At 60.9% G+C, this 230,686-nt stretch carries 194 protein-coding genes, 5 pseudogenes and 1 riboswitch (1 of these 200 cut by a window edge); of the genes and pseudogenes, 98 read left to right on the top strand and 101 right to left on the bottom strand.

All coding sequences use genetic code 11. The features are described 5' to 3' along the window. The first annotated feature begins 77 nt into the window (after nucleotides 1-77). Nucleotides 78-709: pseudogene (locus ACWNC0_RS01965) on the top strand (tyrosine-type recombinase/integrase). Between the two features lie 488 nt (nucleotides 710-1,197). Beyond that, a complete protein-coding gene (locus tag ACWNC0_RS01960) occupies nucleotides 1,198-1,785 on the top strand; it encodes a TetR/AcrR family transcriptional regulator (RefSeq protein ID WP_449469235.1) in 588 nt (195 codons plus the stop codon). Nucleotides 1,786-1,890: 105 nt separating this feature from the next. On the opposite strand, the gene ACWNC0_RS01955 is transcribed toward ACWNC0_RS01960, so the two are convergent. The 7 genes from ACWNC0_RS01955 to ACWNC0_RS01925 all read right to left on the bottom strand — a co-directional run bounded on the left by ACWNC0_RS01955 (nucleotide 1,891) and on the right by ACWNC0_RS01925 (nucleotide 8,937). Further along, the gene (locus tag ACWNC0_RS01955; RefSeq protein ID WP_449469234.1) at nucleotides 1,891-2,247 is read right to left on the bottom strand and encodes a c-type cytochrome; all 357 of its coding nucleotides are present in this window, start codon (nucleotides 2,245-2,247) and stop codon (nucleotides 1,891-1,893) included. Between the two features lie 11 nt (nucleotides 2,248-2,258). Continuing rightward, on the bottom strand, nucleotides 2,259-4,424 hold the full coding sequence (locus tag ACWNC0_RS01950) for a pyrroloquinoline quinone-dependent dehydrogenase (protein ID WP_449469232.1): 2,166 nt from the start codon (nucleotides 4,422-4,424) through the stop codon (nucleotides 2,259-2,261). Further along, nucleotides 4,421-5,506 carry a sugar phosphate isomerase/epimerase family protein gene (locus tag ACWNC0_RS01945; protein WP_449469231.1) on the bottom strand — a complete coding sequence of 362 codons (1,086 nt, stop codon included), beginning with the start codon at nucleotides 5,504-5,506 and terminating at the stop codon, nucleotides 4,421-4,423. The genes ACWNC0_RS01950 and ACWNC0_RS01945 overlap by 4 nt, the downstream gene beginning before the upstream one ends. Continuing rightward, complete coding sequence (locus tag ACWNC0_RS01940) at nucleotides 5,506-6,648, bottom strand: Gfo/Idh/MocA family protein (RefSeq protein ID WP_449469230.1); 1,143 nt, start codon at nucleotides 6,646-6,648, stop codon at nucleotides 5,506-5,508. The genes ACWNC0_RS01945 and ACWNC0_RS01940 overlap by 1 nt, the downstream gene beginning before the upstream one ends. A gap of 3 nt (nucleotides 6,649-6,651) precedes the next feature. Beyond that, nucleotides 6,652-7,935 carry an MFS transporter gene (locus tag ACWNC0_RS01935; RefSeq protein ID WP_449469229.1) on the bottom strand — a complete coding sequence of 428 codons (1,284 nt, stop codon included), beginning with the start codon at nucleotides 7,933-7,935 and terminating at the stop codon, nucleotides 6,652-6,654. A gap of 266 nt (nucleotides 7,936-8,201) precedes the next feature. Further along, complete coding sequence (locus ACWNC0_RS01930) at nucleotides 8,202-8,498, bottom strand: ThuA domain-containing protein (RefSeq protein WP_449469840.1); 297 nt, start codon at nucleotides 8,496-8,498, stop codon at nucleotides 8,202-8,204. 235 nt (nucleotides 8,499-8,733) lie between these two features. Then, the gene (locus tag ACWNC0_RS01925) at nucleotides 8,734-8,937 is read right to left on the bottom strand and encodes a helix-turn-helix domain-containing protein (protein WP_449469228.1); all 204 of its coding nucleotides are present in this window, start codon (nucleotides 8,935-8,937) and stop codon (nucleotides 8,734-8,736) included. 221 nt (nucleotides 8,938-9,158) lie between these two features. On the opposite strand from ACWNC0_RS01925, the gene ACWNC0_RS01920 reads away from it, so the two are divergent. Further along, nucleotides 9,159-9,743, top strand: a complete 585-nt coding sequence (locus ACWNC0_RS01920; RefSeq protein WP_449469227.1) for a hypothetical protein — start codon at nucleotides 9,159-9,161, stop codon at nucleotides 9,741-9,743. On the opposite strand, the gene ACWNC0_RS01915 is transcribed toward ACWNC0_RS01920, so the two are convergent. From ACWNC0_RS01915 to ACWNC0_RS01900, 4 genes are all read right to left on the bottom strand, one after another. Continuing rightward, a complete protein-coding gene (locus ACWNC0_RS01915) occupies nucleotides 9,682-10,401 on the bottom strand; it encodes a FadR/GntR family transcriptional regulator (protein WP_449469226.1) in 720 nt (239 codons plus the stop codon). The genes ACWNC0_RS01920 and ACWNC0_RS01915 overlap by 62 nt on opposite strands. Before the next feature lie 160 nt (nucleotides 10,402-10,561). Continuing rightward, nucleotides 10,562-11,539, bottom strand: a complete 978-nt coding sequence (gene araD1 / locus ACWNC0_RS01910) for an AraD1 family protein (protein WP_449469225.1) — start codon at nucleotides 11,537-11,539, stop codon at nucleotides 10,562-10,564. Further along, a complete protein-coding gene (locus tag ACWNC0_RS01905) occupies nucleotides 11,536-13,104 on the bottom strand; it encodes an aldehyde dehydrogenase (NADP(+)) (protein WP_449469224.1) in 1,569 nt (522 codons plus the stop codon). Before ACWNC0_RS01905 ends, araD1 begins: the two co-directional genes overlap by 4 nt. 14 nt (nucleotides 13,105-13,118) lie before the next feature. Beyond that, nucleotides 13,119-13,304: a hypothetical protein gene (locus tag ACWNC0_RS01900; protein WP_449469223.1), complete on the bottom strand. Its 186-nt coding sequence runs from the start codon at nucleotides 13,302-13,304 to the stop codon at nucleotides 13,119-13,121. A 253-nt stretch (nucleotides 13,305-13,557) separates the two neighbouring features. Here ACWNC0_RS01900 and ACWNC0_RS01895 point away from each other — a divergent pair, with 253 nt between their 5' ends. Continuing rightward, entirely contained in the window at nucleotides 13,558-14,673 is a 1,116-nt protein-coding gene (locus tag ACWNC0_RS01895) for a ThuA domain-containing protein (RefSeq protein ID WP_449469222.1), read from the top strand. 125 nt (nucleotides 14,674-14,798) lie between these two features. Beyond that, the gene (locus ACWNC0_RS01890; protein WP_449469221.1) at nucleotides 14,799-17,450 is read left to right on the top strand and encodes a glycoside hydrolase family 2 TIM barrel-domain containing protein; all 2,652 of its coding nucleotides are present in this window, start codon (nucleotides 14,799-14,801) and stop codon (nucleotides 17,448-17,450) included. 729 nt (nucleotides 17,451-18,179) lie between these two features. On the opposite strand, the pseudogene ACWNC0_RS01885 reads toward ACWNC0_RS01890, so the two are convergent. Then, nucleotides 18,180-18,937: pseudogene (locus ACWNC0_RS01885) on the bottom strand (IS5 family transposase). Nucleotides 18,938-19,033: 96 nt separating this feature from the next. Continuing rightward, nucleotides 19,034-19,594, bottom strand: a complete 561-nt coding sequence (locus ACWNC0_RS01880) for a gluconate 2-dehydrogenase subunit 3 family protein (protein ID WP_449469219.1) — start codon at nucleotides 19,592-19,594, stop codon at nucleotides 19,034-19,036. A 239-nt stretch (nucleotides 19,595-19,833) separates the two neighbouring features. On the opposite strand from ACWNC0_RS01880, the gene ACWNC0_RS01875 reads away from it, so the two are divergent. Beyond that, nucleotides 19,834-20,211 (top strand): sensory rhodopsin transducer, encoded by a 378-nt coding sequence (locus ACWNC0_RS01875; protein WP_449469218.1) that lies wholly within the window; start codon nucleotides 19,834-19,836, stop codon nucleotides 20,209-20,211. On the opposite strand, the gene ACWNC0_RS01870 is transcribed toward ACWNC0_RS01875, so the two are convergent. Continuing rightward, nucleotides 20,212-20,736, bottom strand: a complete 525-nt coding sequence (locus ACWNC0_RS01870) for a MarR family winged helix-turn-helix transcriptional regulator (RefSeq protein WP_449469216.1) — start codon at nucleotides 20,734-20,736, stop codon at nucleotides 20,212-20,214. 244 nt (nucleotides 20,737-20,980) lie between these two features. Between ACWNC0_RS01870 and ectA the strand changes: the two genes are divergently transcribed. The 8 genes from ectA to ACWNC0_RS01830 are packed head-to-tail and all read left to right on the top strand — an operon-like array spanning nucleotide 20,981 to nucleotide 29,440. Further along, nucleotides 20,981-21,493 carry a diaminobutyrate acetyltransferase gene (gene ectA / locus ACWNC0_RS01865; RefSeq protein WP_449469838.1) on the top strand — a complete coding sequence of 171 codons (513 nt, stop codon included), beginning with the start codon at nucleotides 20,981-20,983 and terminating at the stop codon, nucleotides 21,491-21,493. Continuing rightward, nucleotides 21,490-22,797: a diaminobutyrate--2-oxoglutarate transaminase gene (gene ectB, locus ACWNC0_RS01860; RefSeq protein ID WP_449469214.1), complete on the top strand. Its 1,308-nt coding sequence runs from the start codon at nucleotides 21,490-21,492 to the stop codon at nucleotides 22,795-22,797. The genes ectA and ectB overlap by 4 nt, the downstream gene beginning before the upstream one ends. A 10-nt stretch (nucleotides 22,798-22,807) precedes the next feature. Continuing rightward, entirely contained in the window at nucleotides 22,808-23,221 is a 414-nt protein-coding gene (locus ACWNC0_RS01855) for an ectoine synthase (RefSeq protein WP_449469213.1), read from the top strand. A 24-nt stretch (nucleotides 23,222-23,245) separates the two neighbouring features. Further along, on the top strand, nucleotides 23,246-24,166 hold the full coding sequence (gene thpD, locus ACWNC0_RS01850) for an ectoine hydroxylase (RefSeq protein WP_449469212.1): 921 nt from the start codon (nucleotides 23,246-23,248) through the stop codon (nucleotides 24,164-24,166). Beyond that, nucleotides 24,163-25,602 carry an aspartate kinase gene (locus ACWNC0_RS01845; protein ID WP_449469211.1) on the top strand — a complete coding sequence of 480 codons (1,440 nt, stop codon included), beginning with the start codon at nucleotides 24,163-24,165 and terminating at the stop codon, nucleotides 25,600-25,602. Before thpD ends, ACWNC0_RS01845 begins: the two co-directional genes overlap by 4 nt. Before the next feature lie 21 nt (nucleotides 25,603-25,623). Beyond that, complete coding sequence (locus ACWNC0_RS01840) at nucleotides 25,624-26,862, top strand: MFS transporter (protein ID WP_449469209.1); 1,239 nt, start codon at nucleotides 25,624-25,626, stop codon at nucleotides 26,860-26,862. Further along, entirely contained in the window at nucleotides 26,859-28,196 is a 1,338-nt protein-coding gene (locus tag ACWNC0_RS01835; RefSeq protein WP_449469207.1) for an MFS transporter, read from the top strand. The genes ACWNC0_RS01840 and ACWNC0_RS01835 overlap by 4 nt, the downstream gene beginning before the upstream one ends. Continuing rightward, entirely contained in the window at nucleotides 28,193-29,440 is a 1,248-nt protein-coding gene (locus tag ACWNC0_RS01830; protein ID WP_449469205.1) for a mechanosensitive ion channel family protein, read from the top strand. The genes ACWNC0_RS01835 and ACWNC0_RS01830 overlap by 4 nt, the downstream gene beginning before the upstream one ends. Here the strand turns inward: ACWNC0_RS01830 and ACWNC0_RS01825 are convergent. Beyond that, nucleotides 29,437-30,996 (bottom strand): L,D-transpeptidase family protein, encoded by a 1,560-nt coding sequence (locus tag ACWNC0_RS01825; protein WP_449469203.1) that lies wholly within the window; start codon nucleotides 30,994-30,996, stop codon nucleotides 29,437-29,439. The two genes, ACWNC0_RS01830 and ACWNC0_RS01825, sit on opposite strands and share 4 nt — an antisense overlap. Nucleotides 30,997-31,198: 202 nt before the next feature. On the opposite strand from ACWNC0_RS01825, the gene ACWNC0_RS01820 reads away from it, so the two are divergent. The 5 genes from ACWNC0_RS01820 to ACWNC0_RS01800 all read left to right on the top strand — a co-directional run bounded on the left by ACWNC0_RS01820 (nucleotide 31,199) and on the right by ACWNC0_RS01800 (nucleotide 36,635). Beyond that, nucleotides 31,199-31,708: a DUF421 domain-containing protein gene (locus tag ACWNC0_RS01820; protein WP_449469202.1), complete on the top strand. Its 510-nt coding sequence runs from the start codon at nucleotides 31,199-31,201 to the stop codon at nucleotides 31,706-31,708. Continuing rightward, entirely contained in the window at nucleotides 31,705-33,114 is a 1,410-nt protein-coding gene (locus tag ACWNC0_RS01815; RefSeq protein ID WP_449469201.1) for a DUF2254 domain-containing protein, read from the top strand. Before ACWNC0_RS01820 ends, ACWNC0_RS01815 begins: the two co-directional genes overlap by 4 nt. After that, nucleotides 33,111-33,563 carry a hypothetical protein gene (locus ACWNC0_RS01810; RefSeq protein WP_449469199.1) on the top strand — a complete coding sequence of 151 codons (453 nt, stop codon included), beginning with the start codon at nucleotides 33,111-33,113 and terminating at the stop codon, nucleotides 33,561-33,563. The genes ACWNC0_RS01815 and ACWNC0_RS01810 overlap by 4 nt, the downstream gene beginning before the upstream one ends. After that, nucleotides 33,503-34,120, top strand: a complete 618-nt coding sequence (locus ACWNC0_RS01805) for an AI-2E family transporter (protein WP_449469837.1) — start codon at nucleotides 33,503-33,505, stop codon at nucleotides 34,118-34,120. The genes ACWNC0_RS01810 and ACWNC0_RS01805 overlap by 61 nt, the downstream gene beginning before the upstream one ends. A 124-nt stretch (nucleotides 34,121-34,244) precedes the next feature. Then, the gene (locus ACWNC0_RS01800; RefSeq protein WP_449469197.1) at nucleotides 34,245-36,635 is read left to right on the top strand and encodes a membrane-bound PQQ-dependent dehydrogenase, glucose/quinate/shikimate family; all 2,391 of its coding nucleotides are present in this window, start codon (nucleotides 34,245-34,247) and stop codon (nucleotides 36,633-36,635) included. 126 nt (nucleotides 36,636-36,761) lie between these two features. Here the strand turns inward: ACWNC0_RS01800 and ACWNC0_RS01795 are convergent, their stop codons facing one another. Then, nucleotides 36,762-37,382 (bottom strand): cation diffusion facilitator family transporter, encoded by a 621-nt coding sequence (locus tag ACWNC0_RS01795; protein ID WP_449469195.1) that lies wholly within the window; start codon nucleotides 37,380-37,382, stop codon nucleotides 36,762-36,764. Between the two features lie 217 nt (nucleotides 37,383-37,599). Then, a complete protein-coding gene (locus ACWNC0_RS01790; protein ID WP_449469194.1) occupies nucleotides 37,600-38,919 on the bottom strand; it encodes an SLC13 family permease in 1,320 nt (439 codons plus the stop codon). Nucleotides 38,920-39,027: 108 nt separating this feature from the next. Here ACWNC0_RS01790 and ACWNC0_RS01785 point away from each other — a divergent pair, with 108 nt between their 5' ends. Beyond that, nucleotides 39,028-39,885, top strand: a complete 858-nt coding sequence (locus ACWNC0_RS01785) for a hypothetical protein (protein ID WP_449469192.1) — start codon at nucleotides 39,028-39,030, stop codon at nucleotides 39,883-39,885. 58 nt (nucleotides 39,886-39,943) lie between these two features. Here ACWNC0_RS01785 and ACWNC0_RS01780 read toward each other — a convergent pair whose 3' ends face one another. Together ACWNC0_RS01780 and ACWNC0_RS01775 are read right to left on the bottom strand one after the other, a co-directional pair. Then, on the bottom strand, nucleotides 39,944-40,681 hold the full coding sequence (locus ACWNC0_RS01780; protein WP_449469191.1) for a hypothetical protein: 738 nt from the start codon (nucleotides 40,679-40,681) through the stop codon (nucleotides 39,944-39,946). Nucleotides 40,682-40,754: 73 nt separating this feature from the next. Then, complete coding sequence (locus ACWNC0_RS01775; RefSeq protein WP_449469189.1) at nucleotides 40,755-41,210, bottom strand: response regulator; 456 nt, start codon at nucleotides 41,208-41,210, stop codon at nucleotides 40,755-40,757. A 271-nt stretch (nucleotides 41,211-41,481) separates the two neighbouring features. On the opposite strand from ACWNC0_RS01775, the gene ACWNC0_RS01770 reads away from it, so the two are divergent. The 3 genes from ACWNC0_RS01770 to ACWNC0_RS01760 are packed head-to-tail and all read left to right on the top strand — an operon-like array spanning nucleotide 41,482 to nucleotide 44,058. Beyond that, a complete protein-coding gene (locus ACWNC0_RS01770; RefSeq protein ID WP_449469188.1) occupies nucleotides 41,482-43,011 on the top strand; it encodes a sensor histidine kinase in 1,530 nt (509 codons plus the stop codon). Beyond that, the gene (locus ACWNC0_RS01765) at nucleotides 43,008-43,694 is read left to right on the top strand and encodes a response regulator transcription factor (protein ID WP_449469187.1); all 687 of its coding nucleotides are present in this window, start codon (nucleotides 43,008-43,010) and stop codon (nucleotides 43,692-43,694) included. Before ACWNC0_RS01770 ends, ACWNC0_RS01765 begins: the two co-directional genes overlap by 4 nt. 1 nt (nucleotide 43,695) lies before the next feature. After that, entirely contained in the window at nucleotides 43,696-44,058 is a 363-nt protein-coding gene (locus ACWNC0_RS01760; RefSeq protein WP_449469186.1) for a trehalose-6-phosphate synthase, read from the top strand. 148 nt (nucleotides 44,059-44,206) lie between these two features. Here ACWNC0_RS01760 and ACWNC0_RS01755 read toward each other — a convergent pair whose 3' ends face one another. Then, a complete protein-coding gene (locus ACWNC0_RS01755; RefSeq protein ID WP_449469184.1) occupies nucleotides 44,207-45,226 on the bottom strand; it encodes a serine hydrolase in 1,020 nt (339 codons plus the stop codon). 275 nt (nucleotides 45,227-45,501) lie between these two features. Between ACWNC0_RS01755 and ACWNC0_RS01750 the strand changes: the two genes are divergently transcribed. Beyond that, nucleotides 45,502-45,879, top strand: coding sequence for a DUF4168 domain-containing protein (locus ACWNC0_RS01750; protein WP_449469183.1), 378 nt, complete (start codon nucleotides 45,502-45,504; stop codon nucleotides 45,877-45,879). 106 nt (nucleotides 45,880-45,985) lie between these two features. Beyond that, nucleotides 45,986-46,360: a Rap1a/Tai family immunity protein gene (locus tag ACWNC0_RS01745; protein ID WP_449469182.1), complete on the top strand. Its 375-nt coding sequence runs from the start codon at nucleotides 45,986-45,988 to the stop codon at nucleotides 46,358-46,360. A gap of 19 nt (nucleotides 46,361-46,379) precedes the next feature. Here ACWNC0_RS01745 and ACWNC0_RS01740 read toward each other — a convergent pair whose 3' ends face one another. The 6 genes from ACWNC0_RS01740 to ACWNC0_RS01715 all read right to left on the bottom strand — a co-directional run bounded on the left by ACWNC0_RS01740 (nucleotide 46,380) and on the right by ACWNC0_RS01715 (nucleotide 52,971). Continuing rightward, entirely contained in the window at nucleotides 46,380-48,668 is a 2,289-nt protein-coding gene (locus ACWNC0_RS01740; RefSeq protein WP_449469181.1) for an FdhF/YdeP family oxidoreductase, read from the bottom strand. A 91-nt stretch (nucleotides 48,669-48,759) separates the two neighbouring features. Further along, nucleotides 48,760-49,041 carry a cytochrome C oxidase subunit IV family protein gene (locus tag ACWNC0_RS01735; protein ID WP_449469179.1) on the bottom strand — a complete coding sequence of 94 codons (282 nt, stop codon included), beginning with the start codon at nucleotides 49,039-49,041 and terminating at the stop codon, nucleotides 48,760-48,762. Continuing rightward, complete coding sequence (locus tag ACWNC0_RS01730) at nucleotides 49,038-49,667, bottom strand: cytochrome c oxidase subunit 3 (RefSeq protein WP_449469178.1); 630 nt, start codon at nucleotides 49,665-49,667, stop codon at nucleotides 49,038-49,040. Before ACWNC0_RS01730 ends, ACWNC0_RS01735 begins: the two co-directional genes overlap by 4 nt. Next, complete coding sequence (locus tag ACWNC0_RS01725) at nucleotides 49,660-51,447, bottom strand: cbb3-type cytochrome c oxidase subunit I (RefSeq protein ID WP_449469176.1); 1,788 nt, start codon at nucleotides 51,445-51,447, stop codon at nucleotides 49,660-49,662. The genes ACWNC0_RS01730 and ACWNC0_RS01725 overlap by 8 nt, the downstream gene beginning before the upstream one ends. 242 nt (nucleotides 51,448-51,689) lie before the next feature. Beyond that, nucleotides 51,690-52,664 (bottom strand): DUF3422 domain-containing protein, encoded by a 975-nt coding sequence (locus ACWNC0_RS01720; protein ID WP_449469175.1) that lies wholly within the window; start codon nucleotides 52,662-52,664, stop codon nucleotides 51,690-51,692. Continuing rightward, nucleotides 52,558-52,971: a DUF3422 family protein gene (locus ACWNC0_RS01715; protein WP_449469173.1), complete on the bottom strand. Its 414-nt coding sequence runs from the start codon at nucleotides 52,969-52,971 to the stop codon at nucleotides 52,558-52,560. Before ACWNC0_RS01715 ends, ACWNC0_RS01720 begins: the two co-directional genes overlap by 107 nt. Nucleotides 52,972-53,611: 640 nt before the next feature. Here ACWNC0_RS01715 and ACWNC0_RS01710 point away from each other — a divergent pair. The 6 genes and pseudogenes from ACWNC0_RS01710 (at nucleotide 53,612) to ACWNC0_RS01685 (ending at nucleotide 60,609) form a co-directional block, all read left to right on the top strand. Next, nucleotides 53,612-56,062: a GcvT family protein gene (locus ACWNC0_RS01710; protein WP_449469171.1), complete on the top strand. Its 2,451-nt coding sequence runs from the start codon at nucleotides 53,612-53,614 to the stop codon at nucleotides 56,060-56,062. Nucleotides 56,063-56,135: 73 nt separating this feature from the next. Beyond that, entirely contained in the window at nucleotides 56,136-56,882 is a 747-nt protein-coding gene (locus ACWNC0_RS01705; protein WP_449469170.1) for an electron transfer flavoprotein subunit beta/FixA family protein, read from the top strand. 1 nt (nucleotide 56,883) lies between these two features. Beyond that, nucleotides 56,884-57,813 carry an electron transfer flavoprotein subunit alpha/FixB family protein gene (locus ACWNC0_RS01700; protein WP_449469168.1) on the top strand — a complete coding sequence of 310 codons (930 nt, stop codon included), beginning with the start codon at nucleotides 56,884-56,886 and terminating at the stop codon, nucleotides 57,811-57,813. Nucleotides 57,814-57,855: 42 nt separating this feature from the next. Continuing rightward, a complete protein-coding gene (gene purU / locus ACWNC0_RS01695) occupies nucleotides 57,856-58,740 on the top strand; it encodes a formyltetrahydrofolate deformylase (RefSeq protein WP_449469167.1) in 885 nt (294 codons plus the stop codon). Nucleotides 58,741-58,787: 47 nt separating this feature from the next. Beyond that, the gene (locus tag ACWNC0_RS01690) at nucleotides 58,788-59,696 is read left to right on the top strand and encodes a bifunctional 5,10-methylenetetrahydrofolate dehydrogenase/5,10-methenyltetrahydrofolate cyclohydrolase (RefSeq protein ID WP_449469165.1); all 909 of its coding nucleotides are present in this window, start codon (nucleotides 58,788-58,790) and stop codon (nucleotides 59,694-59,696) included. Nucleotides 59,697-59,945: 249 nt separating this feature from the next. Beyond that, a pseudogene (locus ACWNC0_RS01685) lies at nucleotides 59,946-60,609 on the top strand (transposase). Nucleotides 60,610-60,819: 210 nt separating this feature from the next. Here ACWNC0_RS01685 and ACWNC0_RS01680 read toward each other — a convergent pair. Next, nucleotides 60,820-63,078 (bottom strand): glycoside hydrolase family 3 N-terminal domain-containing protein, encoded by a 2,259-nt coding sequence (locus ACWNC0_RS01680; protein ID WP_449469164.1) that lies wholly within the window; start codon nucleotides 63,076-63,078, stop codon nucleotides 60,820-60,822. Nucleotides 63,079-63,378: 300 nt separating this feature from the next. On the opposite strand from ACWNC0_RS01680, the gene ACWNC0_RS01675 reads away from it, so the two are divergent. After that, on the top strand, nucleotides 63,379-63,666 hold the full coding sequence (locus ACWNC0_RS01675; RefSeq protein ID WP_449469163.1) for a hypothetical protein: 288 nt from the start codon (nucleotides 63,379-63,381) through the stop codon (nucleotides 63,664-63,666). A 162-nt stretch (nucleotides 63,667-63,828) separates the two neighbouring features. Here ACWNC0_RS01675 and ACWNC0_RS01670 read toward each other — a convergent pair whose 3' ends face one another. The 7 genes from ACWNC0_RS01670 to xylB form a co-directional block, all read right to left on the bottom strand. Beyond that, the gene (locus tag ACWNC0_RS01670; RefSeq protein WP_449469161.1) at nucleotides 63,829-64,518 is read right to left on the bottom strand and encodes a TetR/AcrR family transcriptional regulator; all 690 of its coding nucleotides are present in this window, start codon (nucleotides 64,516-64,518) and stop codon (nucleotides 63,829-63,831) included. A gap of 94 nt (nucleotides 64,519-64,612) precedes the next feature. Then, a complete protein-coding gene (locus tag ACWNC0_RS01665; RefSeq protein WP_449469160.1) occupies nucleotides 64,613-66,073 on the bottom strand; it encodes a GH39 family glycosyl hydrolase in 1,461 nt (486 codons plus the stop codon). Between the two features lie 109 nt (nucleotides 66,074-66,182). Further along, complete coding sequence (locus tag ACWNC0_RS01660) at nucleotides 66,183-68,552, bottom strand: glycoside hydrolase family 3 N-terminal domain-containing protein (protein WP_449469159.1); 2,370 nt, start codon at nucleotides 68,550-68,552, stop codon at nucleotides 66,183-66,185. Nucleotides 68,553-68,618: 66 nt separating this feature from the next. Beyond that, nucleotides 68,619-71,111, bottom strand: coding sequence for a TonB-dependent receptor (locus tag ACWNC0_RS01655; RefSeq protein ID WP_449469158.1), 2,493 nt, complete (start codon nucleotides 71,109-71,111; stop codon nucleotides 68,619-68,621). A gap of 409 nt (nucleotides 71,112-71,520) precedes the next feature. Further along, nucleotides 71,521-72,417 carry an aldose 1-epimerase gene (locus ACWNC0_RS01650; RefSeq protein WP_449469156.1) on the bottom strand — a complete coding sequence of 299 codons (897 nt, stop codon included), beginning with the start codon at nucleotides 72,415-72,417 and terminating at the stop codon, nucleotides 71,521-71,523. Then, complete coding sequence (gene xylA, locus ACWNC0_RS01645) at nucleotides 72,387-73,700, bottom strand: xylose isomerase (RefSeq protein ID WP_449469155.1); 1,314 nt, start codon at nucleotides 73,698-73,700, stop codon at nucleotides 72,387-72,389. The genes ACWNC0_RS01650 and xylA overlap by 31 nt, the downstream gene beginning before the upstream one ends. 10 nt (nucleotides 73,701-73,710) lie before the next feature. Further along, on the bottom strand, nucleotides 73,711-75,153 hold the full coding sequence (xylB, locus tag ACWNC0_RS01640) for a xylulokinase (protein WP_449469154.1): 1,443 nt from the start codon (nucleotides 75,151-75,153) through the stop codon (nucleotides 73,711-73,713). Nucleotides 75,154-75,266: 113 nt separating this feature from the next. Here xylB and ACWNC0_RS01635 point away from each other — a divergent pair, with 113 nt between their 5' ends. After that, a complete protein-coding gene (locus ACWNC0_RS01635) occupies nucleotides 75,267-76,325 on the top strand; it encodes a LacI family DNA-binding transcriptional regulator (RefSeq protein ID WP_449469152.1) in 1,059 nt (352 codons plus the stop codon). A gap of 51 nt (nucleotides 76,326-76,376) precedes the next feature. After that, complete coding sequence (locus ACWNC0_RS01630; RefSeq protein ID WP_449469150.1) at nucleotides 76,377-77,780, top strand: sugar porter family MFS transporter; 1,404 nt, start codon at nucleotides 76,377-76,379, stop codon at nucleotides 77,778-77,780. A 380-nt stretch (nucleotides 77,781-78,160) separates the two neighbouring features. Here ACWNC0_RS01630 and ACWNC0_RS01625 read toward each other — a convergent pair whose 3' ends face one another. Beyond that, nucleotides 78,161-79,882 (bottom strand): FAD-binding protein, encoded by a 1,722-nt coding sequence (locus ACWNC0_RS01625; protein ID WP_449469149.1) that lies wholly within the window; start codon nucleotides 79,880-79,882, stop codon nucleotides 78,161-78,163. 113 nt (nucleotides 79,883-79,995) lie between these two features. Between ACWNC0_RS01625 and ACWNC0_RS01620 the strand changes: the two genes are divergently transcribed. From ACWNC0_RS01620 to ACWNC0_RS01610, 3 genes are all read left to right on the top strand, one after another. Next, nucleotides 79,996-81,465, top strand: coding sequence for an NAD-dependent epimerase/dehydratase family protein (locus ACWNC0_RS01620; protein ID WP_449469148.1), 1,470 nt, complete (start codon nucleotides 79,996-79,998; stop codon nucleotides 81,463-81,465). A gap of 8 nt (nucleotides 81,466-81,473) precedes the next feature. Then, entirely contained in the window at nucleotides 81,474-81,785 is a 312-nt protein-coding gene (locus tag ACWNC0_RS01615) for a hypothetical protein (RefSeq protein ID WP_449469146.1), read from the top strand. 122 nt (nucleotides 81,786-81,907) lie between these two features. After that, on the top strand, nucleotides 81,908-82,495 hold the full coding sequence (locus ACWNC0_RS01610) for a TetR/AcrR family transcriptional regulator (protein WP_449469145.1): 588 nt from the start codon (nucleotides 81,908-81,910) through the stop codon (nucleotides 82,493-82,495). Nucleotides 82,496-82,693: 198 nt separating this feature from the next. Here ACWNC0_RS01610 and ACWNC0_RS01605 read toward each other — a convergent pair whose 3' ends face one another. Continuing rightward, nucleotides 82,694-83,011 carry a hypothetical protein gene (locus tag ACWNC0_RS01605; protein ID WP_449469144.1) on the bottom strand — a complete coding sequence of 106 codons (318 nt, stop codon included), beginning with the start codon at nucleotides 83,009-83,011 and terminating at the stop codon, nucleotides 82,694-82,696. 15 nt (nucleotides 83,012-83,026) lie between these two features. Between ACWNC0_RS01605 and ACWNC0_RS01600 the strand changes: the two genes are divergently transcribed. Continuing rightward, a complete protein-coding gene (locus tag ACWNC0_RS01600; protein ID WP_449469142.1) occupies nucleotides 83,027-84,373 on the top strand; it encodes a GH39 family glycosyl hydrolase in 1,347 nt (448 codons plus the stop codon). Between the two features lie 4 nt (nucleotides 84,374-84,377). On the opposite strand, the gene ACWNC0_RS01595 is transcribed toward ACWNC0_RS01600, so the two are convergent. Next, complete coding sequence (locus ACWNC0_RS01595) at nucleotides 84,378-87,758, bottom strand: glycosyl hydrolase (protein WP_449469140.1); 3,381 nt, start codon at nucleotides 87,756-87,758, stop codon at nucleotides 84,378-84,380. A gap of 288 nt (nucleotides 87,759-88,046) precedes the next feature. Here ACWNC0_RS01595 and ACWNC0_RS01590 point away from each other — a divergent pair, with 288 nt between their 5' ends. After that, complete coding sequence (locus ACWNC0_RS01590; protein WP_449469139.1) at nucleotides 88,047-89,696, top strand: family 43 glycosylhydrolase; 1,650 nt, start codon at nucleotides 88,047-88,049, stop codon at nucleotides 89,694-89,696. Nucleotides 89,697-90,205: 509 nt separating this feature from the next. On the opposite strand, the gene ACWNC0_RS01585 is transcribed toward ACWNC0_RS01590, so the two are convergent. Together ACWNC0_RS01585 and ACWNC0_RS01580 are read right to left on the bottom strand one after the other, a co-directional pair. After that, a complete protein-coding gene (locus ACWNC0_RS01585; protein WP_449469137.1) occupies nucleotides 90,206-91,243 on the bottom strand; it encodes an IS110 family transposase in 1,038 nt (345 codons plus the stop codon). A gap of 138 nt (nucleotides 91,244-91,381) precedes the next feature. Next, nucleotides 91,382-91,978, bottom strand: coding sequence for a TetR/AcrR family transcriptional regulator C-terminal domain-containing protein (locus ACWNC0_RS01580; RefSeq protein ID WP_449469135.1), 597 nt, complete (start codon nucleotides 91,976-91,978; stop codon nucleotides 91,382-91,384). Nucleotides 91,979-92,227: 249 nt separating this feature from the next. Between ACWNC0_RS01580 and ACWNC0_RS01575 the strand changes: the two genes are divergently transcribed. Beyond that, nucleotides 92,228-94,015, top strand: a complete 1,788-nt coding sequence (locus ACWNC0_RS01575) for an FAD-binding protein (protein ID WP_449469133.1) — start codon at nucleotides 92,228-92,230, stop codon at nucleotides 94,013-94,015. Between the two features lie 87 nt (nucleotides 94,016-94,102). Here ACWNC0_RS01575 and ACWNC0_RS01570 read toward each other — a convergent pair whose 3' ends face one another. The 3 genes from ACWNC0_RS01570 to ACWNC0_RS01560 form a co-directional block, all read right to left on the bottom strand. Further along, on the bottom strand, nucleotides 94,103-94,996 hold the full coding sequence (locus ACWNC0_RS01570; protein WP_449469132.1) for an amidohydrolase family protein: 894 nt from the start codon (nucleotides 94,994-94,996) through the stop codon (nucleotides 94,103-94,105). Next, nucleotides 94,993-96,195: an alpha-hydroxy acid oxidase gene (locus tag ACWNC0_RS01565; RefSeq protein WP_449469131.1), complete on the bottom strand. Its 1,203-nt coding sequence runs from the start codon at nucleotides 96,193-96,195 to the stop codon at nucleotides 94,993-94,995. The genes ACWNC0_RS01570 and ACWNC0_RS01565 overlap by 4 nt, the downstream gene beginning before the upstream one ends. A gap of 131 nt (nucleotides 96,196-96,326) precedes the next feature. Then, entirely contained in the window at nucleotides 96,327-97,253 is a 927-nt protein-coding gene (locus tag ACWNC0_RS01560; RefSeq protein WP_449469129.1) for a LysR substrate-binding domain-containing protein, read from the bottom strand. A 111-nt stretch (nucleotides 97,254-97,364) separates the two neighbouring features. Here ACWNC0_RS01560 and ACWNC0_RS01555 point away from each other — a divergent pair, with 111 nt between their 5' ends. The 4 genes from ACWNC0_RS01555 to ACWNC0_RS01540 all read left to right on the top strand — a co-directional run bounded on the left by ACWNC0_RS01555 (nucleotide 97,365) and on the right by ACWNC0_RS01540 (nucleotide 100,368). Next, nucleotides 97,365-97,916 carry a hypothetical protein gene (locus ACWNC0_RS01555; RefSeq protein ID WP_449469127.1) on the top strand — a complete coding sequence of 184 codons (552 nt, stop codon included), beginning with the start codon at nucleotides 97,365-97,367 and terminating at the stop codon, nucleotides 97,914-97,916. After that, the gene (locus ACWNC0_RS01550) at nucleotides 97,904-98,494 is read left to right on the top strand and encodes a thiamine pyrophosphate-dependent enzyme (protein WP_449469126.1); all 591 of its coding nucleotides are present in this window, start codon (nucleotides 97,904-97,906) and stop codon (nucleotides 98,492-98,494) included. The genes ACWNC0_RS01555 and ACWNC0_RS01550 overlap by 13 nt, the downstream gene beginning before the upstream one ends. A 35-nt stretch (nucleotides 98,495-98,529) precedes the next feature. Continuing rightward, nucleotides 98,530-100,020, top strand: coding sequence for an aldehyde dehydrogenase (locus ACWNC0_RS01545; protein ID WP_449469124.1), 1,491 nt, complete (start codon nucleotides 98,530-98,532; stop codon nucleotides 100,018-100,020). A 138-nt stretch (nucleotides 100,021-100,158) separates the two neighbouring features. Beyond that, on the top strand, nucleotides 100,159-100,368 hold the full coding sequence (locus tag ACWNC0_RS01540; RefSeq protein ID WP_449469122.1) for a hypothetical protein: 210 nt from the start codon (nucleotides 100,159-100,161) through the stop codon (nucleotides 100,366-100,368). 7 nt (nucleotides 100,369-100,375) lie between these two features. Here ACWNC0_RS01540 and ACWNC0_RS01535 read toward each other — a convergent pair whose 3' ends face one another. Genes ACWNC0_RS01535 through ACWNC0_RS01525 form a run of 3 tightly spaced genes read right to left on the bottom strand, consistent with a single transcriptional unit; the run spans nucleotide 100,376 to nucleotide 103,448 of the window. After that, the gene (locus ACWNC0_RS01535) at nucleotides 100,376-101,164 is read right to left on the bottom strand and encodes an acyl-CoA dehydrogenase (RefSeq protein ID WP_449469121.1); all 789 of its coding nucleotides are present in this window, start codon (nucleotides 101,162-101,164) and stop codon (nucleotides 100,376-100,378) included. Continuing rightward, complete coding sequence (locus ACWNC0_RS01530) at nucleotides 101,161-102,282, bottom strand: CaiB/BaiF CoA transferase family protein (protein WP_449469120.1); 1,122 nt, start codon at nucleotides 102,280-102,282, stop codon at nucleotides 101,161-101,163. Before ACWNC0_RS01530 ends, ACWNC0_RS01535 begins: the two co-directional genes overlap by 4 nt. Beyond that, complete coding sequence (locus ACWNC0_RS01525; RefSeq protein WP_449469119.1) at nucleotides 102,282-103,448, bottom strand: acyl-CoA dehydrogenase family protein; 1,167 nt, start codon at nucleotides 103,446-103,448, stop codon at nucleotides 102,282-102,284. The genes ACWNC0_RS01530 and ACWNC0_RS01525 overlap by 1 nt, the downstream gene beginning before the upstream one ends. A 337-nt stretch (nucleotides 103,449-103,785) precedes the next feature. Here ACWNC0_RS01525 and ACWNC0_RS01520 point away from each other — a divergent pair, with 337 nt between their 5' ends. Continuing rightward, on the top strand, nucleotides 103,786-104,679 hold the full coding sequence (locus tag ACWNC0_RS01520; RefSeq protein ID WP_449469117.1) for a LysR family transcriptional regulator: 894 nt from the start codon (nucleotides 103,786-103,788) through the stop codon (nucleotides 104,677-104,679). 100 nt (nucleotides 104,680-104,779) lie between these two features. Further along, the gene (locus ACWNC0_RS01515; RefSeq protein WP_449469115.1) at nucleotides 104,780-106,144 is read left to right on the top strand and encodes an amidohydrolase; all 1,365 of its coding nucleotides are present in this window, start codon (nucleotides 104,780-104,782) and stop codon (nucleotides 106,142-106,144) included. Nucleotides 106,145-106,265: 121 nt separating this feature from the next. On the opposite strand, the gene ACWNC0_RS01510 is transcribed toward ACWNC0_RS01515, so the two are convergent. Continuing rightward, complete coding sequence (locus ACWNC0_RS01510; RefSeq protein WP_449469836.1) at nucleotides 106,266-108,206, bottom strand: TonB-dependent receptor; 1,941 nt, start codon at nucleotides 108,204-108,206, stop codon at nucleotides 106,266-106,268. Nucleotides 108,207-108,269: 63 nt separating this feature from the next. Then, nucleotides 108,270-108,695 (bottom strand): annotated as a pseudogene (locus ACWNC0_RS01505) (TonB-dependent receptor plug domain-containing protein); the annotation flags it as partial. A gap of 525 nt (nucleotides 108,696-109,220) precedes the next feature. Here ACWNC0_RS01505 and ACWNC0_RS01500 point away from each other — a divergent pair. The 5 genes from ACWNC0_RS01500 (at nucleotide 109,221) to ACWNC0_RS01480 (ending at nucleotide 117,285) form a co-directional block, all read left to right on the top strand. Continuing rightward, nucleotides 109,221-109,910, top strand: a complete 690-nt coding sequence (locus tag ACWNC0_RS01500; protein WP_449469114.1) for a TetR/AcrR family transcriptional regulator — start codon at nucleotides 109,221-109,223, stop codon at nucleotides 109,908-109,910. A 327-nt stretch (nucleotides 109,911-110,237) separates the two neighbouring features. Further along, nucleotides 110,238-113,780: a carboxylic acid reductase gene (gene car, locus ACWNC0_RS01495; RefSeq protein ID WP_449469113.1), complete on the top strand. Its 3,543-nt coding sequence runs from the start codon at nucleotides 110,238-110,240 to the stop codon at nucleotides 113,778-113,780. A 17-nt stretch (nucleotides 113,781-113,797) separates the two neighbouring features. Next, on the top strand, nucleotides 113,798-114,856 hold the full coding sequence (locus ACWNC0_RS01490; protein ID WP_449469112.1) for an NAD(P)-dependent alcohol dehydrogenase: 1,059 nt from the start codon (nucleotides 113,798-113,800) through the stop codon (nucleotides 114,854-114,856). Between the two features lie 88 nt (nucleotides 114,857-114,944). Next, nucleotides 114,945-116,162, top strand: a complete 1,218-nt coding sequence (locus ACWNC0_RS01485; RefSeq protein ID WP_449469110.1) for an MFS transporter — start codon at nucleotides 114,945-114,947, stop codon at nucleotides 116,160-116,162. A gap of 133 nt (nucleotides 116,163-116,295) precedes the next feature. Further along, nucleotides 116,296-117,285: an NAD(P)H-dependent flavin oxidoreductase gene (locus tag ACWNC0_RS01480; protein WP_449469109.1), complete on the top strand. Its 990-nt coding sequence runs from the start codon at nucleotides 116,296-116,298 to the stop codon at nucleotides 117,283-117,285. 76 nt (nucleotides 117,286-117,361) lie between these two features. Here the strand turns inward: ACWNC0_RS01480 and ACWNC0_RS01475 are convergent, their stop codons facing one another. The 3 genes from ACWNC0_RS01475 to ACWNC0_RS01465 all read right to left on the bottom strand — a co-directional run bounded on the left by ACWNC0_RS01475 (nucleotide 117,362) and on the right by ACWNC0_RS01465 (nucleotide 120,964). Then, nucleotides 117,362-117,778 (bottom strand): VOC family protein, encoded by a 417-nt coding sequence (locus ACWNC0_RS01475; protein WP_449469107.1) that lies wholly within the window; start codon nucleotides 117,776-117,778, stop codon nucleotides 117,362-117,364. 79 nt (nucleotides 117,779-117,857) lie between these two features. Continuing rightward, nucleotides 117,858-118,928, bottom strand: a complete 1,071-nt coding sequence (locus tag ACWNC0_RS01470; RefSeq protein ID WP_449469105.1) for a hypothetical protein — start codon at nucleotides 118,926-118,928, stop codon at nucleotides 117,858-117,860. Nucleotides 118,929-118,981: 53 nt separating this feature from the next. Continuing rightward, nucleotides 118,982-120,964: a flavin-containing monooxygenase gene (locus tag ACWNC0_RS01465; RefSeq protein ID WP_449469104.1), complete on the bottom strand. Its 1,983-nt coding sequence runs from the start codon at nucleotides 120,962-120,964 to the stop codon at nucleotides 118,982-118,984. Between the two features lie 508 nt (nucleotides 120,965-121,472). Between ACWNC0_RS01465 and ACWNC0_RS01460 the strand changes: the two genes are divergently transcribed. Both ACWNC0_RS01460 and ACWNC0_RS01455 read left to right on the top strand, forming a co-directional pair. Further along, entirely contained in the window at nucleotides 121,473-122,249 is a 777-nt protein-coding gene (locus ACWNC0_RS01460) for an SDR family NAD(P)-dependent oxidoreductase (RefSeq protein WP_449469102.1), read from the top strand. Nucleotides 122,250-122,633: 384 nt separating this feature from the next. Next, on the top strand, nucleotides 122,634-124,241 hold the full coding sequence (locus tag ACWNC0_RS01455; RefSeq protein WP_449469101.1) for a DUF5597 domain-containing protein: 1,608 nt from the start codon (nucleotides 122,634-122,636) through the stop codon (nucleotides 124,239-124,241). A gap of 110 nt (nucleotides 124,242-124,351) precedes the next feature. Here the strand turns inward: ACWNC0_RS01455 and ACWNC0_RS01450 are convergent, their stop codons facing one another. After that, complete coding sequence (locus ACWNC0_RS01450) at nucleotides 124,352-125,128, bottom strand: Coq4 family protein (RefSeq protein WP_449469100.1); 777 nt, start codon at nucleotides 125,126-125,128, stop codon at nucleotides 124,352-124,354. 31 nt (nucleotides 125,129-125,159) lie between these two features. Continuing rightward, the gene (locus ACWNC0_RS01445) at nucleotides 125,160-126,983 is read right to left on the bottom strand and encodes an acyclic terpene utilization AtuA family protein (RefSeq protein ID WP_449469099.1); all 1,824 of its coding nucleotides are present in this window, start codon (nucleotides 126,981-126,983) and stop codon (nucleotides 125,160-125,162) included. Nucleotides 126,984-127,063: 80 nt separating this feature from the next. Here ACWNC0_RS01445 and ACWNC0_RS01440 point away from each other — a divergent pair, with 80 nt between their 5' ends. Continuing rightward, on the top strand, nucleotides 127,064-127,750 hold the full coding sequence (locus ACWNC0_RS01440; protein ID WP_449469098.1) for a Crp/Fnr family transcriptional regulator: 687 nt from the start codon (nucleotides 127,064-127,066) through the stop codon (nucleotides 127,748-127,750). Nucleotides 127,751-127,752: 2 nt separating this feature from the next. Here the strand turns inward: ACWNC0_RS01440 and ACWNC0_RS01435 are convergent, their stop codons facing one another. Beyond that, the gene (locus ACWNC0_RS01435) at nucleotides 127,753-129,069 is read right to left on the bottom strand and encodes an NAD(P)/FAD-dependent oxidoreductase (RefSeq protein WP_449469097.1); all 1,317 of its coding nucleotides are present in this window, start codon (nucleotides 129,067-129,069) and stop codon (nucleotides 127,753-127,755) included. A gap of 2 nt (nucleotides 129,070-129,071) precedes the next feature. Further along, nucleotides 129,072-130,319 (bottom strand): MFS transporter, encoded by a 1,248-nt coding sequence (locus ACWNC0_RS01430; RefSeq protein WP_449469096.1) that lies wholly within the window; start codon nucleotides 130,317-130,319, stop codon nucleotides 129,072-129,074. A 67-nt stretch (nucleotides 130,320-130,386) separates the two neighbouring features. Here ACWNC0_RS01430 and ACWNC0_RS01425 point away from each other — a divergent pair, with 67 nt between their 5' ends. Next, a complete protein-coding gene (locus ACWNC0_RS01425; RefSeq protein ID WP_449469094.1) occupies nucleotides 130,387-130,971 on the top strand; it encodes a TetR/AcrR family transcriptional regulator in 585 nt (194 codons plus the stop codon). Nucleotides 130,972-131,021: 50 nt separating this feature from the next. On the opposite strand, the gene ACWNC0_RS01420 is transcribed toward ACWNC0_RS01425, so the two are convergent. After that, nucleotides 131,022-133,358, bottom strand: a complete 2,337-nt coding sequence (locus ACWNC0_RS01420) for a TonB-dependent receptor (RefSeq protein WP_449469092.1) — start codon at nucleotides 133,356-133,358, stop codon at nucleotides 131,022-131,024. Nucleotides 133,359-133,512: 154 nt separating this feature from the next. Here ACWNC0_RS01420 and ACWNC0_RS01415 point away from each other — a divergent pair, with 154 nt between their 5' ends. The 3 genes from ACWNC0_RS01415 (at nucleotide 133,513) to ACWNC0_RS01405 (ending at nucleotide 135,965) form a co-directional block, all read left to right on the top strand. Next, entirely contained in the window at nucleotides 133,513-133,890 is a 378-nt protein-coding gene (locus ACWNC0_RS01415) for a RidA family protein (protein WP_449469091.1), read from the top strand. Between the two features lie 20 nt (nucleotides 133,891-133,910). Further along, nucleotides 133,911-135,509 carry a GMC family oxidoreductase gene (locus ACWNC0_RS01410; protein WP_449469090.1) on the top strand — a complete coding sequence of 533 codons (1,599 nt, stop codon included), beginning with the start codon at nucleotides 133,911-133,913 and terminating at the stop codon, nucleotides 135,507-135,509. Between the two features lie 69 nt (nucleotides 135,510-135,578). Then, nucleotides 135,579-135,965, top strand: a complete 387-nt coding sequence (locus tag ACWNC0_RS01405; RefSeq protein ID WP_449469088.1) for a nuclear transport factor 2 family protein — start codon at nucleotides 135,579-135,581, stop codon at nucleotides 135,963-135,965. A gap of 155 nt (nucleotides 135,966-136,120) precedes the next feature. On the opposite strand, the gene ACWNC0_RS01400 is transcribed toward ACWNC0_RS01405, so the two are convergent. Next, nucleotides 136,121-136,501 (bottom strand): winged helix-turn-helix transcriptional regulator, encoded by a 381-nt coding sequence (locus tag ACWNC0_RS01400; protein WP_449469086.1) that lies wholly within the window; start codon nucleotides 136,499-136,501, stop codon nucleotides 136,121-136,123. A 102-nt stretch (nucleotides 136,502-136,603) separates the two neighbouring features. On the opposite strand from ACWNC0_RS01400, the gene ACWNC0_RS01395 reads away from it, so the two are divergent. The 6 genes from ACWNC0_RS01395 to ACWNC0_RS01370 all read left to right on the top strand — a co-directional run bounded on the left by ACWNC0_RS01395 (nucleotide 136,604) and on the right by ACWNC0_RS01370 (nucleotide 141,852). Further along, nucleotides 136,604-137,512, top strand: a complete 909-nt coding sequence (locus ACWNC0_RS01395) for an NAD-dependent epimerase/dehydratase family protein (protein ID WP_449469084.1) — start codon at nucleotides 136,604-136,606, stop codon at nucleotides 137,510-137,512. Between the two features lie 11 nt (nucleotides 137,513-137,523). Then, the gene (locus ACWNC0_RS01390; RefSeq protein WP_449469082.1) at nucleotides 137,524-138,294 is read left to right on the top strand and encodes an SDR family NAD(P)-dependent oxidoreductase; all 771 of its coding nucleotides are present in this window, start codon (nucleotides 137,524-137,526) and stop codon (nucleotides 138,292-138,294) included. A gap of 27 nt (nucleotides 138,295-138,321) precedes the next feature. Further along, nucleotides 138,322-139,137, top strand: a complete 816-nt coding sequence (locus tag ACWNC0_RS01385) for an SDR family NAD(P)-dependent oxidoreductase (RefSeq protein WP_449469081.1) — start codon at nucleotides 138,322-138,324, stop codon at nucleotides 139,135-139,137. Between the two features lie 8 nt (nucleotides 139,138-139,145). Continuing rightward, on the top strand, nucleotides 139,146-139,568 hold the full coding sequence (locus tag ACWNC0_RS01380; RefSeq protein ID WP_449469079.1) for a nuclear transport factor 2 family protein: 423 nt from the start codon (nucleotides 139,146-139,148) through the stop codon (nucleotides 139,566-139,568). Between the two features lie 119 nt (nucleotides 139,569-139,687). Next, the gene (locus ACWNC0_RS01375; RefSeq protein WP_449469077.1) at nucleotides 139,688-140,758 is read left to right on the top strand and encodes a type III polyketide synthase; all 1,071 of its coding nucleotides are present in this window, start codon (nucleotides 139,688-139,690) and stop codon (nucleotides 140,756-140,758) included. Then, nucleotides 140,755-141,852 carry an NAD(P)/FAD-dependent oxidoreductase gene (locus ACWNC0_RS01370; RefSeq protein ID WP_449469075.1) on the top strand — a complete coding sequence of 366 codons (1,098 nt, stop codon included), beginning with the start codon at nucleotides 140,755-140,757 and terminating at the stop codon, nucleotides 141,850-141,852. Before ACWNC0_RS01375 ends, ACWNC0_RS01370 begins: the two co-directional genes overlap by 4 nt. On the opposite strand, the gene ACWNC0_RS01365 is transcribed toward ACWNC0_RS01370, so the two are convergent. Beyond that, nucleotides 141,839-142,555 carry a methyltransferase domain-containing protein gene (locus tag ACWNC0_RS01365; RefSeq protein ID WP_449469074.1) on the bottom strand — a complete coding sequence of 239 codons (717 nt, stop codon included), beginning with the start codon at nucleotides 142,553-142,555 and terminating at the stop codon, nucleotides 141,839-141,841. The two genes, ACWNC0_RS01370 and ACWNC0_RS01365, sit on opposite strands and share 14 nt — an antisense overlap. Nucleotides 142,556-142,656: 101 nt before the next feature. Here ACWNC0_RS01365 and ACWNC0_RS01360 point away from each other — a divergent pair, with 101 nt between their 5' ends. Then, the gene (locus tag ACWNC0_RS01360) at nucleotides 142,657-143,061 is read left to right on the top strand and encodes a DUF2147 domain-containing protein (protein ID WP_449469072.1); all 405 of its coding nucleotides are present in this window, start codon (nucleotides 142,657-142,659) and stop codon (nucleotides 143,059-143,061) included. Here ACWNC0_RS01360 and ACWNC0_RS01355 read toward each other — a convergent pair. From ACWNC0_RS01355 to ACWNC0_RS01345, 3 genes are all read right to left on the bottom strand, one after another. Further along, a complete protein-coding gene (locus ACWNC0_RS01355) occupies nucleotides 143,058-143,894 on the bottom strand; it encodes a class I SAM-dependent methyltransferase (RefSeq protein WP_449469071.1) in 837 nt (278 codons plus the stop codon). The genes ACWNC0_RS01360 and ACWNC0_RS01355 overlap by 4 nt on opposite strands. A gap of 5 nt (nucleotides 143,895-143,899) precedes the next feature. Further along, complete coding sequence (locus ACWNC0_RS01350; protein WP_449469070.1) at nucleotides 143,900-144,100, bottom strand: hypothetical protein; 201 nt, start codon at nucleotides 144,098-144,100, stop codon at nucleotides 143,900-143,902. 61 nt (nucleotides 144,101-144,161) lie between these two features. Then, nucleotides 144,162-144,374: a hypothetical protein gene (locus ACWNC0_RS01345; protein WP_449469069.1), complete on the bottom strand. Its 213-nt coding sequence runs from the start codon at nucleotides 144,372-144,374 to the stop codon at nucleotides 144,162-144,164. Nucleotides 144,375-144,605: 231 nt separating this feature from the next. Here ACWNC0_RS01345 and ACWNC0_RS01340 point away from each other — a divergent pair, with 231 nt between their 5' ends. Then, on the top strand, nucleotides 144,606-146,630 hold the full coding sequence (locus tag ACWNC0_RS01340) for an elongation factor G (RefSeq protein ID WP_449469068.1): 2,025 nt from the start codon (nucleotides 144,606-144,608) through the stop codon (nucleotides 146,628-146,630). Here ACWNC0_RS01340 and trxC read toward each other — a convergent pair whose 3' ends face one another. From trxC to ACWNC0_RS01315, 5 genes and pseudogenes are all read right to left on the bottom strand, one after another. Next, entirely contained in the window at nucleotides 146,631-147,068 is a 438-nt protein-coding gene (gene trxC, locus ACWNC0_RS01335; RefSeq protein ID WP_449469066.1) for a thioredoxin TrxC, read from the bottom strand. Between the two features lie 18 nt (nucleotides 147,069-147,086). After that, nucleotides 147,087-149,122 (bottom strand): annotated as a pseudogene (locus ACWNC0_RS01330) (M3 family metallopeptidase). A 104-nt stretch (nucleotides 149,123-149,226) separates the two neighbouring features. Continuing rightward, nucleotides 149,227-149,349, bottom strand: a complete 123-nt coding sequence (locus ACWNC0_RS01325; protein ID WP_449469064.1) for a hypothetical protein — start codon at nucleotides 149,347-149,349, stop codon at nucleotides 149,227-149,229. A gap of 16 nt (nucleotides 149,350-149,365) precedes the next feature. Continuing rightward, the gene (locus ACWNC0_RS01320) at nucleotides 149,366-149,758 is read right to left on the bottom strand and encodes a VOC family protein (RefSeq protein WP_449469062.1); all 393 of its coding nucleotides are present in this window, start codon (nucleotides 149,756-149,758) and stop codon (nucleotides 149,366-149,368) included. Between the two features lie 89 nt (nucleotides 149,759-149,847). Further along, complete coding sequence (locus ACWNC0_RS01315; RefSeq protein WP_449469061.1) at nucleotides 149,848-152,229, bottom strand: TonB-dependent receptor; 2,382 nt, start codon at nucleotides 152,227-152,229, stop codon at nucleotides 149,848-149,850. A gap of 333 nt (nucleotides 152,230-152,562) precedes the next feature. Here ACWNC0_RS01315 and ACWNC0_RS01310 point away from each other — a divergent pair, with 333 nt between their 5' ends. Both ACWNC0_RS01310 and ACWNC0_RS01305 read left to right on the top strand, forming a co-directional pair. Continuing rightward, the gene (locus tag ACWNC0_RS01310; RefSeq protein WP_449469060.1) at nucleotides 152,563-153,984 is read left to right on the top strand and encodes an NAD-dependent epimerase/dehydratase family protein; all 1,422 of its coding nucleotides are present in this window, start codon (nucleotides 152,563-152,565) and stop codon (nucleotides 153,982-153,984) included. Nucleotides 153,985-154,011: 27 nt separating this feature from the next. Continuing rightward, nucleotides 154,012-154,920, top strand: coding sequence for an alpha/beta hydrolase (locus ACWNC0_RS01305; protein WP_449469058.1), 909 nt, complete (start codon nucleotides 154,012-154,014; stop codon nucleotides 154,918-154,920). A 14-nt stretch (nucleotides 154,921-154,934) separates the two neighbouring features. Here ACWNC0_RS01305 and ACWNC0_RS01300 read toward each other — a convergent pair whose 3' ends face one another. Genes ACWNC0_RS01300 through ACWNC0_RS01285 form a run of 4 tightly spaced genes read right to left on the bottom strand, consistent with a single transcriptional unit; the run spans nucleotide 154,935 to nucleotide 163,473 of the window. After that, nucleotides 154,935-157,379 carry an alpha-L-rhamnosidase-related protein gene (locus ACWNC0_RS01300; RefSeq protein ID WP_449469056.1) on the bottom strand — a complete coding sequence of 815 codons (2,445 nt, stop codon included), beginning with the start codon at nucleotides 157,377-157,379 and terminating at the stop codon, nucleotides 154,935-154,937. Then, nucleotides 157,376-158,383, bottom strand: coding sequence for an alpha/beta hydrolase (locus ACWNC0_RS01295; protein WP_449469054.1), 1,008 nt, complete (start codon nucleotides 158,381-158,383; stop codon nucleotides 157,376-157,378). Before ACWNC0_RS01295 ends, ACWNC0_RS01300 begins: the two co-directional genes overlap by 4 nt. Further along, nucleotides 158,380-161,250, bottom strand: a complete 2,871-nt coding sequence (locus ACWNC0_RS01290; RefSeq protein ID WP_449469053.1) for a glycosyl hydrolase — start codon at nucleotides 161,248-161,250, stop codon at nucleotides 158,380-158,382. Before ACWNC0_RS01290 ends, ACWNC0_RS01295 begins: the two co-directional genes overlap by 4 nt. Nucleotides 161,251-161,253: 3 nt before the next feature. Further along, complete coding sequence (locus ACWNC0_RS01285; protein ID WP_449469052.1) at nucleotides 161,254-163,473, bottom strand: glycoside hydrolase family 3 C-terminal domain-containing protein; 2,220 nt, start codon at nucleotides 163,471-163,473, stop codon at nucleotides 161,254-161,256. 155 nt (nucleotides 163,474-163,628) lie between these two features. On the opposite strand from ACWNC0_RS01285, the gene ACWNC0_RS01280 reads away from it, so the two are divergent. Beyond that, on the top strand, nucleotides 163,629-164,279 hold the full coding sequence (locus ACWNC0_RS01280; protein ID WP_449469051.1) for a TetR/AcrR family transcriptional regulator: 651 nt from the start codon (nucleotides 163,629-163,631) through the stop codon (nucleotides 164,277-164,279). A gap of 60 nt (nucleotides 164,280-164,339) precedes the next feature. Continuing rightward, nucleotides 164,340-164,627 (top strand): hypothetical protein, encoded by a 288-nt coding sequence (locus ACWNC0_RS01275; protein WP_449469050.1) that lies wholly within the window; start codon nucleotides 164,340-164,342, stop codon nucleotides 164,625-164,627. Between the two features lie 199 nt (nucleotides 164,628-164,826). On the opposite strand, the gene ACWNC0_RS01270 is transcribed toward ACWNC0_RS01275, so the two are convergent. Genes ACWNC0_RS01270 through ACWNC0_RS01260 form a run of 3 tightly spaced genes read right to left on the bottom strand, consistent with a single transcriptional unit; the run spans nucleotide 164,827 to nucleotide 170,443 of the window. Next, nucleotides 164,827-167,907, bottom strand: coding sequence for an efflux RND transporter permease subunit (locus ACWNC0_RS01270; protein WP_449469049.1), 3,081 nt, complete (start codon nucleotides 167,905-167,907; stop codon nucleotides 164,827-164,829). A 2-nt stretch (nucleotides 167,908-167,909) separates the two neighbouring features. Next, nucleotides 167,910-168,989 carry an efflux RND transporter periplasmic adaptor subunit gene (locus tag ACWNC0_RS01265; protein ID WP_449469048.1) on the bottom strand — a complete coding sequence of 360 codons (1,080 nt, stop codon included), beginning with the start codon at nucleotides 168,987-168,989 and terminating at the stop codon, nucleotides 167,910-167,912. Next, a complete protein-coding gene (locus tag ACWNC0_RS01260; RefSeq protein WP_449469046.1) occupies nucleotides 168,986-170,443 on the bottom strand; it encodes an efflux transporter outer membrane subunit in 1,458 nt (485 codons plus the stop codon). The genes ACWNC0_RS01265 and ACWNC0_RS01260 overlap by 4 nt, the downstream gene beginning before the upstream one ends. Before the next feature lie 107 nt (nucleotides 170,444-170,550). On the opposite strand from ACWNC0_RS01260, the gene ACWNC0_RS01255 reads away from it, so the two are divergent. Then, on the top strand, nucleotides 170,551-171,201 hold the full coding sequence (locus ACWNC0_RS01255; RefSeq protein WP_449469044.1) for a TetR/AcrR family transcriptional regulator: 651 nt from the start codon (nucleotides 170,551-170,553) through the stop codon (nucleotides 171,199-171,201). A gap of 187 nt (nucleotides 171,202-171,388) precedes the next feature. After that, nucleotides 171,389-173,851 carry a TonB-dependent receptor gene (locus tag ACWNC0_RS01250; protein WP_449469043.1) on the top strand — a complete coding sequence of 821 codons (2,463 nt, stop codon included), beginning with the start codon at nucleotides 171,389-171,391 and terminating at the stop codon, nucleotides 173,849-173,851. A 183-nt stretch (nucleotides 173,852-174,034) separates the two neighbouring features. On the opposite strand, the gene ACWNC0_RS01245 is transcribed toward ACWNC0_RS01250, so the two are convergent. After that, a complete protein-coding gene (locus ACWNC0_RS01245) occupies nucleotides 174,035-175,111 on the bottom strand; it encodes a helix-turn-helix transcriptional regulator (RefSeq protein ID WP_449469042.1) in 1,077 nt (358 codons plus the stop codon). 191 nt (nucleotides 175,112-175,302) lie between these two features. Between ACWNC0_RS01245 and ACWNC0_RS01240 the strand changes: the two genes are divergently transcribed. Genes ACWNC0_RS01240 through ACWNC0_RS01215 form a run of 6 tightly spaced genes read left to right on the top strand, consistent with a single transcriptional unit; the run spans nucleotide 175,303 to nucleotide 180,745 of the window. Then, the gene (locus ACWNC0_RS01240; RefSeq protein ID WP_449469041.1) at nucleotides 175,303-176,307 is read left to right on the top strand and encodes a hypothetical protein; all 1,005 of its coding nucleotides are present in this window, start codon (nucleotides 175,303-175,305) and stop codon (nucleotides 176,305-176,307) included. A gap of 56 nt (nucleotides 176,308-176,363) precedes the next feature. Next, nucleotides 176,364-176,558, top strand: a complete 195-nt coding sequence (locus tag ACWNC0_RS01235; RefSeq protein ID WP_449469040.1) for a hypothetical protein — start codon at nucleotides 176,364-176,366, stop codon at nucleotides 176,556-176,558. Further along, nucleotides 176,555-178,210 (top strand): DUF1592 domain-containing protein, encoded by a 1,656-nt coding sequence (locus ACWNC0_RS01230; RefSeq protein ID WP_449469039.1) that lies wholly within the window; start codon nucleotides 176,555-176,557, stop codon nucleotides 178,208-178,210. The genes ACWNC0_RS01235 and ACWNC0_RS01230 overlap by 4 nt, the downstream gene beginning before the upstream one ends. Beyond that, a complete protein-coding gene (locus ACWNC0_RS01225) occupies nucleotides 178,210-179,565 on the top strand; it encodes a DUF1552 domain-containing protein (RefSeq protein ID WP_449469037.1) in 1,356 nt (451 codons plus the stop codon). The genes ACWNC0_RS01230 and ACWNC0_RS01225 overlap by 1 nt, the downstream gene beginning before the upstream one ends. A 26-nt stretch (nucleotides 179,566-179,591) precedes the next feature. Further along, nucleotides 179,592-180,053, top strand: a complete 462-nt coding sequence (locus tag ACWNC0_RS01220; protein WP_449469035.1) for a c-type cytochrome — start codon at nucleotides 179,592-179,594, stop codon at nucleotides 180,051-180,053. After that, entirely contained in the window at nucleotides 180,053-180,745 is a 693-nt protein-coding gene (locus ACWNC0_RS01215) for a cytochrome b/b6 domain-containing protein (protein WP_449469033.1), read from the top strand. The genes ACWNC0_RS01220 and ACWNC0_RS01215 overlap by 1 nt, the downstream gene beginning before the upstream one ends. 97 nt (nucleotides 180,746-180,842) lie before the next feature. Here ACWNC0_RS01215 and ACWNC0_RS01210 read toward each other — a convergent pair whose 3' ends face one another. The 12 genes from ACWNC0_RS01210 to ACWNC0_RS01155 form a co-directional block, all read right to left on the bottom strand. Then, entirely contained in the window at nucleotides 180,843-181,175 is a 333-nt protein-coding gene (locus tag ACWNC0_RS01210) for an SWIB/MDM2 domain-containing protein (protein ID WP_449469031.1), read from the bottom strand. 172 nt (nucleotides 181,176-181,347) lie between these two features. Further along, nucleotides 181,348-181,719, bottom strand: coding sequence for a PaaI family thioesterase (locus ACWNC0_RS01205; protein WP_449469029.1), 372 nt, complete (start codon nucleotides 181,717-181,719; stop codon nucleotides 181,348-181,350). Continuing rightward, a complete protein-coding gene (locus ACWNC0_RS01200; protein WP_449469027.1) occupies nucleotides 181,716-182,141 on the bottom strand; it encodes a PaaI family thioesterase in 426 nt (141 codons plus the stop codon). Before ACWNC0_RS01200 ends, ACWNC0_RS01205 begins: the two co-directional genes overlap by 4 nt. Nucleotides 182,142-182,144: 3 nt before the next feature. Beyond that, nucleotides 182,145-183,323, bottom strand: coding sequence for an acyl-CoA dehydrogenase family protein (locus ACWNC0_RS01195; RefSeq protein WP_449469025.1), 1,179 nt, complete (start codon nucleotides 183,321-183,323; stop codon nucleotides 182,145-182,147). Beyond that, nucleotides 183,320-184,378, bottom strand: a complete 1,059-nt coding sequence (locus ACWNC0_RS01190) for an acyl-CoA dehydrogenase family protein (protein WP_449469024.1) — start codon at nucleotides 184,376-184,378, stop codon at nucleotides 183,320-183,322. The genes ACWNC0_RS01195 and ACWNC0_RS01190 overlap by 4 nt, the downstream gene beginning before the upstream one ends. Before the next feature lie 221 nt (nucleotides 184,379-184,599). Continuing rightward, entirely contained in the window at nucleotides 184,600-185,085 is a 486-nt protein-coding gene (locus ACWNC0_RS01185) for an Lrp/AsnC family transcriptional regulator (protein WP_449469022.1), read from the bottom strand. Further along, nucleotides 185,082-185,561: an Lrp/AsnC family transcriptional regulator gene (locus ACWNC0_RS01180; protein ID WP_196227172.1), complete on the bottom strand. Its 480-nt coding sequence runs from the start codon at nucleotides 185,559-185,561 to the stop codon at nucleotides 185,082-185,084. The genes ACWNC0_RS01185 and ACWNC0_RS01180 overlap by 4 nt, the downstream gene beginning before the upstream one ends. A gap of 127 nt (nucleotides 185,562-185,688) precedes the next feature. After that, nucleotides 185,689-186,450 (bottom strand): SDR family NAD(P)-dependent oxidoreductase, encoded by a 762-nt coding sequence (locus ACWNC0_RS01175; RefSeq protein ID WP_449469020.1) that lies wholly within the window; start codon nucleotides 186,448-186,450, stop codon nucleotides 185,689-185,691. A 13-nt stretch (nucleotides 186,451-186,463) separates the two neighbouring features. Next, nucleotides 186,464-187,969: an amidase gene (locus ACWNC0_RS01170; RefSeq protein WP_449469018.1), complete on the bottom strand. Its 1,506-nt coding sequence runs from the start codon at nucleotides 187,967-187,969 to the stop codon at nucleotides 186,464-186,466. Nucleotides 187,970-188,100: 131 nt separating this feature from the next. After that, nucleotides 188,101-189,195 carry a Rieske 2Fe-2S domain-containing protein gene (locus ACWNC0_RS01165; RefSeq protein WP_449469016.1) on the bottom strand — a complete coding sequence of 365 codons (1,095 nt, stop codon included), beginning with the start codon at nucleotides 189,193-189,195 and terminating at the stop codon, nucleotides 188,101-188,103. Nucleotides 189,196-189,212: 17 nt separating this feature from the next. After that, nucleotides 189,213-190,082 (bottom strand): amidohydrolase family protein, encoded by an 870-nt coding sequence (locus tag ACWNC0_RS01160; protein ID WP_449469014.1) that lies wholly within the window; start codon nucleotides 190,080-190,082, stop codon nucleotides 189,213-189,215. A 14-nt stretch (nucleotides 190,083-190,096) separates the two neighbouring features. Continuing rightward, nucleotides 190,097-191,746, bottom strand: coding sequence for a class I adenylate-forming enzyme family protein (locus ACWNC0_RS01155; protein ID WP_449469012.1), 1,650 nt, complete (start codon nucleotides 191,744-191,746; stop codon nucleotides 190,097-190,099). A gap of 437 nt (nucleotides 191,747-192,183) precedes the next feature. On the opposite strand from ACWNC0_RS01155, the gene ACWNC0_RS01150 reads away from it, so the two are divergent. The 5 genes from ACWNC0_RS01150 (at nucleotide 192,184) to ACWNC0_RS01130 (ending at nucleotide 200,476) form a co-directional block, all read left to right on the top strand. Next, nucleotides 192,184-192,957: an SDR family NAD(P)-dependent oxidoreductase gene (locus ACWNC0_RS01150; RefSeq protein ID WP_449469011.1), complete on the top strand. Its 774-nt coding sequence runs from the start codon at nucleotides 192,184-192,186 to the stop codon at nucleotides 192,955-192,957. Between the two features lie 112 nt (nucleotides 192,958-193,069). After that, entirely contained in the window at nucleotides 193,070-195,613 is a 2,544-nt protein-coding gene (locus tag ACWNC0_RS01145) for a TonB-dependent receptor (RefSeq protein ID WP_449469009.1), read from the top strand. Nucleotides 195,614-195,764: 151 nt separating this feature from the next. Continuing rightward, on the top strand, nucleotides 195,765-197,300 hold the full coding sequence (locus ACWNC0_RS01140; RefSeq protein ID WP_449469007.1) for a right-handed parallel beta-helix repeat-containing protein: 1,536 nt from the start codon (nucleotides 195,765-195,767) through the stop codon (nucleotides 197,298-197,300). A gap of 30 nt (nucleotides 197,301-197,330) precedes the next feature. Continuing rightward, on the top strand, nucleotides 197,331-198,821 hold the full coding sequence (glpD, locus tag ACWNC0_RS01135; protein ID WP_449469834.1) for a glycerol-3-phosphate dehydrogenase: 1,491 nt from the start codon (nucleotides 197,331-197,333) through the stop codon (nucleotides 198,819-198,821). Between the two features lie 274 nt (nucleotides 198,822-199,095). Continuing rightward, nucleotides 199,096-199,173, bottom strand: a riboswitch (cyclic di-GMP riboswitch). 220 nt (nucleotides 199,174-199,393) lie between these two features. Beyond that, nucleotides 199,394-200,476, top strand: coding sequence for an enoyl-CoA hydratase/isomerase family protein (locus ACWNC0_RS01130; RefSeq protein WP_449469005.1), 1,083 nt, complete (start codon nucleotides 199,394-199,396; stop codon nucleotides 200,474-200,476). A 43-nt stretch (nucleotides 200,477-200,519) separates the two neighbouring features. Here the strand turns inward: ACWNC0_RS01130 and ACWNC0_RS01125 are convergent, their stop codons facing one another. Beyond that, nucleotides 200,520-201,335, bottom strand: coding sequence for an NmrA family NAD(P)-binding protein (locus ACWNC0_RS01125; protein ID WP_449469003.1), 816 nt, complete (start codon nucleotides 201,333-201,335; stop codon nucleotides 200,520-200,522). Between the two features lie 140 nt (nucleotides 201,336-201,475). Here ACWNC0_RS01125 and ACWNC0_RS01120 point away from each other — a divergent pair, with 140 nt between their 5' ends. Together ACWNC0_RS01120 and ACWNC0_RS01115 are read left to right on the top strand one after the other, a co-directional pair. Further along, nucleotides 201,476-201,679, top strand: coding sequence for a hypothetical protein (locus tag ACWNC0_RS01120; RefSeq protein WP_449469001.1), 204 nt, complete (start codon nucleotides 201,476-201,478; stop codon nucleotides 201,677-201,679). Beyond that, nucleotides 201,669-201,896, top strand: coding sequence for a hypothetical protein (locus tag ACWNC0_RS01115; protein ID WP_196227162.1), 228 nt, complete (start codon nucleotides 201,669-201,671; stop codon nucleotides 201,894-201,896). The genes ACWNC0_RS01120 and ACWNC0_RS01115 overlap by 11 nt, the downstream gene beginning before the upstream one ends. A 15-nt stretch (nucleotides 201,897-201,911) precedes the next feature. Here the strand turns inward: ACWNC0_RS01115 and ACWNC0_RS01110 are convergent, their stop codons facing one another. Further along, the gene (locus ACWNC0_RS01110) at nucleotides 201,912-202,109 is read right to left on the bottom strand and encodes a hypothetical protein (RefSeq protein WP_449468999.1); all 198 of its coding nucleotides are present in this window, start codon (nucleotides 202,107-202,109) and stop codon (nucleotides 201,912-201,914) included. A gap of 130 nt (nucleotides 202,110-202,239) precedes the next feature. Here ACWNC0_RS01110 and ACWNC0_RS01105 point away from each other — a divergent pair, with 130 nt between their 5' ends. The 6 genes from ACWNC0_RS01105 (at nucleotide 202,240) to ACWNC0_RS01080 (ending at nucleotide 206,114) form a co-directional block, all read left to right on the top strand. Further along, nucleotides 202,240-202,791: a hypothetical protein gene (locus tag ACWNC0_RS01105; RefSeq protein WP_449468997.1), complete on the top strand. Its 552-nt coding sequence runs from the start codon at nucleotides 202,240-202,242 to the stop codon at nucleotides 202,789-202,791. A gap of 102 nt (nucleotides 202,792-202,893) precedes the next feature. Then, nucleotides 202,894-203,067, top strand: coding sequence for a hypothetical protein (locus tag ACWNC0_RS01100; RefSeq protein WP_449468995.1), 174 nt, complete (start codon nucleotides 202,894-202,896; stop codon nucleotides 203,065-203,067). A 344-nt stretch (nucleotides 203,068-203,411) separates the two neighbouring features. Next, on the top strand, nucleotides 203,412-203,954 hold the full coding sequence (locus tag ACWNC0_RS01095; RefSeq protein WP_449468993.1) for a septal ring lytic transglycosylase RlpA family protein: 543 nt from the start codon (nucleotides 203,412-203,414) through the stop codon (nucleotides 203,952-203,954). A 66-nt stretch (nucleotides 203,955-204,020) separates the two neighbouring features. Beyond that, the gene (gene modA, locus ACWNC0_RS01090) at nucleotides 204,021-204,785 is read left to right on the top strand and encodes a molybdate ABC transporter substrate-binding protein (protein WP_449468991.1); all 765 of its coding nucleotides are present in this window, start codon (nucleotides 204,021-204,023) and stop codon (nucleotides 204,783-204,785) included. 2 nt (nucleotides 204,786-204,787) lie between these two features. Next, nucleotides 204,788-205,489, top strand: coding sequence for a molybdate ABC transporter permease subunit (modB, locus tag ACWNC0_RS01085; RefSeq protein WP_449468989.1), 702 nt, complete (start codon nucleotides 204,788-204,790; stop codon nucleotides 205,487-205,489). Further along, nucleotides 205,479-206,114: an ATP-binding cassette domain-containing protein gene (locus ACWNC0_RS01080; protein WP_449468987.1), complete on the top strand. Its 636-nt coding sequence runs from the start codon at nucleotides 205,479-205,481 to the stop codon at nucleotides 206,112-206,114. The genes modB and ACWNC0_RS01080 overlap by 11 nt, the downstream gene beginning before the upstream one ends. On the opposite strand, the gene ACWNC0_RS01075 is transcribed toward ACWNC0_RS01080, so the two are convergent. Both ACWNC0_RS01075 and ACWNC0_RS01070 read right to left on the bottom strand, forming a co-directional pair. Beyond that, nucleotides 206,095-207,465 (bottom strand): ATP-binding protein, encoded by a 1,371-nt coding sequence (locus ACWNC0_RS01075; RefSeq protein ID WP_449468985.1) that lies wholly within the window; start codon nucleotides 207,463-207,465, stop codon nucleotides 206,095-206,097. The genes ACWNC0_RS01080 and ACWNC0_RS01075 overlap by 20 nt on opposite strands. Then, nucleotides 207,462-208,196 (bottom strand): response regulator, encoded by a 735-nt coding sequence (locus ACWNC0_RS01070; protein WP_449468983.1) that lies wholly within the window; start codon nucleotides 208,194-208,196, stop codon nucleotides 207,462-207,464. Before ACWNC0_RS01070 ends, ACWNC0_RS01075 begins: the two co-directional genes overlap by 4 nt. Before the next feature lie 250 nt (nucleotides 208,197-208,446). Between ACWNC0_RS01070 and ACWNC0_RS01065 the strand changes: the two genes are divergently transcribed. Genes ACWNC0_RS01065 through ACWNC0_RS01055 form a run of 3 tightly spaced genes read left to right on the top strand, consistent with a single transcriptional unit; the run spans nucleotide 208,447 to nucleotide 214,093 of the window. Next, nucleotides 208,447-209,586 carry an efflux RND transporter periplasmic adaptor subunit gene (locus ACWNC0_RS01065; RefSeq protein WP_449468981.1) on the top strand — a complete coding sequence of 380 codons (1,140 nt, stop codon included), beginning with the start codon at nucleotides 208,447-208,449 and terminating at the stop codon, nucleotides 209,584-209,586. Nucleotides 209,587-209,594: 8 nt separating this feature from the next. Continuing rightward, nucleotides 209,595-212,732, top strand: a complete 3,138-nt coding sequence (locus ACWNC0_RS01060; RefSeq protein WP_449468980.1) for an efflux RND transporter permease subunit — start codon at nucleotides 209,595-209,597, stop codon at nucleotides 212,730-212,732. Then, nucleotides 212,729-214,093 carry an efflux transporter outer membrane subunit gene (locus tag ACWNC0_RS01055; protein ID WP_449468978.1) on the top strand — a complete coding sequence of 455 codons (1,365 nt, stop codon included), beginning with the start codon at nucleotides 212,729-212,731 and terminating at the stop codon, nucleotides 214,091-214,093. Before ACWNC0_RS01060 ends, ACWNC0_RS01055 begins: the two co-directional genes overlap by 4 nt. A 210-nt stretch (nucleotides 214,094-214,303) precedes the next feature. On the opposite strand, the gene ACWNC0_RS01050 is transcribed toward ACWNC0_RS01055, so the two are convergent. The 6 genes from ACWNC0_RS01050 to ACWNC0_RS01025 all read right to left on the bottom strand — a co-directional run bounded on the left by ACWNC0_RS01050 (nucleotide 214,304) and on the right by ACWNC0_RS01025 (nucleotide 221,477). After that, nucleotides 214,304-215,065 (bottom strand): 3'(2'),5'-bisphosphate nucleotidase CysQ, encoded by a 762-nt coding sequence (locus ACWNC0_RS01050; RefSeq protein ID WP_449468977.1) that lies wholly within the window; start codon nucleotides 215,063-215,065, stop codon nucleotides 214,304-214,306. 8 nt (nucleotides 215,066-215,073) lie between these two features. Then, nucleotides 215,074-216,987 (bottom strand): sulfate adenylyltransferase subunit CysN, encoded by a 1,914-nt coding sequence (cysN, locus tag ACWNC0_RS01045; RefSeq protein ID WP_449468976.1) that lies wholly within the window; start codon nucleotides 216,985-216,987, stop codon nucleotides 215,074-215,076. Between the two features lie 144 nt (nucleotides 216,988-217,131). Then, entirely contained in the window at nucleotides 217,132-218,043 is a 912-nt protein-coding gene (gene cysD, locus ACWNC0_RS01040; RefSeq protein WP_449468974.1) for a sulfate adenylyltransferase subunit CysD, read from the bottom strand. 133 nt (nucleotides 218,044-218,176) lie between these two features. Then, a complete protein-coding gene (locus ACWNC0_RS01035) occupies nucleotides 218,177-218,587 on the bottom strand; it encodes a TetR/AcrR family transcriptional regulator C-terminal domain-containing protein (protein ID WP_449468973.1) in 411 nt (136 codons plus the stop codon). 300 nt (nucleotides 218,588-218,887) lie between these two features. Continuing rightward, nucleotides 218,888-220,576, bottom strand: coding sequence for an MFS transporter (locus tag ACWNC0_RS01030; protein WP_449468971.1), 1,689 nt, complete (start codon nucleotides 220,574-220,576; stop codon nucleotides 218,888-218,890). Nucleotides 220,577-220,718: 142 nt separating this feature from the next. Next, nucleotides 220,719-221,477 carry an enoyl-CoA hydratase gene (locus ACWNC0_RS01025; protein ID WP_449468969.1) on the bottom strand — a complete coding sequence of 253 codons (759 nt, stop codon included), beginning with the start codon at nucleotides 221,475-221,477 and terminating at the stop codon, nucleotides 220,719-220,721. Between the two features lie 86 nt (nucleotides 221,478-221,563). On the opposite strand from ACWNC0_RS01025, the gene ACWNC0_RS01020 reads away from it, so the two are divergent. The 4 genes from ACWNC0_RS01020 (at nucleotide 221,564) to ACWNC0_RS01005 (ending at nucleotide 225,868) form a co-directional block, all read left to right on the top strand. Beyond that, nucleotides 221,564-222,541: a bile acid:sodium symporter family protein gene (locus ACWNC0_RS01020; protein WP_449468967.1), complete on the top strand. Its 978-nt coding sequence runs from the start codon at nucleotides 221,564-221,566 to the stop codon at nucleotides 222,539-222,541. Between the two features lie 37 nt (nucleotides 222,542-222,578). Next, nucleotides 222,579-224,195, top strand: a complete 1,617-nt coding sequence (locus ACWNC0_RS01015; RefSeq protein ID WP_449468965.1) for a phytoene desaturase family protein — start codon at nucleotides 222,579-222,581, stop codon at nucleotides 224,193-224,195. Between the two features lie 212 nt (nucleotides 224,196-224,407). Continuing rightward, on the top strand, nucleotides 224,408-224,683 hold the full coding sequence (locus tag ACWNC0_RS01010) for an HU family DNA-binding protein (protein WP_097093579.1): 276 nt from the start codon (nucleotides 224,408-224,410) through the stop codon (nucleotides 224,681-224,683). A gap of 510 nt (nucleotides 224,684-225,193) precedes the next feature. Beyond that, nucleotides 225,194-225,868, top strand: a complete 675-nt coding sequence (locus tag ACWNC0_RS01005; RefSeq protein WP_449468963.1) for a MucR family transcriptional regulator — start codon at nucleotides 225,194-225,196, stop codon at nucleotides 225,866-225,868. 74 nt (nucleotides 225,869-225,942) lie between these two features. On the opposite strand, the gene ACWNC0_RS01000 is transcribed toward ACWNC0_RS01005, so the two are convergent. The 6 genes from ACWNC0_RS01000 to ACWNC0_RS00975 form a co-directional block, all read right to left on the bottom strand. Beyond that, nucleotides 225,943-226,662 carry a Crp/Fnr family transcriptional regulator gene (locus ACWNC0_RS01000; protein ID WP_449468962.1) on the bottom strand — a complete coding sequence of 240 codons (720 nt, stop codon included), beginning with the start codon at nucleotides 226,660-226,662 and terminating at the stop codon, nucleotides 225,943-225,945. Then, nucleotides 226,659-226,832, bottom strand: coding sequence for a hypothetical protein (locus ACWNC0_RS00995; RefSeq protein WP_449468961.1), 174 nt, complete (start codon nucleotides 226,830-226,832; stop codon nucleotides 226,659-226,661). Before ACWNC0_RS00995 ends, ACWNC0_RS01000 begins: the two co-directional genes overlap by 4 nt. A 409-nt stretch (nucleotides 226,833-227,241) precedes the next feature. Continuing rightward, nucleotides 227,242-227,841: a hypothetical protein gene (locus ACWNC0_RS00990; RefSeq protein WP_449468959.1), complete on the bottom strand. Its 600-nt coding sequence runs from the start codon at nucleotides 227,839-227,841 to the stop codon at nucleotides 227,242-227,244. A gap of 150 nt (nucleotides 227,842-227,991) precedes the next feature. Continuing rightward, nucleotides 227,992-229,386: an NAD(P)(+) transhydrogenase (Re/Si-specific) subunit beta gene (locus ACWNC0_RS00985; protein ID WP_449468958.1), complete on the bottom strand. Its 1,395-nt coding sequence runs from the start codon at nucleotides 229,384-229,386 to the stop codon at nucleotides 227,992-227,994. Between the two features lie 3 nt (nucleotides 229,387-229,389). Further along, nucleotides 229,390-229,680 carry an NAD(P) transhydrogenase subunit alpha gene (locus ACWNC0_RS00980; protein ID WP_196227069.1) on the bottom strand — a complete coding sequence of 97 codons (291 nt, stop codon included), beginning with the start codon at nucleotides 229,678-229,680 and terminating at the stop codon, nucleotides 229,390-229,392. A 17-nt stretch (nucleotides 229,681-229,697) separates the two neighbouring features. Then, nucleotides 229,698-230,686 carry the 3' portion of an NAD(P) transhydrogenase subunit alpha gene (locus ACWNC0_RS00975; protein ID WP_449468956.1) on the bottom strand. 157 nt of this gene lie beyond the right edge of the window, so 989 of the gene's 1,146 nt are visible here — the last part of the coding sequence; the start codon falls outside the window, past its right edge — the gene reads right to left on this strand; its stop codon occupies nucleotides 229,698-229,700.

The raw sequence follows: 230,686 nt of genomic DNA, 5'->3' as shown, positions 1-230,686 counted from the left end.
GCGATCGTTCCAACGTGCATATAGGAATCGTAGCCACCGTTTTCTCCTGCGGCCACATTGGCCGATGGAGATGTGTCATGGGACATTCAGTATATGACCCCGCTTTTGGAGAACGCCCCGCCTGGAACGCCGGCAGGAAGGTTGGTTCGAAGCGCGCCTTGAAGCCAAAGCAGATTTGGGAGATTCGCTTCTGGCTCGATAGAGAGAGGCGACTCCGCGATCGCGCCCTTTTCGATCTTGCGATCGACAGCAAGCTGCGCGGCTGCGACATTGTCAAGATCAGGATTGGAGACCTGGTGAGCGGTGGCGCGGTGCGCTCGCGCGCAATCGTTATTCAGCAAAAGACGGGTCGCCCGGTGCAGTTTGAGTTGACGGACACGACCCGGGCCAGCCTTTTGGCATGGCTCGAACGCCGAGGAGGATCGGTCGATGATTTTGCTTCCCAAGCCGAACAGATCACGCGAACCACCTCAGCACCCGGCAATATGCCCGGTTGGTGGATGAGTGGGTCACCGGGGTCGGTCTGCGGGCAGAGGAGTATGGCACGCACTCTCTGCGTAGAACAAAGGCGTCCATCATTTATAAGGCGACGGGCAATCTTTGCGCAGTCCAAATCTTGCTCGGGCATACCAAGATCGAGAACACGGTCCGATATCTCGGCGTCGATGTAGAGGATGCCCTTACGTTGGCAGAAGGCATCGAAATTTAATTGTAGGAGCTCGGCCCGTCCGGTCGCGCGAGCCGAGTCCCAATTGTTACACCCTATGGGAATGACCGGTTTCAGGATGCAGCTAGCCCCGCCTAAGCGACCGACTTTGGCGCGTAGCTGCCGGTCTGCTCAATGAACCGGGGATGGCGGGTTTCGGCAAAAGCAGCCGTTCTGGCTTTGGTGGGGGAACGGCCCGACTTGGTCGCTTCTTGCCGAAAGCTCGTGGGACATTGCCGCCGTTCCAGGTTCCTAGATTGAATGACGGCTTACGGCGAGAGCAGACGCTCCCGCCAAGCGCAGCGTCCGCCAGCGCTTTGCTGCTTCTGCAGTACTGAGGTTGGCCTGGACGAACTTGACCCCGCCGATCGGCCCAGAACCTTGGCGCCACCGCTGATGGCCACGCGCTTGCCTGCAAACTCGGTCGGATCAGCCTTGATCGTCATATCGTGACCTTGTGTTTTCAGTGACGCTGCTGTTACGAGCACAGAATGAAAAGGCGCGGACCATACGCGAAAGGACAGGAACGGCGGGACGAAATCCTGCGTGCCGCCGTCGAGGTCATCAGCCGCGAGGGATATCGCGGTGCATCGCTAAGCCAGATCGGACGCAGTATCGGGATCGATGGCGCGCACATCATCTACTATTTCTCGTCGCGCGAAGTTCTGCTGCAGGAAGTGCTGCGCATGTGGGACGAGGGCAATGTCGCCAGCCTGACAGCTGACAAGGATATCTTCGCCTCGCTGGTGGAAACGGCCCGACGCAACACGGCAACGCCAGGCCTGGTCCAACTCTACACCGCCTTCGCGGCCGAAGCTGCCGATCCGTCACATCCGGCGCACGACTTCTTCGGCGCTCGTTTCACCGCGCTGCAGGGATACATCGCAGATGAAATCCGCAAGCGGCAGGCAGCGGGCACCGTCACGCCGACGCTCCACGCCGATCATGCCGCAATGATGCTGATCGCGCAGTCAGATGGCTTGCAGGTGCGCTGGCTGGTTGATCGGTCGATCGATATGGCGGCAGCGCTGGCAACCGAGATCGATCTGCTCCTTGGAAATGCGGACGGACGGCGATGAGCGACCCGTCCCACCCATTGTCCGACGTCAACACGCTCGTCGGACGGCTGGCAACCGCAATTCATTCGAAGCGATAATCTTTCTCAGTGCAATGCGGTCCGACGCTTATTTTATCGTTCGGAGATAAGCGATCAACGCTGCCCTATTCGCCGCGTTGGCCACATTCATCGGCATACGTGTGCCCGGCGCGAATTTGACGGGAGCCGCAAGGAAGGCGTCCAGATTCTGCTCTGTCCACTTGTCCCCCTGCTTCGCCTTTAGGCCGCTGGAATAGGTAAAATCGGGCCGGCTCGCAATCTTGCGTCCCACCACGTCTTTCAGCGCGGGTGCCAGCGGTGTGCTGACCGCAGGCTTGTGGCACATCGCGCACTGGGACTGAAACAGCTTGGCGCCATCGGCCGCAAGCGCGGGTGACGCTACAGCAACGAGGGACAGGCTGATCAACAGGGTATAAGGTGACATACAGCCTTCTTTCATTTCGTGGGCAGTGCAAAGGCGACATAGGCGGAGCCTTGCCGCGCCTTCGGATTGCGCTGGTTACTTGTGGCGATCACGATGAACTGGCGACCGCCGGACATGAATGTCGTAGGCGTGGCTACACCGGCATAAGGAAGCACGGTCTGCCAGAGCAGGCGTCCGGTGCGGCTATCGAAGGCGCGGAATTTGCGATCATAGATCGTCGCCCCGATAAAGAGCAGGCCGGAGTTGGTGATGAGCGGGCCGCCATAATTTTCGCTTCCGGTCGGCGGCTCGCCTTTGGCGATGAGTTCGGGATATTCGCCCAGCGGAATCTTCCAGAGATATTTGCCGCTGTTGAGATCAATGGCGTTTAGCGTGCCCCAAGGCGGCGCGACGGCGGGGTAGCCGTCGACGTCCACGAACTTGCGGTAACCGGTGAGATAATAGGGCGAACGCGCGGGCTTCGCATCGGCGGGAGCGGCAACCTCCCGCTTGTCCGAGGCGCCGGCCTGTTCCTGTTCGCCGAGCAAATAGGAAGTGATCGCGCTGCGATCGGCAGCGGATATCTGCGGGAAGCCGGGCATACGTCCCCGCCCCTGCTGGATGATCTCGTTGATTTTGGCCGCCGAAAGCTGCTTGCCCACATCAACCAGGCCCGGGAAAGCGGGCGGCGAACCCTTGAGATCCTGACCATGGCAAGCCGCGCACTGCTCCTGATAGAGTCCGGCTCCGCGCGCTGGTGTAGTCATTGCGGCGGCAGGAGTCGCCTTGCGGGCCGCAAGCTGGCCGGTCCAGGCGATGTCATTGCTGTTGATGAACAGGATCCCACGCTTGCGATCGATCGCGGGACCACCCCATTCGGCCCCTCCGTCAAAACCGGGGAAAATCACGGTCGGCGCCTTCGTCGTGAACGGGATGAACGGTCCCTCGCTCCGCATCTTCGCAAAGGCTTTCACAGCCGCCTCGTGCGCCTCTGGCGTACGTTTGGTCAGCATATCGGCTGTCAGGCGCTGCCGCGCGAACGGGGCAGGCGTGGTGACGAACGGCTGAGTGGGAGAGGCGAACTCGCCCGGCATATCGCTGGCCGGAACGGGGCGCTCTTCAATCGGAAAGACCGGCTTTCCGGTCACGCGGTCGAGGATATAGAGGAAGCCCTGCTTGGACGGCTGCACCACGGCGTCGATGCGCCGTCCGCTGCGCGTAACGGTGAGCAGTGCAGGCGGGCTGGACAGGTCGCGATCCCACAAATCGTGACGAACGGCCTGGAAGTGCCAAAGCCGCTTGCCGGTGCGCGCGTCGAGTGCCAGCAGCGAGTTGGCGAAGAGATTGTCGCCCTTGCGGTCCGCGCCGTAAAAGTCGTCCACCGCCGATCCAGTCGGCACGTAGACGATCCCGCGCTTTTCATCGAGCGCCATCCCGGCCCACGCATTGGCGCCGCCTGCATCCTTCCACGCGTCCTCGGGCCAGCTGTCATGCCCCACCTCCCCGGGATGGGGAATGGTATTGAAGGACCAGCGCAACTGCCCGGTCCGCACGTCATAGGCGCGGATGGTCCCGGGCGCGGCAGGGCGCGTTTCCGATGTGCGGAAACCGACGATGATGAGGTCGCCAAACACCATCCCAGGCGACGTCAGGAAAGTTGCCATCGTCGCGGGATCGCGCCCCAGATTCTCCCGCAGATCGACGGCGCCACCCTTGCCGAAAGCCGCAATCGGCTTGCCACTATCCGGGTCGAGCGCGATCAGCGTGCTCCCGAGGGAAGAAAAAAGCCGGCGTTCCGCGCCGTCCTGCCAATAGGAAAGGCCGCGAACAGGCTGTTGGCCCCTTACCGCCGCGCTGGACTTCCAGATTTCGTCCCCGGTTTCCGGGTCGAGCGCGGCGACCTGCTGGGTTGGCGTGACAATATAGAGGCGGCCGTCTCGAAACAGCGGGGTGGTCTGCAATCCACCCGCGCCGGTTTCATAGGTCCATGCAACTTGCAGCTGGGCGACGTTGGCGGGTTTAATCTGATCGAGCGCATAAAAGTGGTCGCCCGCTTGATCCTGCCCCAGCGACACCCCGGACCCCTGCGTGGACCCTGTGAGGGTGGCGACGCCTCCGGTGGTGCAGGCGGCCAGGCCAAGGGCGCCAAGGATCGCCATTTTTGGCGACGGGCGCTTTGTGGTAGCGAAAAGGGTCACGCCCTACCCCCCGTTTCCGCCGAGGCGCGCTTCAGGCCGAGCAGTTGCCGATTGCGGTCCGCGTCAACGCCGCTTGCGGCAAAGTCGTCGAACGCACGATCGGTCACGCGGATGATATGGTCGCGAATGAACGACGCGCCCTGCCTTGCCCCTTCCTCCGGGTGAAGGAGCGCGCATTCCCATTCCAACACCGCCCAGCCGGGATAATCGTTCGCTGCCATCTTGGAGAAGATGGCGTCGAAATCGACCTGCCCATGGCCCGGTGAGCGGAAACGCCCGGGCCGATCGACCCAGCCCTGATAGCCGCCATAGACGCCCGACCGGCCATCGGCACGAAATTCGGCATCCTTCACATGGAATGCGCGGATGCGCTCATGGTAAAGGTCGATGAACGCCAGATAGTCCAGTTGTTGCAGGACGAAATGGCTGGGATCGTAAAGGATATTGGCGCGGTGATGACCGCCCACTGCGTCCAGGAACCGCTCGAACGTCGCGCCGTCATGCAAATCCTCACCGGGGTGGATTTCATAGCAGAGATCGACCCCGGCATCCTCGAACGCGTCAAGGATCGGATGCCAGCGCTTCGCCAGTTCCGCGAACGCCTCCTCGATCAGTCCAGCGGGGCGTTGAGGCCAGGGATAAACATAGGGCCAGGCCAGCGCGCCTGAGAAAGTAGCGTGCGCGCTCAGGCCCAGCCGCCGGCTGGCGGCAGCGGCGGCGCGCATCTGCGACACGACCCATTCTTGCCGAGCGGACGGATTGCCCCTCACTTCCGGCGGCGCGAACCCGTCGAACAGCGCGTCATAGGCCGGATGTACTGCCACCAGCTGGCCTTGCAGATGGGTGGAAAGTTCGGTGATCGCCAGCCCGCGATCCGCCAACATGCCCTTCACATCGTCGCAATAAGTCTGGCTTTCGGCGCCCAATGCGACGTCGAACAGTCCGCCCACGCCGGTGGGAATTTGCAGACCCGCATAGCCAAGATCGGCGGCCCAACTGGCGAGGTTTTCGAGCGTATCGAACGGCGGCTTGTCACCCACGAACTGCGCCAGGAAGATGCCCGGTCCCTTGATGGTCTTCATTACGCCACGTCTCCGATGGAAACCCAAGTCGACCCGTTGCTGCTCGAACGCACCGCCGCTGTCACGAAGGCGAGGCTCCGTACGCCATTGTCGATGTCCGGCAACGGCGCGCTGAGGGGACGGCCTTGGATGAGGTCGGCGAAATCGCGATAAAGTGTAGCGAACGCCTCGATAAAGCCTTCGGGATGGCCAGTCGGCAGGCGGGACGCCGCCAGGCTCGACCCGCCAAGATAGGGCGCGCCGCTGTGCAAAATCTGCGTGGGGCCGTCCGCCGGGTTGACGATCAACCGATCGGGCTGTTCATGGCTCCAGTCCAGCCCCGCCTTTTCACCATAAACGCGCAGGCGCAGCCCGTTGCGGTCACCGGTCGCGACCTGTGACGTCACCAGCACGCCCGGCGCGCCGCCCTCCAGCTTCATCAGAGCGTTGCAGTCATCGTCCAGCACCCGCCCCTCCACCAGAGCCGACAGGCTGACACACAGGCTTTCGACCCGTATCCCGGTGACGAACTCCACCAGATCGAAGGCATGGACGCCGATGTCGCCGCTGCATCCGCCCGCTCCCGCGAGATGGGGGTCGACGCGCCACGCGGCCTGCTTGTTGCTCGCATCGTCGCCCGTGGCGAGCCAGCCTTGGCTATATTCCACGACCACCTTGCGCACCCGGCCGATGTCGCCCCGCTCCACCATTTCCCGCGCCTGACGGATCATGGCATAGCCGGTATAGGTGTAGGTCAGCGCATAATGCGCGCGCGCCGACCCGACGATGTCCCGCAACTCCAGCGCCTCAGCCAGGGTCGCCGTGGCGGGCTTGTCGCTGATGACATGCAGTCCCGCCGCCAAAGCCGCCCGCGCGACGGGCAGATGCAGGTGATTAGGGGTGACGATCGCCACAGCCTCCACCCCGTCCTCGCGGCCTGCCTCCTGAGCGATCATGGTCTGAAAGTCAGGATATCCCCGCGCCTCGTCCAGCGCCCAGCCTCGCGCAGCGCTCCGCGATTTTTCTGCGTCACGGCTAAACGCGCCCGCGACAAGGCGGAAGCGGCCATCAAGTTCGGCAGCCATCTTGTGAATCGGGCCGATGAAGGCATCGGGGCCGCCTCCGACCATGGCGAGGCGGATCGGACGTGTTGCACCGGTCATAAGTCAGTTATCCTCCGATTTCGCTACCGGCGCGGGGCCTCGCTGAGCGGGGCGAAAGGCTACCGCCAGCAGTAGCGCACCAAACAAAGCAAGCCCCGTCGGCACCATGAACAGGGTCGAATAATCAACCTCGGGCGGGACCAGCGCGGTTCCCGGACGGATGGTCAACCGCGCGACCAGCATCGGGAACAGGAAGCTGGCGACCACATTGCCGACGCCCAGGATCAACAGGTTGAAAAGCCCCTGCGCGCTCACCCGCACATCCTTTGGAAAGGCGTCATCGACGAAGATGTATACGGTTGCAAAGAAGAAGGCGTAGCAGACGCCATGCAGCAACTGAACCGCGACCACCGCCGTCACGCTGTCAGGGAATAACGCAAAGACACCGAACCGCGCGGCATGGCCCAGAATGCCGACGATCATCGTGGTGCGCCAGCCTAGCCGGGCAAGCACGACCCCCAACACGCCCATCGTCACCACCTCGGCCACTTGGCCGAGGCTCAGCACGACCATCGACAGATTGCCCGCAATGCCCACCCGGTTAGTCAAAAAGGCGTCGGACACGACGAAATAGCCGTTGTGGACCGCGGAATCGATGAAGGTGACGATGAACAGCACCAGGATCGCGGGCTGCCGGAGCAGGCCGAATGTTTCACGCCATGCGAGCGAATCCGAATTACGGTCCCGACACGGCGGCGTATGAGGCAGCGTCAGGGAATACAGCGCCATTGCAAAGGACGCGATGGCCGATACGACCAAAATCCACCGCACCTGCGTCACGTCCGCATGGGCGCTCAACAGGAAGATGAACGGCCAGCTGGCAATGACCCAACCGACGGTGCCGCCCATGCGTACCTTACCAAAGTCGCGAGCCGGATCGCGCAGGTTGGCAAAGCTGATCGTGTTGGCGACCGACAGCGTCGGCACATAGAGCAGGCTGTACCCCAGGAAGAACAGGAAGAAGGGAAGAAACGCAGTCGAGAAGGCCGCGCCCAACAGACAAGCGCCGCCGATCGCATGGCTGAACGCCAGCATCCGTTCTGCCGCGAAATTGCGGTCGGCGAACTGGTTGGAAAAGAAGATGCCGAGGATCGACGCGATGCCCCAGCAACTGCCGACCAGCGCCTGCTGGCTCGCGGTGAAGCCGAGCATGGTCATATAGGGAAACAGCTTGGGCGCCCAGGCGCCCCACACCGCCATTTGCAGCGCCATCATGATGAACAGGCGTACGCGTAGTCCTCGCACCCCGGCCACGGGGACATTGGTTATGGGCAGTACCGCGTTCATATGTGCCATCCGCACGATACCTCGCTGCCGCAGCAAACGCTCTTCACTACACTATCCACGGCCACCCCCGCCCCCATCGATGAAAAGGCGCAAATCTATAGACGGGTGAATTTTTAAGGCAACTAAATTTAATACTGATGGATGATGCCGATCTCGCATCAAAGGTCGGCCGCTACGGCGCGCATTGTGCGCGGTCACAGCGTGCGCCGTTCCCTGAGAAATATTTCAGCAGGTTCACGGCGACCAGGCGAAGCGGCATTCCGGTATCACCGCTGACCAGCCGCCCTGCAGTCATGTTTCCGCCCCTTAGCCGTCCAGCCGACCGCGTTTTGGAGCAGCGTTAGATAGCGCGGGTCCGAATAGGTTTGGGGAAGATGACCGATGGCGGAATAGAAAACGCGTCCCCGTCCGACACAGCGTGTCCATGCGATCGGATGATCGCCCATGCGTAGATCCCACCCCGGCATTCCGACCGGATCGTAGCTTTTTTCATCGAGCGTCGCGAGGATGGTTGAGCCGGTGGCGCGAGGGTTGCTGGTGAAGGAATACCATTCATCGGCTATCTGCCAGCGCTTAGCGCGATCGCACCGCCTGCGCCCCGGGGCTGATTGCGCACGACCGGTTCTAGGTACCCAGCTCTGGTTCCGAACGACGGAGAATGGTGCTTGGCTGGCGGGCTGCTGTTAAATGTTTGAACAGCTGGTTCCGGCATGAGCCGACATCCCCACTGAATATCGGAACGTCTTACATTGGTCGAGAGCCGCCTGGATAGCTGCCGGTCCGCGTGCCGACCGCTCCTCAGTTCAGCAGATCCCCCGGCGCGATCCCGAATGGCACCGCCAGCTTCTCAACCACGGTGATGGTGGGATTGCGCCGCCCGCGCTCGATGTCGCTCACATAGGTGCGGTGGATTTCGGCGCGGTCGGCATAATCCTCTTGGCTCCAGCCCTTCTCCTCCCGGAGGCGGCGAACATTAGATCCAAGGCGCGCGCGAATATCCACCGCAATCTTAAAGCGCCCATGTCACTGATTGATCTACAGACGATCAGTGACATTTGCCTTGACTTCCCTTGGGCTGAGAGCGTGTGTGTCCGTTACTGATTGTCGACAGGAGACGCACTGTGAGGCTGGAATTAACGAGTGAAATCAATCTCACATCGGGAGGGAGCAGAGGATGTCCACTGCCGGAGCGGGCCGCTTTCCCTCAGTACGGTCCTAGTCCTGTGACTCAGATGATCCCCCTGCCCGCCCGCAAGGCACTTGGCGCGCCCTTCCTGCTCGGGACGGATGGAACGAGCCACAAGCTGGAGCCGGTCGAACTCGGATCGGCGGGTGGGTTCAAGGAGGCGTGGCTACAGCAGCTGATCCACGACCATCCTGAAATCCTCCCCATCGCGCAGATTGAACCGGGCTTTGGCGCACCCATCGCGGTGGTACGGGAGATGGCCTGCGGGCACGGCTTCATCGACAATCTCTTTATCACCCCCCGGGACGACATCGTGCTGGTGGAAACCAAGCTATGGCGTAATCCGCAGGCGCGCCGCGAGGTGATCGCGCAGGCACTTGATTATGTCGCGGCGCTGATGACGATGGATTATGCCAGCTTCGAAGCCGCAGCCGCGAAGGCTGGGCTGACGACGACATCGCTCCATGCCTTGGTTGCTGACCAAGCCGACGCGCTCGAAGAGAGCGCCTTCTTCGAGGTACTGACTTTTGCATCCATGCCTCCATCCGAGAGGCAGACATTCAACTACGAATTGACGACAAGCCCATATCATCGAGCGCGAGACGAAGTAGCTCTGTCATAGCCGATCGCGCCCCGTCCGCGTCTCTCGCCGCAATAGCTGCAAATACTGCTTCATGTTCACCGATCGGATCGCGCGGATGCGCAAACTTCATCTGCTTGAAACGCGTCGTCCAGGTGAGCGCGGCGCCCACCGAACTAGACAAAGATGCAAGCGGCTCATTATCGCTCGCTTCCAGGATGGCGCCATGGAAACGCTGATCCGCTTCTCGGCCGCTCTCCGTCGATAAGTCGTACCGCGCCATTGCTTCAAGCGCCGCACGCATTTTTTCCAATTGCTCGGGCGAGCGCCGTGTAGCTGCCCATGCCGCCGCCGCAGGCTCGATCAATCCACGAAGCTCAAACAAGTCCCGAACGAAGCGCTCATCAGGGTGATCTGATGAGAACATCCAGGCAAGGATGTCCGGATCCAACACATTCCATCGGGAACGAAGCGTCACACGCGTTCCGGCTTTGGGCCTGCTTTCGAGCAGGCCCTTTGCCGTTAAAATGCGCATCGCCTCCCGATAGGCGGTCCGAGACACGCCGAGAGCCTGCGCCTCTTCTATCTCCGCCCCGAAACCATAGCCTGGAGGGTGCTCACCCGAAACGATGGCTATGCCGATCTGCCGCGCGAGTGCCTGATGGATTCGCAACCTCTTGGCTTCTTCCTGAGGCTGCATCCCGAGCCATTCTCCGTAGTAAAATTGTCCGGTGGTTTTGTAGGGGCATTTTTGCGGTAAAGATATGCATTGCGACTGACGAGACGGTCAGCTCCGCGCCTGGTATGTCGCCGCGTTGGCAGCATGCCGACGCCGAACAGGCAGGCCTAGCGCGTGCTGGTCATAACACCCTCACTTTAGCCAATCCTTCTTCGGCTGCTTCCATCAGAGGATTGCGAAGTGGCATGGTGAAGGCATCCGCCTCAATTTCGAATATATCGCCCGCGCGCGTTTCCACCTGGTCGGTAAAGGAGAGGGTCGCCGTGCCGAAGAAATGCACATGCACGTCGCCGGCACGTCTGAACAAGTCATATTTGAAATGATGATGCTCAAGATTCTCGATGCTGTGAGACATGTTCGTCTCGCCAGAAAAGAAACTACTTTCCCACAAGATCGCACCGTCGCGGATAATCCTGCTGGCGCCGCGAACATCGGCGGGCAGGTCGCCCAGCAGCAATTCCGCGCCCAGCGACGCCTGACGTAGCTTGGAATGGGCGAGCCAGAGATAATTGACCCGTTCGGTCACATGGTCCGAAAACTCATTCCCGATTGAAAAGCCCAGGCGAACCGGCGTACCATCCGGCGCATTGAAGTAGATGCCGGCGATTTCCGGCTCCTCGCCCCCATCTCCCGCGAAAGCAGGTTTGCGGAAAGGTGCGCCCGGCGGCACCAGGATCGACCCGTCGCCCTTGTAGAACCATTCGGGCTGCACACCCTCAGTTCCGGCGGCTGGCTTTCCACCCTCCTCGCCCATCAGGAACATGCGCATGGAATCGGTGGCCTGACCGGCGGCGGCGGCCTTGTGCATCTTGTCGCGGCCTTCGGCGGAGCCCAGATGCGTGAGGCCGGTGCCGCTGACCAGCAAATGCGCGGGATCTTCATGATCGATCGGTGGCAGCAAGGTAACAGCGGCCAAATCGATCGAAGCCCCTGCGCGTTCCTCGGCAAGAGCGGCAAGCGTGGTGGACGACGCCAACGCATCGCCAGCCAGCATCCGCACGGAAGCCGTGTCACGCACGATCAGGGCTGCTCCGCTCTCGTCCAGAGCGGCTACGCCGCGCCGGCCATCCTGTTCATATTGGACGAGGGAACGGATCATTGGGCAATCTCCATCTTGCCATCAAGGCGGCGCGGCAAGCGCCAGGGATTACCGTCCTGCAATGGCGGCGGGATCAGCTCCGCGCCGATATCCTGAAAGCAGACCGGCCGCAGAAAGCGCGACATGGCGAGGGTGCCGACCGACGTGGACCGTCCGTCCGTGGTGGCGGGGAACGGACCGCCATGAACCATCGCCCAGGTCACTTCGACACCCGTTGGCCAGCCGTTCGCCAGGACCCTGCCCGCCTTTTGCGCAAGAAGCGGGAGTATGGCGGCCGCGTCGGCAGCATCGGAATCCTCCATGTGGATCGTTGCGGTCAACTGCCCCTCCAGTCCAGAGATGACCTGCGTCAGCGCATCGACATCCTTGCAACGGATCACCACGGACGATGCACCGAACACCTCTTCGGCAAGGGCCGGTTCAAGAGCGATTTGCTCAGCGCGGCTTTCGAACAACGCCGCACCGGCACGCCCTTCCGGGGCTTGGGCCTGTGCGATCAACCTGGCGCCCGGCATGGTCTCCAGCTTGGCTACGCCATTGGTGAAGGCGGCTCGAATGGCGGGCGTCAGCATTACCAGCGGCGACGCCTCGCTGACGGCCGAAGTGGCCGAAGCGAGGAAGCGGTCGAGGTCCGGTCCGTCGATCGCGATGACCAGTCCGGGATTCGTGCAAAACTGTCCTGCCCCCTGCGTCAGAGAGCCCACAAATGCCGTCCCAAGCGTCTCGGCGCGGGTTTTGAGAGCGCCCGGCATCAATATGACGGGATTGACCGCGCTCATTTCGGCATAAACAGGGATAGGTTCAGGACGCCGGGCCGCTATCTCGGCGAGCGCAAGTCCGCCCGCCCGCGATCCTGTAAAGCCGACCGCGCGGATGCGAGGATCGGCCACAACGGCAGCGCCAAGCGCATTGCCAGTGCCGGGCAGATAGGAAAAAACGCCCGGATGAAGACCGCAGTCCGTCACAGCTTGGGTCACGGCGCGAGCGATGAGCTCTCCGGTTCCGGGGTGACCCGGATGCCCCTTGGCCACCACCGGACATCCCGCCGCGAGCGCCGACGCGGTATCGCCGCCAGCCACGGAAAAAGCGAGCGGGAAATTGGACGCGCCGAACACCGCTACCGGGCCGAGCGGCACATTCATGCGGCGAAGGTCGGGACGCGGCGGGGCGCGATCCGGCAAGGCGCGATCGATCGTCACGTCGAGCCAGTAGCCGGCCCGCAATTCGGAGGCGAACAGCCGGAGCTGCCCGGTAGTGCGTCCGCGCTCACCTTCCAGACGCATGCGGGGCAAGCCCGTTTCCGCCATAGCCGTTTCGATAAGCGAATCGCCGATGGCGTCGATCCGCTCGGCAACGGCTTCGAGAAAGCGCGCTCTTGCGTCCGGCGTCAGGGCGGCAAAGGATGGCGCCGCATCAGCCGCCAGAGCGCATGCGTCCGCGACGTCCTCTGGCGAGGCTTGTGAATAGCTCTGGGCAAGTGGCAGATCCGTTGTCGGATCGATACCCTTGAACCGCTCTTCCTGCTGGCGTGCGTCGCCGCCCACCAGAACGCTGCCGTCGATCACTTGTGCATTCTCCATCAATGATTGTCGCGGGGCAGGCCCAAGGTCCGCGAGGTCGGATAGGGATAGCCGCCCTTGCCAAGCCGACACTCCGCCAAGCTGGGGTCAAAGTTCAGGCGGCGCTCAAGCGGGACGGTCGTCTCCATATTCTCGGAGTTGTCGAACCAGGCGGTTGATCGGCCTCCGTGGGTGCTGGCGGTCATTGCAGTCTTTCTTGAGCGGCGTCGGGCGATTGACGCCGTCAAGGATCATATATACTCATACTAATTAAATATCAACGAGCGGACGTGCCTTGGCCAATCCATTGAACTTGAATGTTCGGCATCTCACGCGAGGGGGCAGCGCCCTGTTGCGAAACAGTTTTTTCTTGACGGCGGCATGTGAGCTATATGTGCCGTTCTGCGTGCTTGGGGGCAGTAGGTCGGCCAATGCGCTCGCAATGGAGACCGCAATCGCATGACCAAGCGTCTTCTCATCGCGCTGCTGGCGCTGATCAGCACCGTAGCCCCGGCATCGGCCGCGACACTGGATTGCCCGCTGCGCGACGCGCCATTCTCGCTCGCGTCACCGTTCATGGACATATTGCTGAACCCCGCGGCGCGCGCCGCTGTCGAAACGGAAGCGCCGGGCATCCTCGCGAAGCTGCCGCCGATGTTCACGAGCACCACCGCGCCCAGTTTTTCGGCGATTCTTTCAATGCGCGAAGCCGGGGCGATGCTGCGGATCAGCGCGGACAAGATGGCCAGCATAGCGGATCGGCTGAAGGCCATCAGCGTGACGGATGCGGATCGCGTAGCGCGCTGCGCCCGCTATGACGACGACCGGCCGACCTTCATCCTGCCCAAGGGCAAGCCGCGCATCCTGTTGTTCGAAAAGATGACCGGATTTCGCGACGGCCCCTCGGTGGAGGCCGCCCATGCGGCGTTCCTCGACATGGCGAAGCGTCACGGCTGGGCGATGGTGGCCACGGATCGCGGCGGCGCGATCTCTCCGGCGATCCTCAGCCGGTTCGATGCCGTGATATGGAACAACGTCAGCGGCGATGTGCTGACCCTGACCCAGCGCGAGGCGCTCAAGTCTTATATCGAGCGCGGCGGCGGCTTCGTCGCGGTCCATGGTTCAGCCGGGGACCCCGCCTATTTCTGGGACTGGTATGCGGACACACTGATCGGCGCGCGGTTCATCGGTCATCCGATGGGGCCGCAATTTCAGGATGCGCAAATCCGGCTGGATGATCCGAAACATCCGGTCGCAGCCGGGCTGCCGACGGCATGGACGATGAAAGACGAATGGTATTCCTTCAAGGCAAGCCCTCGCCTGTCGGGAGCCCATGTCCTCGCCACGTTGGATGAAGGCAGCTATTCGCCGATCGGCATGATGAAGCAGGACCTGCGCATGGGGGATCATCCCATCGCATGGACCCGCTGCGTCGGCCGGGGGCGATCCTTTTATTCGGCGATCGGCCATCGGCCGCAGACCTATTCCGACCCAACCTACCGGACGATGCTGGAAAGCGCGATCTCCTGGGCCGTGGCCAGGAAACCCTGCGCGCGTCCTGCCCCAAGCCGATAGGGATGCATGGCCCGGCGATCGCCAACTCGTCGGCCCGGACAGGACGGCACTGGATTGACGCCTTCTGGTGCCGGATATACTCATACTAATAAACAAGCGGTGGAGAGCTTTCAGCGAATGGCCTTGTGACGTCCCAACTGGGCTCGGGCATCATTGCGAGCAGCCGCCGCCGCGACACCGACAATGAATTGCAGGAGTATAGAGCGATGAACGTGCGATTTGGCGCTGGTCTTTCCCGGCGGACGCTCCTGCGCCTGTCGGTGAGCGCCGCAGTGCTGATCCCTGCTTCCCGCGCGTTTTCCCTTGTCCCTCGCCTACCGCCCGCCCCGTTGACGCTCGACCGTCGGGGCCAAGTTTTCGACGATGGATGGAGCTTCCTGCTCGGCGACGGCGCGGACGTTGCGAAGCCCGCCTATGACGATTCGGCATGGCGCCGGGTCGAGTTGCCGCATGACTGGAGCATTGAGGACCGTCCGGGAAGCGATCCAGCCCTCAATGCGGTGCTTCGCTCGGTCGATAGCGCCCCCTTGTGGCAGAAGGTGCCGTCGAAGGACGTGCCCCGCCTCATCGGCCCGTTCGATGCCGGATTGAACGACAATCTGGGCTATGCCCGCAGCGCCAGCGGCGCGCCCACCGGCTTCACCGTCGGTGGCGTCGGCTGGTATCGCAAGCGCTTCAAATTGCCGCCGCTTAGCCCTGACGCCCGCGTCCAGATCGTCTTCGACGGCGTTCACATGAATGCCCAGGTCTGGTTGAACGGCGTCCTGCTCGGCCAGCGGCCCAACGGATATGTCCCCTTCGCATACGATCTGACCCCGCACCTTTCACCATCAGGCGACAATGTGCTGGCGGTGCGCGCGGCCAATATCGGCCGCAACAGCCGCTGGTATGCGGGCTCGGGCATTTACCGGCATGTGTGGCTCGACATCACGCGCGCGTTCCGTTTCGAACAATGGGGCGTTACGGTCACCACACCCAGCGTGTCGCAAGAAAAGGCCACCGTGGAGGTCGTGACCCGGATCGAGGGATCGCAGACCGGCGGCATGGTGACGACCCGCATCCTCGACGATGCAGGAAAAGCCGTCGCCGAAAAGACCGTGGCGGCCGGTGACCGTGTGACAACGTCGCTGGAAATGGCACGTCCCCGGCTGTGGTCGCCGGACGCGCCCCATCTCTATCAGGTGGAATGCACGTTGCAGGCGGGCGGCGAAGTCATCGATCGGATGACGGCTCCCCTCGGCATCCGCCGGGTCGAGATCGACGCCCAGAATGGCCTGCGCATCAACGGCAAGCCATATAAGTTGCGTGGCGGCTGTGTTCACCACGACAACGGCATCCTTGGCGCCGTGGCGATCGACCGCGCGGAATATCGCAAGGTCGAAATGCTCAAGGCGCGAGGTTTCAACGCGCTCCGGACATCGCACAATCCACCCTCTCCCGCCTTTCTCGACGCCTGCGACCGGCTCGGCATACTGGTGATGGAGGAATCCTTCGACATGTGGCGGGTGGCCAAGAATCCGGACGACTACAGCCTTTATTTCGATGGCTGGTGGCAGCGGGATCTGGAGGCGATGGTCCGGCGCGACGGCAATCATCCTAGCGTAATCATGTGGAGCTTCGGCAACGAGATCCCCGAGCGCGGCCAGCCTGAAGGCGTTGCGATAGCGAAAATGTTGAGCGACGAGTTGCACCGGCTTGACCCGACCCGTCCGGTGACGCAGGCGATCAACGGCAGCCCCGGCCCCGATGTGACCGGTCCGGATGGACGACCGGATCAGGCCGCCGCCCAGTTCCTCGACGTTGCCGGCTATAATTATAAGTTCAGCAACTACGAACGAGACCATGCAAAATTCCCCGACAGGGTCATGGTGGGAACGGAAAGCTTCCCGGCCGACGTGGACAAGGTGTGGCGCCTCACCGATCGCTCGCCATACCTGATCGGCGACTTCGTATGGACGGCAATGGATTATCTGGGCGAGGCGGCGATCGGCCGCACGCTCCTGTCCGGAGAGACGTTCGGCCCGGATGAATATCCGTGGTTCGGGGCGTCCTGCGGCGATCTCGACCTGATCGGCCAACAGCGGCCGCAGTCGCTCGCCCGCGACGTTATTTGGGGCCTCAGCCCACTTGAGGTTGCGGTCCAGCGGCCGATCCCGGAAGGCAAGCAGGAGCGGCCTTTCCTGTGGGGCTGGCGCGATGAGCTTGAAAGCTGGACCTGGCCGGGTGCCGAGGGCAAGCCGCTCGACGTAAGCATCTTCACTCCTGCTGACCGCGTCACGATCGAACTGAATGGCAAGATGATCGAGGACCGGGCGATGACACCCGAAAATACATCCTCAGCGCGGATCCCAGTGGTCTATCAGCCCGGACGGCTGATGGTGACCGCCTATTTGGCAGGGCGAAAGATCGGAAGCCGCAAATTGGAGACTGCGGGCGCTGCAGCAGCCCTGCGGCTGAAGCTCGATCGTTCCAAGATAGCCGCGGACCGGAACGATCTCGCCCATGTCACCGTGGAGGTCGTCGACGCGAACGGCCGGTTGGTGCCTGACGCCGCGCATGTTTTGCGGCTCTCCCTGAACGGAAGCGGCGAACTTGCCGCATTCGGCAACGCCAACCCGCGCGGCTTGGCGAGCTTCCGGCAACCGGTGGCGAAAAGCTGGCATGGCCGCGCACTGGCGATCATCCGGCCCACCGCCTCAGGCACCACGACCATCAGTGTCGGATCGGAAGGATTGCGGAGCGCTCAGGTCAGGCTGTCAGTCGTCGGCAAGAGCTGAACGGCCAGAAGCCTGCGGAGCATGCTGACCACCTATTTTCATGGCGCCGCAATTTCCGTGGATATAGTCCGCGAAAATCTCCGCCAACTTGACGGCTCGCCCGCTCTTGGCGTGATCTATCGGCATTGCCCGCCGGCCCGGGATTAAACGATGGCTCATGACAGCCGCAACTGCCAGCTCCAGTTCGTCGTTTGCCGGACCGATGCCGGTGGAACTTAAACCCACCTATCCATGTGCTGACCCACCGCCTCCTTCGCTCGCCAACCCTGAGCTTACCGCGACTCGCAGCTGCGGATGTTGGCCCCAAGGGCTGAATTCTGGTCAAGATTGTACCGGTAACCCGAAGCGTCCCCGTTGCGGCGACATTAGCTGGAACTGACAAGAAAGTTTCAACCCAGGCCGCAATCGAATGTCTGCTTTCAAGCGCAAGGAATCGCGATTGGACGACGAGAAGTGGCGCAAAGCCGCCGTCGGTGCTGGTCGGCCCGCTTGTGCGTTGCGATGCCGACAAGATGGTTGTCCTCAAAACGTCTTTAGGGCTAGATTGAGGCCTGATCAGACCCTGTTCCCCTTTGACTCTTATGGACGAGCACCCAGCAACGATCATCTTAAAGCGGCACGCTGCGGGTGCAGATGTACGCTGGAGTACGATGTCAGACGAAGGCTCGCGAGCTTCCAGGCCAGCTGAATGATAGGGTAGCGGAGCCAACTACTAGGACCGATCGACATTCAGCGTAGCCAGATCATGGCAGCGGCGAGATGTACTAAGCCGGCAAAGTGGGCGGTGCGCCGATCGTAGCGGGTAGCGAAGCGTCTGAAATGCTTGAGGCGACCAAAGCATCGCTCGATCCGGTTGCGGTGCTTGTAGATAGCGGTGTCATGCGGGATGAAGACCTTGCGATTTCGCTTCGACGGGATCACCGCCTGCGTCTTCATGTCGGCGATATGTTCGCGTAAATCATTGCAGTCATAGGCTTTATCAGCGAGTACGGCCCCGGCCTTCTGGCCTTCCAGAAGATCGGGAGCGGCGGTGACGTCGCTGGCCTGCCCGGGCGTGATACGAAGGCGCAATGGCCGACCGAACGTGTCCGCCAGCATGTGGATATTGGTCGTCAGTCCACCTCGGGAACGCCCCAGCGCCTGGTCCTTGCCCCCCCTTTTCCGGTCGCTGCCTGTTGGTGGGCGCGGACGATGGTGCTGTCGATCGTCAGATATTGGTTGTCCCGGTCGGCGGTCAGCGTGTTGAGCACCCGTTCCCAGACACCCGCATGGCACCACCTGCTGAAACGCCGATGGACCGTCTTCCACCGACCGTAGCGCTCCGGCAGGTCGCACCAGTGCGCGCCCGAGCGCAGCACCCACAAACATCCGTTCACGAACAAGCGGTTATCCGATCCCGTCCGCCCCGGATCGCTCGCCTTGCCAGGCAGAAGTGGCGAAACCCTCGCCCATTGCGCCTCATTCAATTCGTACCGTTTGATCCCCATCATCCGCTCCGCGCCTCAACACGGAGCCCCATGAGTCAGACATCACGCCTTTTGTGAATCCTGAATCTCGATCCGGCCTAGGGCAATGGCAGCCCGTCAGGATAGGTCCGCGCGTAGCCGCGCGGACTGGCCGGCCCGCCGAAGCCCATGGCGCTCCAGGCGGAGGGATGCGCCCAATGCGCCGAGACGATGTCGGGCAGCACGCGCCACGCCCACAGCAGGGCTGGATTGACGCCCGCCCAGCCGGCGGTGAGCGCCCGTCCCTCGCGCATGTCGGTCAGCAGCATGTCGATCTGCCCGCCCGTCAGCTGCGCGAAAAGGAGCGCTCCACCGCGCGCGCGCCTCCGCCTCCAGCCCTGCGAGCGCGAGACGCCATACTGCCTGGGTCTGCGGCATTCTTGCGGGGCGATAGCCGTCGCTGCCATTGTCCGCGATCTTCTGGAGGAGAAGGGCGACGGTATTCGTGGGCGTCCGCCCTTCCGGTTCGGGCGCGACATGCGCGACCAGCACATGCAAGGTTTCCAGTTCGGCGACCCCAAGCGCTTCAACGGCTTCGCGCATCGCCAGACGCTCGTCGATCACGGCCCGGGTCTGCCTGTTCCAGCTTAGGCTGCCGCGCTTGGAGAGCACGTCATAATCCGGGAAAGGATCAGCCACGCATTGCCCTCTCCATCATTTTCAGCGCTCCAAGCCCTGTGAGGGCCAGCCCCGTGAATGAGGGCGGCGCAGGCAGCGGCAACCAAATATTCGGCGCACGCCCCATTGCCGCAGTCGTTCCCAAAAGAAATCGCTCACGGTCTGCGTCATGGCAGCTCTCCAGGTCAGATGTCGGGGCGGTTAAGGGATAACGGATCGCCGACCCGTGCGTTCCCCAGTCTGATCAGGAGAAAAACAGGATGGGCGAAGCGATAGGTTCACGCCTCTGGGTCATTCCGGAGGGCTATATCCCCGGAGGCGAGGGGGCCCGCGCAGACCGAGCGCTTGCCAGCCATGAAGCGGCCTGCATGCTTAATACATCGGACGAGCGGGCGAATGTGGAGATCATGCTCTACTTCACGGATTGCGAGCCCGTCGGCCCCTATCGCGTCAGCCTGGAAGCGCGGCGGACGCTGCATCTGCGGTTCAACGACCTTGATGATCCGCAGCCGGTCCCGCTGGACACGGATTATGCCAGCGTCATCCGGTCCGAGGTGCCGATCGTGGTGCAGCATACGCGGCTCGACGCCCGGCCAGAAGCGATAGCGCTGCTGTCGACCATCGCCTTCCCCGGCTGATCAGGCGGGTCCGGATCGGTCGATAAGGCCACTGTCGAGCAAGGGCGCGGCATCGATGTCCTGTGCGTCCATCAGCATGGCCAGCCGCTCCACTGCCGCCAGCACCATCGCCTGTTCCCAAGAAGGCAGGCAGTCAAACCGCTCCGTGAATGTGGTTTGCAGCAGGTCGGGAGCATCGGCCAGCGCCGCGATGCCGGGCGGAAGCGTGGTCAGGATGAACTGCCGCTTGTCCCGTTCATTGCGTTGGCGCTGGACAAAGCCCAGTTCCTGAAGCCGATCGACGACCGTGGTGATGGTCGCCTGGCTGAATTGCAGCGCCTGCGCGATCTCACTGGGCGTGGCCGAATCGCGGGAGGCGATTTCGCGCAGGACGAGCCATTGCGAAGGGGTCAGGCCGGTTGCGTTGGCGAGGCGGCGGCTGCCGATTTCAGTGGCGCGCAGGACGCGGCGGAGAGCGCGGAGTGTGAGAGAGGCGATGTCGGAACTCATGAAGGAAACATAGAAAAGACGGGGGTTTGAGGCCATGCAAATTGCTTCGATAGACAAAGTATTTTTATGGTTTCTTTATGCGCCGAAGAACCGCAAAGCGGCCTGTGGGTTGAAAAATGCGGGAAATTGCTTTAAATGCCAGTCTCGTATCAAGGGGTGGATCAAGCATACCGTAGAATTATAATTCGGGAGATAAAGCATATTTAGGTCAGAATCCGATGCGGCGACGAGGCCGTCACGGACATTTGCGCGCCTTTCGCCTGCGCGTTCATCCAGTTTCCTGTTCCGCAATCCCGCCGCGACGGACGGTCCTGCGGTGACCGAACTGATAGCGCAATGCCCGCCGCTCGATCCCAATTCGGCCTATTGCAACCTTCTGCAATGCACGCATTTCACCGACAGCTGCGTGATTGCCGAGCAAAACGGGGCCTTGGCCGGATGGGTTTCGGGATACCGGCCGCCGTCCGAGCCGGACAGCTTCTTCGTCTGGCAGGTCGCCGTCGCGCCCGCCGCCCGAGGACAACGGCTGGGCGGCCGCATGATCGAGGCGCTGCTGAGCCGCCCGTCTGCGGACGGCGTGACCCATCTCATCACCACGGTGACCGACGACAATATGCCGTCCTGGGCCTTGTTCGAAGGCCTGGCGAAACAGTGGAGCACCGCCCTTTCGAAAAGCGCCCTGTTCCATCGCGAGACCCATTTTGCCGGTGCCCATGCAACCGAATGGCTTGCCCGCATCGGCCCGCTGCCGCGCATGAGCGGTGGCACAGCACAAGGAGAAATGGCGATATGATCACCACCCTTCCCCGACCCACAAGTCGAAAACCCGACATCACGGTGTACGAGCGGCGCGAGTCCGCCGTGCGCAGCTACGCCCGTTCCATGCCGCGCCAGTTCAACGTGGCGCAAGACGTCTGGATGCATGATAATCAAGGGGGCCGCTATCTTGACTTCCTCTCGGGATGTTCAACCCTCAATTACGGTCATAACCACCCGGTTCTGAAACAGGCGCTGCTCGACTATATTGCGTCCGACGGGATCGCTCACGGTCTCGATCTGCACACCGATGCCAAGGCGGACTTCCTGACGACGCTGGAGAGCGTGATCCTGAAGCCGCGAGGGCTGGATTATCGGGCGATGTTTACCGGTCCGACCGGCACCAACGCGGTAGAGGCGGCGATCAAGCTTGCCCGCAAGGTGACGGGGCGTGAACTGGTGATCGCCTTCACCAATGGTTTCCACGGCATGACGCTGGGCGCGCTTGCCTGCACGGGCAATGCCGCCAAGCGGGGTGGCGCGGGTGTGCCGCTCTCCCACGTCGCGCATGAGCCCTATGACGGCTATCACGGCCCAGAGGTAGACACCGCCGATCTGTTGGAGCGGCGCTTGTCCGATCCATCGAGCGGCCTGGACGCCCCGGCGGCGATATTGGTCGAAACCGTGCAGGGCGAAGGCGGCCTCAACGCCGCGTCCCCCGAATGGCTGCGCAAGATCAGCGCCATCGCCAAGCGCCACGGCGCATTGATGATCGTGGACGACATACAGGCGGGCTGTGGCCGCACCGGCGGCTTCTTCAGCTTCGAAGGCATGGGCTTCACGCCCGACATCGTGACGCTGGCAAAATCGCTTTCGGGCATGGGGCTGCCGTTCGCGCTGACACTGCTCAAGCCGGAACTCGACCAGTGGGCGCCGGGGGAACATAATGGCACGTTCCGGGGCAACAACCACGCCTTCGTGACCGCCACCGCCGCGCTGCGCCATTTCTGGAGCGATGGCCAGTTCCAGCAGGACATCTCCCGCCGTGGAACGCTGATCGCGCGCCGGTTGGAAGCGATGGCGGCGGAACATGGCCTGTCCACGCGCGGGCGGGGCATGATGCGCGGCATCGACGTCGGATCGGGCGAAATTGCCGCCGCCGTCACCGCCGCTTGCTTCGATCGCGGCCTCATCATCGAAACCAGCGGCGCGCATGACGAGATCGTCAAGATCCTCGCCCCGCTCGTCATAGACGATGCCCAGCTTTCGGCAGGGATCGACATATTGGAAACTTGCGTCCGTGAAGCGCTGGCCGTCCCGTACGGCGTCGCCGCGGAATAATGGAGATATCATGATTGTTCGCAAACTTCAGGACATCCGTAAGTCCGACAGGAACGTGAAGTCGGAACAGTGGGAAAGCGCACGCTTGCTGCTGAAGGACGATGATATGGGATTCTCGTTCCACATCACGACCATGTATGCTGGCGAAGAAATCCACATGCACTACCAGAACCATCTGGAAGCGGTACTGGTGCTGAAAGGCAATGGCACGATCGAGGATCTGGGCACCGGCATCACGCATCAGCTGGCGTCGGGCGTCATGTATGCGCTCAATGCCCATGACAAGCATATCGTGCGGCCCGACACCGATATCCTTTGCGCCTGCGTCTTTAATCCGCCGGTGACGGGTAAGGAAGTGCATGACGAAAACGGCGCCTATCCAGCCGAGGCGGAGATGGTCCGCGAGGCCGCTCTTAGTAATTGAACCTGACAAATAGGGGGAAGTCCCTTGCAAGACATCTACCCATCCCGCCATGCGAAGATGGCGGAGTTTTTACCGCGCCTAGACCCGGTCGTTCACAGCGACTGGAACGAGGACGCGCCCATCAGCATGAGCCAGGCCGAACAGTTCGACCGTGACGGCTACCTGGTGTTGGAAGACCTATTTTCCGAAGGCGAGGTCGCCTTCCTCCAGCGCGAAGCTGGCAAGCTGTTGTCAGACCCTGACGCGCTGGAAGAAGAGACAGTCATCAGCGAACCGGGCAGCCGGGAAATTCGTTCTATCTTCCGGATTCACGCGCAGAGCCAAGTCGTCGCGCGGCTCGCGGCCGACGAGAGGCTGGCCGATGTCGCGCGATTCCTGTTGGGCGATGAGGTCTATATTCACCAGACTCGCCTCAACTATAAGCCCGGATTCCAGGGCAAGGAATTCTATTGGCACAGCGATTTCGAAACCTGGCATGTGGAAGATGGAATGCCGCGTATGCGGGCATTGTCCATGTCGGTGCTGCTGGCTGAAAACATGGCCCACAACGGGCCGCTGATGCTGATCCCCGGATCGCACCGCAGCTTCCTGACTTGTGTCGGGCAAACGCCCGAAGACCATTATCGCGTGTCATTGAAGCGCCAGGAATATGGCGTGCCGGACGAAGACAGCCTGGCCGAGTTGGCGCACAAGCATGGTATTGTCGCGCCGACGGGCAAGCCGGGTTCGGTCGTCATCTTCGATTGCAACATCATGCACGGATCCAACGGGAACATCACGCCCTTCCCCCGCGCCAACGCCTTTCTGGTCTATAATGCCGTCAGCAACCGGCTGGGCACGCCCTTTGGCGTCGACAAGCCGCGCCCGGAGTTCATCGCGGCGCGCGGCGAGCCACAGCCAATCGTGCCCGAAACAGGTCCGCTGGCCGAGGAGACCCTGATATGAACGGCCATAGCGTCGAGAAGATCGGCGGCACGTCAATGGCCGAGACGGCCGCGCTGTTCGATAATGTGCTGATCGGAGGCCGAAAGGGAGCGGATCTCTATAACCGCATCTTCGTAGTGTCCGCCTATGCCGGGATGACCGACCTGCTGCTGGAGCATAAAAAGAGCGGGCAGCCGGGCGTCTATGGCCGCTTCGTCGCGGATGAAGGCGCGGACGGCTGGCGCGAAGCGATGGAAGCGGTGCGAACCGCCATGCAGTCGCGTAATGCGCAGATGTTCGCGCGGGCGGACAGCCGACGCGAAGCCGATGCCTTCGTCGATATGCGGATCGATGCCGCGGCGGCCTGCCTGAACGATCTGGCGCGGCTGCGCAGCCATGGGCGCTTCTGCGTCAAGGAGCAGCTGGCGACCGTGCGCGAAATGCTGGCGGGGCTGGGCGAGGCGCATAGCGCGCACAGCACCGCCCTGTTGCTGCGCGACCGGGGCGTCAATGCCGCCTTTGTGGATCTGACGCCGTGGCATCAGCAAAATATGCAGCAACTGGACGAGCGGATCATGACGGCGCTGGACCCGATCGACTTATCGTCCACCATGCCCATCGTCACCGGCTATGCGGGATGCAGCGAAGGCATGGTGCGCCGTTACGCGCGCGGCTATTCGGAAATGACCTTCTCGCGGATCGCGGTGCTGACCAACGCGCGCGAGGCGATCATCCACAAGGAATTCCATCTGTCGAGCGCCGACCCCAAGCTGGTCGGCACGGACAAGGCGCGCAAGATTGGCCGCACCAATTATGACGTCGCCGATCAGCTCGCCAATCTGGGCATGGAGGCGATCCATCCCGGCGCGGGCCGAGGCCTGCGCCAGACCAACATCCCGCTACGCGTGCGCAACACATTCGACCGGGAAGATGGCGGGACGCTGATCTGCGGCGATTATGTGTCCGATAGTCCGCGCGTCGAGATCGTGACGGGCATTCGTCATGCGCAGGTGCTCCAGTTCTTCGAGCAGGACATGGTCGGGGTGAAGGGCTATGACGCCGCCATATTGGAGGCGCTGACACGGCATGGCGCCTGGATCGTCAGCAAATCATCCAACGCCAATACCATTACGCATTACCTGTCGGCCGACGCGAAAACGATCAAGCGGGTGATCGACGATCTCCAGCAACGCTATCCGGATGCGTCGATCTCCGCCCATCCGGTGGCGATGGTGTCGGTGATCGGGAGCGACATATCCCGGCCTGCGCTGGTCGCCGATGCGCTGCGCGCGCTGGCCGATGAAGGCGTTGGCGTCATCGCGATGCAGCACCAGATCCGAAATGTCGATGTGCAGTTCATCGTCGATGTGGGGCATTATGATGCTGCCGTGCGGGCGCTGCACCACGCTTTGGTCGAACGCGAAGAGATGGCGGCGACGGGGAAGCGCGCCGCCTGATCGGCGGCTGATCGACCTGTCATGCTATTGGCCATCCAACCCGTGCGCAGCCTTTTGCTGTCCATCTTCATGCTGATGGCGGGCAGTGGGTTTCTGGCGACCCTGATCAGCCTGCGGCTCAATCGGGCGGGCAGTGGCACGATGACCATAGGCATCGTCGCCACCGCCTATTTTGGCGGGCTGATCATCGGGTCGCTGCGCGCGGGCGGCATAGTGCGGCGCGTGGGCCATATCCGCGCCTTTGCCGCTTTCGTCGCGCTGCTGTCGGCCAGCACATTATCCTATGCGCTGTGGACGCAACCGCTGTTCTGGATGCTGTTGCGGCTGATCGATGGCATCTGCGTCGCGGGCGTGTTCGTGTGTCTGGAAAGCTGGCTCAACGACCGCGCCGAGCCGGAGATGCGTGGCAGCGTGCTGGCGGCTTACATGGTCGCCCTCTATTCAGGGCAGGCGATCGGGCAATTGCTGTTGGGGGCGAGCGGGTCGCTGCCCGCCGTTCCTTTCCAGATCGCGTCGATCCTGATTTCGCTGGCCATCATCCCGCTATGCCTGACGCGCAGTTCCGCGCCTGCGCCTGTGGAGGCAAGCGCCTTTTCACTCCGATCCTTGCTGGCGGCATCGCCGCTGGGCGCTTGGGGCGCAGTGGCGACGGGGCTGATGCTGGGCGCATTTTATGGAATGGCGGCGGTGCATGTGCGGCGGCTGGGGCTGGACCTTGCCGAAACCGCGCATTTCATGATGATCGTCATTTTGGGCGGCGTTGCGTTGCAATGGCCGCTGGGGCGCTTGTCCGACCGGCACGACCGGCGTCGGGTGATCGTCGGCAGCTTTGCGGTGGCCGCGCTGGTCAGCGTCGCGCTGTCTCTGATCGGCGCAGGTGGCCTGCTGCTGATGAGCCTTGGCGCGTTGTTCGGGGGATTGAGCTTCGCGCTCTATCCACTGTGCGTGGCGCATTGCAACGACCGGCTGCTGGAAACGGAGCGGGTGGCGGCGAGCGGGCGGCTGGTGCTGCTCTATTCGATCGGTGCTGCGCTGGGGCCAGTGCTGGCGGCGGGCTTCATGACGGCGGCGGGCACCGGCGGGCTGTTCCTGTTCATCGCCTGCTGCGCGGGGCTCGCCATGATGGTCGGGCTATGGCGACAGCGCGCGTCCGAACCGGTGCCGGACCAGTATCAGCAGGAATTCCAGATCATGCCGCGCACTACGCCCATGGCCGCGCTGCTGGACCCGAACAGCGTCGATGAAGGGCAAACCACATGACCGCGATTTCCGCCACTGCCGCAGCCGATCCCGCGCCAAGCCAGGACGCCACGCTGCGCCGCGCGATTGCCGCGTCCGCCATGGGCAACGCGACCGAGTGGTTCGACTATGGTATTTATGCCTACGGCGTGACCTATATCTCCGCCGCGTTATTTCCCGGCAGCACGGAGGAAGCGGTGCTGTTCGCGCTGGCGACGTTCGCCATTTCCTTCCTGGTGCGCCCATTGGGTGGGCTGTTCTGGGGGCCGCTGGGCGATCGGCTGGGGCGCAAGTCAGTGCTGGCGCTGACCATATTGCTGATGTCGGGAGCGACGCTCTGTGTGGGGCTGATCCCCGATCATGCGACGATCGGCTTCTGGGCGCCGCTGCTGCTGATCCTGTTGCGCATGGTGCAGGGATTTTCGACCGGCGGCGAATATGGCGGGGCGGCGACCTTCATGGCGGAATATGCGCCCGATGATCGGCGCGGCTTTTACGGCAGCTTCCTGGAGTTCGGGACGCTGGCGGGGTTCTCGCTGGGCGCGGCTTTGATGCTGGGTTTCTCGCTGATGCTGGGGGATGCGGCGATGCATGCGTGGGGATGGCGCGTGCCTTTCCTTGTGGCGGCGCCGATGGGGCTGGTCGGCATGTACCTGCGCTCGAAGATGGAGGACACGCCCGTTTTCCGCGCGGCGGCGGCGCTGCATGACAGCGGGCCGCCCTCCCCCGGCCTGTCGCTGCTGATGCGGCGGCACTGGCGGCCGATGCTGGTGGTCGGCGGGTTGGTGGTCGCGCTCAATGTCGTGAACTACACGCTGCTCAGTTACATGCCGACCTATTTGCAGCGGCGGATCGGGCTGTCCAATGATGAGGCGCTGATCGTGCCGATCATCGGCATGCTGCTCATGATGGTGTTCCTGCCCTTTGCCGGCGCGCTGTCGGACAGGGTTGGGCGGCGGCCGATGTGGCGGGTGTCGCTGGTCGGGCTGCTAATCGCAGTGGTGCCGCTCTACATGCTGATGGCAACGGGGCTGGCGGGAGCGATCGCGGGCTTCGTCCTCTTGGGGCTCCTTTACGTGCCGCAGCTGGCGACGATTTCGGCGACCTTTCCGGCGCTGTTCCCGACACAGGTGCGCTTTGCGGGCTTCGCCATCGCCTATAATCTCGCGACCAGCATCTTTGGCGGGACGGCGCCCGCGATCGGCAGCGGTCTGATCAGCTACACCGGCAATGAGCTGATGCCGGCCTTCTACATGATCGCAGCCTGCATCGTCGGGCTGATCGCGCTGCGTTTCATGCCCGAAACGGCGGGCCGGTCCCTCTATGACGATCCCTTCGCGGAGAAGCAGGCTTGATTACCCACCTTCCGGTTTCCAACGACAGCATCTCGACCTTGACGCGCGGCTATGTGAACGAGCCGTGGATGCAGAGCGGGCTGGCGCTGCTGCTGCTCGGCATAGTCGCATGGGCGGCCAACTGGGTGGCCAAGCGCATCGTGCTGCGGCTACTGCTCCGCCTGCTCCATCACCTGCCCTTCCGTATTGAGGGGAAACATATCGGCGCGATCGTCGCGCGGCTGTCGAACATCGTCCCCGCGCTGGTGATACAGGTCGGCATTGGCACTGTTCCGCATCTGCCTGCGCAAGCCGTCACATTCGTCCGCAGCCTGTCCACCGCCTTCATCATCCTGACCATCGCGATCGCGCTCAGCGGCTTCCTGACGCTGCTCAATGACCTGTATCAGCGGCGCCCGAACGCCGCCAACCGGCCGATCAAGGGCTATGTGCAGTTGGGCAAGCTGCTGCTCTACGGCGCGGCGGCGATCCTGATCATCGCCGCGCTGATGGATCAATCGCCCCTGCTGCTGCTGTCGGGCCTGGGCGCGATGGCAGCGGTGCTGATGCTGGTGTTCAAGGACACGATCCTGTCGCTGGTGGCGTCGGTCCAGATCGGTTCCAACGACATGGTGCGCGTCGGCGACTGGATAGAGATGCCGCAGTTCAACGCGGATGGCGACGTGATCGACATCGCGCTGCACACGGTAAAGATCCAGAATTTCGACAAGACGATCACGACGATCCCGACCCATCGACTGATTTCCGACAGCTTCCGTAACTGGCGCGGCATGTCGCAATCGGGCGGGCGACGCATCATGCGCTCGCTGATGATCGACCAGCGCAGCGTCCGTTTTCTGGATGACAGTGACATTGAGACGATGGCGCAATTCGCAGTGCTGCAACCCTATCTCGAAGCGAAGAGACAGGAGATCGAGCGCTGGAATAGCGAGCAGGGCGCGGACGGCACCGTCAATGGCCGACGATTGACCAATGTCGGCACTTTCCGTGCCTATGTGCTGGCCTATCTGCAATCCCGCAGCGACATCGCGCAGGACAAGACGTTGCTGGTGCGTCAGCTCGCGCCTAGCGAGAACGGCCTGCCGATGGAAATCTATGCCTTCGCCACCAGCACGGTCTGGGATGAATATGAAGGCATTCAAGGCGACATATTCGACCACCTGATCGCCATCCTGCCTGAGTTCGACCTGCGACTGTTCCAGCGTCCGACCGGCGCCGACGTGACGGCATTGGCGACGGCCTAGGGGCCGATGTCGATCGCCTCTGGCTGTGACTTGCGGCCTGCGCCGGTGAAGCCCAGGCGCTGTGCGACTGCATCGTTCCAGCCATAGGGGTCCGCGCGGAAGGCGATGTCGCCCGAAGGCCTCATAAAGACATTGCGGTAGAGCAGGCGAACCGGAATCTCGCGCGGCAAAGCGACAAACTGCTCTTGCCCGGATTGACGCGCCGTCAGCCATTGATCGAGGACACCCTCATCGGACGCGAGCATCTCCGCAAAACCAAGCGCATCTTCGACCCGGACGCAGCCATGGCTGAGATGCCGTTCGCTCCTGTCGAACAGGGCGGGCGCGGACGTGTCGTGCAGATAGATGGCATGACGGTTGCGCATGTCGAACTTTACTTGCCCCAGCGCATTGTCCGGCCCCGGCTGCTGGACGATCCAGCCCCCGCGCATGACCATATTGTTGCGCTGGAGATAGGCGGCATCCACATGCGCCAGTTCCGTGTTCTGGATAGATTTGGGCACGGTCCACGTCGGATTGGCGACCAGCCGGAATATGGGTGAACCGAGCAACGGTGTCGGCCGATCGGGGCGGCCCGCAACCACTTTGCGCTGATCCACGACTACGCCATCGCGGATATATTGCAGGCGTGCGGCCGCGATGTTGACATCGATACGCGTCGCTGGCTGCGACCGGGGCATCCAGCGCCGCCGCTCCATCGCAACGGCAAGCGCGCGTGCACGGTCCGGTGCCCGCAGATTGAGGACGCTGAATGTGTCAGGGCCGATAATGCCATCTGCCGCTATGCCGTAGTCCTCCTGAAGGCGCTTGACCGCGCTTTCCATCGAGAAGGTGTAGAGCGCACCTTCATCGACAGTTGCCGGGCGCGACCCCGCGCCGACCCGGGACAGGAGATAGTCATTGTCCGCAAGCTGCGCCGCGATGGCAGGGATTCGAGCGTCCCGGTCGCCGACATGGATGAGCCCATCGTCGGGCAAAGGCTTGCGTGCATCTTCCAGCGCTTTGGCGGAATATTCGCGATAGGCCGTCGACAGTCGGCGATACTCGTCGGTCTGGGGCGCTAGGCTGGCGAGCCAAGCGCCAACTCCCTCTTCCTTCATGGCCCCTGCCAGTCCAGCGGGCACATCTGCCGCTGGCCTGGGCAAGGTGTAGATTTCGTGCAGGGAGGCGGGATTGACGACGCCGCGCGCGAGCGCCGATGCATAGGCGAGCGCAAGTCGGGTGAGCTTCAGTTCACGCTGGAGCGCGCTGTCGGACGCGGACGGCCGCGCGCCAAAGTTAATTTGATCAAGGCCATGTTGCGATCGCCGATCCAAAGCGCTGAGCAGTTCCTGTTCGGCCGTAAGTGACCAGCATGCGCGCCACCCCGCCACTTCATAGAAGCGACGGACATTTTCATCCCGGGCGGCGGCGCGCAGTTCCTCGCCCAACGCGGCAACGTCCATGGCCGTCGCGGAGGGGGGCTGGACAGCTGACAGCGCCGGACGATGTGGCAGACCGCTGGCGGAAATCGCGACAAAAGGCAGAAAGAAGGAGCGAAACTTCGAATTCCTCATTGTCGATGAACGGCTTGTCGACGATTTGGCTCCCTCCGCAGGCGGAACGAGCAGCCGCATCCCCGGTTATAGAATCAACGGCGACAATGATGGCACCGGACGGCTTGGCCGGATATCGCGTTCCCCGCCCCGGAACGATGCGGTGGACCCACCTCCGTTTTCACGGCGGGATATCGCACCGGCGACGAGGGAAAGGACCGCTATGTTCTTCGATAATTGGTGTGGTCTCTGGCGAGTGATGCTGGTGGGCACCGCCGCCTATGCCGCGTTGGTCATCGTGCTCCGGTTCAGCGGCAAGCGGACGCTGGCAAAGCTAAACGCATTCGATCTTGTCGTGACCGTGGCGCTCGGATCGACGCTTGCGACGGTGCTGCTGACCAAGGACGTCGCGCTGTTCGAGGGAATGGTTGCCTTTGTCTTGCTGGCGCTACTGCAATTTCTCGTTGCCTGGAGTGCGTGCCGCTTCCGCATTGTCGCGCGGTTCGCCAAATCCGATCCCAGGATCCTTCTTGCTGATGGCCATATTCTGGAAGATGCTCTGCGCGAGGAGCGCATATCGCCGGACGAGGTGAAGGCGGCCGTTCGCGGCGCGGGGGTGGGCGACCTTTCGGATGTAGCCGCGGTCGTGCTGGAAACAGACGGCAGCCTGAGCGTCATCGCGCGCGATCGTGCCGGGGCACGAACCGCATGGCCGCAGGAGCGTGGGTCGTGAAGGCTCGTCTGCTCCGCTTGGCCGATATGCTGCGGCAAAGCTACTGGTTCCTGCCCTCCATCATGGCCTGCGGCGCAATATTGCTGGCAGGAGGCATGATCTGGCTGGACAGTTATGAAGGCTCGGTTTGGATGGACCGCTTCGCCTGGTTGCGCGCCTCGCGGCCGAGCGGGGCGCGGCAGCTTCTGTCGGCGATAGGCGGTTCGATGATTACCGTCGCGGGCACTGTGTTTTCTGTCACGATTGCCGCCGTGGTCTATGCATCCGGCCAATATGGACCCCGCTTGCTCAGCAACTTCATGCGGGACCGGGGCAATCAGGTCACGCTCGGCACCTTCATCGCCACCTTCCTCTACTGCCTCATCGTCCTGCGAACGGTGCGTTCACCCGAGGAGTCCGGCGGCGTGGGCTTCGTGCCGAACATCGCCCTGCTGGTCGCGGTGCTGCTAGCGCTCTGCTCCATCGCCGTGCTGATCTTCTTCATCCATCACGTCCCCAGCAAGATCCACATCAACAATGTGATCGAGGATGTCGGGAAGCGCCTGCTTCGGGAGGTAGGCCATCGTTTCCCGCGCTTCCTTGGCGAACCCGCCGATCGGGGTCGTCACACAGGCGACACGATCGTGCCCGAACCCTTTCGGCAGGGTGGCGAAGCGGAAGCGGCTGCGCCGGTGCGGCTGGTGACGGCGAGCCATACGGGCTATATCCAACTGGTCCGTGACGAGGACCTGCTCCAGCTGGCGTCGGGCCATGATCTGGTGCTCCGCCTGCGCTACCAGCCCGGGGATTTCGTGCATGCCGGGCGCGCGCTGATCCTCGTCTTTCCAGCGGAGCGTTGCGATGAAGAGGCCAGCCAGGCGTTGGCCGACGCCTTTGCCATCGGATCGCAGCGCACGGCCTTGCAGGACCTGCGCTTTCTGATCGACGAGCTGGTCGAAATCGCGGCGCGGGCCCTGTCGCCGGGCATCAACGACCCGTTCACCGCGATCACCTGCCTGGACTGGCTCGGCGCGGCCATCTCTGACCTGTCGGGACGCGAGATCCCCTTCCATCTACGGCAGGATGCCGACGGGGCGCTGCGCGTCATCGCCCACCCGCAGCGCTTTGGGGATTTTCTCGAACGGAGCTTCGGCTCTCTGGCGCAATATTGCGCAGGCGACCGGGTGGCGGCTCTCCATTTCCTGAGTTCACTGGGCGAGGTGGCGGTCGCATGCGAGGACCGCGAAAGACTGGCGGCCGTCAGGACTCACATTGACAGGATCGCGGGGCTTGCCGGAAGCAAGCTGGACCGCCTGAACAGCCAGGTCGTAACCGATCGCGCCAACCTTTTGCGCGACGCCCTGGCCAAGCCCGATCACCGGCGAAGACTGCGCGATGACTTCAGCTGGTTGGGCGGCGCGGCGTGACCGTGCCGGGGACGAGACCAAGCGCAGGCCAGTTGCTGTGGGTGATCGCGCTGATCCTGATCCTGGCGGCTTTGCGGGCAAGCTATGCCGTGACTATGCCGATCCTATTCGCGGCGATCATCGTTGCGGCGTTATGGCCGCTCAAACTGTGGCTGGACAAGCGACTGCCGAGCTGGCTGAGCTGGCTGACGGTCGCAACGCTCGTCATCATCCTGACCGCCTTCGTCGCTGCGGTCTATCTCTCGCTTGGACAATTGATGAGCGTCCTGAGTGCTCAATGGTCCAAACTCGTGTCCCTCTACGATGCGGCAGCCAACAAGGCGCGGGATTGGGTGTCACATTCGACGCGCGGCTGCTCGATCAGCAACGCATCGTGGCACTCGCGCAGATGCTGGCGGCTAGCATTTACAGTTTCGTCACTTATACAGGGTTCGTCGGGCTGTTCGTGATCCTGAGGCTGCCTGAAGTGGCCCGCATGCAAGACAAGATGCGGGCCGAGCTGGAGTTGGAGACGCGTGGCCAATTGCGTTCGACTATGATCTCCATATCCGAGCAGGTGAGGCGCTATTTCAGCACGACGCTGGCGACAAGCCTGCTGACCGGGATGGCATCGACCCTGTGGGCTCTGGCAACCGGGCTGGACCTTCCGATTGTCTGGGGTCTGCTTAATTTCCTGCTGAACTTCGTTCCCGTCATCGGCAACATCATCGGCATCATTCCTCCGACACTCTATGCGGCGTTGCAATTTCACGGCATCGGCATGCCAGTCCTGGTGTTCGCAGGCTTTGCCGCGTTGCAGATCATCATCAGCAATTTCGTCTATCCGATCCTGCAGGGACGCCGCTTGTCGCTTTCGCCGCTCGTCATTGTCGTCGCCATGACCTTTTGGGGTTGGATGTGGGGCATCGCGGGGACGCTGATCGCCGTTCCCTTAACAACCTCGGTCGTCATCATATGCGATCATTTCGACAGGAGCCGGTGGGTCGCCAAGCTGCTTTCCGCCTGATCGTGCGAGGCGTGAACAGGGCTGCCGCAGAGCCGAGACAAAGGATAGTCTGGAGCGCCGCGACGGGAACATCGGACAGCCTTTCTCCGTTAGAGTGGTAGCTCCCACGATAAACGGATGTACCATGCTGAACGCTGCGTCGCCCGCCCGCGCCCGATCACAATGGGCTACCACAATCGTCGGATGCCTGATCGGCATGATCGGCCTTGCGCTTGCCATTGGCGGGACATGGCTGCTGATCCTTGGCGGGTCGCCCTATTATCTGATCACGGGCGTGGCGATGATCGCCTCGGGCTGGCTGCTGTACAGCCGCCGGATGTTGGGCGCGTGGCTCTATGTCGCTGTGGTCGCGGCAACGCTTGTCTGGGCTTTTTGGGAAGTCGGCGCAAACGGCTGGGCGCTCGTTCCCCGCGTGATCGCGCCGCTGATCTTGTTGGTCGCCGTTCTGCTCGTCATGCCGCTAATGTCATTTCGCGCGGATCGCTGGAAGCTGGCAGGCGGGGCGATTGCCGCCGTCATCCTCCTGACTACCGTCACCGGCTTCACGCTGAGCGAGGTCAACGAACATGAGGTGCTGGCTGCCCTTCCCGCCGCATCCACCATGATGAGCGACCCGGCACTGCGACAAGCGGGTGCCGACTGGCCCGCCTACGGGGGATCGGAAAGCGCCCGGCGCTTCACGCCCCTGACGCAGATCACGCCCACTAATGTCTCCTCGCTGGAGCAAGTCTGGCTGACGCACACGCGCGACCTGCCGTCAAAGGCTGCCAAGGGGACCTATGGCGCGGAGAACACGCCGCTGAAGGTCGGCAACATGCTCTATGTCTGCACGCCCAAGAGCATCGTCGTCGCGCTCGATCCAGCGACCGGACATCAACGCTGGCGTTTTGATCCGCGTGTGCCCGACACGGCCATTCCCTATACCGCCGCCTGCCGGGGCGTCAGCTATTATGAGGTGCCCGGCGCGGCGGCGGGCCAGGCCTGCGACAGGAGGATCATCTGGGGGACGCTGGACGCGCGCCTGTTCGCGATAGACGCGCAAACCGGAAGGCCGTGTGAGGATTTCGGATCGAACGGACAGGTCGATACAAAGATCGGCATGGGCGAAACGCCCGCCGGCTATGTCTCGATCAACTCACCTCCGACCATCGTGCGCGGCGTCGTTGTGACGGGGCATCAGGTGCTGGACGGGCAGGATCGCTGGGCGCCTTCCGGGGTGATCCGGGGTTTCGATGCCGTGACGGGCAAGCTGCGCTGGGCATGGGACATGATGCATCCCGACTGGGATGGCTATCCCCCGCCGGGACAGACCTGGGCGCGCGGCACGCCCAACATGTGGACGATCGCAAGCGGCGACGAGCAACTGGGCCTTGTCTATCTGCCCATGGGCAATGCGGCCGCAGACTATTATAGCGGCCTGCGCCGTCCGCCGGAGAATTTCTATGCGACCTCGCTGGTGGCGCTCGACGTCGGCAGCGGCAAGCCGCGTTGGCGGTTCCAGGCCGTGCGCAAGGATGTGTGGGATTATGACTTTGGTGCGCAGGCGACGCTGGTCGATTATCGCGGCACACCCGCACTGGTCCTGCCAAGCAAGCAGGGCGACATCTACATCCTCGACCGCCGCACCGGAAAACCGCTGACGCCAGTGGGGGTGATGCGCGCGCCGGTCGGCGGCGTCGAGCCGGGGCAGCGCTCGCCGGTCCAGATCTATTCCGGCTGGCACACGCTGCGTAAACCGGATCTTACCGAACGCGACATGTGGGGCATGTCGCCGATCGACCAGATGATCTGCCGGATCCAGTTCCGCCAAGCGAACTACAAGGGCTTCTACACGCCGCCCGAGAGCAACAGGCGGTCCATCCAATATCCAGGCTATAATGGCGGGACGGATTGGGGCGGCATTGCCGTCGATCCCCGCCGCGGCGTGATCGTTGCCAACTATAACGACATGCCAAACTATGTGCGTCTGGTCCCTCGCAAGGAGGCGAACAAAAAAGGATGGGCGCCGCGCCAGCAGGCGCGGGGCAAAATCGGCGGGGCGGAGGGAGCGGGCGATCCGCAGGCCCATACTCCCTATGCGATCGACGTGAATGCTGGATGGCGGCTGCAATTCACCGGCATGCTATGCAAGCAGCCGCCCTATGGCGGCATTCGCGCGATTGACATGGCGAGCGGCCGGACGATTTGGGATCGGCCCTTTGGCACTGCACGAACAAATGGTCCTTTCGGCATACCCTCGATGCTGCCGATCACCATCGGCACGCCCAATAATGGCGGCGCAGTCGTGACCGCGAGCGGTCTCATTTTCATCGCTGCGGCGACTGACAACCTGATCCGCGCCATCGACCTCGCCACGGGCAGAACCCTTTGGCAACGGAAACTGCCTGCCGGAGGCCAGGCGACACCAATGGTTTACGAGGCGCGTGGGCGCGAATATCTCGTGATCTATGCGGGCGGCCACCATTTCATGGAGACGCCAGTGGGAGATTCTGTCGTCGCTTATGCTCTTCCATAAGCTGAGGTCGGCACCGCCCAACAGCCTCTAGATCACCAGATCGGATTGCAGTGCGCAGGCTGCGGCATCATAACAAGATGCGCTGTGAGCGCAGTTTCGGTCGTACTCATTCCCTAGATGTGCAGGTCATGCACGGCTTCCACCCCCTGCAACTGCTGAAGCTCCTGAAGCACCTTCCCTGTATCGATTCCCGCCGGTGAGGCTGAGGCTTATGGCAGTGGCTTCGCGCAGCAGGCCACAGGTCGTCCAGACTATGACCGCCACGATGATGAGGCTGACCACGGGGTCCAGCCAGTCCCAGCCGGTGAGACGAATAGTAAGCCCCGCGACGACAACGCCCGCCGAAACGGCCGCGTCCGCAGCCATGTGAAGGAAGGCGCCTTGAATGTTGATGTCGCCCTTCCGACCGGACGTGAACAGCAGCGCCGTCGCGGCATTGATGGCGATGCCGATGCCCGCGACGATCATCACTATATTGCCTGCGACGGGCTGGGGATCGCCAAAGCGCTGAAGGTCTTCGACGGCGATTGCCCCTGCCGCCAGCATTAGCAGGATGCCGTTCGCGAGCGCCGCGAGGATCGATGTGCCAGTCAATCCATAGGTGTACCGCCGGCTGGGCAATTTCCGCCCGAGGATGATCGCAGCCCATGCGATGCCAAGGCCCGCGACGTCACTCAGATTATGCCCCGCGTCCGCGAGCAAGGCGAGCGAGCGGCTGGTCAGACCATAGACGACCTCGGTAGCCACAAAGGCGACGTTGAGACAATGCCGATCGCAAAAGCCCTGCAGAAGCTGGCGGGTGCATGGGCATGTCCACCTGCGCCAGACGAATGCTCATGTTCGCCCTGATCGTGCCGATGGGCATGAGCGTCAGCCATTCTCATCTCCCAGCAAGCTTGCTCATCAGAGGGAATGCAACGCCTCCGGTCTCGTTCCGCCTCCAACGCGCAGGCGCCGCTTCAGCCTAAAATGGGAAGAACCAGTGGATCGCGGTCACCGCCGCCGCCCAGGTGATGAGGTTGAGAGGAAGGCCGACCTTGGTAAAATCGAGATAGCTGTATCCCGCCATCTGATAGACCAGAACATTGGTCTGATAGCCAAAGGGCGTCGCAAAGGCCGCGCTGCCCGCCATCATCACCGCGACGAGGAATGGACGGGGGCTGACGCTGAGGCTTTCCGCCAGCGCAACGGCGACCGGAGTGACGAGCACGGCGACCGTTGCATTCGACAAGAGCTCCGTCAGCACCAGCGTTGCCCCATAGAGGAGGATCAGCGCGCCCAGCGGGCCGAACAGCCCAACCCTGGCCACCAGCGCATTGGTCGCAGCGGCGGCAAGCCCCGTCTGCTCCAGGGCGATGCCGATGACGACCATGCCCACGATCAGCATCAGTATTTCCGGCCGCAGTCCGCCATAGGCTTCCTCCGGCCGGATCACGCGCAGAAGAATCAGCAGTACCGCGCCCGCGAAGGCTGAGGCAGCGATCGGGGCGATGTCGAGAGCGGCAAGGGTGATGACGCCTACGAAGATCGCCGTCGATGCCACAGCCTTGGTGGGCGCCAACGGCCGTTTCACGGCGAAGTCTTCCGCGTCCCCGATCATGTCGCCAGCAAGATCAACGTGACTGACATGGTGCGGGAGCGCGGCCTCCAACCGCTCAAGCGTTGCCGGCAGCGGCCTGGCCAGCAGCCGGCCGGAAAAGAAGAAGAGGTAAAGACCCCCGGCAGCAGCGACTACCAGACCGACGGGCGTGATCTCGAAGATCGAAAATGGCGGCTGGCCCGAAGATCGCGCCATGTCATCGACGAGGAGGTTGGTCGAGGTGCCGATCAGCGTACAGCAGCCGCCCAGCACCGCGACATAAGAAAGTGGCATCAAAAAGCGCTTGGGATCGAGCTTCAATGATTTCGCCACGTCACGCACCACGGGCGCGGATAGGACGACTATAGGAGTGTTGTTAAGAAAGCCAGATGCGCCGCCGCAAAGCGCAATGAGCAGCCAGATGCCGAGCGCCCCGATCCGGCGGCACAGCGCCACCGCCTTGGCGATCAGCAAGTCGAGCAGACCGGACAATTCCATCGCGTGGGCGATAACGAAAAGCGAAGCGAGAGCGATGATTGCCGGGCTGCCGAACGCGCCCTGGACCTCGCTCGGCCGCACAGCGCCTGTCAGCAGCAGCAGCGCCGCCCCGGCGAGAGCGACCACATCAGCGCGCACCTTGTCCCATATCAGCGCGGCGACGACGCCGCAGAGCACGAAAAGGGTGACAAGTTGCTCAAGCGTCATCGGCTTCGGCTAGCATAAAGGGACCGCCAAGGCAGGAAAAATACAAAAAGTTGGCGATTTGAAAGGCAAGGGGTCAATTTACCGGACGCTATATGATAGCTCTGTTCCATGGCAGAACAGAATATCCGGTTGAGCATCCTGTCCCATCTGATTGCGACTGGGGCTGGTGCAGCGCTGACCTTTTTGCTCGTCAACCAGCATTCCGCGCGTCAGACGGTCGAACCCAGGCAGGCCGCTCAGGAGCCAAAAGCGGTCGTCCAGGTGCCGAAAATTCCGGTCGTTCCCACACCGCCGCCTCCGCTTGGCCGTGCAGAATTGCTGGCGGCGGCGGCCGCCGCGACGGATGCCGTGGCGAGCGGCACCGCCCTGCCCCCGGCCAACGCGGCGCTCATCGGACGATCGTTCATCCTGCGCATGCCGTTCGGTTGCGGCGGCGAGATGAGCGATGAGGAGCAGCAGGAACGATGGGCGGGATGGACGTTCAACCCCAAGAGCCGGGCTTTAAAGCTGACAGTGCGCGCAGCCGAATTCGCCAAAGCGGAGTGGATAAAGCAGCTGGCCGGTGAAATGACCTTTGATGCGGTCGAAGGCTTCTGGATAGGGCGCCCATGGACAAGCGCGGATCGGTGTGGGTCGGGCGGCAATGCATCGTCCAATGTCGTTCTGAGTGAGCCGAACCAGCGGCTGGCGATCGCCCAATTCTACGCCCCGGAAGGATCACGCACCTTGCGGCGGGGCGATCGCCCCTATTCCTCGACCGTGAAACTGGACGAGGGCCAATCCCCCTCACCGGCCGGTTATCAGATTCAGCTGGAAGGCAAGCTGTCCGGCTTCCCCGACGGGCAGCCGGTCCATTGCGTACAGCAGGATTCAGCCGTCGCCCCGCGCTGCCTCATCGCAGTGCAGTTTACGCGCGTCGCCTTCTTCGCTCCCGGTCAGGACAACGCCATCGTCGAGTGGCGCTGAGTTAAGACGTAGCGCGCCACCAGTGTGCAGGGCTGAGGCGCGCGTCCTCAGGCGGCCGTCAACCCGCCTTGGAGCTCTGCGCCAGAACCTGAGCGGAGGGCCTGTTGGCCGCGTCCACCGTGCCGTCCGCTATCATCGCCTTCGACATGGTCGCCGCTTCAGCCTTGAGTGCGGCATCCTCGCTGGTCTGGCTGGCGCCGATAAGCGCGGCGAGCAGCAGGTTGCGGTTTACCGCATTGGTCTGTTCAGCGACCGCCTTGCGGGCCAGGGGAACAGCTTCGGCATAGAGCGGCGCGGCTCCTGCCTTGTCCTGCTTGCCCAGCTTGAAATTGGCCGTTTGGATGAGGATACCGGTCAGTACGCCCCTGCTCTGCGCGTCGGTGGGCTTGGCCTGCACAACTTGCCTCCAGTAAGGCAAGCTCTCTTCATAGAGCGGCGCGACGGCGTCCAGTTTCTGTAGGGCGGCGTTGGCCGCCGCCGCTGCGTAGAGCGCATTGGCGAGGAAATTGACGTTCTCGATCTTGCCGGGCTGGGTCTTGACCGCATCACGGATCGCCGGAAGCGCGACTTCATATTTCGCAAGAGCGGTCGCATTGTCGCCCTTCTGTTGCGCCTGCTGGCCCGCGGTGAAGTCCGTGACCGCCTTGTTGAAGGCAGCAATCTGCGCCTGGCTGAGCGCGGGCGCGGGGGTCGCAGCCGGGGTTGCGGCAGGAGCTTGCGCCGCGGGGGCGGTTTCCTGCGCGGCGGCCGGCAACGCGGCGGAAAGGAAGAGGGTGGTGAGGAAAGCCTTATGCATTGTTCTTCTCCGGGTGGGTAGGACGTTCACGGGTTTCAACTCCGAGACGCGACCACGGTTGCTTTAAGAAATGTCAGGTCGCCAATAGGGTGATCGGCTCCAAAGGCGGGAAAATGGCGTCGATGATCTTCGACGCCAAAGCATCCAGATGATAGGGTTTTGGCAAGACTGGTCCAAACTGCCGCAGGTCGTCGGGAAGCTCTTGGCCTCCCAATCCGCCGGACGTGATCAATATTCGAGTGCCGGGCCAACGACTGCTGACCTGCCGCGCCAGATCGAACCCGTCCTGCTGGCCCGGCATGTTCACGTCCGTGAACAACAGATCGACCAAGCCATCCAGCCGATGAAGGATGCCGAGCGCCTCTTCAACGTCCTGTGCGGCAAAGACGGTAAATTCCTGATCGATCAGGAATTCGCACACATTCATGCTGACCAGAGCCTCATCTTCGACGACGAGGATGATAACGGGCCTTGGGAAGCGGGGCCTGCCCGTCAGTCCTGCCATCGCAAACCGACCATCCGGCTTCATGCCATCCCTACAGATTTTGCGCAGCGTCTCATGAGTGCAATATCCCCAACCCAGGCTCGGGAGGATGAGGGCTGAGGTTGAGGCATAAGTGGCGGCACAAAATTCAGTGGTCTCATCATCGGGGCCGCTGGCCCAGGCATTTCTTCTGACCTATCTAAGCACCCTGTGCAGTAAAGCGTTATTATAGCTTTTATATGCATGGACCGGACTGGAGGGACTGACTAAGCTTGGAAATGCCTCCTCCCTGCCGTTTATCACCAGATCAGTGTCCATGATCGACCGCCAACATCCAGGGGTGCCTTCGTCCATGGGGGCCGCGCCGCGCACGCTTGACTGCCGAGCGTTAATACTGGCGGCCGCTATCGTCCTTCCATCCTGGTTCATCGCCATATATGCGCAGCCAGGTCTTGGCCGCGTCGCGGCGGCGTTATTCTTCGTCCTTGGGGTGGTAATCTGCGGTGCGCTGGGCGGGCTTGGCGCGGCACTTTTGGCCGCGACAGCGGCATTCCTGCTCTATAATTTCTACCTGGTCGAGCCAGCTTTCAGTTTCCAGATCTCCACCGGCCGCGACATCATTCCCTTGCTCCTGTTCAGCCTGTGCGCCGTGGTCGCTGGCGTCCTCGCGGCCCGGCTGAAGGATCGGGCCAATGCGGCGAATTCCAGCAACCGACAACTAAGCAGTCTGCTCGCCATCAGCCAGTCGCTTCAGTCAGCAATGCGCGTGTCCGATATTGCCACGGCGCTCAATGAACATCTGTCCGAAGGTATCGGCACGACAGCAACGCTCTTCCTGGTCAGGGACGGCTCGTTCGATGCAGTCACGGATCGACCGGATGACAGCGGCGGACTTCAACTTGTCACGGACGCGGCCAGATTTCGCGATGGCCAGCGGGAAAATGGTCCCTACACGGTTTGTCGCCTCGACAGCAGTGCCGGTTTCGAGGGAGCCGTTCTGTTTGAGCATGACCCCTCACAGCGGCTTGAGAGCGCTTTCATGTCGGCGCTAGCCAATTTGATCGTCCTGGCGGTCGAACGCGCCGCTCTTTCAGAAAGCCATGCCGAGCGCCGAGCGCAAGCCCGCACCGAAGAGCTCAAGACCGCGCTCCTATCCTCTGTCAGCCACGACTTTCGAACACCTCTGACCGCGATCAGCGCCTCCGCATCAAGCCTCATCGAATTTCGCAAGAAGTTGGAGCCTGCCGCAGCCGAGCGCCTGCTGCGGGGCATCGTCAATGAATGCGAGCGTCTGAACCGCTACACCTCCAATCTGCTGGAAATGAGCCGCTTGGAGGCAGGTCAGTCATTGGCTCGCAGGCAGACGTTGGGCGTTGCCGACACCATCGGCGCGGTAGTGCAAAGGATCCGTTCACGAGCTGGCTGCCGGGACATCGTGCGGCAGTTGAGCGGCGATGATCTTCTGGTCACCGTCGATGCGGCCATGTTCGAACTTGTGCTCGTGAACGTGCTCGACAACGCGATCATCTACAGCGAAGACGGAACGCGGATACAAGTCAATGTCGTCCGCGAGGGTGACTATTGCGTGATCACCGTGGCGGACGAGGGCCAGGGCATACCGCCCGACGATCTCGAGCGCGTGTTCACCCGCTTTTACCGCGTCTCCCGACCTCGCGCCTCACCACGGGGCAGCGGGCTCGGCCTTGCAATCGCGAAGGGGTTCACAGAAGCGCTTGGAGGCCGGATCAGGGCTGACTCTCCCGGTAGGGAAGGCCGCGGCACCACCATCACGATCATGCTCCCCCTCGCCACAGAAAACCTCGCCAAAGAAAACGCAGCCTCATGACCACCCCACACATCCTTGTTGTCGATGACGAGCCCTCGCTGGTCGACGTGCTCAAATCCGTTCTGGAAGCAGCTGGCTACATCATTACTGTCGCGCACGACGCGCGGGACGCCATGTCCGCCATCGAATCCGTGGAATTCGATCTGATTTTGCTCGACCTCGGCCTGCCCGACATCGACGGCAAGACGCTCCTTCAGCGCATCCGGCTCGACCAGGACGTGCCGATCATCGTCATTTCCGCGCGGCATCAGGAGGAGGAAAAGATCGGTGCTCTCGACGAGGGCGCGGACGATTATGTCAACAAGCCGTTCGAAATTGGCGAGTTGATGGCGCGGATGCGCGCAGCGATTCGACGTCATTCGCTAAACAAGACGGAGGCATCGACCTATTGCGCCGGCGGGCTGGCAATCGATCTTTCGACGCGCCGGGTGACGCTGGGGGGAGAACCGGTCAAGCTGTCGCCGAAGGAATATGATCTTCTCCAGACATTGGCGCGAAAGGCCGGACAGGTCGTGACCCATAAGCGATTGCTGGCAGCAGGCTGGGGAGCAGAGGCAACCGACACCCAATATCTGCGCGTCTACATCGGCCTCCTGCGCCAAAAGATCGAGCAGGATCCTTCCGATCCCAGTCTCCTTCTTACCGAACCGGGTGTCGGATACCGCCTGATCGCGGCCAGCTGACGTGAGTCGCCTGATCGTCGTTTCCAACCGGGTCCAGCCGACGAGCCTTCATGATGGCGGGGGCAGCCAAGGTGGGCTTTCTGTCGCGCTTTCCGCAGCGCTGCGAGAGGTCGGCGGGATCTGGTTCGGCTGGTCAGGCGAAGTAACAGAGAACTACACCGGAGGCATGCACTTCGAAAATCCCTACAGCTGCGAAGAGGTTTCCGAGGCGATCATTCAGGCGCTGGCGATGCCCCTGCAGGAACGCCAGCGACGCTGGCGCCAACTGAACGACACCGTCTGTTCTCAGGATGCAGCCTGGTGGCGCAAAATGTTCATCAACTTCCTGAGCGCAGAGCCTGTAGCACTACCCATCAGATCATGACCCGGCGGAGCCGAGAAAGCTTGTTGCTCCTTCCACTGTCATGGCGCCGTCGACGCAGGGAAGGTGCACCAAATTTTCGAGGAAAGGATTTTCGGGAAGTCGCTGCCGCGCCATCCTAATCGCCGTCTGCACAGCGACGGGCGCCGCGTCAGTCCGTCCTGATGATAGCGCGCGTGACATTGCCCATGAGCCGCATGCGGGTCGGGATCGGCACGCGCGTGCTCGCGATCATCACCGCCACGGCATAGCGATGACCTTCGGGCGAGACGAGAACCCCCACATCGTTATAGCCTGTGGAGAGGTTGCCCAGTTCCTGCCCCGTCCCTGTCTTGTGCGCCAGCGTCCAGCCGCCGCGAAGCCCCGACCGAAGGCGAAGCGGGCCGGTCCTGCTCGCGCGCATCAGGCTGAGAAGATGTCGCGTTGAAGCTGCGCTCAGCAGCTTCCCCTTCTTGAGCAGCATCAGGCCCTTGGTGATGCCGTCGGCCGATGCTCCGTCATAGGGAGCGGCAAGATAGCGCTTCAGGGCTCGGTTGCGGGCGGCATAGGGCATGGCTGCGCGCGCTTTCAAAAAGCCCCAGCCGCCTGCCCATTCGGGTCGCCACTCCAGCCCTGCCGTTTTCGCCTGGAGCTTGCGCTCTCCAGGACCGAAGCCGACATCGTCTATGCCCTTGCGCGCGAGCATGGCGCGGATCGCCTGGGGACCGCCCACTTTCCACAGCAGAACATCATTGCAGCTGTTGGCGCTGCGCGTCAGCGCCATTTTCAGCAGATGGCCGATCGTCGTGCGATAACCGGCCTTCGTCACGAGAGGCCGAATGGGCTGATGGAAGACGGTCAGGTCGGATTTCCTGACGGTCACAGGATCTGACAAGGATAATTTGCCGTGATCGACCGCATCCATGACCGCAATCGCCACCCACAATTTGCTGACGCTCTGTTGCGGGACGAGCCGGTCTCCGTTGAACGACACGGTCCAGCCCTCATCCATGTCGCGCACCGAAATGCCAACCTGCCCGTTAAATGCTTCGCCCAGACCCTGCACCGCGTTGAGAAGGTCGGCGGGAGGCTGCGGACGCTCCGCTGCGGTTGGCTCTGCCGCCTTCGTGAGATGTTTTACAGAAGCTGCGTGAGCGGCGGACTCGAGGCGCGCCCCGGGCGCGCAGCTCATGAGCAACGACAATAGCAAGGGAGCCGTGAAAAAGCGGCTTGGATGAGCGACCGGCAATGTAAACCCTCTTCGCGCAAGTTGGAGGAAGCAGGCTGAGCAAGCCCATCGATCCGAATGGATCGCCGCCGTTGCGATGATTTGACCGCGGTGGCGCAGACAATCTGATAAACCCTGATGCTGGAGTTTTTCAATGGCTTGGCCTAAGATTGTTCCCGACGACGCTCCTGTCCGGTCATTATCCGCCGAGATCCGCATTCATTTGTCGAGGATAGCTCATGCCCAGAATTTTCCACGCAGCCGCTCCTTTGCTTTTTCTGACCGCCTTCCCGGTCGTCGCATCGAGCAGCGGCCAATCGGTGGCAGCTTCGACCGTTGCCGCACCGGAATTTTCACCCCGGCAAATTCATGCCTATGCGTCCGCCCTGTTGGAGATTCAGAAGATGAGGCAGGTCGTCTCCGCACGCGCGGCGAAACTGGAGCCGGGCAAGGCTGCCCTGCTCAAGAGCGAGGCGAAGGCCGAAATGATCCGCATCGTGCAGAAACACGGGCTGGAGTTGAAGAACTTCAACGCGATCAGCGCCAAGGTCGAGCAGCAGCGCAAGCTTCGGCATCAGGTAAAGCAGCTCATGATGGAACAGCTTCTTTCCACCTGAACTGGTCTGGCTCCTTCAGGGATACTTCAACGGACTTTCGACAATCGCGCAGCCCTGCCGTTACAATCAGGATCATAGCGCGCAAGTGACATGTAAGGAGGTAATCATGGGCCGACCTTTCTTTCTCATGCTCTTGGCGGCGGCGGTGCCCAGCCCCGGCCACACCGCAGAGCCGACGCGAGAAATTCCCGCTTTTTTCTCGGGCAATCAACTGTTCGAAATCTGCTCAAATCCCAATTACGGCCAATGCTCCATGTACGTCGCTGGCGTCATCGACGGAATTTTCCTCGCTGACGGCGAGGGCGGCAGGCAGTCGCTGTGCCGTAGCGCAATCACCAACCAAGGTGCGGCGGAACTGGTGCTGAGCAAGCTCTCAGATGACACCGCCTTGCGTGACCTCTCCGCCGCAGCCGCCGTTCGGGCAGCGGTCGCTGATCGACTATCCTGCCCGGTTTCCCCTATCCTCGCCAAACATTCCTGATCGCATCCACCTCAACGGTTCAGCCACTATTTGCACGGATGCGCACCGGCACGGATTTGGCGGCCGGCGTCTTTGACAGCTTATCGTGGTGCGAGAGCGGCACCAGCGGGTTCATCTCTGGATAATAGGCCGCGACACATCCGCGCGGCAGGGAAAAGGGCGTCACGGTCAGACCGCCCACTTCCCGATGCACCCCATCTTGCGCATCGCTGACCAGCGCCACTACCTGCCCCTCCGTCAGGCCCGCACGGGCGATCTCTTCCGGGCTCATGAGCAGCACGTCGCGTGTGCCCTCAACGCCGCGCAGGCGATCGGAATAGCCGTATATGGTGGTGTTGAACTGGTCGTTGGATCGCAGCGTGATGAGCCGATATCGGCCCGGCGCGTCTTCGAAGCCGCAGCTCGATAGCGTGGTGGGCACGGTGAAGTCGGCCTTGCCGCTCTCGGTTTTCCAGATGCGCTCGCGCGCCTCGTTTCCGCGATAGAAGCCGCCGGGGGTGAATAGCCGATTGTTGAAATCGGTGAACTTGTCGGGATAACTCGCCTCTATGAGATCGCGCACCTTGCCATAGTCGCCGACCCATTCGTCCCACTTGACCTTAGGATTGTCGGGCAGCGTTTCCCTTGCGATGCCGGCGACGATCGCCAGTTCGGAAAGCAGATGCTCGCTTGCGGGCTTACGCTTGCCGACCGAGCCATGAACGCAGGACAGGCTGTCCTCGATCGTCACGGTCTGCGGGCCGCTCGACTGCGTATCCGCTTCCGACCGGCCGAGGCAGGGCAGCAGATAAGCGACCTCGCCATTGAGGAGGTGGCTGCGGTTGAGTTTCGTGGCGATCTGGACGGTAAGGCGCATTGTCGGCCAGGCTGCCTCCATCTTCTCCCGTTCCGGAATGGCGCGCACGAAATTGCCGCCGAGGCTGACGAATGCCTTTACCTTGCCCGCGATGATCCCTTCACAGGCTTCCACCGTGTTCATGCCCTTTTCCATCGGCGGATCGAAATCGAACAACTTCTTCAGCCGGTCGTTGGGGACCAGTTCCGGCTTTTCGGATATGCCAACGGTGCGCTGACCCTGCACGTTGGAATGGCCGCGCACCGGCGAGACCCCCGCCCCTTCCCGCCCGATATTGCCGCGCATCAAGAGCAGGTTCACCAGCATGCCGATGGTCTGCGATCCATGGACATGCTGGGTAACTCCCATGCCGTAGATGCCGATGACCTTCTCCGCATCGCAATAGATGTCGGCCGCCGCCTCCAGATCCGCGCGGGACAGGCCTGACTCCTGCTCGATCTCTTCCCAGCTGGTGCCGCTGGCGCAGGCGACAAACTCGTCGAAGCCATGACAATGCTGCTCGATAAAGGCTGTGTCGATCAGGTGGCGCTTGTCGCGCGCGAACAGCTCGGCATCGCGCGCGAGAACGTGCTTGCACAGGCCCATGATGGCGGCAATGTCCCCGCCGGGACGAACCTGGAAATACAATTCGGAAATCTGCGTCCGCTTGCCGGTCAGCATTTGCGTCGGGCTCTGCGGATTGATGAAGCTGATGAGTCCCTCTTCCCGGACCGGGTTGAAGGTAACGATGCGGCAGCCGCGCTTCACCGCCTCCTGGAGCGGATGGAGGAAGCGGGGGCTGTTGGAGCCGGTATTCTGGCCGAAAAAGAAAATGGCATCGCATTTTTCAAAATCGCTCAGTACGCAAGTGCCGACCGGCGAACCCGTCACCTTCTTGAGGCCGACAGAAGTGGTTTCGTGGCACATGTTGGAACTGTCGGGCAGATTATTGTGCCCATAGAGACGGGCGAACAGGGCATACAGATAGGCGGTTTCCAGGCTGGCTCTGCCCGATGTGTAGAATACGGTCGATTTGGGATCGAGCGCGCGCAGTTCCGCGCCGATCTCGCGGAATGCTTCCGACCAGCTGACCGGACGATAGCGGTCGCTCACCGGATCGTAGCGCATAGGATGAGTCAGTCGGCCCTGCTGCTCAAGATCATGATCGCGCCATTCCTTGAGTTCCGATACGCTGTGCTTTTCGAAGAAGTCCGGCGTGCATCGGCGGCTCGTCAACTCCCACAAGGTCGCCTTCGCACCATTCTCGCAAAATTCGAAGGCATGTGGATGGGCAGGCTTCGTCCAGGCGCAGGATACGCACATGAAACCGCCCGGCTTGTTCTGCCGCCGCAATGTTTCAAGAACTGCCGGAGAGTCCAGTTCCTTGCCGAAGATGCGCGTGATGCCCTGGAGAGAGCCCCAGCCACCTGCCGGTCCATCATAATGCACCGTGTCATCTTCGGGCTTGCTCATGATGCACTCTCCTGATGATTAAGCCGGGACCGCGATCGCCTGCTGGCGCAGCAGACAATGCCCGTGGCTTCAGAAATATCCCGACCACAGTTCACCTACCCATCCATCCGCGCGTCAGATAGTCCGACGCCGACAGCGTCATCATCATGATCAGCCAGATGCCTGCCGCCAGCATGGCCAGCCGGGCGATCGCGCCTTCCTTGCGCATCTCCATAAAGAACCAGAGGATGAGTGCCGCCTTGGCGAAGGCGATGACGTAACTGATCCAGGGCTTGGCGGCCCCAAGCGGCAGGTGCGCGGCGATCACGGTCGTGGAGAGCAGCAGCAGCAGCGCCGCCCAGACGAGCGCGAGCCGGATGAACGGCGTCCTCACGAAACCCCCGGCAGATACAGGGTGGGATAGAGAAAGACCCAGATGATATCGACAAGGTGCCAGTAGAGCGCGACATTGCCGATCAGCACGGCGTTTCGGTCCTTCCGCGCGGCGCGACGGACCGCCGCAAGCCCGAGCAGCGTGATCCCGCCGATGACATGTAGCGCGTGCAGGCCCGTGCTCACGAAATAGAAGTTCATGAACAGCTGCTGCGTCCGGCTTTCGAAATGTGCATTGGTAAGGCCCGGAACCAGCCCTTCGCGATATTCACCAAAATATTCGTAGCCCTTGATCCCCAGGAACAGCAGCGCGAGCAGGATCGCGACGGCCAATGCCAGCCCCGCCAGCCGCGCTCCGCCGCTTCGCGCCGCCTCGACCGCGACAGCGACCATCAGGCTGGAGGTCAGAAGAACCCCCGTGTTGGCGGTGCCGAGCCAGACCTTCAGATGCGCGGAAGAGGCGACATAGTCCGCCGGGTGGAGGAGCCGCAGCGCCATGGCGGCCGCAAACAACCCGCCAAACAGCATCGCTTCGCTCGCGAGAAAGATGATCATGCCTAGCCGGTCGGCCTCTCGCTGGCGCGCCATCTCGTGAAAGGGTTCGTGCAGGGCGCGCTGGTCAGGCATTGGCACGGCTCGCGGGATGTTCGAGCGGATAGTCGTATGGGCCACGCACAACCACCGGCTGCTCGGTGAAATTATGCTTGGGCGGGGGCGAGGATGTCGTCCATTCCAGTCCGGTCGCGCCCCAGGGATTGGCCGGCGCGCGCGGCCCGCGTCTCAATGACCAGAGCAGGTAGCAGGCGGGCATGGCGTAGCCGACGGCGAGCAGCGCCGCACCCGCCGAGGAGAAGACCTGGAGCAGCTGGAACTCCGGCGGATAGACATGGTAGCGGCGCGGCATTCCTTCATAGCCCAGCATGAATTGCGGGAAGAAGGTGAGGTTGAAGCCGACCAGGATGACGATCGCGGCGATGCGCGCCAGCGTCTCATTATACAGGCGCCCGGTGATCTTGGGCCACCAATAATGGAGCGCGCCGAAGAAGGCCGTCACCGTCCCGCCGACCATGATGTAGTGGAAATGGGCGACAACGAAATAGGTGTCGTGGACATGCACGTCGATCGCCAGCATCGCCAGCATGAGGCCTGTCAGCCCGCCCGCGACGAACAGGCCGATGAAGCCCATCGCAAAGAGCAGCGGCGCGTCGATCATGATGTCGCCCTTGTAGAGGGTCGCGGTCCAGTTATAGACCTTGATCGCGGACGGCACGGCGACAGCGATCGACAAGAAGGAAAAGACCGCGCTCGCGTAGAGGGACTGGCCCGACACGAACATGTGATGGCCCCACACCAGAAAGCCGATCACGGCGATGGCGATGGAGGCGATGGCTACGAACCAATAGCCGAAAATGCGCTTATGCGCCGCCGATGTGATTAGTTCGCTGATGACGCCCATCGCGGGCAGCACCATGATGTAGACGGCGGGGTGGCTGTAGAACCAGAAGAGATGCTGGAACAGCAGCGGATCGCCGCCCAGCGCCGGATCGAACACGCCGATGCCGAACAGCCGCTCTGCCGCGACCAGCAGCAGCGTGATCGCGGCTGGCTGGGAGTCATAGGTCCCGATCCTTGCACGCGGATTGCGATCATAGGAGATTGCGAAATAAGCTTTGAAATTGTCGCTCAGGTCCCGCTGGATCTGTCCGCGCACGCCAAAGAATTTCTGCGCATTCGTGTCTGGACCGGCCGCGTTCTTCCACCAGCCATCCGAATAGTCGAGCATGCCCGAAATACGAAACTGCGTCTTGTCATCCAGCGGACCGCCGACAGCGGCCTCCAGGCGCTTCTGATCATAGTTGCCGATCGTGGCCGACACGAAACCTTCAAACTGCTCTGTCGGCTTCTTGGTGATGAAGTTGGCGAGGCCGCCAGTGGAATTTCGACCGAACAGCGTCCCCTGCGGGCCACGCAGAATTTCTACACGCTCCAGATCATAGACCGGGAAGTTGGTTTCATAAGGCGAGCTGACATAGATATCGTCGAAATAGATGGCGTTGGGCGATTCCTGATTGGTCGAAAAGTCGGTCGCCGCGACGCCCCGCATCGTCAGATTGCCGTTCAGCCCTGAACCGCCGCTCGATTCAAGCACGACGCCGGGAACTTTGGAAGCCAGTTCAGTGGCCGACTGGACCCCCATCGCCTGCATCTGGTCGGACGAGAAGGCAGAGATCGAAAGGCCGACCTTGTCCAGCCGCTGCTCACGGCGCTGCGCGGTCACCACAATGTCACCGCCCAAGCCATCGGGCTGGGGAGCACTCGCATTGGCGTCCTTTCCACCCTGTTGGGCCATAGCATAGGCAGGAACCATGCAGATACCGATTGCCAGCGCTGCTATCGAAGCCCGCATCGCGCGCGCACCGCATGTCTGGAAAAGATCTTGCCCTTTATTCAAGGATTGCAAAGCATAGAAGCTGTTGTGATAAGCCATTGGATAAACCCCCGGATCGTTGTTGGGCGAGGTCCCGGTCGCCTAATTTGAGACGGCCTAGAGGATCAGGCGGAAGAAACTATCATACAATACCCTGCGAAGGGTAGCTATGCTTGCCTGAACAGTGCTCGCTTGCCGTCGGGAAACGGATAGCTCTTTTATTACCGCGGCTTCCGCTCCAGTTGCTCTGGATTGCTTCCCGCTCCCGACTGCCGCAGCAGCGCTTTGCGGAGGCGGTGCAAGCAAAACCAGGTTCCAGCCAATATGAGCGGCGTCGCGACGGACACGATCGCCGAAGCGTGGAGAGCAGGCGCGAAGGGCTCGATTCCCTCAAGCATATGCCCCAGCAGCGACACGCCATAATAGCTGATGGCGACCACGGACAATCCCTCCACCAACTGCTGAAGTCTCAGGGTCATGCTGGTGTTTTGTTCGAGCGAGGCCAGAAGTCTTGCGTTCTGATTTTCGATCCGCGTTTCGATCCGGGTCCTCAGCAAACTGGAAAGATGGGCCGCCAGATTGGCGATCTGCCGTGACCTTTTGGTGAAACTCGCACATGTGCGCACCGCTGGAAGAAAGCGGCGTTGCGTGAAATCAGTGAGCGACTGGCATCCCCTTATCGGCCGGGGAGCCAGTTCGGCCAGCCGCTCATCAACCAGCTGAGCATATGCTGCGGTCGCACTCATTCTATAGTTTGTTGCGCCAGCGAGGGCGCCGATTTCCAATGAGAGCTGACACAGCTCGCTCAGTAGATCGTCGTCGCGGACTTCTGGATGACTCAGCAGTTGACCAAGGTCCCCCAGCTTCGCCTCTGCTTCATGCAGCAATCGCGATTGCGCCTGGGCCACCGGCAAACCCATAAGGGCCAGATTGCGGTAATTTCCTAGTTCCTGAAACCGCTGCACGGTACGCGTGAGGTCGCCGTCACTGGCGCCATTTGCGGCTACCAGAAGCCTGCCATAGCCTTCGGGGCCGATACGAAAATCGGACCAGATGCGAATACCGTCGCCCACATGGCAGGATATCAATTCATCGCCGACGAACGCCATATCCTCCAAGCGTGCCTGAGCATTCTCCTCGTCTTCGACGATCTTGATCCTGGTTGCGCGTATCGCGGCGCCCGGCAATTTTTCCATTTTCGAAACAGCGTGGTACGCCGATTCCGACTGGCCGGAGTCTATAAAAAAGAGTGACGGTGCTTGCTTCGCTGTGACGCTCCCAAGTGTAGGCTATCCCGCTATGCAGCGTTCCCGAAACATGGCTGGCGCCGGTTAGGCAAGCCGGATTCCCGCTGAACTGGGCGACAAAATCGCGTTCCCGCGCCCGATCGCCTTCATCCAGAATGTTGAGTATCTGCACGATCTCCATCGGCGCTGAAAGCCTCGGCCAGCGCCGCAAATGCATTTCTTCGACGACCCGCTTGCGGAGATCATGTTCTCTCATGCTCCTCGTCCCCTCATTTGCCCATCCTACCAACGCCTTTCTCGCAACGGCGCATCCGCAGATTTGTGCTGTTCATCCAATTAGATGGAAAGGTGCTGGGCTTGATCCGCATCCCAAATCAGTTCTGGGTACAGAAGCCCGCCATCGGTTCACCATGACGAATATATAGCTGGTGAGTGCTGGCCATGCTCCTACCCTCATCGGAGTAGTTGCCGGATTACAGTCGGAGACTTTACCTTCTGCCATTGCTGCCCTTGAGATATGCGGCGTGCGAGAAGTAGGGTTACGAGAGACGGATGCCACACGTCTAACTGACGGTGGCCCAAATCAGCCGCATTTCCCGTTCGCGCGGCCTTTAAATGGCCCATGCCCCCCTAGCCGGCCTGCACAGGTACTACCCCGAGCGGGGTATTGTTACACCAGTCCATCATCAGCACTATGCCATCTCTAGAATAGATTTTCTCTTGATGGGTGCGTCGTTCCAATGGCGGATAAACAGTTTGCCGGACGATCAAACGCTCCGATTAAAATTTACAGACCTGGTGCCGGGCGATGACTTGAGAGACCGGCGTACCTCTTCACATGCGCATGTGAATACCTCTGCGCACTCGCCATATCGCAGACATCTGGAGTGTTTTTCGTGACGTCATATCCGAGTTCCGCCGAAGTCGTAATCGTAGGTGGCGGCATCGCAGGATGCTCCATAGCTTACCATTTGACCAAGCTGGGCATTTCCGACGTTGTGCTATGCGAGCGCAAGCAACTGACCTGTGGCACAACCTGGCATGCCGCCGGACTGGTGACCCAGCTCCGCGCAAACCGGCGGATGACAGAGCTTGCCTATTATACGGGGCAGCTGTTCGGACAGCTGGAAGCCGAGACGGGCATGGCAACCGGTTATATGCAGCGGGGTTCGCTGCGCCTCGCCAAGACGCCCGAGCGGCTCGAAGAGCTTGCCCGCGGGGCATCAATGGGACGGAATTTCGGCTTGCCTGTCGAACCTGTCACTCCCGGCCAGATCAAGGAGCGCTGGTCGCCGGTAAACATCGACGGCATCGTCGGCGGTTTCTGGTTCCCCAATGACGGTCAGGTCAATCCCATCGACGTAACGATGGCTTATGCAAAGGGCGCGCGCATGGGCGGCGCCAAGATCCTTGAGCAATGCCTCGTCAAGAACATCATCGTCGAAGGCGGCAAGGCCGTCGGCGTCATGACCGAGCAAGGCGAAATCCGGGCGAAGAAGGTCGTCATCACCGGCGGCATGTGGTCGCGCGATCTGGCGGCGCAAATCGGCGTAAGCCTGCCCCTGCATGCCGCAGAGCATTTCTACATCGTCACCGAGGCTATCCCGGAACTTCCGCGCAACCTGCCTGTCATGTTCGTCACTGACGAGCACGCCTATTATAAGGAGGATGCAGGGAAGCTCCTGCTCGGCTGCTTTGAGCCGAACGCCAAGCCTTGGGGCATGAACGGCATCTCACCCGATTTCTGTTTCGATACGCTGCCCGAAGATTTCGACCATTTCGAACCGATCCTCGAACTCGCGGTGAACCGTGTGCCGCTGCTGGCCAATGCGGGTATCCAGCTGTTTTTCAACGGACCTGAGAGCTTCACCCCCGACGACCGCTACCTGCTGGGCGAAACGCCAGAGGTGCGCGGCCTGTTCACCGCTTGTGGCTTCAACTCGGTAGGCATCTTGTCTTCGGGCGGCGTCGGCAAGGTTCTTGCGGACTGGATAAACGACGGCATGCCCCCCGTGGAGTTGGTCGATGTCGATGTCCGTCGCACGGTCTCGTTCCAGACCAACAAGAAATATCTTCACGACCGGACGACAGAAACACTCGGCGCAATGTACAACATGCATTGGCCCAACCTGCAGATGGAGACCGCCCGCAACGTTCGACGCAGCCCCTTCCACGATCGCCTGATCGCCAAGGGCGCATGGATGACCGAAATGAATGGGTATGAACGACCCGGCTTCTTCGGCATCGCAGGAACAACACCGAAGGTGGAATATTCCTATCATAAGCCAAGCTGGTTCGAAGACACTGCTGCCGAATGCCGCAACACGGCCGAGAATGTTTCAGTCTTCGACCTAAGCTGCTACGTCAAATATCTGATGGAGGGCCGCGACGCCCTCAAGGTGCTCAACAAACTTTCCGCCAATGAAATCGACGTCCCGGTCGGCAAGCTGGTCTATACCCAGTGGCTCAATCCCAAGGGTGGCATCGAGGCCGACGTCACCATCACGCGCCTGTCAGAAACATCCTTCATGATCGTCACGATCGCTGCGTCCCAGCGCCGTGACATGGCTTGGCTAAAGCGGCATATCCCGGATGACGCGCATGCCCATGTGGTCGACATCACGTCTGGAATGCCGATGCTGGCCGTGATGGGACCCAAGTCACGCGAACTGCTGCAGAAGATTTCGCCCGCCGACTTCTCCAACGAAGCTTTTCCTTTCGGCACCAGCCAGGAAATCGACCTCGGCTACGCGAAGGTCCGCGCCAGCCGCGTCACCTTTGTGGGTGAACTGGGTTGGGAACTCTACATGCCGGCTGAGTTCGCCCAGCATGTGTATGATGTCCTTGTCGAAGCGGGAACGGAGTTCGGACTTCGCGACGCTGGCTTTTTCGCCCTCAACTCCCTCCGCATGGAAAAGGGCTATCGCCACTGGGCGCACGACATCGGCGAGGAGGATACGCCGCTGGAGGGCGGCCTGGGTTTCGCGGTCGCGCTGGACAAGCCGGGCGGCTTCATCGGCCGAGACGCACTTCTGCGTCAGAAGGAAGCAGGCAAGCTCACCAAACGCCTCATCCAGTTCAAGCTGAAGGATCCCGACGCGCCGTTCGTCTTCCACAACGAACCGCTGTGGATCGGTGACCGGATAGTCGGCGACATCTCTTCGGGAGCTTATGGCCATCGCATCGGGGCTTCGCTGGGGATGGGCTATGTCCATCACGAGGATGGCGTCGACAAGGCGTTTCTGGAAGCGAGTAGCTTCGAGGTCGAGATTGCATGGAAGCGGCATGAGGTGGAGGCGCAGTTAGGCCCCTGGTATGATCCAAAGGGCCTGCGCATCAAGGCGTGAGCCGCTCAAGCCAGCATTCTCGCAACAACAGCTGCACCCATTGAAGGCGCTTTAGCGTCGCCGGGAGGATATCATGCGCATTCTCGTTCCCGTGAAGCGAGTCATAGATTTCAATGTAAGGCCCAGGGTCAAGGCGGACGGAAGCGGCGTTGACCTTGCCAACGTCAAGATGGCCATGAACCCCTTCGACGAAATCGCCCTTGAGGAAGCGATCCGCCTCAAGGAATCGGGTCAGGCGGCCGAGGTCATCGCCGTTTCCATCGGCCCCGCCAAGGCGCAGGACACCCTACGTACGGCATTGGCCATGGGGGCGGATCGCGCCATCCTTGTCGAGACCGACGCGGAAGTCGAACCGCTCGCCGTCGCGAAAATTCTGAAAGAGATCGTGGCGGAGACCGACCCAGGTCTCGTCATCCTCGGAAAACAGGCGATCGACGACGATGCAAACCAGACCGGCCAGATGCTCGCGGGCCTGCTGGGCCGACCGCAGGGCGCCTTTGCGAGCCGGATCAGCGTCGATGGCGACGCAATCGAGGTGACGCGGGAGATCGACGGTGGCCAGGAAACGGTAAGGCTACCCCTTCCAGCGATCATCACTGCCGATCTCAGGCTGAACGATCCTCGCTACGCCTCACTTCCCAACATCATGAAGGCGAAAAAGCAGCCGGTCGCGATAAAGAGTCCGGCAGATTACGGGGTGGATTGCACCCCGCGCATCAAGACCCTGAAGCTGGCCGAGCCGCCTGCCCGCTCCGCCGGTATCAAAGTCACCGATACGGACGCTCTGGCCGTCAAAATCAAGGAAATGGGAGTTGCCTGAGATGAGAACTCTCCTTTTGGTCGAGCATGACAATGGCGCGGTTAAGGACGCCACCCTGCCCGCCGTCACGGCCGCTGCCAAACTCGGCCCCGTCGACCTGCTGGTGGCCGGATTTGCGTGCCGCGCCGTAGCAGAGGCGGCTGCACGTATCACGGGCGTCGATAAAGTCCTTCTGGCCGATCACGCCTGTTACGAGCACGCGTTGCCGGAGAATGTCGCGCCGCTGGTGGCGGCCCTCATGACCGACCACGACGCATTTCTCGCCCCAGCGACAAGCATGGGGAAGAGTGTGGCGCCACGCGTCGCCGCGCTGCTCGATGTCATGCAGATTTCGGAGATCCTCTCCGTGGAAGGAGAAAGAATCTTCACCCGCGCGATCTACGCCGGAAATGTCATCGCGACCGTCGAATCCACAGATTCCAAGCTGGTGATCACCGTGCGGGGTTCGGCCTTTCCCATGGCACCCACGACAGGCGGTTCCGCCGCCATCGAGGAGGTTTCCATCGGGGCGGACGCCGGTCTGTCCACTTTTGTGGGTGCGGAAATCGCAAAGCTGGAACGCCCTGAACTCACCTCCGCCAAGATAGTGGTTTCCGGCGGTCGCGCGCTCAAGGATGCGGAAACGTTCGAGCAGATCATCATGCCATTGGCCGACAAGCTCGGCGCGGGCGTAGGCGCCAGCCGCGCCGCCGTCGACGCGGGCTATGCGCCCAACGACTATCAGGTGGGGCAAACGGGCAAGATCGTTGCTCCCGAACTTTATATCGCGGTCGGCATATCGGGCGCGATACAGCATCTGGCTGGCATGAAGGACAGCAAGACCATCATCGCCATCAATCAGGATGTGGACGCGCCGATTTTTCAGGTCGCCGATATCGGGCTCGTCGCCGATCTTTTCACCGCCGTCCCTGTACTGACCGCAAAGCTGTGAAGCCCACGCCGCGCAACTGGGCATAGAATTTTGGAGAAGAATGTGACGACCGATATCCTCACCGTATCCTGTCCGTCAAAGCGCGGGATCGTGGCCGCCATTTCCAGCTACCTGGCAAGCCAGGGTTGCAGCATCTCGGATTCATCGCAATTCGATGATGTGGAAACCGGCACCTTCTTCATGCGGGTCAGCTTCATCTCCGAAGAGGGGAAGGCGCTTTCGGAGATCGCGGAGGGCTTCACGCCGATCGGCGCAGAATGGAATATGAATTTCGAGTTTCATGATTCCACAGTCAGGATGAAGGTCATCCTGATGGTGTCCCGCTTTGGACATTGCCTGAATGACATTCTGTATCGATGGAAGATCGGCATGCTGCCGATCGACATCGTGGGCGTCATCTCCAACCATTTCGATTACCAGCATCTTGTGCTCAGTCACGACCTGCCGTTTCACCATATCAAGGTGACCAAGGATAATAAGGCTGAAGCCGAAGCCGAACTGATGGCAATCGTCGAGCGCACGCAAGCCGATCTCATCGTCCTTGCCCGCTATATGCAGGTGCTTTCGGACGAACTGTGCCGCAGGATGCCGGGCCGGGTCATCAACATCCATCACAGTTTCCTGCCGGGATTCAAGGGGGCGAAGCCCTATCACCAGGCCCACAAGCGCGGCGTGAAACTCATCGGCGCCACCGCCCATTACGTTACCGCGGAACTGGATGAAGGCCCGATCATCGAGCAGGAAACGATAGCCGTTACACATGCCCAGAGCGCCGACGATTATGTATCCATTGGACGGGATGTGGAGAGCCGCACATTGGCCCGCGCGATCCACGCCCACATACATCATCGGGTATTCGTAAATGGCGACCGGACGATCGTTTTTCCCGCCAGTCCAGGCAGCTACGCCGCCGATCGCGTGGGCTGACATCGCCGTCGGCGTCCTGCCGTCCACAACACCCGACAAGGCTGACCATGGCGAAGATCATCGACGGCAAAATGATGGCCGAGGACATTCTGGAGACCGTTCGCCTCGACGTGGACGCCTTCCGGACGCGCTGTGGTATCGCGCCCACCTTGGCGGTCATTCTGGTGGGCGATGATCCGGCGAGCCATGTCTATGTCTCGCGCAAGTTGAAGGCCTCCAAGCGGGTCGGCATAGCGTCGATCGAGCGACGCCTGCCGAGCGAAACGACCCAGGACGCCCTTCTGGCAGAGATCGATGCGCTGAACATCGATCCCTCCGTGCATGGCATATTGGTCCAGCTACCGCTGCCGAAGCATATTGACGCAGCGACCGTGCTGGACCGCATTTGCCCGTCGAAGGACGTGGACGGCTTCCACCCCGTAAATGTTGGCCGACTGTCTACGGGCACTCAGGGACTGATCCCCTGCACGCCACTCGGTTGTCTTCTTCTGCTTGAAAGCGTGGTGCAAGACTTTTGCGGCCTCAAGGCAGTCGTCATCGGAAAGTCCAACATCGTCGGCAAGCCTGTCGCCCTGCTTTTGCTGGAAAGAGAATGCACCGTCACCGTCACGCACATCAACACGCGTAATCTGCCGTCCATCGTCTCAACCGCCGACATCGTGATCGTGGCCGCAGGCAGTCCCGGCCTGGTGCGCGGCGGCTGGGTCAAGCCCGGAGCGATCGTGATAGATATCGGCATCAACAAGATTATCGACAAGGATGGCCGGAGCATCATCGTGGGTGATGCGGTGACTTCCGAGCTGGATCACGCCGCGGCCGTCACCCCTGTGCCCGGCGGCGTCGGACCCATGACCATCGCATGTCTCCTGTCGAATACCGTCCGCGCAGCCAATATGATGACGGCTGGCTCCTCACCGGACGTTCAACGGACCATATCCGTCCCTCGCGTGGCTTAGTGGCCGCACGAGCAGTCAGGGCAAGTCAGTTGCTGCGGGGCACCTGCCCATGTTGAAGCAACGGATCGGCATCCAGGCCGACATTCACTTCCCCAACCACGTCGATGAACAGCGAAAACAGCTCCAGCGCGCTTCCCCTTGTGCTTTATCCAGCGCGCATCTTCCTTGTTGTTGCCCCCTAGTCACCTGGAACTGAAGTAAGCATCATTGTATGGTGCCTATGTCGATCAGGCGGCGGAGGCATGAGAGATGGTGGGTAGGCAAGCGGATTTGGTGGTTTTGAGCGCGGCGGACCGGTCCTTTCTCGAAGGTCAGGTCCGGCGTCGCAAAGCACCGCGTTCCCTATCCGACCGGTGCCGAATGGTTCTGCTCTGTGCGGAGGGGCTGCAGAGCAAGGAGGTGGCCGCACGCCTCAATGTCCACGAGCATACGGTGGGCAAATGGCGGCGTCGGTTCGTGCAGGATGGCATTGAAGGGCTGGCCGATGAGTGATCGGCAAGTGCTACAAACGGCACCGCGCAACCGAGTTCCTCGACTTCCTCAAGCGGATCGATGCCGAGATGCCCAAGGGACCAGACGTGCACCTTGTGATGGACAACTATGCCACTCACAAGACACCGAAGATCAAGGCCTAGCTGGCGCGACGTCCGCACTGGCATGTCCACTTCACACCAACATCGGCCTCTTGGATCAATCAGGTTGAGCGTTGGTTCGCCGAATTGACGCGCAAGCAGTTGCAGCGCGGTGTCCACCGGTCGACGGCAGAACTCGAAGCTGACATCATGCATTCATTGCGGCTCACAAGGAAAACCCCAAGCCCTACAAATGGGTGAAGTCAGCCGACGAAATCCTCGCCTCGGTCAAACGCTTCTGCCAAAAAATAATGAACCGAACTTCGGATTCAGGTGACTAGGGGGCCGATTCATTATGTCGCAACCATATGCGGATGGAAGCGAGTTGGACTGAGGCGAGGAAGTTGTTGTCGCGCTTGTCGTATCGGGTGGCACCGCTGGGCTTGATGTTGGCCCATACGCCGCGCGCGACCATCTCGGTCCTGAGCGCGGCCGTTACAAGTCCAGAAAGGATTCCATCTGCTCAAAAACGCCCTAGGTGCGCCGTCAGATCAAGCGACATCAAACTCTTCCGCCAGCCCTGCCGCCTCAGCGGACTGCGCAATCCATAATTTGAACCGGCCAGCCTCGATCAAGGGCTTCAGATCGACGCCGATGAAGGCAAGGTCTGCGGCCCGCAAATCCAGCGTCACCTGTTGCGATTGGCCCGGCGCCAGTTCGACATGCCGGTAGGCCTTCAGCTCACGGATCGGCTGGGTGACGGATGCGACGACATCCTGTACGTAGAGTTGCACCAATTCCCGGGCAGCATATTGCCCATGGTTGCTGACCGTCACCGTGACGCGCAACTGGCCATCCATCCCGATTTTCTTGGAGGAAAGGACGAGATCGGAATAGCTGATCTTTCCATAGGTCAGGCCATGGCCGAATGGAAAGCGCGCCTCATATTTCGACGTGATATAGCGCGTGTTGTTTGGGCGGCCCGGCCGCCGGTGCGCATAATAATAGGGCACCTGCCCCGCCGAGATGGGGAAGCTGACCGGCAGGCGGCCGGACGGGCCAGTCGCGCCGAACAGGATATCGGCAGTGGCATTGCCCGTTTCGGAGCCCAGAAACCAGGTGACCAGAATCGCCGGAGCATCAAGGATCGCCCCTTCCAATGCCAGTGCCCTTCCATTCCGCAAGGCGACTATCATCGGCTTGCCGACTGCGGCGACCGCCTCTGCAAGGGCCTTTTGCGCGGGGGGCACGACAATCAGATCGCGCGATGCGGCCTCGCCCGACATCGCTTCGCGTTCTCCCACTGCAAGGATGACGATGTCAGCGGCACGGGCAACTGCGACGGCGGCGTCGATACCGCCTTCAATGGGGCTGGTAATATCGCTGCCCTTTACGATGCTGACCATCGAGGCGTCGGCAACGGCCGTCCGCACCGCGCTAGCCAGATCGACTGCTTCCTTGTTGTCCGCAAACAGCGTCCAGGGACCGTGCAAGTTGCTCGGCCCCTCGGCAAACGGCCCGATGATGGCGATGCGCTTGCCCTTGCGTGGCAGGGGCAGCAAATCTCCCTCATTCTTCAACATAACGATCGATCGTCTGGCTGCCTCGCGCGCGAGCGACAGCGCAGGCTTCGTGCGCATGCGCGTCTGCTGGCGTTTCAGGTCCATGCGCCGGAACGGATCCTCGAACAGGCCAAGCTGTTCCTTCAGCGCGAGGACGCGGCCGACCGCCTCATCGACCCGTTCCATCGGCACTTCGCCCGCCTGCACCAGCGAGGGCAGATGGTCGCGATAGATGCCACTCGCCATGCTCATGTCGAGTCCGGCCATGATTGCGATCCGCGCGGCGTCGCGGGCGTCGGCGGCCAAACCACGGGCCGCGATCTCCACATCGCCGTTATAGTCGCCAACGACCAGTCCATCGAACCCCATCTCGCCGCGCAATATGTCGGTCAGATATTCGCGGCCACCATGAATGGGACGCCCCGCGATATCCTCAAACGCGGCCATGACGGTGGCGCAGCCCGCGTCGATGGCTGCCTGAAACGGCGGAAGATAGACTTCCCGTAGCGTCCGCTCCGAAATGTCGGCTGTATTATAATCCAGCCCACTTTCCGCAGCGCCATAAGCGACGAAATGCTTCATGCACGCAGCAACCGATGCATCGTTCGAGAGCGAACGGCCCTGAAATCCCCGCGTCCGGGCGCGGGCCATATCCATGGACAGAAGCACATCTTCGCCAGCGCCTTCGACTGTCCGGCCCCAACGGGCATCGCGGCCCACATCGACCATCGGTGCGAAGACCCAGTCGAACCCGGTTGCCGCCATCTCCTCCGCTGCTGCACGGGCAGTGCGCTCGGCAAGGTCGGGGTCGAAACTCGCCGCCTCAGCCAGTGGAACCGGGAAAACCGTGCGATAGCCGTGAATGACATCGCCCGCGAAGATCATGGGGATGCCGAGCCGTCCCTTCATCGCGGCAGCCTGCAACTTGCGATGCGCATCCACGCCAAAGCCGTTGAAAACGCCGCCCAATCGTCCCGCCTGCGCGTCGCCAACAAGATTTTCGACATTCTTGACTGCGGCAGCGGGGTTGATCTTGGCTGCGGCGGCGGAGGTCCAGGGGGTTGGCATCAGCGTCAGCTGCCCCGCCTTCTCTTCGATCGTCATCTGCGCAATCAGCGATTTCACGCGGCTCGACAGCGGGCGGCGTACGGCCCCCATCGCCGCAGGGATGCCCGATGCCTGCCATGCGAAAAGGCATGCGGAGCTAATCAGGACAGATCGGCGGCTGATGGTGGTATCGCGGAACATCTCGGGCAAACTCCAATAAAAAAGGCAGGTGTGGCGAGCGCTCTTTACGAGCTGATTTCCTTGCCGTCGGCGCAGCGCGGTCCTTCCAGCCAGCCGCCCAAGCGATCGCGCCAGCGATCATATCGGGATGCTTCGGCTCCTACCCTTAGCCATCATCGCCTCGGCCGTCTCTCTCCCACTAGATTAGTGTCGTTCAGCAGCGAGCAAGGCATACTCATACATCTACATGCAAGTAAACAGTCTCGTTGCATTTTTTCGAGTTCCTGTTAGATGTACTGCCATTCGTTGATGGAGAGTTGGATGATGAAGAAATTGATTTTAGCCGCGACAGTCCTGGCTATGGCCCCCCTCCCCGCTTTCGCTCAAACGGCTTATTCAAGCTCGACGACGGAAATCGGCACGCTGCTGGACGATCCTGCGGCAAAGGCTATTCTGGAAAGGCATGTTCCTGGCATGACCACCAACGACCAGGTCGATATGGCCCGGTCGATGACGCTGAAGGATATCCAACAATATTCGCCCGATCAGATCACCGACAAGGTGCTTACCGAAATCGACGCAGACCTTGCCAAGCTGAAGGCTAAGTAAGGCTGGAGCGTTTTCGAAGCAGATGAAGTCGCCTGCTGGCTTGGAGGACGCGGAAAACAAAAGATAAATAGAGCATAATCCGATTCAACGTGATCGGTTTATGCTCTATTCGGTGGGCCGGGGATGAATATCCGGCCAGTCCTGCTCGTGCCGTTTAAGGCATCACCAACTTTCCCTGCCGCGCAGCAGAACGTCTACGGCTTGTGAAGCAAATTCCGCTGCTTCGGCTGGACGGATGGTCCGTACCGTTTCCTCGGTCCTGCGCCACCCCTGTATCATGCTCAACAATTGTATAGCCGTTCGCCTGGGGTCCTTTGGAGGTACAGGATCGTTCCGCGTACCTCTTATTATTTCCTCGGTCAGAAATTCGACTTCGTAGTTATAGCCTACCTGATAGAATGTTTCAGCAATTTCAGGAAATCGGTGCGCTGTTGTTGCAATTAACTGGCTAAATTTCTGAACTTCAGGACTGGCGAGCATATGGATAAACGTTTGCGCGTGTCGCCGCAGACTTTCCGGAAACTCTTCTGGTGTGTCACTATTACGTCTGCTGGCTTCGTCAGACCATGTACGGACACGATCTTCGACGACTGCCCTCATCAGTGCATCCTTGGTCGAATGCCGAATATATAGGGTTCTTTTTGAAACCCCCGCAGCTTGTGCCACGGCTTCCATCGAGGTGGTTTCGTAACCGACCGAAAGGAATAATTCCTTCGCTGCCGATAAAATAGCCTCTTCGATCTCGCCCGCCTGTTTATTCGGTGGGCGTCCCATGCGTCTAACGGGCGCGCTTCCGGAATTAGATTCTGCGCCTCTCCCTGAACCGCATTTCTTCGCTTCCTTCACCCGCATGTCCCGTTTTCGTTAGGCGTATCCACTTATGAACATATCGCTTGAGCAGCAAGCCGTCCAAGGTCGATGGACGGCCTGCATTCAACAAAGCAGATCAGGCCGTCAATTCGATCAGGGCCAAACCTTCAGGCGGCAGATCCAGCGTCAGGACGCCCTGCCCGTCCAGGCGCCGCGTTTCCGGCGGAGCGAGTTCGGCCGATCGGCGAATCTGCTCGATCTGGTCCTTTTTGGGATATTGCGGCGAACCCAGCTCGCGCCATTTGGGAAGAGGCGAACCCCGCTCCTGATCGACATAGCTGACTTGCACGGTCTTGCCCGGAGCGGCTCCCTTGAGTTTGACCTCGATTTTTTTACGCTCTCCCGTGACGATCCGCTGGTTGCTCATGCCTGGGATGCCCGCAGGCTGCTTCACCTCGGCCAGGTTCCACACCAAAGCCGCTGCCCCGTTTCGCGTCTTGCTCGCCAGAGTCGGCCCCGTCGCTGCCAGTCGCCGCTGGCCGAGCCGGTGCAACAATTTGTAGCTATTGAAAGCCGGTCGCGCGATGCCGCGTTGGGCCAGCATGCCCCACCCACCATCACCTTCCTTAAGGATGAAGTTGGGGAAGTTGATTTCCTCAAACACATTGCTGATGCACCATTGCGCCATGGCATGGCAGTAGGGCAGGCAATTGCTGATGATATGCGCAATCATCGCCGGGCTGTCTGACGACCATTCTGACAGCCATAGTTCGGCGCCCTTGTATCGCGTCGCGTCGATCTGGCTTCTGACCTTGGCCATGGCCGCCGGAATCACGTCTTTGTGAGGATAGCGATTGGCCTCGCCGAACAGCTCCTTCTGATCGTCCCCGGCATAGATGTGCGTTGACACGAAATCGACAGGCAGATTTTCCTGCGCACAGAAGCCCAGGAACTCGGGAATCCACTGCGCCGCCGCAGAAGATGGCCCGCCGACGCGCAGCTTGGGATCAACTTCCTTGATTGCCCGTGCTGCGGCTTTGTACATGGCGAAATAGTCAGCCTGCGTGCCGCTGAAGAACCAGTTGAGATTGGGCTCGTTCCAGACCTCGAAATACCATTGGCGCACCGCAGAGGCCCCGTAACGATCCAGCAAGTGACGCACGAAAACCTGAATGAAGGCGCCCCACGCCTCTGGAGAGGTCGGTGGACTGATGTTGGCATCATAGGTGAAATTGAGCTTCTTATTCGCGCTGGCGAGCTTCTTGGGCATGAAGCTCAATTCGACAAAGGGCTGGACACCTCTTGCCAGCACGCCGTCATAGACATCATCGACGTTCTGGAAGTTGGGGTCCTTGCCGTTCATGCCGCCAGGCCAGACACCCAGATCATCGTTGAAGATGCCGTGGAAACGTACGCGCTCAAGCCCCGTTTCATTATGGAAGCGCTCGAGATCGTGGCGCCAGCTTTCGCGCAGCGTTACGGACGCACGATCCGATCCGGCGCAACGGGACCAGATATGATCAAGCGCACCCGCGTCGCGGCGCAGATCGATCTCGACATGTTCGGTAGCAATTTGCCCAAACGCTGGCCTGGCCACAGCAGAAGCTGCCAAAGCTGCCGCACCGGCCCCAATTATTTCTCGGCGATCCCACATCACTTTTACTCCTCAGGCAGCCGCGTTACGGCGCCCTCTCCAACTTCGCCGATCAAACGACCGTGAGCTTTACCGATTTCAGGCTGGCTGAACTCGACCCCGCGTGGATGGTGAAAGTTCCCGGTTCGACGACATAAGCCATATCGATGTTCCAGAAGGCCAGGCTATCGGGATCAAGACTGAACTTTACCGTGCGTTTCTCGCCGGGCTTCAATGTCACACGTTCAAACCCCCGCAGTTCCAAAACCGGGCGCGGCACGGAACTTACATCGTCACGAACATAGAGCTGGACTACCTCATCGCCCGTTCTGGGACCGCTATTGGTGACATCCACTTCCACTATGGCCGTTTCCCCGATTGCGATCGTGGATTTCGCGAGGCGAGGCGCGGAAATGTCGAATGTCGTGTAGCTGAGGCCATAGCCGAAGGGGAAGAGCGGCGTTATTTTGTTCTCAACATAGCGCTTGCCCGTCTTGGCCGATGGATGCTGATTGTAGAACATCGGCAGGTCACCGACCGAGCGCGGGAAAGTGACCGGCAGCTTCCCGCCCGGGTTGATCTTCCCAAACAGCACATCGGCGAACGCATTCCCGCCTTCCTGTCCAAGGTACCAGCCCTCGATCAAAGCATTGGCCTTCTCAGCCAAGCGATTGACCGAAAGAGGGCGTCCATTGATCAACAAGGCGATTATGGGTTTCCCCGTCGCGATCATGGCTTCGACCAGCGCATCCTGATCGCCGAAGAGGTTGAGGGTGTTGCGATCGCCCGGCGCACCTCCGTGAATCGCTTCTCGCGTGATTTCCGGAACGTCGCCAACGACGAGCAGTATTACATCCGCCCGCTTTGCAACCTCCACTGCCTGAATGATGCGCGCGGCGTTCTCAGCAGGATCGGGATACCGGGCAGCCCGAGCCGGCAAATGCTGGCCGGTTGGGTCAGGCTTGATGATCTGAACACCTTCAGCATGTTCGACGGATACCGCCGGACCAGCAGCCGCTTTCACACCTTCCAAAATCCCCACGGCTTGAGCGTTCACCGAGGAATATCCACCAAACAACGGCTCGACCGCATTGGGTCCGATCACCGCAATCCTTTGCGGCCTGGCGGTATTGATCGGCAATAGGCCGTCATTCTTGAGGAGCACTATCGATTTCTGCGCAACTTTGCGGGCAAGCGCCTTACTCGCCGGCGCATTGACCTGGCGCAGCGCGCGCGGTTTGCTGACATAGGGATTTTCAAACAGACCAGCTTCAAATTTCAGCGCCAGAATGCGGGAAACAGCTACATCCAGACTCGCTTCGGGGATGCGCCCGGAACGCACCAATTCGGGTAAACGGGCGTAGGCTTGGCCCTCAGGCAATTCAGCATCGACGCCCGCATGGATCGCCATCACCGCAGCCTCATCATCATTCGCTGCCATATAATGTTGGGTGACGAGATTGGTGATGCCGCCATAGTCGCTGAAATAGGCGCCGCGAAAACCCAGTCGCTCCCGGCCCGTGCGCTGAAGCAGTTCATAACTGGCATGTGAGGGAACGCCCTCAAGCTCGTTATAGGACGGCATGATGACGGCCGGGTCGGTTTTCTTGATCACCTGGGCAAAGGGCACGAGGAAATTTTCGCGCAGCGTCCGCTCGCTCATGTCGGCCGGCGCGGTATTAAGCCCACCCTCGGGCGCCCCGTGTATGAAATGCTTGAGCGTCACGAATACCTTGTCCGCCGCCAAGGGGCGTGTCCCCTGCTGGCCACGCACGGACGCGATACCCATTTGACTCACCAGATAGGGATCTTCGCTGAAAAACTCCTCCACCCGGCCGAATCGTGGATCACGGGCCAGGTCGAGGACGGGACTAAGCGCAACCGTTGCGCCCCGCATCCGAGCCTCGCGCCCTGCAAGTTCATAAGCCTGTTGCACCAAAGCTGGGTCCCACGTACTGCCCAGGCCCAGCGGAATTGGGAAGATCGTCGCGTCCCTCGCCTTAAGACCATGAGCCGTCTCCTCATGGAACAGTGCGGGAATGCCCAGACGCGTATTTTCGACCAGATGTCGTTGAATGGCGTTGACGAGGTCGATCGTCTCTCCAGGTGAACGGTAATTGTCCCTGGCTACACGCGCCGTTCCGTTGGTATCACTCGGGTTACCGATCTGACCGATGCCGTTCACGAAAACCTGCTTGGCCTTCTCCGGCGAAAATAGGTCGCCCTCTAGAAACAGCGATTTTGTGTAGGCGATCGACCGCATCTGCGCGGCTTTTTCTTCCAAAGTCATCCGGCTCAACAAATCGCGTACGCGCTCTTCGATGGGAGCTTTCGCGTCGCGATATCGGGGCTTGCCCGCAACGTCGGCCATGGCCGTAACTGGCATCGCCAGAGCGGTCGAAGCGATGAACATGCGCCGCGTAAGGGCGAGCCGGTCAGCCAAGGAATCCTCCGTTCAAAAAGTCATAGGCGTCCCGCAACGCAGTGGGCGGATCGTCATATGAAAATCTTACAACAGGAAGAGGGGAAAAGTAAACATGGCCGTACCATTATATCCATGCGCCAACGATTTTTCCAGCGTCGGAGCACGAAAAGGCCCGCCAGCGCATAACGCTGGCGGGAGTGGAGAGTTTAGAAACGGAACGACCCGGAGATACCGAACTCCCGTGGATTGGTGAGGTTCACAGAGCGATATCCTGAATTCGAAGATCACACCAGGACCGCCCAGGACGTTGTTCCCGGTGATAGTCGCATTGTTGATGCTGATGTTAGTGACCTTGTTCTGATTCAGCAGGTTGCGGACAAAAGCTGATACTTCCCACTTTTTCGTATCTCCACCTCGCAAACCGACGAACAGGTTGATGAGTTCGCGATGAGGATAACGGTACTGCTGATTATAAGAATAAACGCTCGGGCGATAGGTGATCAGGCCACGAATGAACGGCTGGATCGGCCCAGTTCCGAAGCGGTATTCGCTGTTCGCAGTGAGGCTGAAATCAGGCACGTCCGCAAGACGCGAGTTGCGCTGACAATAGCTAACGTTGTTGACTCCGCCGAATGCCGGATTGGGAACAACGATGGACTGATTGGTCACCGGATCCACCGTGTTGCACGGCAGGAGCGCATTTTTATAACGCGCCTTCACGTACGACATGCTGACTGAGACGTCCCAATTGTCCGTCGGCCGCCCCGCGAGCGTCGCCTCGACGCCCTTGACCGTAGCTTTGCCGTTATAATTATAATCAGCATTGGTGTCGACGGTGCCATCCGGCGGTCCAGCGAAGAAGCCAGGAAAGGGCTGGCTTCCCTGATCAGTAGCTATGCCAGTGAAGCGGGAGATGAAATTATCAAACTTCTGATAGAAGGCAGCCACATCGAGCGACAGGCGACGATCGAAGAAAGCCGACTTAAGCCCAACTTCAAAAGTATCCGCATGCTCCGCTTTGCTGATTGCCAGATCCTGGCTGACATTCTGCGGTACACCGACGCCTGCCGTCGGAGCACGGAATGAACGCCCATATGCTCCGTAGACGGTGAGATCCGGGGTAGCTTTGTAAGTCAGCGTGGCAGATCCAGTGAATGGATGCGATTTCTTCTCGAAATCTACGATCGGGAATGTTCCAGCGCCCGGAATGGAGATGGTTGCGAACTGCTTTCCGCTGATAACCGAATAACGGCCCGCCGCTTCAAAGGTCAGCTTGTCAGTAGGCTGGAGTCGAACGCTGCCCGCCACAGAGTAGCTTTCACCACTAACAGGTATGTTGATCACGCCGGGGACAGGAAAAATGGGAAGCACAGGAACGGGGACACCGGGTACGCTGGGAATGTAATCCAACGGTTTATCGACTGTCACATTGCCGGTATTCTTGCTGTAAGTACCGCCGATCGTCCAGTTGAAGAAGCCATCCTTGTTGGACATCAACCGCAGTTCACCAGAGTCGACATTATAGGGCGTACGCGTGATCTGGGTTGGCGCATAGTTGTGGATCGCATTCCCCGCGTCAAACTCCCCATATTGGGTGAGTTTGGTCTCCTGATGTCCGCCGACGAATGACAGGGTGACGGGACCCAGATCATATTTCGCATCCAGGGTGAGCAGATGGCTATTATTAATGAAGCGGCTGCGCCCTTCTGCCAAGGTATAGCGATCATCCAATCCGACCGGCGGATTGCCAATTACAGGATTGCCCGGACCAAAGACCTGCGGGTACAGAATATTATCAGCATTCAGATACTGATACATCACGTTGATGTCGAAGCCGTCCGTCGGCTGAAACGCAACCGACAGCCGGGCGCTTTCGGTTCGACTTTGCGAACGGTCGCCACGAACGATATTGCGCACCTGGTTCAAACGGTTGCCATCGACCAGCATCGAGGCTCGTATGGCAAGCTTGTCCTCGATTACCGGCAGCGATACGCCGCCCTGCACGTTGTAGCCGGCATCTTCGGTCGCGCTGCCCTGCACATAGCCCTCGATCTTATTGAGGTTCGCGCGGCGGGTCCGAATGGTAATCGCACCCGATGGAGCCGTACGGCCGCGCAGGCCGCCCTGCGGTCCGCGCAAGACTTCGATCTGATCGATGTCGTAAATAGCAGTGAAAGCCGTTTGCGCATCGATTGGAACTTCGTTGAAATAAAGATCAACTGCCGGCCCGGTCCCCTGGTCAGGGTCGAAGTTTACGCCACGCAGAGTTGCGGAGTTCGCGCGACCATTGTCGTTGCGCAGCTCAAGGCCCGGAGCAAGCTGCTGCACATCCTTGACATCGAAAATTTTAAGGCGTTCGATCTGCTCGCCTGTCGCGACGTTGATGCTCATCGGAACATTCTGCAACGACTCGGCCCGGCGTGTCGCGGTCACGACGATTTCGGCGCTGGATTGATTAGCCCCTGTCGAGACGTTGCCATTCGCTTCCTGAGCCCAGACGGGCGCCGACAGGCCGCAAGCTGCGCTGGTTGCGAGCAATAGCGACAATGTGTGTGTACGCAAATTCCTTTGCATCATCCTCTCCCCATAGATTGTTCAAACTTAACATTTCACGTCTGGCTGGACTTTGCCGAAAGCACCGCTTTTCAGCTTCACCCAAAAAGCGCAAACTTAACCAATACTGCTGTGTCGCCGCACATGACCTGAGAAACCGCTGTCGCTTGACGTGCCTAAGCGCGCTTTGCACTTGACACCTACGCCTCTTAGGACAGGCTTTGGTAGCGCTATCTTTATAATCGAAGCGTAACGGTAGCCTCTCGTTGATTCCCCTTTTTTTGTGTGACGGAAGAATCCTGACGCAACCAAGTGCAAAAGTAAACTGGGCCGGAGATTTTTTTCTGGGTGTTGCTATTTGCCAACAAAAGCAGTGGCTCGACGAGCCCTTAACCATTTCCGCTCACCCATGCAGTTTACCTAGCGCCGAAACCTAAGAATGGGGCTTGCTTCCGTTCCTAGTGGCGCGAAACGACGTCACTGCCGCAAAGCTTTCCCCCGGCTTTAGCCATTTGACGTCATCAGGTGAAGAGTTGAGAGCGTTAGTTGCGTGGCTAACTGGCTCGACGCAGATAAAATTTTGTCCCTCCGGCGTGTAGACTACCGTATGAGGCAGCGCATCTCCTGGTTGGATTACGAGCGACAAATTACGGGAAGGCCATGCAACCGACAAAATCCCCTGCCGGTTCGTGTAAACTGTATCCACTCGGCGCTCTTCCACGTTGCGGCCGTCCCACCAATCAATTGCCCGCTCTTTAAGATCCAAGTCTTGCGGGAGACAGTCTCCATCATTTCGCCACTCGCCATGATGCAGCCCATAATAGACCGTGTTGCAATCCCGAGGGAAATAAGGATGAAGTCCCAGTCCTGCGGGCATCAGGCTTTGACCATGATTTATTATTTGCAGCCCGATCGTTAGCCCTTCCTCCGTTAGTTCAAACTGCTGCTCGGCATAATATGGCCAGGGCCATTCCCCTTCCAAATAATGATGGCCAAGCGTCACGCTGTTCACATCAGAGTGTTCAACAGTCCAAGACGCCAGCCATCCAAATCCATGCAGTGTATGCGGATGGTCTGAACCGGGGAAGTTCGGTCTCAGCTGCACTTCGCGCCCATTGGCCTGGAAGCGGCCAAAGGCGATCCGGTTTGAAAAGGGCAGTAATGGAAAACAGGCAACGTCCAATATTGTAGGACCGCAGGCGGGGCGAAGCAACGCTTCACCCTGCCACTCGAACGCCAAGATCGAGCCCCCACGTTCCGGCTCCAACAAAAGGCGGTAATCGCCTGCTCGGATTTCCATCAGAAGCGGTTCACCATATTTTCCAGCCACTCCTGGCGGCCCGATCGCAACTGCGGCGCCAGATCGCGGGAAACCGCAATGTCGGCGATCGAAGCGAGCGTCGCATTATTGGAATGAACGGCCTGCCCCAAATCTTCCTTCCAGCCAGAATAGCGTTCCGCACGGAACGCATCGACGCGCCCGTCCTCGATGATCGCCGCCGCCTTGATGAGCGCATGCGCGACCGTGTCGATCCCGCCAATGTGGCCGTGGAAAAGATCGACCGCGTCTACGCTCTGCCTCCGCACCTTTGCGTCGAAATTGAAGCCCCCGTCATTAAAGCCTTCCGCGCGGATAATCTCCAGCATGGCCAGGGTCAGCTCCTCGACCGAATTGGGAAATTGGTCCGTGTCCCATCCATTTTGGTGATCGCCGCGGTTTGCATCGATCGATCCAAAGAGGCCAAGCGCCCGTGCCATGGCGATTTCATGCTCAAATGTGTGGCCTGATAAAGTGGCGTGGTTCGCCTCAATGTTCACGCGAACTTCGCCTTCCAGGCCGAAGCGCTTCAAGAAGCCGTAAACGGTCTGAGTATCGAAATCATATTGATGCTTGGTCGGCTCGTGCGGCTTGGGCTCAATCAGGATCGTTCCTTTGAAGCCAATGCGATGTTTATGATCGACGACCAGGCTCAAGAAACGGCCGAAATTTTCCTGCTCAATGCCGATTTCCGTATTGAGGATCGTATCATAACCTTCGCGACCGCCCCACAATACATAGTTGGCTCCGCCCAAACGATGGGTGGCTTCCAACGCGTCTCGAACCTGGCTCGCGGCCCAGGCGTAGACTTCGGGATCCGGATTGGTTGCCGCGCCCGCCATATAGCGGGGATGGCTGAACAGGTTAGCCGTGCCCCACAACAGCTTGCGGCCATGCTGGGCCTGCAGTTGCTCCAGATGATCAACCGCCTCGGCAAAACTTTTCCGAAAATCGCCGATCGTGTCGGCATCCGCCATCACATCGACATCGTGGAAGCAGTAGAAAGGCACGTCCAGCTTTTCGATGAAAGAGAGCGCTGCCTCTCGCTTCGATCGCGCCGCCGACGCGTCGTTGGCACCTGCATGCCAGGGGCGCCGGAAGGTGCCGCCGCCGAAAACATCGCTCCCCGGCCAGCAGAAGCTGTGCCAGAAGCACACGGCGAAGCGCAGATGGTCTTCCATGCGCTTGCCCAATATGACGCGATCCTTGTCGTACCAGCGGTAGGCAAGGTCATTGGCGCTTTCCGGCCCTTCATAGCCGATGGTCGGGAATTCAGCGAAATAACTGGCGGACACGAATTTCTCCTTACAAAGACTTGAGGGCCGAATAGGCCGCTCTGAAGCGGGCAAGCCGCGGCGCGAGACGATCGGCGAGCGCCGCATCGGGTTCTATGACGTCCGAAATAGATGGGCGGGTACAAGCTTCAGCGGCGCTTGCTCCGGTCACGGCCATGAGGGCAAGCTTAGCCGCCCCCAGCGCAGGCCCCACTTCTCCACCTTCCAAATAGGCAAGGCGCACGTTCAATGCGGCTGAGATGATCGAACCCCAATAGCGCGATCGTGCGCCGCCGCCGATGACCGCAAGCTCCTCGATCGTCGTACCCGCCTGGCGCAGTACGGCAATACCGTCTGCGTGCGCAAAGGCCACGCCTTCCAGAACAGCCGCTGCGATGCGCTTTCGATCCGTTTCATTGTCGATACCCAGCACAGCGCCGCGAATATGCGAGTCATTGTGTGGCGTACGCTCGCCCGAAAGATACGGTAAAAACAGTTCAGGCCCCACTCCGCTGCCAGCCTCTTGCGCCAACGCAAAGAAATCCGCGGGGCCGTCCGCCCCTACCGCCTTCACGCCCCAGTCGATGCAGGACGCGGCGGACAAATGTACGCTCATCTGGTGCCACATCGCTGGCAGGCAGTGGCAGAAGGCATGTACCGCTCCATCGGGGTTCGGCCGAAACGCGCTTGTAGCGACGAAAATCACGCCTGAAGTGCCAAGCGACAACAGTGCGTCCCCTTCGTTGACCACTCCAATGCCAGCGGCGCCCGCTGCGTTGTCACCACCCCCAGCCGCCACGGGCACGGCAGCCATGCCCCACCGCGCGGCCACTTCGGGACGCAACACGCCCGTGATCCCATTGCCCTCGAAAAGGACAGGCATATGCTGCCGCGAAAGCCCGGTGGCGGCCAGCATAACGTCGCTCCAGTCGCGTGCCCCCACATCAAGCCACAATGTCCCGGCGCTATCCGACAGATCGGACGCCATCTCGCCGGTCATGCAAAGGCGCACATAATCCTTGGGCAGCAGCACCTTGTGGACCCGATCGAAAACTTCAGGCTCATGCTCCCTCACCCACATCAACTTTGGCGCGGTGAAGCCTGGCATGGCAAGATTCCCCGTAATCGCGCGCGATTCCGGAATCTCCTCCTCTAGCTTTCGGCATAATTGGAAGCTGCGTCCATCATTCCACAGGATGGCGGGGCGAAGCGGCTTATGGTCCGCCCCCAGCAGCGTCGCGCCATGCATTTGCCCGGCGAGTCCGATGCCCTGCACCCCTGCGCGTAAGTCATCAGGCAGCGCAAGAATGGCGGCTTCGGTTGCCTGCCACCAGTCCTGGGGATCTTGCTCAGACCATAAAGGGAAAGGCCGTGATACATTTAACGGCGCGTTCCCAGTCGCCAGCACTTTGCCATCCTGCGCGGCTATCACGGCTTTAACGCCCGATGTTCCAATATCTATGCCGAGAAACATCTCGCTACACCCTCTCCTAACCTGCGTAGGTAGCGCTAACATCTGTCATCATGCAAGAGGCTTGCTCAACCTCTCCCTTCCGAATAGGCGATGCAAAAGGGGAAATGCAGAAGATGGTCGTCAAAAGAGGTTCGCGCCGCAGAACCGAAGGACCCACAGTTGCCGATGTCGCGCACGCGGCGGGCGTGTCCCCAATGACCGTGTCCCGCGTTATCAACCATGATCAGCGGGTGAAGGACACGACTCGCAAAAAGGTCGAAGTGGCCGTTGCCGCCTTGGGTTATGTCCCGAACGCTGCAGCACGCGCTTTGGCGGGGGCACGGCAATGCCGCATCGTCTTGCTATACGGCAATCCCAGCGCCGCCTATCTAAGCGAATTTCTTCTCGGAAGCCTCGGCTCTGCCCGAGAGAATGATGTCGAACTGATCGTCGATAAAATTGACCCGCTGGAAAAGCCCGTCATGCTCGCTGCCAGACTTGTCGCACACAGGGTCGATGCGGTGTTATTGCCGCCGCCGCTCTGCGACGACGCGGAACTGCTCAGCGCTCTGCAAAAATGCGGTCTCGCGGCCGCTCAGGTTGCATCCGGACAGCCAGCGCCTTCCTCTCATGCCGTGCTCATAGATGATGAGGAAGCGGCGTTCACAATGACTCAGCATATCCTGGCGCGCGGACATCGCCGTATCGGGTTCGTCGCAGGCGACCCCAACCAAACCGCCAGTCATCTGCGGCGACAAGGCTATGAACGCGCTTTGCATTTGGCGGGGATCAAGCCGGACAAGAAGTTGGTCGCGCAGGGAAATTTCACCTACCGAGGCGGGCTTTCCGGAGCAGCCACGCTACTCGACATCACATCGCCGCCCAGCGCCATCTTCGCAGCCAATGACGACATGGCGGCGGGCGTGGTGAGCGCCGCGCACCAGCGCGGATTGGATGTGCCCAGCGATCTCACCGTTTGCGGGTTCGACGATACCGCCATCGCCACGACAATATGGCCCGAACTCACCACGATACGCCAACCGATTTCGGCTATGGCCAGCGTTGCGATCGAAATTCTTGCCCAGGCCGTGCGATCCAAGCGCCCCTTGGCGCGCGCTCAGCCTCAACATGTAAAACTTGATTACGAACTGGTCGTCCGCGGATCTGATGCAGCGCCTCAGCTAAAGACTTGACCACGTCCACAACTTCGCCATGGTAGCGCTCACAATAGGAGAGGTTCAGCTATGCATCGGGTTGCACAGGAGCGGGTCAATCTGGCTTTGATCGGCCGTATAGTCGCGGTTGCCACGATCGGCGGCTTCATGTTCGGATATGACTCCGGGGCAATCAACGGCACGCAGGAGGGGCTTCGCCACACCTTCGGACTTGACGAGGCTCAGCTTGGCCTGACGGTCAGCGCTTTGTTGCCAGGCTGTGCATTGGGCGCCTTCCTCGCGGGCCGCTTCGCGGATATCTGGGGCCGTCGTACCGTCATGATCGTCGCGGCGATCCTCTTCATCATCAGCGCCGTCGCCTCCGGCGGAGCATTCAGCGCAACAGTCCTCGCCATCGCCCGCTTCTTCGCTGGAATGGCGGTGGGCGCGGCAAGCGTCCTTTCCCCCGCCTACATCAGCGAAGTTACGCCCGCGCATATACGCGGAAGGCTGTCCAGCATGCAGCAGGTGATGATCATCTCGGGTCTGACCGGAGCCTTTTTCGCCAATTATTATCTCGCGGGCATCGCGGGATCCTCGCTTGGAACGGCTTGGGCCGGGCAGCCTGCCTGGAGATGGATGTTCTGGGTTCAAGCCATACCGGCCCTATTATTCCTGGTGGCGCTATTCGGCATCCCGGAAAGCCCCCGCTTCCTAATCGCCAAGGGGCGACTGCAACAGGCCAGGCTGGTTCTGGATCGCCTGCTCGGCCCACAAGCCGCAGCCGAGAAAATGAACGAAATTAGCGCATCGCTTTCTCACGATCACCAGCCCAGCCTGGCCGATATTCGCAAGCCGGGCGGCGGTTGGCGCAAGATCGTCTGGGTCGGCATTGGCCTGGCCGTGTTCCAGCAACTCGTCGGGATCAATGTCGTCTTCTATTACGGCGCGGTACTCTGGCAGGCCGTGGGTTTCACAGAAAGCGACGCACTAAAGATCAATATCGCGTCTGGGGCCGTGTCGATCCTCGCATGCCTCGTATCGATCCTGCTCATCGACCGGATCGGGCGGCGGCCGCTTTTGCTGATCGGCTCGGCAGGCATGACAGCCACGCTCGCAACGCTGGCCTGGTGCTTTGGCAATGCGGCCATGGTCGACGGCGCCCTTCGCTTGCCGGCAGGGCTGGGCCTCGTCGCGCTGCTCGCTGCCAACATTTACGTGATATTCTTCAACCTCAGTTGGGGTCCGGTCATGTGGGTCATGCTTGGCGAAATGTTTCCCAACCAGATGCGCGGGTCGGCCCTCGCCGTGGCGGGTGCTGCGCAGTGGCTCGCGAACTTTCTTGTCAGTTCAAGCTTCCCTTGGCTGGCGAAGAATATCGGGCTGCCCGTCACCTATGGCGCATATACCACCTTTGCCCTGCTATCCCTGCTGTTCGTCTTTATGACGGTTCAGGAAACCAAGGGGATAGAGTTGGAGGCGATGCAGGGATAGCGGGTTGCCCAAAGCCTGGCGACCTCTGGATCGCCAGGCCGCTACCGCCAACCGTCATGGCGACGCCGTTTAACGGTCATCGGAGCAAGTGCGTATAGATGGCCGCGCTGTATAAATGTGCTTAACTGCATATTTTACAACACAGCCAACTTGCTGATGCGGGCAAATGCGGCCTCAAGGCAATGCGCTCTGGGCCGCCGTGCAGTTCGGCCCAGAGCGCAGCACCGATGCGGCGAGAATCCCTCAATCCGCACGGCAAACATGATCCAAATAGTGGTCATCTCGATTCGACCGATGCTCAACATAAGCAATCCGGCAATTAAGTAAACGCTCTGGTAGCATTAGCGCGTTGCTCCGGCGTGCTATCAAACCCAACGGCTTTAGTCCGACCTCGCCAGCGACCGCGCGGCACGGCGTCCGGAGAAGACGCAATCCGCAACCGACAAGCCGCTGACATAAATATTGGAGCAGATGCCGACAGCATTCCGGCCGGCCGCATAAAGTCCGCGGATCGGCTCACCCTCTTCGTTCAAGACTGCGCCACTATGCTCCTGCACCTTGAGGCCTCCCAGCGTCAGAACGGGGAGGAAACCCAATTTGGCGTCGATGGACATGTTGATGGCGTAAAAAGGCGCTTTGACGATCGGCACGATATCCTCGGAGGCTTTCCCTAGTGGGTCGACCACCCCTGTTTCGGCGAGCCGATTATAGTCGGCGACCGCTGCTTCAAGACCTTCCGGCGCGATCCCGCACTTTCCGGCCAGGCTCTTGATCGAGCCTGCCTTTTTCGACCCCAGGAGCATGGCGGCTAGTGCGGGGTAACGCTGAAAGCCCAGAATGGCCTTGCTCTTCGACTGGAGCTTGGCCGTTCGATAGCCATCATCGTCCAGGATGATCCAGCACACACCCTCATGATCTTCCACCATCGGCATACCGATAGACGCGCCATAGAGCATCTCGTTGACATATCGCTGGCCCTGCCGGTTTACGACCATGCCCTGCGCCCAGGCGATGGGCGGGTTGATGAAACGCCAAGCGCTGACATGCTGAAGGCGCGATACGTCACCGCCCGCGCTCTGCCCGAGCCGAATACCGCTTCCATCATCGCCGGGAGTGCCAAGCGGCATGCCCTTGAGATACTTGGGCGCATAATGCTCAACCATCTTTCGATTGAAAATGAAGCCGCCCGCCGCAAGGCATACGCCGCGACGCGCACGAATCACGCGCTTAACACCCGCCTTACGCTCCAAAGCCGCCGCTTTTTTAAACAGCCGTGACGCCAGGTGCGCGATGATGGGGGCGCCCGGCATCGAGGGCGGCAGGCGAAGTACCATAGCCGTCGCGCGACGCATCAAGACGTCATAGCGCTTCCCCTCGGCGGTGCCGGGCTGCATCTGGATGGCAACCACGCCGACCACGCGACCATTGTGATCCATCACGAGCTGCCTCACCTTGGTGGAGGGCAAGGACTTGATCCCCAAACGCTCCGCTGACTTCCGCAGCGGATCATAAAGACCTTTCCCGTATCCCATCGGTGCATCCAGCTTGTCGACCAGGGCGCGATGCCCTCTCGGAGCAGGTTTCGCCACGGCCTTGTAGTTGGGCGCAAGGCTGTTGTCGGAATGATAGAGGGAATAGTCGGTGTGCGGATAGCTTGTCTTTTTCTCATAGACGCGCCCCGCGAAACGGACGCCATGTCCGGCCAGCCAACGCGCCGTATCTGCGCTCTCTTCGCAGAAGATCCGGAGCGTTTGGTCGCTGACAACGCCTTGGGTCTCCAAACGAAGATAGCTGAACATGTCTTCAACGCTGTCCTCGACACCTGCATCCAACTGAGCCGGCGTGCCGCCGCCTCCGTAGAATATGCCTCCGTTGATGCGCGTCGCGCCTCCTCCATCCGCACGATCGATGGCCAGGACCGACATGCCCTCTTCATGCGCCTGGATCGCTGCCGCGACGCCCGCGCCGCCATAGCCCACGATGATCACATCTTCTGCGCCGTCCCATTCGAAGGCGTCAGCATCCTCGATGACAAGCGGCGCTTCGACGTCGCTGTTCCAATGGGGGTCGCCAGGGCGAGGTTCACCGTGCGGACGAGTCATAATTGATCTCCTGAATCTCCCTCCCCTATAAATGGACATTAATGTATATTTCAATTGGCATTCACAAATCCCGGGGCTAAGTCGCATTTCTTAGAACGGCGAAAGGAACTAAAATGGCAGCAACTGGAAAGCTGGTCCTGGTGACGGGCGCGACAGGCAATATGGGCAGAGCCGTTGTCCATGCACTTTCGCAAATGCCCGCATTGACCGTCCGCGTACTCGTGCGTCCAGAAGAGAAATCTCATCCCGTTATTCGCCGCCTGCAAAAGCAGCATAGCGTGGATTTTGCATGGGGCGACCTCACCGACGCCGCCTCCGTGGACCGGGCAGTCGCTGGCGTGGACATGGTCCTGCACATGGGCGCTCTCGTGTCCCCTCTCGCCGACGAACTCCCGCCCGCTGTCGTTGAAAAGGTGAATGTCGGCGGTACGCAAAATGTCGTGAACGCCATCCGAAGCCAGCCCAATGCTGATCAGATCCGCCTTGTCTACATCGGCACGGTGGCACAGACCGGCAGCCGCAATCCTCCAGTCCATTGGGGACGTACCGGCGATCCGATCTGCATCGGCTATAACGGGCATTATGCTGGCACCAAGGCCCGTGCAGAGGCGATCGTAGCCGAGTCCGGCCTTAAATATTGGGTCTCGATCCGCCAGACCGGTATGGCCCATTACGACATGTGGAAGACCCAGGGGCCGATCATGTTCCATAACCCTCCTAACGGAGTCATGGAGTGGTCAACCGTGGAGGACTCGGCGCGCTTGATGGCAGCGTTGTGCAGCGATGACGTTCCAGAGAATTTCTGGCGTCACTTCTATAATATTGGCGGCGGAGAATCCGCGCGGCTCGTCAACCATCAGTTGATGGTCAAGATGATGGCCGCCATGGGCGTCAAGGATTTCCGGCGCATTCTCAATCCAAAATGGCTGGCAACGCGAAATTTCCATGGACAGTGGTATCTCGATTCCGATCGTTTGGAAGAGCTCGTGCCCTATCGGCGTTTTTCGATCGACGACTTTTTCACCGAACTACCCCGTCGCATTCCCTGGGTGGTCCGCACCATAATGCGCTTGTTCCCAGGCCTTGCCCGCAAGCAGATTCGTGCGGTTGCGGAGGGTTCTGGGGGGCCTGCCAGCTGGATCCGCACCAATGACAGGGAGCATATCAACGCCTATTTCGGATCGCGCGAGGCATGGGAAAAAATTCCCGATGACTGGGATGACTTCCCATTGGCGCAGCCTTCGCAAGACCCGATAGCGCTCGATCATGGCTATGACGATTCCAAGCCGAAGAACGAATGGGCAGCCGAGGATCTTCGCGGCGCCGCTGACTTCCGCGGGGCCAAATGCCATGCAAGCAAGGTTGATGACCCATTCTCTCCCGTAGATTGGGAATGCAGTCTTGGCCACCGCTTCACCATGTCGCCCAACCTCTATCTGGCGGGCGGCCATTGGTGTCCCACCTGCCAGACCGATATCGGCAGTTATCCGCTAGTTGCCGCGTCGAATCCATTTTTCGCTCAAATCTGGCCGGGACCATCCGCTCAGACAACGGCTGCAAACACGCCCGCCCATCTCGACTGAAAGACCCCATGAAGAAAAATCTTCTTCTTTTCGCGGCCCTCACCGCTCTCTCTGCAACCTCTTTGGCGGCAATCCCTGCGCGCAAGAACGCGCCCGCTGTCGCACCGCGCTACAGTAGCTCGAGTACGCCCATCGGCACGCTGCTGGATGATCCTCGCACACGCGCAATCGTGGACAGGCATATCCCCAACACATCGACCGACAGCAGGATCTTCCTCGCACGCGGCCTAACGCTGAAAGGAATCCAGCGCTTCTCCCAGGGCAAGATCAGCGACAGGCAGCTGGCTGCAATTGATAAGGATCTCGCCAAATTTAGATAACGGGTCGATTTCAGCATCTCATTGCCATGGCGATGCTCCTATATCAGAAGGCACTGATGACCCGTCGAACCGCCACTCCAGCAAAGCTTGCCCTCAAGAGAGGGCGTCCCTCGTCAACGGAGGTGGCGCTGATCGAGCAAGCCATTCTTGGCACCGCCCGAGGCATGTTTCTGGTCGATGGGTTCGATGGCGTTTCTATGGAGAAGATTGCCGCGGCGACCGGCATAACCCGCACCACACTTTACGCCCGCTACGCGACCAAGGCGGATCTTTTCCGTGCGGTCGTGAGGGAAACGCTGGCCCGCTGGTATGCGGTTTCCCGAGTCAAATCCACCCATGGCGTTACCGATCTGAGAGAGGTTCTGCACCTACGCGTTGCCGACATGGCGTCTCTGTTGGTCGATCCCCTCTTTCGCGGACTTCATTCGTTAATTCTTCTCAATCGCCATCGCTTTCCAGATCTCGCGCCACTGATGCACGAACTGGGTTATCTCAACGCAGTTCGGCTGCTGGCGGAGGATATTCGCGCCGCTGCGCACAGGGACGCGATCCCCGTGGAGCGACCAGAGGCGGTCGCCGAGCACATTCTCACATCGGTATATGGCTGGTTTTTACAGTATGACCTCGTTCGCAAGCTCTCCGCAAAAGATATCGAGACACATGGGAAGAAGATAGTGGATCTCATATTGTTCGCCCGCGAACAATGGTGATCCCGTCCCTCTGACTGGTTCGAACTGCTTCCATGTTACAGGCGTTTTGGTCCTATTCGCGTTAAAGGCCTTTATGGCAACGCGAGCCCTCCATCCTCACTATTAAGCCGCGGCGTATCGGCAGCAGCGGCGCTCACGTAAAGCAGCACGAAAACACGATCAGAGCGCAGCATATGCTCTCCCCTGGAGGAGTGCTTGTCACTCGTTCCTAAGGCAAATTTGAAAAGGCACGCGGCGGCCAAGGTCTTCCCCATGGCTCAAAAAGTAAACAATAACGTTGCATTTAATAGAGCTAAGATCCATGGTCGGCTCATCAATTTCGGGGAAATTGCCCGTCAGGATGGGCTTGGCTTGCGAGTGGTGAAAATCTATGGATGACAAGATGTGGACGCGCCGTGAATTCTCCGCGATGGGGGGCGCGATGGGCGTGGCGGCTCTGACTTCTCCGGCCTGGGCCGCACGTCCGACAATTTCATCGATATCGATATCCGAAAAGACGCCGGTCCTCTCGATCATATTTGGTCGCGCTGCATGGGCTCAGATCGTGCTGCCATCACTCTTCGGGAGCCATGGCGCAAGGACTTGGCGCGGTTCAAGAATGAGGCCGGTCTGCAACGCATCCGTTTTCACGGCATCTTCAATGACGAGATGGGGGTCGGAGCAAATGGTAATTTCCAGAACGTCGATGCCGTATATGATGGCCTGCTAGAACGTGGCGTCCAGCCGTTCGTCGAACTCAGTTTCATGCCCCGCTCGTTGGCAAGCGGAGCGAAGGAATTTGGCTTTTACCGCGCCAATGTAACTCCACCCTCATCGTTGGACAAATGGGCGGAACTCGTCGGGAAGTTCGTCCGCCATCTCGTTCAGCGCTATGGCGCCGAGGAAGTGCGACAATGGTATTTTGAGGTCTGGAACGAACCAAATCTGAAATCCTGGTTTTGGACTGGAACGCAGGAGGAATATTTCGCGCTTTATAAGGCAGCTGCTCAGGCAGTGAAGGCGGTCGATCCTTCTTTGAAGGTGGGGGGGCCTGCAACATCGGCAATACAGTGGATTCCGCAGTTCCTCCAATTCTGTGCACAGAATAATCTGCCGGTCGATTTCGTTTCGACCCATGTCTATCCCGGAGACGATCAGGCCGTGATTTTCGGGAAAGCAGGTCTGCATAAGGAGTATGATGTGGTGCCTGCCGCAGCCGCGCTGGCCCGGAAACAGATCGATGCCACCCGCTATAAGGGGACGGCATTGTGGATCAATGAATGGTCATCCGATAGCCCGGCCATGATCGCCCACGCCATCAAAGAGAGCCTCCCCCACTGCCAGGCTATGTGCCAGTGGCAGATCAGCGGCGAGTATGAAGAGAATATGGTTGCCAACTGGATCTTCAAGGAAGGTCAGAACGGTTGGGGCATGCTCGCCCGGGGGAGCGTGGCCAAGCCGGAATTCAACACTTACAAGCTGCTACATCGGCTTGGCGACCGCAGATTGGCCGCGAAGGGTCCTGCGCTGGCGTCGCGCACGCGGGACGGCGGGTGCGCGGCTTTGGTCTGGAACCTCGCAGACGTCCAGCAGGCCCCGGGCATCCCAGGCGCCAGCAGGGAGCGCCGGATCATCGGCGACCGCAAGACGCTAACCGTTCGGCTGCAGGGCGCCGCTGCCGCCCAAGCCGTCCAGGTCAGCTATGTCGATCAGGAGCGCGGATCTCCTTATCCAGCTTGGCGCGCCATGGGATCGCCGCAATATCCCACCCGCGAGCAGTTAGATACCATTCGCAGGGCAGCGGAACTGGCGGCCCCTGAAAGGATGACGCTAGATGAGCATGCTCAGCTTACGCTCGACTTGCCGCCGGAGGGTGTAGCACTTATCGAGCTTGTCTGAGAGCCTAGGGCATCTGACGCTCCAGCCGTACTGGGCCTATCAACCCCGATGGCGGCACTGGCGTAGAGGCGGTGTAGGGTGTGGCGCCGAAGGGCGTTCCGCCCGGCCCTACTGTGTCGAACACGCTACGCGGCTGCTTGATGCCTAGGCTTGCCGCGTCCTCATGCGTGAAGGCGATCCGTTTCGTCACGCCGGCTTGACGGTCACCAACGACGCGATTGACCCACAAGTTGCTGACCCGAACCTCAATCTTGTTGCGCCCGGTCTTCAGCAGGTTGGTAACATCAACGCGGTATGGCGCCGTCCACACAATGCCCGCCGAACGGCCGTTGACCAGCACTTCGGCGACCACCTCAACCGTGCCGAGATCGAGTTGCAAGCGCCCGCCATCCTGCATCCAGGACCGCGGCACCCGGAGCGTCCGGCTATAGTTGGCAGTGCCGGAAAAATACTTCACCCCAGGGTCAACGTCCTTGCTCAGGTCGCGCAACCGGCCGAGTTCGAGCTTTGCCGGTGCGCCTCGGTCGGGCGGGAACGCGATCGACCATTTATCAGACACATCAGCCAGTGGCTGAACGGTTGGGACTGGAAGCTGCTGGCTTTCCGGACCACCGTTGCGGAACATCACAAAGGTTGAGCCGAAGGGGGCAAGCGGGATATCGACCAGAGTGCGGCCCTTCTCATACCGATAGCTTGCAGGTCGTGCCTGGCCGCTTACAGGATCCCAAATCTCTGCGGTCTTGCCCGTCACCCGGAAGGCGGCGACCACCGTCTGCGCTTTGTTGTGACTATTCGAGACGAAATAGATGTCGCGGTCCGATGTCTGGCGATGCCTGAAACGGATTGCGCCGTCCGCCTGTCCGCCCACGATTTCGAAATCGGCCGTTACCCCTTCCGCTGCCAACGGAGCGGCAAGGCTATTCGTTGCGTAAACCTTACCTGCCCCTACCGTGTGAGCGCCAGATGCCATCGGCCAAAGCTCAGTTATGATGGCGCGGACCTGCTCCGGGTCGTCGCTGAGGCTTGGTGAGCCCTGGGGCCTGTCACCCACGAGGATCGCGCCGTCATGGACAAGAGAGCGCAGGCGTTCGAGCGTTGGCAAGGTGAGCCACCGCGTTTGGCCACTCATGTAAAGAAGCCGCCAGGACATGTCGTCCGGCGTAACGAGACGTCCGTCCTTCACCGCGAGGCGAGTTTTGAGCGCATCGGCGTTCACATAATCATATTGCAACCCGTCCGGCACGGCAGGTGGATTTTCGCCGAAAAGCCCGGTGATCGAGGCGCCCTCGCCGTAGAAGATCGCCACGTCGTTCACCGCATGCCCCTGTTGCAACAGGTACGAGGCGCGACCGAGATAGCTGATCCAGGGGCCTGCCTGTTCCGCCCAAGTGTCGTTGCGGTTGAACCAGTGGCCGAAGGGACCGAGCACCAGCCCAGGCGCCTTGCCGATCAGTGGCTGATGCACCGAACTGTGCAGGATGAACCGGTTGATGCCCGCAACCATCATCAGGTCGGCGTCCGGCTTCAACATACGCGGCGCGATCGACCAGGGCGAGCCGCTGGCGGTCAGCGCTTCTGCGGCGACGATGTTCTGGCCCCAAATATTGGCGACGGAAGCGGATTCGCGGATGTCGGCGAAAGGGCCAGGCTGGAAGACGCCGGGCGTCCGCTTGTGCCAGAATGCCGCCATCGGCACGTCCGCCGACGCCTTCATCTCCATCCCGTCACCCATGGCGGCGGGGCGGCCTTCATGCGATTCGCCGTAGCGGATCATGCCGACCTTGTGCAGTTCGGCAGTCAGGGTGTCGTAATGCTCGGTCTTCAGCAGGTCCTGCAGCGTGCGGCGGAAATCCCACAGGAAACGGTCGCTCGCCTCGGCGCTGTCCACCACATAGCCTGCCAGCACCGGCAGAAACGGCGTGGCGTCGTAGCCGCGCAGGCGCTGGAATTTTTCCAGAATGGCGGGCGTCCAATTCGCTTCCCCCGCTTCCCAGCTGTCGAAGATCATGTTGGTGACGCCGCCAGCGCCCAGCCGCCCGCCGCTCGCCTGGCGATAGCGGTCAAGATATTGGGTAATGTAGCTGGTCACGTCCGCGCCGCTGAGCTTGTCCACCTCCAGCCCGGAACCGGAAGGCTGAGCTGGAGCGTTGCGTTGGCCGGTCAGGGAGTAGCCGATGCGCAGGATGGTCCATTCACCCATTGGCGGAGTCCAGTCCAAGGTGCCGTCGGGGCGCATGCGGGATGTGAGGTCGATGACCTCCCGCCCGCGGATCGCGCCCTGCCCGCCCGGTGTGGCCAGGGAGTAATAGTCGGACGACAGCGCGAAACCGGCCTTGGTTTCCCATGCGTTGACCATCGGGGCACCGCGCAGAACCAGCTCCGATACCAGCAGCTTGCCGCCGGGAGGCCCCGCCATGCTCGCGCCGCCAATCTTGGCTTTGGGACCCGCCCCTGCCGGAACCAGTACCCGGAACCAGCGCGCGGTCGTCGTCGGCACGGTAGCGGTCCGTTGCGGGCCTGCCGTTTCGATCATCCCGACCTGATTCCAGCTGCGGCCGTCATTGCTTGCTTCCAGCCGTGCACCCGACCCAAGGCCCGCACCGCCGCGACCTCCGAAATGGGCGTAGCCGCCGGTTGCGGTCGTGACCGCACGGACGGTGACGGCGCGACCATAGTCAAATCGCAGCCAGGCATCGCCATCGGGGCCGGGGGTCAACTCCGTGCTTTTCACGACATCGCCGTCGCTCAACATCTGCGCGGTGAAGTTGCCACCGCTGGCGCTGACCGTGGGGGTCGGCAGCTTCGCGCCATTGGACGTGCGGAACGCCACCAGTTTCGCATCGCGGTAGAACGTCTTTACGCCAAGCCCGCTGGCATTGTTCTGAAACAGTCCTGCGGAACCCGGCGGTTGGACGAGCTGGCCGGTGAAGCGTCGTCCCCCGATGACCGGGGTCTCGCTCCACACATATTTCTTCATGCCCTGTTCGGGTTTGACCCAAGGGCCGCCGCTCTCGCTCCAACCGGGCGAACCGGCGATCCCGATGTCGAAGCCTTTGCGAATGCTTCGCTCCACGGCTTCGCCGAACATCGCCTTCCAGCCATCGCTCATGTAGGGAAGCGGCGTTTCCACCACGCGCGGGGCGCCCAAGTCCACGTCGAAAGCCTGATACCCGCCCAGGCCGATGCGCTCCATCCAGTCGAGGTCGGCGGCGATGCCCGCGGAACTGATCTGCCCGCTGTTCCAGTGCCACCACACTCTGGGCTTGGCCGCTAGCGGCGGAGCGCGGAAACCATCAAGCAAGGTGTCCGACGCCAAGGCCGCGTGAGATGTGGTGAAATACAGTGCCGCAGCGCAGGCAAGCTTCAACGCCTTTGAATTTGCCATCTTATTCTCCCTGCATCCTTAGCCCCGCACGCTCGCATTACTGCGCTGCCTCGCCAGATTTTTCCAGAAGCAGGCCATACTCCACCGTCGGATTAATGCAACGTATCTGTATACTTATTTGCCAGCCTGGCCTATGTCACCGGGTATCTGACGCATCAGTGGGGTAGTCTTGTGGGAAGTTCGGCACGAAACGGGGCGGTATGTAAGGCTCTGCACTGGGTAACGGCGAGCCTGTCCGTCATGGCGTTGGTCCCGTTCGTCCCGGCAGAGGCAGCAGGCAGGTCGCGCATGGCGACCTATGCAAATCCTATTGATCTACCCTATCGTTACCAGACGCCCGTCAAGATTCCGCAAATCCAGCTCAAGCTCGGCGAAGCCTATCGGGAAGCGGCCGATCCCACGATCATCACATATAAAGGCCTGTACTACCTCTTCGCGTCGCATTCGAAGGGCTATTGGCATTCGCCAGACCTCCAGCACTGGACTTTCGTGGAAGCGAGCGGCTACGCCGTGGACAAGTTCGCTCCGACCGTCGTCGTGATCCGGGGCCGGATGTATTTGGCCACAAGCGAAAGTACGCGCCGCATCTGGACGACCGACGATCCAAAGTCCGGGCGCTGGTATGAAGCCGCGGTCATCGAACAGCGTTATGAGGATCCGGACATGTTCCTCGACGATGATGGCCGCCTGTACATGTACAGCGGTCTGGCATCGAAAGGTCCGCTCCGCGTGGATGAACTCGACACCACCACCTTCCGCGTGATCAGAACCGCGCAGATATCGCAGTCCCGTGACAAGGATGGTCGCGGGTGGGAGGTGCCGGGCGACAATAATGAAAAGCCCGGCGCGCCATCCTTCGTCGAAGGATCGTGGATGACCAAGCATGACGGTCGCTATTATCTGGAATATTCCGCGCCAGGCACCGAGTTCAAGACCTATGCTAACGGCGTCCTCGTTGCGGACGATCCGATGGGGCCATTCGTCTATCAGGATTACAGCCCCTTCGCTGTAAAGCCCACCGGCTTCATTACCGGCGCGGGGCATGGCAACACCTTCAAGGATGCGACGGGACGGTGGTGGCACGCAGGCACCATGACTATCTCGCAGCGCCATATTTTCGAACGGCGGCTGGGACTGTTCCCGGCCCGTTTTACACGGACGGGCGAAGTTCTGTCGGATACCTATCTGGGGGATTATCCGCGTTACTTCAGCGGCAATCGTGACCTGACGGGATGGATGCTTCTGTCGCGCGGCAAGGCTGCCACCGCGTCCTCCACACTGGACGGTTTTCCGGTTGAAAACGCCGTCGATGAGGATTCGAGGACATTGTGGTCGGCGCGATCGGGCGGTGAAGAATGGTTCCAGATCGATCTGGGATCGAAAAAGCGCATCGAAGCGATTCAGATCAACTTTGCCGATCAGGGCAGCCAGGGCCGCGGGATCAGCCGGGATAGCTACCGCTATGTGCTGGAACTGTCGGATGATGGCCAACGCTGGCGCACAGCTATCGACCACGCCCACGATGGGCGTGACGCGCCGCATGACTATCAGGTGCTGCCCCAAGCGCAGAACGCCCGTTTCGTGCGGCTGCGCAATGTACAGGCGCCGGACGGCGGCAACTTCTCTCTCTACGACCTGCGCGTGTTCGGTAAAGGAACAGGCCGACGCCCTGGGCGCGTATCCGCGGTGAAGGCGAGCCGAAGCGCAGCGGACCCCCGGCGCGTGACGGTTACTTGGCAGGCGGCCCCCGGCGCCGAATTTCATATCGTTCGCGTCGGGCGTCGCCCCGATCTGATGAACCAAAATTTTCAGGTCTACGACGGGTTGACGTCGCTGGAGATTGGCAGCCTGAACCTTGGGAAGGGTTATTGCGTCGCCGTCGACGCGGTAAACGAAGTCGGCATTGCGCGCTCGATCTCTACTCGCTGTTTCGACTGACGTTACTGCGCGATGCAGGCGCTGCAGCAACCTGTAGCCAGCGGGGATCGGAAACGCATAATCTGGTCGCCGATTGGATCGCGTGGACGAACGGAATTCTACGTTCGCCGGACCTCTGCCGATCCAACTATGCCGGTTTAGCAGCACGGCTTGGACGATCGCTTGTGGCCGTCAAGACCTTCAAATCGAGCAAGCCATTTGTCCAATCGCATGCGTCTGGACTTGTAACGGTGGTCATCTTCTGGCTCAATCAGTGAGTCCTTCTCTGATTGGGGCCTTTGGGTCAAGCTGCATCCTCAGTATCGTGACCGCTCCCATGGATCACTTGCTTCTCTCCGCGATCGACGCTTGGTCGCCGCATAATGGGGTTAGAAGAACGAGGCGCTTCAATCTGAGCCTCGACCTTCAGACATGCTGAGGTTCTGGACTCACTGCGAAGTCGGCTCGCCCATCGTCCCCATGGGAACGATCGCTTCCCACCCGGCTTGGGCGGAAACTGATTTATCTCCTCACACAGCCGCGACCGCCGACGCTTTACCCCAGCGGAAGTCGGTTTGATCGGTCCACATGCGATGTAAAATGACGGCGAGCTTTCGTGCGACGGCGACGCGTGCCTTTGCCAATCCGCGGCGTTGCGCGATGCGCATGCCCCACGCTTTCAGTGTCGACCATTTCGTGCAGCGCGTCAGCAATGTATGCGCGGCTTCGTAGAGAGCGGTGCGAGCGAGTTCGTCCCCACATCGACTTATGCGGCCCTGAATGTCCGTTTCGCCTGATTGGTAGCGGCGCGGCGTAAGACCGAAATGCGCCCCGACGTCGCGTGACCGCCGGAAGCGTTCAGGCTGATCAACCGTCGCGCGAAAAGTCAGCGCAGTAAGCGGTCCAACTCCAGGTACCGTCATCAGCCGGCGACAGACAGGTTCGACACGAACGGCATCCAGAACCCGCTTTGTCAGACGTGCAAGTTCAATGGCCATCGTCGCTAGGATAGCCAGTAATGGTTCGACAATGTCTGTGATGCCAGCATCCGCCGAGGCGAGCTCTCTGGCGCGCGGTGCGAACATTTTCCGACCAGGCGTGCCGAGCTTTAGCCCTGCCTCGCGTAAGACCGCACGGACCTCGTTCTCAATGTCGCGCTGCTTGTTCAGCACCATCCGCCGAGCACCAAGCAGCGCGCGGGCAGAGCGGCACGGCGGGCTCTTCACATGTACTGCCCGATACCATCCTGTGCGGATGATTTGAGCCAGGCCGCGAGCATCATTACGATCACTCTTATTGGGCATTGCGCCCATTGCGGCCTTAGCCGCGCGAGTTTCGATACACAGCACCGGAAGCCCGGCTCGGGCCATCCCCTGATGCAGCCAGGATGCCAGTGAACAGGCCTCAAGACCAATACGCTCGATCGGTAAGTCGAGTGCGGCGAAGGCATCGATTAAGGCAGCGGGGTCGCTCGACGCGCGAAGTTCGCGTTCGATCTTGCCTACCTCATCGACGATACAGATCGCTGTCTCTTCCAACGAAACATCCAGTCCGGCATAGTAGCGCATGGTTGCTCCTCCTTATGGTTGTGGCCGCTCAACACGGACCACGTCTTACCATTTTGCGAGGAGCAGCCACCCAAGCGATTCAGGGTCGGCCCCAATCACCCCATCTGATCTTAATAAAGCAGTCTGGCAGTAGACACCCTATTTCTCACGTTCCGCCTTCTGCCGGGTGACCCGCGCGCCTTCAAGGAACAGGTCCACGGCATCAACGGCCCAGTCGCGCCGCTCCTGGCTATCAAGACCGCCCTCCCCCAGGGTCGCAGCACGAAGGGGGGTGCCGAGGACCATATCCTGGAGCATCAGCATGGCCCGTCGCGGGTCACTGCAGGCAAGTTCCCCAGCGCTCACGGCGTCGGCAATCAGCACGAACATCATTTCGCGTCCGGGAAAGCTGGCATCGTTGTCGGCCAGACGGGCGAGTTCGGGAAAACGCTTTGCCTCCCCCATGATGATCGCGGTCATCATCACCATCTTCGGGTCGAGCATCGCATCCAGCGCCTGTATGGCTACCGCGATCAGGCTGTTGCGCAGTGACAATCCTTTTGGAGCGGGCGTCGAGAAACGTTCGCGTAGCAATGCGTCGCTGACTGCGATGAACAATCGTTCCTTACTGCCAAAGCGCGCATGGACCGTTTGCTTGCTCGTTCCTGCCGCCGCCGCGATTGCCGCGATACTGGTCTTGCTAAAGCCCTGCTTGAGGAACGCAGCCTCAGCGGCGGCGAGGATCGCCTTGGTCAAACGCGCCGCCTCTGCGATGCCGGGTCGGCCTCCCCTGCGAGCTGTGGGCTTTATGCCCGGCAAAGCTGAATTTGACCGGCTCATCTGATCGCCAATGGCATAAATAACGCGGGCCGGTAAAGCGGGCATGTCGCCCCGGACATGGGCAACTGGTGATTTACTTGACCATCGGACAAGTTTATCTTTATGACCATGTTTGACTGTCATCACCAATCAGGTGCGGCAGCGCCCAGAGGATGGAGGCGACAGATGGCAAGCCCGATGAACCCCGAAGCGGCCGGATTTATCCCGCCGGACCCTTGGGGGCTTCGCGCGCCCGCGCCGGTGCCGACGTCCGGCGGCGCGATCACCGATTGGGGACTTGCCATTGATGCCCCCCTCCAGATCGACGAACCCGACACGCATGCGTGGCAGGGCGAAGCCGATATGATTGTTGTCGGGCTGGGCGGAGCTGGAGTTGCGGCCGCGTTGGAAGGCCTTGAGCAGGGCCTCTCCGTAATCGCGCTCGACCTGTATGAGGGCGGCGGTTCGACCGCGGCCAATGGTGGTGTCTATTACGCTGGCGGTGGCACGTCCATACAGCAGGAGGCGGGCGTCGAGGACGACGCAAAGCTTATGGAGGATTATCTCCGGTTCGAGGTCGGCAACGTCGTCGCGCCCGATACGCTGCGCGATTTTTGCGAGACAAGCGCCGACACATTCGAGTGGCTGCGCCGACATGGCGCGCCGTTCAGCGCCGCCTTTTATTCTAAAAAGACATCTTATCCACCGCTCGACAAGTTTCTCTACCACCCCGATAGCAGCCTTGCTGGACCGTTCCGCGATTTTACCCGACCGGCGGCGCGCGGGCATCGCACGGTGCATCGCAATGGCAAGAACCCCTTTGGTCTTGGCGTGGGCATTTACGGTCCGCTCAAGGCGGCGGCCCTTGCGCGCGGACTGGACTTCCAGACCCATGCCGACGTACGCCAACTTGCGCTGGACAGGGCGGGCCGCGTCATAGGCGTTCGCGTCGAGCGGCTGGCCGATCCTGCCATACGCGAACGACACTCGAAACTCGTGGCCAAGGCCAACAAATGGCTCTCCATGCTCCCATCGACGCTGCCGGGCGCACAGGTAACAGTATCGATCGGCTACAGGCTCCTCCGCAGGGCGGATGAACTGGCGTCTGCTGCGCGAAGCAGCGTATGGCTGCGTGCCCGCAAGGGCGTGGTGCTGAGTGCAGGCGGCTTTATCTGCAACAAGGCGATGATGCAGCATTTCGCCCCTCATGTCGCAGCGGCACTGCCGAACGGCACGCTCGGTGACAATGGCAGTGGCATCATGCTGGGCGTATCGGCAGGCGGGGAAACCGGGCTGATGGAGCGTGTGTCTGCCTGGCGCTTCCTCTCACCGCCGCAGGCGTGGGGGCGGGCCATGGTCGTCGATGGTGAAGGACGCCGCTATGTGAACGAGACATGGTATGGCGCGCGCATCGGCGACGGGATGGTCGAGCGACATGGCGGGCGCGCCTACATCATCATGGATCGTAAGCTATGGCGGCAGTCGCTCAAGGACGCGTTCGGTGAAGGCGTGCTGACGTTCCAGCGAGATATCACCCTCATCAACGGCCTGTTCGGCGCGAAAAAAGCCGCAACGCCGGAGGCCTTGGCCAAAAAAATGGGCTTTTCACCGGCCCGCTTCGCGGAATCGTTGGCGGCCTATAACAGCGCCGCGCGCGGCGAGAAGCCGGATGCGTTCCACAAGGCGCCCGAGGAAATGGCCGAACTGGCCACAGGCCCGTTCTATGCGGTAGATGCCTCGACCGACGCGCGGCTGTTTCCCTTGTCCTGCATGACGGTGGGCGGTCTGCTGGTGGATGAGGCCAGCGGCGCGGTGAAGGCATTGGCGGGCGGGGTCGTACCGGGGCTGTACGCCGCCGGGCGCACCGCCATCGGTATCTGCTCCAATCTTTATGTGAGCGGACTCAGCTTCGCCGATTGCATATATTCCGGTCGTCGGGCAGCGCGCGCCATCGCCGAAGATCACAGTAGCTAGAGTGACGAGGTGGCTGCGCCTATGCCAGCGCTTGCTCCAGTGATCACCGCAGTTTTGCCGCTCAGGCGTGCCATTCTCGCAACCTTTTCAAAAGTTGTAAAAATGCGCCGGATTGTCCACCAGGATGCGGTTGCGCACCGTTTCGTCGGGCACCCACTCGGCGAGCAGGTCGAGCAGTCCCGATACCGTGGGCATTGGCCGCCATTGCGCGACGTGGGGCCAGTCCGATCCCCAGACGCAGCGGTCGGGCGCGGCGGCGACCAACGCTTGGGCGAAGGGAATGGAATCGCGATAGTTCGGCTGTTCCGACATGCGGAAGGCGTCGGAAATCTTGACCCATCCGCCGTCGGCGACGAGTTGGACCAGCGTCTGGAAACCCGGATGATCGATGCCCGCTGTGTAAGGGATGTGCCCCATATGATCGATGATCCAGGGGCAGCGAAGACGGGCGATGCGCGGGGCGAGATCCATGAGGTTCCGGCCGTCGAGCAGGAGTTGGAGATGCCAGCCCATCTCACAGGCTAGCGCATCGAACCGCTCCAGATCCTTGAAGCCTATTCCTCCGCCGTAGAGCCCCCCGCCATCGCGGATGAAGTCGTTGAGGCGAAGGCCGCGCACTCCCGCTTCATGCGCTTCGGCATAGGCTCGGCCGGGTAGATCGGCGGGCATCACGGCAACGCCACGCAGCCGCTCGCGATGCGCTGACAGGGTCTCACAGAGCAGCCGATTGTCCGTTCCGTGCACGCTGACCTGGATGAGGACGCCCTTGGCAAAGCCGACGGCATCCAGCATCGCCAGATAGGCCTCCGCACTCGCAGGCGGCGGGGTATAGGACCGTTCCGCCGCAAATGGATAGTCGGGCGGCGCGCCGATGACATGGCAATGGGTGTCGATCGCGCCTGCGGGCATCACGAAGCGGGTTGGCGGGCTCTGCTCAGCTGGCGGGCCGGGGCAAGGACGCGGCTGGCTGATATCTGTCATATGGCTGCTCCATCCGTACGGTGGAGATAGTCCGGTCCAAGCTCATCGAGCGAGTTGGTGCCGAGCATCGCCATGTTCCGGTCGATCTCCGCACGGAGCAGCCCGATGGCGTGGCGCACCCCCGCTTCCCCATGAACCGCCGCAGCATAGAGGAAGGGACGGCCGATCAGTACCATGCGCGCACCGAGCGCAATGGCCTTCAATATGTCGCTGCCGCGCCGGAAGCCGCTGTCGATCAGGACGGGCATGTCACCTGCGGCAGCGACGGCAGCGGGCAAGGCGTCGAGCGTGCCGATGGCGCCATCGAGCTGCCGCCCGCCATGGTTCGACAGGATGATCGCGTCGGCGCCAACGCTGCGGGCGAGGCCGACATCTTCGGCGTGAAGCAGCCCCTTTATGACCAGATTGCCGCGCCAGCGATCACGAATATGCCTGATCCCGTCCCAGGTCAGCCGGTCGCGCTGTCCGAAACTGCGCTCGGCATTGCGGGCGATCACGGGGGCGCCACGTGACGCGCTGGAATTTTCGAACGCTGGCATGCCGTGGCGGAGCAGCGTCGGCGCAAATGTGCCGAGCAGCCAGCGGGGATGCAGCAGGCCATCCAGCGCCAGTCGAAGAGAAGGCTTGAGGGGCGTGGAGAACCGTTCGCGGATCAAATTCTCGCGGTTACCCAGAACGGGTACGTCGACGGAAATGACGAGCGTTCCGAAACCCGCAGCGGCTACGCGGTCGACCACGCCATCGATCCAGTCCCGATCGGCAGGCAGATAGGCCTGGAACCAGCAAGAGGGCGAGACGGCGCGCACCTCCTCCAGCCGGATAAGCGACGTCGCGCTGAGCAGCATCGGCACATTTTCGGCATGCGCAGCCCGTGCGAGCGCGATGTCGCCGCGCATGGCGACCAGCGCGGACAGCCCCATCGGCGCTATGCCGAACGGGGAAGACCAGTTCTCACCGAACAAGGAGGCGTGCTGGCTGCGGCCCGCCATGTCCCGCAAAGCGCGCGGGACGAAAGTGACGCGGCGCATCGCTTCCCGATTGGCCGATACGGTCAGATTATCCTCACATGCCCCCGCGACATAGCCGAACAACGGGCGTGGCAGATGCGCGTACGCAAGGGCTTCATAGTCGCCAAGCGAAAGGACGCGTGCTGCCTTTCGCTTCATCCGGGCCGATGGCTCGGCTTGCCGCCTATTCAACCCTGATCCTCCCCATATTCTCATGTTCCTGCGTCGCGGCAAAATAGCTCCACAGTGGCGTTCATAGTCATAGAACAGCTATCGCCACCTATGCCGGATCGATATGTCCGAACCGCGCTGGCACCAGAAAATCAATATTGCAGCTGCGCCTTCCAGACGCCGCTATCCACCAGATGCTTGATCTCTTCTCGCACCAGCCGAACGATGATCCGCGTTGAACGGGTCAACTGCTCCTCTCGGGGCATGCCGAGCACCAGCTGGCGAACAACGGGCGGATTACCGATCGGTGCGTAGCGCAGGATGCCAGCGTCGACTTCCCGGTTCAAGGATGAGAGCGGCAACACAGTGTAGCCGAGACCAAACTCAACAAGCTCTTTGAGCACCAGGAACGAGTCTGCTTCAAATCGAACATTGAGTGGCACGCCGACCTTGCGCGCCGCGGCCTCCACGATCAGGCGAAGGCCGTGCGACTGGCTAGGCAGCACGATGGGGAGCTTGACGAGTTCCTGTACAGGGATTCGCGTCGCGGGATCGAGGTCGGAGGAAGACGGGCCTACGAGCACCAGCTCCTCGTAAAGCATTTCCGCGACGTTCATCTGGAAATCGGAAGCCGGGCCGTAAAGCAGCGCGACGTCGATCTCCCCCCTTTGCAGCCAGTCGATGAGGTGCCCTGCATAGCCCTCGACGATCCGCAGCGAGATGTTGGGCGCCTGCTCCGCGACGCGGCGGGCAAGCCGCCCGGCCAGAATATAGCTGACCGTAGGCGGAACGCCGAGGGCAATCTGGCCGCCCCCCTCCGCAGAGCGGTTTCGTATGTCATCAAAGGCCTGCCGGACTTGTCGTACTGGCCCTGCGATATGCTGGCGCAATTCCTCACCAGCCGGGGTGAGCTGCATGCCCCTGCGGTGGCGGTAGAAAAGCGGCGTGCCAGCCTCTTCCTCCAGGATGCGCATCTGGCGGCTGAGGGCAGGCTGAGCAATCCGCATCCTGTCAGCTGCCCGGCTGAGTGATCCGAGTTCAGCGATTTTCAGGAAATGTTCAAGCCGCCGGAAGTCCACCTGCTCACACCCTTTTTATCATGCCTAACCGACATAGCTGGACGCGTAGATTGTTCCTATTGGTTTAGCAAATCCCGCAATAGGCTTTGCGAAATCCACTTCGAGGACCGCATGTCAGCCATTAGTGAGACGGAAACGGGGGCGCACGCCGACTCCCCCTGGGCACCGATAATCTTTGACGCCTTGCAACAGGCGAATGTTCGGCAGGTCAGCTATGTTCCGGACGCAGGCCATGCGCGCCTGATCCGCATGTGCAGCGCCGCCGAAACCATGAAGACCATCGTCCTCACCACCGAGGAAGAGGGCATCGCTCTTTGCACCGGCGCCTGGCTGGGCGGGGAGCGCAGCGCTCTCCTCATGCAGTCGAGCGGCGTTGGCAACTGCATCAACATGCTCTCGCTGCTGGCGAGCTGCCGTGTGCCGTTCCTGACCATCGTCACGATGCGCGGCGAGTTTCAGGAGTTCAATCCGTGGCAGGTCTCGATGGGCCGGGCGACGCCCGCCGCGCTTGAGATCATGGGCGTCACCACCATCCGCATCGACCGGCTGGAAGACCTCGCCCCCATGATGGCTTCCGCCGCCACCATGGCGTTTGAAAGCGATCAGCCGATCGCCATCCTGTTGTCGCAAAGCATGCTGGGAGCCAAGAAATGGCTGAAGTAAACCGTCTCCACCGCCGCCCGGCGGTCGCGGCCCTGCTCGCTGATCGCAAGGATATGCTGATTGTCACGGGCCTTGGCTCTCCCACCTATGACGTGTTCGCGGCGGGCGATCATCCCGGCAACTTCTACCTCTGGGGCGCGATGGGCGGCGCGGCGCTGACCGGGCTAGGCCTGGCTCTGGCACAGCCGGATCGGCCAGTGACGGTGGTCACTGGCGATGGCGAGCAGTTGATGGGCATTGGCGGCCTTGCCACCATCGCTGTGCAGCAGCCGAAGAACCTGTCGATCGTCGTGCTGGACAACGGCCATTATGGCGAGACGGGCGGCCAGATGAGCCATGCGGGCGCAGGCATCAACCTGGCCGAACTGGCGCGCGTCTGCGGCTTCACCGAATGTTTCGAGATCACGGACGAGGCTGGCATTGCCCGGGCGCGTGAAGCGATCGGCACCATCGGCGAAGGGCCGCGCTTGATCGTCATCCGCATTGTCCATGAAGAAACGCCGCGTGCCCTGCCCGCGCGCGACGGTGTATGGCTGAAGGCGCGCATGCGGGAGCATCTAGGCTTTGGGCCAAACTGAAGCAGCAGCCCACGTCGGCTTGGGGAGAATATGTGATGGCTGATGATCTGGTCCGGTTCCGCAATCTGCTGGCGGGTAGCGTGCGCGACGCAACGGGCGGCGAATGGCTTGAGAGCCTTGATCCTGCGACGGGTGAGGCATGGGCGCTTATCCCCCGTTGCACCTCTGCCGACGTCGATTCAGCGGTGGAGGCGGCGCGCACCGCCTTCCGCTCGCTCGAGTGGCGCGGCCTGACAGCAACCGCGCGTGGTACCCTGCTCTACCGCTTTGCCGACATACTGGCTGAAGAAACCGAGCGGCTGGCGCAGCTCGAAACGCACGACAATGGCAAGCTGATCGTGGAGATGCGCGCGCAGCTTGGCTATCTCCCCGCCTACTACCGCTATTTTGCTGGTCTGGCCGACAAGATTGAGGGCCATGTGCTGCCCATCGACAAGCCGTCGATGCATGCCTTTACCCGCCGCGAGCCGCTAGGCGTGATCGCCTGCATCACGCCGTGGAACTCACCGCTTTTGCTGCTTGCGTGGAAGCTGGCGCCGTTGCTGGCGGCAGGCAATACGGCTGTCATCAAGCCGTCCGAACATGCCTCCTGCTCGACCCTCGCCTTTGTCGAGCTGTTCGAACGCGCGGGGTTCCCGGCGGGCGTGGTCAATACCGTGACCGGCCTGCCCCAGGAGTGCGGCGAGCCCTTGGTCAAGCATCCCGACATTGCCAAGATCGCCTTCACCGGAGGCGAGCCCGGCGGCATTGCGGTCTATCGCTCCGCTGCCGAAAACCTGAAGAAGGTTACGCTGGAACTGGGCGGCAAGTCGCCCAACATCATCTTCGGCGATGCGGACCTTGAGCGCGCAGTCTATGGCGCGGTGTCCGGCATATTCGCGGCATCGGGTCAAACCTGCATCGCGGGATCGCGTCTGCTCGTGCAGCGCGACGTCCATGACGAGGTGGTGGAGCGCCTGATCGCCTTGGCAGGCACGGCCCGTATCGGCGATCCGAAGCTTGCCGATACGCAGGTCGGGCCGGTGACAACCCTGGCGCAGCGGGGCAAGGTGCTCGATCACATCGCGGGCGCGCGTCAATCAGGCGCGGAGTGCGTGCTGGGGGGCGGGCGGCCCACGATTGCAGGCTTGGAGGGTGGCTGGTTCGTGCAGCCCACTATCTTTACCGGCGTCGACAACCAGATGCCAATCGCGCGCGAGGAAGTGTTCGGGCCGGTGCTCGCCATCATCCCGTTCGATGATGAGGAGGAGGCGCTGTCGATCGCGAATGACAGCCCTTATGGTCTCGCCGCTGGGGTATGGACGCAAGATATTGGCCGCGCCATCCGCATGTCGGAACGGGTCGAAGCAGGCACCGTCTGGGTCAACACCTATCGCGCCGTCAGTTTCATGGCGCCCTTCGGCGGCATGAAGCGCAGCGGCATCGGGCGCGAAAACGGGCAGGAGGCGATGGACGAATATCTCCAGACCAAGAGCGTGTGGATCGACCTTGGCTCGCCCGTGTCAAACCCCTTCGTCATCCGCTGAGATGATGAAAATCACGGAAGCCTTGGCGAACTTTTGTGCCACCGTCTCGATTTCTTCCCTCCCGCCAGAAGTTGTCGAGCGCACCCCCCTCCTCCTGCTCGACCTCATCGGCAGCATCGCGCGCGCGGTGAGGCGGCAGTGGCTCCACCTTTGCTCGCAACGGTGGCCGCAATGGGCATGAGCAATGGCACCGCGCGAGTGTTTGGTGATGCGGCGGGCTATGCTCCGGCGGGCGCAGCGTTGCTCAATGGCGCACTCGGGAACGACAAGGCGGACGCGCTCGCCACGGCTGCACTTGATCTCGCCTCTCTGCCGGACGTTGGAAAGCTCACGACTCTGACGGCATAAGGTGAGGCTAGCGGGTTTCCACTCGCGCCTGCATCGCCAGCCCACCCGCATGATCAACAGCGGCCAAGTCGCGCCCCGACAACCCCAGCGTGAACGGCTCGCCCGCAAAAATCGGCCGTTGCGCGCGGAAGGAGAAGCTCGCCACCTGCGCGGCCGGGGTGTGGCGCAGGAAATGATCCATCAGCAAGGTCGCGATGAAGGGGCCATGGACGACCAATCCGGGATACCCTTCGACATCCCGGGTATAGGAAAGGTCATAATGAATGCGGTGCGCGTTGAAGGTAAGGGCGGAGAAGCGGAAAAGCTGCACCGGGTCGATCGTTACAACACGCGCTACGGGCGGGATCGAAGTCACCGTTTCGGGCGGAAGAGGAGTCCCACTCCGCCCGGCTTCGCGATAAACGATGTCCTGCTCTTCCTCGACGCAGACTTGGCCGTCCACCTTCAACAGGTGACGCAGGGTGACAAAGCGCATGCGTCCGGAGCGGCCCTGCTTGTCATTGACCGCGATCGCGCTCGTCTCACGCTCCACTTTGCTGCCGAGCATGATCGGTGCAAGGAAGCGGACACGGCTGCCCGCCCACATCCGGCGGGGCAGGCCATCATCCTCCCGCAGCGGATGTCCATCCGGCCCGATACCGGACTGCCGCGTATCCGGCGGAAACAGCAGCCAGTGCGCGAGCAGCGGCAATTCGCCCTCCCGCCACGGCGGCGTGTCATGATCCAGCAGCGCGGCGAGCAAGTGCGCCTGACGAGCGGCGGCTATATCGGTGCGATGTTCGGCCGCTTCGCTCACAGGAACTCCACGCGGATCGCTTCGTCATCGCCGCCCAAAGCCGGAACTGGCAGCGCGACCGCTTCCTCGCCATCCCACCTTATGGGCGAGGCTGGCAAGGCGACTGGCCCCGTCGGCGTTTCGGCGGTGACGCGGCGAAGCTGACTGTGCCGCGACAGGCCGTCGACGCCGTTCAGCCGCGCCCACGCGGTTCCAGCCGCCTCCAACCGGGCGATCAGCGCGTCCGGCATTTCGGCTGCAAAGACACGGCCGACCAGCGCATCCAGCTCAGGGCGATTGGCGCAACGCAGCGTGTTGGACGCGTAGCGCGGGTCAGTCGCAAGGCTCGCATCGCCGAGCACCGTGGCGCAGAACTTCGCCCATTCCCGCTCATTCTGGATCGACACGACGATCTGCGATCCGTCGGCGGTCGGGAATGCACCATAGGGCGCTATCGAGGGATGCTTCAGCCCGGCGCGCGACGGAGCCTTGCCGCCATAATCATAATGCAGCAGCGGCACCGTCATCCAGTCGGCCAGCCCGTCGAACAGAGACACGGCGATGCCCCGCCCCTTGCCCGTCTGCTCCCGCTCGATCAGCGCCTGGAGGATCGCGGCATGCGCGTTCATCCCGCAGGCGATGTCGGCGACCGACACGCCCACGCGCGCGGGATCGTCGGCCGTGCCGGTGATGCTCGCCAGCCCGGCTTCGCACTGTATCAGGAAGTCATAGGCCTTCATCCCCGCCGCTTCGCCGCTTTCGCCATAGCCGGTGATGTCGCAGGTGATGAGGCGCGGATAGCGGGCGCGCAGATCAGCCGATCCGAACCCCGACCGTGCCGCCGCACCGGGCGCAAGATTCTGGACGAACACGTCTGCCTTCGACAGCATCCGTTCGACCAGCGCCGCGTCGGTCGGGTCTTTGAGGTCAATGCGCAACGACTGCTTGCCACGGTTGAGCCAGACGAAATAGGCGCTCTCGCCATGCACGACAGAGTCATAGCCGCGTGCGAAATCACCCTCCGCCCGCTCCAGCTTGATGACTCGCGCGCCAGCCTCGGCAAGGCGGCTGGTGCACAATGGGGCTGCCACCGCTTGTTCCAGCGAGACGACCAACAAGCCTTCCAGCACTTTGCTCATCAGAAGCTCTTCGGCAGGCCCAGCACATGTGTTGCCACATGGCTGAGGATCAGGTTCGTCGAGATCGGCGCGACCTGATAAAGGCGCGTTTCGCGGAACTTGCGTTCAATGTCATATTCTTCCGCGAAGCCGAATCCGCCATGGGTCTGGACGCACATGTCGGCGGCAAACCAGGATGCTTCGGACGCCAGCATCTTAGCCATGTTCGCCTCCGTGCCCGGCTGCACGCCCGCATCGAACAGCGCTGCCGCTTTATCCACCATGGCAGCGGCGGCGGTCGTCTGCACATAGGCGCGCGCGATCGGGAACTGGATACCCTGGTTCTGGCCGATCGGACGACCGAATACCGACCTGTCCTTCGCATAAGCACTGGCGCGATCGATAAAGAAGCGCGCGTCGCCGATACATTCGGACGCGATCAGGATGCGTTCGGCGTTCATGCCCGACAGGATGTAGCGGAAGCCCTTTCCTTCCTCGCCGATCAAATTCTCCGCTGGCACCCGCAGATCGTCGAAGAACAGCTCCGTAGTCGCATGGTTCAGCATCGTCCGGATCGGCCGGATGGTAAGGCCATTGTCGACGGCTTCGCGCATGTCGACCAGCAGAACGCTGATCCCATCGGTCGGCTTGGCACATTCCTCGCGCGGCGTGGTGCGCACCAGCAGCACCATTAGATCGGAATGTTCAGCGCGGCTGATCCAGATCTTCTGCCCGTTGACGACATAGTCATCGCCGTCTCGCTTGGCGAATGTCCGAATGCGGGTGGTATCAGTGCCGCTCGTCGGCTCGGTGACGCCGAATGCCTGTAGGCGCAGTTCCCCCGACGCGATCTTGGGCAAATAGCGCGCTTTCTGCTCCTCCGACCCATGCCGCAGGACGGTGCCCATGGTGTACATTTGCGCATGCGCCGCGCCACCATTGCAGCCGGAGCGGTGCACCTCCTCCAGCACTGCCGTCGCGGCAGCCAGCCCAAGTCCCGAGCCGCCATATTCTTCCGGGATGAGGACAGATAGCCAACCCTCGCTGGCCAGCGCGGTCACGAACTCCGTGGGATAGCGCCGCTCAGCATCCAGCTCCTGCCAATAGGCTCCGGGGAACCGCGCACAAAGACGGCGAATGCCCTCACGAATGTCTGAAAACGTCTCTTCCTGTGCGGCAGTGCCCATTTCAATCCCGATAAATGCGATTTTGTAAGACACTATCTGCCATCGGCCTACGCCGAAAAGTACAGAAATCGCACTGAGCTATGCAAAGCCTGTATGCAAAAGCGGATAAACGACGACCAGCTTACGGAAGCCACCTTGGCTAAAGCCGTCCCCGGCCAAGGCCTCGCCAAACTGGGAAGGTCGATTACCAAAGCGGGAGTGGCAACGCCATTCCACATCCTGCTATTGAGCGGTCAAATTTCTGATCGCAACGATTTCAAGCCACAAACCAAGGAGCGCCGACTTTGGCAAAACCATTATTAAGGTGCCGGAATGGTAGGGCGAGAGGCAAAAGTCGATGAAACTTCATCAATTGCGCGCGCTAGCGGAGGTTGCCAGGGCCGGAAGCATCCAGCGTGCAGCGCGCGCCATGCATGTTTCGCAGCCCGCGCTGAGTAAATCGATCCGCGAATTGGAGCGCCAGCTCGGCGTATCGCTAGTTGTCCGCAATGTGCAGGGTGCCACCTTGACACCTTTTGGTGCAATCCTGGCAAAACGCCATGACAGCATTCAGAAGGAGCTGGATAAAGCCCATGAGGAAGTCGACTGGCTGAAGGGTACGCTGGGAGGGCGGTTGCTGATCGGCATTTCACCGCCGATTGCAGGCACGAATATCGCGGATGTATTTGCTAGCTTTCGCGAGCGCCAACCGTCTGTGGAACTGGCTTTGCTAGAATTGAGACCTGCACATATTTTTGATGCGGTGCGCAGCGGAACACTCGATCTCGGCATCGTCCACCATTATGGCAGTTTGGATCTCGCGGGTCTGCAATACGCTGCGTTGAGAAGCTATCCGACGATGCTGGCGGTGGGAGGACAAGGCCCTATACTGCCCCAGACGATCGACCAGCTGATGGCGCTTGAATGGATCACCGGCGACTTGGCCGACTATCATCATGGATATATCCCCGTCCTCGCCGACCGGCTGGGCTGTAATGTTCCAAAGCGGATTTCCCGTTGCACGTCTATTGCAGTTTATTTCAAGCTTGCAGAGCAACAGGCGCTCATCAGTCATTGGGCCGATATCAAGAATGCGCATCTTGATCACAGGTTCGAGAGTGGCGCGCTGACTAAGGTTGATCTCGGCATTGACCTGCCTGAAATGCATATTGCGCTTATTCAAAGGGACGAAGAGCTGCTGACACCTAGCGGCGCGCTGTTGGCTAAGGCCATCCGCGCGTCCCTGCAATAGCGCTATCACTCCAGGTTATAGGGATGAACAGACGATAAGGGCGCGGTTCGGCGGGCGCGGATATGTTGCTCTGCATCCATAATCAGAACCGGAGGAAACTATGAAGCGCATCGCCGCTCTCACCACCTTGACACTGCTGCTCTCGTCGGCGGGAGCCCTTGCGGCGACGACCGCCGTCCCCAGGGTGCCAGACCCCAACGGCGGTGGAGACAACAAAGCAGTGATTGACCGGATGCTGGAAGGCGCAATGCCCCGGTTGGAAGCGCTTTATCGCGATATCCACCAGCATCCTGAACTTGGCTTCCAAGAGCGCAGAACGGCGAAGTTGCTGGCCAAGAACATGCGCGCGCTCGGCTTCGACGTGACAGAGAATGTAGGCAAGACAGGCGTAGTCGCCATTTACCGGAATGGACCCGGGCCGGTGACACTGGTGCGAACTGAAATGGACGCATTGCCAATGGAGGAAAAGACGGGACTTACTTTCTCCAGCCGCGCAAAGGCTGAGCTTGATGGCAAGCAGAGCTTCGTAGCGCACAGCTGCGGCCACGATGTACACATGGCGTGGTGGGTCGGCACGGCGCAGGCGCTGGTTTCGATGAAGCATCGATGGCGCGGCACATTGCTCTTCATCGCCCAGCCCGCCGAAGAACCATTGGGTGGTGCCAAGGCGATGTTGGATGACGGCCTCTTCTCCCGCTTCCCCAAGCCGGATTATGCGCTAGCGGCGCATGTTGGCGGCGGCTTGCCGCTTGGCGCAGTCGTGATGAAGGATGGAGTCATCCTATCTGCGTCCGACGCGTTGGAAATCACCTTCAACGGTCGTGGCGCGCACGGATCGGCGCCCAGTTCGTCCATCGACCCGATCGTCATGGGCGCGCATTTCGTCAGCGACGTACAGACAATTATCAGCCGACAGAAGGAAGCGGCGACGTTTGGCGTCCTCACGGTCGGCGCTTTTCACGCAGGCAGCGTCGGCAACATCATCCCGGACACAGCGAAGCTCCGACTTAGCCTGCGTTCCTTCACGCCGGAGGTGCGCGCCCTCCTGCTTAGCGGCGTGAATAGGACCGCGCGTGCGGTATCGCTCATGGCAGGCGCACCGGCACCAACGATCACCCAGCTGAACGGAACGGCATCAACGCTCAATGATGTCAGCCTTATGGGCAAGATCGCCCCCATTTTGAAGGCTGCATTCGGCTCTGGCGTGATCTCGATCCCGGCAAGTGCCCCTGGCTTTTCGGGTAGCGAGGATTTTTCCGAATTCGCTGCAAGGGGCATCCCCTCCGCCTATCTCATGGTCGGAGGCGACCGGCCCGAAACACTTGCCGATTATAAGGCGCGCGGGATGGCGCCGCCCACCAACCATTCGCCACTCTATGCACCGGCAGCATCGGCAGCGATCCGCAATGGCGCAACGGCGCTAATCCTATCGGTGCTGGCCCTGAACGCGGATACAAATCGCTGAACCGCTCCGCTGGCGGTTTCTGCTCGCATGGTTTCCGACCGATATCTGCGGATCAAATGGAGAAACGGATGTTCGGCTCGAAGCGCCACCGGCCCCATTGGGCGATGGCGCTTCGCCTTACTCAACTACCGAAATGATATCGGATCGATACGCCGTACATTCGGGGCTCCCCATATATGTACGAGTTGAAGCCATTCTGATAGGATACGCCCTGGCTACTGATGATATACTTTACGTTGGTAAGGTTGGTTGCGAACGCGCCGAGGTCAAAGTTCGATCCTGCGACATTCTGCCACTGCAAGTTCATGCTGAGCAAGCCATAACCATCTCCCGGGCCGCACTGGACTGACCCAGCATAGGCACCCGAATTCAGGCGGGGGCAGTTTCCGCCGATATAGGCGAACGGTTCGTCGACCGGCGCCTTGGAAGGCGACGTGTATTGGGCGTCGATATAGGAATAGGTAGCGGAAATGCTGACCTTTCCGATGGACTCATCCAGCGGCAGATCCACCCTGCCGGTAATGCTGAACTGGTTCTTCGGCGTGAACTGGAAAGGTATGCCAGTCAGGACGCACTGGCCCGTTGCGCCATTGAACGGAACGCCCACGCCGCAATCGAAGCCGGGCGGCAGGCCGAAGGCGGGAATGCCGTCAGGAAACAGCGATGGCGTTGCATATTTGTCATATTTCGCAGCGATGTGCGAATAGGTTCCCGATAGCGTGAGCCAGCTAGCGGGCCGCAACTCGCCTTCGAACTCCACACCCTGGATATGTGCTTTCCCCGCATTGCTGGTCTGCGCGCCAAAGACCTGTTGCCCATTATAGAAATAGGCGGTGCCTCCTGTCCTCTGCAGATCCTTATAATCCGTGTAGTAGTAATTGATATTCGTGCGGATCGGAATGCTGCCGATGTGCCAATCGGCTTTTATGCCTGCTTCATAAGCCGTCACGAATTCGGGCTGGAACGAACGTAGTTCAGGCGCGGGCGTTGCAGTGCCGACGCCGCCTGTCTTGTATCCACGACTGACCTTTGCGTACAACAACACATTCTTGTCGACATTGTAGTCGAGGCCCGCCGTCCAGTTTGGCGCCTTGAATTTGGCGCTCGATGACGTAACCGGAGCGTCAGGGAGGCCGAAGTTTGAGAAGGCCGTCAGCTTGTCCCATGTATAGCGATAGCCGACTGTCAACCGTAGTCCATCAAGACTGTCAGAGAAACTGCCGAACGATAACGTTCCCTGCGCATAAAGCGCTTTGCTGTCTGAACTTTGACCTCTTCTTGTCGGATTAGACGCGCTGACAAGCTGCGGACCTGTCGGCTTAACATTCTGGTAGTAAGCGCCTACCGTGAAGTTGAGCGCGTCTTCACCCAAATTGCCTTGAATCTGAGGTTCGATCGAATATTGGCGTGCGTCAGTGTAATAGTTATATTTCGAAAATCCACCCGGACTAATCTCATCCCCCCCGATCAAAGTTCCGCCTTGTGCGGATGGCGGCCTGTGATCGTCAGGATAACCGTCACCATCAAAAGGCGCGCTGTTCTTCAGATGCTGATAATTGGCGATGTTGCGGAAGGTCAAAGCATCCGTGAGTTCTGCCGAAAAGATATCTGTCACGGAGAAATAGCGCGTGCGTTCGCTAAAGAGCAGTGGGCTAAGGGCTACCGAACGGATACCGCGATCAATCTGCTGCTGCAGATATGTGCTGAACGCCAGCCCCGTCTGAGGATCGACACCGTCGGGAACCGCGTTGAGCACCGTCCCGGTGCCATGTTCCTGAACGCGAGCGAAGGTCGCGAGAAGATAATTCTCAACCCCCTCCGCCGGGCGCCAAGTTAAGCCTGCGCGGAATGAATAACGGTTGCGATTGTCCAAGTCTGTGTCAGTGGTGATCTCGTGCGTAAAGCCGTCCCGCTTTTGATAAATGCCGGCGACACGCAGCAAGAGTTTGTCTTCAACAATTGGCACGTTGACAGCACCGCGCAATTCGATCGAATCGTAATTGCCATATTGGATCTGGCCATAGCCTTCGAGCCGATCGGTTGGACGCTGCGGCTCGAACAAGACGGCGCCGCCTGTCGTGTTGCGGCCGAACAGCGTGCCTTGCGGCCCGCGCAGTACCTGCAGGCTGGCGAGGTCATAATAATTGAGGCCGCCACCATTCTGCGCATTATTGCGCTGATCGGCGATGATCGGAACCTCGGCCGAATAAAGCACCACGCCTGGGGCTGCATTGAAAGTCGCGCCTTGGCCACGGATGGTCACGTTCTCGCTATTGCGCTGCTGGCCAGAGCCGCCGACAACGAGCGACGGTACTTGTCCGAGCAAGTCCTGCGTGTTTGAAATATTTCGCTGCGTGAGCGAGCCAGCATCAAAGGCAGTGGCAGAGATCGGGACATTTTGAAGCCGTTCGGCCCGCCTGCGTGCCGTCACGATGATTTCCGACAGACCGGAGGCCGCAGGACCGCTTGCCGCTGCCGTGGGCTCACCCGGTCCCGTCGACGTCTGAGCAAAGGCCGTTCCAGCGCAGCCTGCGAGAGCTACACTCCCCATCAAGGTGCGAACGAGAAATAGATGTCGCGCAATCATGAAATCTCCCCTTTTTGCCTGGTCATACTTTTCGAATATTTTTCTATCATCGACTGGACATGATAGTTATAAAGATAATCGTATATCCATCGATGTAAAAGTTCATGCCATTAACCAGAATGGTTATGACTTGAATAACGTCAGAATTATCAATCACGAATCGATTTACGAACTTATCAGCTCTTATCTTAAACTTAGTAAGATCTCTCCGACTCGGAGATCTGATCATCAGCGGATGGAGTCTTTCCTTTCTAACTCTCCGTGATATCTGCGCCTTTCCTATACCTCCCCGCTGAGCAACGTGTGCCCGCGCCAAATACTTGGTGGATGACAAGATTTTGTCAATGGGGAAAATCAGATGCCCCGGACGATCGTCAGGGAGAAGTGCGATTTGCGCGTCTCACCGCGAGCCCACTGGGTCTCCCTGATCTATTACCCCATTTCCGTTTCGTCGGTTGATCGCCGCCCAGCCAGAGATATAAGCGGCCCATGAACGATGACCCTATTGGAACCAAGCGCCGGAAACCTGGCGTCTATTCGCGCGGAGCCGAAACGGTGAACGCCATCCTTAAGGCGGCGCTGCATGTATTGGTCGAGGAAGGCGCCAGCGCCTTTACGCTCCAACGCATCGCTACCGAATGCGGTTTGAAGGTCGGTCACGTCAATCATCACTTTCCGCGCAAGGAGCTGTTGGTCGAGGTCCTGCTCGACGAGATTCTTGTTGCGGGGGAAGCCCAGGTCAACGGGGCGATGGAACAGCCCAGTCTTTCCGCGGAGGACGGGCTAGCGCGGTTGATCGCCCATATTCTTGATGACGTCAGCACGAAGGAGACCGCGCATCTGTTTACCGAGCTTTGGGCCATGGCCAACCATAACAAATTGGTGGCGGATAGGCTGGGAGCACTGCATCGCCATGTCCATCGGATGATCACCTCTTTCGTGGAGCGGTTGAACCCCGCGTTGAGCCATGAGGATGCGGCAGTGGTAGCCATATTCATATATGGCGCGACGGATGGAATGACGATGTTTTCGGGCTTTGGGCGGCCATGGGCATCCGACATGCCCGGCGTCAAGAATATCGCGGTCAAGGGCTTGGTAGAGCTAGCAAAAACGATCACTCCGCGAGACATATCGAAACTCCCCAAGACAGGCGCTAAATCCCCGGCCAAGCAGGGCTGACGCGCAGGGCGCCAAACGGAAATGGGATGATCAGAAACACGGCCTTTTCAGGCCTGCCTCTGCGTGCGCGTGAGAAATGCGCACTGCTCAAAAAACGGTCATTGACAAAACTTGGTGATTGCCAAATATTCAGACATGCTTCTGACGACGGAATTGCCCGGCGGCAGGAGTCGTAGTTTCACGACGCAAGGCGAAAGTCGGCACCGCAGCCAAACTGCGCACCGGCTGCAGTTTCGATCGTCCTCATCGTTAGATGGATGAACTGAAGAAAGATGTTCCGGGCAATAGAATGATATTGTTCTGAATAAGATAATTTCGAGAGGTGATATGGGTATTCAGGACAAGCTGGATCGCTCGCAATACACGGTGTCTATGGACGATTATGCCGAAGGCATTGCAACACGGCTGAAGTTATTGATCGAAACCGATCCGCAAGTCGCGGCAGCGATACCGGACCCTGCAATCAACACTGCAAAGCGGCGCAGCGGTCTCGGTTTCGCCCAGATCGTGGCGATTTGCATGGAGGGCTATGCTGACCGACCTGCATTGGCCGAGCGCGCGGTGGAACTGAAGGTCGATCCCGCGACCGGGCGCACCACGCGGGAGATCCAGAAGCATTTCGAAACGACAAGCTACGCCACGTTATGGGACCGGGCGCGTCGACTTGCCGCCTTCTGGCACAATAATCCTGATCAGTCGCTGGGAGCCGATGAGTTTCTCTGCCTTCTTGCCTTTGGCAGCGTGGACTTTGCGACGGTCGATCTTGCCGCGATCCACAATGGGGCAGTGGCGGTTCCCCTTCAGGCCAATGGCGCGTTCCAGCAATCGCTGTCCATCTTCAACGAGGTGGCGCCCAGTTGGCTGGCGGTCAGCCTGAAATATATCGAAACGGCCGCCGAACTGGTCATCCAGGGCCATCGTCCGCGCGGTGTGCTGCTGTTCGATTATCATCCGGAGGTTGATGACGAGCGCGAGCGGTTCGAGGCCGCCCGGGCAAAGCTCGCCGATGCGGGTCTGTCGCATTTGCTGGTCACGCTGGAAACGGCTCTGGCGGAGGGCAGCGCGATGCCGGCCGCGCCACTGTTCGATAAGGCGGACGGAGAGCGGCTCTCCACCATCTACTACACATCAGGAAGCACCGGCCTGCCCAAGGGCGCGATGCTGCCTGAGCGGATGATCAAGCAGCTGTGGCTCGTCGATTCGCCCATGCCGATGATCAACCTCATCTACATGCCGATGAACCACACGTCAGGGCGGAGCATCGTCTTCTCGCTGCTGGGGTTGGGCGGCATCGGCTATTTCACGGGCAAGAAGGACCTGTCCGAACTGTTTGACGACATGCGCATTTGTCGGCCGAGCTACATGATGCTGGTCCCGCGCGTGTGCGAAATGATTTACCAGCAATATCAGGTCGCGCTCGACCGGCGATCCGTACCCGGCGCGGACCTGGACACGGTCAAGGCCGAGTTGCTGCGCGAAACGCGCGATATTCTCCTGGGCGGGCGGCTGCTCGTCGCTTCATTCGCCTCGGCCCCGCTCGCCCCTGAACTATCGCAGTTCATGGAAGAATGTCTGGGCTACAAGCTCGGCAATAATTATGGCGCCACCGAAGTCGCCGCGGTGCTGACCGACAACCGGGTCGTTCGTCCGCCAGTGATCGACTATAAGCTGGATGACGTGCCTGAGCTTGGCTATTTCAAGACCGATAAGCCTTATCCGCGCGGTGAGTTGCGGATCAAGACGTCGAGCATCATGCTTGGTTATTACAAGCGACCTGATGTGACCGCCGAAGTTTTCGACGAAGACGGATATTACAAGACCGGCGACATCATGCAGGAGATCGCACCCGACCATCTGGTGTACATCGATCGCCGCAACAATGTGCTGAAGCTCGCGCAGGGCGAGTTCGTCGCCATTGCCCGGTTGGAGGCGATCTTCACCAACGGCGATCCGCTCATCCGGCAAGTCTATCTATACGGCAGCAGCGAGCGCGCATTTCTGGTGGGTGTCTTTGTGCCCAATGAAGCGACGCTCCAGCAGATGGGCATCGCCGATGACCCGGCTGCGATCAAGGACGCGTTGCGCGAAGCGATCCAGAACATCGCACGCGCCGAACAGTTGCAACCTTATGAAGTGCCGCGCGACTTCATCGTCGAGCATGAGCCCTTCAGCGCAGAGAACGGCCTGCTGGCGGGCATCGGCAAATATCAGCGGCCCAAGTTCAAGGAACGCTATACCGGCGCGCTCGAAGCCGTTTACGACAGGATCGCGGCAAGCCAGCAGGATGAGCTTGAGGCGCTGCGCCGTGAAGGCAAGGAGCTTCCCGTGCTCGAAGCCGTCGCCCGCGCCGTCAAGGCGACGCTCGGATTGGAGGATGTCGATCTTTCCAAGCGGATGAGCTTCTCCGATCTGGGTGGAGACTCGCTCTCGGCCGTGTCCTGCTCGCTGCTGCTTGAAGATATTTACGGCATCGATGTGCCGGTATCGGTCATCAACAGCCCTGCCGGAAGCATGCAGGACCTCGCCCAGTTCATCGAACGGGGTCGAAGTGGCGAGGCGAAGGGAACGACCTTTGCTTCGGTGCACGGAGCCGGTGCGAAGGAGATCCGCGCGAGCGACTTGACGGTGGATCGCTTCATCGATGGCAGTGTCCTCGACGCGGCGCGCAACGCCTCGCCTCCTTCGACGGAAGTGCGGACAGTTTTCCTCACCGGAGCGAACGGCTTTTTGGGGCGGTTCCTCGGCCTGGAATGGCTGGAGCGCATGGCCGACATAGGCGGCAAGCTGATCTGCGTCGCGCGTGGTCGCGACGCAGCAGCGGCACGGCAGCGCATCGCGCAGGTCTTCAGCAGCGACCCGCAACTTAAGAGCCGCTTCGAGGCACTCGCCGACGCGCATCTGGAGGTTCTGGCAGGCGATCTTGGCGAACCGCAGCTTGGCCTTGCCGATGCCGATTGGAAGCGGTTGGCCCAGGATGTGGATCTGATCGTCCATCCAGGCGCACTGGTGAACCACGTCCTGCCCTATCATCAGCTGTTCGGCCCCAATGTCGCAGGCACGGCGGAGGTCATCCGCTTGGGCATCACGCATAGGCTAAAGCCCATCAACAATGTCTCGACCGTGGCGGCGGCCCATACGCCGGACGGCGTGATGATCGACGAAGACGCCGACGTGCGCACGACGTCCCCCGTCCGGCCGCTGTCGAGCGAGGGCTATGCCGATGGCTATGCCAACAGCAAATGGGCGGCTGAGGTTCTGTTGCGGGATGCGCATGATCGCTTCGGCCTGCCGGTTGCGACCTTCCGCTCAGACATGATCCTGGCGCACAGCCGTTATGAAGGGCAACTCAACGTCCCCGACATGTTCACCCGCTTGCTGCTCAGCATCGTGGTTACGGGGCTGGCGCCGCAGTCATTCTACAGCGGCACGGCCAAGCCCCATTATCCCGGGCTGCCGGTGGACTTCACGGCAGAGGCCATCGCCGTCCTGGGGGCCAAGGCGACGAGCGGCTATCGTACCTACCATGTCATCAATTCCCATGATGACGGCATTTCGCTGGACAGCTTCGTCGACTGGATCGACGCCGCCGGATATCCGGTCCAACGGATCGAGGATTACGCCGACTGGCTCGAACGTTTCGGCACCGCCATGCGTGCGCTGCCCGAGGATCGGCGGCAACATTCGTCGCTGCCGCTGCTGCACCAGCTGCAATATCAGATGCCGGGAGAATTCGGGACCAGTGTTCCTTCCGCCCGCTTCCGCGCGGATGTGATCCGGCATGAAGTGGGCGCTGCCAAGGATGTCCCGCATCTGTCGCGCGAACTGATCGGCAAATATCTGGCTGACCTCTCCGGTCTCGGCCTCATCTAAGGACAATAGACACAGTCATGACCAAATTGACCAAAGGCTATGCCGCGCTGGCCTCCGATACCGATCTGGAGCCCTTCTCCTTCGCCCGCCGGGATCTTCGTGCCGACGACGTGGCGATCGATATCCTCTATTGCGGCGTGTGCCATTCTGACCTGCATCACGTCCGCAATCACGGCGGGTATGTCACCTATCCGACTGTTCCTGGCCACGAGATCGTTGGCCGGGTGGCGGCTGTCGGGAGCAGCGTCAGCAAATTCCAGCCCGGCGACATGGTTGGGGTGGGCTGCTATGTGGACTCCTGCCAGAAGTGCAAGCCATGCAACGCGGGCGAAGAACCCTATTGCGTGGAATATGCCACGCCCACCTATGGGTTCGCGGATCGGCATGACGGCATGCCATCGCAAGGCGGCTATTCCGAAAATATCGTCGTGTCGGAAAAATTCACGGTACGCATCCCCGACGGCCTGGACCCGAAGGCGGCAGCGCCGCTGCTGTGCGCAGGCATCACCACTTATTCGCCGTTGCGTCACTGGAAGGTCGGCGCGGAACACAAGGTGGCGGTCGTAGGCCTTGGCGGCCTGGGTCATATGGGCCTGAAGTTCGCCAAGGCGATGGGCGCGGAAGTGACGCTGTTCACTCGCAGCCCCGACAAGGAGGAAGAAGCGCGCCGCCTAGGCGCGGACCATGTCGTGCTGTCAACTGACGAGGCGCAGATGGCGGCGGCGGCCAACAGCTTTGACTTCATCCTCGACACTGTTCCCAACGCGCATGACGTGAATCCCTATGTCGCGACACTTGCGTGGAACGGGACACTCATCCTGCTGGGACTGCTCGGCCCGATCGATCCGCCGCTGCACAATGTGTCGCTGATGATGGGCCGCAAGTCGGTCGCCAGCTCCAATGTCGGCGGGATCGCCGAAACCCAGGAGATGCTGGATTTCTGCGCAGCCCATGGCATCGCGAGCGACATCGAACTGATCGACATTCAGGACATCAATGCCGCCTATGAGCGCATGGAAAAGGGCGACGTGCGTTACCGATTCGTCATCGATAACGCATCGTTACGGGAAAAATGAGGCAGCTATTGTGAGCAAAGGTAGCCGCTCGTCACAGTTGACGTGACGGCTACGCTCGCCTTCTCCACTTTTTTGGGATCGCCATAATATGAGCAGCCTTGCGCAACGGCGCGCCGCCGCTGACCCGAACAGGCGGACAGCGCGCATGATGCTCGTCCGGGCATTTCTCGCGCAGAACACAGCCACAGGGTGCGCGTTTGGCGGCTTTGCGGTCAGCATATTGGCGATTCAGGCCCGTTTCGACACGACGCGGAGCATGGCCGCGATGGTCCTTGCCCTCACGGTGCTGGCGATGAGCGGGCTGGGTCTGATCGTCGCGGGAATGATTTCCCGGATCGGCCTGCGCAACACCATGATGACCGGTGCTGTGCTTTCGATAACGGGCTATCTTCTGCTTGCCTTGGTGCAATCGATTGAGGCTACACTTATCGTATGCACGCTCGCGATCGGCCCTGGCGCTTCTCTGCTCGGAGGCTTGCCGCCTAGTATATTGGCCGGGAATTGGCATCCACAGGCGCGAGGAAGGGCGGTCGGGATTGCGTATATTCCGCTATTCGTCACTGTCATTCCCCTGCTCGGCCTTGCAGTCATACAAAGATTTGGTCTGCCGGCATTCTTCGTGACCCTAGCGGTACTGCACATTTTGCTCCTGCCCGTACTGCTGGGCATTTCGGAGCCACCGCAGAGCGATTGCCCCGAAAGCGCCACAGTGGCTGCGGGCTCACGACCTTCCATCCTCTCGCATCCGCTGTTCTGGGGGGTGTTGATCGGCGAGGGTGTCCTTCAGGCGAGTACCATCACCGGGTCTGCCCATATCGTTGCCATCGCAACCGAATATGGGGTCGCGGCCCGCTGGGGAGCGCTGCTCCTGTCCATCAAGGGCTTTGCGAGCATATTCGGGTCCATCCTGGCAGGACTGGCTTGTGATAAATTTGGCCCCGCGCGCACATTGAGTGCTGCCGGTGCAGGATTGACCGTCAGTTGGATCCTAATTTCAGCAAGTGGCTGGTTTCCAGCATTGGCGCTGGCGATGATCATCATGGGCATATCGGGAGCGGCCATTTTCCCGTTGGTTGCGGTTCTTGTCGCCCAGATATTCGGGGTAGCGGCATTTCCGCGCACTATAGGATTTCTGGGCGCTTTCACCCTGCCTTTCACGTTCGGCGCTCCAGCCGCAGGTTGGCTGCGCGACACGACGAACAACTATCATGTGGCTATGTTGCTGCTCATGGCTCTATCTTTCGGCGCGGCTATCAACTTTGCTTGGATGAGCCGGACACAGGGTGGTAGAGCCTTGGCGTCGTGAAGATTCTCATCCTTGCTCTTACCTTCGAAAATTAAGCAGAAGCGCTGGGCTATACGCCACATACAAGTGCTGGCGGTTGGGGACGCAGGATAAAGGCAAGGCGGAAGCGGCCTGATCAAAGGGGAATGGTGGAATGAAGACCCGGATTACCGAGCTTACTGGCACGCGCTATCCCATCATCCAGGGTGGCATGCAGTGGGTGGGCCGCGCCGAGTTGGCTTCGGCGGTGTCCAATGCTGGTGGCCTCGGCATCCTGACGGCGCTGACGCAGCCGACGCCTGAAGCGCTGGCGGCCGAGATCGAGCGGTGCCGCACGATGACGGACAAGCCGTTCGGCGTGAACCTGACCATATTGCCGACCGCGCAGCCGGTTCCCTACGAAGCCTATGCCGAAGTCATTGCTGGATCGGGCGTTGGCGTGGTCGAGACAGCCGGGCGCAGTCCCGCCGAGTTCATCGCTCGTTTCAAGCAGGCGGGCGTCAAGATCGTGCATAAATGCACCGCCGTCCGCCACGCGCTGTCGGCCCAGCGTGCAGGCGTCGATGCCGTGTCGATCGACGGGTTCGAAGCGGCGGGTCATCCGGGCGAGGATGATATTCCGGGCATGGTTCTGATCCCCGCTGCGGCGCGGGCGCTGGACATCCCGATCCTGGCGGCGGGCGGCATGGCGACCGGGCGCAGCATGGCGGCGGCTCTGGCCCTGGGCGCGGAGGGTGTGACCATGGGCACCCGTTTCATGCTGACCAAGGAAGCGCCGATCCATGAGGCGATCAAGCAGGCGGTGGTGCAGGGAACGGAGCGCGATACGACGCTGATCTTCCGCCAGCTACGCAACACGGCGCGCGTCTTCCGCAATGCCGTCGCCGAGGAGGTGAACGTCAAGGAACGGGAGCCCGGTGCTACCTTCGAAGATATTCGGCCGCTGGTCGCCGGTGCGCGGGGACGCGCTGCGCTGGAGAGTGGCGAAGTGGATGGCGGGCTGGTCTGGGCCGGGCTTGGCATCGGCCTGATGGACGATATTCCGACATGCGCCGAACTGATCGAGCGCATCGTGGGCGAATGCCGCGAGGCGCTGGGCCGCGCCGTGGCGCTGACCGGGGAGACAGATCCGCCTATGGGATAAGGCGCTGCGACTGCTCAGACCGGCACATGGCTCGCGAAAAGCGCCATCGCTCCTCGCGAGCCTGTTTCCTGCAAAATCAACCGCCGTTCTGGCTCAGCTGAAGCATGTGACCCTCCGGATCGGCAACAAAGGCAACCTGCATGCCGCCCATGCCGGGAACTTCCCGCGCTGGCTCCAGAACACGTCCACCGGCTTTTTCCACCCGGGCGATCAGATCGGCAATATCCTTCGTTGCCAGGCCTAGGATCAACTCGTTTGCGGCAGGCGTCTGGGTGTCGTGGAACTGAGCAAGAATGAACAGCGGCCCACCCTCGTAGGTCGGCATAAACACGACTTCGCTGACTTTCCGCTCATTGATTTCCGTTTCAACGCGGTTCATCTCGACCAGACCGATGGCCGAGGAATAGAAGGACACCGCCTTGTCGAGGTCCTTGACCTGGAGTTTGGTGAACATGAAATCGGTGTTGCCGTTCTTGCCAAAGGGTATAGCCATGTTTTATCTCCTATTCTGACATTCCCGCACAGCGATTGACTGGTCGCCGAACTGCGTGAAGCGGTGGGTGAAGCCGCCCTCAGGCGGCTTCGTCCATTGCATCGGGCGGGATGTTCGTAGGACCGCCAATATCATAGACCGTGGCCAGAAGTCCGACGAATGCATTGTCGTTCATGGGATCGGTCGGCACTTCGAACTGGACACCACGCTTCTTCATGTCCTCGATCAGCATGTTGATCGCCTGCTCATGGGTGATGTCGTCTCGGTGATCGTAGGTCAGCTTGAAATCGTCCATATCCTTGAACAGGCGTGCGCCCCAATGGACGAGGAAGCGCATTTCCTCTTCCGGCACCTTCTGGGTGACCTTACCAAAAGTTTCGATCTGCCAACCGGTCGGATCCTGCGCATCAGGGCCAAAGGTCGAACTGATGTCGAGCCCTTGCGGCCTGCGCATGGCGACCGGGCCCGCAGCCTGTCCATGGTGGAACGTCATTTCGTTTTCGACGACCACCGCACGGCCCCACATGGGGGCGTTGATCTGCATGGCCTCACCGCTCGGCCCATCAGGCCAGCAGTTGAAGCCGCCGCCGATCTTACCTTTATAATACCAGGCGATCACCTGGCCCTTCTTCGAGCGCCAGCGATTGAACAGGCAGGACTTCGCCATGGTCAGCAGCAGCCAGAGCGGCGTGTTTTCCATCGTCAAACCACGGAAGACCGTGCCATCCAGATGGGGTGGCCCGCCAAGGGGGGTTGGTCCCTGGATATTGAAGAGGAAGGTCTCCGGCTCGGCATATTGGCAGTCGTAATAATTACGCACCAGCTCGAGAAAGCGGGAGTTGTAATAGCAATCCTCGATCTCCGGGTAGAAGCAGGTGCCCCCCCGCGCCAAATATCCTCGAAATCCGGGATAGATACCAATCATGTCCCAGGTCAGCTTGACCCCTTCCGGCAATTGCTTGTCTGCGCCTGAAGTCGTGGCGATAACCTCCTCTGGCGTCTTGAAGTTTTCCGCCAGCATCAACGGCCAAGGACCATTGTTACGAGCAACACTCAACAAACGCGCATGCTGATCGTCCGTATAAGCTTTATCGATCAACTGCGGCGGTGCAACAGGGCGGAATTGCTCTGCGAGATCACGAAGCATCATCTAGTCTCCCAATATCATTCGATTGTCATCCGTTTCCTGTTTACGGAAGCGGATCAGATGGTCAGCATTTCCATTTCGCGCGGTGCGGGCTTAACGGCATCATCGGCGGGCGTGACGTTGAAGTCTTCTTCGCGGGGCGAGCGCAGGACATGCCAGATGCGCGAGTTGTGGCGCGGGATGGCCAGGATGACCTTCTTCTGCCCGTCGGCGCCCTTGTCGCGATAATAGCCATGGGCGCTGCCGCACTGGACCCAGGCGGTCTTGGCCAGGTTCGCATCGACATCGTCGATGAACGCCTGCGTCGCCTCTGGCGAGACATCGAAGGACGACAGATGATCGTCCACCATCCATTGCAGCAGTTCGATGATATAATGGACCTGCTGCTCGCTCACCACCGCATGGTTGGCGACCAGATAGCTGTAGGGCGCGCCCATGAAGACGAAGTTGGGGAAGCCGGTGATCAGCATGCCTTCATAGGAGAAGGGATGCGGGTCGAACGCGTCCGTCAAAGTTTCGCCGCCGACGCCGCGAATGTCGAACTGCCGCCCGAAATGCAGATTATAGCCGGTCGACAGCAGCAGCACGTCGCATTCGATCCGCGTGCCGTCGGCCAGGATCACCCCCTCCTGCTCGGCCTCGGCCAATTCGCCACGCACGATCGACACATTGGGCTTTTTGAGCGTGTCGTAAAAGCCGCAATCCAGGATCGGCCGCTTGGCGAACACCGGGAAGTTGGGTGTCAGCAATTCCACCATCTCCGGATCGTCCGGGAAATGACTCTTCAGATAGCCTTCGCACATCATGCGCATGCCGTCGTTGATCGGGCCAAAGCCGCCCGTCTTCGCGGCATAGTCCTCATCCTTCATGATCATGCCGTGCATGTCGCGCATCTGGCTGTGCAGGCTTTGCAGACGCTTCCACTGCGCGACGAAGGGCACATATTCCATCGCCCAGCGCTCGATTTCGGCCACCGGCGCATGCGCCTGCGGATTGGGGATGATATGTTCCGGCTGGCGCTGCACGATCACCAGTTCGCCAACCTTGTCGGCAATGGCCGTCGCCACCTGTACGCCCGAACAGCCCGTGCCGACCAGGACGACCTTCTTGCCCGTCAGATCGACCGAATGGTCCCAGGCGGCCGAATGAATGACCGGCCCCTTGAAGCTGTCGAGATTCTTCACCTTGGGATAATTGGGATTGTTGTTGGGTCCCACCGCCATGATGAGGACGTTGCACTCATGGCTTTCCGGCTTGCCGTTCCGGACCGCCTTCACCGTCCAGATCTTGCGCTTCTCGTCCCATTCCGCACCCTCGACCCAGGTGCCGAACCGGATCCGGTCGCGAAGGCCATATTTGTCGGTGACGCGATCCAGATAGGACAGGAATTCCTGGCCGCGCGGGTAGAATTGCGTCCAGGAAGCATTGGGCTCGAAGGAGAAGGAATAGATGCGGCTCGGCGTATCGACCGCCGCGCCCGGATAGGTGTTGGTCAGCCAGTTGCCGCCGACCGTGTCCATCGCCTCCAGCACGGTGAAGTCAAATCCCGCCTGCTGCAATTTGATGGCTGCGTTGATGCCCATCATGCCCGCGCCCACGACCAGCACCTTGAAATCGGCGGGCGGAACATCGGCAGCCTTGCGAATGCGCGTGTCGGTGGTGAACCCGGCATGCTGGAACGCGACATCCACCGACATTTCGGGAAGGTCCTGACCCAGCAGCAAACGGCTCATCCGCTTGAACATCGGCCGGTCCAGCTGTGGCATGACCGGAGGCTTCCCGGCCTTTACCGCCACGCGCAGGCGATCGCGGATCTCGGCGACCACGGCCGGATCGATGGCAGGCCGTTCTTCATGCGCATGGATATCGACGAACGTCTCGATCAGATCTTCCTGGCGGCCGTCGATCGCATCCCAATAGTGGTTCAGCAGCGTCCGATTGCCGGTCATCTGGATCAACGCCATCAGCGCCATGGTGGGGTCCAGCGCATCGATCGCGGCATCGACCCTGGCATTCATGTCCAGCACCCGTTCGTGCATCCCATTTCTCCTCTTATGTGTCCGCTTTCGGACTCGATGAGAATATATTACACATTAGTGTGTAATTGGTCAATGACATTCCCCGAAGTCATTTGGCGATCAGCCCAGGATCATCCGCCGCTGAAGCTCACCGAGGACTCCGTCTCGCCATTCATTGGGGGCGTTGCGCCAAAATAGCGATGCCGCCCCCAAGCTGGTGCCAGCAAAAGCTCCATCCCCATTTTCGGTGTCGGATCAATTGGTGAGCCCATATGGTAACTTCACGTTAGACATGCGGGCGCTGTCCATGAAATGCCAATTCAATCTGTGAAAAATTTTCGACATTGGCAGTGTTTCCGATGGAGCTTGTCGGCAACGTTAGTTGCGAACAACTATCCATCTCTCATTATGGACTCAATGGCATATGGAACCATCCGCTGTCGGACGGCCCGCTGCGAATTAGCAACGTCCGTCTCGCCAGCTTTTTAGACAAATAGGGTTCGTCGCTCGGTTAAAGGAATTCTCTCGCATGTCACTCGCCCCCGCCATTGCCTCCCCTTCCTCTCCCGTCATCATCACCGGTGGCGCATCAGGCATAGGCCTTGCGTCCGCTCATGCGCTGGCCGTCATTGGCCGCCCTGTTGCTCTGTGGGACATCGACGGCGACAAGGCGTCGGCAGCGGCCCGCGCCATCGCGGAGGTACATGGCACAGCGTCCACGGGCATTGCGATTGATCTGCGTGAACTTGGTGGCATCGAAGCTGCCTTGGCGGCGACGCGGAAAGCGATCGGCAGGCCGGGCGGACTGGTCCATGCTGCTGGCGTTGTTGATACAGCATCGCTGGACGGGCTGACGGCGGAAAGCTGGGACAGCGGGATCGCGATTCATCTCCGCTCCCTCGCTTTCATCGTTCAGGCGCTCCATCAGGATCTGGCGGCGCAGCCGGGCTCCGCAATCGTGGCGATAGCTTCCATCAACGCAACTCTCGGCAATGCCATGAACCCGATCTATAGCGCGGCGAAAGGCGGAATATTGTCGCTCGTAAGATCACTGGCCGATCGGCTGGCTCAAGATGGCGTCCGCATCAATTCGGTATCACCGGGCCAGATCATGACGCCCATGATGCGTCCCGCAGTCGAAGCTCTGCCCCATGGGCATTTCGAAAAGCGTATCCTGCTCAATCGTCTTGGCGATCCAGAGGAAGTGGCGCGGGTTGTACGCTTCCTTTTGTCCGATGAGGCAAGCTATATCACCGCGTCGGAAATTGTCGTCGATGGCGGCAACATCTCCTCCCAAAGGGGATGAGCATAAGGATCGCGGTTTCCTTCCCGATGGCGGCGCATTCTTCCCGAATGCCACGCCCCTTCCCCACCATCCATTGCCCAGACCCTGCGGCAATATGCTCCGCGCATCATAGCCCTCTGCAACGGCGGTCAGGCCGGTAGAGGGATGATCATTCTATCGGGTAGCCAGAACGAGGACATTTGACCCTCGTTCATAAATGAAACGTAGTTGTTTACATTACCGACCTCGCACACTAAAACCGCCCCTAATGATGTAGCTTACAGGGCTGCGCTCGCCATGCCGACGACCGGACAAGGCCTGTCACGCCTGGCCCAGTGGCAAGTAGCAAGGCCTACGAATGGTCTTGCCTGAAACGGGCCTAATGAAAGTCGACGAGGAGATCACGTGCGCCACCCCTTCCGTTATCTGACGCTCATGCTTTGCGGCGTTACGCTCGCTGGACAGGCTACCGCTGGTGAAATACCGCGCCTGCGCACGGAAAATGGCCGCCATGCGCTGATGGTTGACGGCAAGCCCTATCTGATGCTGGGCGCGCAGGTTCATAATTCCAGCAATTATCCTTCGGTACTGCCGCAGGTGTGGCCGGTGATGCAGGCGTTGAGCGCCAACACGATCGAGATTCCGGTCGCTTGGGAACAGTTCGAACCGACCGAAGGCAAATTCGATTATAGCTGGGTCGATACGCTGCTGACCCAGGCCCGCCAGAACGACATGCGCGTCGTGCTGCTATGGTTTGGCAGCTGGAAGAATGGAGAATCAACCTACACGCCGGAATGGGTGAAGAGCGATACCAAGCGCTTCCCCCGCCTGATGCGCCGCGATGGCCGCCCGACAATGACCTTGTCGCCGTTGGGCGAAGAGACGCTCAAGGCGGATCGCAAGGCCTTCACGGCACTGATGCGGCACTTGCGTGAGGCGGACGCCAAGCACACGGTGATCATGGTCCAGGTCGAAAATGAGATCGGCAGCCATGGGGTCGCGCGTGATTATTCGGCCGCAGCAGAGCAACTGTTCGCGCAGCCAGTGCCTGAAGATGTCCGCGTCGCGTCCGGCAAGCCTGCGGGTACTTGGACGGAAGCCTTCGGCAAGGAGGCGGATCAGGCATTTGCGGCATGGACCTATGCGCGCTTCGTCCAGCAGGTTGCCGTCGCGGGCAAGGCCGAGAAGAACCTTCCCCTCTACACGAACGCAGCAGTGTTCGACGCCACGGGGACGGCCATGGCGGCTCAGGTTGCGAGCGGAGGCCCCAATTGGAATGTGTTGCCCATATGGAAAACCGTTGCGCCCGCGCTAGACCTCATAGGTCCTGATCTCTATCTGCCCTTGGAGAAGACCTATCTAGGCCTGCTGGATCGTTATACCCGCCCTGACAATGCACTATTCGTTCCGGAAACGAGCAACGCGACTTGGGCAGCGCGCTACTTCTGGTCGGCACTAGGTCGTGGAGCTATTGGCTACGCGCCGTTCGGCATGGATGCGACCAGCTATTCAAACTATCCGCTGGGTGCACGGAAGCTGGACGCAGCCACGATCGAAGCCTTTGCCGCTCCCTATCGCCTGTTCCGTCCAATCGCGAGCGACTGGGCGGCGATCGCCAGCAAAAGCTCCACTTGGGGCACTGCGAAGAATAGCGCGGGCGAAGACTCCACCACTATGGGCAGCTGGAAGATTTCGGTGACCTACGGTCACAACAACTTCGACGTGCCCGCCTGGCCAGGCATGGAACCGCCGCCCTGGGCCAAGGAACCGGTCGGCGGAGGGGTCGTTGCTCAGTTGGCTCCCAACGAATTTTTGGTCGCGGGACAATATAGCCGGTTCCAGTTCACGCCCACGGATTCGGCTGTCAACGGGCAGGTCCTCAGCGCGGAAGAAGGGACGTTCGTGAACGGCCAGTGGGAAGCACGGCGCCGCTGGAACGGCGACCAGATTTCCTACGGCTTCAATTTCAACGAAAAGCCTGCGCTCCTTCGCATAAAATTATCCACCTATTGAGGCTCAAGGTTGGGGGCGGCCCGTCCGCCGCCCCCTCACGGCTGGTCACCAGACCAAATTCGGGTTGGGCCTTTTGCAGACGGCAGATCCGATCATCGAGAACCGGTGATTCATTGCCACTGCATCGATGCTTCCGCAGTATCAGCGATTTGTACGCCGTTAATACCCAACTTCCTGCGGGCTTGGTCGGGCGTCAACGCCAATACATCTTCGTAGCGCATCATATAAATCGGGTCGGATTCGCGACCGACCCTGGCACCCCGTTCCACAGCATTCTGCACCACCAACCAGGTCTGAGGATAATGGAGAACCGCGCGGGTAATGATGCGCGTCGAACCGAGAATGGAGAAGACCGAAAGCTCGCCCGCCAACTCCGGACTCATGTGCATGAACAAATTGGTGAGCCGCATATAATAAGGCACCAGCTCTCCGATGAAATCGAAACCCCCACCGCCCAATATATGTTCGAAATCGTGGGTTTGCCCGGCGCGTAGCTGGAAATATTCGAAATCATTGCGTGGGGTAAATGGCGGCACGATATCGACCTGAAGGTCATTGCCCGTCAGTTGCCCGTAGAAGATGCCGCCTACCGTGTCCGGCTCATAATGTTTGAGGTCGTCTCGCCCAAAGGTTGAGACGAAGCCTTCACGGAACCATGCGTCGAGGTCTGGATTCTTCTGCCGCTCCGCCGCGAACAGGGCGTTGATATGGTCGATGTCCTGCACCTCGCGCAGGATCTGGACGAGCTGGATGGAATCCGAAGGGGTCGGCACATCAGGTCCATTGCGTCGCAGCAAATGTGTCGCCACCCAATCCCGGACTCGCGCATCATTCAGATAGCGGGAAGAACTGATAAGCACGCTACTGTCGGTTTCCACCGACCTCATGCCTTTCATTAAATAAGAATAGTCGGCCATTTCAACGGACTCCATGGGATGGGTCAGACCCGGCGATCGTGGCGGCCAGATCGGGAGGAACGGGAACGGGAAAGCGCATAAGCATTTGCGCCATTCCCTTTGCGGCCGGATCGAGCCGGGTGCTGGCATTGATGCCCCCTGCCAGAGCATCATGAACCACGAAATTGAGCGCATGCAGCCCCGGCGCGTCATAGCGATCGACGTGTGGAAGCTTATTTCCCGGCGCAAGATGACGATACCAATCCGCGACCGCCTCTGGCGTCAGCGCCAGGCGTAACCATGGCAAATATTCCGGCTCGCGCGCGATGACAGCTACGTTGAACAAATGCCCCTTGTCGCCACTGCGCGCCCAGGCGAGGCGGATCAGGTCCACCGCAACCACGCCCGGCGGCGCTTCAGGAATGGGCTGCGACGCTTGAGGCAGGATCGAGACAGGCTCGCCCTCAGGTACGGACACAGGCCATGTCTCACCACGAACAGTCACCTGCGGCACGATCCCCTTCTTGTCGACGAGGAACAGGAATATCTCGGTCTTGGGCAGTACGGTGGTAGCAAGATTGATGGTGGTGCCGACCGCCATGCCGCTGATACCTGCCCATTGTTCGCGGGCAAATATATCTGTCCCACGGCGATCGGGGTGATCGACGACCATCTTGCAAATGACTTCCCGCGCCTCACGGCCGCCACCATGAGGTCCGAAGCTGGCTCCTTCACCGATGATGACCGTGTCGGTATCCGTGAAATCGGCCAGATTATGAGCACGCAGCAGCGCCCTGCCGCGCGCATATAGTGCCTCTGCCTGCCGCATGGCCTTTTCTGCGGCGTCCTCGCCAAGGATTGGCTGGTACGCGACGGCCCGCCATCCGCCGTCCGACGTGATGCACACCTTGTAGCTGTCGGTGGGCGGGCGCCCTTTTGCGCCGGTCACCTTCACCCGATCCTTGCCCTGCTGCTCCAGCTTCACGCCACTGAAGTCGCAGCGGACATCGGCCACGATATAGTCGGCTGGATCGCTTACCTCATAAAGCAGCTGTTCGGCGACGGTGCCGATGGACACCAGACCGCCCGTGCCCTCCGGCTTGGTAATGATTATCGTCCCGTCCGCATGACATTCGCCAACCGGGAAACCGATATTCGCCCAATCCGGAACCTCGCGCCAATCGGTGAAGGTGCCTCCGGTGACCTGCGCTCCACACTCCAGCAAATGACCCGCCAGCGTCCCGGCCGCCAACAGGTCGAAATCCCCTGCCCCCCAACCGAATTCGTGGATCAGTGGTCCCAGCACTATGGCACTGTCCACCACACGCCCGGTGATGACGATGTCCGCGCCCTTGTCCAGCGCCGCCGCGATGGGAAAGGCACCGAGATAAGCATTGGCGCTGATGATGTTTTCCGGGAAAGCAGCACCAGTAAACATGTCGCGATGCCCGGCGGCCCTCAACTGCTCGACCCTTGCGCGCAGATCGTCGCCCTCGACATAGGCAACGGTAAGGGAAAGACCCTCCTCATCGATCATGCGCTCCAGCGCGGCGGCCAGCCCCGCCGGATTGACGCCACCTGCGTTGGCGACCACCTTCACGCCCTGAGCCGCGATCTGGCGCAGATGAGGTCCGACATGGGCGGTCAGGAAATCAGTGCCAAATCCGGCAGTCGGATCGGCGGCCTGCATCCGGCCGAAAATGCCCATCGAACCTTCGGCCAGATAATCGAAGACCAGATAGTCGAGGTGCCCGCCATCCAGCAACTGCGGTACGGACAATGCGGTATCGGAAAAGGATGCGGTCGCCCCGCCTATTCTGACGATCTTATCTGACGCGGCGGTCATGGCATCCTCTCCATCATTTTCTGTCTGGAAGGATATAGGAACGGGTGGCGAATGAATGTCACAAAGGTTACATTTGAACTATGAAAAAGAGCGAACATGCATCGGCACTCCGCCTGTTGCGCAGCACGGACTGGCTGCGGGAGTATCCTGCGGCGTTGGCGGAGGAGCTTCTGGCGCACGGTCGGGTCATTCATCTGGACACGGGCCAATGGGCGCAGGCGCAAGGGGATGATCGAAGCGGCCTTTTCGTGGTGATCGACGGATTATTTCATTCCTTCTGCACCGCGCCGGGCGACAGGCAGGTGATGATCGGCCCATCCGGCCCCGGATCGGTGCTGGGCCATGCGACACGGTTCAGCGGCGGCCCTCGGTTAGTGACCGCTATATCGGTTGAACCAAGCATGTTGCTGGAAATCAGGGAGAGCGCGCTGGAACGGATTGCCGAGAAGTGCCCTGAAATCTGGCGGGCTATCGCCGACTTTGCTTACACCAATATGCGCCGGACCCTCCATATGCTCGCTGAGTTGATGGCGCTGCCGCCCCGGCAACGCATCGCTTCGCGCCTGCTGGCTTCGGCAGTCGCGTCAGATGACGGACTCGTCGTCCGGCTCAGCCAGCAGGCATTGGGGGAGATGATCGGCGTCACGCGCAAGACAATTAACCTGCATCTCGCCGCGTTCGAGCGGGTGGGGCTGATCCGGCTGGGCTATGGCCGTATCGAACTGACCGACGCTGATGGGTTACGCGGCGTGGCGGCAGCGGACTGACGCTACAGAACACCCCAGTGCTGTCCCACCCGGGCAGCTGGCAGCAGAAGATGGCGGATCAGCACCTCATATTTCCGGTTGAACGAGACAGGTTCCGGCTTTTCCAACGGGAAGGGTAAGGCGTGCATGGCATCGCGCGCCAGCGCGTCCGCCATGATCTTGCCCATCAGCGGCGCCATGACATTGCCCCAGGCATTGAAATACATGAGGCCAAAGACATTGTTCGCCAATTCGAACACGCCCGGAAATTGCGCCTTTCGCATCGCGACACGGCCGGTCCAATAATCCTCCATCTCAATTCCCATGCCGCGAGCTTCTGGCCAGACCCGGTGCAACCATCGCAATTGGGATCGGAAATGCCATGCCGCATCATGGGCACCCCCAACACGAGGAATGGAGGAGAGGATCAATCGGTTGTGGCAATCGCGGACCATCGGATTAAGATCGACCGGCGCCTGCGCGAACGTGCCCCCGCCGGGCAGGATGATATCCAGTGCTTCGGGCGGCAGAGGCTTTGTCGTCAATGCATAGGCGGTCAGGGGATAGAAGGCTTTACGAAACGCCGGTTCAATGGCCCCTGGATAGGCTGCAGTGCAGAAGATCACGCGATCAGCCAGCACGCTGCCGCTCCGGGTCCGCACCCGCCACCGGCCCTGCGCCGGTTCAAGTGACAGAGCTTCGCTGTCTCCATGAATTTGCGCGCCCAGCCGGGCCGCCGTCGCGATCATGCCGTTGGTGAAGAGATAGGGGTTCACCCGCCCGCCATCTTCAAAGATCACGCCAAAGGGATAGGCGTTTGATCCGGTTCGCGCCTTCATTTCCGCGCTGGACGCAACCGTCAGCCGCTGAAGTCCGCTCGTCTCCAGATAGGCGAAGGTCCGGACGAAGGCGTCAAAGGCCCTCCGTGTCTTCATGCCATTGATATAGCCTGAGCGAACCGCGTCGCAGTCGATCCCAAATCGGGCGGAAAGATCGAAGGGGATGGTGTGATGCTCGCGAAACAGTTCCAGGAAGTGCTTTCCACCGTCCGGAAAGCGCTCGAACAGCTTTATGTCGCGCAGGATCGGCAGCACATGACCGGCATTACGCCCGGAGGCGCCCCAGCCGGGCTGTCGTGCCTCCAGCACGGCCACGCCGATCCCCGCCTCCGCCAAGTGAAGCGCTAGAGAAGCGCCCGCCAGCCCGGCGCCGATCACCACGACATCAGTCGAAACATCATCCAACAGGCTCGGCCATGCTCTCGCCAGCCCCTGTGGTTTTGTCCAGCCGCTGCTCGCTACAGGCACTTCCCCCCGTTCATAGGCTTCGTTGTTCGACATGATCATATTTCCAGACAGAGGGTGGATTCATCGCGCGCAGGTCTTGCACGGCAGAAAGTCGAGGCGCAGGCGGCGAGCAGGCAAAGCGCCGCGATGACGAGTATCGGCCGGGAATATCCACCGGTCGCTTCATAGGCCCAGCCCATGATCGCCGGTGCCAGCGCGGCGAGAAAGCCATTCACCGTGAAGACGATCCCCAACATCGTGGCATAAGCCCGCTGCCCGATAATTTCGCCCAGCAACATCGAACCGGCCTGCGCGGGTAATCCTGCAACGCCGCCCCAGCACAGGATGAACAGCAGAATAGCACCATAGCCGTGCCCGACGCCGAGCAGCGCCAATGTGCCCACGCTTTGAATTAGCAGGATCAGCGGCAGGAGAATGCGCCCGCTCACCCGATCGGACAGGTGACCGCCTATCATCAGGCCAGGAAGGCTCATGAAATTGGCGACGCCGAAAAGGGTGACGGCATCGCTACCCGAAAAGCCGGTCTTGCGCAGATAGGCGATGAGGTTGAACAATATCGCGTTCATTCCGAACTGGCTGATTGTCAGGACCAGGGTCAATATCCAGAAGGCGGGCAGTTTCAGTCCCTGTTCTACCGTGAGGCCCGACGCCTGATGCTCATGACGTTGGCCGCCGTTGATCCTACGGGGAAGGCGACACAAGAGAGGCAGGCCGATCAGGGCGACGACTGATCCGAAAATCCAGAAAGACTGCCGCCATCCCGCAGCGTCGATCAGCCAACGGCTGGCAACCGGCATGGTGGAGCTGGCAAGAGCGCTGGCCCCAATGAACAGCGCCACCGCCAATCCCCTTCGCCGATGAAAGCATTGCGAAATCACGGCGATGCCCGGCACGATCGTCGCGACGCCCGTGCCGATGCCCGACAGTGCCATTGCCGCCATGAATTCGGCCAGAGACCCTACGAACCCGGCCGCCACCCAGCCGCACAGGGCAATGCTCACACCGACGAGAAACAGCCCCCTCACCCCCAAACGCCGCATGAGCGCGCCGACGCTCAGATTGCCGATGCTCATGCCAAGCAGCAGCATGACCGGCCCGCCACCCATTGACGCTTCGCTCCAGCCAAAATGTGCCTGCATCACAGACACATAGATGCTGAGCGACGTCAGCATGCCCCCGATCAGCAGAAAACCGATCGTCGAGAGGATGAGCAGCAGTCCCCACGGCTCATCTGGGGACATCGCCTCTCCTTCCGACACCGCATTCTGCCCGGTCGCCTGCATATATAATCTCTCATGTTCCATGAAATGGCACTTGAACCGGGCACTGGCGGCCCGATATGGGTCGCGCATGACGCGCGGCAACATCCGCCCCGGAGGGCGCACCGAAAGGGTCAGGCAGAGCGTTGCCGCGACCGTTCTTCACCTCATCAAGAGCGGGGCGACCGAGTTTTCGATGCTGGATGTGGCGGAACAGTCCGGCATTGCGCGATCGACCATCTATGCACGTTGGCCCAGCAAAGAGGCGCTGATCGCAGAGGCGTTGACGACACATAATTCGACGTTCCAGGTCGAACCCGGGTCCGACTGGCGCGATCATCTGCGCGCGATTGCCACGGCATTTCGCGACTTCTCCTCGGAACCGGATGAAATCGCCATCAATGGCCTGATCGCCAGCCTTGGACCCGGCTTCCTCAACGAGGAAACGAGGCGTCAGTGGCTGTCCATCTCGCATGACATGGGGGAACCGCTTCGTGAGGCGCAGCGCGCGGGATTGATCCGCCCCGATGTGGACATCACGATGGTGATCGCGACATTGTTCACATCGATAGCGGGCCTGATCGTGATCGCGAAGGACCGGCCGGATGACGATCATCTGGAGCAACTGACGAACCTGCTGATCAGGGGATGCGAGATCCCCGGGGTGAAAGGCTGACTTGCCGACAGCCGGGGAGAAGGCTCGCCCTTCCCCCGGCTGCCGATCGCTCAATAAGTGAACTTCGCATCCACCCCGAATGTGCGCTTTTTCTTGAACGAGGCGCTGCCATAGCCAAGGCTGCCGAAGTCGATGCCGAAATCGATATTGCGCTGATTGGAGAGGTTGTCGCCCCACACGCCGACGTCCAGCTTGCCTCCACCCGCGGCAATATCCGCCAGCGAAATGCGGGCACGCAGATTATGATCCGGGCGAGACCGGATATCGCGATTGAACAGGTTCAATCGATCGATCGTGAACCAGTAAACCGTACTGCGATAGGCATAGTCGGCGCGCAGCGACAACTTTCCAATGGGCAGACCGTAATCATATTGAACGCCGATATGCGTGTTGAGCTTCGCCGCTTGCGACAGGCGTGCTTCGGACGCGACATTGACCAGCTCATTGGTCGCAGGATCACGATAAAGATAGCTTTTATATTTGGGCGATGTGTAGCCCAACGACGCATCTATCGTCAGTCCCTGCACCGGAATGGCGGTGATTTCGGCCTCAACACCCCGATATGCCACGCGTCCCGCATTGACGATCGCCGAAGTCGCACCGCCCGTGCCAGCCAGAAATTGCGAGATCTGAAGGTCGCGGTAATCGACATAGAAAGCGGACAAATTGGTCCGTAGCATATGGTCGAACCACTCACCCTTCAGCCCCGCCTCATATGCGACCACCTTCTCTGGCGCGAAGACATTGATCTCCGAAGCGGAAGGATTGATGCCGCCCGACCGGAAACCACTGGACACACGGACATAGCCCATCAAATCCTGCCGAAGTCGGTAATTAGCCGACGTCAGCCATGAAAGATTGCGATAGGAAACCTGCCCATCCAGATTGGGCTGTACATCGCCCGCCAGCGTCAGCCATTTCTTGTCACGCGTATAGCGAACCCCGCCCGTTAGTTCGAGGCCGCTGCCTTCCGGCGTGTAGCTGATCTGGCCGAACAGCGCATAGGAACGCGCTTTGCCCGAAAATGCCTGCAAGGGGGAGAGGTTGACGCCGGCGTCGCCGCCCGGCAGCACAAAGGTCAGCTGCTGATAATTGGCTTCGGAAGACTTCTCGCTGAAATAGAATGCGCCGCCGACATATTTGAATTCACCGGCTTCACCCAGCAATTGCACTTCCTGCGAAAACTGATGCTGGCGTTGCGTCGTGTAACCATCATAGGGCGTAACCGGCTGCACCCCGGTCGGCACGACAGTGCCATCGACGAACAGGATCGGGCTAAGCGTAAAGCCGCGCAGCGTGCCATTGCCCGACAGGCCGTTCGCGCCATCCTGGCGGTAGGAGCGATAGGCTGTGATCGACTTGATCGCGAGTTCCGGGATCAGCTGATAGTTCAGTGTCAACGCATGGCCATAGACTCTCGCCTTCACCCCGAAGGTAGGATTGCCATTCAGGTCGAGCGCGGGCTGCTGTTCGCCCTTGCGCAGTCCGTCCGCGCCAATCTGGAAAGATGAGCCCCCGAACAGCGGCGACGCACCAAAATAGTTGCGCACATCGTCGGTGGCATTGACGACCTGGAAGAAGGCCGGAATGCCGGTGCGCGTGTTGTAGTCGAAACCATAGTTGACGGTCAGGTCACCAAAGTCTCCCTGAACCGCAGCCGTGACGGCTTCGCTGTTGAGCGCGCCCGGGTCCTGGTTGGACGGCGCCAGGACATTGTCGAAATAGCCGTCGCGCTGCCGGTGCATATAGGAAACGGACGCCTTGATCGGCATTCCAGCAATATATCCGGTATCGAAGCGCGCCCGAGCATACCAGTCGTCAAAACTGCCATAGCCTGCCTTGCCTTCGAAGCCTGCATGATCGGCAGGCTTGCGGCTGATCAGTTGGACGGCGCCGCCAACACTGTTACGACCGAACAACGTCCCCTGTGGACCGCGCAGCACTTCGATCCGTTCCAGATCGACCAGATCGAAAACCGCGCCGGCCGATCGGGCGATGTAGACGCCGTCCAGATAGATGCCGACCCCCTGCTCGGACACCGCGCTGGGCGACGCGTTGCCGATGCCGCGAATGAACACCGATGCGGCGGTGATCGACGCGGGCTGCTGGCTGATGCCCAGATTAGGGGTGAATTGAGCCGTAGCAACGACGTCGCGGATGTTCAGCCTGTCCAGCAATTCGCCAGACATCGCGGTCACGGCGACTGGCGTGTTCTGGAGGTTTTCGCGTGTCCGCCGCGCCGTCACTACAATGGTTTCCAGACGGGAGACCTCGCCCTGCGCGACCGGTGTCGCGGCCTGCTCCTGTGGTGCGGCCGCCCACGCCGGGGTCGCGCTCCATGCCACCCCCGCCAGCAACGCGTAGCGCGAACAGAGTCCAACTCTCATGCCAATACTCCCCTATTTTATGGACTCGTCTGAGCCCGTTCCTGTTCTTGGCGACGGCAATTGGCACAGCGTTTTTTATTTAACAAGACATTTTGTATCGTTTATGACAAAGCGCATTGGTCGCAGCGGATCGCCGCGCGGAGGAGGAGAAGACATGTCTGATATTGAAGGCGCCGAAAGCTATGGATTGTGTGAAGCGAAGGTGGTGGGCGAACTTTTGTTCTGCTCCGGCCAGATCGGTGTGGAGGCCGACGGAACCGTGCCCGCTGACCCGTCACGGCAGTTTGCGCTCGCCTTCGATGCGCTAGCCGAAGTCCTTGCGCGTCATGGAAGCAAGGCGAGCGATATCGTTGACCTCACCACCTTCCATGTCGGCTTCCCCGACCATATGGACGCATTCATGGCCGCCAAGGCCAGCTTCCTGAATGGCGCCATTTGCTGCTGGACGGCGGTGGGCGTCGCGGCGCTCGGCTATCCGGGCTCGCTCGTAGAGATCAAGGCCATCGCAAGCCTGCCCAATCCTGCACGCTGAAATGACGAGGGAGGAAATTCGTGAAGACCGCTGAAGAGTTTGATTATATCGTGGTCGGCGCTGGTTCGGCCGGATGTGTCCTTGCCAACCGGCTTTCCGCCGACCCGGCGATCAAGGTCCTTTTGCTTGAGGCAGGTGGACGGGACATCAATCCGTTGATCCACATGCCTGCGGGTTTCTTCCCGATGCTTCAGGCCGGAATGGTCAGTTGGAAGTATCAAACCGCGCCCCAGAAGCATCTGGACAACCGCGTCCTCAATGATGCGCGCGGCAAGGTTCTGGGCGGCAGCAGTTCGATCAACGGCATGTGCTACAGCCGGGGCAGCCCCGAAATCTTCGACCTGTGGGCTGACCTTGGCAACAGCGGCTGGTCCTATTCGGATGTCCTGCCCTATTTCAAACGGGCGGAATGCAGTTGGCGTGGGGAGAATGAATTTCACGGCGGCAGCGGTCCTCTGCCGGTGACGCACGCAAAGGTGACCAACCCGGGCCACAAGGCATGGCTTGAAGCCGCGCAGCAGGCAGGCTTCCCCTATAGCGACGACCATAATGGCGCCGCGCCGGAGGGTTTCGGTCCATGCGAATATACGATCCGCAAAGGCCGCCGAATGAGCACGGCGGTCACCTATCTTCGGCCCGCAAACAAGCGGCCGAACCTGACGGTTCGTACGAAAGCCCACGTCACCCGCATCATTATGGACGGCCATCGTGCGGTAGGAGTCGAATATCGCCAGAAAGGCCGTATCGCACAGGCTCGCGCCGTTCGCGAGGTCATCAGTAGCGGCGGTACTTTCCAGTCAGCCCAATTGCTCATGCTGTCGGGCATCGGCGATGGCGACCATCTCCGGTCGATCGGGATCAGAGCGGTTGCAGACCTCAAGGGCGTCGGTCAGAATCTGCACGACCATATCGGCTCTCAGGTTCAGATAATCAGTCCCGAACCGGTGTCGGATTATAAGTTCATCTCGAACCCCTTGCGGATCGCGGCGGCAGGTTTGCGCTACATGACGACGCACACCGGGCCGCTTGCGGGCTTCAGCACGGACGTCATCGCCTATCTGCGATCAGGTGCGCCAGGGCATGACGAACTTGACCTCAAATATTATTTCCTGCCGATCCTGTCGGGTGAGGGCGCGCAGATCGTTCGCCAACATGGCTTTACCAATCTCGTCATCCTGACTCGCCCGGAAAGCCGCGGGGAGTTGAAGTTGCGATCGTCCGATCCGTTCGCGCAGCCGATCATCGACGCTAACTATCTCGCTGAGGAGCGCGACCGCGATGCCCTGCGGCGCGGCGTTCGGATAGCGCGGGAAATCTTCAAGCAACCTGCCTACGCCAAATATCGCGGCGAGGAATATCACCCGGGCGCTCATTGTTCTACCGACGCGGAGCTTGATGCCTTTTTTCGACGGGACTGCCACGTCAATTACGAAGCGGTGGGCACCTGCCGCATGGGTCATGACGATATGGCGGTAGTCGATGATCAACTGCGTGTGCATGGCATTGACGGGCTACGCGTGGTCGATGGTTCCGTCATGCCGCGGATCACTACAGGCGATCCTAATGCCTCGATCATCATGATCGCGGAAAAGGCCGCGGAGATGATGCTGAATGGGTGAAAGTTGCAGCTCGCATGAAGACATCAAATTGAGGGCGCAATCGTGCTCACCTCTTTTCGGGATCAAATCATGGAAAACGCATTTGCCACATTCGAACGACGTCTCGCGGCCGCAGAAGACCGGTTAGAGATTATCGATCTGGAAGCAGAATATTCCCGCGCCTGGGATAGCGGAGACACAGATGGTTGGGCGGACGTCTTCACCCCGGACGGAGTGTTCGAGATTACCAAATCCGGCGACCAGCCAACCCGCCTAGTGACAGGAACAGAGGAACTTGCGGGGTTTTGCGCGGAAGTCAGTGAATATTATCAGGGGCTCCATTTTAACACCGCACCCCGCCTTCGCGTTGATGGAGACATGGCTTGGGGCCACGTGTCCACTTCCAGTGGATCGGCATCTTCCGGCCCGGGGCAAGGCATAGCGGCCAACGCCACGCGGCTGGCTACTATCAGGTGACCTACCGTCGGCTCGAAATCGGCTGGCGTATTCAACGGCGCGTCGAAACACAAATCAGCGGAAACATCGTCGAAGCCTTCGACCCGGTGATCGCCGTTATGAGTCGCGACGCTTTCAGGAAATGTTGAATATGACCCGTTGATCCAGACGGCAGGTCAAACGCCGATGAACGCCACACGACTGTCCTGCGACCTTGCAGCCTCACGCTCGCGCGCCTGTTCCAGCGCTTCATGATTGTCCCCGATCCAGTCACAAATCTGGCTGACGGTCCCCAGGAACCCCCTGCCCAGATCCGTCAGCCGATATTCCACGCTCGGCGGCATGGTCGGTCGGACCTCCCTTGACACCATCCCGAAACGCTCAAGTTCGCGCAGCGTCTGGGTCAGCATCTTGGAGCTGATAGGCGCTGCGCAGCGCTTGAGATCGGAAAAGCGCATCACGCCATCACCCAGTCTGTAGGTGACGAGCATCGTCCACTTGTTCCCGACCAGTTCGAGAATCTCCAAGGCGGTTTGCGGGTCTACTTTAGTATCCATGAGATACTTAATACCTAATCGGTGCCTTGTTGCAAATCGAAACTAGAATCGGTAGCCCTCTTTCATCAGGAGGCGCGAGGCGCCCGTGGAGAGGAAGCTATCATGAAAATTCTTGTTATCGGCGGCACCGGCATGATCGGCGGCCATGCGGCCCTTCATCTTGCTTCGCAGGGGCATGATGTTACCGTCTCGGGCCGCAAGCCCCCGCAACAAAGCACTGAATTGTCGCGCCTGCCTTTTTTGCAGGGCGATTATGTTGAGGGTAGCTTCACGACGCAGGACTTAACCGGCTTTGACGCCATCGTCTTCGCGGCGGGCAACGACATCCGCCATGTTCCGCAAGGGGCCGATTATGACGCTCATGTCCTGCGCGCGAACGCCGAAGCGGTGCCGCAGTTCGCCGCACTCGCCAAGCAGGCAGGCGTCCGGCACTTCATCCATATCGGCAGCTTCTACCCGCATATTGCGCCGGAACTGCTGGAAACAAATGTCTATATCCGCGCCCGTAAGCTCGCCACCGACGGTATTGCCGCGCTGGCGGACGACAGCTTCCACGTCGTCAGCCTGGATGCGCCGTTCGTTGTTGGCACCGTTCCGGGCATGAGCTTGCCGATGTTCGAAGCCTACACCCGCTATGCCGAAGGACAGCTTGGCATCCCGCCTTTCGGCCCTGCTGGCGGCACCAACTTCATTTCCACCCAGTCCTTGTCGGAAGCTATCCAGGCCGCTCTGGAACGGGGCGAAAATGGCAAAGCCTATCTGGTCGGCGACGAAAATCTGAGTTTCGCGGACTATTTCAAGCTGTTCTTCCAAGCCGCCGGGAATGGTGTGGATGTGCCTTCGCTGGATCAGGAACATCCCATGTTGCCGGACGCCGCCATCTTCACCGGGCGCGGGAACATGGTGCGGTACGAGCCTGACGCCCAGACGATGTCTGACCTTCGCTACCGCCGCAAAGACGTCGCGCGTGCGGTGAAGGAAGTCGTCGATCAGTTCCGGTCGGCAAAATGAGCATTGCTCCTTTGGCAGGCAAGACTGCGGTCGTTACGGGGGGCAGCGGCGGTATCGGCACGGCTTGCGCACGGGCGCTGGCTGCCGATGGCGCGCGCGTGCTCATCACGGGGCGCAGGCACGAAGCGCTGAACGCAGCGCGCACCCGCATAATCGGCGATTTTCCGGACGCCCAGGTCGCGACCTTCGCTGGTGATGCTACCTCCGAAAAGGATGTCGGCGACGCGCTTGCGCAGGCCTATGACATGGCAGATCGCCTCGATATTCTGGTGCCTGCGGTCGGAGGGGGCGGCTTCGGCCCCTTCCTCTCGACCAGTGTAGAGGATTTGCGCCGGGATCTTGACCTCAACATCACCAGCGCTTTCATCGCGATGCAGGCCGGAGCCAGGTTAATGCGCGAAGGCGGGTCGATCGTGTGCATATCGTCCACGGCCGCGACCCTCCCCTTCCCCGCGCTCGCTACCTATTGCGCCAGCAAAGCCGGGCTGGAAGCATTGATCCGGACGGTGGCGGACGAACTGGGCGCGCTCGGCATCCGCGTGAACGCGGTTCGCCCCGGCCTCACCCGCAGCGACGCGACGGCGGACATGTTCGCCAGCCCGGCGGTCATCGATCGCTTTCTGGAGCAAACGCCGCTCAAACGGACGGGAGAGCCGGAAGATATCGCGGCGGCGGTGGCCTATCTCGCCAGCCCCGCTGCGTCCTGGGTCACCGGGCAATCCTTCGCAGTCGATGGCGGACAGGAACTGCGGCGCAATCCGGACCTACTGGGCGGCGCCTGATCAACGGACAGAATAATCAAGGACAGGATGATGCTGGATTTCACGGGCAAGACGGTTTTGGTGACTGGCGGCGGCGCGGGGATCGGACGCGCCTGCGCCGACGCTTTTGCACGGCAAGGCGCACAGGTCTTCATTGCGGAGATCGATCCGGAACGCTGCGCCAATTTCACCGTCGGTAGGGCAATCCAATGCGACGTCAACGATCCACAACAGGTTGATGCACTGGCCGACCGGCTGAAACAGGAAACGGGCGGCAAGCTCGATATCCTTGTGAACAATGTCGGCCATTTCCTTCATGCCAAAGCATTTTCCGATCTCTCACGCGATGAGATGCAGGAAATTGTCGGCCTCAACCTGATCAGCCTCATGCACGTGACGAACCGCCTGCTCCCGCTACTGAAGGCATCGGCCCCCGGCAGTTCGATCATCAACATAACCTCCATCGAAGCCTATCGCGGCATTCCCAACTGCTCCGTCTATGCCGCCGCCAAATGGGGGATAACGGGCTTCACCAAGAGCCTCGCGCTCGAACTCGCGCCGCTCGGCATCAGGGTGAATGACATCGCGCCGGAAACCACGGACACACCCCAAACCCCGATCAATTATATGGTGCCGCCGGAAAACCGCGAACATGTGCAAAGATGGGTGCCGCTCGGCCGCTTCGGCCATCCGGACGACTGCGCAGGTGCAGCGCTTTACCTCGCCAGCCCGCTCGCGTCCTGGGTCACGGGAACAGCCATCAATGTCGATGGCGGTTCGCTGGCAGCGGCCGGATGGATTCGTGATATAAACGGGACGTGGACCAACATGCCGATCGTTACTGGCAACGGAATGAACTTGTGAGCGGCGCGATGAACAAGCTGATCGATGAGGCAGCACTCCGGCGCACGGCGGAAATCTACGCTCAGGGTGCGGATCGGAAGGACAAGCAGCTGTGGCGATCCGTGCTGGCGAATGACTGCCGGATTGAAGGGCCGGGCTTCGTCACAGAAGGGCTGGAGGCGACATTGATGTCGATCGACGGACTCGCGCAGATGTTCCGCTCGACCTTCCACCGCATCCATAACCAGACAGTTATGATCGACGGTGATAGGGCCAGCGGTGAGACCTATTGCACCGCCGATCATTTGCTCAACGACGCGGACCAGATTTTGCGCTGGACGATCCGTTATCTCGATGAATGGCGTCGTGATGGGGACGCGTGGCGCTTTACCCGGCGTAAGCTCGAACTGTTGTGGGAGGAAATGGTGCCCGTGACGGTTCGTCACGGCTAACGCAAATCCCAATTCATTGGGAAGCAATCAAAATCGCGCTACACATGTTGGACCATGTCCAGCCCGGATCATATACCGCATCGTCGGCGTTATAGACCCCGGCAACAAAGTGGAATGCGATGAACGAAAGACGTGCCTGCATAAACGCGATAGGTTGCGCCGTTCCTGACCAGGATGTGCATTCCCCTTTCATTCGATGGGCCAGTCAGCAATTAGTGGATGAACGGGCGCGCAGCCTGTTCGTCCGCATGGCAGAGCGCAGCGGCATCAATCATCGCTGGTCGGTCCTTCCCCAAGTGGACGCGGAAGCCTCACCTGTCGATCCCGGCGGCTTTTATGCGGACGCCATGCCTTCGACATCGCAACGCATGCAACTCTATCATCGCTACGCCCCTGAATTGGCCCTGCGAGCCATCGACGCCTTGCGCGCAAAGATAGTTCTCGATGGCATTACCCATCTGGTCGTTGCCAGTTGCACCGGCTTCGTCGCTCCCGGCGTCGATCAGATCATCGCCGACGCGCTGGGTCTGGTCGGTGTGGAGCGGACACTTGTAGGTTTCATGGGCTGTTACGCAGCGGTCGCGGCGCTTCGGACTGCGCGGCATATCGTGCGGTCGGAACCCGATGCGCGCGTACTGGTGGTCACCGTCGAACTGTCGTCGCTTCACCTTCAGCGGGAACAGCAGGTCGAAAGATTGCTGATGATGCTGCAATTCGGCGATGGCGCAGCGGCGGCACTGGTTAGCGCGCAGAATCGCGGTTTCGCGATGGATGCGCCCTTCGCGATAAATCTGGAGGGTTCTGCCGATCTTATCCGGTGGGAGATAGGCGACGCCGGTTTCGTCATGCACCTTTCCGGTGAAGTTCCGAGCCGCATTCAGACCGCTCTACGAGACAACGGCGTCAGGGACCGGATTTGCGGTTCGACTGATCCCGCATCGGTCGCGAATTGGGCGGTTCATGCCGGGGGCCGTTCCATATTGGACGCAGTCGAAAACGGCATGGACCTGCAACCCGATGCTCTGGCTGTGTCTCGCGGCATCCTCGCGCGCCACGGCAACATGTCGTCCGCAACGCTGATGTTTATCCTGAGCGATCTGCTCGATGAAGGGAGCCACGGCCCCGGCGTCGCGCTCGCCTTCGGACCGGGCGTCGCTGCGGAAGGATTCCGCTTTTCGCGAGCCGGATGATGACGGGATTGGCCAAGCTGGAGGCGCTCATCATAGGCGGCGGCCCGGCTGGCTCGGCCGCTGCCATCACGCTTGCCCGTGCCGGAATGAGGCCGCATCTGGTGGAACGCCATGCCGCTGCCCCCGCTGGCGTATGCGGCGGCTTTCTCGGCTGGGACGCGATCGCTGGCCTTATGGAATTGGGGGTGGACCCCTGGAAACTTGGGGCGCGGCCCATAAGCCGCTTCAGGCTCATCACGGGGACACGCTGCGTCGAAGCCGCCCTGCCCGCCACCGCCGGCGGTATTTCCCGCCAGGTCCTGGACAATGCCCTTATCGAGGCAGCGGCCGACGCCGGTGCTATTGTCAGCCGAGGCCGAACAGCTCGCACAGCCGATCCAGATAGCCGCGCCGTGCGTTTCGACAATGGCGAGACGCTTACCGCAGACGCCCTGTTCATAGGCGTCGGCAAGCATGAGCTGCGCGGCGTCGCCCGGGATTTCTCAAGCTCATCGGTCGGGCTACGCACCTCCCTCCCTGCGTCCTCCGAATTGCATGGCGCACTGTCGGGCTTCGTTGAACTGCACCTGTTCGATAAAGGCTATGCAGGACTGCTGTTGCAGGAGGATGGATCGATCAACGTCTGCCTGTCGGTAAGCAGAGATCGGCTCACTACGGCGGGGAGCGTTCCCGCGCTGCTGGACGAGTTGCAACAGGAGGCGCCACTGCTCAGCGAACGACTTCAAGGCATCCCCGCCCATTTCGATGCTGTCGCGGGTGTTCCCTATGGCTGGCGCGCGCCGCAAAGCCACAAAGGCGTCTTTCGCATCGGCGATCAGAGCGCCGTCATAGCCTCCCTCGCAGGCGACGGTATCGCCATCGCCCTGGCCAGCGGAACGAGCGCCGCCGGAGCAATGCTGGCCGCAGGACCTGAAGGCTCACCGGCATGGCAGGACAAGTGGCGGCGGCAATGCGCGCGGCCTGTCGGCATTGCCGAAGCCCTGCGCCATGGCGCCGCAGCGCCGCTGACCCGTAAAATCCTCATGTCGCTCTTACGGTTCGCGCCCGGACTGGGAACGGGCGCCGCATCCCTCACCCGTATCAGGAAAGGTTGACCGGCGTCTCCCGCACACGCTCCACGCATAGGCGAAAGGCAAAACGGCGCACTATCCGCACCTGATCCTCGGATATGCCGGCCTGCGCCAGCAGGTCGATCCACTCCTGCCGACGGAAGGATCGGGCGATCGATAATTGACCATCTTCCCGCACGATCCTGTGGACGCGCAGCAGCCGCGCCAGAATGGGAAAGCCCCAATGTGCAAAGCCATGGCGGTGCAGGTCGCAGATCAACCAGCCCATCCGCGCATTCGCCTCCATATGACGCAGGAAAGTCATCAGCTGCGCGTCGGTCATATGATGCGTGACCTGGCTTGAAATGATGAAGTCGAACGGCTCCGGCTGATCGAGATAATCGCCAGCCCGATAATCGATCGACAGGTCGGACGGGGTCGCATGCCGCGCCGCCTGCAAACTCTTTTCATTCAGGTCCACGCCTATCAGCTCGGCATCGATACCCCGGCGCCGCGCCCATCGGGCAATCGCGCGCAGAACGTCGCCGTCGCCAAATCCGACATCGAGCAGGCGGAAATGTCTTGCCGGTCCCACTGCACGTTGGAGGAAGGCGATGGTGGGCCAGGCTGTAAACGTCCATCGGTTGACCCGGGCCAGATCGTGAAGCACCCGCTCATATACGGCCGGATCGAGATCGGGCGCGTCCATCTGCTCTTCCTGACGCGATCTTGTGATGAGCTTTGCCATGTCTCGTCTTCTCCCGCGATCATTCTACCACGGAGAAAGCAGTTGATGCGCCACAGTTTTTGTCTCACCGTGCAAAGGACGGGGCGGATAGGAGTATGACAATGTTGGCGGCTTCCCTCCTCTTGCTCGCCTCTTCGGCTGCGGTTCCTGCAACCGACGTAGCCGGTCTATGGGTGACGGATGACGGCAAGGGCCTTGTCAGGATCGAGCCGTGCGGCGCAAAACTGTGCGGCCGGATCGTGCGAGTGCTCGATACGGGTGCCGATGTCCCCAAGACAGACGTCCACAACCCGAATCCTCGCCTTCGCTCGCAGCCTCTGGCGGGTCTTCTCACCCTCTGGGATTTCAGCCGGTCCGGTTCCACATGGACAGGCGGGCGGGCCTATGATCCGAAAAGCGGCAAGAGCTATCGCTCGTCACTGGCGCGCAACCCTGACGGATCGCTGAAGCTCACCGGCTGCGTGCTCTTCATCTGTGAATCGCGGCGTTGGACCCGAGGCGGCTAGACCGCTTCCCACTGGAATATCCCATACCGCATCGCCCCTGTACGTAAGGCAAGGATGAGGCGCGGAAGGCTCAATATGAAATCGCGGCTCATCGTGGCGCGGCCAAGCGCAAGCCGACGAATGTCCCGGTCGCTCAACACGCTCTTCGCCAAACGACCAAGGCATATCGACCAGGTCCGGCGCACCTCCCGGCTGATGTCCCGATGATCCATCAGGCGAAATCCAGCGTCAGAGGCCAATGTCAGATAATCTTCCCGGCTTCCCATGCTGGGCAACCTGCCCTCCTTGCATATCGGCAGCAGCAAATGCCGCACCTCCCACGCAGAAGCCCCCTCCCCCTCCAGCCAGGCGCACACGACCAAGCGGCCGCCCGGCCGCAATATGCGCCGTGCCTCGGCGAAGAAGCGCGGCTTATCCGTCATATGCTCGGAACTCTCGATCGCATAAGCGCGGTCGAACGACGCCGATTCCAGGCCGTTGTCCAACCAGTCCCGCACCACACAGCTGAAGCGCGGCGAACGCTCTTGCGCAATTGCGTGCTGGGCCGCCGATAGCGTCAGGCCGACGATCGACACATCATGGCGTGTCAGGATATCGGCCGCCGTCGCCCCATATCCGCAACCAATGTCGCAAATACGGTGCCCAGCCTCTATGCCAAGCCTTTGCTCCACCGTGGCCACCAGTTCGGCAGCGGCCTGCTCAGGCGTTTCGGTCCCGGTGCGCCAATATCCGTGGTGAACATGATCGCCCCAGATGCGACGATAGGCGAGGTCAAGCTCATCATAGTGAAGCGCGACGCTGCGGGACGTTGGCGCATGGTCGGGAACAATCATGCGGTTCAGGGCACCGGCCGATCCGCATGCGTCGCGGTCAGGAAAGACGGATAGATCATCGTGACGGAAGCCGCAGCGATGATGACGAGCGCAGCGATCAACGCGGTTCCGCTACTCAACCTCCCCCGATTGCGCGCATAAAGCACCAGGCCGAGCAGGGCCGCAGCGATCAGGATGATGATGGCAGTAAGTCCGGTTAGCGACATCGATCAAACTCCTGAAAATGAGGAAGATCGGTCCCTCGTGCAGGGATCGCAAAGATTGCAATTACCGATGCGGCGATTCGTTCCGGGTGTCGTCCCCAACTGGTGCTGCGGTTGCAGAGGCCGGGACCGCCACATCTGACCTTCGCGATGCCGGATCGGGTGCACGCAGGCTGGTATAAGCTATCAGCGCGGCCAGAGCCAGACCCGCAGCAACGATCGCCCACAGCCATCGCTTGGCATTTCGCCGCTGCCGCCGCTCTTCATCCTTGGGCATCAGCTCACCTTTCTCCGCGCTTTAATTAATCGAACGGCGGTTGAACCAGTTCCGGCAGATAAGGACGACTATTATGAATGATCGCAATGCACATCTCGCAATTGCATGTGCGCTCAGGCAGGCAGTGGCTCGATCCGGTCGAAGCCCCTTGCGTTCCCCCCGCGATAGGCAGAACATCGCTCCGTCAGAAGAACCGTCTTCGCCACGAAAGACGGGATGAGGAGAGCAAGGATGAGCGGCACGCAATCGCGCTCCATTGCGCTGATCGGCCCCGCCGGAGCGGGTAAAACCAGCCTCGCGGAAGCTATCATGCACATCAGCGGGGCTGTTTCGCGACAGGGATCGGTCGAAGCTGGCACCAGCGTCGGCGATGCAAGTCCGGAAGCGCGAGAGCGGGGAAGCTCCACCGAACTCAACCTCATGCAGTTCGAATGGATGGGAGATCATTTCTCCCTCGTCGATATTCCAGGCTCGCCCAGCTTTGCCGATGACGCGGCCATCGCTCTCAATGCGGTCGATCTCGCCATCGTCGTCATCGATCCCGACCCGGCCCGCGCCCCTCTGGCAGAGCCCACACTGCGCAAGCTCGAACGCGCAGGCGTTCCGCACGCCCTGTTCGTCAATAAGATCGAGCAGGCGCGTGGCAGCATCCAGGATCTGCTTACGGCCCTCGCCCCGATGAGCGCCGCCGCGCTCGTCGCCCGGCAGATTCCGATCCGGTCGGGCGATCGGGTCGACGGCTTCGTCGATCTCGCGCTGGAACGGGCCTATCATTATGAGACAGGCAAGCAATCGCAGCAAATCGCGCTCGCCGAAGAGTTGAAGGCTGATGAAAGCCAGGCACGCTTCCATATGCTGGAACAACTGGCCGATCATGACGACGTCTTGCTTGAACAGCTCCTGTCGGACGAACAGCCAAGCCTTCAAACCATCTTCGCCGATCTCGCACAGGAAACCGCGAGTGGCCTCATCGTGCCGGTGCTGTTCGGCTCCGCCGCCAATGGCTTTGGTATCCGGCGTCTGCTCAAGATGCTGCGGCACGACACACGTGACCCCGCGAAGACGGCGGAGCGGCTAGGCATCACCGGAGCAGCGGCACAGGTGCTGAAGATTTCCCATGCGGCAACGGTAGGCCGCCTGGCGATCGCGCGCCTGTTCGGCGGCAATTTGCAGGACGGCGCCGATCTCCAGGACAATGGTGGACAATCCCTGCGCGCCGGCGGGATATTTTCGCTTCAGGGCATTGCCACGACCAAGATCGCTACCGCCGAACCGGGCGCGATCGTCGGCATTGCCAAGATCGACACGGTCAAGGCAGGTGACCTGATCGGCATCGCGACCAAACCCGGCGGCGACGGGCTGCTCGCTGATCGACCGGCAACCAATTGCGCTGTGGCGATCGCCGCGAAGGATCATAAGGACGAGGTGCGCCTGTCCACCGCTCTCAATCGACTGGCGGAGGAAGATCATGCCCTTCACTGGAGCCAGGACGAAGCATCACGAGAAACCTTGCTTCACGGCGTGAGTGACGAGCATCTGAACGTCGCGCTGGCCCGTCTGAAGCGCCGCTATGGCGTGGCCGTATCGGTGCAGCCGCCGACAATCGCCTACAGGGAATCGATCCGAAAAGCGGTCACGCAACGCGGGCGGCACAAAAAACAGTCCGGCGGGCACGGCCAGTTCGGTGATGTCGTGCTGGAAGTGCGCCCCCTTGAGCGGGGAGAGGGCCTTCGCTTCGAGGAACGGATCACGGGGGGCGCGATACCCAAGCAATGGATTCCGGCGGTTGAAAAAGGCGTGCATGACGCCCAGGCAAAAGGTCCGCTCGGCTTTCCCGTCGTCGATGTTGCGGCGACTTTGGTCGATGGCTCCTTTCATAGCGTCGACAGCTCCGAACTCGCTTTCCGCACCGCCGGACGGATAGCGATGAGCGACGCACTGGCGGCTGCGTCCCCCTATCTGCTGGAACCCGTCGCGCATGTGACGATCATGACTCCAGGCTCCGCCTCATCCCGCATCACCTCCGCCGTGGCCTCCCGCCGTGGCCAGATGCTGCGGATGACGAGCCGCGAAGGCTGGTCGGCTTGGGATGTGATTGAAGTCCTGTTACCAGAAGCAGGGCTGCAAGGGCTGGAGGCGGAAATCCGTTCGATGAGCCAGGGCATGGCTCATTTCGAAGCGCATTTCGATCATCTTGCGGAAGTCGCGCCGAAACTCGCCAACAGCATCGTCCAGCGTGTCAAGGAGCCCGCCTGATCACGCAGGCAGATGCTGCCGCGCCCAACTGACGATCGCGGCCATCGGCATGACGCCCGCATTGCGCGCAATTTCCCGTCCCTTGTGGACGATCACCAGCGAAGGAATGCTGCGTATCGCATAGCGGGCGGCGAGATCGGCTTCCGCTTCCGTATCAATCTTCCCCAGCCGGGCATGTGGTTCCAGCTGCGCGGCGGCGGCCTCGAAAGCTGGCGCCATCTGGCGACAGGGACCGCACCAGCTCGCCCAGAAATCGATGATGAGCGGAACGTCGCTGCTCACCGCATGCTGCGAAAAATTGGCGCTGTTCAGCGTCACCGGCCGACCCTGGAACAATGCCTGCTTGCACCGCCCGCAACGCCCCTCGCCCAACCGTTCCTTCGGCACACGGTTCAGCGTAGCGCAGGCCGGGCAACTGATCACAAGGGGTCCGTCCATGCTGTAATGGCCTTCTGTTTAGGCCGCCAGCCCGCGTGATCGAAGCAAGGCATCGACTTCTGGCGCGCGTCCGGCGAAAGCCCGAAAATTCTCGGCTGCGGAACGGCTGGCGCCCGCCGCCAATATCTCGCGACGGAAGGCGGTGGCGCCTCCCCCGGCAGATCGGCATGAGAGAATATCTCGAAAGCGTCGGCCGACAGAAGTTCAGCCCACAGATAGGAATAATAGCCCGCCGCATATCCGCCCGCAAAAATATGGCTGAACGCATGGGCAAAGCGGTTCCATTCGGGCGGATGAACAACAGCCACCGCCGCCCGCACCTGTTCCAGCGTCTGCAACACCCGCGCGCCCTGCGCCGGATCATAGTCGCGATGGAGCAGGAGGTCGAAGGTCGCAAACTCGATCTGGCGCAACAATGCCAGCCCCGCCTGAAACTGCCGCGCAGCAAGCAGCCGGTCAAACAGAGGTTCAGGCAACGGCTCGCCCGTGTCCACATGCCCGGACAGGCCGATCAGCGTGTCCTTTTCCCAGGCGAAATTCTCCATGAACTGGCTGGGCAACTCGACCGCATCCCATTCGACGCCGGAAATGCCGCCGACCGACGGCAGATCGACCTCCGTCAGCAGATGGTGCAGCACATGGCCAAATTCATGGAACAGCGTCACCACATCATTATGCGTCACCAACGAGGGACGATCGCCCGCAGGCGGTGCGAAGTTGGTGGTCAGATAGGCAATCGGCCGGTGAAAGGCATCGGCATCCCGGAACCGCGCCCGGCACACATCCATCCACGCCCCGCCGCGCTTACCAGCCCGCGCGAACAGGTCGAGATAGACCCCCGCCACAATCTCGCCGCTCGCATCCAGCACGTCATAGAACAGGACATCGGGATGCCAGGTGGAAACAGCTTCCCGCTCTATCAGGCGCACATCGAAAAGCCGCTCGATCAGTTTCTGCGTACCTGCCAGCACACGAGGCAGCGGGAAATAGGCTTTCAGCGCTTCCTGATCGACCCCATGCAACGTCCGCCGCATCGCTTCGGCGACGTAGGACAGGTCCCACGGATAAAGTCCGGTCAAACCAAAATGCTCAGCGGCAAAGGCTCGCGCCTCCTCCAGTTCCTTCTCGCCGACAGGACGAGCGCGCTTGGCGAGGTCAGCCAGAAAGACCAGCGCCTCGTCTGCATCCGCCGCCATCTTGGTTTCAAGCGAGTGCGCGGCGGAATCGTTGAAGCCCAATATCTGCGCTGCTTCATGCCGCAGCGCCATGATCTGGTCGATCCGCTCGCTATTATCATGGCTGCGGTCATCCGACTGATCGGACGCGCGCGTATTGTGGGCGCGATAAACCCGCTCCCGCAGCGCCCGATCGTCGGCGTGAAGCAGGATCGCCAGCACGCTGGGCTGGCGCAGAGTGATCAACCAACCCGGCAGGCCCTTTTCCTGCGCATAGGCGGCAAGAATGGCCTTGTCGCTTTCCGGCACCCCGGCCAGCGCCGCCTCGTCGGTCACATGCTCGCTCCACGCTTCCGTCGCGTCCAGCACGGCATTTCCAAAGCGGGTGCTAAGGTCGCTCAGCGCCACGCCAATGTCGAGGAAGCGCTGGCGGGCATCCCCCTCCAAAGCTACGCCTGCCAGACGGAAGGCACGCAGCGCCAATTCGACGGCCCGTTTCTGCGCAGGACCCAAATCGGCAAAATCGGACCGATCGGCCACGCGCGCGACCGCATCATGATGCGCCCGGTTCTGCCCCGCCTCCATCAGGTAAGCCGTCATCAAGGCCTGTGCCGAAGCGTGTGCTTCCCGTAATTCCGGCGTGTCGGCTACCCCCGCAAGATGGCCAATAGGCGACCATGTACGCGACAGGAGAAAGTCCGCCCGTTCCGCCGCCAATATGACGTTGCCGAAGTCATCAGCTTGCCCAGACGTAATCTGCTCGATCGCCGCGCGGTGCTGGTCAATCCCTTCCTCTATGGCGGGAACCACATGTGCTGCCTCGATGGCGGCGAAATCGGGCAGGTCGGTATCGGCAAGGAGGGGGTTGAGCGAAGTCATGGCTACTCTTGGCTGGGGCAGCCCAAACGGGCTAGGGAAGCCCCTTAATTGGGCCATGACACCCTGCTCTTCAAGCTCTCTGTCGCTACCTCGCCGACACAATCTTAGCGAGCGTCCACCCCGTTGATCGCCAGGACCGACATGACAAGAGCGGTCGTCCCGCTAGCGGATAGCCGATCCGCCACTGGCGCATAGAGCGGAGAATGGTTGGTGGGCGGCGTGATCACCTCGCGCCGCTTTTTTTTACCTGGCCAGTAATTCCACAACCTCGATCAGATGCCCCTCGGCATCGGTCACGAAGGCGACCTTCACACCATGAGCTTCCCTGACTTCAATCGGCTGCACAACGTTGCCGCCAGCCTTTTGGACCCGCTCGACAAATGCCTCAAGGTCGCTCGTCTGGAATCCCAGGATCACCTCATCCCGTGCGGGGGCATCCCGATCCAGAAACTTGAACAAAACGAAGGTAGCGCCGCCTTCGCCCGTAGCATTGAACAGGATTTCATCGATTTGCCGATCGCCGACCGTATCCTGAATCCGCGCCATTTCAACCAGGCCCGCGACATCCTTGTAGAAGGCGGCGGTGCCCTCCAGGTCTTGCACCACAAGCTTTGTAAAACCAAAATGCGAGGTCATTCATCCTACTCCACGAAAGATACAAGAAAAGGGCCAGTGGATGGTCTCCACTGGCCCTCTGTGATCCTAAACGAACGACAGGATCAAGATTAGAACCGGAACATTCCGGTCAGGCCGAATTCGCGCGGATTGGTGACATTCACCGTGCGATAGCCGGAATCATAAGGGATTCCCGCGGCCGTATTGATCTGGGCGGTGCCCAGGTTGGTGTTGGTGATCCGCTTCTGGTTAAGCAGGTTCTTTACGAAGGCCGTAAGCTCGAACCGATCGTCTTCCGTGCGGAAGCCCGCAAAAACGTTCAGCAGGGTGCGCGAACGGTAGTCATAATCGACCTGGTCAGCATAGAAGCCCGGACGATAGTTCACGAGCGCCCGTACAAACGGCGTAAACTCACCCATCGGGAAACGGATTTCCGTATTCGCGGTGAGGGTGAAGTCCGGCGTTTGGGACAGGCGACCGTTGGTCACGCAATAGCTGACATTGCCCGGGCCAGTGATGACGGGTGAAGGAGCGTCCTGGTTGGGAACGCCCGTACCTGCGTAGTCATTGCAAGGTACGCGAGCATCTTCGAAACGCGCACGAACATAGGATGCGCTAATGCCCAAGTTCCAATTATCGTTGATGCGACCATCGATGGAAGCTTCCACGCCCTTGATCTTGGCATCGCCATTATAATTGAAGTCGAAGCCGCCGTTGGTCGGTTCTCCAGGGGCGATCGCCGTTCCATTGACACTGCAGGCCCCGTTCAATTCAGGGCAGTTATACTGGATGCCCGTGAACCGGCTCAGATAATTTTCAAGCGTCTGGTAAAACGCCGATACTGTGAAATTCACCCGGTTGTCGAACAGCTTGCCCTTCAGACCGGCTTCGAAAGAATCGGTCTTTTCGGGTTGTGTACGGATCAGGTCCCGGCTCACCCCCGCGGGAACAGCGACCCCCGTGCTACCGGCCCGATAGGAGTGGCCATAGGCCAAATACACGTTGAGGCGCGGATTGAACTCATAGGAAACCGTCAGGCCGCCTGTCAGAGGCTTGTTCGTAAACCGCTGCAGATCAGCAGGAACGCCTTCCTCAAATCGTTCAAAAGGACGAATTGGAGGAGTAGATAGAGCATAACCCGGAGAAGTCAGGAAGATGTCCGTCGTTTGCACATTCTTGATAATGGAATAGCGCAAACCGCCTTCGATCGAGAAGCCGTTGGAACGGTAACGCAAATTGCCGTTGAACGACCATGTCTGCGCATTCACCGGAGTGAACACCTCTGTATCGATCGGCAGATACACGCCAAACGCGACAGGAAGCGGAGTAAAGAACTGGTCTGCTCGCTGATTGGTCACAACGGTGCCAGTCTGCTTCGTGTAGAACGCACCTACACCCCAGCCGAAACCTTCCTTGTTGTTGGACGCCAGGCGCAGTTCCGCCGAGTCCACCTTATAGGGCGTGTCAATGGTAGACGTTTGCACATAATCGGGGATCGCGTTGCCCGTGTCGAGATCGCGTTCCGCCTTCAGCCTGCTGTACTGGTGAGCGCCTGCGAAGGACAAGGTGGCCGGACCAAGATCATAATCGAAGGCCAGATTGACGATGTGGCTCTCATTCTGGTTGCGGAACCGGCCGTCCGACACCGCAGCGTAATCCGCCTCAGAAAGAGCCGGCCCCGACGGGTTAAAGCCGTCCGGCACATTGCCAGCACCGACAACCTGCTGAAACTGGCTGTTGTCCGCAAACAGATACTGGTAGCTCAGATAGGCAGTGAAGTCGCTGCTCGGCCGCCAGCCCAGCGTTACGCGCGCGCTTTCAGTGCGGCTGCGTGAGCGCTCGCCCGTCGTGATGTTGCGGACGTTGTTCAGGCGGTTGCCATCGACCAAGCCAGCGACGCGGATCGCAAGCGTGTCGTTGAAAGGCAGGGAAACGCCAGCCTGCACGTTGTAGCCATCGCGCGAGGTAGCGGTCGCCTGCGCGTAGCCCTCGATTTCGTCGAAGTTCGGGCGGCGGGTCGCGATGGTGATGGAGCCAGCCGGCGAAGACAGACCGCGCAGCAAGCCCTGCGGACCACGCAGCACTTCGATCTGCTGAATGTCATAAAGAGCGGTATAGACGGTCTGCGCGTCGGTCGGGATTTCGTTGTAATATACCTGAACCGCCGGGCTGGTGCCCTGATCGGGATCGAAGGTCACGCCACGCAGGGTGGTTGTGTTGTTGCGGCCCGAGGTGTTGGTCAGTTCAAGACCAGGTGCAAGCTGCTGCACGTCCTTCGCGTCGAAAATGTTGAACTTCTGGAGCTGTTCGCCGGTCGCGACGTTGACGGCCATCGGCACCGACTGGAGCGATCTTGACTCGCGCGTCGCAGTGACGACGATTTCAGCCGTTCCATCCGCTTCGCCGCTGGCGACATCCTGCGCCCAGGCAGCGACGGGGACGATCAGCGCCGCGCCGCACAACAACGCAGAGATTCCATTCACCTTCTTCATGACGTCCTTTCCTTGATTAGCAGGGACTTGGTCCCAACGATGTTGAGGGCCGCTAACGGTCGTGCGGCCACCCCGCAATCCGGTGAGTCATGTTTTGTAAATTTTCGCACGAACCCGTGCTTTATGGGCAACAGTGAGGTTAGGCCATTTCCCTAATTTACGTCTAAAATCTGACCTATGCATACGCATACAGATGAACCGATTTTCATCTTATAGCTTTCTTCGTTGACACGATGGCTGTTCACCTGTCCCCGTCAGGGAGAGCATATCAACTACATCCTTGTTATTGGTACGGCAAAGTGCGATTACAACGGTCTTGTTCGAGGGAGCCGTATGACTGACAGCCGCAAGACAATTTTCCTGACCGGGGCCACCGGCAATATGGGCCGCGAAACGGTGAAGCGCATTGCGGAAAAGGCGGACACGCTGCGCCTGCGAATATTGGTAAGGCCAGAGGAAAAGTCCCACCCCGTCGTCAAGGACGTTCAGCGCCGTGGCTTGGCTGAGGTGATATGGGGCGACCTCACCGACCCTATGTCGATCCGTAAGGGGGTCGAGGGCGCCGATGTCGTGCTTCATGTCGGCGCGCTGGTGTCACCGCTTGCGGATCGCCTTCCGGCCGAGCTTGTGACCCGCGTCAACGTCGGCGGCGCGCAGAATATCGTCGATGCGATCCACGCGGTGGGCGATCCCAAGCAGACACGGCTCATCTATATCGGCACCGTCGCCGAAACCGGCAGCCGCAATGCACCTGTGCATTGGGGACGGACAGGCGATCCGATCAAGATCAGCGCCTATGATCATTATGCCGTTACAAAGACACAGGCGGAAGCGATCGTCGCACAGAGCGGCATCACCCATTGGGCATCGGTGCGCCAAAGCGGGATGGCGCATTTCGAAATGTGGAAGATTTTCGATCCGATCATGTTCCACAATCCGCTCAATGGCGTGTTCGAATGGTCTACCGCCAATGACAGCGGCCGCTTGATGGCGGCACTGTGCGGCGACGATGTGCCCGCCGCATTCTGGCGCAATTTCTATAATCTGGGCGGCGGCGCGTCATCGCGCGTGGTGAATCATGAGTTCATGGAGAAATCCATGCCCAACTACCGCAAGGTGCTGAAACCGCACTGGTTTGCCACCCGCAATTTCCACGGCCAATGGTATGCTGACTCCGACCGGCTCGAAGCCTTGGTGCCCTTCCGCGAACAATCGCTCGATGAGTATTTCCACGAAGCCCCGCGGCATATGCCGTGGATCGCCCGCATGGTGCCCAAGCTGATGCCGGGTGTCGTTTCAAAACAGATCGAAAAGCTGGCCAACGGGCCAGACGGCAGCCTCAACTGGTTCGTCACCAATAATGAAGCCAAGATCCGCGCTTATTTCGGATCGCGCGCGGCATGGGAAGCCATTCCCCGCAATTGGGACGACTTCCACTTCGCCCAGCCTTCGCGGGAACCGGCCTTGCTCGATCATGGCTATGATGAAAGCCGTTCGCCGGAAGATTGGCGGATCGATGATTTGAAGGCAGCGGCGGAATATCGCGGCGGCAAATATCTCGGCAACTCTTTCGATGGCCCGGACGTACCCGTGGAATGGCAGTCCGCTGTAGGCCATCGCTTCACGATGACGCCACGTCTATACCTCCAGGGCGGTCATTGGTGCCCCGTCATCATGCTCGATACCACCGCCTATGAAGCGGAAGCGGCGCGCAATCCCTTCTTCGCGCAGGTATGGGGCGACGCCGCCGGTTGAGCGGGACCAGATAGAAGGAGAGGTGGGATGAAAAATCAGCTCAAGTGCTTGGCTATCGCATGGATCTTGGGCGCCACGGCGGCCAATGCGCAGTTGTCGGCCCCGTCGGAATTGCAGCAGGCGATACCGCTTGGCACCGGCCTCGTGCCCGGTGGCAACGGCCCTGAAATCTGGTTCGGCAAGTCCGGCAACATGAGCGTCCGCAATACCAGCGAAGCCGCCTTGCTGCCTGTCCTCCCCGACCCGGCAAAAGCGACCGGCACCGCCATGGTCATTGCGCCGGGCGGCGGCTTCATGACGCTTTCCTGGGATCATGAGGGGATGGAGGTCGCTCGCCTGCTGGCCGATCAGGGCATCGCCGCCTTCGTGCTCAAATACCGGCTGGACCCGACCCCGCGCGACTGGCCAGCTTTCGGCAAGATGATGCAGGGCAGAATGACCGAATGGGTCGGCAAGCCCGGTGAAGGTCTGCGCATCGTCACGCCCCCTTATGCGATCGCCGATGGGATCGCGGCGCTGAAGCTCGTCCGCGCGCGCGCAGCCAAATGGCATGTCGATCCGACCAAGGTCGGCATGATCGGCTTTTCTGCCGGAGCGCGAACGACGATCCGCGTGACCATCGACGCGTCGCCCGCCGACCGTCCCGCCTTTTCCGTCATGCTCTATCCACCGATGGAAAAGGTGGACGTACCGGCCGACGCGCCCCCCGCCTTCGTGGCTATGGCGACCGATGATCCGCTGTCAGGACGCGCGGGCTATGCACTCATCGAAAGCTGGATTGCTGCTCGCCGCCCAATCGAGTTCCACGCCTATCAACGTGGCGGTCATGGTTTCGGCCTGGGTGATAAGGGCACGGCCACGCAAGGTTGGACCGAAGCGTTGTTCCGCTGGATCGACCTCAACGGCTTCGGGGCAAAGGAAGCACCGAAGCGCTGAGTTCGCTGTCCCGCTCAGCGCACCGGCACCTTCAGCTTGGTGGTGGCGCGGGTCAGCGGATAACGCTTGCCATTCCACCGGAAATCGCCCGGCAACCCCGTCGGCCGGGTGATCTCGGCATTCAAGGTGCTTCCCGAAATCCGGTAGCGGACGCTGACCGGCCCCTGAGGCGTGGCAGCGGTTGCGGACAGGCTCTTGAGCGATCCCAACGCGGGCTCAACCTTCAGCCGCGCATAGCCCGGCGCATCAGGCCCAATCCCGGCCACGATACCCAGCAGATCTGCACTCGGGTGCGCACTCCAGGCATGGCTGTCCGATCGCGTCGATTGGCCCTTGCCCCCCTGCCCCGCGTCATCGCGCTCTTCCGGCCAGGTCGTGTAATGCATCGTCAGCAGATCACGCCACGTCTTGAGCATGTCGAGATAACGGTCGCTCCTGTCCGCGTGGACCAGCGCCTGCGCCAGATACCAGGAGAAATAATAGCTGACGCTCGTGATCCCTTCGGGCGCGTCTATCCCTTTGCCCGGCACCATTATCCGGTCAATGATGGCCCCGGCCTCGTCGCGGCTCGCAACATCATAAAGGACAGCCAGCGCGTTCATATGCTGGCTGAATCGGTCACCGTCAGGATTGTCGGCATAAAGACCCCGCGCCGGAAGCCAGCACCGGTTGCGGATCGCCGCCTTCACCGTCTCGGCTCGCGCGGCATAGCGCTGCGCCTGGCTGGCGTCGCCAAAGGCTGCCTCGATCGCTGCCCCCTGCTGGAGAGCGCCGAGCCAGCTGACGCTCATCAAACAGCTTTCATCCGTCTTGCCATAGGAGGGAAAGATGGTCCGGTCAGTCGCGGGCTGGCCGACCCAATCGATGAAATTCCATTGCGGGTTCTTACCCAATAGGCCACTCGGACGGCGGTAGGTTTCGAACCAGTCCAGAACACGGCGCATGCGCGGGATGTTACGGACGATGGGCGCGGGATCGGGCTGGCGCAATCGCCAGTCATCCAGTATGCCGACCCACATCAGCGCGAAGGGCGCGATCACATTATTGCCGCGCGTCGGCCAGGCCCCTTCCATAAGCCCGCCGTCGACATCGGACGCAGCAAAGGCATCGATCGCCTGCTCGGCCAGACGAGGGTCACCCGACACGGCATAGGAAATCAGCATCTGAAGGCGCGTGTCGCCCGCATATTGCAGTTGTTCCCAATAGGCCGTGTCCATATAGGTTTCATGCGCATCGATCCGCGCCGTGCGCCATCCTATATCGAAAATCCGTGCAAGTTCAGGATCATCGCTTTGGAACTTACCGACTTGTTGGAACGGATAGCCCGTCTCGTACGCGCGCAGCCCCTCCAGCACCAACGGCTGATCCTTGGTCTCGACCGTGATTTCGGCATAACGCCATGTCCGCCACCATAGCGGGGCAAAACTGCGCTTTTCTCCGTCGGCGATGAAGCTGTCCCAAATGCCGCTCGGCTTGCGATCCTCGATCAGGTTGCGGTCGCCCTTGCGGCCCTGCGCATCGTACAGCGCCTCGGTCCACAGCAGCTTGATCGCCGCACCCTTGCCGCCGGACACGTCCAACTGAGGATAGGCCGACACCATCGCATCGCGCTGAATAAGCAACGTCGCCTTGCTGTTGGCCGGGATCGTCACCGCCCGCGCGGGAAAGGCCATGGCAGCAGGCAGGTCAGTCCGTACCACCTTGCCCGCTGCCACAGGCGTGTAGGATTGCTGCGGCAGGCGGTCGGCCACCAGCGTACGCTTCGCCGCATCGGGAGCGGGAATAGCGTTCTGCCAGCCCTCGCCCTTCTCCTGCGGCCCGGCGGCATCGAAATCAGCCTTCGCCGCATCGATCTTCTCGGGGTTGCCCGCGACATAATACCATCGCTTCACCTGCCCCCAGCCATTGGCGAAGCCACGACCCTGGTCGCGCTTCACCCGCCACCCCTGCCGGTCAGTCGAAAGCTCCGCCGCCTTGCCTTCGCCGATCAGGCGAAACCCGGTCGCGACGCTCTGTTGGAACAGCGGCGCAGTATTGGTGAATAGCGAACTGCCCTGAGCCGCCGAAACCTGCGCGGGCGTGGCATTGGCGGGCAGCTTCAGTGGCTGGACACCGTTCCACACCGTCGCCGCGATGACGTTGACGCCTCGCTTCATATAGGGCGCAAGGTCGATGCTCTCCTCGCGCCAATGGGCGATGTCGCCCGTCGAAGGCCCCGCCGCCACACGTGCGCCATTCACAAATAATATGAACCTATTATCAGCCGTTACTCGTACCTTATAAGAGCTTGGTTTGCCGGGCAGGTCGAGCGCACGACGGAAATGCAGGACGATCGGGCGCACCGTCGGCCCCGCCTCCGCATGGCTGATCCAGCCCTCAGCGCTCCCCGTCTGAGCGATAGCGGCGGGCGCAGCGCCCAACATCAGCGAAGCAGCCAGCAATGCGCTCATCCTCATCATTTCTTCTCCAGCGAAAGGGCGCGGACCAGCGCCGCATCGAGCGCGGCATTGAATTGCTGGGATATGGCCGCGCGCGGGACGATCAGCTGAAACCCATGGAAAGCGCCCGGTATCACCAGCAATTCGGTAGGGACGTCCGCATCGATCAGGCGGCGAGCAAACTCCACATCCTCGTCCACGAACAGGTCGATGGACCCGACCCCGATAAAGGTCGGCGGAAGCCCTTTGAGGTTCTTCACCCGCGCAGGCACCGCGCCTTCAGGCTGAGTGGCAGCGCCAGGCCGCCGCCCAAGCAGCGCCTGCCAGCCCTTCCGGTTCCACTCCGCCGTCCAGATCAGCTGGCCGATATGCGGCGGCACTGGACGCGAAGAACCAGTCCGGTCGTCCAGCATGGGGTAGATAAGCGCCTGAAACGCGACCGGCACCTCGCCCCTGTCACGCGCCGCAATCGTCAGCATGGCAGCCAAGCCGCCACCCGCGCTTTCACCCATGACGACAATCCGACCCGGATCGACGCCCAACGCGGCGGCATTGCCATGCAGCCATTTCAAACCCGCATAGGCATCTTCCAGAGGTCCGGGGAAATGCGTCTCCGGCGCCAACCGATATTGCACCGACACGATCACACAGTTCAGCCGCTCGGCCAGGCTCTTGAGCGCGGGCAGATTGTCCCGCGCATCGCCGCCGATGAAACCGCCACCATGAACGAAGAAGATGGCGCCGCGCGGCGCCCCCTGCTCGGCACCAGCGTTCACGACATAGACCGGCACCGGCGGATGTCCGCGCGATCCGGGTGCCTGCCGCTCCTCAACCCCTGCGGGCAGTGGGCCGGGCTTGGCAGGCTTGTACATCGCCCCGCTGCGCTGCGCCTGCATGATGCCGCGCGCGACCGGCCGCAACTCCGGATTGACCGACTTCAATCCTGCTTCTGAAGAAGGTACGACCGGCGCCGCTGCAATCAGCAGGCAGGATGCGATCGCGGCTGCGAAACGCCGCCCTCTCACCGTTGCGCCTCCAGCTTCGCTGGCCCGACCCATCCGGCCGGAACCGGCTTCAGCTTCTTGTAGATCGTGTCCTTGGGATCGATCATCGCATTCTGGGGTACGTTGGCGACAGCAACGCTGATGTCATTCTTGCCCACGCGAACCAGCTTCGTCACATCGACGCGAAACGGTGCGCTGAACAGGGTGGGCAGGCTTTGTCCGTTGACCGTCACCGTGGCGACGTCATGCACTTCGCCCAGATCCAGCATCACGCTTGTTCCCTTGGTCAGCCAGCCCGCATCGACATCGATCGTGCGCATGTAGGTTCCCGTCCCTGCAAAGCGCGCCAGTTCAGGCACCTGCTGCCAGTCCTTCAGGCTGATAGAGGCGAAATCCTGGCTATAGGGCTTGCGCTGGACATGGCCGGTCGCCTGAAGCCGCCATCCATCCATGGGCAGCGTCATGCTGGCCACGGTAGCGGATGCCGGAACGGTGACAGCCTGCGTCGTTGGATCGAGCATCAGGAGCGCGCTTTCCCCCGCCGCCAGGCTAAGAGGCACGTCGGTCGCCTGCCCAGCGACGCGCGCCGACACAGGCGCAACCGTGCCGTTCATCGCATTCCACCGCGTCACGCCCCCCACCTCGGGCAGCGTCAGCGTCACCTGCCGTGCGACCTCTCCTCTGTTGTACACAAAGGTCGCCGTGCGGCCGTCGATCTTCCGCTGAACGAAGTAAAGATCGGCAGCGTCACCGGAAAAGCGCAGATTGGCCGGAATCGCCGCTGCCCGCAGAGCATCGGTCACACCAGCGGCGGGAACGATCTTCGCTCCGGATTTCAGCGCGGCGGCGACTGCCTTCTTCACCCTCGCATCACGCTGGCGAGCCTGGGCGAGCCCTTCATCCCGGCTCGGCTCTCGATCGGTGAAGAAAACCGGCAGTCCCGCCTTGGCAAAACGCGCGATCGCCTCGGCTGTCTCTGCCTGAATGCCGTCGATCGGCGGCAACACCAGCACCGGATAGCGTTGGCCGCCCTGCGAAACGAGCTGCTTCCCTTCGATCCGCGCATGAGCGATCGAATCCGGGTTGATCCGGTCGAAATCATAGCCTCCCGCCAGGAACGCCTTTTCCGCTGCCTGCTTGCCCGCGCCGTCATCCTCGATGCCGACATAATAGCCGTAGCGGCCATAGAAATAGGCGACCGGAACCACCGCCTCACCTGCTTGCATGACGGCCTGCAATCGGCCGATATAGCCCGCCAAAGGCTTCATTGCGGGCCAGATCGGATTGGTCTCGTTCAACATGTTGGAAAAGCCGCCAGCGAACGGGCTTGGCTGGAAAGCGTGCCAGCCGGGCCAATCGTCGGCATGGAAGCGATAATTATAACCGTGCAGGATCATGGAGTTGACGCCGCCCGCCATGAAGGCATCGACCCGCCGCCGCATTTCGTCGGGCGTCACATCATAGGGGCGATTCCCCCATGCCAGACTTTCCGCCGATACGATTGGACGCCCATAGAGATGCGCACCCGACCGGGCCATCCGCATGAAAAAAGGATCGCCTGAACCGGGCAAATCCTCGGTCTCGGGTATATCGACCAGACCATATCCCCGGATCGTATCGAAAGCGCCGCCATGCGCCTGGAACTTGGCCTTCAGCCCATGCGCATGATTCCATGCCACGAAAGGCTGGATGAACCCCTCGATCATCATGTCTGAAACCGTGCGGCGATAGTCGGCGCGAACCCGTTCCGCCACATCGCTGTTCGCCGTGTCGAAATAGGGCGGCGACCAATGCTCGCTCCACGCCTGCATCCAACCGGGCTGGACAACGAAGGGCAGATAGGGCGTCAGGTCATAGCCGCGCCTCCTCCTGAACTGTTGCAGTAATTCAGGTCCCCACTGAATATCCTGCATCAATTCCAGGCTGTCCACGAATGTCGATCGGATTCCGACCGGGTCATTCCCCAACGGATCACCGACGCGCGCCGCATGCGCCGCAAAGGCTTGCGGGTTCATATGATCCAGTATCAGCTGCGGCCCCTGCCCGGCCGCGCCTAGCACACCGACGTCGGAGGCATATTGGCGGAACACGAAGATTTGCCAGTCGCCGGGCGGCGGCGTCCAATCGAGCGTGCCATCATCATGCAACTTGCTGGTCAGGAGCACGCTGCTTGCCGGGTCCAGCGTGCCTGCCGTCACCACATCCCGCCACGGCGTCAATGTCATGCCCATCGCGCCCGGCACGGCAGGGTGAAGCACGGGCGCATTGCCCTTGACCGCAACGACCGCGACGGTGCGCGCGCGGCCCTCCATCCTCTTGCCCCAGTCTGCTACCTTCGGGTCCTTGACGCGCGCATCGAACATACTGAGCGCGCCCAGCCGCTTTGTGCGCTTGGGTATATTGAGCTTGATCGGACCGGCCTCGCCGCCCCTGACCTGGGTGCTGGCCATGGCGAGTTCGGTGAACGCCAGTTCCGGCGGGATGGCAAAGCCTCCGCCGGACGGCCAGGACGAACCCAGCGTATAGTCCAGCGTCAGGCCCAACGCCTTCGCCGCCTCCCCCGCGGCACGGACATGGGCAAAGAAGGACGGCTCGGCATATTGATCGACGCGTGCCTTCTCGTCCGGCGTAAGCGTCACGAAATTGGGCGTGAACGACTGAATCTCCGCACCGGCAAATCCGGTGTCCGCCATCAGCTTCAGCTCACGCTGCAATTCCTGATCCGTCACCGCATCGCCCGGCCACCACCAACGCAGCCGGGGCCGAGCATCGACGGGCGGGCTCTGGAAATGATCGTCCAGCGGACCTGCAAAAGCCGGAGCCTCGACAAGTGCAAGCATAGCTGTTGCCGCCAGCAGGCAGTTCTTCATCAAACGCTTCGCTGTCATGGCTCAGGGCCTCCGGATCATGCGGTTCAGCCGCGCCGTGCCGGTCAGCACCGGATCCGCGGCGGATGTGCCCACCTCTACCTTGACGTCACCCGCGGGCACCACCCAACGCTGCGCCTTTGCATCGAAGTCCGCGATCACGCGCATGTCTGCCGTAACCGTGACTTCCTTACTTTCGCCGGGCTTGAGATTGGGCTTCGCCCACCCGATCAACCGCTTGGCCTTGCCCGGCCGGGTGACGTAGACCTGCGGCACGTCCGCACCGTCCCGCTGACCCTCATTCACCACGGTGAAGCGGACAGACAGCGCCTTTCCGCCCGTGACCTTCAGCCCTTCATAGCGGAACTGCGTGTAACTGAGACCGTATCCGAAAGGATAAAGCGGCTTCAGTCCCTTCTTGTCGAACCAGCGATAACCGGCGTCCGATCCTTCCGGATAGACGATGTCGAACGGCTTCAAACCCGCCTGAAGACCATAGACGGCCCGCGTTTCCTTATCCGCTGGCGCCGCGTCGGAGCCAGGAAGCACTGGATTGGGCAACTGATCGACGGAGGCGGGGAAGGTCACGGGCAGATGACCGGACGGGTTCACCTTTCCGGTCAGAACCCGCGCAATGGCAGCGCCGCCACGCTGGCCACCATACCATGCCGACAGGATGGCCGGGACCTTGGCCTGCCAGGGCATCAGGACAGGGTTGCCGGTTTCCAGTACGACGACGGTCTTTCCGTTCGCGCTTGCCACCGCGTCGATCAGGTCGTCCTGACCCTCGCCCAGCGACAGGTCCTTATGGTCGATGGCCTCGGTCGCGTACTTCTCCGCGAAAACGACAACGATGTCGGCCGACTTCGCTGCCTGGACAGCGGCTGGCACATCCTTGCCGTCCAGATAGCTGACGGCCGCATTCGGAAACTCGGCGCGCAGCGCATCGAGCGGAGCCGTGCCCCCATAGCCGCGACGGGCAAAGCCAGCGGCAGGGCCGCTTTCCGCGCCCTTGGAAACGCGCTTCAGTCCACCCACGGGATTAACCTGGCTCGAACCGCCGCCGCTCGGCACGCCAACATCGGCATTGCCTCCGACCACCAGGATCGTCTTCGCCGAAGCGGCCAGCGGCAAGATGCCACCCTCATTGCGCAGCAGGACGATCCCCTGTTCCGCCGCACGCTGCGCTACCTCGGCGTTGGCGTCATAATCGATCGACTGGCCCGGCTGTAGCGGCTTGTCGGCCACGCCATGGGCATAGATGGCGTAGAGCACGCGTCCGGCCGCCTTGTCGACCGCCGACTGCGGCACCTTCCCCGCCTTGACCGCTTCCACCATCAGGTCGGAAAAATAGCGCTTGCCGTCGATCTGTTCGCCTGATTGCTGGTCGAGGCCGGCGATGATGGCCTCGGTGGAATGCACCGCGCCCCAGTCCGACATCACATAACCCTTGAAGCCCCAATCACGCCGCAGCACGTCGTTTAGCAGGAAAGGGTGCTCACAAGCGAAAGTACCGCCAATGCGATTATAGCCGCACATCACCGAACCGGGATTGCCGCGTTCCATGCCGATCTGGAAAGCCAGCAGATCGCTCTCGCGCATCGCCTGCTCATCCATGTTCACCGATGCGATGTTGCGACCGGTTTCCTGATTGTTGAGCGCGAAATGCTTGATCGTGCCGATGATGTCGTTGGACTGCACGCCACTGATCTGACTTCCGACCAGTTCCCCAGCCAGCATCGGGTCTTCGCCCAGATATTCGAAATTGCGGCCGCCGCGCGGATCGCGCACCAGATTGACGCCGCCCACCAGCATCACGTTGAAACCCTTGGCCCGCGCCTCCGCGCCGATCATCGCACCGCCCGCGCGGGCGATTTCCGGATCCCATGTGGACGCAAGCGAAAGCCCTGAGGGCAATGCCGTCGCGACATCGCCCTTGCGCATTTCCATCAGGTTGGACACACCAAGGCTTGCGTCGCTTTCCACCAGCGTAGGAACGCCGAGGCGCTCCACGCCTTCGATATATCCTGCGCTGACGGGCACTCCCTGCGGGCGCTTCGACACAGGGACGAGGCCCGACATAGGGCCGTGGATGAGCCGGATTTTCTCTTCACCCGTCATTTTGGACAGGGTCTCAGCGGCTCTGCGCTCGGGTGAATTCCGGGTATCGCGGGCATATCCCCCGACCGGCGTCAGCATCATCCCCGCGGCAGCAAGCAACAGGATGGATGAGGAATTCTTCATGATGTGCAGCCTCTCCGCTGGGGGGACATTTTCCGATTGTCGGCAGTTTACATTCTTACGTTCCAGGAGCGCACACGTCAATATTCGATCGGTGTCGTTCGATTTATTTCAGAAGGCCATTGCTTCCGCCCATGGCTTGAGTCAGAGATGCGGTCATGCCAGCCACAAAGACCGAGAAAGCATTCACCCCAAAACGCGGTCGACCCGACGCGAAACAGGTCGCCGCGATCGATCGCGCTATCTTGGCCACCGCCACCCGGATGTTCCTGGAACTGGGTTATGACGGCGTGGCGATGGAAAATATCGCTGCGGCCACCGGCGTTTCCAAGGGTACGCTCTATGCCCGCTATCCCTCGAAGGAAGCGTTGTTCACGACCGTCATCCATGATCGCGTCAAGCAATGGTCGCTTATATCGGCAAGCCAAGATCATTTGCTGACCGATGACATTGCCGAACGCCTCCACCATCACGCGCAAGTGATCGCGCGGTCACTGCTTCAGCAGGAAGTGCACGCGTTCCAGCTCTTGACGCTCGCCAATCGTGAACGCTTCCCCGAACTGGCCCGCGCCATGTACGAAGCAGGCTATCTCTACATCGTGCGCCTTATCAGCGACGACATCAGCCAGGCCGCCGTGCGCGACGGCATTCCTGCCCGCGATCCTTCCGCGATCGCTCGACAGCTTGTAGCCGCCATCACCGGGTGGGAATTGCAGGAAAGCAGCGCTGGTCCGATCGTCGAAGCCGAACTGTTAGGCGCCGCCCGGAAAACCGTCGATCTTTTGATGGCGGCCCGCAAAAGCTGGTGACTTGAATTTAGCACGACATCGTGCGATATAGGAAATATCACAAACGGAGGATCCTGTTCCATGCGATTTTTGATTCTTGCTGCCGCTGCTCTGTCGCTCGCCACTCCGGCGCTGGCGGAAACTGCTGCTACCGCCAAGTACACCTCTGCCGACACCGAACTGGGTGTCCTGCTCGACAACCCCGCTGCTAAGGCGATTGTCGAGAAGTATATTCCCGGCATGACCAGCAATGATCAGGTCGACATGGCCCGCGCCATGACGCTGAAGGCGATTCAGCAATATGCGCCTGACGATGTCACCGACGCCCGTCTGGCGGCGATCGACGCCGATCTGGCCAAGCTGCCCTAACGGCAAAAGCTCAGGCATTATTGAGGGAAAAGGGCGCGCAAGCGCCCTTTTTCTGTTGGGCACCCCTACCGCCACATAAAAGAAAGGGCCGGTTTGTGGCCGGCCCAGGTAGGTGTAGGAGAGTGCCTAAAAGGCGCACCTAATTGAACATGCATGTTCGATAAGTCAAGCGACCGGCGAGCACCTGTCAACATTTCCATCATATGGGAAAAGGATCGTCATCCCCCGGCTGACGCGGCGTCACCAGACGCGCGGCCCTTGGCGCGATCCATCTTTCGATGCTTTCGACGATCTCATAGATCACCGGCACGAAGATCAGCGACAACGCCGTTGACGTGATGAGGCCGCCGATCACCGCCAGCGCCATCGGCTGGCGAAATTCCGCGCCTTCGCCAATGCCCAACGCGGTCGGCAGCATGCCCGCCGCCATCGCCACCGTCGTCATGACGATCGGTCGCGCACGTTCGCGGCATGCATTGCGCAGCGCCTCCGTCATCGGCGTCCCCGCCCGCTCCTCCTCGATCGCAAATTCCACCAGCAGGATCGAATTCTTCGCGCACAGGCCCAGCAGCATCAGCAGGCCGATCATCGCGGGCAAATCCAGCGTCTTGCCGAACAGCGTCAGTGCAGCAAAGGCACCCAGCAGCGACAGCGGAAGCGCGGCCAGAATGACCACCGGTTTGAAGAAGCCCTTGAACAGCAGCACCAGCACCGAAAAGGTCAGCCCGATGCCCCCCACGATCGCCAGCATGAAGCCGCCAAACAGCTCGGACATCGCTTCCGAATCGCCCGTCTTCGCTTCCTGGACCCCGTTGGGCAGGTTACGCATGACTGGCAATGCGTTCACTTCCTGCAAAGCCTGACCCAATGTCCGCCCGGCGACCAGATCCGCCTCCACCGACACGCGCCGCTCCCGGTCATAGCGCACAATCTTGCCGGGTCCCGCCTTGAACCGAATATCCGCAACGGCCGACAAGGGCGTCGTCTGCCCATCGATGGTCGGCACGCGAAGGTTCGCGATCGTCTCCAGATCCTGACGCGATCCTTCCGGCAGGCGGACGCGGATCGGCACGCGCTCGTCGCCATCCGAATATTTCGCCACGCTGGCGTCGATGTCGCCGATAGTCGCGATGCGCAGCACCTGGGCCAGCGTCCGGCTATCGACGTTAAGGCGCGACGCCTCCTCCGGCCGGGGCGTCACGATCAACTCCGGGCCTGCGGGCGGCGGCGCCGGGCGTGGGTCGGAAATCGACCGCACGTTGCGCATCTGCCGCAACAGTTCGATTTGCGTGCGCTCCAACGCCTGTCCATCCTCCCCGGCCAGCACGATGTTGACGCCAGCCGAACCGAACGTGCCCTGATTGGACAGGCGCACGTCCGGAATATCGCGCAATTTCGGCCTTATGATCTGCCGGAACTCGTCCGTCGTGACGTCGCGATCATGTTTCAGCACCACCGTCAGCGTTCCCGTGCGCATATCGTCGCCCGCGCTGAAGCCGCCGGACGTTGACCCCACCTGGGCAAAGACCCTTTCCACAGCGGGCTCCGCCGACAGCATGCGGGTCGCGTCGTTGACCGCCCGCGCCATGTCCTCACGCGTCGCGCCGGGCGGCCCCTGCACCGCGATGTAGAGATAGCCCGGATTGCCGACCGGCTGAAATCCCACCGGAGTAAGGCTCGCCAGCAGGAGCGACAGAAGGAAAATCCCGCCACCGATCGCCATGGTCATCCATCGGTGTGCCAAGGCCCAATCCAATATGCGGCCGTAAATCGGGTTTACGGGCCGCTTTTCCCGATGCACCCGATCCTTGAGCGGCACGAGGAAATAGGCCGCCATCAGCGGCGTCAGCAAACGCGCCACAACCAGCGAGAAGAGCACCGCGACAGCCACGGTCAAACCGAACTCGCGGAAAAACTGCCCCGCCTGCCCCGGAATCAGCGAGACCGGCGCGAACACAGCGATGATCGTCGCGGTCGTGGCGATCACCGCCAGACCGATGGCATCCGCGCCGATCAACGCGGCGCGATAAGGCGTCTCGCCAGTCTCGATCCGCTTCTCGATATTCTCGACCTCCACGATCGCGTCATCGACCAGGATGCCGATCACCAATGTCAGCGCCAGCAGCGTGATGCTGTTGAGGCTGAACCCCATGGCCGACATCAGGACGAAAGTGGGGATCAGGGATAACGGCATGGCCACCGCCGCGATGATCGTCGCGCGCCAGTTGCGCAGGAAGAGGTAGACGACGATCACCGCCAGAAAGATGCCCTCGATCAGCACATGCTGGGTCGATGCAAAGGTCCGCCGTGTCGAATCCACCGTGGACACCAGCTTGGTGAAGGTGACGCCCGGATGCTCGGCGTGAAGCTGGGCTATGGCCTTCACCGCCCGGTCCTCGACACTGATGTCGCTCGCTTCGCGCGTCTTGCTGATCTGGATCGCGGTCACGGGCCTGCCGTCCAACCGCGCAAACCCGCGCTGTTCGGCCGCGCCATCGCCAATTTCGGCAATGTCGCCCAAGCGGACATAACGCCCCTGAACCGGGATCGCCAGGTCGCGCAACCTGTCGATGGTCGTTGATGAGCCGAGAACACGGATCGTCTGTTCGACCGCCCCCACATCGGCACGGCCACCCGGATCGTCACTGTGGAACGCGGCAAGCGCGTTGTTCACCTGCGGCGCGGTCACGCCCCGTGCCGCCATGCGCTGCGCATCCAGCACGATGTTGATTTCACGGTTCGCGCCGCCGATGCGGTGAACCTGCGCCACGCCTTGTTGGGCCTGCAATGCGCGCGTGACCACCTTGTCGACGAAGCGCGACAATTCCGTGTTGCCCATCGCGGGCGCACTGACCGCATATGTCAGGATCGGCGCGGCATCGATGTCCAGGCGCTGCACCAGCGGCGGGTCGATCCCCGGCGGCAAATCGATGCGCGCGCGCTCCACTGCGGTACGGACATCGTCCGTCGCCTTCTGCATGTCGCTGTGCAGCTCGAACTCGACCGTCGTCGTGGACGATCCCAGCACGGCCGTGGAGCTTATATGCTTGACCCCCGCCACGCTGCTCAACGCATTTTCGATCGGCCGGGTGATCTGGTTCTCGACTTCGCTGGGTGCCGCACCATTTTGCGTCACCGTCACGCTGACGACAGGGAAGTTGACGTTGGGGAACTGCTTTATGGGCAAGCCGATATACGCCACGATCCCCGCGATCGTCAGCAGGATGAACAGCGAAACGACCGGGATCGGATTGCGGATGGCCCAGGCGGAAATGCGCATGGTTACTTGCCCCTGCCAGCGGCGATCCGCACCCGGTCACCCTCCAGTAGAAAAGCGCCGCCGCCCAGCACCGCCCGCACGCCGGGCTTCGCGCCGCTCAATATCTCGACCATGCCACCCGCGCGCCGCCCTGTCCGCACCGAAGCGCGATGAACCCGGTCGGCCTTGTCGAGCAACAGCATATAGGCGCCGTCGGCATCATAATGCACCGCGGCTTCAGGCGCGGCCAACACCGTGCCGCTGGCTTTGACGAACTCCGCCTTGGCAAAGCCGCCGGGGCGCAATTGCGGGTTCACCGGCAAGGCGATGCGCGCGCTCGAAAGCCCCGTCTGATTATCGACGCGCGCGCCCAGCAGCCTGATCTTGCCCGATAGCCTGGTGCCCGACGCCAATGTGACCGTAGCGGGATCACCGATGGAAAGCGTTCCCATGGCCGCTTCAGCAACCTCGGCATCCAATTCAACCAGATCGTCGCGCGCAATGGTGAACAGCACCGTGCCCGATGCGGACGGCTCGCCCGGACGTGCCGATCGCTGGAGAACACGGCCTGCCACGGGCGATCGGATGATCAACCGGCTTTGGCGGGTCAGCAGGTCGTCAAGCTGCGCCTTCGCAACGCCCACGGCGGCCTGCGCCGATCGCGCGGCAATGCGCCGCTGGTCGATCGCCTCCTGCGACAGCACGCCCTGATTGTCGAGGCCCGCCACGCGGCCCGCGTCCATGCGAGCTCTCTCATACGCAACCTGCTGCTGGCTCAACTGCGCGCGCGCCTGATCGATCTGCGAACGCAGCAGCGTATCGTCCAGCACCGCCAATACCTGTCCCGCGCCCACCCTGGCGTCTTCTTCCACCAGCACGCGCGCGATGCGGTAGCCCGAAAGCTCCGGCGCGACCGCCACCTCCTCGCGCGGGATCAGGCGGCCTGAGGCGCTGAGGCCCCCTTCCAGCGCTCGATGATCGACCATGGCCACCGTCACGGTCGGCGGCGGCGGCTCCTTCGCCGCTTCCTTGCCCCCACCGCAGGCGGCAAGCAGCAGGGCGAGGGGAAGCGCCATGGCAAAGGGACGCGGCTTGAAGGTCACGGCATTTCCTTGGATTGAATAGGCAGGGCGACCGGCGGCTGTTCAGGCGCCGTCGCGGGATCATCCGGGCTCCACCCGCCGCCCAGCGCACGGAACGCGCCAACGGCATTGCCCAGCGCCTGTGTCCGCGCATTGGTAAGGGCACGGCGCGCGGCCCGCCACGTCTGTTCCGCCTGGATCAAGGTAGTAAGGTCAGTCAGCCCGGCTCTATAGCCCTTGCGCCCGGCATCAAACGCAAAGCGCGCCCGTTCCTCGGCAAGGCCAAGGTCGGCGAGCCGCACCCGATCGGCGGCGACCAGCGCCAGCGCGATGTCGGCATCCCGGAAGGCCGCCTGCACCGCCGCCTCATAGCTCACCACGGCGCGTTCGCCCTGCGCCTCCGTCGCGCGCAATTGCGCCATCAGGCGCGTACGGTCCAGAATCGGCAGGCTCAATCCGGCGGCGATGTACCAGAGGCTCGAAATGCCGCCTGCCACCCCGGAGGTGCGGCTGATGCTGCCATTGCCCTGAAGCGTGAAGCGGGGGAACAGCGCCAACCTGTCGACCTTGACGGCGCTCGTCGCTGCCGCAACCCGCGCCTCGGCGGCCAATATATCCGGCCGCCGCGTCAGCAGCGTCGCGGGCAGCATCGGCGGGACCGGCGGCGCCGTATCGAGCCGCGCCTCTATCGGCAGGCTATCGGTCGGGGCGTCCGGCGTTCCGATCAGGACCAGCAAGGACCGCTTGGCATTTCGCAGCGCCGTCTCGATCCGCGTCAGCTCTGCCTGCGCCGTTGCTGCGTCGCCTTCCAGCCGAGCCGTTTCCGAAGCCGCCACCAGCCCGCGATCCCGGCCGAGCTGCGAGGCTCGCTCCAATTCTCTCGCGATCCGCAGCCCCTCCTGCGCGTCGTCGCGTTGGACAGCCAGCCCTCGCGCCTCGAACAGCGCGCTCGCGACATCGGCGGCCAGGCTCAAGCGAGCCGCATGATAATCATAGGCCGCCGCCACATAGGTCGCCCGCGCCCCTTGCCCGATCGCGCCCAGCCTGCCGAACAGGTCGAGTTCCCAGCTGGGGCTGAAGGCCAGCGACTGGCTGTCACTGCGCGCGGTGGACCCGAACAGATCGGTGCCCGACAGCTGGCTGCCATCCTGTATCTTGGCCGATCCGCTGATGGCGCCTGTCGGCAGGCGCTGCGACAGCGATTGATCGCGAATCGCGCGCGCCTCGCGCAGCCGGAAATAGGCTGAACGGGCGTCGGTATTCTGCGCCAGCGCCTGTTCCACAAATGCGGAAAGTTGCGCGTCGTTGAAACGGCTCCACCAACGGTCCAGCCTTTCCTCGGCGGCCGGGGCAGGTGCCGTTTCGAACCGCTCGGGCAACGCGATCCTGGGTCGCGCGAGTTCGATCGACGGCGCGCAGGCCGACAGCAGCGCACAGAGCATAAACGAGGAACGGCGCGGGCCAGAAAGCGGCAAGCGGAATGACTCCAACCTTGATCGACAGCGACACGGATAGCGCGGCGACAAAAAGAAACAAGATTGTTTATTTTCAACCGGAGCTTTTTTTGCCAATGCTTTCCTTCATGGTTTCCACTCCCCCCATCCGCCGCCCCGGCCGCCCCCGCCGCGAAGAAAGCGGCGACGTCGAGCAGCGCCTGGTCGATACCGCCATGCAGCTGCTCGTCGAACATGGGCCGAACCTCACGATGAACTCGATCATCGCCGCATCCGGCCTGTCGCGGAAAACCGTCTACGCCCATTATCCCAACAAATCCGCGCTATTTGCCGCAGTCGTCCGGCAAATGCTGAATTATGGGCTGGAGCCCATGATCGTCCCTCCCTGCTCAGACTGGCAGGAAAGCCTGCTCGCATTCGTGCAGGGGTGCCTTGTCGAAGTGTGCGAACCCTATGCCACCGGCATGCGCCGTCTATTGATGCTAAACCCCTCCTTCATGGAAGAAGCCCGCCCTCATATCGAACAGGTCGTCGTGCGCCGCTATCTCGATCCGATGATCGCATTTCTACAGTCGCTGGTCGACCGGGGAACCATCCCCGATCAGGATGTGGCCTTCGCGGCTGAGTCTCTCACCAGCCTCATCCTCTCTGAATCCCATCGCCGCTTTTTCCAGGGCGAGGCCGAAAACCGCATCGACCCGGCCCATCTCAATGCTCATGCACGCCGTTTGACCGGCCTGTTTTGCGGCGGCATCTTGGCGCCAACGCAAAGCTGCTGACAGAAGGTTAGGGTTACACTTCCCGTTCGGCCCATCCAACCGGCCAAGCAATTTTGCTCATCCGGTTCATTTCGCACGTCGCCGTTCAGAAAAGCGTTGCCAGCGTTGTCCACTCGAATATAGTGCACGAAACGGCCCAAATTAACGAGAGCCGTTTAACAGCAACACCCTCAGGGGAGGATTATCGATGCGAATTAAGCGTGTCTCACGCGCAGCGCTTCTGTGCGCTGGCGTTTCTGCTTTTGCTGTACCCGCGCTGGCTTATGCCCAGACCGGAGCTGAAAATAGCTCAAGCGACATCATCGTAACCGCCACGCGCCGGGCGGAAAAACTTCAGGACGTGCCGATGTCGGTGAACGTCGCAACTGGCGAACAGCTTGAAAAATTCAAGATCTTCGACATCAAGGACGTCTCCCAACTCGCACCGGGCTTGGAACTGACCAACACGACCGGCCGTAACAACACCACGACCCTGCGCGGCGTCACTTTCGACCCTGATCAGGGTACCGGACCCGCAGTCCAAGTCTATTATAACGAAATTCCGACGGACGCGCAGACAGTCTTCACTGCAATCTACGACATCCAGCAGATCGAAGTGCTGCGCGGTCCGCAGGGGCTGCTCCGCGGCCTGTCAGCGCCAGCCGGTGCGATAACGATCGCTACTCGCAAGCCCGTATTCGACCGCATCGAAGGGAATTTACAGGTCACCGGCACCGACCGACATGCTTACAACGTTCAGGGCGGCGTTTCTCTGCCTTTCTCCGATACACTAGCTATCCGCGTAGCGGGTGTGGTCGATGGCAACCGCCTCAATCAGGTGCGAAACGTGAATAGTGGTGAATATTCGCGCAGCCGTACGGAAAGCGCGCGCGTTACCCTTGGTTGGCAACCCAGCACCGACTTCACCGCTTACCTGACCTATCAATATCTGCAGGCGGACAATCGAATATTTCAGCAGGTGGTCGGTAACGGCAATACCCCGCTGGGCATTTACGGCACAGTATTTGGTATACCGTCAATCTTCGTGCCTCCAGCATTTGGGGGCGGTCCCTTCGCTACAGACACGAGCGTAACGTCCGGTCCACCGCTGAGCGTTTCCGATCGCGGTTCGGTGCAGGAAGGCATCTTCCGCAGTCAGAACGAAACGCACCTAGTCAATCTCCAGTTCGACTATGACCTCGGGCCTGCGACACTCTCCTTCGTCGGAGCACATCAGTATAGCAAGTTGAAGATTTCGCGTGACCTGGATGTTGCCAACGCCATTCCCGGCTACGTTCAGCCTTCGAATGTAGTGACGCCTTACAAGGTCGATACCGCCGAACTGCGTTTAAGCTCGAACAATGATGAAGGTCTTGGCTGGGGTGTTGGCGCGTTCTATTCGAAGCAAACTGGCACCACAACAGTTGCCCAAGACAGCAGCCTGCTTCTCTACACCGTAGCACCTACCGCGCAAGTCAACCCGCCTTGTGCATTGGTCGGCGGGGCAGCCGCCGGTTGTCCGGGAGACTTCGCGCCCTATACAATTCCCAATCAGTTGCCTCTCACGGCTTTGGTAACTGTGCCTGTGTACGCGCAGACATGGTCATTCAGCGGAAACCTAAGATACAAGGCTGGTCCGCTAACTATCCAAGGCGGTCTACGCTATTCGATCATTAAGAATGTGCAGACGACGCAGCAAGGGCTCTCCGGCTTCATCAATTCACCGCCGGTAGAAATCATCCCGACATCACTTCAACGCACCCGGAACACTCCGATCACTGGAGGTGCGACTATCAACTATGAAGTGACACCAGAACTGAATGTCTATGCCGCATATGGCCATTCCTTCCGTCAAGGTAGTACAAAGGTCGCGGGTCCGGCTGTTGTATCCGCCGATCTCATTCAGACGCGGCCGGAAAAGACAGACTCGGTCGAAGTGGGCTTGAAGGGAGCGCTATTTGATCGGAAGCTGAATTACACCGTTGCGGCATTCTATCAGAAACTCGATGGTTTTCTCAGCCGTTTCAACAGCATTTTCTGGTCCTCGCCCACCAATCCAGGTCAAACTACCGGCGGTTTTGACTTCAACTATAATGGCGATGCTACGATTAAGGGTATTGAGGCATCAATCGATGCGCGCCCAACACCGAACTGGGACCTGAACGTTGCCGCAGCCTATACGAAGGCGAGATGGGATAACGCCAGATTGCCCTGCAATGACTATGCGGGTACTGGAACACCCAACACTACGGGTCTGCCAGCCGTCACTGGAACCGGCAATGTTAGTTACTGCAATATAAGCGATAGGTTAGCGAATACGCCTGACTTCAGCTTGAACGCCAACACGGAAATGCGTTTCCCTATGGATAGCGTCACGCCATTCGTGCGGGGCCTGCTCACCTATACGCCCAGCTACAACTGGTGGCAGTCGCAATACCGCTTCAAGCATCGTGAACTCGTCAACTTGTTTGTCGGCGTACGTTCAAACGACGACAAGTGGGAACTCGACATTTTCGCGAAGAATGTGCTCAACCAGAACCGGATTACCAATATCGGACTGGGTGAAGTACAGACCAATGCTGTCGTCGCAGGCGCATTCCAGTCGGGCTACAGCGTAGTCAATGTCATGAACCCACGTGAATTTGGTGCCACCCTCAACTTCAAGTGGTAAATACAGGCTGGCCTCCATGCTCCTCGCGGAGCGTGGAGGCCTCCATCTTAAAAAATGTGTGGGGTCCTCGATCCGGAACCAGTCAGCATTTTCTAACACATGCCCTTCACGCCGTCTCATGGCGCTTCAAGGTAGCGCTAGCTTCAACGACCCCAATCCTAGCCGCTATTTTGATGGCAAGCCTTATCTTGCCATAGCTTCTGGCCGAAACATGGCGGTCCCGCCTTCATGTCGATAAGCAGTCGGCGAATGACCCGTCCATGCGCGGAACGCCTGACGGAAAGCATCTGAATCGCAATAGTCGAGCCTGGCCGCTATATCCTCGATCGATATCTCTGTTCGGCGCAGTAAATGCAGCGCCAGTTCGCGGCGGCAGCTTTCGCGCACCTGGCGATAGCTTGTTCCTTCACGCGCCAACTGGCGGCGAAGCGTAGCTTCGCTTCCTCCAAGCCTGCTCACGATCTCACCAAAGGAAGGCAGCCGCCTGTCATTTTTGAGCGCTGCCATCGCAATGCCGCGAACGCGTATCTCGGTTGGCGTTCGGTCCGCTTCCTGAGGGTTGGAAACGAACAGAAGATTGCTGAGCGGCCGACGATGATGGTCTTCCCAGCTACGCATTACGGGATAATCCAGCAGAGACGCACTGAAATCAAAGCCGCTCCAGCCTTCGTTCAGGCGCACCGGAAACGGCAAGGCTGGCAGGCTCAACGCCTCGACTGTTTCCGGAGCATGGTTCAACCAGGCATTGCGTGCTTGGATCGCATGATCGATCAGCCAACCAAATAGGCCATGTATTTCCATCACACCGAAAAGGTCGATCAAGCAGCCCGCTGACGTCGATCCGCCGGTTCGCATCGCTTCCAATTGAAGTTCAGCCCTGTCCCCATAGGTCCGCAGCGCCATCTTGCCACATCGCCAGTCGATGGCTTCAAAACAATCGCAGCAACGCATTATCGCTTCACGCAAGGTTCGTGCGCTCGTCAGGCTGTACATTATGACGCGCCAATCACATGGGCCTAGCCCCCGGCGTCCTATCATCACCGCGTCCCGGCGCGCCAGTTCGTTAATCGCCTGGCTGGTCATCCGCGCAAGATCGGCAACCGGCAAGGTTCTCAATGAACTTCCCCCATCGACCGACCGGCCTACATGGGCAAAAAGTGGTTCAGTGGACCCGAACGCTTCGGCATAAATGGCGAGCACGCGCTCAGCCACGCTCTCGGCAAGATGCCATTCGCCGGATTCCGTCTGTAATGGCCGCATTGATACTTCCCTTGATTTTCGATCAACCTAGTCGATCCGGCACCCAGGATAAATCTTTCTGTTTCCGGTGTTGGCGCAGAATGGATGCGCGAAATTGCCGCGCCACATGATCGATTTTGGGGTGGTGGCAAAATGCAGGAAGAGTCATGAAATCTGAAGCACCCGCCTAAAGCGGCATTAGAGAGGAATATATGAAGGGCAGATTGGGATCGACCGACGGTCGGCCGACCAGAACATATATGGCCCTGCCCCTGATCGCGGCGTCCCTCATCGGCGCCGACGCGCCCACCGGCGGTGAAACCGGCGTCCACGCCTTCGTACTCAGCAATGTCTATCTTGCCCAGGGTGGGGAGAAAGACAGCTGTCCCGTGCCCGATAGCGGGGACCTCGATCGATTCTATGCCATGCTGCCGCCTGCCGAGCAGACCAAATATGCCGGTAAGGAGAAACGGCAGGAACTTGAGCAGCGGATGAACGAATATTTCAAATTCCGCAGAATATTTCTTCGCGGCGACCGCTCATCTTCCGTGATCTTCCCGCCGGGTTATGATCCAAAGGCAGAGCCGACGCAGGAGCTGGCGGCGGCGATCGGCGCCCTGAACGGTTTACCCAAAGGCGCCGGGCGGCTCGCCTTCCAGAAGCGGGAAGTGGTTTACAGCGCCTGCTCCAACCCCGCCGATTTCCCGGCCTTGGCGAAGAACTTCAAAACCTATGAGGGCAAGGTTGCCGCCGGTATCAACCTGGATGGCAAGGCAGGAAAGTTGGATTTCGAAGGGCCAGATGGCACGAACGGCGTCGATAACCGGCTTTGGCGCGCCGTCGGCTGCGTTTCCACATTCCGCGAAAACGGCAAGGAAGTAGTTGCGGGTAAGACCATGATCTCGGCCCGGGCGCCCACTGTAATCGAGCTTCGCGGGGTCGACAGCCTTCAGGATGACCCTGAAGTGAGCGTCACCATTCTTGCTGTCAGTGAACCGCTGACCCGCGACGGCCGTGGCGGCCCGCTGGCGCGCGCCACCTTTACGCCCGATCCCGATCCCCGGCTTCGTGCCACAGTCTCAGGCCGCATTACAGGCGGCGTCCTGACGACGGACCCCGTCGATCTGACCATGAACTACAAAGAACAGATAGTGGATGCACCGCGCCACATCCGGGCGCCCGGCTCCGCGCCAAATTCAGTCCTGACGGCTCGATAGAAGGCAGCATCTTTGGCTATTACACGCTGGACAGCTTCTATGACTCCATCGAACAGATGACGCAGAATGGTGCCAATCTGACGCGAGTATCCTGCCCCGGTATTCGCAAGGCGATCGATCGTTTCGCCGACGGCTATCGTGATCCGCGCACCGGCCGCTTCACTGCCATATCGTCGGCCTATGATTTCGTCGGCGTAAAAGCCTTCCTTGCTGCGCCCAGCCAAGTCGCACAAAGTGAGGTGCGTCCATGAAGGTCCGCGCCCTTCCCTCGCTCGCCCTAGCTGGCGCCTGCCTCACCCTTGGGCTCAGCATCGCCCTCAATGGAGCGCGCGCCGACGAAACGCACGCGGACACACCTCCCAGCCAGATCCGGCGATTGACGGAAAGCCAGTATCGCAGCGTCATCGCCGATATTTTCGGCCCCGACATCAAGATTGTCGGCCGGTTCGAACCAGACCTGCGCATCGACGGACTTCAGGCGGTCGGCACGAGCGCAGTCTCCGTCACGGCAGCGGGCCTAGAACAATATGAGACGTTAGCCCGCAGCATCGCGACGCAGGTGACGGACGAGCAGCATCGCCAAAAACTGATCGGTTGCGCACCCACTCCCGTGGACAAGGATGGCTCAGCGTGTGCCCGCCAGTTTATTCAACGTGTCGGCTCACAGCTTTACCGACGCCCCTTGAGCGAGGGCGAAGTTGCGGCTCTTACAAGGTCAGCGACAGAGGCGACCGCTACGCTCGGGAATTTTCACGCAGGTCTGGCGGCAACGCTAGGCGGAATGCTGACCAGCCCCGAATTTCTGCTCCGCATAGATCGCCCCGCTCCCTCCCGCCGGAGCGTCGATGCATGGTCGAAGGCAAGCCGCCTGTCCTTCCTGTTGTGGAACAGTGCACCCGACCAGACATTGCTCGACGAAGCACGCAGCGGCGCGCTCGACACCCAGGCAGGACTTGCCAAGGCCGTCGATCGCCTGATCGCCTCGCCACGGTTCCATGAAGGTGTTCGCGCCTTCTTCACCGACTATCTCCGCTTGGACGGAATGGACGATCTGGCGAAGGACACCCTTATCTATCCCGCCTATTCGCAGGCCGTCGGCACTTCGCTGCGAGATCAGACGCTGCGCACCATCAACTGGTTGCTGGTGGATCGAAAGGGCGACTATCGTGACCTTTTCACGACGCGGTCCATCGCAATGAACCGCACGCTCGGCCCGATCTACGACGTGCCGGTGACAAAGCCTGACTGGTATATTTATGAATTTCCGCAAGGTGATCCGCGAACCGGGCTGCTCACCCATGCCAGCCTGCTTTCGCAGCATTCGCATCCGGGCCGCACCTCACCGACACTTCGCGGGGTAGCGCTGCGCGAGATATTCCTTTGCGAAAAGATCCCTGCCCCGCCCGCCAACGTCAATTTCGCGGTGGTGCAGAATGTCGACAACCCGACGCTCAAGACGACCCGCGCCCGGCTTCAGGCGCACCTTGATGACGAGGAATGCGCCAGCTGCCACCGCCGCACCGATCCTATAGGCTTGGGGCTGGAACAGTTCGACGGCGTCGGCCAGTTCCGAAAGGTCGAACATGACGAGGTGATCGACGTCACCGGCGATTTCGAAAAGCAGGCCTACAACGGCGCCGCTGCTCTTGGGCAACTGTTCCACGACAGCCCGCGCGTCAGCAGTTGCCTCGTCCAGTCGGCATGGCGCTACGCCAATGGACGCAATCCGGCGGAAGCAGACGGAGCCGGGATAGCACGCCTCAGCCAGGGCTTCTCGGCGGGCGGCTATCGCTTCCCATCCCTTATGCGCGCGATCGCGCTGGACCCCGCATTTTACGCCATGCCGCGCCTTGCTCCTGAAAGTCGCGTGGCAACGGTTCGCAGATCGAAGGAGACTGGCTGATGTTGATGAATGGAACGACACGGCGCGGTTTCCTGCTGCGCGGAATATTGGGTGGCGGTGCAGTCACGCTGGGATTGCCCCTGCTCGACGCCTTTCTCGACAATAACGGCACGGCCTTCGCCGCGACCCTGGGTGGCGGGCGCCTGCCCGTGCGCTTCGGCACATGGTTCTGGGGATGCGGGATGATCCCGGATCGCTGGCAGCCAAAGTCCATGGGGGCCGATTACGACCTGCCGCCACAACTTGCGCCCATTGCTGCCGTGAAGCAGCATGTAAGCGTCCTGACCGGGTTCGACGTGATGCTGGACGGCAAGGGCAATCTGCCTCATCTGTCGGGCAACACCGCCGTCCGCACGGGTGCGCCCGCAGACGATTGGCTCGCCATTCGGGCGCCTACGCTTGACGTGCTAGTCGGCGATGCGATTGGCGGCGGCTCCTTCTTCCGTTCGCTCGACCTGTCGGCGGACGGCAATGCACGCACCAGCTATTCATTCCGCGACGGACGCAGCATGAATGCCGCCACGCCCAGCCCTGTCGAATTCTACCGCAAGATTTTCGGGCCGGATTTCAACGATCCCAACAAGGCCGATTTCAAACCCGATCCACGCATCATGGTGCGCCGGAGCGTATTGTCCGGGGTTACCGAACAACGCCGCGCGCTGGAAGCCAATCTGGGCGCGACCGACAAGGCCCGTCTGGACCAATATTTCACCTCTGTCCGCGAGATGGAAGGAAAGCTCGCGCTACAGTTGCAGAAACCCCCGCCGGCCGAAGCCTGCGTCGTACCCGCCGAAGCACCGGCCATGTCAGGCGACATCACCGATGTCCAGCAGCGGAAGATCAATCACAAGCTGATGGCGCAGATGCTGGCCATGGCACTGGCCTGCAACCAGACCCGCGTGTTCAACATGAACTTCTCGACAGCGGCATCCGATCTGCGTCAGGCGGGACAGACGACGGGGTATCACCAGAACACGCACGAAGAAATGATCGACCGGGCCATCGGGTATCAACCGACCGTGGATTTCTTCGCCACCCGCAGCATGGAAGCCTGGGCGGATTTCGTGTCGGCGCTCGCAGCGATCAAGGAAGGCGACGGCACCCTGCTCGACAACACACTGGTATTTGCGCATTCGGACGTATCCTATGCCAAGAACCATGATGTTCTGGGCATTCCGGTGATGCTGGCCGGGCGCGCAGGAGGAAAGATCAAATCCGGCATCCACGTCCATGGCAATGGAGAGTCGATCAGCCGTGTCGGCTTGACACTCCAACAGGTTATGGGAATTTCGGTCAACTCGTGGGGCATGGATGCCATGAATACGAAGCGGCCCATCGGTGAAATATTGGCGTGACGATCACAGAAAGAATGAGGCAGAATATGAAGCTTCCCTACTCCCTGGCTTTGGCAACCGTCGGCTTGGCCGCGAGCTACGCCGCCTATGCCGCCACACCTGCGGTCACCAACGCGATCAAGGCGCGCCAGGCCAGCTACAAGGAGATTGGCGGAGCTTTCAAAAGCATCAATGATGAGCTGAAGTCCGGATCACCCGACATGAACAGCGTCCGCCCGCTGACGCGTGATATCGCCACTCGCGCCGCTTTGCTGCCCAAATATTTCCCAAAGGGCAGCGGCCCGGAATCGGGCATCAAGACGCGCGCCAAAGCCGAAATCTGGAAGGATAACGCTGCCTTTGTGAAGCTTCAGGGCGACATGATCACGGCTGCAAAGGCCCTGGATGCCGCCGCCGCCAGCGGCAATGTCGCTGGCCTTGGCGCGGCGCGCACCAGCCTGGGCGGCACCTGCAAAAGCTGCCACGATCGTTTCCGCGCGGAGCTTTGATGGTGGATGCGGAAGTGAGCGGCGCGCCGGTGCGCCTGCGTATCTGGGATCTGCCGATCCGCCTGTTTCACTGGACGCTGGTGCCGCTGCTGGGTTTCGCCTGGTGGACGGCTGAAGAACGCATGCTGGATTGGCATCGGCTTGCCGGTTACAGCATTTTCGCGCTGCTGCTCTTCCGCCTGATCTGGGGTTTCGCGGGGAGCAGCACGGCGCGTTTCTCCAACTTCGTTGGCGGTCCATCGACCCTGCTTCGCTATGTCCGCGGCCACATGTTCAACCGGGCCGCCACGCCAGCAGCTGGCCATAATCCGGTTGGCGGCTGGAGTGTGATCGCCATGATCACCATCCTCGCGGTGCAGGTGGGGCTCGGCTTCTTTTCCGTGGATATCGACGGCATGGAGTCCGGCCCCTTTTCCTATCTGGTCGATTTCGAAACCGGCCGGGTCGCTGCGGAATGGCACGCCTTCATCTTCAACGCCATTCTTGCCCTCACGGCTGTTCATGTCGTCGCCGTTCTTTTCTACCTCGTCCATCGGCGCGACAATCTTGTCGGACCAATGATCAGCGGAACGCGGAAATGGTCAGGAGATCAGCCAACGCTGCGGTTCGCATCGGCCTGGTCCGCGCTTATTCTCTTCCTGCTGGTTGCGGGCGGAACGTGGTTGCTGATCGCCCAGTTCGGCCGGGCGTGACACGCAACCTACGCTAATGCGCTATAAGAAAGGCCCTCTGCGCAGTCAGCGCAGAGGGCCTTTCTCCCATTTCACACAGTTCGTCTGAATATCCATCTCAAGCCTTGAGATGCTTCGCCAAATGCTTGTTCATTTCGAACATGCTAGCCTTCTTGCCTCCGAATATCTTTTCCAGCTTGTCATCGGCCAGTATCTCTCGCTTGTCCTTTGGATTTTGGAGGTCATTCGCCTTTATGTAGGCCCAGATCTTCTTGACCACTTCGCTTCGCGGAATCTTGCTATCGCCAATAATGTCGGCCAGCTCAGGAGAGGGCGTAACCGGCGCGGTGATCCCTCCTCGCGCGCCATCGGTGACCTTGCCTGTCTTTTTCACCTTGGCGACAGCCGCTTTGGTTTCCTTTTCGCCACGCTGCTCACGAGTCTGCGCCATGAACTTCTCCCTTGCTGATCGCTCGCGGGTTGATGATCATGCCAAGTCATGAGGGACGAAAAAGTTGCTTGTCATGTGACAATCAAGGCTCCTTTCTCGCGGCATCGGCCACATAAGCATCCCGCTCGCCAGGCGGTTGGTCGACCGCCCGTGCCGCCCTGCGCCCTTTGCTTCAGTCCAGCAGCAGGTGCATGCGACCCGTCGCGATGGGCTTGTCCCGATCCGCCTGCCAGCAAATCGCATCGGCGTTCACCACCCTTCGCCCCACACGGATGAGCCGGGCCTGCGCATAGCTGTCCACCATCAGCCCACCACGCAGGAAGTCGAACGACATGTTGATCGGCTTGGGCCAAGGCTCCCTCCGATCCTGCGCGACGGCCTCAAGACATGCGAGTTCCAGCAGACTGGCGATGACGCCGCCATATAGAAACCCCGACCGCCCTTCGAGCGACGGAGCAGCGGGCATCATGAGGACGGCCGTTTCGCCATCCAGCGCAACGCTCCGGATGCCCAGCATCTGCGCATAGGGGGTGCGAACGATCATGACTCGTCCGTGAAGAAGAAGCTGGCGGTTGCCGTGGCGATCGGCGCCTTTGGGTCACCATCATGAACGTCACAACGGGTGAAAGCGACCTTGCGCGTTAAATGATGGCAATGGGCGCGCGCATGAAGGCTGTGCCCTGCCCTTGCTGGCCGCAGATAATCGATATGCAGGTCAAGCGTAGCCATCCCCCGCCACTGGCGCGTACGCGCGATGATGGCGGAACCTGCTGCCGCATCGACTAGCGATATGATCGGCCCGGAGGATACCAGGCCAGCGTCCGCATCTATCAGAAATCCGGGAGCGAAGGGACACGCCAGTTCCGCCCAATCCGGTCCATGATCGACATTATAGATGCCCAGCAACGCATGATGCCCCCGCGGCGGCAGGTTCTTCAATCGCTCGAAGGCATCTTCCTCCTCCACCGTTCAGGCGTTCCCGCGCGGTTCACGCGGCAGGCCCAGCCCCCGCTCCGCGATCAGGTTGCGCTGAATCTGGTTGGTGCCACCGTAAATGGTGTCGGCGCGAGAGAAGAGGAACAGGTTAGGCAGCGTATCCCATTCATATTCTGCGTGATCGCTGATCTCGCCGACTTGGCCCAGCACGTCCATGGCGAGTTCCCCAAGGTCGCGGCGCCAGCTGGCCCACTGAATCTTGTAGGTCAGCGCAGCGCCATCGATCGTGGAATGATCGGTTTGCGACAACATGCGCAACGCCCCGTAACGCATCAGGCGCAGGCCCACTTCCGCTTTGGCGAGGCGCTGACGGATCAAGGGATCATTCGCTGCTCCATTGGCCTTGGCCGCCGCGATGATCTCGTCAAGTTCATTGCGGAACCCCATTTGCTGACCCAGCGTCGACACGCCCCGCTCAAAGGCCAGCAGGCCCATCGCGATCCGCCACCCATCGCCCACCGCGCCGATCAGGCTGTCGGCCGGACACCGCGCGTCAGTGAAGAAGGTTTCGTTGAACTCCGCATCACCATTGATCTGGCGGATACCGCGTATCTCGATACCCGGCTGATCGATCGGCATCATCAGGAAGGTGAGGCCCTTCGGCCCCTGCGATCCCTCTTCCGTACGCGTCACAACGAAGATCCAGTCGGAAATATGGGCAAGGCTCGTCCAGATCTTCTGGCCGTTCACCACCCATTCGCCGTCTTCAAGCCGCGCCTTCGTCCGCACGCTCGCAAGGTCCGAACCGGCATTGGGCTCCGAAAAGCCCTGACAGAAAATGGTCTTGCCGCCCGCAATGTCCGGCAGAAAGCGCTGCTTCTGCTCCTCGGTGCCGAATGTCAGAATTGTGGGACCAGCAAGCTCGATGCCGATATGATTGACGCGCCCCGGAACACCCGCCCGGGCATATTCCTCGGCAAAGATCACCTGCTGCGCCAATGTCGCGTCACGCCCGCCCCATTGCGATGGCCAACCGATGCAGGACCAGCGGTGCGCGGCAAGCTGCTGCTCCCACTCCTTGCGCCGTTCCGGGCTGCCGGTCAGCTTGGTGATGCCCTTGATGTCACGAAATTCGCCCGCCATCTGGCCATTCAGCCAGTCGGCGCATTCCTGCCGGAACAGTTCTTCTTCTGGGGAGAATCCGAGTTTCATGCCGCTTCTCCCAGGATCATCATGGCGATCTTCTCACGATGCCAGACATTATTACCAAGCATCGTCTGCAGCGCACGGGCGCGCTTGAAAAACAGATGCGCGTCATGCTCCCAGGTAAAGCCGATGCCGCCGTGCAACTGGATCATATCACCGGCGCAGCGGAAATAGGTGTCGGTGGCAAAGGATTTGGCGGCATGAATGGCCATCTCCGCCTCTTCGGCGCTCTCATCCACGGCACAGGCAGCCCAATAGACTGCCGACCGCGCCTGCTCGATCTCCACCATCATGTCCGCCAGCCTGTGCTTGTATGCCTGGAAAGACCCGATCGGCCGACCGAACTGGATACGCTCCTTGGAATAGTCAACAGTCCGGTCGAGGCACGCCTGCGCGCCGCCCAGCGCCTCCGCAGCCGCCGCGATGAACCCAGCGCGATGGACAGCGGCCAGCGCAGCTTCCGGATCGGCAAGCCGCTCGCCCGCCACATTGTCCAGCTGCACATGAGCCAAGGGACGGGTCTGGTCCATGCTCGTTTGACTCGCCACGCTGACGCCCGGGGCGTCCGCGCGGACAATCCAGACCTGCCGCATGTCCGTCACCACGATCATATCGGCAGCGGCGCCATGGGCAACGAAACGCGATCCGCCCGTCAGCCGATCGCCATCCGACCGGATGTCCGAACCATAGAAATAACCGCCAATCACCTCGCCAGAGATCAGGCGCGGCAGCCACTGGTCCTGCTGCTCCGAGTCACCGCCAGCTGCGATGGCCTGCGCAGCCTGCGCCAAGCTGCTCAGCATAGGCAATGCCGCCACCCGAGCGCCTGCCGCTTCCGCGATGATCGCCAGCTCCACCATGCCCAGACCTGCACCGCCAGCGCTTTCCGGCAGTCCGATGCCGGAGAGCCCCAGTTCCTGGCAGAAAGCCTGCCAAAGCGCCCGATCGATGCCGTCGCCCGCCATCGCCTTGCGCGTGCGCTCGCTGGTGGCATTTTCGGCGAAGAAGCTGCGCGCCGTCTCCGCGATCATTTGTTGTTCGTCGGTAAATGCGAATTCCATCTCGGCCGCCTTTAATATGGGCGGAGATCCTGCCCCGGCACCCGGCGGTGCGAGACATCAGCCATCCAATGACGCGGCGGCTCTCCTGCCATTGACGATCGGCAGCCACATACTGCCAAACGCCGTTCACGTCCTGCTATATGAGGTTATTTTCCTTTTCAAGCACTCATATGCGGAATTTTAAAATATTTAAATTCCGAATTTAACTGTTCACTTGAACCTTACAAGCTGCTGACCATCTGCGCGTCCGTGATCCGAACGACGCGGTTGCTGAACTTGACAGTCCTGACAGCCAGGGAGGTTTCGACATGATTTACCCCCTCCATCGACAGGATCTGCCCCGACGCCATCTTGTGAAGGTTGTCGAGGTCATCATACAGGCACGTAGCCATGATGTTGCACGGCCCCAATGTGATCATCACGGCCTTCACCAGCGGTATATGCGCTATGTCGCGCGCGATCTGGCGGACATGGCTGACATCCGCCTGTACCGCGACGAAAGCCACATTGGTTGCCTTCTCCAGCTTCAACCCTGTCAGGGCGGTGAAAGCGATCAGCTTTTCCTGCTGCAACCGCTTGATGCGGCCCCTGACCGTGCCCTCATTCACGCCCAGATCGGCCGCGATCTTGCGGTTGGACACGCGCGCATCCTGCGCCAATATGTCGATCAGCTGGTGATCCAGCTCGTCGAGGTCCGGCCTTCTCATGCAAGCCTCCTGCGATCGATGGGAGCGGTATCCAGGCCATAGCGGACAATGTCGAGCCCAATCGCGGGTGTCATCGATCTTATTCCCCGCACCTTCGACAAACGATCCGTGATCAGTGAGGGAAGCTCATCAATGTCACGGAGCGTCAGGAGCAGGCTAATCTCATAATTACCCGTCACCAGATGCGCAGCGAAGACTTCAGGAAATACAGCCAGTTCTTCCGCAACGTCCAATGCCGACCGCCCACTCACCTGCACCGCCAGGTGGATCAGGACATGATAGCCATGCACCGCAAAGTCGGACACGGCTACAACGCGCAGCATGCCCGCATCCTCCATCCGCCGAATGCGCGTCGAAACGGTGGAAGCAATCAGGTTGAGGGATTCCGCGATCTGCTGATTGGTGGCCCGGCCATTTTGCCGCAGCTGTTCGACAATCTTCCGGTCCGTCTCGTCGAACGCAAACGTCTCGCTCATATACCCACTCAACCTCTTTCAACCGCTGCTCTTGCCAGCAAAGGGCCAGAAGGTCGAATCGAAAGCGCATCCTCCGGCCAGCAACATCGCGAGCGCCACCTTAGGGTTGGAAGCAGGGCACATGCCTTCAGTCTCGCAAAAGCGATCCGCCATTCACATGCCAGAGCTGGCCATTGACCCATTCCCCATCGTCGGACGCGAGGAACGCGACCGCACCCGCGATGTCGTCGGGCTTGCCAAGGCGACGGTGGGGCAAATTCTCCAGCATATTGTCCACATAATCCTGCGTCAGATGCTGCGCGACCGCTTCAGTCAAAACCACGCCAGGGCAAATGCCGTTGGCGCGTATACCCTGCTTGCCGAACTTGCGGGCCACGTGCCGGACGAGCGCATGCAGCGCATTCTTCGTCATGGGATAGGCGACCTGCATTGGGTTGCCCGAAATCGCTGCGCCGGAGGAGGTGTAGATCATCGCGCCACCCCCACGCTCCAACAGCACTGGAAGCGCCGCCTGCGTCGCCAGGAAATGGCTCTTGGCATTGATCGCGAAGGACCGATCCAGCACCTCTTCCGAACAGTTCAGCACATCGATGTCGCCTTCGGTGCCGCCCGCCAGATTGCTGTGGTAGAAGTCGAGCCGCCCGAACTCGGACAAGGCGGCCTCAACGATCGCCGCCTGAGACGCCGCCTTCGTGCCGTCAAGCACCACGCCTATCGCCCGTCCGCCCTGCTCGCGAATGGAGCGCGCGGTCTCTTGCGCCCACTCGCCGACAATGTCGCCGATCACGACTGATGCGCCCTCAGCCACTAACCGCCGCGCCGTGGCCGCGCCGATACCGCGCCCGCCGCCTGCGACGATCCCCGCCTTGCCTTCCAATCCGCGCATCATATTCTCCAATATATCAAATCGCCGGACGCCTGTTCTTCCAGGGCGCAGCACTTTCCAGCTGCCCCGCAAGCCTGAACAGCAGCGCCTCGTCGCCATAGCGTCCCATGAACATCACCCCGATCGGCAGACCCGTCGATGACATGGCGAGCGGCACCGACATGGCAGGCTGCCCGGTCATGTTCGCAACCTGGGTAAAGGGCGAGAAGACAGCAGCGCGCTGTCCCCACGCCGCAAAATCGACATCAGGGGTCAGGTTGATCTGCCCCAGCTTCAGCGGCGGAGCGGCCAATGTCGGCGAAAGGATCACATCATAATTCGCCATGAACTGCGCCATGGCAATCGCCGCTGCCTGCAGCGTGTTGTTGGCTCGGGCAAAGTCCATGCCGGTCGCCTTCTGCCCATAGCCCACAAAGCCCAGCGTAATCGGCTCCAGCACATCCGGCCCGATCGCGATGCCCGTCGCCTTCGCTCGATCCATCATGTCCGCAGCCACGGACGAACCGATCAGCACGAAACTCGCCGCGCCCATCGCCGCAATATCCAGCTTCGGCGCGGCTTCCTCGACATGATGGCCCAGGCTTTCGCACAACCGCGCCGCCTTGCGCGCCGCTTCCACGCATTCCGGGTCGACCGGCGATCCAGCAGGCGCATGCAGCATCAACGCTATCCGCAACCGCCCCGGCGCCTTCCCGACTAGCGACAGGAAAGTCTCGCCCGGCGTCGGCGCTGCATAGCGGCCGCCCGGCTCTGGACCCTGCGTCGCATCCAATATGGCGGCGGAATCCCGAACGCTGCGGGTGACGGCATGATGCACTGACAGTCCACCCCAGCCTTCGGTGCGCGGCGGCCCCATCGGTACGCGCCCACGGCTGGGCTTCAGGCCAAAGAGGCCGCAACAGGACGCCGGGATGCGGATCGACCCGCCCCCGTCAGTCGCGTGAGCGGCGGGCAGAACCCCCGCAGCCACCGCTGCCGCCGCACCCCCTGACGATCCGCCCGTAATCCGGCTCACGTCCCACGGGTTGCGCGTGTCCCCGGTCAGCTTGTTCTCGGTCGTCCCGGTCAGGCCCAGTTCCGGCACCGTCGTCTTGCCGAATATGACAAAGCCCGCCTTCTCAATGCGTCGCACCAGCTCGGAGGTTACCTCAGGCTTGTATCCCTTGTAGAAGCGGCTCCCATTCTCGGTCGGCAGCCCCGCAATATAGGTGTTGAGGTCCTTCAGCAGCCAAGGAACGCCGCTAAACGGCCCTTGCGGCAAACCCTTGACGATCGCAGCGCGGCCATAGTCATAATGTTTCTGCGCCATGAAGTTGAACCGCGGGTTCAGCACCTCCGCCTTCCCGATCGCCGCCTCCAGCAACTCGCCGGGCGACACCTGCTTCTGGGCGACAAGTTCAGCCAGACCCATGGCGTCGTGCGTGTCGAGCAGGTTCGCGGACGGTGTGCGGGCCTTTGTCGTCCCCGCGATGCCCAATAGAGCCGCTGCGCCGACGCTCGCCATGCCCTCGCGGCGTGTCATGTCCATTCCTCTCACTCCCACGCCGTCTTTAACCCGGTGTTCCTGCGAAGGCAGAAACCCAGTCCCGCCTTGGCCCTGTCCCGCAACCAATCTGGACTCCTGCCAGCGCAGGAGCACGTCACTTCGTTCAGCTACGCCGCGTTCTGATCCGCATAATAGCGGGCATAATATTTGCGGAACTGCGGGATCGGGCCATCACCATCGCAGATGATCGGGTTCGGCTCGAACTTCTGCCGGTCCCACACGACCTTGTCCTGATCGAACTGCTTGCAGATGTCGCGGATGATCGCCTTGGCAACGCCTGCCCGCTCGCCTTCAGCCTGCGCCTTGGGCTGAGTGAAGCAGAAGCGGACATGCACATGATCGAGTTCGACCGGAGCCAGGCAGGCAACCAGCAGCGTCTCCGAAATGCCGGTAAAGCGCGTCCAGCTTTGCCCCGGCCCCATCGTGTCATAGCTGATGCAGCCATCCACCTCACCCCACGGCGTGCCCATCTTGGCCTTCACGTCCGCGCCACGGCCCCAGTCGCCCCAGCGCAGTTCGCCCAACGGCACATTGGCAGTCCCGTGAATGAAGCGGAAATGCGCAACGTCCACGCCATTTTCCGCCATATTCTGAAGGGAACCCCAGACATTCCACTCATGAACCTCATAATCGGTCCATTCAGGGTCGCTCGCCTCGGGCAGTACCGCCACGTCAAACAGCGGCGCTTCATCCTGCGGATGATACCAGGCCCAGATAAAACGGTTCGCTTCGGTGATGTGCCAGTTGCGCGTGCACTTGCGCTTCACCTGCGGCGGGATATTGCGAGCATAGGGCACGTCCTTCACTACCGCCTCGTCGCCGTCATAGCGCCAGGCGTGAAAGGGGCATTCCAGCAGATTGCCATGCACCTTGCCGCCATGGCCCATATGCGCGCCCAGATGCTTGCAATAGGCGTCCAGCATGCGGACCTTGCCATCCTCGCCGCGCCAGATCGCCAGATCCTTGGAGAAATAGCGCAGCGGCTTCACTTCGCCGACCTGCAATTCCGAGGACAAGAGGATCGGATACCAGCCAAAAGGAATGCCGATATCCAGGTTGCGCTCTTCGATTGATGCGCGGTCCTTTACTTCGGCCAGCCGCCAATCGAGCAGGTCCTGCCCCTTCAGCTTCTCAAGTATCTGCCATACGGCAACCGGCGGGGTGCGCGCGTCGGATGCGGCGGCGGTTTCAGGGTTCGACATGGAAAGGCTCCGTCAGATTATTTGAGGTCAAAGACCTTGATGGCGTTTTCGCGCAGGAATTTCGGCCATACTTCGTCCTTGAAGGGGACATTCTGCATGTCGCTGAATATCCTCTCCAGGCTTAGACCCATCGGGAAGTATCCGGCGTAGATGATCTTGTCCGCGCCACGCGTGTTGGCGTAGTCGATGATCGCCTTGGGATAATGTTTGGGCGCGAAGGCGCTTGTCGAATAATAGAGGTTCGGCCATTTGAGCATCAGCTTTACCGCCAAAGCCTCCCACGGCTCCGCGCCATGACGCATGACGACTTTCAGGTCAGGGAAGAACCAGCACACTTCATCCAGATGCTCAACCTTCTGCGTTTCCATCGGAATACGCGGCCCCGGAATACCGGCATTGAGCAGCACGGGCAGACCCAGCTCGGCGGCAACCGTATAGAGCGGGAACATATATTTGTGATTGATCGCCACCTGTGGCAGCGTGCCCGCCGGGAACACGCTGATCGCCGACAGGCCGACTTCGGCATGGATGCGCTTGATCCGGCGAACTTCCTCCATACCCTTGTTGGGGTCACAGGGCAGGTCGAAGAAGAAACGATCCCCGAACATTTCCTTGGCGCGATAGGATGTGGGATTGTCGTTCCACCCGACAAGCGCCTTGTCGATGCCATATTGGTCCATCTGCTCCACAGTCCAGGACACGAAGTCATCGACCTTGCCGGTCTGTGGAATGTCCTTGAACATATATTGCGCGGGCATCGCGAATTGCTGAAGCGTCTGCTGGTCCTTGATCAACGGCCGGAAGGGATCGAACCAGGCGGAACGATCTTCCGCGTCGGGAATACCCAGCATGCAATCGATTATCTTTATGTCCTTGGGCATGCCCATGGGAACTCTCCTGTTCAGTTGTTTTCGGCCAGCTCGGGCCAGAGCGCACGAAGCGCGATCTTGTTGATTTTCTGCGACTGGTTGCGCGGCAGGGGCTTGGCCGAAAAGGCGACGCGCACCGGCGCCTTATAGGGTGCAAGCCTGCCCGCCACCCAATCGATGATGCTGCGTTCATCCAGACCATCCGCCTGAACCACCGCGACCAGCGCCTCGCCCAGTCGATCGTCCGCGATCCCAAAGGTCGCGCATTCGGTGATCTGCGGCATTTCGCTGAGGACGCGCTCGACTTCGGCGCAATAGATATTCTCGCCGCCTGAAATCACCATGTCCTTGGCGCGGTCGACGATGAAGATATAGCCTTCCTCATCCTGATAGCCGATGTCGCCAGTGCGCAGCCAGCCATCGGGCGTAAGGCTCTTTGCCGTATCCTCCGGCCTGTTCCAGTAGCCATTCATGATCATGGCACTGCGCACGATGATCTCGCCGGTTTCATTCGGACCACAGACCGCGCCGTCCTCCCGCTCGATCCGCAAGTCTACCAGCGGCAACACTCGTCCCGCCGAAGCACGAGCCGCCAGAAAGTCCGCCCCCACGGCTTGGGCGATCGCGCCCGACGTTTCCGTCATGCCATAGCCGGTCCCTATCATCGCATGCGGGCAGAGCTTGCGCACTTCCTCAAGCAGGTTGAGCGGCAGCGCCTGCCCGCCCGATCCGATGTTCCGCACGGAACTAAGGTCAGCCTCCTTGCTTCGCGCGCGATGCACCATGTCCCACAACATGGTGGGGACGGTGGAAAGCTGCGTCACCCGTTCCCGCTCGATCAGGCGCACGGCCTCTTCCGCGTCCCAGCGGCGCATGACGACGATCTTGCCGCCCGACAGGAATGGCGCAAGGAAGCCAGCGCCCAACCCCGAAATGTGGAAAAGCGGATAAACCAGCAAAATAGCCTGAGGCGGCACCTGCGCGGCGATGGCTTCCACCGGAGCCCCATATTCGCGCGCCATATTGTGCAGCACCATCATTCCGGTCAGCTGCGTGCCCAGCAATCCGGTAATCAGGCTGCGGTGGGAAAGCACCGCGCCCTTTACCCGCCCGGTCGTTCCCGACGTGAACAATATGGCGCACGGATCGCCCGGTCCCGCCGCCGCATCGTTCGCGATCGGTGACGTCTCATCCGCCAACGGCTGCGTCACATCGATCAGACGCCCCGCATAGCCTTCGTCGCGCAGCAACGCCGCTCTTTCAGTGTCCGCCAGAACAAGGTCCGGCGTGACCTCTTCGACCATGGTATGAAGTTCGGCGGGCGACCCGCGGCTGTTGAGCAACGCCGCAACGCCGCCCTGCTTCACAACCGCCAGAAACGCCACCATCCATTCCGCGCGGTTGCGCATGCAGATCGCGACCCGCTGCCCCCGCTCTATACCCAATCGGGCGGCCAGTTGATCCCGCCAAGCGAACATGTCCGCAAAGCTCAGCCGCCGCTCGCCTGCTGGCCCGTCGAAATCAACGATACAGATCTGCTCTCCGAAGCGGCGCGCGCCTTCTATCAATTGATTGAGGTCCGACGGCGCGTTCACGAAAAAACGCAGCCCATCCTGCTCGCCAATTTCAAAGGGCGTGCCTGGCGCGGTGACTGTCGCGAAAATTGGGTCGATCTTGCTCATGCTATCCTTGGGGATCACTCTACCGCCGTGGAATTTTCTCGACGGGAGTTTTCGCCGGAGCCGCAGCCCCGCTCATTCCCGACATCCTCTATCCTCGACTCGTCGCCTGCTTTTGTTGAGGCCAACTTTATTCCGTCATTCGCGTAATTCAACAATATTATTTTTCCGCACATTTCAGACAGCCGTTCATGCTGCTTCCGCAAGCGAGGAAGTCGCTGAAATACCCTGAAACCAAAATGATTTTCGCGCAATATCGGCTTGGACACTAGCGGATCGCGATACCATTCCCATGCTCTCATATATCCGTTACGAGCCCCTGAAACATCCATATTCGGAATTTATAGATTTACAAATTACGAATTCTGAATGATCCTGAGTCGCATCGCACCGGTCTCGGCAAGAGTGTGATTCTGTTTAGGTGAGGTTCTGGACGTCGAATGAGCGAGGATTTTCAAGGCCGCGTCGCCATCATCACGGGCGGCAGCGATGGCATCGGCCTCGCGACCGCCACCTTGTTGGCACAGCGCGGCGCGCAGGTCGTCATTTGCGGCCGCAGGCAGGCGCTACTCGACAGCGCGCGCGACAGCATCTCTGCACAAGGCGGCCGGATCGAAGCAATCCAGCTCGACGTCACTGACACCGATGCCCTTGCGGCGATGGTCGAAGGCACCGCGCAAAAATATGGGCGCCTCGACATGCTGGTGAACAATGCCATGTCCACCCATTATGCGCCGATCAGCAAACTGACGCTGGAACATTGGCGCAAGGATTTTGCCGTCAACAGCGACGCCGCCTTCGTCAGCACTAAGGCCGCCCTGAAAATGATGGCTCAGGCGGGCAAGGGATCGATCGTCAACATCGCCTCGACCTGCGGCATCCGCGCGACCGTGAACATGGCAAGCTATTCCGCCTCAAAGGCTGCGCTCGTCCACTTCACCGCCGCCGCCGCGATGGAGGCTGCGCCACTCGGAATCAGGATAAACGCGATCATTCCCGGCCAGGTGCAAACCGCGCCGACTGAACTGTTCTCGGCACGCGCAGCAGACACAGCCGCCCGTACAACGGCCGCCATACCCATGCAGCGTGGGGGCCAGCCCGAAGAATTGGCTCATGCCATCGTCTTCATGCTGTCCGACGCTGCAAGTTACATCACGGGAACAGCTCTACCCGTCGATGGCGGGAAGGCGGCTCAACTTTACATGCCCAGCTAAGGCCCAAACCAGCGGCATCCAGAACTGAATAGTCGAACACACGCAAATAGACTTCAGCGCGGTCGCATTCGTCACAACTAAAAACCTTATTATATCTATGGGAGAGATATTGATGGCCAAGACATATACATGTGCAGCGCTACATCTGATCATCGGGGTCAGCGGCCTGGCTCTTGCCAGCCAATCAATGGCGCAGACCACCGCGACACCTTCGGAGCCGGGCCTCGACGAAATCGTCGTCACTGCCCAGAAGCGCGCCCAGAATCTTCAGGATGTCCCCATCGCCATCAGCGCGATCAGTTCCGAAAAGGTGGAACAGCTCGGCATTCGCGATAGCCGGGACCTGAGCGGCCTTGCGCCCAACGTCGTCGTGACGCAGGGCACCACCAGCAACAGCGCGGCCGTCTTTTCCATGCGCGGCATCTCGAACGGCGGCAGCGAGAGCTTCGGCATCGATGCAGCCAACGGCCTTTACGTGGATGGCGTGTATATCGCGCGCGGCGGCGCCATGGGCCTCAGCGTCATGGACATTGAGCGGGTGGAGGTGCTGCGCGGGCCGCAGGGCACCCTGTTCGGCCGCAACACGACGGGCGGTGCGATCCACTTCATTTCCCGCGCGCCCTCATCCACCTTCCGGCTGAAGGCGGAAGCTGGCTACGGCAATTTCAACGCGTGGAACGGCAAGATCTCCGTCGATCCGGGTGAGATTGCAGGCATCTCGACCACCTTCTCCTACAGCCATAGCGAACGTGACGGGGTTATCGACAACATCCTGCAACCCCGCAACTCCCGCGATCCGGGTGCGCGCAAGTCAGATGCGTTTCGCGCTGGCGCCAAAATCGACCTGGGCGGGACCGGCAGCATCCAATATGTTTTCGACTGGAACCGTATCAAGGGCACGCCGCTCCCCTTCATCCTGACCCACGTGGCGGATGGTACGCCCAACGCCCCGATCACTGTCGATGGTCGGCTGGCGGTGGTGACGCAGCAGGCGCCGGTAGCCCAATATCTGGCGGGAGCAACCTTCGCGGACCCGGAATGCGCGGCACTGGCGGTCCCCTCGCGCACCTATCGTCATAAGGTCTGCAACAACATCCTCAGCAGCGCTACCGACAAGACCTGGGGCCATAATCTGCAAGTCCAGAATGATTTTGGCGGCTTCAAGGTCAAGACAACGACCGGCTATCGTTTCTGGAACAGCGATGGCATTACCGATCTAGACGGAATCGGCGCGTTTAGTGGCCCGGCCTTCTCCAACGCAACACTGTTCAACGGCATGCCTGCATCGCTATTGCAGTTCATTCCGACTATACCGGCAGCAGCCATACCGTTCATCTCCGCAGCGCCTGTGCCGACAATCAGCCAGGATCTCTTCTCTGTCGACAATCGGCGGCGGCACAAGCAATTCAGCCAGGAAGTTGAAATTTCCGGCGACAGCAGTTCGCTGGACTGGGTCGTCGGCGGCTTCTACTTCTGGGAGAAGGGGTCCGAGAATGGTCGTCAAAATAGCGGCTTCATCCTCGACACCAATTCGGTCTTCCTCGCCAATTTCGGTCCTCTTGGACCGGGCTTCGCCGCAGCCAATCCGGCCCGTTACCGGCTCGTCCAGACGCTTGCCCGGCTTAACTACACGACATCGAGCGAGAGCACCGCACTCTACGGCCAGTTCACCTTCTATCCGGGTGGTCGTGACAGCGGCATCCGCCTGACGGCTGGCGGCCGATACACCTGGGACGAAAAGAAGATGATCCGTCTCCAGAACGGTGCGGCGCCGCCTCCCGTCCCCGAATATGGCGCTGCGAAGTTCAGCAAGTTCACCTGGAACCTGATGGCCGGCTACGATGTCGCCGATGGCATCAACCTCTATGCCCGCGCCGCCACCGGCTATCGCTCGGGTGGCTTTAATTCTCAGGACCCCGCGCTCACCGGCACCAACCAGCTGGGCAGCTTCGAACCGGAGAAGGTGACCTCCTACGAAATCGGGGCAAAGACGGAATTGTTCAACCGCCGCCTGCGCCTGAACGTCGCGGCCTATCACAACATCTACGACAATCTGGCTGTCATCGGCCCCGTCACCGACGCTCCAGCGGGCACGTTCGCCACCCGTATCATCAACGCGGGCAAGGTCGTTTATAACGGCGTGGAAGCAGAAGCGCAGGCAGTCCTTTCCGACAATTTCTCGATCGATGGCAGCATCGGCTATATCGACATAAAATATAAGGAGTTTCTCGCCGGACAGTCGCCTGTGACCGGGGAGCCGCCGGTCAACATCGCGTCGATCGCAACGCCCGGCTATACGTCACCCCTGACCGCCAATGTGGCACTGAACGCGCAGTTCCCGCTGAACTGGGGCAATGCCACCCTGCGCGGCCGGATCGGCTATACACATGAAGACGGCAAATATAATTTCAGCAGCAGCCTCGGTTCGCCGTTCAACGAACAGATCAAGGGCGATAATATCGACCTGATCGATGCACAGATCAGCGTTGACGGCATTCCGCTGGGGACGGGCGAAGGCGAAGTCCGCCTGTGGGTGAAGAACCTCACCAACGCGAAGGATTTTGCTCGCGGCATCGACTTCGGCCAGCTCGGCTATGCGGGGGGATATTATGCCGAACCGCGGACCTACGGCATCACCGTCGGCGCGAAATTCTAACGCTTTCCGGGGCCATCCCGCCCTCCCATGCCCCGCCTCCTCCCGGAGGCGGGGCCTTTTTTCTGCCTGACCTCGGCGATCATTTCACTTCGCATTCAGCCTCATTGCGCTAAAACAAGAAACCGACCTATCGCGAAGGGATACGCCGAACTTGCTGAAATCATTGGCCGCCGCATCCTTTCTTGTCCTGTCTTCAGGCTTCGTTGCGACAGCCAATGCCGAAACCTATTATGTCAGTTCGACGCAGGGCGACGACAGCTTCAACGGCACCGCACCAACGCAGCCGTGGCGCTCTCTCTCCCGCCTATCGACTTTCCCGCTGCAACCGGGCGATCAGGTCAAGCTGATGGCGGGATCGGTATGGCGGGAGCCTCTTACCCTCACCCGTTCCGGAAGTGAAAAGGCACCCATCACCGTCACCTCTGACGGAACAGGCCCCCGCGCGCGCATTGACGCAGGCGGAGTGTCTCCCCATGCCGTCGGCATCATCAATGCCGATTATGTGACGGTCAGCGGCCTCGAAATCACGAACGACAGCCCGCTTCCCGCCCACCGCACCGGCCTTCTCATATCGGCGGAGGATCGCGGCATCACGCGCGGTATCCGTATTCGCGACATGTACATTCACGATGTGCGCGGGACCAACGACCGAAAGGATAATGGCGGCATAGTCTTCCGCGCCACCGGGCAAAAGCTACCCACCCGTTTCGACGACCTTATCATCGAACGCAACATAGTCTGGCGCGTCGATCGATCCGGCATAGCCGGGATCAGCGATCAGGTGACATCCTCCAACTGGTTTCCCAGCGAAAAGGTCGTCATCCGCGACAATTATGTGGAGGATGTGGGCGGCGACGGCATCGTGCCGCGCGGCACCAATGGCGCGCTCATCGAACATAATATCGTGCGTTATGCGGGCAGCCGCGCGCCCGGCTATAATGCAGGCATCTGGCAGTGGAGCACGGACAACAGCCTGATACAGCTCAATGAGGCCGCCTATACCCGAACCCGCTACGATGGTCAGGGCTTCGATTCCGATTTCAACTCCCGCCGCACCACGTTCCTCTATAACTACAGCCATGACAATGCAGGCGGCTTTTTGCTCATCTGTTCGCCCGGCCAGGATGACATCGCCAATATCGGCAACCACGGGACAGTCGCGCGCTTCAACGTCAGCCGCAATGACGGAACACGCATATTCCAGATCGCGGGCAATGTGTCGGACGCGCTAATCGAGAAAAATGTCGTCCATGTTGGCAAGGCCATGGACGTCCAGATGGTCGTCGCGACCCAATGGGACGGATGGGCGCGCGCCATCCGCTTCCGCAGCAATGTGTTCAAGGTTGCGGGGACCGCCCGCTACGGCAGCGAGATTGGGCGCAACGGCCCTGACTATCTGATCAAGGCGGGCTTTGACCCAGTGGAGTCTTTCCGGTTCAAGGGCAACAGCTATCTGGGCAGCCACATCGATGCCCCCGATGACGGCGCCGCCCAGATCGAAACCAGCTATGAAGAAAAGCCTGCTGACTGGCAGGTCCCCGTTTTCGACCCCGCCAAACCGGACGGCTTTCCCGAATATATCGCAAGCCATCGGCTCTGGATGCTGGGAATGCTGCGCCGCGAACTTGGAACTTTCGTGAAACTGAAGCAGCCCCGCCGCCTTCATGTTTCAGAAGTGCGGAGGTAGAGCATCTTGGCCACGCCACCTCTCTATGACATGCTGATCGTCGGCGGAGGGATAAATGGTGTCGGCATCGCGCGCGATGCGGCTGGGCGGGGCTACCGGCTCCTTCTGGTGGAACAGGACGATCTTGCCAGCCAAACCTCGTCCGCGTCGACCAAGTTGATCCACGGCGGCTTGCGCTACCTCGAATATGGCGAGTTTCGGCTGGTCCGTGAATCCCTGATCGAACGGGAACGGCTTTGGCGCATGGCGCCTCACATCATCTGGCCGCTTGCCTTCCTGATGCCGCAGAACCTCTCGACGCGCCCGGCATGGTTGGTGCGCCTCGGTCTCTTTATCTACGATCATCTCGGCGGACGGAAAAAGCTGCCCGGAACACGCACGATCGCGCTCGATCGATCGCCTTTGGGAAACAGCCTTGCAAACCGCAAGGGACGCGGCTTCCTCTATTCGGACTGCTGGGTCGAGGACAGCCGCCTGGTGGTGCTGAACGCGATGGACGCCGCCAAACGCGGCGCGCAAATTGAGACCCGCACACGCCTGCTCCACGCCCGCCGGGATGGTTCAGTCTGGTCGGCCACCATCGAGGATGCGCATGGCGTGAAAGAAGTGCGCTCCCGCATATTGGTCAATGCCGCAGGTCCATGGGTCGCCGACATCATCGCCCGCTCCGGCCTAGAGAGTCAGCGGAAAGTCCGCCTTGTAAAGGGCAGTCACATCGTCGTGCCGCGCCTCCATGAAGGGGACCATGCCCTCACGCTTCAGCATATTGACGGCCGCATCATCTTCGCCATTCCCTATGAGCATCGCTTCACGCTGATCGGCACGACCGAGCAAGAGTGGCACGATCCACCGGGCAAGCCACAAATCAGTCAGACCGAGACCGACTATCTGCTGGGCGTCGCAAACAGCTATTTCGCCCGGAAAATCGCCCGCGAAGACATAATCTGGTCCTATTCAGGCATCCGCCCGCTTTATGACGATCAGGCAGGCAATGCCTCCGCCGTCACCCGCGACTATGTCCTCGACCTCGACAGCGAAGGCGCTCCCCTTCTCAGCATCTTCGGCGGCAAGATCACCACCTACCGGAAACTGGCCGAGCAGGCACTCGACCTTCTCGCGTCGCAGGGAATCGAGACACGGGGCGCTTGGACCGCGAACGCACCGCTTCCGGGCGGGGACATGCCCGACGGGGACTTCAACGCCTTCGTGCAAGAATTGGAGCGCGAATATCCCGCCCTGCCCCATTCGCTCCTCCACCGCCTTGCCCGCGCCTACGGCACATGCGCGCTGAAGCTGCTGGGCGCAGCTGAAACGCTGGACGATCTGGGGGGGATGTTCGGCAGCGACCTCAGCCGTGCCGAAGTCGACTATCTTGTCAGGGAAGAATGGGCACAGACCCCAGAGGACATTCTCTACCGCCGCAGCAAGCTCGGCCTACACTTGACGCCGGAAGCCAGCGAGGCGCTTGCCCGCTATCTCGACGGTCCTATTTCGTGCCGATCCGACGTCCGGAATGAGTGAAGCACAGCGCCCCCAGGTGAGGAGATGGGTCTTTGGGACGCTGTGCTTCTCTCCCACAGTGCGACCCGAGGGAGATGAGGCAGTGCGACATGGCGGGACTATCCCGCACATGATCGCGGTATGTCTGTAACCGGGACCGGCAGGCTCGATCGATATCCTGCGCCAGCCCGAACGGATGACTAATTTAGTCCCGACGGCAAATCGCGTGGCCAGGCGGCCCAAATTTCAGGAATGGAGAAAAAGGGATAAGCGGTTTCATCGCGTCATGTCCTGTTTCGGTAACCCCGCTGTCTCAATCAAGAGACCGGAAGCTTTGCGTCCTGCCGTCACCAGCAGTTTGCCTTTTCGTCAGATCACTCGCCGCAGCGCGCTTCTCTGCCTTGGGGATTATTTAACCGAATTATCGCGTCAGGTCAAACATTTGTGGCCAAAAAAAGATGTGGCCTGATAACTTCGCCGACGATCCATCTGTAGTTGTTCATCTCTTCCCACCACCCCCCCAGGCCCTTCCCCGGAACGGTCTGAACCGATAACAGCATCATGCGGCGCCAGCGAAACAGGTGGGATAAGGAATGACGGATCAGTTGATCATCTTCGTGCAAAATGGCGTCGGCCGCATCCGCCTGAACCGGCCAAGGGCGATCCATGCGCTGACGACCGAAATGTGCGCCGCCATGATCGACGCCCTGCTCGCCTGGCGTCACGATGATGATGTGTCCGCCGTCATGCTCGATCACGCCCCATCCCCCGATGGCGACCCCAAATTGTCACGCGGCTTCTGCGCAGGCGGCGACATCGCCATGATCGCCAACAGCGCGAAAGGCGACTTTTCGGACGCGGAGCGCTTCTTCCACACCGAGTATCGGCTGAACCATCTGCTGTTCACATATGAAAAGCCCATCATCGCCTTCATCGACGGCATAGTCATGGGCGGAGGCGTCGGCATATCCGATCCGGCGCGCTTCCGCATCGCGACCGAGCGAACCGTCTACGCCATGCCCGAAACAGGCATCGGCCTTTTCCCTGACGTCGGCGGTGGCTGGTTCCTGCCGCGCATGCCTGGCCGCACCGGCACATGGCTCGCCACCACCGGAGCCCGCATCAATGGAGCGGACTGCGCAGCGATCGGCATCGCCACCCACTATATGACCTCGGAAAAGCTCGACGCGGTCAAGGCCCGGATTATCGCCGACCCCGACGGCATCGGCGAAATCCTAGACGAGATGAGCGACCCACCGCCCCCCTCCCCCTGGGAAGCACAGCGGGCCAACATTGACCGGCTGTTCGCCTCCAACCACTACGAAGACATCCTCGCCGCGCTGCGCACCGACGGATCGGAATGGGCGCGCGCGCAGCTGGCGGTCCTCGCCACCAAATCGCCCCAGACGATCAAGGTCGCCCTGCGGCAAATGGCAGAGGGAGCGGCCTTTACCGACTTCGCGGCCAACATGCGCAATGAATATCGCATCGCCTGCCACGTCATCCGCCACCCCGACTTCATCGAAGGCGTACGCGCCGTCATCTTCGACAAGGACAATGCGCCGAAATGGAACCCGGCCACTCCCGAAGAGGTGCCGAATGCGCTTATCGACAGCATCTTCGCACCACTCGCCCCGGACAGGGAATGGACGCCGCTTCCCGAACTCGGAGAGTGAACGGGCCTTAATCGGGGGTCCCGCTCTAAGCCCCGCCAATCAATCACACATCCCAAACGCCGCTAGCCGCCGCATCCTGCGCATATTCGGAAAAGCGTCTCGGTTTCCGGCCTAATACCCGCTCAACATCATCCGTGACATAGGCCAACTTGCCGTCGGCGATACCAGAATAGGTATAGGCATATTCTTCAGGCAAACCGTTCGACAGGATCGACTCCCGAAATGTGTCGAAGGGAATGGGGGTGAAGCTGATCTTCCGTCCCGTCGCCTTCGTCAACGCGTCGGCGGCGGCTTCAAAGCCTATCGATTCCGGCCCGGTCAGCTCATAAACCTGTCCACTATGTCGACCGTCCAATAACGCCGCTGCCGCGACAGCAGCGACATCTTCGATATCGATAAACGGCTCGGTCGCGTCACCGACCGGCAGCACGATCTCGCCCGCCAGCACCGCGTCGAGGAAGAACATTTCCGAGAAATTCTGCATGAACCATGCCGGACGAACGACTGTCCAGTCCGCCGCACTCGCCCTGAATCCGCCTTCAACCGCATCCAGAAATGCCTCATCCGCTCGCCCGGAAAGCAGCACCTGCCGCTTTACCCCGCAATCCAGCGCAAGCTTTGCAAGCCGCCCAATCTGCGCGCCAGCATCGGGATGCGTATTGTCATGATGCGCGATATAAAGGCCATCCGCGCCCTCCAGCAGCGGTTTCCAGCTGGCCTCATCTTCCCACAGAAACGGCTGTTCCGCGCTCCGCGAACCAATGCGGACGGTGTGACCAAGATTCGCCAGACGATCGGCCAGACGACGACCCGTCTTGCCGGTGCCGCCGACGATGAGAATGGTCGATTTCTGGCTCATTTCTATCCCCTCGGCTGCCATCAGCATATCAATTACAACGATGAATGTAACCTGGCACCCGCTTTGTCCACGAAGAGTTACTATACTGGCCGCTTTCCCGGCGACTGGCGCGTTAGCCAAGGACAGGCTATCAGCCCGTCATGAGCGAGGATATCCGCCACATTCTCGATCGCCTGCGCACGCCGCCCGACAATGTCGTGGCCCGCGCCCGTCGCATGGTTGAGGCTTATGTGCCGGAGGATCGCCGTGGCCCCGGTTGGGATCGCCACTGGCGCGAACTGGAAGCCTATATAGAATTGCCGGGCCGCTGGATCGGCGGAGAGAAAGCCGAAGATGACGTCTGATAAAATCACCGACCTTCTCGTCGCTCGCCTTGTTCGCGACCACGGCCGCAGCAAGCATCACTGGCGCAAGGTACTCGGTGCTGTCCGCCTCTACAGCCGCGCCACCCATCCGCATTGCAACTGGACGATCACACCAACGGGCACCTTCCATGAGGTTTCGGTGATCGAAGGGCTGATGGATGACCTTAGAATGCGATATCCGGTGATCAGCGGCTGAATCAGGCCGATCTCATCAACTGCCTGCTTGCGTATTAACTGGCGGTGCCAGCGGGTTGGGATCCTTCACATCGCCTTTTTCGATCCTTTTCTCCGCTTCGCCGCTTTCCTGATCGCCACCGGCCAGCGGTGATCCCCGTTCCGGCGGCGGTGTATCGTCCCGGCCCTTTGTGGGTTCGTCCGATGATTGGCCGCTCTTCCTGTCCTGCTGCATCGACTTTTCCTTTTGCTGTTATCCTTGATCAACGCCGCGACAGCAGCAGATATCCTTGAGCGAAGCTGGCGCTAACTTCGGCATGTCGGTTAGCCCGGCACCCCAATGCCATCGAAGGCGTTCAGCCACCATGGCACGCGCGCTCAAGGTCTATCGCACCCCTATCGGCTTCCACGACGCCTATGTCGCTACGCCCAGTCAAAAGGCGGCGCTGGAAGCGTGGGGCGCCGACGCCAATCTTTTCGCGCGCGGTTCTGCCGAGCAAGTCACCGAAGCAGAATTAATGCGGGAACCCCTCGCCAATCCCGGCAAGGTCATCAAACGACCACGCGGCAGTGAGGCGGAACATTTGGCCTCCCTTGCCAAATCACCGCAGCAACCCGGCGGGGCGAAATCCCGTCCGGGAAAAGCGACTCCTCCCAACTCCCCGCCGAAGCGCGCATCCCCTGCAACACCACGACCCAGTCGTGAACCACTCGACAGGGCGGAAGAAGCCCTCGCCCTGCAGGAGGAAGAAGACAGGGCGGCGTTGAAAAAACTCAAAGAGAAACAGGCACAGCTTCGCGCCCAAATCGAACAGCTGCGCAAGCAGCAGCAGGCCGCCTATCGGCAGTTGGCTGACCGCGTGGACAACGAACGCCGCAAATATGACACCGCGCTCGAACGCTGGCGCGCGTCATGATCGATCAACCCGCCAAAAAGATAAGGATTTTTACCGCTTTCCGCCAACAGCTTGGCACCAGATCGACTTTGCATCGTTATCGTCATTCAGGAGGGGTCTTGAATGGACGCCCGTGAAGAGATTGTTGCGATAGGGCTGCTGACGCAGAACGATATTCATCGGCTTGGCGAAAGTTTTTCCCGGCTGTTCCCGCTCCCGCGCGACGGCGCCTTCGACGACCTGATAAGGGCGATCGATGAAGCAGACCGCGAAAAGGACCGCCGTCCCAAACCATGATTGGCCGCCCATTGTCCCGGCCCACACAGGGCTAAAGGAAAGTCGGGTCCGGCTGTAAAGCTTCGACCTTATAATGGTCGGGGCAACCGGACCCGGTTCCACGAAATTTGGGGATCTCGCGGAAGCCGCAGGCTCCCCGAGCACCGGCGACTGAGCAGCATTCTACAATGGTGCGCCTCCGCGAACACTGACGCTTAATGCTGCAAGTCCGGCGATTTGGGACGACGCCAAATCTCCTTTAGGAGAGTTGACGGAAAGCCACGCTATCCCCATGGAATCGCGCCTGACTATCCCGATATCAGCAGGGCTTGAGCAGGCCGCCGCTGTGCCGTTATGACGCAACCATGCGATCCTCCCTTTTGCCGCTCCTGCCTGCCCTGTTCATCGCTGGGTGCGCTTCATACCAGCCCGTATCGGACACGCCGGTTCGTGTCGGGCCGCCCTATACGGTGCGCGGCGTCACCTATGTTCCCGCCCAACAACCGGGCTATGATGAAGTCGGCTATGCCAGCTGGTATGGAACTGAATCAGGCAACCGTACAGCGCGCGGAGAGAAGTTCCGGCCGGGCGGGATCAGCGCGGCCCATCCCACCTTGCCGCTGCCTTCCTATGTAGAGGTGACGGAGCTTGGCAGCGGCCGAACCGTGCTGGTTCGCGTCAACGATCGGGGTCCCTTCACGCGCGGGCGGATCATCGACCTTTCCCGAGGGGCGGCGGAAGCACTCGGAATACGCAATCAGGGGCAAAGCGCCGTGCGCGTCAGGCTTGCCGAGCCCCGCGAGAAGGATCGCCAGCGCCTGCGCAAAGGCAAGGAAGCGAGCGAACGGCCGCCGCTCACCGGCGAAGCCCTTGCCGCGCAACGCCGCCGCCTTCTTGCACCGCACTGAATTTGGCCTCGCCTTGACCGCCAACCGCTGTATAGCGGCATATATACCTTAAGCGTCAGGCGTCGCATGCATCGGTTCCTTGTTCTGCTCCTTCTGCTCATTACCGGCTTTGCGGTTGAACCCGCTGAAGCGCGCGAACGCGGGCCTTTGGTATTGGCCGCCGCCAGTCTCCAGGAATCGCTGACCGCCGCCGCCGATGCCTGGACGGCGCAGGGGCATGACCGGCCAGTCCTGTCCTTCGCCGCGTCTTCCGCGCTCGCCCGGCAAATAGAGGCCGGGGCGCCTGCGGACCTGTTTTTATCGGCGGATGAACCTTGGATGGACGCCATCGCCGCGAAAGGGCTCGTCCGCCGTGGCACCCGTGTTCCGCTGCTTACCAACCGCCTCGTCTTGATCGCTCCAGCGGGCAGCGGCACGAAAATGGCGATCCGCCGTGGATTCCCTCTCGCCCGTGCGATCGGCACTGGCCGCCTCGCAATGGCTGACCCGGACAGCGTTCCTGCCGGAAAATATGGCAAGGCGGCGCTTGTGGCACTCGGCGTCTGGCCAGCGATATCCGGTAAAGTGGCGGCGGCGGAAAACGTCCGGGCGGCTCTTGCAATGGTGGAGCGGCAGCAGGCGCCTTTTGGCATCGTCTATGAAACCGATGCACGGGCCACGACCGCCGTCCGTATAGTGGGCATCTTTCCTGCGGCCAGCCACCCGAAAATTACCTATCCACTGGCACTGTTAAGCCGCTCCACCCATCCCGAAGCGGCAGGATTTCACCGCTTTCTCCTGTCGCCACGCGGCAAGGCGATCTTCCACCGCTACGGCTTTGGAACGCATTGACGGTGACCGTCCTCAGCCCGGAAGAATGGGAGATCGTCCAGCTGTCCCTGAAGGTCAGCTTCGCGGCCATGCTCTTCGCTCTCCCCTTGGCCTTCGCCCTCGCCTGGGTCCTCGCGCGCTGGCGCTTTCCCGGCAAGCTGCTGCTCGACGCGGCGGTTCACCTCCCGCTTGTCCTGCCGCCGGTAGTGATCGGTTGGCTGTTGCTCCTTACCCTCGGACCTGCCGGACCTGTAGGAAGCATTATGGAACGCTGGTTCGGTGTGACCGTCATGTTCCGCTGGACCGGCGCCGCCATCGCTGCGGGCATCATGGCCCTCCCCCTGATGGTGCGCGCCATCCGCCTGTCGATCGAAGCCGTAGATCACCGCCTGGAAGAAGCCGCCCAAACCCTCGGCGCCAGCCCCGCCTGGTGCTTCCTCACGATCCTCCTCCCCCTGTCTCTACCCGGATTAGCTGCGGCATTCATTCTTGGTTTTGCGCGATCGCTCGGCGAATTCGGCGCGACCATCAGCTTTGTCTCAAACATCCCCGGAGAAACACGCACCCTGTCGCTCGCCATCTACAGCGCCCTCCAGATCCCCGGCGCCGACGCCGTCGTATGGCGGCTCGCCGTGATTTCGATCTGCCTTTCTCTCGGCGCACTGTTGCTTTCAGAAGCGCTCAGCCGCCGGGTATCGGCGGATAGGTCCAGCCATGTCCTTTGACATCGACGTCCGCAAGGTTCTCGGCCCCACCCTCGTTACGGCGCGCTTTGCAGCATCAGATGGCATCATCCTGCTCTGGGGAACCTCCGGCGTAGGGAAGACCTCGATCCTCAACATGATCGCTGGTCTGCTGCGCCCGGATCAGGGTCATATCAGCGTCGATGGAGAAATATTGTTCGATGCCGATGCCGCCATCGATCTGCCCTCCCATCGTCGTCGCATCGGATATGTTTTCCAGGATGGCCGCCTTTTCCCCCATCTTCGGGTGCGGGCGAACCTGCTCTATGGCTATCGGCTTGCGACGCCGCAGGACAGATGGATGTCTCTACAAGCGGTCGTCGATTTTCTCGGGATTGAGCATCTGCTCAGCCGCTGGCCACGCACATTGTCGGGCGGCGAAGCACAACGCGTTGCCATTGGCCGCGCTCTGCTGTCTGGCGCCCGAGCATTGCTCATGGACGAGCCTCTCGCCTCCATAGACCCCGCTCGCCGGGAAGACATTATGGATGTCGTCCTGCGCATACGGGACGAGCTTCGGCTCCCGATAATCTATGTCACCCATAATCCAGACGAAGCCGACCGTCTGGCAACGCGAAAGATCGAACTTACGCCTTCATTTCGATAAGGGCGACCAGCCCGCCATCGTCCGCATTCATCAGCCGGACGGACGCGTCGAAGGTGAGCGCCAGTGACCGCGCTATAGTGAGGCCGATGCCCGTGCCGGGCCGCCCGCCCGGCTGCCCTGAAGCCCCGCGCGTAAATGGTTCAAACATCTGATCTAGTTGTTCCGGCGGTATGCCCGGCCCCTTGTCACGGATGTGGATGACAAGTCGGCATCCCTGGCGGAAGCATCCGATTTCGGCCGCGCCACCATATTTGAGGGCGTTACTGACCAGATTAGTGATGCATCGGCTCAGTGCATTGGGCTTGGCCCGGATCGTCCCGCCACACCCTCCCGCGAACCGCAATGGAGCACCCAGATCCTGCGCATCCTCGACCATGCTTTCCAGCATGGAATCGATATCGATGACGGACCATTCTTCCTGCGTCTCGGTACTAGCGGCGAGATCGAGTCCTTCCTTGACCAAAGTCTGCATGGCCTGATGGTCCTGCAACAGCCGCGCACGCAACTCCTCATTTTCAACGAGTTCAAGCCGTAACCTTAGCCGAGTGAGCGGCGTCTGCAGATCATGGCTGATGGCCGCCAGCAATTGCGTACGCTCGGCAAAACCAGCACGCGCGCGCCGTTGCATGAGGTTGAAGGTCGATAGCGCCGCACGTACTTCCTCAGGCCCATTTTCCGGGATTTCCTCCGGGTCGAGCGACAGGGAGAAGGACTCCGCCGCATGCTCAAGGCGCCGCAGCGGTTGGGTCACGATCCGTGACACGATGATAGCAAGACCAGCAGATGCGACAATGATCAGGAGCATATAGAGCGGGTTGGCCATCATACTGGGCGGACGCTCCATGCGCGGCAGGTTGAGCGCCATGGACCGCCGAGCACCAGTGCTATCGGTAAATCGCACGATCCAGCAGGACGGGCGCGGCGTGTTGACCACCCCAGCGGCGCCCGCCGATGGATCATAACGCAGGCGCGGAAAGCAAAATCCTGCAGGAACCTGGCTAGCCTCCGGGTTCGACCCGGGGCCGAACCGCGCCCTGAGCGCTTTTGCAAGCTCAGCATCCGGTTCAGCCACTGCAATGCCCTCCGGTGCCAACGCCGCGCCCATGATCTGCTGGGCCGCCAGCATGGCCTCCACCCGTTTAGGATCACGCTGAAGGCGATGACCGATGTCCTCGGCGCTCGCCACCACCCGCTGCATGCGCCATTGCTGAAAGTCATGGCTCCTACTCTGTTCAGCAATCAGCAAAGCCAGCATCGCTGCCAACGACATGCCAATCGTCAGCAGCAGGAATATCTGTCCTGTCAGCGAGCGCAAAAAGCCTCGAACACGGCTCCAAAGACGCTCAATCATTCGTAGGACACCGGACTGGCGAGTACATACCCTTCGCCACGCACCGTCAGGATGAGTTCCTCACCCCCCGGCATGGTCGCCAGTTTCTGTCTCAATCGGCTCACCTGTAGATCGGTCGAGCGGTCGAATGCAGCAGTCGCTCGACGTTCAGGCACAAGGCTTTCCCGTGAGAGGACCACATTGGGCTCCTCGATAAACCGGGACAGCAAACGGAACTCCGCAGACGAAAGCATCACCAGTCGGCCGTCTTCAGCGATCAGCCTGCGCTGGAAGAGATCGAGGCGCCAGGGACCGAAGCTGGCGATGCGCACGCCTTTGTCGCGCTGCCGGTCGGGTTCGTCAGCATGGGACCGGCGTAACAGGTTGCGTATGCGAACGAGCAATTCGCGCGGCTCGAACGGCTTTGTGAGATAGTCATCCGCTCCCAGTTCCAACCCGAGCACCCGGTCGACCGCGCTGCCTCTGGCGGATACCATGATGATGGGGACGTCATTTCCTTCGGCCCGCAACTCCCGGCACAGGGTGAGCCCGTCACCGTCCGGAAGGTTGAGGTCAAGCACGATGAGGTCGGCCGCATGCACCGAAAGGGCCTGATAAAGCTCTCCCAAGCTGCCTGCGGCTACCACCTCATAATGTTCCTGCCGCAGCTGCTGAACAATCAGGTCCCGAATATCGGGGTCGTCATCGACTACGATCAGGCGTGCTTGGCGGCTGTTCATCTGGTCAGGCATCGCCGCCTTTTACGGTGTTCAGCATTAAAAGTCTGCCTTCCTCAGAGCCTCTGATACGCGCTGATACATTCCGACATATTGCGATGCACAATGGCACATGTTCGGCCTTTTCAAACTCCTGCCGAGAAGCGAATAGGGAGCGTCGGAGCCTGCCAGATAGCTGGCCCGTCCTTCACCCGGCGCTCCCCCTCCCCCTGCGCCGGGTGAAGTTTCCGCTCTGCTGAACCCCGCCACTGGATCACCTGCCGCCATGCCGCTGCGCTCTGCACTCTCCTCATCCCGCTACGCTCAATTAAGCGCGGCCTTTTGTTTGCTCGCAACCGCATGCAGCCAAAGCAAACCGCCTGAGAAAAAGCAGGTCGAAGTGGGCGTAGTCACGCTTCAGGCGCAGGACGTTACCGTATCGACTGAGCTACCCGGACGCACCGCTTCGACGTTGATGTCCGAAGTGCGGCCTCAAGTTGCTGGGGTCGTTCAGAAGCGCCTCTTTACCGAAGGCTCCTATGTGCATGCGGGCCAGCCATTATATCAGATTGATCCGTCCCTCTACCGCGCCTCTCGCGATGAAGCGCAAGCTTCGCTAGCCAATGCGCAGGCGACAGCGGTCGCGGCGCAAGCCAAGGCGCGCCGCTATCAGGCGCTCGGGCAGACAGAGGCCGTGAGCGCGCAGGAGCGGGACGACGTGGTGGCATCTTCGCGGCAAGCAAGCGCCGCCATTCAACAAGCGCGCGCGTCGCTTCAGACTGCCAGCATAAACCTGCGCTTCACCGAAGTTCGGGCACCGATCAGCGGGCGCATTGGCCGTTCTTCGGTCACGCCCGGCGCATTGGTCACAGCCAGTCAAGCTGCCCCCCTCGCCACGATCCAGCAGCTTGACCCCATCTTTGTCGACATCACCCAGTCCAGCGCGCAGCTCCTGGCGCTGCGCCGCAATCTGGCCGCGGGTAAAGCACTGCCCGCCAGTGCCAACATCCGGCTGAAACTGGACGACGGCAGCGACTATCCGCTCGAAGGCCGCATAGAATTCGCCGAGCCTATCGTCGATCCCAATAGCGGCACCATAACCCTGCGCGCACGCTTCCCCAATCCTGACAGTCTTCTCCTTCCCGGCATGTTCGTACGCGTCGTGGCCCCGCAGGCCGTCATACCCAAAGGCATACTTGCGCCCCAACAGGGGATCAGCCGCGATCCCAAGGGCAATGCCACCGCGCTTGTCGTCAATCGCGCTAACAAGGTGGAGCAACGTACCGTCACCACGGCGCAGGCGATAGGCGACAAATGGCTCGTGACCGCAGGCCTCAAGTCCGGTGATCGGCTGATCGTCGAAGGAACGGACAAGGTGAAACCGGGCGATACCGTCCGCTCCGCAACCGTCGGCCAAGGGAGCTAGGTCCTCCGATGCTCAGCCGCTTTTTCATCGATCGGCCAATCTTCGCCTGGGTGATCGCGATCGGCATCATGCTGGCTGGACTTGGCGCCATGCTGTCGCTGCCTATTGCTCAGTATCCAGATATCGCGCCGCCTGCGGTCAACATCAGAGCAAATTATCCAGGCGCTTCGGCCGATACTGTAGAGACAAGCGTCACGCAGGTCATCGAGCAGCAACTGACTGGCATCGATGGCCTGATGTATTTCTCCTCGACATCCACCGCCAATGGCCAGTCGCGTATCACTGTCACCTTTGACAAAGGCACCGACCCCGATACTGCGCAGGTCCAGGTTCAAAATAAGGTGCAGCAGGCGTTAAGCCGGTTGCCCAACGCAGTTCAGCAGCAGGGCCTGACCGTCACTAAATCGCAGACCGATTTCCTGATGCTGGTTGCGCTGTACGATCGTACCGATCGAGCCACCCAGACTGATATCTCCGATTACCTGGTCAATAATTTTCAGGACCCCATCTCCCGCCTGGAAGGTATCGGCGATGTTCAGATTTTTGGATCCCAATATGCCATGCGCATATGGCTGGATCCCTACAAACTCGCCACCGTCAAGCTCATGCCGTCGGACGTCGAAAACGCGATCCGGTCGCAGAATGTCGAGGTTTCCGCCGGTCAGATCGGCGCCGATCCGGCGCCCGCCGGACAGCAACTGAATGCCACCGTTCGCGCGCGTGCACGCCTCCAGACTCCCGAACAGTTTCGCAACATCATAGTGAAAACTGAAAGCGATGGGTCCGTCGTTCACCTGTCCGATGTTGCTCGGGTCGAACTTGGGAACGAAAGTTACACCTTTTCAGCCGCGTTGAACGGACATCCTGGATCGGGCATCGCGCTCCAACTCGCGCCCGGCGCCGACGCTCTGAAGACCGCCGAACTCGTCAAGGCAAAGGTCGCCGAGCTGTCCACGAACCTGCCACATGGGTACAGCATCGCATTCCCGCGCGATACGACACCCTTCATCCGGCTTTCCGTGGATGAGGTCATCAAGACACTTATCGAAGCCGTCGGGCTGGTCGTCGTGGTCATGTTCGTCTTTCTGCAAAGCTGGCGCGCGACGCTGATCCCGGCGGTGGCGGTGCCTGTCGTCCTGCTCGGGACCTTCGGCGTGCTCGCCCTTTTCGGCTATTCCATCAACACGCTCACCCTGTTCGGCATGGTGTTGTCCATCGGCCTTCTGGTCGATGACGCGATCGTAGTCGTCGAGAATGTCGAACGGCTGATGCACGATGAGGGGCTTGACGCCCGCGCCGCCACAATCAAATCGATGGAAGAGATAGGCAGTGCGCTGGTCGGCATAGCCCTTGTCCTTTCGGCCGTTCTCCTGCCCATGGCCTTCTTCGGCGGTTCGACGGGGGTTATTTACCGGCAGTTCTCCATCACCATTGTGTCCTCCATGCTTCTGTCCGTGGTGGTTGCGCTCATCCTGTCGCCCGCCCTGTGCGCCACATTGTTGAAATCGGCCAGTGAGGAGCGCCGTCACCAGGGATGGGCGGGCCGGTTCAACCGCTGGTTTGGGCGCGTGACCGGCGGCTATATGCGGCGGCTTGAGGCAATCATGCATCGGCGCGCCCTCTTCTGGACAATCTATCTGCTGATACTGGGCGTCCTTGCGCTGATCTTCGTTCGCCTGCCGACCAGCTTCCTCCCCGTAGAGGATCAGGGACAGGTCATGGTGCAGATGACCCTTCCCGCTGGCGCCAAGTCCACGCGAACCGCGCAAGTGGTCGAGAGTGTTCGCAGCTATTTCCAAAGCGAAGAAGGAAATAACGTCGGCAACATATTCATCGCCCAAGGTTTCAGTTTTGCAGGACAGGGCGAAAATACCGCGCAGGGTTTCATCAATCTCAATCCTTGGGAAGACCGGAAGGGTAAGACGAACAGCGCGACCGAGATCGCGAACCGCGCTACAAAGCAGCTCGCAGCCGTACGTGATGCGAAAATTCTGGCCATGACGCCGCCCGCCATCCGTGGCCTGGGCCAGTCGAACGGCTTTACCTTCGAGCTGCTCAACACAGGCGGCCTCAGCCGAGACAAGTTCCTGGCCGTGCGCAACCAGCTGCTCGCTGCAGCTTCGCAAAGCCCTCTGCTCGCGGGTGTGCGTGCCGCTACGCTTGAGGACACGCCCCAGTTGAAGGTCGATATCGATAATGAAAAGCTTGCTGTGCTTGGACTTACACAAAATGATGTGGACGATGTTCTAAGTTCCGCCTGGGGAAGCAGCTATATCAACGACTTCATTGATCGCGGACGCGTAAAACGCGTCTTTATGCAGGCAGACGCGCCTTATCGAGCTTTGCCGACCGACATTGAAAACTGGCAAGTGCGCTCTGCCGCCACGGGCGAAATGGTTCCATTCTCCGCTTTCGCCACCACCCATTGGGAAATGGGTCCGACAACAGTGTCGCGCTTCAACGGCCAATCTTCCTATGAAATACAGGGACAGGCCGCACCCGGCGCGAGTTCGGGAGAGGCCATGGATGAAATGGTGCGTTTGCAGCAGCAATTGCCGACCGGAACCAGTTATGCTTGGAGCGGCCTTTCCTATCAGGAACAATTGTCTGGCGGACAGGCGCCCTTGCTTTATTCTCTCTCCGTGCTGGTTGTCTTTCTCTGCCTCGCTGCGCTTTATGAAAGCTGGTCGGTGCCGCTCGCAGTATTGTTCGTAATCCCGCTGGGCCTGATCGGGGCAGTCGTCGCGGTGTGGGCGCGCGGGCTGGAGAATAATGTATTCTTCCAGGTAGGCCTCCTCACCACGATGGGGCTGGCGGCCAAGAACGCAATTCTCATCGTTGAATTCGCCGAGTTTGCCTATCGCGATGGCAAGGACGCGATGAGCGCGGCGATCGAAGCGGCCAGGCTCCGTTTCCGACCGATCATAATGACCTCGCTCGCCTTCATTGCGGGCGTTATGCCGCTGGCGCTCGCTCATGGCGCTGGCGCACAAAGCCGCATCGCCATCGGCACGGCGGTTGCTGGCGGCATGCTGACCGGAACCTTGCTTGCCATCTTTTATGTGCCGCTGTTTTTCTTCACGATCATGCGGCTTTTCAGACGCAAGGACCATTCATCTGTCACCGGATCGGAGGTGCCCGCATGAGGCGCTTGCTCCCCCTCGGCCTGTCCGTGACGCTGACCGCCTGCAATCTGGCACCCGCATATGAGCGGCCCACCGCGCCCGTTCCGCCCGCCTGGCCAAATGGATCCGCATATTCAGCCGCCCTTCCTACAGAAGTGGCAGGTTTGCCCTGGACGGCTTTGGTCGGCGACGAACGGCTGCGTACGATCATTGATCGGGCGCTGATCAACAATCGGGATCTTCGCGTAACTCTGGCCAACCTTCTCGCGGCGCGCGCCCAATATCGCATTCAGCGGGCCGCGCAGATGCCTACGGTTACGGCGGATGCCAACGCGACGCTCACGCACCGGAATGACCAGCGTCAGGACAATTACAGCGTGGACATCGGTTTTAGCGCTTTCGAAATCGATCTGTTCAGCCGCCTGCGGAACTTGAGTGAATCCGCCCTTCAATCCTATCTCGCAAGCCAGGAGGGCGCGCGCGCCGCGCGCATCGCGCTCGTGGCGGAAACCGCCAGCGCCTATGCAACGCTTGCTGCGGACCAGCAATTGCTTGCCGTAGCTCGCGACACGCTCAGCAGCGCCGAACGGACGCTCGCGCTTACACGATCGCTCAACGGAGTCGGTCTTTCCGGCAAGCTCGACGTCCATCAGGCGGAAACGATCGTCGAACAGGCGAGGTCCGATGTCGCGGCCGCAGTTACGCAGGTAGCGCAGGATCGCAACGCGCTGGATCTGCTCGCCGGGGCGCCGGTAGAAGAAGCTCTGCTCCCGCTATCCCTATCCGCTCTAATCAGCTCGACTGCGCAAGTTCCTGCCGGGACTTCGTCCGAAATCCTGCTCCAGCGGCCAGATGTGCTGCAGGCCGAACATCAATTACAGGCTGCGAATGCGAATATCGGCGCTGCACGGGCCGCGATGTTCCCGAAGATCAGCCTGACGTCAGCGATCGGCGTCGCCAGTTCAGCACTGTCGTCGCTTTTCACTGGCGGCGCATTCAGTTGGACAGCTGCTCCATCGGCGAGCCTTCCCATCTTCGGTGGCGGTGTGAAAGCCAATATCGAATATAGTAAGGCGCAACAGCAGGCCGCAATTGCCAGCTACGAGAATGCCATCCAGAGCGCCTTTCGTGAAGTCGCCGACGCCTTGGCACGCGGAGGCACCATAGGCGAACAGCAGCGGGCTCAGCGAGCTCTGGTCGCGTCGAATGAGAATGCCTACGCCTTGTCCGAACAGCGTTATCGGGCGGGTATCGATCCGTTTCTGACAACACTCGTGAACCAACGCTCGCTATATTCCGCCCGACGGAGCGCGATCGCGACGGACCTTGAACTGTTGCTAAATCGTATATCCCTCTATCGCGCAATCGGTGCCGATTTTTAAGAGTTTTACTCGGTTGAGCCCCTAATGGTGACGGGCCGTATGGCTGCAACGCCGTCACCTCCCTCTCCACCGAGTTCGGTCAAGCCGGGCCAACTGACTTTAGGTGCGACAGTTTCCTTGCCGTTCGCTTTGACGAAATGAGCTTCGAGCCACGCCGCGTTCTGTGCGGCATGGCTCGATCCTCACATTGGTAGTCCTCAGCTTTGATTATCAGGCGCTGACCTGCACTTCGCTGATAAGGGCCAGTAACTGCTGAGCATGTTCCTTTCGGCAAATGAGCAGGTCAGGCAGATACACATTTGCCTGATTGTAGATCAGCGGGCTGCCATCAATCCGCGAGCAGTGCAGGCCATGCGCCTTCGCCACGGCGACGGGTGCCATGCTGTCCCATTCATATTGGCCGCCGGAATGCAGGTAAATGTCTGCCTGTCCCAATATCACCGCCATCGCCTTGGCGCCGGCCGAGCCCATCGGAACAAGTTCGGCGCCCAGCTTTTCCGCAACCGCGACAGCTTCGGCGGCCGGGCGAGTGCGGCTGACCACCATGCGTAGCTTCTCGGGTGCAGGCGGGATCGGCTGCGGCTGATCCGAACGAACTATTGTACCCTTCCCTGTTCCGGTCAGGTCAAGGCCCGGCAGCGCTACAGCGCCGATCTCTGGCCGCCCATCGATCGCCAGCCCGACATGGACCGCCCAATCGGATCGCTCCTCGCCATATTCGCGGGTGCCATCGACAGGATCAACGATCCAGACGCGGCTTTGGCTCAGCCGCTCGGCATTGTCCTTCTCTTCCTCTGACAACAACCCGTCCTCGCCCCGTTGTTCACGCAGGGCGTGAACAAGGAACTGGTTGGCCGTTTGATCGCCCGCCTTGCCCAGCGCCTTGGCGCTGAACATGCCGCTGGCGCGCACCTCAAGCAGGATGCGCCCAGCGGTTTCGGCAAGATGCGCCGCAAGGTCGGCGTCACTCATGCCGCCGCTCATGGGATCAGCCTGGCGACGATGGCGTCGGCCGCTTCCTCGGCGGTCATGGCCGTAGTGTCGATGCGGATTTCCGGGTCCTCTGGAGGCTCATAGGGGCTGTCTATGCCGGTGAAGTTCTTGAGATCCCCGGCACGCGCCTTCTTGTAGAGGCCCTTGACGTCCCGTGCCTCTGCTTCAGCAAGCGGCGTATCGATGTGCACCTCGATGAACTCGCCCGGCTGCATCATCTGCCGCACCATTTCGCGCTCCGACCGGAAGGGCGAGATGAAGGCGGTAATGACGATCAGGCCCGCGTCGGTCATCAGCTTGGCAACCTCGCCCACGCGGCGGATATTCTCTACGCGGTCGGCATCGGTGAAGCCCAGATCCTTGTTCAGGCCGTGGCGTACATTGTCGCCATCCAGCAGGAAAGTGTGCCGGTTCATCCGCGCCAGTCTCTTTTCCACCAGATTGGCGATGGTCGACTTGCCCGCGCCAGAAAGCCCGGTGAACCACAGCACGGCAGGCTTCTGGTTCTTGAGGCCCGCATGGAACTCACGGGTAACGTCGGTCGCCTGCCAGTGGACATTCTGCGCCCGCCGCAGCGAGAAGTGCAGCATGCCCGCCGCCACGGTGGCGTTCGTGATCTTGTCGATCAGGATGAAGCCGCCCAGCGTCCGGTTCTGCTCATAGGACTCGAACACGATCTGCTTATCGGTGGACAGATTAGCGACACCGATGGCGTTGAGGTCCAGCGTCTTGGCCGCCAGATGCTCCATCGTGTTAACGTTCACCTGATATTTCGGGTGCTGCACCGTCGCGGTGACGGTCTGCGTCCCGATCTTCAGCCAATAAGGACGGCCCGGCAGCATTTCCTCGTCAGCCATCCACACGATGGTGGCTTCGAACTGGTCGGCAGCCTGCGGAGGATTGTCGGCCAGCGCGATGACGTCGCCGCGCGAGCAGTCGATCTCGTCAGCGAAGCAGATCGTCACCGACTGCCCCGCGACAGCCTGATCCAGATCGCCGTCCAGCGTCACAATACGCGTCACCGTGCTGGTCTTGCCCGAAGGCAGCACGCGGATCGCATCGCCCGGCTTCACGGTGCCGGTGGCAATCAGGCCGGAAAAGCCGCGGAAGTCGAGGTTCGGGCGGTTGACCCATTGCACGGGCATGCGGAACGGCTTTTCCGCGTCGGTCGCGCTGTTGACTTCGACGGTTTCCAGATGCTCGATCAGCGCCGGACCCTTGTACCAGGGCGTGTTCTCCGAAGGGCCAGTAATATTGTCGCCCTTGAAGCCGGAAATCGGCATCGGCACGAAATGCTGAATGCCGATCGAGCGCGCGAATTCAGTATAATCCTTGACGATACCGTCATAGACCGCCTGGTCATAATCGACCAAGTCCATCTTGTTCACCGCCAGCACGATATTCTTGATGCCGATCAGATGCGCCAGATAGCTGTGGCGCTTCGTCTGCGTGAGCACGCCCTTGCGCGCGTCGATCAGGATGACGGCGAGATCGGCGGTCGATGCGCCGGTCACCATGTTGCGCGTATATTGTTCGTGGCCGGGGGTATCGGCGACAATGAACTTGCGCTTTTCGGTCCCGAAGAAGCGATAAGCCACGTCGATCGTGATGCCCTGCTCGCGCTCGGCGGCGAGGCCATCGACCAGCAGCGCGAAGTCGATTTCCTGGCCCTGCGTGCCGACCTTCTTGGAGTCCGCCTCCAGTGCCGCCAGCTGATCCTCGAAGATCATCTTGCTGTCATAAAGCAGGCGGCCAATCAGGGTGGACTTCCCATCGTCCACCGACCCGCAGGTGATGAAGCGCAGCATCGTCTTGTGCTCATGCACCTTCAGATATTCGTCGATGTCCTCTGAGATGAGGGCGTCGGTCTTGTAAATGGGTTCGTCGAGAGTGTCGGTCATGTCATCTGTCCCGTCATCCCAGCGCAAGCTGGGATCTCGTTGATCTGGGGGAAGGGCCGAGCCTCAAATGGTCTACCAGGAGGCCCGAGATCCCAGCCTGCGCTGGGGCTGACGCTTCGGAACGCTTGCGCATCCCGTGGCGCGTCAGAAATACCCTTCCTGTTTCTTCTTCTCCATGCCCGCGCCGCCTGCATCCTTGTCGATAGCGCGGCCCTGGCGTTCGGACGTGGTGGTCAGCAGCGTTTCCTGGATGACCTCGGGCAGCGTCTTGGCCTCGCTCTCCACTGCGCCGGTCAGCGGGTAGCAGCCCAGCGTGCGGAAACGGATCGATCGCATCACCGGCGTCTCGCCTTCCTTCAGCGGGAAGCGTTCGTCATCGACCATCAGCAGCATGCCGTCGCGCTCAACGGTCGGGCGCTGCTCGGCGAAATAGAGCGGCACGATCGGCACATTGTTGAGGTGGATATACTGCCAGATGTCCAGCTCGGTCCAGTTGCTGATCGGGAAGACGCGGATGCTCTCACCCTTGTTCTTCTTGGCGTTGTAGAGGTTCCACAGTTCCGGCCGCTGGTTCTTCGGGTCCCAGCCATGCGAGGCGGTACGGAAGGAGAAGATGCGCTCCTTGGCGCGGCTCTTTTCCTCGTCACGGCGTGCGCCGCCAAAGGCTGCGTCGAAGCCATAAAGGTCGAGCGCCTGCTTCAGACCTTCGGTTTTCCACATGTCGGTGTGCAGCGCGCCGTGGTCGAACGGGTTGATCCCGCGCTCCTGCGCTTCCGGATTGTGATAGACCAGCAGCTCCATGCCGCTTTCCTTGGCCATGCGATCGCGCAGCTTGTACATTTCCTGGAACTTCCACGTCGTATCGACGTGCAGCAGGGGAAATGGCGGCGGCGAGGGATAGAATGCCTTGCGGGCCAGATGCAGCATCACCGCGCTGTCCTTGCCCACGCTGTATAACATGACTGGCTTTTCAGCCTCGGCCACAACCTCTCTCAGAATATGTATGCTCTCCGCTTCCAGGCGCGCCAGGTGGGTGAGCGTTTTTGTATCTGTCATCGTCTTGTCCAGCCTTTCGCAGACCCAGATGACAGAAGGCGCGAATCATCAAACCTCCCAGATGGGAGAGAGATATTTCTTCCATTGCCGCACTACGAAAATTTAATCAGCGGCAAGAGCGCGAGCCGACTTTTCAGGCATTTTGAGGCGACGCTTCGTCTTCACCCAACCTCAGTTCCACCTCATAGCCAGAGATGATCCGCTCCAGTGTTGTGCAATAATCGCCAAGGATTTCCGGTAGCGGTCCCCAATTTTCAGTCTCGTACTCAGGGAGTTGGATCAGCACCTCCCTCCGCATCATGCTGATCGCAGCACCGATCACAACCTGATTTATCTCGATATAAACGTTCAGGGCCACAGCAGGAGGAAGCCCCCTCGCCTCCAGCATCGTGAGTACCCTCTGCGAATAGTCGAACGAATGCTGTTCGGGTTCTTTTCCAATCAGATTGGTGATGAGGTGAGGCAGGGACCGGAAGAGACGATAGGTAACTGTCGCATGTTCGCGCAATATATCCTGCCAACTCTGTCCTTCATCCTTGATCAACGCTTGCCCTACTAGACGCTGTGCCACGAGTTGCAGCAGATGTTCCCGCCCCCGCACATAGCCATATAGCGTGGCGACACCGGTATTCAGCCTTTCGGCAACCAGAACTCATCTCCAGCTTGGCGATGCCGACCTCGCAGGCGGCATCGACAATCATTTCCAGCGTCAGCCTTCGGGGACGCCCTACCGTCCGTTTCGCCTGCCTCGGCATTCCGCTCTCCAAATTCGATTTCAACGCGATTCTAGCGCGCCTGTTTATATTGACAACGTTTCCCTACATTTTTGCACGAACTGGTTGATCTATGGATAAATTATATCGATCGCCTCGTCTCGGCGGTCAGGCGTGTCCGCCCGCCACCGCACCGATCCGGTCGGCCGTTCGAGGCGCCGCCGTACCCGCCCCTCGCCGCTCCCCATGTGGAAGACATTAGCGGCGTCCTCGATCTGGCGGTCGCTCATCGTCATACGATCGCGCTGGTGCAGATAATCTCCCCAGGTCGGACAATGATAATGTTCGGTCCAGAGTTCGGGATCTGCGATGTCACGTGCCACGGACCAGCCAAAGGCACCACTTCGGAGGCGGGCGCTGCGCACCTTCTGCATCGCGGCATAGAAGTCGCGCGCCTTGTCAGTATCTACCCGATAATCGATTTCCACGACTATGGGACCACTGCGCGAGGTCAGTGCAAGGCCAACCTGCGGCTGATGACTGAGAATGCTTTGTTCCAATCCATCGGGGAGCGATCGCGCCAACGGAAAGACGAGACCGAGAATGGTGCTGAACACCATCGCTGCCCCCGACATCATCATCGCTTCACCTGTTCCTAGAGCGGTGGCGATCGAGCCCCACAGCCACGCACCCAGAGCGAGCCCACCCGTCAACGCCGAGCCATAGCAGGCAAGCGCGCGCGCCGTGACCCAACGCGGTGCTGACATTTGCACAGCGACGTTGAACTGTGCGACCAGGATCATCCAGGCAAAGCCCGCGACCAGCAGTGCCCCGCAAGTCAGAACGGTGTAGCTGCTGATCCCGGCGAGGATGATCATTGCGCCCAGTAATATCGACAACAATCCCGCAGCCTGCTCCGGCCGCAGACGCCGACGCACCAGATCAAGCCCGGTGGCGCCCAGCACCGCGCCCACGCCATAGGCGCCCAATAACAAGCCATAGGTGCTTGCCGACCCGTGCAGCAGGTCCTTTGCGATCAAAGGTGTGAGTGCGGACACTGATGCCCCCGCCAGACCCACGACATGTGTGCGGATAAGCACGACCCGGATTGGGGGCGAATGCACCGCATAGCGCACGCCCGAGACGATCGCCCGATCGATCCTTTCCGGGGGCAAGCGCGAAGGCTTATGTTCCCGCTGCCACATCAGGAAGGCAAGGATCAGCGGCAGATAGAAGAAAGCGTTGGCTGCAAAGGCCGCCATTGCGCCCAGCGAGGCAACGATGATGCCGCCGATCGCGGGGCCGAAGCTGCGCGCCACATTGTAGCTGATCGTGCCGAGGGCGATCGCGGCAGGCAGATGCTCGCCGCTTACCTGCTCACCGATCGAGGCTTGCCAGGCAGGCCCATATAAGGCGACCCCCGTGCCGATCAGGAAGCAGAAGAGCAGCAATGTCCAGGGAGAGAGCAGTTCCGCACCGGCAAGCAGCGTGAGGCAGATCGCCATCAGTGATGCGAAGACAAGGCCAGCCAGCGCCACCTTGCGCCGGTCGAACATGTCCGCGATCGCCCCAGCGGGCAACGCGACGAGCATCAACGGCAGCATGAGGGCCGTTTGGACCAGCGCCACCATCTGCGGCGACGAACTCAGCCGCGTCATAAGCCAAGCCGCACCGACGCCTTGTATAAGTTGCCCGAAGTTCGAAAAAAGGCTGGCGATCCAGATTGTGCGGTAGGTCCGCTGGCGCAATGGCTCCAAAAGGGCGAAGCGGCCCGCCCCTGAAGTCGCGGTTTCAGCTGTGGTTACGGCCTTGTCGCTCATCTGCCTTGGTCTCGTTTCACGCTGAACACTTGTCTTGTGCGGCACAGGGACAGAATATTGCTGAACGTCCTGGAGTTTTCCAGCAAGGGTTTCGATTTAAATAGACTTATGGCTATCAGGCAGCCGGGGGCTCACGCCAAGTTCAATCGCGACGGAATATAGGGGCGCGCTTTTCGAAGAAGGCAGCGAAGGCTTCCTGAGCCTCTTCGGATTCCAGCATCTGTTCAAAAAGCCGCGCCTCCTCTTCGATCCTGTCGAGCAGCGCGGCGGGATCGCCCTTTAGCAGCCGCCGGGTGGCCGCCAGTGCCTTGGGCGGCTTCTTCATGAGGGTGGCCGCCTTCGCTCGAGCGTGACCAAGCAGTTCCTCGGTGGGTATGATTGCGGTCACCAGACCTGAGCGGTCAGCGGTTTCGGCGTCCATTGGCTCCCCCAGCAACAACATCGCTGCCGCTTTTGCATGGCCCAGCGTTGCGGGCGCGAGCAGGCTTGAGCCAGCTTCCGGCACAATGCCCAGATTGACGAAGGGCATGATGAATCGCGCGTCGGGCGCCGCATAGACAAGGTCGCAATGGAACAGCATCGTCGTGCCCACGCCCACGGCCAGGCCCTGGACGGCAGCGATCAGCGGCTTGTCGAAGCTCGCAATGGCGCGGATGAATGCGAATGCAGCAGCGCCACCCTGCGGTCCTTGAGTAAAGTCCTTAAGGTCATTGCCTGCGCAGAAGGCGTCACCCTTTCCTGCGATCAGGACAGCGCCGATGTCGCTCCGCGCTGACGCGTCGGCAAGGGCTGCGGTCATGCTGTCGTACATGGCTGCGGTAAGCGCGTTCTTCTTATCGGGGCGATCGATGTGGATTTCCAGGACGCCGCCCTGTTCGATGATTTCGATCCCGTTGGTCATGACCGCCTCCGTTTCCTAAGCCCCCACTAATGTGTCGATCGGCCGGGCGTCTATCCTTTTTCCGTTAGACTGCCTACAGCCCTGGCATGAGCCGTCTACGGGAAATCGCCGACCCCTTCCTGCTGCTGCTGATCGCCATGGTAGCGCTGGCCTCCGTCCTTCCCGCGCGGGGCGAGGGTGCGCATATCGTTGGCATCCTTGCGGACGCTGGCATCGTGCTGCTGTTCTTCCTGCATGGGGCGAAGCTATCGCGCGAGGCGATTTGGGGCGGGGCGATGGCGTTTAAGCTGCATCTGGCGACGCTGGGAACGACATTCGCGCTGTTTCCGCTGATCGGGCTGGCGACGCAGGAGGTGGAGGCGATCCCCGGACAGATGCGAGCGGGGCTGCTGTTCCTGACGCTGCTGCCATCGACGGTGCAATCGTCGATCGCCTTCACGGCGATAGCGCGAGGCAATGTCGCGGCGGCGGTGGTGAGTGCGTCCTTTTCCAACTTGCTGGGGATCGTTCTGACGCCGTTGCTGGTGGCGCTGCTGATGCAGAAGAGCGTCGGGGGGACCGGCGGTCTGATTTCCCTGTCGGCGGTGGAGGGGATTGTATTGCAGTTGCTGCTGCCTTTCCTGCTGGGCCATATGGCGCGGCCGTGGATTGGCGGCTTTGTGTCGCGGCACAAGGCGATGCTGGGGCGAGTGGATCGGGGTTCGATCCTGCTGATCGTCTATTCGGCGTTCAGTGCCGCAGTGGTCGAGGGACTGTGGCATAAGGTGTCGCGGGAAGAACTGTTGTTGCTGGCGCTGTTGTCGATTGCGATTTTGGTGGTGGTGCTGCTGTTCACATGGGGTCTGGGGCGCTTGCTGGGATTGTCGCGGGAAGATGCGGTCGTTCTGCAATTTTGTGGGTCGAAGAAGAGTTTGGCGACGGGGGTGCCGATTGCCGGAATTTTGTTTCCAGCAAGTGCGGCGGGACCGATATTGTTGCCGTTGATGTTGTTTCACCAGATTCAGTTGATGGTTTGTGCGGGACTGGCGCGGCGTTATGGAAGTCGTGAAGGAAATGGCGAATAGAACGGGATTTTCCGAAGGCCCGTGAGTTGTTGTACATATGTATAAGTATGACGCGGTCATTATCGGGGGCGGGCATAATGGGCTGGTGTGCGCATTCTATCTGGCGCGCGCGGGTTACCGGGTCCGCATATTGGAGCGGCGGCACGTCGTAGGCGGCGCGGCGGTGACGGAGGAGTTTCATCCCGGTTTCCGCAATTCGGTCGCCAGCTACACCGTAAGCCTGCTGCATCCCAAGGTCATCGCGGACATGGCACTAGCCGACCATGGCTATCGCGTGATCGAGCGGCCGATCGCCAATTTCCTGCCGCAGCCGGACGGACGCTATCTGAAAGTGGGCGGCGGCATCGAAAAGACGCAGGCGGAGTTCGCAAAGTTCAGCGCGAAGGATGCGGCCGCCCTGCCCCATTATCAGGACGCGCTGGAGGTAATAGCGGACCTGCTGCGCGACATGATGCTGAAGGCTCCGCCCAACTCGGGCGACGGACTGTCCATGCTGACGGCGGCATTGTCGCAGGGGCGGCGCGCCGGCGCATTGTCGCTGGACGAGCAGCGCGACATGCTGGACCTGTTCCTGAAATCGGCGCGCGCCTTTCTGGACGGCTGGTTTGAGAGCGAGGCGGTGAAGGCGGCCTTCGCCTTTGACGCGGTGGTCGGCAATTATGCATCGCCCGATACGCCGGGCAGCGCCTATGTCCTGCTGCACCATGTCATGGGACAGGTGAACGGCAAGAAGGGCGCATGGGGCCATTGCGTCGGCGGCATGGGCGCGATCACGCAGATCATGGCGAAGGTCGTCCGCGCGATGGGCGTGGAGATCAGCGTGGAAGCGCCGGTCGAGCGAGTGCTGGTGGACGGCGGGCGGGCCGTCGGCGTCAGGCTGGAAAGCGGGGAAGAAGTCATGGCGTCGGCGGTGATCGCCAATGTCGGCCCAAAGCTATTGTACGAACGGATGATGGACCCGGCCGATCTGCCGCCCGATTTCCGCAAGCGCATCCGGGGGTTCAGGACGGCGTCGGGCAGTTTCCGCATGAATGTCGCGTTGTCGGCGCTGCCCGACTTTTCCTGCCTGCCGGGACCGGGCGAGCATTTGCAGGCCGGGATCATCATCGCGCCGGACATGGACTATATGGACCGCGCCTTTATCGATGCGAAGGCACGGGGCTGGTCATCCGCGCCGATCGTCGAAATGCTGATCCCGTCGATCATCGACGACAGCCTGGCGCCGCCGGGATGCCATGTGGCGAGCCTGTTCTGCCAACAGTTCGCGCCGCAGCTACCCGATGGCCGAAACTGGGACGAGGCGCGGGGGCAAGCGGCGGACGACGTGATCGCGACGGTGGACGCTTATGCGCCCGGCTTTGCGGCGTCCGTGATCGCGCGGGACATATTGTCGCCGCTGGACCTTGAACGGAAGTTCGGGATGGTGGGTGGCGACATCATGCATGGCGCGATGACGCTGGACCAATTGTGGGCGGCACGGCCGGTGCTGGGCCATGCCGGTTATCGCGGACCTGCCGAGGGGCTCTATATGTGCGGCGCGGGCGCCCATCCGGGCGGCGGAGTGACGGGCGCGCCGGGGCATAATGCCGCGCGTGTCGTAATGAAGGACATGGCGCTGGGCGGACGGCTCCGGCGGCGGAAACGTGCCGATTGAGACTGCCGATAGGGGACTCGAGTCTGCGCCCAATGGTCAGGCATGAAGGCGCGCGGAGAGAGATTCGCGCGCCACGAGCAGGCGCATGGACCTCGCCAACCCCCAAAATATCTCGAATCCGGCACGAAAATATCGGTTAATGGGCAAAAACACCCCTAGTTGCGGGCGATGAGACAGGTTAAGACCCGTCGTCCACGAAAGGGAGACGATCGATGAACAATACCGAACTCGCCGAAGCAGTTGCAGCCGAGCATGGCCTGACCAAGGCCGACGCCCGCAAATATGTGGACGGCGTGTTTGCCGCTATCGCTGGCGCCGCTGCCAAGGGTGACGAAGTTTCGCTGAGCGGCTTTGGGAAGTTCAAGGTCAAGGATCAGCCGGCACGTGAAGGCCGCAATCCGTCGACCGGCGCAACCATCCAGATCGCAGCATCGAAGAAGCTGACCTTCACGCCCGCAAAGGCGGTCAAGGATCAACTGAACGGCTAACAGGCCGGGCGCCCCTTCCGGCAAGGAACGGGGCGCCGCGAATGTTACGATTGCATGACGTGCAATCGACATGCCGATCTAAACAATTGTCAGGAGAGGGTCGCGGCGGCAAATGCCGCCCTGCCTTTCAGGCATCCTCTCCTAAAACTCATTAGGCCGGTCCTTTTTGGACCGGCCCTTTTTTTGGCCCGCAGCGCGACGGCCGGTTACTTTCGGCGATGGCGGCGTATTTTGGATGCGTATTCCGCGGTCCTCCCCTGGCGACAATATATAAGATGGTTACGGCCCAAATTGTGGGTAGAGCCGCGTTCAATCAACATCTTCACCCATCATGTCGATAATGAGATGGGACAAGATCAGCCCTCTAGTAAGGGCGCCACAGCAGCGGAACATCAGAAGCGTCCATCATAGGGACAGATATCGCCACACTAAAGAAGTGAAGGTGATTTACATTTGAGTTGAAAGCGCGCAGAAGGTCGCCACAGTTATTCAGTGCGGAGAAGCGTGCCAATGTCTGAAAATTCGCAGCCCGACATCACGACGCTCACAGTTCAGCTTTTGAGTGCGTTTGTCTCCAACAATTCGGTTACGAGCGAGGGGCTCGCCGAGCTTATCCGGACAACCCGGATCGCCTTGACTGAAGATCCGGCGGCGGAGTTTGCCGATGCGCAGGCAGCGACTTACACACCGGCCGTTTCCGTTCGCAAAAGCCTGTCGTCACCCGACCACATCCTGAGCATGATCGACGGCAAGCCGTACAAGACGCTGAAGCGCCATTTGGCGACGAATGGCCTTTCGCCGGACGAATATCGCCAGCGCTACAATCTGCCCAAATCCTATCCGCTGGTTGCGCCCAGCTATTCCGAAGCGCGCCGCGCCGTTGCCACGCGCCTTGGCCTGGGACGCAAACCCGCGACAGCGAACGGCGTGAAGGCAGCCGCACCCCAGCAGGCAGATGCAGGCGCCAAGGCCGCGCCGAAAGCACCCGGTGCCGCTGCAAGCGCCAAGGCGCCCGCGGGCAAGGCGGCGAAGGTTGCAAAGCCCGCCAAGGCAGCGGCGAAGCCCGCCGCAAAGCCCGCCGCCGCTTCGGCAAAGGCGGCTGACGGCGCGCAGCCGAAGGCGGCCAAGGCAGCACGCAAGCCTCGCGCAAAGGCGGCAACGGCCGGAGCAGAAGCCAAGAGCTGACGCTCCTTTCTTTTCCGAGATAATGGACGGGCCGTTGCGGTTGGCGCAATGGCCCGTTCTTCGTCAGTCGATGGTCAGTCGTCCGCAGCGGTTACGCGTACCGGTACATGGCCCACCCGCTTGGCGAGTTCGGCCGCATCGGTCAGTTGCAAACGTCCCGAACGCAGGATGACATCGCCACGCCGCCGCATCTGTTGCAGGGTGCGGTTGACGTGAACGGACGTCAGGCCGAGGGCATCGGCAAGGGCGTTCTGCGTCAGCGGCCATGCAAAGCTGCCCTCGCTCACCAGACCGCACAGCGCCAGACGGTCGCGCAATTCCAGCATGAGATCCGCGATCCGTTCCTCCGCGCTGAGGCGGCCGAGGCGCGTGATCTGGGCAAGCAGATAGGCTTCGTCCAGGGCGTGGCTTATTCGATAGGCCTGCTGAAGCGCCGGGGAGCCGATGGACGGCGCGGCGCAGACCGTCAGCTGGCTGAGGGCGACGACGGTCGATACCGACAAGGGGCGGTCATGATGGCAATTGCCGATGAGGTCGCCGGGCAGGATTATGCTCATGATCTGCCGCCGTCCATCGGGCAGGAAGCGCGTTCGAGCGGCCCAGCCATTGAGGATCAGCAGCGGGTTCGAAATAGGCGCGCCCTCCGCGATCAGTTCGCGCGCGGGCTTTAATATGCGGCTGCGCAGGGCGGCATCGGCCAGCGCCGCCTCCGCATCCTGATCGAGAGGGGCAAGCGCGGAAAGCCTGCGGATGGCGGGGCGCGCCGGAGCGGACAGGCGGGTGATGACGGTCATGGCTGGACGACCGGGTTGATGACAGCGCGTTTGCCGATCAACCGCGCCATCGCGAACGGCTTTTTGAACCGGGGCGCATCAATGGACCGCAAGCCGCTTTTAATTGTCATGGATAGCGGCAAGTACTTCATTGGGAATGCCTGTCCCATTTCACCGACCTCCAGAAGCATCGATTTTGCCTGCAAAGGTTAATATGAACGGATGGGAAACGATGTTGGAGGCGAAAGGGTCCACATGTGGTGGTCAACCTGGACCGGTTCGTCTTAAGCCAGGCAAGCAAGTTTTGTCTTTCGCCCGGTGGCGATGGAGCATTGCCCGCGTCAGCACATGCGTGTCATTGGGGCCTGACAAAGAAGCGTCGAACGCGGGGAATTAGAGCGTCGCGCCTTTTATCTGGATCACTCAACCCCGTTCGGGCTGAGCTTGTCGAAGCCCTTACCTTTCTAAAAAGAAGGAAAGCCCTTCGACAAGCTCAGGGCGAACGGTAACAGAGGAAGATTTTGATTTAAGGCACGATGCTCTAAGCAGAGTATCGACGGACGCCGTGGGCCTGTTCCATCGGTGGTGCGGTCGGGGCGGTCAGAGACCAAGTTCTCCCTGCCGCGGGCGCACTGGCGCGGATATTGGCGGGGAAAGCGGCGGCTGCACGGGCGGCATGGCGGCGGACGCTATCAGAATGCGAGCGAGGCCTGTCAGCGTGTAGACGGCCTGCCGCTGTGCGCCGCGATTATGGTGATCGACGCGGTAGCCCTGATAATGACGGCGCAGCAAGCCCGCCGCGACCATTTCCGATACGGCGCGGCTAAGGTTGGTCTTGCCCGAAGCGCGGACCCGCAGCTTCACCTCCTCTTCGACCGCGAGGCTGGCGGCGTCGGGATCGGCGGGAAGACGCCCCTGTACGGCAAGTTCGGCTCGCACGCGCGCGGTCAGCGCCATGCGGCGGGGATCGCGGCCGCCCATGGGGGTCAATGCATCGCACAGCCAGTCGCGCAGGGGCCGCAAGCCGCCCTCTTTCGCCACTAACGGTCCTGCGCTGCCGTCCGGGCGCGCCGCCTCGGCAATCAGGGTCAGCAGCATGAAGGCGTAACGTGGCCGCGTGCTGACATGGGCAAGCCGGTCCAGCAGCGCAGAAAGATCGCCACTGGAGGAAGAAGGAGGCTTGATCGAACCGTGAAACATAACGGGGATGAATCAAGCACAGGTGGAGGCCAATGTGAATCCCTTGTGTTGGGAATTGGTCGCTTTTGTCGCGAATGACACTTTGCCCGAGGGTAAAGTGTCATTGTTGGCACTTTGGTCGTGGGGTAGTTGAGGGAAAGTGAATGGCGATCAGTGGAGGCCTGAGCCGCCCCCGCTCAGTTCCTTGGCGATGGAGCCGACCATGTCCTTGGCGTCGCCGAACAGCATCTGGGTGTTGCTGTTATAGTAGATCGGATTGTCGATCCCGGCGAAGCCCGCGTTCATCGAGCGTTTGATCACGAACACCGACTTGGCGCGGTCCGCTTCGATGATCGGCATGCCCGCGATCGCGCTCTGCGGATCGTCGCGCGCCGACGGGTTCACGGTGTCGTTCGCGCCGATGATCACCGCCACGTCCGCCTGCGGCAGTTCGGGGTTGATGTCGTCGAGATCGACCAGCTGTTCGTAAGGAACGTTGGCTTCGGCAAGCAGCACGTTCATGTGGCCGGGCATGCGGCCTGCCACCGGATGGATCGCGAACTTGACGTCTACGCCCTTCTTGGTGAGCGCCTGATACAGCTCGCTAACCTTGTGCTGCGCCTGCGCGACCGCCATGCCATAGCCGGGGATGATGACAACGCTGCTGGCATTTTCCAGCTGCATCGCCGCTTCTTCAGCCGAAGCCGAGCGCACCACCCGGTCATCCTTGCCGCCAGCGACGCCCGCGACCACCTTGCCAAAGCCGCCGAACATGACGTTGGCAAAGCTGCGGTTCATCGCCTTGCACATCACCAGCGCCAGGATGAAGCCCGATGCGCCATCGAGCGCACCCGCGACGATCAGCAGCTTGTTGCCCAGCGCAAAGCCCATGGCGGATGCTGCAAGACCCGCATAGCTGTTCAAGAGCGCGATCACGGTCGGCATGTCCGCGCCGCCGATCGGGATCACCAGCAATATGCCGAACAGCAGCGCTAGGCCCGCGAACAGCGGGAACAGCCAGGTCTGCGTCGGGTCAAGCGCCAGCGTCACGCCGATCGCCACCGTCGCCAGCGCCACCGCGCCATTGACGATGCGCTGGCCGGGGAAGGACACCGGGCGGCTGCCCATCAGTTCCTGCAGCTTGGCAAAGGCGATGATCGAGGCCGTGCAGGTCAGGAAACCCAGCAGCATCTCGAACATCAGCGCCCACAGGATGAAGCCGCCCGCATATTCCGCATGGGCGTGCTTGTAATATTCAGCGGCACCGATCAGGCCGACGGCCAGCGCGCCAAAGGCGTGGGAGATGGCGGTTCGCTGCGGGATCGCCGTCATCGGCATCAGCAGCGCCATCGGGATGCCCGCCGCCGCGCCCGCGATCATCGCGATGATGATCAGGTTGTAATCAACGACCTCATGCTGGACGAGCGCGCCGATGATGGCGATGATCATGCCGATCTCGCCCGCGCGCACGCCACGACGGGCGGTCGAAGGATGGCTCATCCACATCAGCGACAGGATGAACAGGGCAGACGCGACAATCGCCGCGAAGGGTACAAAGGCGTCCATCTGTTACTTCCCCCGCGGCTTGAACATCTTGAGCATGCGATCGGTGATCATGAACCCGCTGACCAGATTCACCGTCGCGCAGAACACCGCGATGAAGCCCAGCGTCTTCGCCAGAGGCGTCGCCCCCGCCTCACCTGTAATCGTGATCGCCCCCACAATCACCACCGCCGCAATCGCATTGGTCAGCGACATCAACGGCGAGTGCAAAAGCGGCGATACCTTCTTGATCAGCTGAAAACCCAAAAAGGCCGCCAATATGAAGACGAACAGATAATCTGCATTGAAAGCGTTCACTGACTTATCCCCTGTGTTCAGGCCGCCGCTGCCTGCACGAAGCGCGGGTGGACGATCTCGCCATGGCGGGTCAGCGTTACCGCTTCGATCAGCGCGTCGTCGGCGGGCATCGTCAACCTCTTTTCCGCCTTGTCCCAATAGGCTTCGATGAAATTATAGCAGTTGCGCGCGAACAGGTTCGACGCGTCCACGGCGACCCTCGCCGCTCCATCGACAAGCCCGATGAGCTTGACGCCATGACGCAGCACCATTTCCCCGGCGATGACACCTTCGACATTGCCGCCGTTTTCGGCGGCCAGATCGACGATCACGCTGCCCGGTTTCATGCTTGCGATCTGCGCGTCGCGGATCAGGCGCGGAGCGGGCCGTCCGGGGATGAGGGCGGTCGTGACGACCATGTCCTGCCCGGCGATATGCCCGCTGACCAAGGCCGCCTGACGCTGCCGATAGGCTTCGCTCATTTCCCCGGCATAGCCGCCCACCGCTGCGGTCAACTGGTCGCCGTCCTGAATCTCTTCGAATATGGGCTTGGCGCCCAGAGACATGATCTGCTCGCGTGTTTCGGGCCGCACATCGGTGGCGGATACGACCGCGCCCAGTCGCCGCGCGGTCGCGATCGCCTGAAGACCCGCGACGCCCACACCCATGACGAACGCCTTGGCCGCCGCGATCGACCCCGCGGCCGTCGTCATCATCGGCAGGCAGCGATTGAGTTCGGTCGTGGCCCGCGCAACGGCATGATAGCCAGCGAGATTGGCCTGGCTGGACAGTATATCCATTGCCTGCGCGCGGGTCGTGCGGGGGAGCAGTTCAAGCGCCATCGCTTCCACCCCCAGATCGGCATAGGCGGCCATCCTGCCCGGATCGGCAAAGGGCGCCAAGCCACCGACCAGCTTCGTTCCCGGACGAACCCCGAGCAGTTCGGCGGCAGCCGGAGGACGCACCGTGACCACGACATCCGCCTGCGCCAGCGCTTCCTTGCGATCCACGATCAGGGCACCCTGCG

Source organism: Sphingobium chungangianum, from assembly GCF_977014255.1.
This window is presented reverse-complemented; position numbering and strand designations above follow the sequence as displayed.

What these genes read in the sequence shown, in the direction of transcription:
- ACWNC0_RS01470 (WP_449469105.1), bottom strand. Translation starts at nt 118,928, where the DNA reads ATGATGCTTCGTGATCTCGCAGAGCAATTCCGCCCTGTTGCACCGCCG.
- ACWNC0_RS01080 (WP_449468987.1), top strand. Translation starts at nt 205,479, where the DNA reads ATGTCCTTTGACATCGACGTCCGCAAGGTTCTCGGCCCCACCCTCGTT.
- ACWNC0_RS01855 (WP_449469213.1), top strand. Translation starts at nt 22,808, where the DNA reads ATGATTGTTCGCAAACTTCAGGACATCCGTAAGTCCGACAGGAACGTG.
- ACWNC0_RS01745 (WP_449469182.1), top strand. Translation starts at nt 45,986, where the DNA reads ATGGGCCGACCTTTCTTTCTCATGCTCTTGGCGGCGGCGGTGCCCAGC.
- ACWNC0_RS01285 (WP_449469052.1), bottom strand. Translation starts at nt 163,473, where the DNA reads ATGAAGAATTCCTCATCCATCCTGTTGCTTGCTGCCGCGGGGATGATG.
- ACWNC0_RS01375 (WP_449469077.1), top strand. Translation starts at nt 139,688, where the DNA reads ATGAACGAAAGACGTGCCTGCATAAACGCGATAGGTTGCGCCGTTCCT.
- ACWNC0_RS01305 (WP_449469058.1), top strand. Translation starts at nt 154,012, where the DNA reads ATGAAAAATCAGCTCAAGTGCTTGGCTATCGCATGGATCTTGGGCGCC.
- ACWNC0_RS01590 (WP_449469139.1), top strand. Translation starts at nt 88,047, where the DNA reads ATGGCGACCTATGCAAATCCTATTGATCTACCCTATCGTTACCAGACG.
- ACWNC0_RS01945 (WP_449469231.1), bottom strand. Translation starts at nt 5,506, where the DNA reads ATGAAGACCATCAAGGGACCGGGCATCTTCCTGGCGCAGTTCGTGGGT.
- ACWNC0_RS01770 (WP_449469188.1), top strand. Translation starts at nt 41,482, where the DNA reads ATGATCGACCGCCAACATCCAGGGGTGCCTTCGTCCATGGGGGCCGCG.
- ACWNC0_RS01480 (WP_449469109.1), top strand. Translation starts at nt 116,296, where the DNA reads ATGAAGACCCGGATTACCGAGCTTACTGGCACGCGCTATCCCATCATC.
- cysD (WP_449468974.1), bottom strand. Translation starts at nt 218,043, where the DNA reads ATGACAGATACAAAAACGCTCACCCACCTGGCGCGCCTGGAAGCGGAG.
- ACWNC0_RS01350 (WP_449469070.1), bottom strand. Translation starts at nt 144,100, where the DNA reads ATGTCGCTAACCGGACTTACTGCCATCATCATCCTGATCGCTGCGGCC.
- ACWNC0_RS01435 (WP_449469097.1), bottom strand. Translation starts at nt 129,069, where the DNA reads ATGTCGAACAACGAAGCCTATGAACGGGGGGAAGTGCCTGTAGCGAGC.
- ACWNC0_RS01055 (WP_449468978.1), top strand. Translation starts at nt 212,729, where the DNA reads ATGAGGCGCTTGCTCCCCCTCGGCCTGTCCGTGACGCTGACCGCCTGC.
- ACWNC0_RS01620 (WP_449469148.1), top strand. Translation starts at nt 79,996, where the DNA reads ATGGCAGCAACTGGAAAGCTGGTCCTGGTGACGGGCGCGACAGGCAAT.
- ACWNC0_RS01775 (WP_449469189.1), bottom strand. Translation starts at nt 41,210, where the DNA reads ATGAAGCCGGATGGTCGGTTTGCGATGGCAGGACTGACGGGCAGGCCC.
- ACWNC0_RS01845 (WP_449469211.1), top strand. Translation starts at nt 24,163, where the DNA reads ATGAACGGCCATAGCGTCGAGAAGATCGGCGGCACGTCAATGGCCGAG.
- ACWNC0_RS01875 (WP_449469218.1), top strand. Translation starts at nt 19,834, where the DNA reads ATGGGCGAAGCGATAGGTTCACGCCTCTGGGTCATTCCGGAGGGCTAT.
- ACWNC0_RS01915 (WP_449469226.1), bottom strand. Translation starts at nt 10,401, where the DNA reads ATGCAGCCTCAGGAAGAAGCCAAGAGGTTGCGAATCCATCAGGCACTC.
- ACWNC0_RS01900 (WP_449469223.1), bottom strand. Translation starts at nt 13,304, where the DNA reads ATGACCGCCAGCACCCACGGAGGCCGATCAACCGCCTGGTTCGACAAC.
- ACWNC0_RS01690 (WP_449469165.1), top strand. Translation starts at nt 58,788, where the DNA reads ATGGCGAAGATCATCGACGGCAAAATGATGGCCGAGGACATTCTGGAG.
- ACWNC0_RS00990 (WP_449468959.1), bottom strand. Translation starts at nt 227,841, where the DNA reads ATGTTTCACGGTTCGATCAAGCCTCCTTCTTCCTCCAGTGGCGATCTT.
- ACWNC0_RS01545 (WP_449469124.1), top strand. Translation starts at nt 98,530, where the DNA reads ATGGCTGATGATCTGGTCCGGTTCCGCAATCTGCTGGCGGGTAGCGTG.
- ACWNC0_RS01050 (WP_449468977.1), bottom strand. Translation starts at nt 215,065, where the DNA reads ATGAGTGACGCCGACCTTGCGGCGCATCTTGCCGAAACCGCTGGGCGC.
- ACWNC0_RS01820 (WP_449469202.1), top strand. Translation starts at nt 31,199, where the DNA reads ATGTTCTTCGATAATTGGTGTGGTCTCTGGCGAGTGATGCTGGTGGGC.
- ACWNC0_RS01105 (WP_449468997.1), top strand. Translation starts at nt 202,240, where the DNA reads ATGGCACGCGCGCTCAAGGTCTATCGCACCCCTATCGGCTTCCACGAC.
- ACWNC0_RS01790 (WP_449469194.1), bottom strand. Translation starts at nt 38,919, where the DNA reads ATGACGCTTGAGCAACTTGTCACCCTTTTCGTGCTCTGCGGCGTCGTC.
- ACWNC0_RS01205 (WP_449469029.1), bottom strand. Translation starts at nt 181,719, where the DNA reads ATGATCGTTCGCACCCCCTATGCGCAGATGCTGGGCATCCGGAGCGTT.
- ACWNC0_RS01655 (WP_449469158.1), bottom strand. Translation starts at nt 71,111, where the DNA reads ATGATGCAAAGGAATTTGCGTACACACACATTGTCGCTATTGCTCGCA.
- ACWNC0_RS01960 (WP_449469235.1), top strand. Translation starts at nt 1,198, where the DNA reads ATGAAAAGGCGCGGACCATACGCGAAAGGACAGGAACGGCGGGACGAA.
- ACWNC0_RS01740 (WP_449469181.1), bottom strand. Translation starts at nt 48,668, where the DNA reads ATGAGCAAGCCCGAAGATGACACGGTGCATTATGATGGACCGGCAGGT.
- ACWNC0_RS01370 (WP_449469075.1), top strand. Translation starts at nt 140,755, where the DNA reads ATGATGACGGGATTGGCCAAGCTGGAGGCGCTCATCATAGGCGGCGGC.
- ACWNC0_RS01575 (WP_449469133.1), top strand. Translation starts at nt 92,228, where the DNA reads ATGGCAAGCCCGATGAACCCCGAAGCGGCCGGATTTATCCCGCCGGAC.
- ACWNC0_RS00985 (WP_449468958.1), bottom strand. Translation starts at nt 229,386, where the DNA reads ATGGACGCCTTTGTACCCTTCGCGGCGATTGTCGCGTCTGCCCTGTTC.
- ACWNC0_RS01400 (WP_449469086.1), bottom strand. Translation starts at nt 136,501, where the DNA reads ATGGATACTAAAGTAGACCCGCAAACCGCCTTGGAGATTCTCGAACTG.
- ACWNC0_RS01125 (WP_449469003.1), bottom strand. Translation starts at nt 201,335, where the DNA reads ATGAGCCAGAAATCGACCATTCTCATCGTCGGCGGCACCGGCAAGACG.
- ACWNC0_RS01185 (WP_449469022.1), bottom strand. Translation starts at nt 185,085, where the DNA reads ATGAGAAGGCCGGACCTCGACGAGCTGGATCACCAGCTGATCGACATA.
- ACWNC0_RS01235 (WP_449469040.1), top strand. Translation starts at nt 176,364, where the DNA reads ATGACGCAGAATGGTGCCAATCTGACGCGAGTATCCTGCCCCGGTATT.
- ACWNC0_RS01000 (WP_449468962.1), bottom strand. Translation starts at nt 226,662, where the DNA reads ATGACCGTCATCACCCGCCTGTCCGCTCCGGCGCGCCCCGCCATCCGC.
- ACWNC0_RS01530 (WP_449469120.1), bottom strand. Translation starts at nt 102,282, where the DNA reads ATGAGCAAAGTGCTGGAAGGCTTGTTGGTCGTCTCGCTGGAACAAGCG.
- ACWNC0_RS01450 (WP_449469100.1), bottom strand. Translation starts at nt 125,128, where the DNA reads ATGAGGTCGGTGGAAACCGACAGTAGCGTGCTTATCAGTTCTTCCCGC.
- ACWNC0_RS01210 (WP_449469031.1), bottom strand. Translation starts at nt 181,175, where the DNA reads ATGGCGCAGACTCGTGAGCAGCGTGGCGAAAAGGAAACCAAAGCGGCT.
- ACWNC0_RS01100 (WP_449468995.1), top strand. Translation starts at nt 202,894, where the DNA reads ATGGACGCCCGTGAAGAGATTGTTGCGATAGGGCTGCTGACGCAGAAC.
- ACWNC0_RS01010 (WP_097093579.1), top strand. Translation starts at nt 224,408, where the DNA reads ATGAACAATACCGAACTCGCCGAAGCAGTTGCAGCCGAGCATGGCCTG.
- ACWNC0_RS01935 (WP_449469229.1), bottom strand. Translation starts at nt 7,935, where the DNA reads ATGAACGCGGTACTGCCCATAACCAATGTCCCCGTGGCCGGGGTGCGA.
- ACWNC0_RS01715 (WP_449469173.1), bottom strand. Translation starts at nt 52,971, where the DNA reads ATGAGAGAACATGATCTCCGCAAGCGGGTCGTCGAAGAAATGCATTTG.
- ACWNC0_RS01095 (WP_449468993.1), top strand. Translation starts at nt 203,412, where the DNA reads ATGCGATCCTCCCTTTTGCCGCTCCTGCCTGCCCTGTTCATCGCTGGG.
- ACWNC0_RS01145 (WP_449469009.1), top strand. Translation starts at nt 193,070, where the DNA reads ATGGCCAAGACATATACATGTGCAGCGCTACATCTGATCATCGGGGTC.
- ACWNC0_RS01500 (WP_449469114.1), top strand. Translation starts at nt 109,221, where the DNA reads ATGAACGATGACCCTATTGGAACCAAGCGCCGGAAACCTGGCGTCTAT.
- ectB (WP_449469214.1), top strand. Translation starts at nt 21,490, where the DNA reads ATGATCACCACCCTTCCCCGACCCACAAGTCGAAAACCCGACATCACG.
- ACWNC0_RS01835 (WP_449469207.1), top strand. Translation starts at nt 26,859, where the DNA reads ATGACCGCGATTTCCGCCACTGCCGCAGCCGATCCCGCGCCAAGCCAG.
- ACWNC0_RS01705 (WP_449469170.1), top strand. Translation starts at nt 56,136, where the DNA reads ATGCGCATTCTCGTTCCCGTGAAGCGAGTCATAGATTTCAATGTAAGG.
- ACWNC0_RS01680 (WP_449469164.1), bottom strand. Translation starts at nt 63,078, where the DNA reads ATGTTCCGCGATACCACCATCAGCCGCCGATCTGTCCTGATTAGCTCC.
- ACWNC0_RS01215 (WP_449469033.1), top strand. Translation starts at nt 180,053, where the DNA reads ATGGTGGATGCGGAAGTGAGCGGCGCGCCGGTGCGCCTGCGTATCTGG.
- ACWNC0_RS01940 (WP_449469230.1), bottom strand. Translation starts at nt 6,648, where the DNA reads ATGACCGGTGCAACACGTCCGATCCGCCTCGCCATGGTCGGAGGCGGC.
- ACWNC0_RS01460 (WP_449469102.1), top strand. Translation starts at nt 121,473, where the DNA reads ATGTCACTCGCCCCCGCCATTGCCTCCCCTTCCTCTCCCGTCATCATC.
- ACWNC0_RS01405 (WP_449469088.1), top strand. Translation starts at nt 135,579, where the DNA reads ATGGAAAACGCATTTGCCACATTCGAACGACGTCTCGCGGCCGCAGAA.
- ACWNC0_RS01615 (WP_449469146.1), top strand. Translation starts at nt 81,474, where the DNA reads ATGAAGAAAAATCTTCTTCTTTTCGCGGCCCTCACCGCTCTCTCTGCA.
- ACWNC0_RS01025 (WP_449468969.1), bottom strand. Translation starts at nt 221,477, where the DNA reads ATGACCAACGGGATCGAAATCATCGAACAGGGCGGCGTCCTGGAAATC.
- ACWNC0_RS01780 (WP_449469191.1), bottom strand. Translation starts at nt 40,681, where the DNA reads ATGCATAAGGCTTTCCTCACCACCCTCTTCCTTTCCGCCGCGTTGCCG.
- ACWNC0_RS01065 (WP_449468981.1), top strand. Translation starts at nt 208,447, where the DNA reads ATGCCGCTGCGCTCTGCACTCTCCTCATCCCGCTACGCTCAATTAAGC.
- cysN (WP_449468976.1), bottom strand. Translation starts at nt 216,987, where the DNA reads ATGACCGACACTCTCGACGAACCCATTTACAAGACCGACGCCCTCATC.
- ACWNC0_RS01595 (WP_449469140.1), bottom strand. Translation starts at nt 87,758, where the DNA reads ATGGCAAATTCAAAGGCGTTGAAGCTTGCCTGCGCTGCGGCACTGTAT.
- ACWNC0_RS01385 (WP_449469081.1), top strand. Translation starts at nt 138,322, where the DNA reads ATGATGCTGGATTTCACGGGCAAGACGGTTTTGGTGACTGGCGGCGGC.
- ACWNC0_RS01340 (WP_449469068.1), top strand. Translation starts at nt 144,606, where the DNA reads ATGAGCGGCACGCAATCGCGCTCCATTGCGCTGATCGGCCCCGCCGGA.
- ACWNC0_RS01070 (WP_449468983.1), bottom strand. Translation starts at nt 208,196, where the DNA reads ATGCCTGACCAGATGAACAGCCGCCAAGCACGCCTGATCGTAGTCGAT.
- ACWNC0_RS01445 (WP_449469099.1), bottom strand. Translation starts at nt 126,983, where the DNA reads ATGACCGCCGCGTCAGATAAGATCGTCAGAATAGGCGGGGCGACCGCA.
- ACWNC0_RS01440 (WP_449469098.1), top strand. Translation starts at nt 127,064, where the DNA reads ATGAAAAAGAGCGAACATGCATCGGCACTCCGCCTGTTGCGCAGCACG.
- ACWNC0_RS01345 (WP_449469069.1), bottom strand. Translation starts at nt 144,374, where the DNA reads ATGCCCAAGGATGAAGAGCGGCGGCAGCGGCGAAATGCCAAGCGATGG.
- ACWNC0_RS01750 (WP_449469183.1), top strand. Translation starts at nt 45,502, where the DNA reads ATGCCCAGAATTTTCCACGCAGCCGCTCCTTTGCTTTTTCTGACCGCC.
- ACWNC0_RS01255 (WP_449469044.1), top strand. Translation starts at nt 170,551, where the DNA reads ATGGTTTCCACTCCCCCCATCCGCCGCCCCGGCCGCCCCCGCCGCGAA.
- ACWNC0_RS01485 (WP_449469110.1), top strand. Translation starts at nt 114,945, where the DNA reads ATGAGCAGCCTTGCGCAACGGCGCGCCGCCGCTGACCCGAACAGGCGG.
- ACWNC0_RS01825 (WP_449469203.1), bottom strand. Translation starts at nt 30,996, where the DNA reads ATGAGGAATTCGAAGTTTCGCTCCTTCTTTCTGCCTTTTGTCGCGATT.
- ACWNC0_RS01360 (WP_449469072.1), top strand. Translation starts at nt 142,657, where the DNA reads ATGTTGGCGGCTTCCCTCCTCTTGCTCGCCTCTTCGGCTGCGGTTCCT.
- ACWNC0_RS01115 (WP_196227162.1), top strand. Translation starts at nt 201,669, where the DNA reads ATGACGTCTGATAAAATCACCGACCTTCTCGTCGCTCGCCTTGTTCGC.
- ACWNC0_RS01015 (WP_449468965.1), top strand. Translation starts at nt 222,579, where the DNA reads ATGTATAAGTATGACGCGGTCATTATCGGGGGCGGGCATAATGGGCTG.
- ACWNC0_RS01315 (WP_449469061.1), bottom strand. Translation starts at nt 152,229, where the DNA reads ATGAAGAAGGTGAATGGAATCTCTGCGTTGTTGTGCGGCGCGGCGCTG.
- xylB (WP_449469154.1), bottom strand. Translation starts at nt 75,153, where the DNA reads ATGTTTCTCGGCATAGATATTGGAACATCGGGCGTTAAAGCCGTGATA.
- ACWNC0_RS01190 (WP_449469024.1), bottom strand. Translation starts at nt 184,378, where the DNA reads ATGGAATTCGCATTTACCGACGAACAACAAATGATCGCGGAGACGGCG.
- ACWNC0_RS01240 (WP_449469041.1), top strand. Translation starts at nt 175,303, where the DNA reads ATGAAGGGCAGATTGGGATCGACCGACGGTCGGCCGACCAGAACATAT.
- ACWNC0_RS01275 (WP_449469050.1), top strand. Translation starts at nt 164,340, where the DNA reads ATGCGATTTTTGATTCTTGCTGCCGCTGCTCTGTCGCTCGCCACTCCG.
- ACWNC0_RS01250 (WP_449469043.1), top strand. Translation starts at nt 171,389, where the DNA reads ATGCGAATTAAGCGTGTCTCACGCGCAGCGCTTCTGTGCGCTGGCGTT.
- glpD (WP_449469834.1), top strand. Translation starts at nt 197,331, where the DNA reads ATGCTGATCGTCGGCGGAGGGATAAATGGTGTCGGCATCGCGCGCGAT.
- ACWNC0_RS01365 (WP_449469074.1), bottom strand. Translation starts at nt 142,555, where the DNA reads ATGGCAAAGCTCATCACAAGATCGCGTCAGGAAGAGCAGATGGACGCG.
- ACWNC0_RS01800 (WP_449469197.1), top strand. Translation starts at nt 34,245, where the DNA reads ATGCTGAACGCTGCGTCGCCCGCCCGCGCCCGATCACAATGGGCTACC.
- ACWNC0_RS01245 (WP_449469042.1), bottom strand. Translation starts at nt 175,111, where the DNA reads ATGCGGCCATTACAGACGGAATCCGGCGAATGGCATCTTGCCGAGAGC.
- ACWNC0_RS01160 (WP_449469014.1), bottom strand. Translation starts at nt 190,082, where the DNA reads ATGGGCATGCCCAAGGACATAAAGATAATCGATTGCATGCTGGGTATT.
- ACWNC0_RS01805 (WP_449469837.1), top strand. Translation starts at nt 33,503, where the DNA reads ATGCTGGCGGCTAGCATTTACAGTTTCGTCACTTATACAGGGTTCGTC.
- ACWNC0_RS01130 (WP_449469005.1), top strand. Translation starts at nt 199,394, where the DNA reads ATGACGGATCAGTTGATCATCTTCGTGCAAAATGGCGTCGGCCGCATC.
- ACWNC0_RS01170 (WP_449469018.1), bottom strand. Translation starts at nt 187,969, where the DNA reads ATGACACGCCGCGAGGGCATGGCGAGCGTCGGCGCAGCGGCTCTATTG.
- ACWNC0_RS01635 (WP_449469152.1), top strand. Translation starts at nt 75,267, where the DNA reads ATGGTCGTCAAAAGAGGTTCGCGCCGCAGAACCGAAGGACCCACAGTT.
- ACWNC0_RS01630 (WP_449469150.1), top strand. Translation starts at nt 76,377, where the DNA reads ATGCATCGGGTTGCACAGGAGCGGGTCAATCTGGCTTTGATCGGCCGT.
- ACWNC0_RS01600 (WP_449469142.1), top strand. Translation starts at nt 83,027, where the DNA reads ATGGGCTCAGATCGTGCTGCCATCACTCTTCGGGAGCCATGGCGCAAG.
- ACWNC0_RS01395 (WP_449469084.1), top strand. Translation starts at nt 136,604, where the DNA reads ATGAAAATTCTTGTTATCGGCGGCACCGGCATGATCGGCGGCCATGCG.
- ACWNC0_RS01425 (WP_449469094.1), top strand. Translation starts at nt 130,387, where the DNA reads ATGACGCGCGGCAACATCCGCCCCGGAGGGCGCACCGAAAGGGTCAGG.
- ACWNC0_RS01840 (WP_449469209.1), top strand. Translation starts at nt 25,624, where the DNA reads ATGCTATTGGCCATCCAACCCGTGCGCAGCCTTTTGCTGTCCATCTTC.
- ACWNC0_RS01195 (WP_449469025.1), bottom strand. Translation starts at nt 183,323, where the DNA reads ATGAAACTCGGATTCTCCCCAGAAGAAGAACTGTTCCGGCAGGAATGC.
- ACWNC0_RS01670 (WP_449469161.1), bottom strand. Translation starts at nt 64,518, where the DNA reads ATGCGGGTGAAGGAAGCGAAGAAATGCGGTTCAGGGAGAGGCGCAGAA.
- ACWNC0_RS01490 (WP_449469112.1), top strand. Translation starts at nt 113,798, where the DNA reads ATGACCAAATTGACCAAAGGCTATGCCGCGCTGGCCTCCGATACCGAT.
- ACWNC0_RS01415 (WP_449469091.1), top strand. Translation starts at nt 133,513, where the DNA reads ATGTCTGATATTGAAGGCGCCGAAAGCTATGGATTGTGTGAAGCGAAG.
- ACWNC0_RS01605 (WP_449469144.1), bottom strand. Translation starts at nt 83,011, where the DNA reads ATGATCGAGAGGACCGGCGTCTTTTCGGATATCGATATCGATGAAATT.
- ACWNC0_RS01585 (WP_449469137.1), bottom strand. Translation starts at nt 91,243, where the DNA reads ATGCGCTACTATGCCGGACTGGATGTTTCGTTGGAAGAGACAGCGATC.
- ACWNC0_RS01700 (WP_449469168.1), top strand. Translation starts at nt 56,884, where the DNA reads ATGAGAACTCTCCTTTTGGTCGAGCATGACAATGGCGCGGTTAAGGAC.
- ACWNC0_RS01380 (WP_449469079.1), top strand. Translation starts at nt 139,146, where the DNA reads ATGAACAAGCTGATCGATGAGGCAGCACTCCGGCGCACGGCGGAAATC.
- ACWNC0_RS01300 (WP_449469056.1), bottom strand. Translation starts at nt 157,379, where the DNA reads ATGATGAGGATGAGCGCATTGCTGGCTGCTTCGCTGATGTTGGGCGCT.
- ACWNC0_RS01515 (WP_449469115.1), top strand. Translation starts at nt 104,780, where the DNA reads ATGAAGCGCATCGCCGCTCTCACCACCTTGACACTGCTGCTCTCGTCG.
- ACWNC0_RS01270 (WP_449469049.1), bottom strand. Translation starts at nt 167,907, where the DNA reads ATGCGCATTTCCGCCTGGGCCATCCGCAATCCGATCCCGGTCGTTTCG.
- ACWNC0_RS01785 (WP_449469192.1), top strand. Translation starts at nt 39,028, where the DNA reads ATGGCAGAACAGAATATCCGGTTGAGCATCCTGTCCCATCTGATTGCG.
- modA (WP_449468991.1), top strand. Translation starts at nt 204,021, where the DNA reads ATGCATCGGTTCCTTGTTCTGCTCCTTCTGCTCATTACCGGCTTTGCG.
- ACWNC0_RS01290 (WP_449469053.1), bottom strand. Translation starts at nt 161,250, where the DNA reads ATGACAGCGAAGCGTTTGATGAAGAACTGCCTGCTGGCGGCAACAGCT.
- araD1 (WP_449469225.1), bottom strand. Translation starts at nt 11,539, where the DNA reads ATGATCCGTTCCCTCGTCCAATATGAACAGGATGGCCGGCGCGGCGTA.
- ACWNC0_RS01165 (WP_449469016.1), bottom strand. Translation starts at nt 189,195, where the DNA reads ATGTCGAACCCTGAAACCGCCGCCGCATCCGACGCGCGCACCCCGCCG.
- ACWNC0_RS01720 (WP_449469175.1), bottom strand. Translation starts at nt 52,664, where the DNA reads ATGGAAAAATTGCCGGGCGCCGCGATACGCGCAACCAGGATCAAGATC.
- ACWNC0_RS01870 (WP_449469216.1), bottom strand. Translation starts at nt 20,736, where the DNA reads ATGGCCTCAAACCCCCGTCTTTTCTATGTTTCCTTCATGAGTTCCGAC.
- ACWNC0_RS01060 (WP_449468980.1), top strand. Translation starts at nt 209,595, where the DNA reads ATGCTCAGCCGCTTTTTCATCGATCGGCCAATCTTCGCCTGGGTGATC.
- ACWNC0_RS01120 (WP_449469001.1), top strand. Translation starts at nt 201,476, where the DNA reads ATGAGCGAGGATATCCGCCACATTCTCGATCGCCTGCGCACGCCGCCC.
- ACWNC0_RS01075 (WP_449468985.1), bottom strand. Translation starts at nt 207,465, where the DNA reads ATGATTGAGCGTCTTTGGAGCCGTGTTCGAGGCTTTTTGCGCTCGCTG.
- ACWNC0_RS01430 (WP_449469096.1), bottom strand. Translation starts at nt 130,319, where the DNA reads ATGCAGGCGACCGGGCAGAATGCGGTGTCGGAAGGAGAGGCGATGTCC.
- ACWNC0_RS01280 (WP_449469051.1), top strand. Translation starts at nt 163,629, where the DNA reads ATGCCAGCCACAAAGACCGAGAAAGCATTCACCCCAAAACGCGGTCGA.
- ACWNC0_RS01155 (WP_449469012.1), bottom strand. Translation starts at nt 191,746, where the DNA reads ATGAGCAAGATCGACCCAATTTTCGCGACAGTCACCGCGCCAGGCACG.
- car (WP_449469113.1), top strand. Translation starts at nt 110,238, where the DNA reads ATGGGTATTCAGGACAAGCTGGATCGCTCGCAATACACGGTGTCTATG.
- ACWNC0_RS01755 (WP_449469184.1), bottom strand. Translation starts at nt 45,226, where the DNA reads ATGAGCTGCGCGCCCGGGGCGCGCCTCGAGTCCGCCGCTCACGCAGCT.
- ACWNC0_RS01175 (WP_449469020.1), bottom strand. Translation starts at nt 186,450, where the DNA reads ATGATGCGCGGATTGGAAGGCAAGGCGGGGATCGTCGCAGGCGGCGGG.
- ACWNC0_RS01955 (WP_449469234.1), bottom strand. Translation starts at nt 2,247, where the DNA reads ATGTCACCTTATACCCTGTTGATCAGCCTGTCCCTCGTTGCTGTAGCG.
- ACWNC0_RS01225 (WP_449469037.1), top strand. Translation starts at nt 178,210, where the DNA reads ATGTTGATGAATGGAACGACACGGCGCGGTTTCCTGCTGCGCGGAATA.
- ACWNC0_RS01555 (WP_449469127.1), top strand. Translation starts at nt 97,365, where the DNA reads ATGTCAGCCATTAGTGAGACGGAAACGGGGGCGCACGCCGACTCCCCC.
- ACWNC0_RS01570 (WP_449469132.1), bottom strand. Translation starts at nt 94,996, where the DNA reads ATGACAGATATCAGCCAGCCGCGTCCTTGCCCCGGCCCGCCAGCTGAG.
- ACWNC0_RS01220 (WP_449469035.1), top strand. Translation starts at nt 179,592, where the DNA reads ATGAAGCTTCCCTACTCCCTGGCTTTGGCAACCGTCGGCTTGGCCGCG.
- ACWNC0_RS01465 (WP_449469104.1), bottom strand. Translation starts at nt 120,964, where the DNA reads ATGCACGAACGGGTGCTGGACATGAATGCCAGGGTCGATGCCGCGATC.
- ACWNC0_RS01150 (WP_449469011.1), top strand. Translation starts at nt 192,184, where the DNA reads ATGAGCGAGGATTTTCAAGGCCGCGTCGCCATCATCACGGGCGGCAGC.
- ACWNC0_RS01320 (WP_449469062.1), bottom strand. Translation starts at nt 149,758, where the DNA reads ATGACCTCGCATTTTGGTTTTACAAAGCTTGTGGTGCAAGACCTGGAG.
- ACWNC0_RS01420 (WP_449469092.1), bottom strand. Translation starts at nt 133,358, where the DNA reads ATGAGAGTTGGACTCTGTTCGCGCTACGCGTTGCTGGCGGGGGTGGCA.
- ACWNC0_RS01355 (WP_449469071.1), bottom strand. Translation starts at nt 143,894, where the DNA reads ATGATTGTTCCCGACCATGCGCCAACGTCCCGCAGCGTCGCGCTTCAC.
- ACWNC0_RS01110 (WP_449468999.1), bottom strand. Translation starts at nt 202,109, where the DNA reads ATGCAGCAGGACAGGAAGAGCGGCCAATCATCGGACGAACCCACAAAG.
- ACWNC0_RS01475 (WP_449469107.1), bottom strand. Translation starts at nt 117,778, where the DNA reads ATGGCTATACCCTTTGGCAAGAACGGCAACACCGATTTCATGTTCACC.
- ACWNC0_RS01730 (WP_449469178.1), bottom strand. Translation starts at nt 49,667, where the DNA reads ATGCCTGACCAGCGCGCCCTGCACGAACCCTTTCACGAGATGGCGCGC.
- ACWNC0_RS01520 (WP_449469117.1), top strand. Translation starts at nt 103,786, where the DNA reads ATGAAACTTCATCAATTGCGCGCGCTAGCGGAGGTTGCCAGGGCCGGA.
- ACWNC0_RS01030 (WP_449468971.1), bottom strand. Translation starts at nt 220,576, where the DNA reads ATGAGCGACAAGGCCGTAACCACAGCTGAAACCGCGACTTCAGGGGCG.
- ACWNC0_RS01725 (WP_449469176.1), bottom strand. Translation starts at nt 51,447, where the DNA reads ATGCGGGCTTCGATAGCAGCGCTGGCAATCGGTATCTGCATGGTTCCT.
- ACWNC0_RS01765 (WP_449469187.1), top strand. Translation starts at nt 43,008, where the DNA reads ATGACCACCCCACACATCCTTGTTGTCGATGACGAGCCCTCGCTGGTC.
- trxC (WP_449469066.1), bottom strand. Translation starts at nt 147,068, where the DNA reads ATGGACGGACCCCTTGTGATCAGTTGCCCGGCCTGCGCTACGCTGAAC.
- ACWNC0_RS00995 (WP_449468961.1), bottom strand. Translation starts at nt 226,832, where the DNA reads ATGCTTCTGGAGGTCGGTGAAATGGGACAGGCATTCCCAATGAAGTAC.
- ACWNC0_RS01895 (WP_449469222.1), top strand. Translation starts at nt 13,558, where the DNA reads ATGACCAAGCGTCTTCTCATCGCGCTGCTGGCGCTGATCAGCACCGTA.
- ACWNC0_RS01230 (WP_449469039.1), top strand. Translation starts at nt 176,555, where the DNA reads ATGAAGGTCCGCGCCCTTCCCTCGCTCGCCCTAGCTGGCGCCTGCCTC.
- ACWNC0_RS01550 (WP_449469126.1), top strand. Translation starts at nt 97,904, where the DNA reads ATGGCTGAAGTAAACCGTCTCCACCGCCGCCCGGCGGTCGCGGCCCTG.
- ACWNC0_RS01020 (WP_449468967.1), top strand. Translation starts at nt 221,564, where the DNA reads ATGAGCCGTCTACGGGAAATCGCCGACCCCTTCCTGCTGCTGCTGATC.
- ACWNC0_RS01625 (WP_449469149.1), bottom strand. Translation starts at nt 79,882, where the DNA reads ATGACTCGTCCGCACGGTGAACCTCGCCCTGGCGACCCCCATTGGAAC.
- ACWNC0_RS01310 (WP_449469060.1), top strand. Translation starts at nt 152,563, where the DNA reads ATGACTGACAGCCGCAAGACAATTTTCCTGACCGGGGCCACCGGCAAT.
- ACWNC0_RS01005 (WP_449468963.1), top strand. Translation starts at nt 225,194, where the DNA reads ATGTCTGAAAATTCGCAGCCCGACATCACGACGCTCACAGTTCAGCTT.
- ACWNC0_RS01180 (WP_196227172.1), bottom strand. Translation starts at nt 185,561, where the DNA reads ATGAGCGAGACGTTTGCGTTCGACGAGACGGACCGGAAGATTGTCGAA.
- ACWNC0_RS01675 (WP_449469163.1), top strand. Translation starts at nt 63,379, where the DNA reads ATGATGAAGAAATTGATTTTAGCCGCGACAGTCCTGGCTATGGCCCCC.
- ACWNC0_RS01525 (WP_449469119.1), bottom strand. Translation starts at nt 103,448, where the DNA reads ATGGGCACTGCCGCACAGGAAGAGACGTTTTCAGACATTCGTGAGGGC.